The sequence below is a fragment of the Microbacterium sp. 22242 genome (assembly GCF_052045495.1).
In the GTDB taxonomy this organism is placed as follows: domain Bacteria; phylum Actinomycetota; class Actinomycetes; order Actinomycetales; family Microbacteriaceae; genus Microbacterium.
Window position 1 is genome coordinate 1 of sequence record NZ_JBQEOZ010000005.1, and the last position, 226,531, is coordinate 226,531.

Annotated in this window: 200 protein-coding genes, 6 tRNA genes, 1 other RNA gene and 4 pseudogenes (1 of these 211 cut by a window edge); 84 read left to right on the plus strand and 127 right to left on the minus strand. The window is 70.8% G+C overall.

The features are described 5' to 3' along the window. Window positions 1-766: hypothetical protein (locus ACTJJZ_RS06620; protein ID WP_440720394.1), on the minus strand; the 766-nt coding region annotated here is incomplete at its 3' end. Between the two features lie 170 nt (window positions 767-936). Further along, the gene (locus ACTJJZ_RS06625; protein ID WP_440720395.1) at window positions 937-2,097 is read right to left on the minus strand and encodes an alpha/beta hydrolase family protein; all 1,161 of its coding nucleotides are present in this window, start codon (window positions 2,095-2,097) and stop codon (window positions 937-939) included. Window positions 2,098-2,122: 25 nt separating this feature from the next. Here ACTJJZ_RS06625 and ACTJJZ_RS06630 point away from each other — a divergent pair, with 25 nt between their 5' ends. From ACTJJZ_RS06630 to ACTJJZ_RS06645, 4 genes are all read left to right on the plus strand, one after another. Beyond that, complete coding sequence (locus ACTJJZ_RS06630) at window positions 2,123-2,704, plus strand: DUF3000 domain-containing protein (RefSeq protein WP_440720396.1); 582 nt, start codon at window positions 2,123-2,125, stop codon at window positions 2,702-2,704. Then, window positions 2,697-3,893 (plus strand): ribonuclease D, encoded by a 1,197-nt coding sequence (locus ACTJJZ_RS06635; protein ID WP_440720397.1) that lies wholly within the window; start codon window positions 2,697-2,699, stop codon window positions 3,891-3,893. The genes ACTJJZ_RS06630 and ACTJJZ_RS06635 overlap by 8 nt, the downstream gene beginning before the upstream one ends. A 369-nt stretch (window positions 3,894-4,262) precedes the next feature. Then, window positions 4,263-5,468, plus strand: coding sequence for a thiolase family protein (locus ACTJJZ_RS06640; RefSeq protein ID WP_440720398.1), 1,206 nt, complete (start codon window positions 4,263-4,265; stop codon window positions 5,466-5,468). A gap of 8 nt (window positions 5,469-5,476) precedes the next feature. Next, complete coding sequence (locus ACTJJZ_RS06645; protein ID WP_440720687.1) at window positions 5,477-7,621, plus strand: 3-hydroxyacyl-CoA dehydrogenase NAD-binding domain-containing protein; 2,145 nt, start codon at window positions 5,477-5,479, stop codon at window positions 7,619-7,621. 115 nt (window positions 7,622-7,736) lie between these two features. On the opposite strand, the gene ACTJJZ_RS06650 is transcribed toward ACTJJZ_RS06645, so the two are convergent. Next, window positions 7,737-8,678, minus strand: coding sequence for a diacylglycerol/lipid kinase family protein (locus ACTJJZ_RS06650; protein WP_440720399.1), 942 nt, complete (start codon window positions 8,676-8,678; stop codon window positions 7,737-7,739). Window positions 8,679-8,782: 104 nt separating this feature from the next. Between ACTJJZ_RS06650 and ACTJJZ_RS06655 the strand changes: the two genes are divergently transcribed. Together ACTJJZ_RS06655 and ACTJJZ_RS06660 are read left to right on the plus strand one after the other, a co-directional pair. After that, a complete protein-coding gene (locus ACTJJZ_RS06655; RefSeq protein ID WP_440720400.1) occupies window positions 8,783-9,475 on the plus strand; it encodes a TetR family transcriptional regulator in 693 nt (230 codons plus the stop codon). Continuing rightward, the gene (locus ACTJJZ_RS06660; protein ID WP_440720401.1) at window positions 9,472-10,032 is read left to right on the plus strand and encodes a hypothetical protein; all 561 of its coding nucleotides are present in this window, start codon (window positions 9,472-9,474) and stop codon (window positions 10,030-10,032) included. The genes ACTJJZ_RS06655 and ACTJJZ_RS06660 overlap by 4 nt, the downstream gene beginning before the upstream one ends. 34 nt (window positions 10,033-10,066) lie before the next feature. Here the strand turns inward: ACTJJZ_RS06660 and dxs are convergent, their stop codons facing one another. Next, the gene (dxs, locus tag ACTJJZ_RS06665; protein ID WP_440720402.1) at window positions 10,067-12,046 is read right to left on the minus strand and encodes a 1-deoxy-D-xylulose-5-phosphate synthase; all 1,980 of its coding nucleotides are present in this window, start codon (window positions 12,044-12,046) and stop codon (window positions 10,067-10,069) included. A gap of 44 nt (window positions 12,047-12,090) precedes the next feature. Continuing rightward, entirely contained in the window at window positions 12,091-13,404 is a 1,314-nt protein-coding gene (locus tag ACTJJZ_RS06670) for a citrate synthase (protein WP_440720403.1), read from the minus strand. Between the two features lie 128 nt (window positions 13,405-13,532). On the opposite strand from ACTJJZ_RS06670, the gene ACTJJZ_RS06675 reads away from it, so the two are divergent. Further along, a complete protein-coding gene (locus ACTJJZ_RS06675; protein ID WP_440720404.1) occupies window positions 13,533-14,693 on the plus strand; it encodes a citrate synthase in 1,161 nt (386 codons plus the stop codon). A 69-nt stretch (window positions 14,694-14,762) separates the two neighbouring features. Here ACTJJZ_RS06675 and ACTJJZ_RS06680 read toward each other — a convergent pair whose 3' ends face one another. From ACTJJZ_RS06680 to dut, 4 genes are all read right to left on the minus strand, one after another. Beyond that, a complete protein-coding gene (locus ACTJJZ_RS06680) occupies window positions 14,763-17,597 on the minus strand; it encodes an aconitate hydratase (RefSeq protein ID WP_440720405.1) in 2,835 nt (944 codons plus the stop codon). A 165-nt stretch (window positions 17,598-17,762) separates the two neighbouring features. Then, a complete protein-coding gene (locus ACTJJZ_RS06685) occupies window positions 17,763-18,551 on the minus strand; it encodes a DUF3159 domain-containing protein (protein WP_440720406.1) in 789 nt (262 codons plus the stop codon). Beyond that, entirely contained in the window at window positions 18,548-19,159 is a 612-nt protein-coding gene (locus ACTJJZ_RS06690; RefSeq protein WP_440720407.1) for a DUF3710 domain-containing protein, read from the minus strand. Before ACTJJZ_RS06690 ends, ACTJJZ_RS06685 begins: the two co-directional genes overlap by 4 nt. Next, window positions 19,156-19,665, minus strand: a complete 510-nt coding sequence (dut, locus tag ACTJJZ_RS06695; RefSeq protein WP_440720408.1) for a dUTP diphosphatase — start codon at window positions 19,663-19,665, stop codon at window positions 19,156-19,158. The genes ACTJJZ_RS06690 and dut overlap by 4 nt, the downstream gene beginning before the upstream one ends. A 12-nt stretch (window positions 19,666-19,677) precedes the next feature. Here dut and ACTJJZ_RS06700 point away from each other — a divergent pair, with 12 nt between their 5' ends. After that, window positions 19,678-20,208 carry a DUF3093 domain-containing protein gene (locus ACTJJZ_RS06700; protein WP_440720409.1) on the plus strand — a complete coding sequence of 177 codons (531 nt, stop codon included), beginning with the start codon at window positions 19,678-19,680 and terminating at the stop codon, window positions 20,206-20,208. A 66-nt stretch (window positions 20,209-20,274) separates the two neighbouring features. Here ACTJJZ_RS06700 and ACTJJZ_RS06705 read toward each other — a convergent pair whose 3' ends face one another. Further along, window positions 20,275-20,568 carry a DUF4193 domain-containing protein gene (locus ACTJJZ_RS06705; protein WP_440720410.1) on the minus strand — a complete coding sequence of 98 codons (294 nt, stop codon included), beginning with the start codon at window positions 20,566-20,568 and terminating at the stop codon, window positions 20,275-20,277. Window positions 20,569-20,787: 219 nt separating this feature from the next. Between ACTJJZ_RS06705 and sepH the strand changes: the two genes are divergently transcribed. Continuing rightward, complete coding sequence (gene sepH, locus ACTJJZ_RS06710; RefSeq protein ID WP_440720411.1) at window positions 20,788-21,831, plus strand: septation protein SepH; 1,044 nt, start codon at window positions 20,788-20,790, stop codon at window positions 21,829-21,831. Window positions 21,832-21,839: 8 nt separating this feature from the next. Here the strand turns inward: sepH and ACTJJZ_RS06715 are convergent, their stop codons facing one another. Beyond that, window positions 21,840-22,967: an alkaline phosphatase family protein gene (locus tag ACTJJZ_RS06715; RefSeq protein ID WP_440720412.1), complete on the minus strand. Its 1,128-nt coding sequence runs from the start codon at window positions 22,965-22,967 to the stop codon at window positions 21,840-21,842. 80 nt (window positions 22,968-23,047) lie between these two features. Between ACTJJZ_RS06715 and ACTJJZ_RS06720 the strand changes: the two genes are divergently transcribed. Next, window positions 23,048-25,492: a DNA gyrase/topoisomerase IV subunit A gene (locus ACTJJZ_RS06720; protein ID WP_440720413.1), complete on the plus strand. Its 2,445-nt coding sequence runs from the start codon at window positions 23,048-23,050 to the stop codon at window positions 25,490-25,492. Continuing rightward, window positions 25,489-26,010, plus strand: a complete 522-nt coding sequence (locus ACTJJZ_RS06725; protein ID WP_440720414.1) for an AAA family ATPase — start codon at window positions 25,489-25,491, stop codon at window positions 26,008-26,010. The genes ACTJJZ_RS06720 and ACTJJZ_RS06725 overlap by 4 nt, the downstream gene beginning before the upstream one ends. Window positions 26,011-26,051: 41 nt before the next feature. Here the strand turns inward: ACTJJZ_RS06725 and ACTJJZ_RS06730 are convergent, their stop codons facing one another. The 4 genes from ACTJJZ_RS06730 to ACTJJZ_RS06745 are packed head-to-tail and all read right to left on the minus strand — an operon-like array spanning window position 26,052 to window position 30,094. Continuing rightward, window positions 26,052-26,984, minus strand: coding sequence for a 3-oxoacyl-ACP synthase III family protein (locus ACTJJZ_RS06730; protein WP_440720415.1), 933 nt, complete (start codon window positions 26,982-26,984; stop codon window positions 26,052-26,054). After that, window positions 26,971-28,293 (minus strand): F390 synthetase-related protein, encoded by a 1,323-nt coding sequence (locus ACTJJZ_RS06735; RefSeq protein ID WP_440720416.1) that lies wholly within the window; start codon window positions 28,291-28,293, stop codon window positions 26,971-26,973. Before ACTJJZ_RS06735 ends, ACTJJZ_RS06730 begins: the two co-directional genes overlap by 14 nt. Then, window positions 28,290-29,090, minus strand: coding sequence for an MBL fold metallo-hydrolase (locus ACTJJZ_RS06740; protein ID WP_440720417.1), 801 nt, complete (start codon window positions 29,088-29,090; stop codon window positions 28,290-28,292). The genes ACTJJZ_RS06735 and ACTJJZ_RS06740 overlap by 4 nt, the downstream gene beginning before the upstream one ends. Beyond that, window positions 29,087-30,094: an NAD-dependent epimerase/dehydratase family protein gene (locus tag ACTJJZ_RS06745; RefSeq protein WP_440720418.1), complete on the minus strand. Its 1,008-nt coding sequence runs from the start codon at window positions 30,092-30,094 to the stop codon at window positions 29,087-29,089. The genes ACTJJZ_RS06740 and ACTJJZ_RS06745 overlap by 4 nt, the downstream gene beginning before the upstream one ends. A gap of 92 nt (window positions 30,095-30,186) precedes the next feature. Here ACTJJZ_RS06745 and ACTJJZ_RS06750 point away from each other — a divergent pair, with 92 nt between their 5' ends. Further along, the gene (locus ACTJJZ_RS06750; RefSeq protein ID WP_440720419.1) at window positions 30,187-31,404 is read left to right on the plus strand and encodes a glycosyltransferase; all 1,218 of its coding nucleotides are present in this window, start codon (window positions 30,187-30,189) and stop codon (window positions 31,402-31,404) included. 18 nt (window positions 31,405-31,422) lie between these two features. On the opposite strand, the gene ACTJJZ_RS06755 is transcribed toward ACTJJZ_RS06750, so the two are convergent. From ACTJJZ_RS06755 to ACTJJZ_RS06765, 3 genes are read right to left on the minus strand one after another with little or no spacing between them, the layout of a single operon-like run. Further along, entirely contained in the window at window positions 31,423-32,331 is a 909-nt protein-coding gene (locus ACTJJZ_RS06755) for an arginase family protein (RefSeq protein WP_440720420.1), read from the minus strand. A gap of 12 nt (window positions 32,332-32,343) precedes the next feature. Further along, entirely contained in the window at window positions 32,344-32,823 is a 480-nt protein-coding gene (locus tag ACTJJZ_RS06760) for a GNAT family N-acetyltransferase (protein ID WP_440720421.1), read from the minus strand. After that, window positions 32,820-34,919, minus strand: coding sequence for a DNA gyrase/topoisomerase IV subunit B (locus ACTJJZ_RS06765; RefSeq protein WP_440720422.1), 2,100 nt, complete (start codon window positions 34,917-34,919; stop codon window positions 32,820-32,822). The genes ACTJJZ_RS06760 and ACTJJZ_RS06765 overlap by 4 nt, the downstream gene beginning before the upstream one ends. 182 nt (window positions 34,920-35,101) lie before the next feature. Between ACTJJZ_RS06765 and ACTJJZ_RS06770 the strand changes: the two genes are divergently transcribed. Continuing rightward, window positions 35,102-35,314, plus strand: a complete 213-nt coding sequence (locus tag ACTJJZ_RS06770; RefSeq protein WP_440720423.1) for a DUF7455 domain-containing protein — start codon at window positions 35,102-35,104, stop codon at window positions 35,312-35,314. 76 nt (window positions 35,315-35,390) lie between these two features. Here ACTJJZ_RS06770 and ACTJJZ_RS06775 read toward each other — a convergent pair whose 3' ends face one another. Further along, window positions 35,391-36,440, minus strand: coding sequence for an alanine racemase (locus tag ACTJJZ_RS06775; RefSeq protein WP_440720424.1), 1,050 nt, complete (start codon window positions 36,438-36,440; stop codon window positions 35,391-35,393). Further along, entirely contained in the window at window positions 36,428-37,147 is a 720-nt protein-coding gene (locus tag ACTJJZ_RS06780; RefSeq protein WP_440720425.1) for an alanine racemase, read from the minus strand. The genes ACTJJZ_RS06775 and ACTJJZ_RS06780 overlap by 13 nt, the downstream gene beginning before the upstream one ends. 112 nt (window positions 37,148-37,259) lie before the next feature. Between ACTJJZ_RS06780 and ACTJJZ_RS06785 the strand changes: the two genes are divergently transcribed. Next, window positions 37,260-38,282, plus strand: a complete 1,023-nt coding sequence (locus tag ACTJJZ_RS06785; RefSeq protein WP_440720426.1) for a sugar-transfer associated ATP-grasp domain-containing protein — start codon at window positions 37,260-37,262, stop codon at window positions 38,280-38,282. Between the two features lie 59 nt (window positions 38,283-38,341). Here the strand turns inward: ACTJJZ_RS06785 and ACTJJZ_RS06790 are convergent, their stop codons facing one another. The 3 genes from ACTJJZ_RS06790 to ACTJJZ_RS06800 form a co-directional block, all read right to left on the minus strand. After that, entirely contained in the window at window positions 38,342-39,046 is a 705-nt protein-coding gene (locus ACTJJZ_RS06790) for a coenzyme F420-0:L-glutamate ligase (protein WP_440720427.1), read from the minus strand. Continuing rightward, window positions 39,043-40,305 carry an RNA polymerase sigma factor gene (locus ACTJJZ_RS06795; RefSeq protein ID WP_440720428.1) on the minus strand — a complete coding sequence of 421 codons (1,263 nt, stop codon included), beginning with the start codon at window positions 40,303-40,305 and terminating at the stop codon, window positions 39,043-39,045. The genes ACTJJZ_RS06790 and ACTJJZ_RS06795 overlap by 4 nt, the downstream gene beginning before the upstream one ends. A 206-nt stretch (window positions 40,306-40,511) precedes the next feature. Continuing rightward, window positions 40,512-41,444 carry a proteasome assembly chaperone family protein gene (locus ACTJJZ_RS06800; RefSeq protein ID WP_440720429.1) on the minus strand — a complete coding sequence of 311 codons (933 nt, stop codon included), beginning with the start codon at window positions 41,442-41,444 and terminating at the stop codon, window positions 40,512-40,514. Between the two features lie 110 nt (window positions 41,445-41,554). Between ACTJJZ_RS06800 and ACTJJZ_RS06805 the strand changes: the two genes are divergently transcribed. The 3 genes from ACTJJZ_RS06805 (at window position 41,555) to sucB (ending at window position 46,252) form a co-directional block, all read left to right on the plus strand. Further along, window positions 41,555-43,060, plus strand: coding sequence for a leucyl aminopeptidase (locus tag ACTJJZ_RS06805; protein WP_440720430.1), 1,506 nt, complete (start codon window positions 41,555-41,557; stop codon window positions 43,058-43,060). Next, window positions 43,057-44,430: a dihydrolipoyl dehydrogenase gene (lpdA, locus tag ACTJJZ_RS06810; RefSeq protein WP_440720431.1), complete on the plus strand. Its 1,374-nt coding sequence runs from the start codon at window positions 43,057-43,059 to the stop codon at window positions 44,428-44,430. Before ACTJJZ_RS06805 ends, lpdA begins: the two co-directional genes overlap by 4 nt. 97 nt (window positions 44,431-44,527) lie before the next feature. Further along, window positions 44,528-46,252, plus strand: a complete 1,725-nt coding sequence (gene sucB, locus ACTJJZ_RS06815) for a 2-oxoglutarate dehydrogenase, E2 component, dihydrolipoamide succinyltransferase (RefSeq protein ID WP_440720432.1) — start codon at window positions 44,528-44,530, stop codon at window positions 46,250-46,252. A 14-nt stretch (window positions 46,253-46,266) separates the two neighbouring features. Here the strand turns inward: sucB and ACTJJZ_RS06820 are convergent, their stop codons facing one another. After that, window positions 46,267-47,721 carry a hypothetical protein gene (locus ACTJJZ_RS06820; RefSeq protein ID WP_440720433.1) on the minus strand — a complete coding sequence of 485 codons (1,455 nt, stop codon included), beginning with the start codon at window positions 47,719-47,721 and terminating at the stop codon, window positions 46,267-46,269. Between the two features lie 167 nt (window positions 47,722-47,888). Here ACTJJZ_RS06820 and ACTJJZ_RS06825 point away from each other — a divergent pair, with 167 nt between their 5' ends. Further along, window positions 47,889-48,599 (plus strand): DUF4191 domain-containing protein, encoded by a 711-nt coding sequence (locus tag ACTJJZ_RS06825; protein WP_440720434.1) that lies wholly within the window; start codon window positions 47,889-47,891, stop codon window positions 48,597-48,599. A gap of 89 nt (window positions 48,600-48,688) precedes the next feature. On the opposite strand, the gene ACTJJZ_RS06830 is transcribed toward ACTJJZ_RS06825, so the two are convergent. Next, complete coding sequence (locus ACTJJZ_RS06830; protein ID WP_440720435.1) at window positions 48,689-49,882, minus strand: RimK family alpha-L-glutamate ligase; 1,194 nt, start codon at window positions 49,880-49,882, stop codon at window positions 48,689-48,691. A 25-nt stretch (window positions 49,883-49,907) separates the two neighbouring features. On the opposite strand from ACTJJZ_RS06830, the gene ACTJJZ_RS06835 reads away from it, so the two are divergent. Continuing rightward, complete coding sequence (locus ACTJJZ_RS06835; RefSeq protein ID WP_440720436.1) at window positions 49,908-50,390, plus strand: ATP-dependent zinc protease family protein; 483 nt, start codon at window positions 49,908-49,910, stop codon at window positions 50,388-50,390. A gap of 63 nt (window positions 50,391-50,453) precedes the next feature. Then, entirely contained in the window at window positions 50,454-51,686 is a 1,233-nt protein-coding gene (locus ACTJJZ_RS06840; protein ID WP_440720437.1) for a DNA polymerase domain-containing protein, read from the plus strand. Between the two features lie 3 nt (window positions 51,687-51,689). On the opposite strand, the gene ACTJJZ_RS06845 is transcribed toward ACTJJZ_RS06840, so the two are convergent. Beyond that, window positions 51,690-52,118, minus strand: a complete 429-nt coding sequence (locus ACTJJZ_RS06845) for an RDD family protein (protein WP_440720438.1) — start codon at window positions 52,116-52,118, stop codon at window positions 51,690-51,692. A 212-nt stretch (window positions 52,119-52,330) separates the two neighbouring features. Here ACTJJZ_RS06845 and glnA point away from each other — a divergent pair, with 212 nt between their 5' ends. Beyond that, window positions 52,331-53,755, plus strand: coding sequence for a type I glutamate--ammonia ligase (gene glnA, locus ACTJJZ_RS06850; RefSeq protein WP_440720439.1), 1,425 nt, complete (start codon window positions 52,331-52,333; stop codon window positions 53,753-53,755). A gap of 233 nt (window positions 53,756-53,988) precedes the next feature. Here glnA and ACTJJZ_RS06855 read toward each other — a convergent pair whose 3' ends face one another. After that, window positions 53,989-55,512: a SulP family inorganic anion transporter gene (locus tag ACTJJZ_RS06855; protein WP_440720440.1), complete on the minus strand. Its 1,524-nt coding sequence runs from the start codon at window positions 55,510-55,512 to the stop codon at window positions 53,989-53,991. Between the two features lie 166 nt (window positions 55,513-55,678). On the opposite strand from ACTJJZ_RS06855, the gene ACTJJZ_RS06860 reads away from it, so the two are divergent. Then, the gene (locus ACTJJZ_RS06860; protein ID WP_440720441.1) at window positions 55,679-56,050 is read left to right on the plus strand and encodes a MerR family transcriptional regulator; all 372 of its coding nucleotides are present in this window, start codon (window positions 55,679-55,681) and stop codon (window positions 56,048-56,050) included. A 282-nt stretch (window positions 56,051-56,332) separates the two neighbouring features. Here ACTJJZ_RS06860 and ACTJJZ_RS06865 read toward each other — a convergent pair whose 3' ends face one another. Genes ACTJJZ_RS06865 through ACTJJZ_RS06875 form a run of 3 tightly spaced genes read right to left on the minus strand, consistent with a single transcriptional unit; the run spans window position 56,333 to window position 60,912 of the window. Further along, window positions 56,333-59,314, minus strand: coding sequence for a bifunctional [glutamine synthetase] adenylyltransferase/[glutamine synthetase]-adenylyl-L-tyrosine phosphorylase (locus ACTJJZ_RS06865; RefSeq protein WP_440720442.1), 2,982 nt, complete (start codon window positions 59,312-59,314; stop codon window positions 56,333-56,335). A 12-nt stretch (window positions 59,315-59,326) separates the two neighbouring features. After that, window positions 59,327-60,664, minus strand: coding sequence for a glutamine synthetase family protein (locus ACTJJZ_RS06870; RefSeq protein WP_440720443.1), 1,338 nt, complete (start codon window positions 60,662-60,664; stop codon window positions 59,327-59,329). A 5-nt stretch (window positions 60,665-60,669) separates the two neighbouring features. Beyond that, window positions 60,670-60,912, minus strand: a complete 243-nt coding sequence (locus tag ACTJJZ_RS06875; RefSeq protein WP_440720444.1) for an SPOR domain-containing protein — start codon at window positions 60,910-60,912, stop codon at window positions 60,670-60,672. Window positions 60,913-60,977: 65 nt separating this feature from the next. Here ACTJJZ_RS06875 and ppgK point away from each other — a divergent pair, with 65 nt between their 5' ends. Further along, window positions 60,978-61,724, plus strand: a complete 747-nt coding sequence (gene ppgK / locus ACTJJZ_RS06880) for a polyphosphate--glucose phosphotransferase (protein ID WP_440720445.1) — start codon at window positions 60,978-60,980, stop codon at window positions 61,722-61,724. A gap of 71 nt (window positions 61,725-61,795) precedes the next feature. Here the strand turns inward: ppgK and rnpB are convergent. Beyond that, an RNA gene (gene rnpB / locus ACTJJZ_RS06885) (RNase P RNA component class A) lies at window positions 61,796-62,184 on the minus strand. Window positions 62,185-62,196: 12 nt separating this feature from the next. After that, window positions 62,197-63,909, minus strand: coding sequence for a bifunctional 3'-5' exonuclease/DNA polymerase (locus ACTJJZ_RS06890; protein WP_440720446.1), 1,713 nt, complete (start codon window positions 63,907-63,909; stop codon window positions 62,197-62,199). A 167-nt stretch (window positions 63,910-64,076) separates the two neighbouring features. Here ACTJJZ_RS06890 and ACTJJZ_RS06895 point away from each other — a divergent pair, with 167 nt between their 5' ends. Then, a complete protein-coding gene (locus tag ACTJJZ_RS06895; RefSeq protein WP_440720447.1) occupies window positions 64,077-64,916 on the plus strand; it encodes an aldo/keto reductase in 840 nt (279 codons plus the stop codon). A gap of 4 nt (window positions 64,917-64,920) precedes the next feature. On the opposite strand, the gene ACTJJZ_RS06900 is transcribed toward ACTJJZ_RS06895, so the two are convergent. From ACTJJZ_RS06900 to ACTJJZ_RS06915, 4 genes and pseudogenes are all read right to left on the minus strand, one after another. Continuing rightward, window positions 64,921-65,676: a zinc ribbon domain-containing protein gene (locus ACTJJZ_RS06900; RefSeq protein ID WP_440720448.1), complete on the minus strand. Its 756-nt coding sequence runs from the start codon at window positions 65,674-65,676 to the stop codon at window positions 64,921-64,923. Window positions 65,677-65,712: 36 nt separating this feature from the next. Continuing rightward, complete coding sequence (locus ACTJJZ_RS06905; RefSeq protein ID WP_440720688.1) at window positions 65,713-65,994, minus strand: YchJ family protein; 282 nt, start codon at window positions 65,992-65,994, stop codon at window positions 65,713-65,715. A 60-nt stretch (window positions 65,995-66,054) separates the two neighbouring features. Beyond that, a pseudogene (locus tag ACTJJZ_RS06910) lies at window positions 66,055-66,105 on the minus strand (hypothetical protein); the annotation flags it as partial. Continuing rightward, window positions 66,106-67,236, minus strand: a complete 1,131-nt coding sequence (locus ACTJJZ_RS06915; RefSeq protein WP_440720449.1) for an alanine--glyoxylate aminotransferase family protein — start codon at window positions 67,234-67,236, stop codon at window positions 66,106-66,108. A gap of 43 nt (window positions 67,237-67,279) precedes the next feature. Here ACTJJZ_RS06915 and ACTJJZ_RS06920 point away from each other — a divergent pair. From ACTJJZ_RS06920 to ACTJJZ_RS06950, 7 genes are all read left to right on the plus strand, one after another. Then, window positions 67,280-67,352, plus strand: a tRNA-Val gene (locus ACTJJZ_RS06920). Window positions 67,353-67,497: 145 nt separating this feature from the next. Beyond that, entirely contained in the window at window positions 67,498-70,236 is a 2,739-nt protein-coding gene (gene aceE, locus ACTJJZ_RS06925) for a pyruvate dehydrogenase (acetyl-transferring), homodimeric type (RefSeq protein WP_440720450.1), read from the plus strand. A gap of 15 nt (window positions 70,237-70,251) precedes the next feature. Continuing rightward, a complete protein-coding gene (locus ACTJJZ_RS06930; protein WP_440720451.1) occupies window positions 70,252-71,472 on the plus strand; it encodes a PucR family transcriptional regulator in 1,221 nt (406 codons plus the stop codon). Between the two features lie 86 nt (window positions 71,473-71,558). Beyond that, window positions 71,559-72,491 carry an ACP S-malonyltransferase gene (locus ACTJJZ_RS06935; RefSeq protein ID WP_440720452.1) on the plus strand — a complete coding sequence of 311 codons (933 nt, stop codon included), beginning with the start codon at window positions 71,559-71,561 and terminating at the stop codon, window positions 72,489-72,491. Then, a complete protein-coding gene (locus tag ACTJJZ_RS06940) occupies window positions 72,488-73,486 on the plus strand; it encodes a beta-ketoacyl-ACP synthase III (RefSeq protein ID WP_440720453.1) in 999 nt (332 codons plus the stop codon). The genes ACTJJZ_RS06935 and ACTJJZ_RS06940 overlap by 4 nt, the downstream gene beginning before the upstream one ends. A 63-nt stretch (window positions 73,487-73,549) precedes the next feature. Beyond that, a complete protein-coding gene (locus ACTJJZ_RS06945) occupies window positions 73,550-73,798 on the plus strand; it encodes an acyl carrier protein (protein WP_440720454.1) in 249 nt (82 codons plus the stop codon). Window positions 73,799-73,883: 85 nt separating this feature from the next. Continuing rightward, window positions 73,884-75,125 carry a beta-ketoacyl-[acyl-carrier-protein] synthase family protein gene (locus tag ACTJJZ_RS06950; protein ID WP_440720455.1) on the plus strand — a complete coding sequence of 414 codons (1,242 nt, stop codon included), beginning with the start codon at window positions 73,884-73,886 and terminating at the stop codon, window positions 75,123-75,125. Window positions 75,126-75,388: 263 nt separating this feature from the next. Here ACTJJZ_RS06950 and ACTJJZ_RS06955 read toward each other — a convergent pair whose 3' ends face one another. Beyond that, window positions 75,389-75,892 (minus strand): DUF3145 domain-containing protein, encoded by a 504-nt coding sequence (locus ACTJJZ_RS06955; RefSeq protein WP_440720456.1) that lies wholly within the window; start codon window positions 75,890-75,892, stop codon window positions 75,389-75,391. A 199-nt stretch (window positions 75,893-76,091) separates the two neighbouring features. After that, a complete protein-coding gene (locus ACTJJZ_RS06960; RefSeq protein WP_440720457.1) occupies window positions 76,092-76,865 on the minus strand; it encodes a hypothetical protein in 774 nt (257 codons plus the stop codon). Between the two features lie 174 nt (window positions 76,866-77,039). Between ACTJJZ_RS06960 and ACTJJZ_RS06965 the strand changes: the two genes are divergently transcribed. The 4 genes and pseudogenes from ACTJJZ_RS06965 (at window position 77,040) to ACTJJZ_RS06980 (ending at window position 80,562) form a co-directional block, all read left to right on the plus strand. Next, on the plus strand, window positions 77,040-79,034 hold the full coding sequence (locus tag ACTJJZ_RS06965; RefSeq protein ID WP_440720458.1) for a DUF262 domain-containing protein: 1,995 nt from the start codon (window positions 77,040-77,042) through the stop codon (window positions 79,032-79,034). After that, on the plus strand, window positions 79,034-79,318 hold the full coding sequence (locus tag ACTJJZ_RS06970) for a hypothetical protein (protein ID WP_440720459.1): 285 nt from the start codon (window positions 79,034-79,036) through the stop codon (window positions 79,316-79,318). Before ACTJJZ_RS06965 ends, ACTJJZ_RS06970 begins: the two co-directional genes overlap by 1 nt. Window positions 79,319-79,330: 12 nt before the next feature. Continuing rightward, window positions 79,331-80,299: pseudogene (locus ACTJJZ_RS06975) on the plus strand (alpha/beta fold hydrolase); the annotation flags it as partial. 89 nt (window positions 80,300-80,388) lie between these two features. Further along, entirely contained in the window at window positions 80,389-80,562 is a 174-nt protein-coding gene (locus tag ACTJJZ_RS06980) for a CsbD family protein (RefSeq protein ID WP_440720460.1), read from the plus strand. 77 nt (window positions 80,563-80,639) lie between these two features. Here ACTJJZ_RS06980 and ACTJJZ_RS06985 read toward each other — a convergent pair whose 3' ends face one another. From ACTJJZ_RS06985 to ACTJJZ_RS07000, 4 genes are all read right to left on the minus strand, one after another. Then, on the minus strand, window positions 80,640-80,804 hold the full coding sequence (locus ACTJJZ_RS06985; protein ID WP_440720461.1) for a hypothetical protein: 165 nt from the start codon (window positions 80,802-80,804) through the stop codon (window positions 80,640-80,642). 242 nt (window positions 80,805-81,046) lie between these two features. Further along, window positions 81,047-81,120: transfer RNA gene (locus tag ACTJJZ_RS06990), tRNA-Ile, on the minus strand. A gap of 39 nt (window positions 81,121-81,159) precedes the next feature. Then, window positions 81,160-81,690 (minus strand): gamma carbonic anhydrase family protein, encoded by a 531-nt coding sequence (locus tag ACTJJZ_RS06995; protein WP_440720462.1) that lies wholly within the window; start codon window positions 81,688-81,690, stop codon window positions 81,160-81,162. A gap of 28 nt (window positions 81,691-81,718) precedes the next feature. Then, on the minus strand, window positions 81,719-83,839 hold the full coding sequence (locus ACTJJZ_RS07000; protein WP_440720463.1) for an acyltransferase family protein: 2,121 nt from the start codon (window positions 83,837-83,839) through the stop codon (window positions 81,719-81,721). Between the two features lie 200 nt (window positions 83,840-84,039). Between ACTJJZ_RS07000 and ACTJJZ_RS07005 the strand changes: the two genes are divergently transcribed. Beyond that, the gene (locus tag ACTJJZ_RS07005) at window positions 84,040-84,525 is read left to right on the plus strand and encodes a Dps family protein (RefSeq protein ID WP_440720464.1); all 486 of its coding nucleotides are present in this window, start codon (window positions 84,040-84,042) and stop codon (window positions 84,523-84,525) included. A gap of 71 nt (window positions 84,526-84,596) precedes the next feature. Here the strand turns inward: ACTJJZ_RS07005 and ACTJJZ_RS07010 are convergent, their stop codons facing one another. From ACTJJZ_RS07010 to ACTJJZ_RS07030, 5 genes are all read right to left on the minus strand, one after another. Beyond that, the gene (locus ACTJJZ_RS07010) at window positions 84,597-86,105 is read right to left on the minus strand and encodes an amidohydrolase (RefSeq protein ID WP_440720465.1); all 1,509 of its coding nucleotides are present in this window, start codon (window positions 86,103-86,105) and stop codon (window positions 84,597-84,599) included. Further along, on the minus strand, window positions 86,102-86,752 hold the full coding sequence (locus ACTJJZ_RS07015) for an FMN-binding negative transcriptional regulator (RefSeq protein WP_440720466.1): 651 nt from the start codon (window positions 86,750-86,752) through the stop codon (window positions 86,102-86,104). The genes ACTJJZ_RS07010 and ACTJJZ_RS07015 overlap by 4 nt, the downstream gene beginning before the upstream one ends. A gap of 81 nt (window positions 86,753-86,833) precedes the next feature. Then, window positions 86,834-87,928 carry an Fpg/Nei family DNA glycosylase gene (locus ACTJJZ_RS07020; protein WP_440720467.1) on the minus strand — a complete coding sequence of 365 codons (1,095 nt, stop codon included), beginning with the start codon at window positions 87,926-87,928 and terminating at the stop codon, window positions 86,834-86,836. Continuing rightward, window positions 87,928-88,413 carry a ribose-5-phosphate isomerase gene (locus ACTJJZ_RS07025; RefSeq protein WP_440720468.1) on the minus strand — a complete coding sequence of 162 codons (486 nt, stop codon included), beginning with the start codon at window positions 88,411-88,413 and terminating at the stop codon, window positions 87,928-87,930. Before ACTJJZ_RS07025 ends, ACTJJZ_RS07020 begins: the two co-directional genes overlap by 1 nt. A 53-nt stretch (window positions 88,414-88,466) precedes the next feature. Beyond that, the gene (locus ACTJJZ_RS07030) at window positions 88,467-89,657 is read right to left on the minus strand and encodes a ferrochelatase (protein WP_440720469.1); all 1,191 of its coding nucleotides are present in this window, start codon (window positions 89,655-89,657) and stop codon (window positions 88,467-88,469) included. Window positions 89,658-89,838: 181 nt separating this feature from the next. On the opposite strand from ACTJJZ_RS07030, the gene pepN (ACTJJZ_RS07035) reads away from it, so the two are divergent. The 4 genes from pepN (ACTJJZ_RS07035) (at window position 89,839) to ACTJJZ_RS07050 (ending at window position 95,991) form a co-directional block, all read left to right on the plus strand. Then, window positions 89,839-92,436 (plus strand): aminopeptidase N, encoded by a 2,598-nt coding sequence (gene pepN / locus ACTJJZ_RS07035; RefSeq protein ID WP_440720470.1) that lies wholly within the window; start codon window positions 89,839-89,841, stop codon window positions 92,434-92,436. A 118-nt stretch (window positions 92,437-92,554) separates the two neighbouring features. After that, complete coding sequence (locus ACTJJZ_RS07040; RefSeq protein WP_440720471.1) at window positions 92,555-93,847, plus strand: mechanosensitive ion channel domain-containing protein; 1,293 nt, start codon at window positions 92,555-92,557, stop codon at window positions 93,845-93,847. After that, entirely contained in the window at window positions 93,844-94,284 is a 441-nt protein-coding gene (locus ACTJJZ_RS07045) for a globin (RefSeq protein WP_440720472.1), read from the plus strand. Before ACTJJZ_RS07040 ends, ACTJJZ_RS07045 begins: the two co-directional genes overlap by 4 nt. 36 nt (window positions 94,285-94,320) lie before the next feature. After that, window positions 94,321-95,991, plus strand: coding sequence for an FAD-binding dehydrogenase (locus ACTJJZ_RS07050; RefSeq protein WP_440720473.1), 1,671 nt, complete (start codon window positions 94,321-94,323; stop codon window positions 95,989-95,991). Window positions 95,992-96,061: 70 nt separating this feature from the next. Here the strand turns inward: ACTJJZ_RS07050 and ACTJJZ_RS07055 are convergent, their stop codons facing one another. From ACTJJZ_RS07055 to ACTJJZ_RS07065, 3 genes are all read right to left on the minus strand, one after another. Beyond that, window positions 96,062-96,511 carry a hypothetical protein gene (locus tag ACTJJZ_RS07055; protein ID WP_440720474.1) on the minus strand — a complete coding sequence of 150 codons (450 nt, stop codon included), beginning with the start codon at window positions 96,509-96,511 and terminating at the stop codon, window positions 96,062-96,064. Between the two features lie 73 nt (window positions 96,512-96,584). Next, the gene (locus tag ACTJJZ_RS07060; RefSeq protein ID WP_440720475.1) at window positions 96,585-97,709 is read right to left on the minus strand and encodes a hypothetical protein; all 1,125 of its coding nucleotides are present in this window, start codon (window positions 97,707-97,709) and stop codon (window positions 96,585-96,587) included. 77 nt (window positions 97,710-97,786) lie between these two features. Then, a complete protein-coding gene (locus ACTJJZ_RS07065) occupies window positions 97,787-98,560 on the minus strand; it encodes a hypothetical protein (protein WP_440720476.1) in 774 nt (257 codons plus the stop codon). A 128-nt stretch (window positions 98,561-98,688) separates the two neighbouring features. Between ACTJJZ_RS07065 and ACTJJZ_RS07070 the strand changes: the two genes are divergently transcribed. Continuing rightward, window positions 98,689-98,970: a helix-turn-helix transcriptional regulator gene (locus ACTJJZ_RS07070; protein ID WP_440720477.1), complete on the plus strand. Its 282-nt coding sequence runs from the start codon at window positions 98,689-98,691 to the stop codon at window positions 98,968-98,970. Here the strand turns inward: ACTJJZ_RS07070 and ACTJJZ_RS07075 are convergent. Beyond that, window positions 98,903-99,574 (minus strand): hypothetical protein, encoded by a 672-nt coding sequence (locus ACTJJZ_RS07075; protein WP_440720478.1) that lies wholly within the window; start codon window positions 99,572-99,574, stop codon window positions 98,903-98,905. The two genes, ACTJJZ_RS07070 and ACTJJZ_RS07075, sit on opposite strands and share 68 nt — an antisense overlap. Window positions 99,575-99,656: 82 nt before the next feature. Here ACTJJZ_RS07075 and ACTJJZ_RS07080 point away from each other — a divergent pair, with 82 nt between their 5' ends. Continuing rightward, window positions 99,657-100,541, plus strand: a complete 885-nt coding sequence (locus ACTJJZ_RS07080; RefSeq protein ID WP_440720479.1) for an acyl-CoA thioesterase — start codon at window positions 99,657-99,659, stop codon at window positions 100,539-100,541. Between the two features lie 43 nt (window positions 100,542-100,584). Here the strand turns inward: ACTJJZ_RS07080 and ACTJJZ_RS07085 are convergent, their stop codons facing one another. The 5 genes from ACTJJZ_RS07085 to ACTJJZ_RS07105 form a co-directional block, all read right to left on the minus strand. Further along, the gene (locus ACTJJZ_RS07085; RefSeq protein WP_440720480.1) at window positions 100,585-101,103 is read right to left on the minus strand and encodes an acyl-CoA thioesterase; all 519 of its coding nucleotides are present in this window, start codon (window positions 101,101-101,103) and stop codon (window positions 100,585-100,587) included. Beyond that, entirely contained in the window at window positions 101,096-102,775 is a 1,680-nt protein-coding gene (ettA, locus tag ACTJJZ_RS07090; RefSeq protein WP_440720481.1) for an energy-dependent translational throttle protein EttA, read from the minus strand. The genes ACTJJZ_RS07085 and ettA overlap by 8 nt, the downstream gene beginning before the upstream one ends. A 101-nt stretch (window positions 102,776-102,876) precedes the next feature. Beyond that, the gene (locus ACTJJZ_RS07095; protein WP_440720482.1) at window positions 102,877-103,413 is read right to left on the minus strand and encodes a DUF6993 domain-containing protein; all 537 of its coding nucleotides are present in this window, start codon (window positions 103,411-103,413) and stop codon (window positions 102,877-102,879) included. 86 nt (window positions 103,414-103,499) lie between these two features. Next, the gene (locus tag ACTJJZ_RS07100; protein ID WP_440720483.1) at window positions 103,500-103,994 is read right to left on the minus strand and encodes a single-stranded DNA-binding protein; all 495 of its coding nucleotides are present in this window, start codon (window positions 103,992-103,994) and stop codon (window positions 103,500-103,502) included. 135 nt (window positions 103,995-104,129) lie between these two features. Next, on the minus strand, window positions 104,130-104,756 hold the full coding sequence (locus tag ACTJJZ_RS07105) for a LysE family translocator (RefSeq protein WP_440720484.1): 627 nt from the start codon (window positions 104,754-104,756) through the stop codon (window positions 104,130-104,132). A 470-nt stretch (window positions 104,757-105,226) separates the two neighbouring features. On the opposite strand from ACTJJZ_RS07105, the gene ACTJJZ_RS07110 reads away from it, so the two are divergent. Beyond that, window positions 105,227-105,940, plus strand: a complete 714-nt coding sequence (locus ACTJJZ_RS07110; RefSeq protein ID WP_440720485.1) for a phosphatase PAP2 family protein — start codon at window positions 105,227-105,229, stop codon at window positions 105,938-105,940. A gap of 3 nt (window positions 105,941-105,943) precedes the next feature. Here ACTJJZ_RS07110 and ACTJJZ_RS07115 read toward each other — a convergent pair. After that, window positions 105,944-106,015 (minus strand) — tRNA-Arg (locus tag ACTJJZ_RS07115). A gap of 58 nt (window positions 106,016-106,073) precedes the next feature. On the opposite strand from ACTJJZ_RS07115, the gene orn reads away from it, so the two are divergent. The 6 genes and pseudogenes from orn (at window position 106,074) to ACTJJZ_RS07145 (ending at window position 108,565) form a co-directional block, all read left to right on the plus strand. Continuing rightward, window positions 106,074-106,700 carry an oligoribonuclease gene (gene orn, locus ACTJJZ_RS07120; RefSeq protein ID WP_440720486.1) on the plus strand — a complete coding sequence of 209 codons (627 nt, stop codon included), beginning with the start codon at window positions 106,074-106,076 and terminating at the stop codon, window positions 106,698-106,700. A 36-nt stretch (window positions 106,701-106,736) separates the two neighbouring features. Next, window positions 106,737-106,812, plus strand: a tRNA-His gene (locus tag ACTJJZ_RS07125). 65 nt (window positions 106,813-106,877) lie between these two features. Next, window positions 106,878-107,270: pseudogene (locus ACTJJZ_RS07130) on the plus strand (GNAT family N-acetyltransferase); the annotation flags it as partial. A gap of 120 nt (window positions 107,271-107,390) precedes the next feature. After that, window positions 107,391-107,738, plus strand: a complete 348-nt coding sequence (locus ACTJJZ_RS07135; protein ID WP_440720689.1) for a metallopeptidase family protein — start codon at window positions 107,391-107,393, stop codon at window positions 107,736-107,738. Further along, window positions 107,735-108,031: an ATP-dependent Clp protease adapter ClpS gene (gene clpS, locus ACTJJZ_RS07140; protein WP_440720487.1), complete on the plus strand. Its 297-nt coding sequence runs from the start codon at window positions 107,735-107,737 to the stop codon at window positions 108,029-108,031. The genes ACTJJZ_RS07135 and clpS overlap by 4 nt, the downstream gene beginning before the upstream one ends. 24 nt (window positions 108,032-108,055) lie before the next feature. Further along, window positions 108,056-108,565, plus strand: coding sequence for a DUF2017 family protein (locus ACTJJZ_RS07145; protein WP_440720488.1), 510 nt, complete (start codon window positions 108,056-108,058; stop codon window positions 108,563-108,565). Between the two features lie 34 nt (window positions 108,566-108,599). Here the strand turns inward: ACTJJZ_RS07145 and ACTJJZ_RS07150 are convergent, their stop codons facing one another. From ACTJJZ_RS07150 to dinB, 4 genes are all read right to left on the minus strand, one after another. Continuing rightward, window positions 108,600-109,163, minus strand: a complete 564-nt coding sequence (locus tag ACTJJZ_RS07150; RefSeq protein WP_440720489.1) for a dihydrofolate reductase family protein — start codon at window positions 109,161-109,163, stop codon at window positions 108,600-108,602. A gap of 16 nt (window positions 109,164-109,179) precedes the next feature. Beyond that, on the minus strand, window positions 109,180-109,761 hold the full coding sequence (locus ACTJJZ_RS07155) for a hypothetical protein (RefSeq protein WP_440720490.1): 582 nt from the start codon (window positions 109,759-109,761) through the stop codon (window positions 109,180-109,182). Next, complete coding sequence (locus ACTJJZ_RS07160; RefSeq protein ID WP_440720491.1) at window positions 109,745-110,089, minus strand: hypothetical protein; 345 nt, start codon at window positions 110,087-110,089, stop codon at window positions 109,745-109,747. Before ACTJJZ_RS07160 ends, ACTJJZ_RS07155 begins: the two co-directional genes overlap by 17 nt. 71 nt (window positions 110,090-110,160) lie before the next feature. Next, entirely contained in the window at window positions 110,161-111,414 is a 1,254-nt protein-coding gene (gene dinB, locus ACTJJZ_RS07165; RefSeq protein WP_440720492.1) for a DNA polymerase IV, read from the minus strand. 121 nt (window positions 111,415-111,535) lie between these two features. Here dinB and ACTJJZ_RS07170 point away from each other — a divergent pair, with 121 nt between their 5' ends. Both ACTJJZ_RS07170 and ACTJJZ_RS07175 read left to right on the plus strand, forming a co-directional pair. After that, the gene (locus tag ACTJJZ_RS07170) at window positions 111,536-111,907 is read left to right on the plus strand and encodes an SPW repeat protein (RefSeq protein WP_440720493.1); all 372 of its coding nucleotides are present in this window, start codon (window positions 111,536-111,538) and stop codon (window positions 111,905-111,907) included. A gap of 67 nt (window positions 111,908-111,974) precedes the next feature. After that, entirely contained in the window at window positions 111,975-112,679 is a 705-nt protein-coding gene (locus ACTJJZ_RS07175; protein WP_440720494.1) for a TetR/AcrR family transcriptional regulator, read from the plus strand. Here the strand turns inward: ACTJJZ_RS07175 and gatB are convergent. Genes gatB through ACTJJZ_RS07200 form a run of 5 tightly spaced genes read right to left on the minus strand, consistent with a single transcriptional unit; the run spans window position 112,606 to window position 117,617 of the window. Further along, window positions 112,606-114,135, minus strand: a complete 1,530-nt coding sequence (gene gatB / locus ACTJJZ_RS07180) for an Asp-tRNA(Asn)/Glu-tRNA(Gln) amidotransferase subunit GatB (RefSeq protein WP_440720495.1) — start codon at window positions 114,133-114,135, stop codon at window positions 112,606-112,608. The two genes, ACTJJZ_RS07175 and gatB, sit on opposite strands and share 74 nt — an antisense overlap. Continuing rightward, entirely contained in the window at window positions 114,135-115,679 is a 1,545-nt protein-coding gene (gatA, locus tag ACTJJZ_RS07185) for an Asp-tRNA(Asn)/Glu-tRNA(Gln) amidotransferase subunit GatA (protein WP_440720496.1), read from the minus strand. Before gatA ends, gatB begins: the two co-directional genes overlap by 1 nt. Further along, entirely contained in the window at window positions 115,679-115,978 is a 300-nt protein-coding gene (gatC, locus tag ACTJJZ_RS07190; RefSeq protein WP_440720497.1) for an Asp-tRNA(Asn)/Glu-tRNA(Gln) amidotransferase subunit GatC, read from the minus strand. Before gatC ends, gatA begins: the two co-directional genes overlap by 1 nt. Window positions 115,979-116,030: 52 nt before the next feature. Next, window positions 116,031-116,813, minus strand: a complete 783-nt coding sequence (locus ACTJJZ_RS07195) for a cache domain-containing protein (protein WP_440720498.1) — start codon at window positions 116,811-116,813, stop codon at window positions 116,031-116,033. Window positions 116,814-116,831: 18 nt separating this feature from the next. Beyond that, on the minus strand, window positions 116,832-117,617 hold the full coding sequence (locus ACTJJZ_RS07200; RefSeq protein WP_440720499.1) for a FadR/GntR family transcriptional regulator: 786 nt from the start codon (window positions 117,615-117,617) through the stop codon (window positions 116,832-116,834). 121 nt (window positions 117,618-117,738) lie between these two features. On the opposite strand from ACTJJZ_RS07200, the gene ACTJJZ_RS07205 reads away from it, so the two are divergent. The 7 genes from ACTJJZ_RS07205 to ACTJJZ_RS07235 all read left to right on the plus strand — a co-directional run bounded on the left by ACTJJZ_RS07205 (window position 117,739) and on the right by ACTJJZ_RS07235 (window position 126,444). Then, window positions 117,739-118,830 carry an ABC transporter ATP-binding protein gene (locus ACTJJZ_RS07205; protein ID WP_440720500.1) on the plus strand — a complete coding sequence of 364 codons (1,092 nt, stop codon included), beginning with the start codon at window positions 117,739-117,741 and terminating at the stop codon, window positions 118,828-118,830. Between the two features lie 57 nt (window positions 118,831-118,887). Further along, on the plus strand, window positions 118,888-120,063 hold the full coding sequence (locus ACTJJZ_RS07210; protein WP_440720501.1) for an ABC transporter substrate-binding protein: 1,176 nt from the start codon (window positions 118,888-118,890) through the stop codon (window positions 120,061-120,063). Between the two features lie 62 nt (window positions 120,064-120,125). Then, window positions 120,126-121,052: an ABC transporter permease gene (locus ACTJJZ_RS07215; RefSeq protein ID WP_440720502.1), complete on the plus strand. Its 927-nt coding sequence runs from the start codon at window positions 120,126-120,128 to the stop codon at window positions 121,050-121,052. Between the two features lie 8 nt (window positions 121,053-121,060). After that, window positions 121,061-121,861, plus strand: a complete 801-nt coding sequence (locus ACTJJZ_RS07220; RefSeq protein WP_440720503.1) for an ABC transporter permease — start codon at window positions 121,061-121,063, stop codon at window positions 121,859-121,861. A gap of 56 nt (window positions 121,862-121,917) precedes the next feature. Next, complete coding sequence (locus tag ACTJJZ_RS07225) at window positions 121,918-122,796, plus strand: NAD(P)-dependent oxidoreductase (RefSeq protein ID WP_440720504.1); 879 nt, start codon at window positions 121,918-121,920, stop codon at window positions 122,794-122,796. Window positions 122,797-122,800: 4 nt separating this feature from the next. Further along, window positions 122,801-124,504, plus strand: a complete 1,704-nt coding sequence (locus tag ACTJJZ_RS07230) for a long-chain-fatty-acid--CoA ligase (RefSeq protein WP_440720505.1) — start codon at window positions 122,801-122,803, stop codon at window positions 124,502-124,504. Window positions 124,505-124,587: 83 nt separating this feature from the next. Further along, window positions 124,588-126,444 carry a DEAD/DEAH box helicase gene (locus ACTJJZ_RS07235; protein WP_440720506.1) on the plus strand — a complete coding sequence of 619 codons (1,857 nt, stop codon included), beginning with the start codon at window positions 124,588-124,590 and terminating at the stop codon, window positions 126,442-126,444. 81 nt (window positions 126,445-126,525) lie between these two features. Here ACTJJZ_RS07235 and ACTJJZ_RS07240 read toward each other — a convergent pair whose 3' ends face one another. The 8 genes from ACTJJZ_RS07240 to ACTJJZ_RS07275 all read right to left on the minus strand — a co-directional run bounded on the left by ACTJJZ_RS07240 (window position 126,526) and on the right by ACTJJZ_RS07275 (window position 135,896). Then, on the minus strand, window positions 126,526-127,275 hold the full coding sequence (locus ACTJJZ_RS07240; protein ID WP_440720507.1) for an ABC transporter permease: 750 nt from the start codon (window positions 127,273-127,275) through the stop codon (window positions 126,526-126,528). Window positions 127,276-127,390: 115 nt separating this feature from the next. Further along, window positions 127,391-128,752, minus strand: coding sequence for a hypothetical protein (locus ACTJJZ_RS07245; protein WP_440720508.1), 1,362 nt, complete (start codon window positions 128,750-128,752; stop codon window positions 127,391-127,393). Between the two features lie 76 nt (window positions 128,753-128,828). Further along, window positions 128,829-131,144: an NAD-dependent DNA ligase LigA gene (gene ligA / locus ACTJJZ_RS07250; RefSeq protein ID WP_440720509.1), complete on the minus strand. Its 2,316-nt coding sequence runs from the start codon at window positions 131,142-131,144 to the stop codon at window positions 128,829-128,831. 98 nt (window positions 131,145-131,242) lie between these two features. Continuing rightward, window positions 131,243-132,058: an SGNH/GDSL hydrolase family protein gene (locus tag ACTJJZ_RS07255; protein ID WP_440720510.1), complete on the minus strand. Its 816-nt coding sequence runs from the start codon at window positions 132,056-132,058 to the stop codon at window positions 131,243-131,245. A gap of 60 nt (window positions 132,059-132,118) precedes the next feature. Continuing rightward, a complete protein-coding gene (locus ACTJJZ_RS07260; protein WP_440720511.1) occupies window positions 132,119-133,393 on the minus strand; it encodes an ATP-binding protein in 1,275 nt (424 codons plus the stop codon). A 73-nt stretch (window positions 133,394-133,466) separates the two neighbouring features. Beyond that, window positions 133,467-134,051, minus strand: coding sequence for a hypothetical protein (locus tag ACTJJZ_RS07265; RefSeq protein WP_440720512.1), 585 nt, complete (start codon window positions 134,049-134,051; stop codon window positions 133,467-133,469). Continuing rightward, window positions 134,048-135,130 (minus strand): OmpA family protein, encoded by a 1,083-nt coding sequence (locus ACTJJZ_RS07270; protein ID WP_440720513.1) that lies wholly within the window; start codon window positions 135,128-135,130, stop codon window positions 134,048-134,050. The genes ACTJJZ_RS07265 and ACTJJZ_RS07270 overlap by 4 nt, the downstream gene beginning before the upstream one ends. A gap of 187 nt (window positions 135,131-135,317) precedes the next feature. Then, entirely contained in the window at window positions 135,318-135,896 is a 579-nt protein-coding gene (locus ACTJJZ_RS07275; protein ID WP_440720514.1) for a DUF998 domain-containing protein, read from the minus strand. A 125-nt stretch (window positions 135,897-136,021) separates the two neighbouring features. Here ACTJJZ_RS07275 and ACTJJZ_RS07280 point away from each other — a divergent pair, with 125 nt between their 5' ends. Next, window positions 136,022-136,684, plus strand: a complete 663-nt coding sequence (locus ACTJJZ_RS07280) for a MerR family transcriptional regulator (RefSeq protein WP_440720515.1) — start codon at window positions 136,022-136,024, stop codon at window positions 136,682-136,684. 67 nt (window positions 136,685-136,751) lie between these two features. Here ACTJJZ_RS07280 and mnmA read toward each other — a convergent pair whose 3' ends face one another. Both mnmA and ACTJJZ_RS07290 read right to left on the minus strand, forming a co-directional pair. Continuing rightward, window positions 136,752-137,837, minus strand: a complete 1,086-nt coding sequence (mnmA, locus tag ACTJJZ_RS07285; RefSeq protein ID WP_440720516.1) for a tRNA 2-thiouridine(34) synthase MnmA — start codon at window positions 137,835-137,837, stop codon at window positions 136,752-136,754. A gap of 71 nt (window positions 137,838-137,908) precedes the next feature. Next, window positions 137,909-139,087: a cysteine desulfurase family protein gene (locus ACTJJZ_RS07290; RefSeq protein WP_440720517.1), complete on the minus strand. Its 1,179-nt coding sequence runs from the start codon at window positions 139,085-139,087 to the stop codon at window positions 137,909-137,911. A gap of 160 nt (window positions 139,088-139,247) precedes the next feature. Between ACTJJZ_RS07290 and glgX the strand changes: the two genes are divergently transcribed. From glgX to ACTJJZ_RS07315, 5 genes are all read left to right on the plus strand, one after another. Next, window positions 139,248-141,344, plus strand: coding sequence for a glycogen debranching protein GlgX (glgX, locus tag ACTJJZ_RS07295; protein ID WP_440720518.1), 2,097 nt, complete (start codon window positions 139,248-139,250; stop codon window positions 141,342-141,344). A gap of 163 nt (window positions 141,345-141,507) precedes the next feature. Beyond that, the gene (locus tag ACTJJZ_RS07300; protein ID WP_440720690.1) at window positions 141,508-143,472 is read left to right on the plus strand and encodes a maltotransferase domain-containing protein; all 1,965 of its coding nucleotides are present in this window, start codon (window positions 141,508-141,510) and stop codon (window positions 143,470-143,472) included. Further along, on the plus strand, window positions 143,469-145,667 hold the full coding sequence (glgB, locus tag ACTJJZ_RS07305) for a 1,4-alpha-glucan branching protein GlgB (RefSeq protein ID WP_440720519.1): 2,199 nt from the start codon (window positions 143,469-143,471) through the stop codon (window positions 145,665-145,667). Before ACTJJZ_RS07300 ends, glgB begins: the two co-directional genes overlap by 4 nt. 84 nt (window positions 145,668-145,751) lie before the next feature. Further along, complete coding sequence (locus tag ACTJJZ_RS07310) at window positions 145,752-146,312, plus strand: RNA polymerase sigma factor (RefSeq protein WP_440720520.1); 561 nt, start codon at window positions 145,752-145,754, stop codon at window positions 146,310-146,312. Beyond that, the gene (locus ACTJJZ_RS07315; protein WP_440720521.1) at window positions 146,309-147,400 is read left to right on the plus strand and encodes a DUF4349 domain-containing protein; all 1,092 of its coding nucleotides are present in this window, start codon (window positions 146,309-146,311) and stop codon (window positions 147,398-147,400) included. Before ACTJJZ_RS07310 ends, ACTJJZ_RS07315 begins: the two co-directional genes overlap by 4 nt. Window positions 147,401-147,412: 12 nt before the next feature. On the opposite strand, the gene trpS is transcribed toward ACTJJZ_RS07315, so the two are convergent. The 3 genes from trpS to ACTJJZ_RS07330 form a co-directional block, all read right to left on the minus strand. Next, on the minus strand, window positions 147,413-148,453 hold the full coding sequence (gene trpS / locus ACTJJZ_RS07320) for a tryptophan--tRNA ligase (RefSeq protein WP_440720522.1): 1,041 nt from the start codon (window positions 148,451-148,453) through the stop codon (window positions 147,413-147,415). Between the two features lie 179 nt (window positions 148,454-148,632). Then, entirely contained in the window at window positions 148,633-149,184 is a 552-nt protein-coding gene (locus ACTJJZ_RS07325) for a GNAT family N-acetyltransferase (protein WP_440720523.1), read from the minus strand. 86 nt (window positions 149,185-149,270) lie between these two features. Beyond that, a tRNA-Glu gene (locus ACTJJZ_RS07330) sits at window positions 149,271-149,343 on the minus strand. 129 nt (window positions 149,344-149,472) lie between these two features. On the opposite strand from ACTJJZ_RS07330, the gene ACTJJZ_RS07335 reads away from it, so the two are divergent. After that, window positions 149,473-150,111, plus strand: coding sequence for an MBL fold metallo-hydrolase (locus ACTJJZ_RS07335; protein ID WP_440720524.1), 639 nt, complete (start codon window positions 149,473-149,475; stop codon window positions 150,109-150,111). A 1-nt stretch (window position 150,112) separates the two neighbouring features. Next, window positions 150,113-151,012 carry an aminoglycoside phosphotransferase family protein gene (locus ACTJJZ_RS07340; protein WP_440720525.1) on the plus strand — a complete coding sequence of 300 codons (900 nt, stop codon included), beginning with the start codon at window positions 150,113-150,115 and terminating at the stop codon, window positions 151,010-151,012. A gap of 7 nt (window positions 151,013-151,019) precedes the next feature. On the opposite strand, the gene ACTJJZ_RS07345 is transcribed toward ACTJJZ_RS07340, so the two are convergent. Together ACTJJZ_RS07345 and pepN (ACTJJZ_RS07350) are read right to left on the minus strand one after the other, a co-directional pair. Beyond that, complete coding sequence (locus ACTJJZ_RS07345) at window positions 151,020-152,213, minus strand: cation:proton antiporter (protein ID WP_440720526.1); 1,194 nt, start codon at window positions 152,211-152,213, stop codon at window positions 151,020-151,022. A 66-nt stretch (window positions 152,214-152,279) separates the two neighbouring features. Then, entirely contained in the window at window positions 152,280-154,781 is a 2,502-nt protein-coding gene (gene pepN / locus ACTJJZ_RS07350; RefSeq protein ID WP_440720527.1) for an aminopeptidase N, read from the minus strand. 68 nt (window positions 154,782-154,849) lie between these two features. Between pepN (ACTJJZ_RS07350) and ACTJJZ_RS07355 the strand changes: the two genes are divergently transcribed. Both ACTJJZ_RS07355 and ACTJJZ_RS07360 read left to right on the plus strand, forming a co-directional pair. Continuing rightward, window positions 154,850-155,344: a YbaK/EbsC family protein gene (locus tag ACTJJZ_RS07355; protein ID WP_440720528.1), complete on the plus strand. Its 495-nt coding sequence runs from the start codon at window positions 154,850-154,852 to the stop codon at window positions 155,342-155,344. Between the two features lie 71 nt (window positions 155,345-155,415). After that, on the plus strand, window positions 155,416-156,570 hold the full coding sequence (locus ACTJJZ_RS07360) for an acyltransferase family protein (RefSeq protein WP_440720529.1): 1,155 nt from the start codon (window positions 155,416-155,418) through the stop codon (window positions 156,568-156,570). Between the two features lie 27 nt (window positions 156,571-156,597). On the opposite strand, the gene ACTJJZ_RS07365 is transcribed toward ACTJJZ_RS07360, so the two are convergent. The 9 genes from ACTJJZ_RS07365 to ACTJJZ_RS07405 all read right to left on the minus strand — a co-directional run bounded on the left by ACTJJZ_RS07365 (window position 156,598) and on the right by ACTJJZ_RS07405 (window position 170,377). Next, window positions 156,598-159,009, minus strand: a complete 2,412-nt coding sequence (locus ACTJJZ_RS07365) for an HAD-IC family P-type ATPase (RefSeq protein ID WP_440720530.1) — start codon at window positions 159,007-159,009, stop codon at window positions 156,598-156,600. A 53-nt stretch (window positions 159,010-159,062) separates the two neighbouring features. Beyond that, complete coding sequence (locus ACTJJZ_RS07370; RefSeq protein WP_440720531.1) at window positions 159,063-160,331, minus strand: MFS transporter; 1,269 nt, start codon at window positions 160,329-160,331, stop codon at window positions 159,063-159,065. Further along, a complete protein-coding gene (locus ACTJJZ_RS07375) occupies window positions 160,328-160,915 on the minus strand; it encodes a helix-turn-helix domain-containing protein (RefSeq protein ID WP_440720532.1) in 588 nt (195 codons plus the stop codon). The genes ACTJJZ_RS07370 and ACTJJZ_RS07375 overlap by 4 nt, the downstream gene beginning before the upstream one ends. Window positions 160,916-160,972: 57 nt before the next feature. Further along, window positions 160,973-161,677, minus strand: coding sequence for an ABC transporter ATP-binding protein (locus ACTJJZ_RS07380; RefSeq protein ID WP_440720533.1), 705 nt, complete (start codon window positions 161,675-161,677; stop codon window positions 160,973-160,975). Further along, on the minus strand, window positions 161,674-162,636 hold the full coding sequence (locus ACTJJZ_RS07385) for an ABC transporter ATP-binding protein (protein ID WP_440720691.1): 963 nt from the start codon (window positions 162,634-162,636) through the stop codon (window positions 161,674-161,676). Before ACTJJZ_RS07385 ends, ACTJJZ_RS07380 begins: the two co-directional genes overlap by 4 nt. A gap of 34 nt (window positions 162,637-162,670) precedes the next feature. Beyond that, a complete protein-coding gene (locus tag ACTJJZ_RS07390; RefSeq protein ID WP_440720534.1) occupies window positions 162,671-165,331 on the minus strand; it encodes an FtsX-like permease family protein in 2,661 nt (886 codons plus the stop codon). Further along, complete coding sequence (locus ACTJJZ_RS07395) at window positions 165,328-167,682, minus strand: hypothetical protein (protein ID WP_440720535.1); 2,355 nt, start codon at window positions 167,680-167,682, stop codon at window positions 165,328-165,330. The genes ACTJJZ_RS07390 and ACTJJZ_RS07395 overlap by 4 nt, the downstream gene beginning before the upstream one ends. 125 nt (window positions 167,683-167,807) lie before the next feature. Further along, complete coding sequence (locus ACTJJZ_RS07400; protein WP_440720692.1) at window positions 167,808-169,070, minus strand: MFS transporter; 1,263 nt, start codon at window positions 169,068-169,070, stop codon at window positions 167,808-167,810. 92 nt (window positions 169,071-169,162) lie between these two features. Beyond that, complete coding sequence (locus ACTJJZ_RS07405; RefSeq protein ID WP_440720536.1) at window positions 169,163-170,377, minus strand: trans-sulfuration enzyme family protein; 1,215 nt, start codon at window positions 170,375-170,377, stop codon at window positions 169,163-169,165. Between the two features lie 122 nt (window positions 170,378-170,499). Here ACTJJZ_RS07405 and ACTJJZ_RS07410 point away from each other — a divergent pair, with 122 nt between their 5' ends. Then, the gene (locus tag ACTJJZ_RS07410; RefSeq protein WP_440720693.1) at window positions 170,500-170,970 is read left to right on the plus strand and encodes an Lrp/AsnC family transcriptional regulator; all 471 of its coding nucleotides are present in this window, start codon (window positions 170,500-170,502) and stop codon (window positions 170,968-170,970) included. A gap of 21 nt (window positions 170,971-170,991) precedes the next feature. Here the strand turns inward: ACTJJZ_RS07410 and ACTJJZ_RS07415 are convergent, their stop codons facing one another. Next, on the minus strand, window positions 170,992-171,252 hold the full coding sequence (locus ACTJJZ_RS07415) for a hypothetical protein (RefSeq protein WP_440720537.1): 261 nt from the start codon (window positions 171,250-171,252) through the stop codon (window positions 170,992-170,994). A 204-nt stretch (window positions 171,253-171,456) separates the two neighbouring features. On the opposite strand from ACTJJZ_RS07415, the gene ACTJJZ_RS07420 reads away from it, so the two are divergent. Both ACTJJZ_RS07420 and ACTJJZ_RS07425 read left to right on the plus strand, forming a co-directional pair. Then, window positions 171,457-174,003, plus strand: a complete 2,547-nt coding sequence (locus ACTJJZ_RS07420; RefSeq protein WP_440720538.1) for a bifunctional lysylphosphatidylglycerol flippase/synthetase MprF — start codon at window positions 171,457-171,459, stop codon at window positions 174,001-174,003. A 170-nt stretch (window positions 174,004-174,173) separates the two neighbouring features. Further along, window positions 174,174-175,214 (plus strand): M23 family metallopeptidase, encoded by a 1,041-nt coding sequence (locus ACTJJZ_RS07425; RefSeq protein ID WP_440720539.1) that lies wholly within the window; start codon window positions 174,174-174,176, stop codon window positions 175,212-175,214. A 30-nt stretch (window positions 175,215-175,244) separates the two neighbouring features. On the opposite strand, the gene ACTJJZ_RS07430 is transcribed toward ACTJJZ_RS07425, so the two are convergent. Further along, on the minus strand, window positions 175,245-175,721 hold the full coding sequence (locus ACTJJZ_RS07430; RefSeq protein ID WP_440720540.1) for an SRPBCC family protein: 477 nt from the start codon (window positions 175,719-175,721) through the stop codon (window positions 175,245-175,247). Between the two features lie 262 nt (window positions 175,722-175,983). Between ACTJJZ_RS07430 and ACTJJZ_RS07435 the strand changes: the two genes are divergently transcribed. Further along, on the plus strand, window positions 175,984-177,870 hold the full coding sequence (locus tag ACTJJZ_RS07435) for a bifunctional metallophosphatase/5'-nucleotidase (RefSeq protein WP_440720541.1): 1,887 nt from the start codon (window positions 175,984-175,986) through the stop codon (window positions 177,868-177,870). 124 nt (window positions 177,871-177,994) lie between these two features. Here ACTJJZ_RS07435 and ACTJJZ_RS07440 read toward each other — a convergent pair whose 3' ends face one another. The 9 genes from ACTJJZ_RS07440 to ACTJJZ_RS07480 form a co-directional block, all read right to left on the minus strand. Beyond that, entirely contained in the window at window positions 177,995-178,819 is an 825-nt protein-coding gene (locus tag ACTJJZ_RS07440; protein ID WP_440720542.1) for a glutamate ABC transporter substrate-binding protein, read from the minus strand. Window position 178,820: 1 nt separating this feature from the next. Then, window positions 178,821-180,554 carry an amino acid permease gene (locus tag ACTJJZ_RS07445; RefSeq protein WP_440720543.1) on the minus strand — a complete coding sequence of 578 codons (1,734 nt, stop codon included), beginning with the start codon at window positions 180,552-180,554 and terminating at the stop codon, window positions 178,821-178,823. Window positions 180,555-180,853: 299 nt separating this feature from the next. Continuing rightward, on the minus strand, window positions 180,854-181,093 hold the full coding sequence (locus ACTJJZ_RS07450; protein WP_440720544.1) for an SRPBCC family protein: 240 nt from the start codon (window positions 181,091-181,093) through the stop codon (window positions 180,854-180,856). After that, on the minus strand, window positions 181,090-181,284 hold the full coding sequence (locus tag ACTJJZ_RS07455; protein ID WP_440720545.1) for an SRPBCC domain-containing protein: 195 nt from the start codon (window positions 181,282-181,284) through the stop codon (window positions 181,090-181,092). The genes ACTJJZ_RS07450 and ACTJJZ_RS07455 overlap by 4 nt, the downstream gene beginning before the upstream one ends. A gap of 86 nt (window positions 181,285-181,370) precedes the next feature. Continuing rightward, window positions 181,371-181,799 (minus strand): ATP-binding protein, encoded by a 429-nt coding sequence (locus ACTJJZ_RS07460; RefSeq protein WP_440720546.1) that lies wholly within the window; start codon window positions 181,797-181,799, stop codon window positions 181,371-181,373. Beyond that, window positions 181,789-182,121 carry an STAS domain-containing protein gene (locus ACTJJZ_RS07465; protein ID WP_440720547.1) on the minus strand — a complete coding sequence of 111 codons (333 nt, stop codon included), beginning with the start codon at window positions 182,119-182,121 and terminating at the stop codon, window positions 181,789-181,791. Before ACTJJZ_RS07465 ends, ACTJJZ_RS07460 begins: the two co-directional genes overlap by 11 nt. After that, a complete protein-coding gene (locus ACTJJZ_RS07470; protein WP_440720548.1) occupies window positions 182,118-184,079 on the minus strand; it encodes a glycosyltransferase family 2 protein in 1,962 nt (653 codons plus the stop codon). Before ACTJJZ_RS07470 ends, ACTJJZ_RS07465 begins: the two co-directional genes overlap by 4 nt. Then, entirely contained in the window at window positions 184,076-185,230 is a 1,155-nt protein-coding gene (locus ACTJJZ_RS07475) for a PP2C family protein-serine/threonine phosphatase (protein ID WP_440720549.1), read from the minus strand. The genes ACTJJZ_RS07470 and ACTJJZ_RS07475 overlap by 4 nt, the downstream gene beginning before the upstream one ends. Window positions 185,231-185,401: 171 nt before the next feature. Next, window positions 185,402-186,775 (minus strand): Nramp family divalent metal transporter, encoded by a 1,374-nt coding sequence (locus ACTJJZ_RS07480; RefSeq protein WP_440720550.1) that lies wholly within the window; start codon window positions 186,773-186,775, stop codon window positions 185,402-185,404. Between the two features lie 200 nt (window positions 186,776-186,975). On the opposite strand from ACTJJZ_RS07480, the gene ACTJJZ_RS07485 reads away from it, so the two are divergent. The 5 genes from ACTJJZ_RS07485 to ACTJJZ_RS07505 all read left to right on the plus strand — a co-directional run bounded on the left by ACTJJZ_RS07485 (window position 186,976) and on the right by ACTJJZ_RS07505 (window position 190,677). Then, window positions 186,976-187,275 carry a DUF7882 family protein gene (locus ACTJJZ_RS07485; RefSeq protein WP_440720551.1) on the plus strand — a complete coding sequence of 100 codons (300 nt, stop codon included), beginning with the start codon at window positions 186,976-186,978 and terminating at the stop codon, window positions 187,273-187,275. Between the two features lie 252 nt (window positions 187,276-187,527). Continuing rightward, entirely contained in the window at window positions 187,528-188,208 is a 681-nt protein-coding gene (locus ACTJJZ_RS07490) for a GntR family transcriptional regulator (protein WP_440720552.1), read from the plus strand. A 155-nt stretch (window positions 188,209-188,363) separates the two neighbouring features. Continuing rightward, window positions 188,364-188,753, plus strand: coding sequence for a thioredoxin (gene trxA / locus ACTJJZ_RS07495; RefSeq protein WP_440720553.1), 390 nt, complete (start codon window positions 188,364-188,366; stop codon window positions 188,751-188,753). After that, window positions 188,750-189,853, plus strand: a complete 1,104-nt coding sequence (locus ACTJJZ_RS07500; protein WP_440720554.1) for a flavin monoamine oxidase family protein — start codon at window positions 188,750-188,752, stop codon at window positions 189,851-189,853. The genes trxA and ACTJJZ_RS07500 overlap by 4 nt, the downstream gene beginning before the upstream one ends. Further along, window positions 189,850-190,677: a VOC family protein gene (locus ACTJJZ_RS07505; protein ID WP_440720555.1), complete on the plus strand. Its 828-nt coding sequence runs from the start codon at window positions 189,850-189,852 to the stop codon at window positions 190,675-190,677. The genes ACTJJZ_RS07500 and ACTJJZ_RS07505 overlap by 4 nt, the downstream gene beginning before the upstream one ends. 681 nt (window positions 190,678-191,358) lie before the next feature. Here the strand turns inward: ACTJJZ_RS07505 and ACTJJZ_RS07510 are convergent. After that, window positions 191,359-191,853, minus strand: a complete 495-nt coding sequence (locus ACTJJZ_RS07510) for a hypothetical protein (RefSeq protein ID WP_440720556.1) — start codon at window positions 191,851-191,853, stop codon at window positions 191,359-191,361. 139 nt (window positions 191,854-191,992) lie between these two features. On the opposite strand from ACTJJZ_RS07510, the gene ACTJJZ_RS07515 reads away from it, so the two are divergent. Further along, window positions 191,993-195,499, plus strand: coding sequence for a hypothetical protein (locus tag ACTJJZ_RS07515; protein ID WP_440720557.1), 3,507 nt, complete (start codon window positions 191,993-191,995; stop codon window positions 195,497-195,499). Between the two features lie 216 nt (window positions 195,500-195,715). On the opposite strand, the gene ACTJJZ_RS07520 is transcribed toward ACTJJZ_RS07515, so the two are convergent. From ACTJJZ_RS07520 to ACTJJZ_RS07570, 11 genes are all read right to left on the minus strand, one after another. Then, window positions 195,716-195,790, minus strand: a tRNA-Gln gene (locus tag ACTJJZ_RS07520). 91 nt (window positions 195,791-195,881) lie between these two features. Beyond that, window positions 195,882-196,373 carry a lipocalin family protein gene (locus tag ACTJJZ_RS07525; protein ID WP_440720558.1) on the minus strand — a complete coding sequence of 164 codons (492 nt, stop codon included), beginning with the start codon at window positions 196,371-196,373 and terminating at the stop codon, window positions 195,882-195,884. Between the two features lie 68 nt (window positions 196,374-196,441). Next, window positions 196,442-197,950: a glutamate--tRNA ligase gene (gene gltX, locus ACTJJZ_RS07530; RefSeq protein WP_440720559.1), complete on the minus strand. Its 1,509-nt coding sequence runs from the start codon at window positions 197,948-197,950 to the stop codon at window positions 196,442-196,444. Window positions 197,951-198,096: 146 nt separating this feature from the next. Then, a complete protein-coding gene (locus tag ACTJJZ_RS07535) occupies window positions 198,097-199,647 on the minus strand; it encodes a S53 family peptidase (RefSeq protein WP_440720560.1) in 1,551 nt (516 codons plus the stop codon). Window positions 199,648-199,752: 105 nt separating this feature from the next. Then, window positions 199,753-200,538, minus strand: a complete 786-nt coding sequence (locus tag ACTJJZ_RS07540) for a class I SAM-dependent methyltransferase (protein ID WP_440720561.1) — start codon at window positions 200,536-200,538, stop codon at window positions 199,753-199,755. Next, window positions 200,535-201,797: an MFS transporter gene (locus ACTJJZ_RS07545; RefSeq protein WP_440720562.1), complete on the minus strand. Its 1,263-nt coding sequence runs from the start codon at window positions 201,795-201,797 to the stop codon at window positions 200,535-200,537. Before ACTJJZ_RS07545 ends, ACTJJZ_RS07540 begins: the two co-directional genes overlap by 4 nt. Beyond that, window positions 201,794-202,573, minus strand: a complete 780-nt coding sequence (locus ACTJJZ_RS07550; protein ID WP_440720563.1) for a fumarylacetoacetate hydrolase family protein — start codon at window positions 202,571-202,573, stop codon at window positions 201,794-201,796. The genes ACTJJZ_RS07545 and ACTJJZ_RS07550 overlap by 4 nt, the downstream gene beginning before the upstream one ends. A gap of 28 nt (window positions 202,574-202,601) precedes the next feature. Continuing rightward, window positions 202,602-203,657, minus strand: a complete 1,056-nt coding sequence (gnd, locus tag ACTJJZ_RS07555) for a phosphogluconate dehydrogenase (NAD(+)-dependent, decarboxylating) (protein WP_440720564.1) — start codon at window positions 203,655-203,657, stop codon at window positions 202,602-202,604. 95 nt (window positions 203,658-203,752) lie between these two features. Continuing rightward, window positions 203,753-204,862 (minus strand): branched-chain amino acid aminotransferase, encoded by a 1,110-nt coding sequence (locus ACTJJZ_RS07560; RefSeq protein WP_440720565.1) that lies wholly within the window; start codon window positions 204,860-204,862, stop codon window positions 203,753-203,755. Window positions 204,863-204,911: 49 nt separating this feature from the next. Then, the gene (locus tag ACTJJZ_RS07565; protein WP_440720566.1) at window positions 204,912-205,988 is read right to left on the minus strand and encodes a 3-isopropylmalate dehydrogenase; all 1,077 of its coding nucleotides are present in this window, start codon (window positions 205,986-205,988) and stop codon (window positions 204,912-204,914) included. A 104-nt stretch (window positions 205,989-206,092) separates the two neighbouring features. Continuing rightward, a complete protein-coding gene (locus ACTJJZ_RS07570) occupies window positions 206,093-207,628 on the minus strand; it encodes an MFS transporter (RefSeq protein ID WP_440720567.1) in 1,536 nt (511 codons plus the stop codon). 57 nt (window positions 207,629-207,685) lie between these two features. Between ACTJJZ_RS07570 and ACTJJZ_RS07575 the strand changes: the two genes are divergently transcribed. Beyond that, window positions 207,686-208,300, plus strand: a complete 615-nt coding sequence (locus tag ACTJJZ_RS07575) for a TetR/AcrR family transcriptional regulator (protein ID WP_440720568.1) — start codon at window positions 207,686-207,688, stop codon at window positions 208,298-208,300. Window positions 208,301-208,364: 64 nt separating this feature from the next. Here the strand turns inward: ACTJJZ_RS07575 and serA are convergent, their stop codons facing one another. The 3 genes from serA to ACTJJZ_RS07590 all read right to left on the minus strand — a co-directional run bounded on the left by serA (window position 208,365) and on the right by ACTJJZ_RS07590 (window position 210,982). After that, window positions 208,365-209,996 carry a phosphoglycerate dehydrogenase gene (gene serA / locus ACTJJZ_RS07580; protein ID WP_440720569.1) on the minus strand — a complete coding sequence of 544 codons (1,632 nt, stop codon included), beginning with the start codon at window positions 209,994-209,996 and terminating at the stop codon, window positions 208,365-208,367. A 144-nt stretch (window positions 209,997-210,140) separates the two neighbouring features. Beyond that, window positions 210,141-210,485, minus strand: coding sequence for a hypothetical protein (locus tag ACTJJZ_RS07585; RefSeq protein ID WP_440720570.1), 345 nt, complete (start codon window positions 210,483-210,485; stop codon window positions 210,141-210,143). Then, a complete protein-coding gene (locus ACTJJZ_RS07590) occupies window positions 210,482-210,982 on the minus strand; it encodes a hypothetical protein (protein ID WP_440720571.1) in 501 nt (166 codons plus the stop codon). Before ACTJJZ_RS07590 ends, ACTJJZ_RS07585 begins: the two co-directional genes overlap by 4 nt. Before the next feature lie 83 nt (window positions 210,983-211,065). Here ACTJJZ_RS07590 and ACTJJZ_RS07595 point away from each other — a divergent pair, with 83 nt between their 5' ends. After that, on the plus strand, window positions 211,066-211,968 hold the full coding sequence (locus tag ACTJJZ_RS07595; protein ID WP_440720572.1) for a hypothetical protein: 903 nt from the start codon (window positions 211,066-211,068) through the stop codon (window positions 211,966-211,968). An 89-nt stretch (window positions 211,969-212,057) separates the two neighbouring features. Here the strand turns inward: ACTJJZ_RS07595 and ACTJJZ_RS07600 are convergent, their stop codons facing one another. From ACTJJZ_RS07600 to ACTJJZ_RS07630, 7 genes are all read right to left on the minus strand, one after another. Further along, window positions 212,058-212,792 (minus strand): copper homeostasis protein CutC, encoded by a 735-nt coding sequence (locus tag ACTJJZ_RS07600; RefSeq protein WP_440720573.1) that lies wholly within the window; start codon window positions 212,790-212,792, stop codon window positions 212,058-212,060. Then, complete coding sequence (locus ACTJJZ_RS07605) at window positions 212,789-214,138, minus strand: alpha-L-fucosidase (protein WP_440720574.1); 1,350 nt, start codon at window positions 214,136-214,138, stop codon at window positions 212,789-212,791. Before ACTJJZ_RS07605 ends, ACTJJZ_RS07600 begins: the two co-directional genes overlap by 4 nt. Further along, complete coding sequence (locus tag ACTJJZ_RS07610) at window positions 214,135-215,685, minus strand: M81 family metallopeptidase (protein ID WP_440720694.1); 1,551 nt, start codon at window positions 215,683-215,685, stop codon at window positions 214,135-214,137. Before ACTJJZ_RS07610 ends, ACTJJZ_RS07605 begins: the two co-directional genes overlap by 4 nt. A gap of 81 nt (window positions 215,686-215,766) precedes the next feature. Next, complete coding sequence (locus ACTJJZ_RS07615; protein WP_440720575.1) at window positions 215,767-216,741, minus strand: ROK family protein; 975 nt, start codon at window positions 216,739-216,741, stop codon at window positions 215,767-215,769. Beyond that, complete coding sequence (locus ACTJJZ_RS07620; protein ID WP_440720576.1) at window positions 216,738-217,664, minus strand: carbohydrate ABC transporter permease; 927 nt, start codon at window positions 217,662-217,664, stop codon at window positions 216,738-216,740. The genes ACTJJZ_RS07615 and ACTJJZ_RS07620 overlap by 4 nt, the downstream gene beginning before the upstream one ends. Beyond that, the gene (locus ACTJJZ_RS07625) at window positions 217,654-218,220 is read right to left on the minus strand and encodes a carbohydrate ABC transporter permease (protein ID WP_440720577.1); all 567 of its coding nucleotides are present in this window, start codon (window positions 218,218-218,220) and stop codon (window positions 217,654-217,656) included. Before ACTJJZ_RS07625 ends, ACTJJZ_RS07620 begins: the two co-directional genes overlap by 11 nt. A 429-nt stretch (window positions 218,221-218,649) precedes the next feature. Continuing rightward, window positions 218,650-219,909: an ABC transporter substrate-binding protein gene (locus ACTJJZ_RS07630; protein ID WP_440720578.1), complete on the minus strand. Its 1,260-nt coding sequence runs from the start codon at window positions 219,907-219,909 to the stop codon at window positions 218,650-218,652. 211 nt (window positions 219,910-220,120) lie between these two features. Between ACTJJZ_RS07630 and ACTJJZ_RS07635 the strand changes: the two are divergent. Further along, window positions 220,121-220,255 (plus strand): annotated as a pseudogene (locus tag ACTJJZ_RS07635) (hypothetical protein); the annotation flags it as partial. Between the two features lie 40 nt (window positions 220,256-220,295). Further along, entirely contained in the window at window positions 220,296-221,267 is a 972-nt protein-coding gene (locus tag ACTJJZ_RS07640; RefSeq protein ID WP_440720579.1) for an ROK family protein, read from the plus strand. A gap of 18 nt (window positions 221,268-221,285) precedes the next feature. Here the strand turns inward: ACTJJZ_RS07640 and ACTJJZ_RS07645 are convergent, their stop codons facing one another. The 4 genes from ACTJJZ_RS07645 to ACTJJZ_RS07660 are packed head-to-tail and all read right to left on the minus strand — an operon-like array spanning window position 221,286 to window position 225,320. Next, on the minus strand, window positions 221,286-222,554 hold the full coding sequence (locus ACTJJZ_RS07645) for an alpha-L-fucosidase (RefSeq protein ID WP_440720580.1): 1,269 nt from the start codon (window positions 222,552-222,554) through the stop codon (window positions 221,286-221,288). A 36-nt stretch (window positions 222,555-222,590) separates the two neighbouring features. Then, entirely contained in the window at window positions 222,591-223,010 is a 420-nt protein-coding gene (locus ACTJJZ_RS07650; RefSeq protein WP_440720581.1) for an RbsD/FucU family protein, read from the minus strand. 29 nt (window positions 223,011-223,039) lie between these two features. Continuing rightward, window positions 223,040-224,020: an aldo/keto reductase gene (locus ACTJJZ_RS07655; RefSeq protein ID WP_440720582.1), complete on the minus strand. Its 981-nt coding sequence runs from the start codon at window positions 224,018-224,020 to the stop codon at window positions 223,040-223,042. Continuing rightward, complete coding sequence (locus ACTJJZ_RS07660; RefSeq protein ID WP_440720583.1) at window positions 224,013-225,320, minus strand: enolase C-terminal domain-like protein; 1,308 nt, start codon at window positions 225,318-225,320, stop codon at window positions 224,013-224,015. The genes ACTJJZ_RS07655 and ACTJJZ_RS07660 overlap by 8 nt, the downstream gene beginning before the upstream one ends. Window positions 225,321-225,488: 168 nt before the next feature. On the opposite strand from ACTJJZ_RS07660, the gene ACTJJZ_RS07665 reads away from it, so the two are divergent. Both ACTJJZ_RS07665 and ACTJJZ_RS07670 read left to right on the plus strand, forming a co-directional pair. Next, on the plus strand, window positions 225,489-226,349 hold the full coding sequence (locus ACTJJZ_RS07665; RefSeq protein ID WP_440720584.1) for a fumarylacetoacetate hydrolase family protein: 861 nt from the start codon (window positions 225,489-225,491) through the stop codon (window positions 226,347-226,349). A gap of 29 nt (window positions 226,350-226,378) precedes the next feature. Continuing rightward, window positions 226,379-226,531: the beginning of an SDR family NAD(P)-dependent oxidoreductase gene (locus tag ACTJJZ_RS07670; protein WP_440720585.1), read on the plus strand. 603 nt of this gene lie beyond the right edge of the window; the window shows 153 of its 756 coding nt (coding positions 1-153); the start codon lies at window positions 226,379-226,381; its stop codon lies beyond the right edge, outside the window.

A 226,531-nucleotide genomic window follows, 5' to 3' on the forward strand; every position in this document is an offset into this window, starting at 1 on the left:
CCTTGCCTCCGTGGAGGAGGCGGTCCGCGGTGTCGCCGAACCGCTTGAACAACGCCTTCAGCTTCTCGACCAGCTCACCCAGCTTGCGGATCGCCGCCACCAGATCCGGGATCTTCTTCGAGAACTTCGCCGCCAACGCCGACACCCGCGTCGACGCCTGCTCGATCACCAACGGCGTCGCCAACCCCAGACTGAACACCAACTCCGCCGCATACGAGATCAGCGACCCCACCAACTGCGCCAAAGAATCCCGCACCAGATCATGCACCACCTGCACGATCGTCGACGCCATCTGCATCCCCGCCGCCATGCCATCCGCCCACGACGCCGCACCCTGCAGATGCTTCACCACATCCCGCTGAAACACCAGATACGCCCGCACCGCCGCACCATCCGCCGCGTCCAGATCCCCCAGCACCGTCGACAGATCCGACGCCGACCGCCGCAACTGCGCCCCCACATTCGTCCACGTCTGCGCGAACCCCGCCACCGCACCCGAATCCCCGGTCAGATCATTCAGCCAGCCCTTCAACGGCTGCAGATGCTCCATCAACCAGCCCAGACCCGCCGCGATCAACGACCCCAACGGATCCGAGACCGCCGCCACCGTGTCCATCACCGCACTGAACGCCGCGAACCCGCCCGCAACCCAGTCCCCCGACTTGATCGCCGAGACCAGCGCCTCCCCATCCTCCAACAAGAACGTCCCCTGCAACGGACTCGTCGTATCCACCGGCCCCGCCACCAACGGATTCGGCGGCGTCACCGCGCCACCTCCGCGCCACTGCACGTCCCCTGCGCCGCGGGCCGCTGCGCGTTCTCCACGATGGATGCGAGCAATTCGCTCATCAGCTGGACCTCCTCCGATCGGACATCGCACACGCTACGCCGGAGGCGCGGCGAGGCCCATGGGCAGTACTGCCCATGCGATCGCGGTCAGCTCGCGAGCCCCTGTCCGCGGAGCCACTCGGTGATCGCGTCGGTCCATCGGGTCTGGTCGTAGTTCCACAGTTTGGTGTGCCGCGCGCCCGCGAACGGCGGCATCGTGACGAGGTCCGGCCGGGCCCCGGCGAGGGCGTGCGAGGCGTCCGACGGCACGAACCCGTCGTCGTCGCTGTGCAGCAGTAGGATCGGCACGTCGAGCTCCGCGGCGCGGGCGACCATGTCCAGCTCGTCGAACGGGATCGCCTGGTCCGCTCCGCTGAGCCGCGCCGACCAGGGCTGGCCCAGAGCGTCCATCGCCAACTGCGGCAGGGGATCCGGCAGCCCCATCTCCTTCGCCTGGAAGCGCAGCACGGTGCGCCAGTCCACGACCGGCGAGTCCAGGATCATGCCCGCGATCGTGTGCGAGTGCTCCGAGGAGACCAGCGTCTGTAGCGCCACCGCGCCACCCATCGACCAGCCCATCAGCACGATCCGCTCGGCGCCGTGCCGCAGCGCGTAGCCGATCGCGGCGTCCACGTCTCGCCACTCGGTCGCCCCCAGTCCGTAGGAGCCGGGGCGGGTGCGCGGGCCCTCGCCGTCGTTGCGGTAGGCGGTGATCAGCACGGGGAGGCCGGCGGCATGCAGCACGGGAACCGCACGCAGGCATTCGGAGCGGGTGGCGCCGCGCCCGTGCACCTGGATCACCCAGGTCGTCGACTCGGCCGGGAAGAGCCACGCCGGGCAGGGACCTGCGGGCGTGCCGATCAGCACCGAGTCGTAGCGCAGCTGCAGCTCGTCGGGCGCGAGGTAGTAGTACCCGCTGAAGCCGGCTCTGCGGCCGATCTGCGCTCCCTGATCGATCTGGGTCAGGAGCTTGCGGCGGACGCTGTGCTGGTCGGCGTGCAGGACGGCTCCGAGCTTGACGTGTCCTGGCGCGCCCTCGATGAACAGGCCGTAGCGTCCGGGCAGCTCGGTGTCGGGCGTGCGGCTCAGCTCGATCGTCTGCGCCCCGGTGTCGACCGCGAGCACATCGGTGTCCTGCTTGCGCGCTGCCGGCGTGACGACCTCGCGCGCGATCCGCAGCACGAGGGCGCCGCCGATCGCGGCGCCGAGAGCCGCCGCCCCGGCCAGCGCGATCGCGCCGATCGTCGCGGCGTGCCTGAGACTCTTCATCGCCTCCTGACTCTAGTCTGTCCGCGTGAGCGCTCATCCCGGATCCGACGGCGTCTTCGCCCACGCCGCCGACGAGCTGCGAGCGCTGCGTTTCCGCGCCGACATCGTCGTGCGCGAGATCCCCGCACCCACCGGACTCGCGCCGGATGCGCTCGCGTTCGCGGCGGATGTGCGCCCGGATGAGCACGGCGACTCGATGTACGGCACCGGGCGCTTCGTCCTGCTGCACGATCCGGCGGCTCCGGCCGCCTGGGGCGGCCCGTGGCGCATCGTCGCGTTCGCACAGGCGCCGCTGGAGCCCGAGATCGGCACGGATCCGCTGCTCGCCGATGTAGCGTGGTCGTGGCTGATCGACGCCCTCGCGTCCCGCGACGCGGAGCACCACTCCGCCTCGGGCACGTCCACGAAGACGCTGTCCAAGGGGTTCGGTGGCCTCGCCGCGGAGGGTGACGGCGCACAGATCGAACTCCGCGCCTCATGGTCGCCGGAGGGACCGCTCGCCCCGCACGCCGAGGCGTGGGCGGAGCTGGTCGGAATGCTCGCGGGTCTGCCGCCGGGCTCAGAGGACATCGCCGTATTCGGCGCCAGGAGAACCATCCGTGACTGAGTACGTCGTGATCGACACCGACGAGGCCTTCATCGACGCGTGCCGGATCCTGTCCGGCGGAGAAGGACCCATCGCCGTCGACGTGGAGCGGGCCTCCGGCTTCCGCTACTCGCAGCGCGCCTACCTGGTGCAGGTGTTCCGCAGGAACGCCGGCGCCTTCCTGTTCGATCCCATCGCGATCTCATCCTTCGCGCCGTTGCAGGAGGCGATCGGCGCCGAGGAGTGGGTGTTCCACGCCGCGAGCCAGGATCTGCCCTCGCTGCACGAGCTCGGGCTGGAGCCGGCGCGCGTGTTCGACACCGAGCTCGCCGCCCGCCTGCTCGGCTACGAGCGGGTCGGACTGGCCGCCGTCGTCGAACGCGCCCTCGGCATCGTGCTCGCGAAGGAGCACTCCGCCGCGGACTGGTCGACCCGACCGCTGCCGAACGCCTGGCTCGAGTACGCCGAACTCGACGTGCTGCACCTCATCGACGTGCGCGACTTCATCGCCGCCGAGCTCGCCGAGTCCGGAAAGAGCGGATTCGCCGCCGAGGAGTTCGAGGCGACCAGGACCCGCCCGCCGAAGCCGCCCCGCGAGGAGCCGTGGCGCAGGCTGAGCGGGCTGCACCAGGTCCGCGGCGCGAAGAATCTCGCCGTGGCCCGCGAGCTGTGGCAGGCGCGCGAAGACCACGCCAGGGAGACGGACATCTCCCCCGGTCGCCTGGTGCCCGACCGCGCGCTGATCGCCGCGGTCCTGGCCGACCCGCAGAGCAAGGGCGCGCTCGCCGCCGTGACCGCGTTCACCGGACGCGCGAGCCGCAGCCAGCTGGACCGCTGGTGGGCCGCGATCGAACGCGGCCGGGAGAGCACGGATCTGCCGCGCGAGCGCGTGCCCAGCGATGCCCCGCCCCCGCCGCGCGCGTGGGCCGACCGCAACCCGGAGGCCGATGCCCGTCTCAAGGCCGCGAGGCCCGTGGTGGAGGCCCGCGCGGAAGAGCTCGGCATGCCCACCGAGAACCTGCTCACCCCCGAGACGCTGCGCCGTGTCGCGTGGGAGCCGCCGGCCGTGATCGACGCTTCCTCGATCGCCGCAGCCCTCGCGGAGCGCGAGGCGCGGCCCTGGCAGATTGCGGAAACCGCACAGCGGATCGCCGATGCTTTTGTGGAATCCACGCAAGCGACCTCCGAGCCGTCCGAAACCGCTTCGTAGGTTCACCCCAACCGATTCGTCCCTCGATCGCCCACCGCTCCTAGGCTGAGGTCATACCCTCTGGATGCGCGGATCGAGATGACACTCGGTCTCACGAGTTCAGGAACCGCGTTCCTCAGGACGTGCGAAACTGTCAGTCCGGCGTGCAGATGCGACGGGCGAAACTACGAAGACCCTGTCCGCGCAGCGGACCGGATATTGGAGGCCCTGTCCGCGAAGCGGACCGGATATTGGAGGCCCTGTCCGCGCAGCGGACCGGATATTGGAGGCCCTGTCCGCGAAGCGGACCGGATATTGGAGGCCCTGTCCGCGCAGCGGACCGGATATTGGAGGCCCTGTCCGCGAAGCGGACCGGATATTGGAGGCAGAGTGGCCGAGAACTCGGACGTCTTCTTCGTCGATGGAGTGCGCACCCCCTTCGGGCGTGCCGGCGAAAAAGGCCAGTACTGGAACACCCGTGCGGACGACCTCGCGGTCAAGGCCACGATCGGCCTGATGGAGCGCAATCAGAACGTCCCGCTCGACCGGATCGATGACGTCGCGATCGCCGCGACCTCGCAGACGGGCGATCAGGGCCTCACGCTCGGACGCTCGGTCGCGATCCTCGCCGGCCTGCCGCAGACCGTTCCCGGCCTGGCCGTGGAGCGCATGTGCGCCGGTGCGATGACGAGCGTCACCACGATGGGCGCCTCGATCGGCATCGGCATGTACGACCTCGCTCTCGCCGGCGGCGTCGAGCACATGGGCCACCACCCGATCGGCGGCAACGCGGACCCGAATCCGCGCTTCGTCGCGGAGAAGATGGTCGACCCGGGGGCGCTGAACATGGGTGTCACCGCCGAGCGCATCTTCGACCGCTTCCCGCACCTCACCAAGGAGCGCTCGGACCGCTTCGGCATGCTGAGCCAGCACAAGGTGCAGGCCGCGTACGACGCCGGCAAGATCCAGCCCGATCTGGTGCCGGTCGCGATCAAGGGCGCCGACGGCGCCTGGGGCCTCGCCACCGAGGATGAGGGCCGTCGCCCGCAGACCACGATGGCGGATCTGGCGGTGCTGAAGACCCCGTTCCGCCCGCACGGCCGCGTCACGGCCGGCACCTCCTCCCCGCTCACCGACGGCGCGACCATGTCGCTCCTCGCAGGCAAGGGCGCGGTGAAGGAGCTCGGCCTCACTCCGAAGATGCGCATGGTGTCGTTCGCGTTCGCGGGCGTGCAGCCGGAGATCATGGGCATCGGCCCGATCCCGTCCACCGAGAAGGCGCTGAAGAAGGCGGGCCTGACGATCGACGACATCGGACTGTTCGAACTGAACGAGGCGTTCGCGATCCAGGTCATCTCGCTGCTGGACCATTTCGGCATCGCCGACGACGACCCTCGGGTCAACCAGTGGGGCGGCGCGATCGCGATCGGGCACCCGCTCGCGGCGTCCGGCGTGCGTCTGATGATCCAGCTCGCGGCGCAGTTCGCCGAGCGTCCCGACGTCCGCTACGGCCTCACGGCGATGTGCGTGGGTCTCGGCCAGGGCGGCTCCGTCATCTGGGAGAACCCCTTCTACGACGGCAAGAAGCGGAAGTGAGCACAGGAATGACGAACTACGACGCCATCGACTTCTCGCCCATCACGGCCCTCACCGAGGGCGAGGTCGTCACGCACTCCCCCGTGCGCGACGTGCGCCTCGCCTCCGGCAAGGTGCTCGCCCTCATCACGCTCGACAACGGCCGCGACCACACCCGCCCGAACACGCTCGGCCCCGCGACGCTCACCGAGCTCGGCGAGACGCTCGTCGGGCTGCGGACTCGCGCGGCGGCCGGAGAGATCCAGGCGGTGGGCATCACCGGCAAGCAGTACATCCTCGCCGCCGGCGCCGACCTGTCCGACATCTCCAAGGTCGGATCCCGCGACAACGCACGGCTGATCGCGCAGCTCGGGCACAAGGTGCTGGGCTCGCTCAGCACCCTCGGCGTGCCGTCGTTCGCGTTCGTGAACGGTCTCGCGCTCGGCGGGGGCGTCGAGATCGCACTGAACTCGACGTACCGCACGGTCGACGCGTCGGCCGCCGCTCTCGCACTGCCCGAGGTCTTCCTCGGCATCATCCCCGGCTGGGGCGGGGCCTACCTGCTGCCGAACCTGATCGGCATCGAGAACGCGCTCGAGGTCGTCATCTCGAACCCGCTCAAGCAGAACCGCATGCTCAAGCCGCAGCAGGCGTTCGAACTCGGCATGATGGACGCGATCTTCCCGGCCGCGAACTTCCTCGAGGACTCGCTGCGCTGGGCCGACGCCGTGCTCGGCGGCACCAAGGTCGAGCGCAAGAACGAGCCGGGCAAGATCGAGCGTCTCACCAAGTGGCCGATCGCGATCAAGATGGCCCGGGGCATGCTCGAGTCCAAGATCGGCACCGTGCCGCGTTCGCCGTACGTCGCCCTCGACCTGCTCGACAAGGCGAAGAGCGGCACCAGGGAGGACGGGTTCGCACGCGAGGACGAGGCTCTCGCCGATCTCGTCACCGGAGACCAGTTCGCCGCGTCGATGTACGCCTTCGACCTCGTGCAGAAGCGCGCCAAGCGCCCGGTGGGAGCCCCGGACAAGGCCCTCGCGAAGAAGGTCGCCAAGGTCGGCATCATCGGCGCCGGTCTGATGGCCAGCCAGTTCGCACTGCTGTTCGTGCGCAAGCTGCAGGTGCCCGTGCTCATCACGGACCTCGACCAGGCGCGCGTGGACAAGGGCGTGTCGTACATCCACGAGGAGATCGGCAAGCTCGAGGCCAAGGGCCGCCTGGACGCCGACACCGCGAACAAGCTGCGCGCCCTCGTCACCGGCACGACCGACAAGAGCCTGTACGCCGACTGCGACTTCGTGATCGAGGCGGTGTTCGAGGAGGTCGGCGTCAAGCAGCAGGTGTTCGGCGAGATCGAGCAGATCGTCGCCGAGGACGCGATCCTCGCGACCAACACGTCGTCGCTCTCCGTCGAGGAGATCGGGGCGAAGCTCGCGCACCCCGAGCGTCTCGTGGGCTTCCACTTCTTCAACCCGGTCGCGGTCATGCCGCTGATCGAGATCGTGAAGACCCCCGCCACCACCGACGCCGCGCTGTCGACCGCCTTCGTGGTCGCCAAGGGCCTGGGCAAGAACGCCGTGCTCACCGCCGACGCCCCTGGATTCGTCGTGAACCGCCTGCTCGCGAAGGTCATGGGCGAGGCCGCCCGCGCGGTCTACGAGGGCACGCCGGTCGCCGACGTCGAGAAGGCGTTCGCTCCCCTCGGCCTGCCGATGGGTCCGTTCCAGCTCATCGACCTGGTGGGCTGGAAGGTCGCCGCGCACGTCCAGGACACCATGGTGCACGCGTTCCCCGACCGCTTCTACGCGAACGAGAACTTCCACGCCCTCGCCGAGCTGCCCGAGGTCGTCGAGAAGGACAAGGGCGGTCGCGTGACCGGCTTCACGAAGGCCGCGGAGAAGCTCGTGAAGCAGGCCGCGGGATCCACTCCGACTCCGGCCGCGGAGATCCTCCGCCGGGTGCAGGACGGGCTCGCGCACGAGATCAGGCTCATGCTCGACGAGGGCGTGGTGCCGGAGGTCGAGGACATCGACCTGTGCCTCATCCTCGGCGCGGGCTGGCCGTTCATCGACGGCGGCGCGTCGCCGTACCTCGACCGCGAGGGCGCGTCGGAGCGCGTGTTCGGCGCGACGTTCCACAGCCCGGCGATCCGCGGGATCGAGGCCCGCTGATCCACCACGGGTCGCCGAGCTGAGACCGCGCAGCCGGACCGAGACGAGACGCCGCTTCCGACGGGGGCGGCGTCTCGTCGTTTGCGGACGCCTGCGCGGCGGCGGGACGCGGCGGTCAGCGCCGGAACACGGGCACGAGCACGGTCAGCGCGCCACGCCGCACCGCGACCGCACATGCCCCTTCGGCGAGGCGCTCCCCGTCGGCGTAGACCACGAGCCCCGGTGCGCTCACGGCGATCTCCCTGCTGCCCCAGGTGCTCACCTCGGGCAGCATCATGTGCGTGCCGTGCAGCAGATGCGGGAAGAGCCGGAGCAGACGCATCCGCCCGATGTGCTCCACATGGACGACTTCGAGACGCCCGTCGTCGGGGATGGCCTTCGGCGCGATCGGCATCCCGCCGCCATAGCAGCGCGTGTTGCAGAGCGCCAGCAGCGTGCCGGGGATCTCCCGCTCACCCTGCTCGTCCGTGATGCGATACCGCTGCGGGGCGAGCCGTATCAGCTCCAGGGCCAGCGCCAGGTAGTAGCGAATCGCGCCTCGGGGCCAGCGCAGCCTGTTGGTGCGCGCGGCGACCTTCGCATCGAAGCCGCAAGCCGCCACCGTGAGGAACAGGTGGCTCCCGTGCGTGCTGCGAACGACGCCCAGATCGACGGCGCGAGGCAGCCCGCGCAGGATCATGTCGGCAAGGCGGGCGGGATCCTGCGGCAGCTCGAGTGCTGCGGCGAAGTCGTTTCCCGTGCCTCCGGGGACGACCGCGAGAGGTACCGGTGCGTCAGCGAGGAGGTCGAGCACGGCCGAGATCGTGCCGTCTCCGCCCGCGATCACGAGCACGTCCGGAGTCTCGGCGATGGCCTGTTCGACCAGGCGGCGCGTGTCCGCGGCTGTCTCCCCGTGCCGGATGTCGACCACCGCACCGCGCCCTTCGAGCGCGCGGCCGACCGCCTCTGCTTTCGCCATGGCGCGGCCGCGTCCAGCCGCAGGATTCACGATCATGATCGCCGTGCGGCTCGCGGGCGCTCTCGGGTCGTCGGCGAGTTCCCTGGGCGACGCTGCCATGCGGTCAGTCTAGGGGCGCCGACACATTGCGGCGCGGATGCTGACGGTGTACGGGTCACGACGCCGATCACCGCTCGGCTCGCGCTTCCTGCTAGCCTTTGAACATGTTCAGTTCACCGCGCGACAACTCCGTGAGGGCGCTCACCCCTAAGGCCGCGGCGACGAAGGCTCGCATCCGGGCCGCGGCGATGGCCTCATTCGTGGAGCGCGGCTACCCCGACACCACGATCCGCCTGATCGCCGCGGAGGCGGGCGTCTCCGTCGGCAACGCGTACTACTACTTCCCTTCGAAGGAGCACCTCGTCCAGGAGCTGTACGAGCAGGTGCAGTACGAGCACGGTGTCGCGGCACGCCCGCGTCTCGAAGGCATGACTGCGCTCGTCGACCGACTGCGCGTGTTCTTCGAGACCGGACTGGAGACGGTCGGCCCCTACCGCGAGGTGGCGCCCGGCTTCCTCAGCGCGATGGTGTCCCCCGGCTCCCCCATCAACCCGCTGTCCGTGGCGTCGTCGCCTGCGCGAGGCATGACGATCGGGCTGCTGCGCGAGGTCGTCGACGGGTCCTCGCACCGGCTTCCGGATGACATCGCGGAGCGCCTGCCGGAAGCGATCTTCCCCGCCTACCTCGCACTCATCCTGCGCTGGACCTATGACGGCTCGCAGGGCCAGGCGACGACCGCCCGCCTGCTCGACACAGGCCTCACGCTGTTCGCCGTTGCACTGCCGTTCCTGCGGGTGCCCGGCGTCCGCGGCGTGACCAAGGAACTCCTCGACCAGATCGCGGACGTGCGGCCATGATTTCCGCGGCCGGATCCGAGACAGGCGCCGTCCGCGGGCCGATGTCGTTCACCAAGGCGGACATCCGGCGCGGTGCCCTGTGGGCGTGGCTGATCTTCATCAGCCTGCTCGAGGCGCTGTTCCTGGCGCTCACGGTGCACAACGCGCTGTCCGCGTCCCCGCCCGAGGGCTCCTCCTCCGGAATCCCCGCGGCCGCCACCGCGCAGGCGATCGGATCCGCGCTCGTGGCGGCCGGCATCTATTCGGCGCTGGTCGGACTCGTCGGAGGCGCCGTGTCCGGCGTGGTCACCCTGCTGATCCTCCCGCTTGCCGGCCGGCTGGCATCGTGGATGGCTCCTGTTCGCGCGGCCGGCGCCTACGTCGTCGCGTACGGGCTGCTGGGGGCCGTCACAGGAGCTGCGGTGGGGTCTGCGCTTTCTGCGCTGCTCTTCTCCGGGGCGCCCGTCGTCGTCCTCGTCGTGGGCAGCGTCGCCGCACTGCTCACCGGCCTGGCCAGCGCCGGTGGATGGTTGATCGCCGCACGCCGAGCGCGCCGCGGGCGAGCCACTCACCGCTGAGCCTGTGCGCGGAACGGCTCCGCGCCGACTCCATTCAGCGCCGGCGCTCCTCCGCACCGTGCTCTTCGCGGACGTCGGTCACGATCTCCACCGTGCCCGTGTGCAGCGGAACCTCGCCGGTCGGCCGCGCGATCGGCACGCGCGTGCCGAGCACCTGCGCGACCACGTCCTGGGCGATCTTTCCGGGGGTCAGGCCGGCATCCTCCAGGATCTGCTCGCGGCTCGCGTGATCGATGTACTCGTCCGGCAGACCCAGCTCGTCCACGGCCGTGTCTATGCCCCCCTCACGGAGCACCTGGCGCACGCGCGTGCCCACGCCGCCCACGCGGATCCCGTCCTCGAGGGTGATCACGAGGCGGTGGCGGGCGGCGAGCTCGACGAGCGAGGACTGCACGGGGATCGCCCAGCGCGGGTCGATCACGGTCGCACCGATGCCCTGCGCCTTGAGCCGATCGGCGACCTCGAGTGCGAGGGTCGCGAACGGGCCGATCCCGACCAGCAGCACGTCCTCGCTCTCGCCGCGGGACAGCACGTCGACGCCGTCGTGCAGACGCTCGAGAGCGGGGATCTCCGGGGTCACCGCGCCCTTGGGGAACCGGATCACGGTCGGCGCGTCGTCGACGGCGACGGCCTCCGCGAGCACCTCGCGCAGGCGTTCGGCGTCGCGCGGTGCGGCGATGCGGATGCCCGGCACGATCTGCAGCATGGACAGGTCCCACAGGCCGTGATGGCTGGGACCGTCGGGCCCGGTGACGCCCGCCCGGTCGAGCACGAACGTCACGCCCGCCCGGTGCAGCCCCACGTCCATCAGCACCTGGTCGAAGGCGCGGCCCATGAAGGTGGCGTACAGCGCCACGACGGGGTGCAGGCCGCCGTAGGCGAGTCCCGCGGCGGCGGTGACGGCGTGCTGCTCGGCGATCCCCACGTCGTAGACGCGGTCCGGGAAGCGCTCGGCGAAGCGGGCGAGTCCGGTCGGACGCAGCATCGCGGCGGTCATCGCGATCACGTCCGGGTTGCGCGCGCCGACGTCGACGAGCGCGTCGGCGAACACATCCGTCCACCCGCGCCCCGAGGCGGCGAGCGGCGTCCCGGTCTTCGGATCGATCTTGTTCACCGCGTGGAACTGGTCGGCCTCGTCGTCGAGCGCAGGCTGATAGCCACGGCCCTTCTCGGTGATGACGTGCACGATCACCGGGGCGCCGAAGTCCTTCGCGAGCCGCAGGGTCTCGGTGAGCGCCTGGATGTCGTGCCCGTCGACCGGGCCGAGGTACTTGATGTCGAGGTTGGAGTAGAGCTCCTCGTTGTTCGAGAAGCGCGACAGGAACCCGTGCGTGCCGCCCCTGATGCCCCGGTACAGCGCTCGGCCGATCGGGCCGAAGGCGCGGAAGAAGCGATCCGAGGTGCGGTGCAGATCACGGTAGACGCCCGCGGTGCGCACCCGGTTCATGTACCGCGCCATGCCGCCGATCGTGGGCGCGTAGGAGCGGCCGTTGTCGTTCACGACGATCACGAGATTGCGCTCGTTGTCGTCGGAGATGTTGTTCAGCGCCTCCCAGGTCATCCCGCCGGTGAGCGCGCCGTCGCCGACCACCGCGACGACATGCCGGTCCGCGCGGCCCGTCGCCGTGAAGGCACGGGAGATGCCGTCCGCCCAGCTCAGCGAGCTGGACGCGTGCGAGGACTCGACGACGTCGTGAGCGCTCTCCGAGCGCTGCGGGTAGCCCGCGAGTCCCCCGCGGGAACGCAGCCCGGAGAAGTCCTGGCGCCCGGTGAGCAGCTTGTGCACGTACGACTGGTGGCCGGTGTCGAAGATGATCGGGTCGTCCGGCGAGGAGAACACGCGGTGCAGCGCGATCGTGAGCTCGACGACGCCGAGGTTCGGGCCGAGGTGACCCCCGGTGCGGGCGACGTTCTCGATCAGGAAGGTGCGGATCTCCGCGGCCAGGTCCGTGAGCTGCCCGGGAGAGAGGCGATCGAGATCGCGGGGACCCGTGATGCCGGGAAGAATCGCCACCGTGTCTGCCTCCTGAGAACGAAAGGACGGATCCGCCGTCGGCGTCACCGCATCGGTCCAGCGTACCCAGGGTTGCTGCCCGCGGGCTGGACATCCGCGGGGTCGGGGCCGACGTAGCGGCCGATCGGGCGCAGGCGGAGCGGCGCCCGGCCGTACTCGTCGAGCGCGTGCGCGCACCACCCCGCCGACCGTGCAACCGCGAAGACGAGCTCCCCGGCGTCGGGCGGCATCGCCCAAGCGAGCGCCACGGTCGCCAGCGCCAGATCGACGGTCGGATGCAGCCCGGTCCGCGCGCGCACCACCGCGACGACGTCGTCCGCCACCCGCAGCGCGTCCTGCGCGCGGGGTTCCAAGTCCCGGAGCAGCCGCATCAGCAGCCGCGCCCTCGGGTCGCCCTCGGGGTACAGCGGCTGCCCGAAACCCGGGACGCCGGCGCCGCTGCGCCTCGTCGCGTCCGCCACGGCCGCCGCCGGATCCGCCCCTTCCCCCACCTCGCGCAGCATCGCGTACGCGGCCGCGCTCGCCGCCCCGTGCAGCGTCGAGTCGAGCGCGCCGAATCCGGCCGCGACGACCGCGTACGGGTGCGCTCTGGCCGAGGCCGCCGCCCGCGCGGCGAGCGTCGAGGCCGCCATGTCGTGGTCCACGAGCAGGACGAGCGCCGTATCCAGCAGGCGCACGCGGTCCGCGGTCGCGGGCAGCGTCGTCAGGCGCGGCCACAGACGGGTCGCGAGAGGCGCGACGGCATCGTGGTCCGTGCGCTCCTCGCCCGCGGCCGCGAGGAGCGGCAGGGCGTCGACGAGCCCCGCGACCAGCCGCAGGGCGACCCTGGCGACGGCCTCAGGGCGCAGGTCGTACCGCTCGGGGTCGCCGGCGGCGAGGGTCGCCACTGCCGCGAGGAGGCGGGTGAACGCCGGGGGATCCGGCGGCAGTGCGGCGAGCACGCGGCGCACCGCGTCCACGTCGCCCGGCAGCAGCGGGTGCGGGTCCTTCGAGGGGGCGTCGGTGCGGGTGAACAGCCAGCGCACCACGTCGTCGAATCGGGCCGGCTCACCCTCCCGAGCGATCAGCTCCTCGAGCGGAAGTCCGCGGATCCACAGCTCGCCGTCCTCGATCAGCGCGATGTCGGTGTCGATCACAGCGAGCGGGCTGCCGTCGGCCCCCGCGGGACGCGCGCCGCCGTGCGACGGCGTCGTCACCCTCCGTCGGGTGCGGGCGAACCTCTCCACCTCGAGCGGATCGAATCGGGAGCCGTGCGCGCCGCGCTCGCGGGCGATCAGCCCGCGCGAGACGTAGGCGTACAGCGTCTCGGTCCGCACACCGAGACGCGCCGCCGCCTGGGCCGCCGTCAGTGGCTCCATGCTGCTCCTTCATTGATCCGATCAACATTGACGATATCCCGATCCATGTCGCATCGTGAGCGGAGAGCCGCACCGCGGCTTCGAGGAGCACGGAGCCGCCACTCGCGACTCGCCAGAGAGGAGCCGACATGGCCATCAGCATCGACCGCGACGACACGCAGCTCATCGATGTCCCGCGCGGGTTGACGAACGTCGTCGTCGCCGAGACGCGGATCGGCGACGTGCGCGGCGCGGAGGGCTTCTTCCACTACCGCGGCGAGTCCGGCGTGGATCTCGCGACCGACGCGCGCTTCGAGGACGCCTGGAGCCTGGTGGCGCTCGGCACCCTGCCGCAGGGGGAGGCGGCCGCCGCGGCCTTCCGCGCCCGGACCGCAGCCGCGCGCGCGATCCCGGAGAGCGCCAGGGACGCCCTTTCGGCGCTCGCCGGCTCGGGCCTGGACCCCATGGCGCAGCTGCGCAGCGGCCTCGCGCTGGTCTCCGCCGCCGACGGCCGCCGTCCCTTCTACGACGAGACCCAGGGCGAACGCACCGCCGACGGGATCCGTCTCGCCGCCGTCACGCCGACCCTGATCGCCGCCCTGCATCGCTGGGCGCACGCGCAGGGTCCGATCGCCCCGGATCCGGACCTCGGCCCTGTCGCCGACTATCTGCGCATGCTCACCGGCGTCGTCCCCGATCAGCGGCTCGCGGCCGCACTGGGCAGCTATCTCACGGCCGCGATCGACCACGGCTTCAACGCCTCCACGTTCACGGCACGGGTCATCGCCTCGACCGGCGCCGATCTCGCCTCGTGCGTCGGCGGCGCGCTGGGCGCCTTGGCCGGTCCGCTGCACGGCGGAGCTCCCGCCCGCACGCTCGACATGCTCGACGAGATCGGCACCCCCGAGCGGGCCGAGGACTGGGTGCGCGAGCGGATCCAGAGCGGCGGGCGGATCATGGGCTTCGGACACGCGGTGTATCGCACGGAGGATCCCCGGTCCCGTCTGCTGCGCGGCGTCGCCCAGCAACTGCGCGCCGACGGACTCGCCTCCGATCGTGTCGACCTCGCCGTGGCTGTGGAGCAGACCGTGCTGCGGGTCCTCGACGAGCTGAAGCCGGGGCGTGCCCTGCGCACGAACGTCGAGCTCTACGCCGCGGTCGTCATGGAGGCGTGCGGGATCCCTCGCGAGCTGTTCACGCCGACCTTCGCGATGGCGCGCATCATCGGCTGGGGCGCGCACGCGTGCGAGCAGGTCGAGGACGGGAAGATCCTCCGCCCGTCGTCACGGTACGTCGGTCCGCTGTCCTGATCCTCGCATGTGGGGACGCGAACGGGGCCGGCTCCCGAAGGAACCGGCCCCGTCGCTCGTGCGCGCGGATCAGACCAGCTGGCGCAGCACGTACTGCAGGATGCCGCCGTTGCGGTAGTAGTCCGCCTCACCGGGGGTGTCGATGCGGACGACCGCGTCGAACTCGATCGTCTCCTTGCCCTCGGGCGAGAACTCGCTCGGCGTCGCGGTGACCTTGACCGTCTTCGGAGTCGTGCCGTCGTTCAGCTCCTCGAGGCCGGAGATCGAGACGATCTCGGTGCCGTCCAGGCCGAGAGACTCCCAGCTCTCGCCCGCCGGGAACTGCAGCGGGACGACGCCCATGCCGATCAGGTTCGAGCGGTGGATGCGCTCGAAGCTCTCGGTGATGACCGCCTTGACGCCGAGGAGGTTGGTGCCCTTCGCCGCCCAGTCGCGGGAGGATCCGGATCCGTACTCCTTGCCGCCGAAGATCACCAGCGGGGTTCCCTGCGCCTGGTAGTTCTGCGACGCGTCGAAGATGTACGCCTGCGGGCCGCCGGGCTGGGTGAAGTCGCGGGTGAAGCCGCCCTCGATCTGCTCCCCGTCATTGACGGCCCTGACCAGCGCGTTCTTCAGACGGATGTTGGCGAACGTGCCGCGGATCATCACCTCATGGTTGCCGCGGCGTGAGCCGTAGGAGTTGAAGTCCTTCTGCGCGACGCCGTGCTCGGTGAGGTACTGCGCGGCGGGGGTGCCCGCCTTGATGTTGCCGGCCGGGGAGATGTGGTCCGTGGTGACCGAGTCGCCGAGGGTCGCCAGCACGCGAGCGCCGGTGATGTCGGTGACCGGGGCCGGCGTCGCCTCCATGTCGTCGAAGTACGGCGCCTTGCGCACGTAGGTCGAGTCGGCGTCCCACTCGAAGACCGGGCCGGTGGGCGTAGGCAGGCTGGTCCAGCGCTCGTCGCCGTCGAACACCGTGGCGTACTGCTTGATGAACTGGTCGCGCGAGATCGACGAGTCGACGAGCTGCTGCACCTCGTCGGGAGCGGGCCAGATGTCCTTGAGGAACACGTCGTTGCCGTCGCCGTCGGTGCCGAGCGGGTCGGTCTCGAAGTCGAAGTTCATCGAGCCGGCCAGCGCGTAGGCGACCACCAGCGGCGGGCTCGCCAGGTAGTTCATCTTCACGTCGGGGCTGATCCGGCCCTCGAAGTTGCGGTTGCCGGAGAGGACAGCCGTGACCGCGAGGTCGTGCTCGTTGACCGCCTGCGAGACCTCGTCGATCAGCGGACCGGAGTTGCCGATGCAGATCGTGCAGCCGTAGCCGACGGTGTAGAAGCCGAGGCCCTCGAGGTCCTTGTCGAGGCCCGACTTCTCGTAGTAGTCGGTGACGACCTTGGAGCCGGGGGCGAGCGTGGTCTTCACCCACGGCTTCTGCTTCAGGCCCTTCCGCAGCGCATTGCGCGCCAGCAGGCCGGCGGCGACCATGACCGACGGGTTGGACGTGTTGGTGCACGACGTGATCGCGGCGAGCGTGACCGCGCCGTTGTCGAGGATGTAGTGCAGGCCGTCCGGCGTGGTGACCGGGACCGGGGTGGAGACGTTCGCGGGTGCGCCGCTGTTGATGTGCACCGGTCGCGTGGTCGTCTCCTCCTCGCCCGGAACGCTGCCCGGATCGGAGGCGGGGAACGAGTGCTTCGAGTCGAGGTCGACGATGTCGTCGCTCGTCGAGGCGTTCGCGTAGTTCAAGATGTCCTTCTCGAACTGCGACTTGGCCTCGGAGAGCAGGATGCGGTCCTGCGGGCGCTTCGGGCCGGCGATCGACGGCACGACCGTGGAGAGGTCGAGCTCGAGGTACTCGCTGAAGCTGGGCTCGACCGAGGCGTCGTGCCAGAGCTTCTGCTCCTTGGCGTACGCCTCGACCAGGGCCACGGCCTGCTCGTCGCGACCGGTGAGACGCAGGTAGTCGAGTGTGACGTCGTCGATCGGGAAGATCGCGGCGGTGGATCCGAACTCCGGCGACATGTTGCCGATGGTGGCGCGGTTCGCGAGCGGCACCGAGGCGACGCCGGCGCCGTAGAACTCGACGAACTTGCCGACCACGCCGTGCTTGCGAAGCATGTCGGTGATCGTGAGCACGACGTCGGTCGCGGTGACGCCTGCGGGGATCTCGCCGGTCAGCTTGAAGCCCACCACGCGCGGGATCAGCATGGAGACCGGCTGGCCGAGCATGGCGGCCTCGGCCTCGATGCCGCCGACGCCCCAGCCCAGCACGCCCAGGCCGTTGACCATGGTGGTGTGCGAGTCGGTGCCGACGCAGGTGTCGGGGTAGGCGCGGAGCACGCCGTTCACGGTGCGGTCGTAGATGACCTTCGCGAGGTGCTCGATGTTCACCTGGTGCACGATGCCGGTGCCCGGCGGGACGACCTTGAAGTCGTCGAACGCGGTCTGGCCCCAGCGCAGGAACTGGTAGCGCTCGCCGTTGCGCTCGTACTCGATCTCGACGTTGCGCTCGATCGCGTCCGGGCGGCCGAACAGGTCGGCGATGACGGAGTGGTCGATGACCATCTCGGCGGGAGAGAGCGGGTTGATCTTGCTGGGGTCGCCGCCGAGCGCCGTGACGGCCTCGCGCATGGTGGCGAGGTCGACGATGCAGGGCACGCCGGTGAAGTCCTGCATGACCACGCGGGCGGGCGTGAACTGGATCTCCGTGTCGGGCTGGGCCGACGGATCCCAGGATCCGAGAGCCTCGATCTGCGCCTTCGTCACGTTCGCGCCGTCCTCGGTGCGAAGCAGGTTCTCCAGCAGCACCTTGAGGCTGAAGGGGAGCTTCTCGTGACCGTCGACCGTGTCGATCCGGAAGATCTCGTAGTCGGTGCTGCCGACCGTCAGGGTGCTCTTGGCACCGAAGCTGTTCACCGTGGACACGAATCCGTCTCCTTCTGATCGGATGGAAGCGATCACCGCGACTCCATCTTGCTCGGCCGCTCCCCCGCGCGGCTAGCAAGGAGGGCCTTACCAGTGTGCGCTTCGGGGACGATCAAGCGAAAGGGTGTCGATTTATCTTGATGTCAAGATAATATCCCACACCGCTCAGGAGGGTGTCGAGCCTGTTTCCGCGGGCGTGTCCCCCGCTTCGCCTGCCGGATACAGGGCGCGGACCAGGAGCCACGTCACCGCGACCATCGGCGCGAACAGCGGCAGCCCCATCACGAGCTTGAGAGTGCCCAGCGCCTGCACGTTCCCGGAGAAGTACAGCGGCAGCTGCACGCCCAGACGCGCGTAGAACAGCGCGGCCCAGGCGATCGTGATCCAGAAGAAGGCACGACGCTTGCGGCGGTCCTGCCGCCACCCGCGCACGTCGCCCATCAGGAAGCCGGCGGCCAGACCGATCACCGCCCAGCCGATCAGCGCCGACACCAGCAGCACGGTGCCGTACAGGGCGTTGGTGAAGAAGCCGGGCACGAAGTTGTCCTGGCCGCGGCCGGTCCACAGCGCGAGCCCGGCGGCCACGGCGACCGCCGCGAGCCCGCCGATCGCCGACGCCGCCGGCGACCTCTGCAGCAGCCGGATCACGGAGAACACGGCCGCGAGCCCGACCGAGACGACGAGCGAGAGCCAGAGCGGATCCGGCCGGAGGGTGAAGATGATCAGGAACGCGGCGCTCGGCAGCACCGACTCGAGCACGCCGCGCCAGCCGCCCATCGCGCGCCAGACGACGTGGCCCGTGCTCGCTCCGGACGACGGGTCGATGCCCAGCCGCTGCGCGGCCCCGCCGAGCGCGGCGCCGAGGCTCTGCACCGGGTCGGCGGTCTCCGCCGGCGGCGGGGCGTACTTCTCCGCGGGCGCCCGCCCCGGCTCGTCCGGGGTGGGCGCGCTCACGCCGTGCCGGGCGCCGCGGGCATCCGCAGCGGGATGAGGTCGCGCGGCGGCATGGGCGCCCCGCCGCGCACGACGACGATCGAGCGGAACAGGTCCTCGACGGCGGCCGCCGCGTTCGCGTCCTGCGCCGCCGCCCCGCCGATCACGCCGCGGAGGAACCAGCGCGGTCCGTCCACGCCCACGAACCGGGCGAGCCGGGTGGTGGCGCCGTCCGCACCGGCGACGGCGGGGATCTCCGCGAGCAGCTCGGCGCCGAGCGCGCCATCGCGCTCCTCGACCCGGCCGCCCTGCTGCGTGATCTGCTCCTGGATCTGCGCACGGGTCTCGTCCCACAGGCCGCTCGATCGCGGCGCGGCGAACGGCTGCACCTGCAGCGTGGAGTCCGCGTAGTCGAGCCCGACGGCGACGATCCGCTGCGTCTGCTCCTCGACCTCGAGACGCAGGTTCAGGCCCTCCCGGGGCAGGATCTTGATCGCGCCGAGGTCGATGTACGGGCGGACCGGGTTGGCCTCGCTCTCGTCGAACGGGCCGTCGACCGCACGATCGCGCAGGCCCTGCGGCGCCTCGTCCTCGACGGGTTCGATCTCGGGCGTGCTGTCGTCACTCATGCGTTCTCCTCCGCCATCGCCGTTCCCTGTGCCTCGAGAGCCTCGGCAGCGCCTCCCGGGGCGGCGCTGCGGGCCTGATAGCCGGTGGATCCGAATCCGCCCGCGCCTCGATCGCTCTCGTCCAGCGAGTCCACCGGGATGAACCGCGCGCGGGTGACGGGCATGACGATCAGCTGGGCGATCCGATCACCGACCGCGACATCGTACGCCGCGTCGCTGTCGGTGTTCAGAAGACTCACCCTGATCTCGCCGCGATATCCGGCGTCGACCGTGCCCGGCGAGTTGACGACCGTGATGCCGTGCTTCGCCGCGAGGCCGCTGCGCGGCACGACGAACGCCGCGTAGCCCTCGGGCAGCGCGATGCGCACCCCGGTGCCGATCAGCGCACGCCGGCCCGGCTCCAGCCGGACGGCCTCGGCGGCGACCAGATCGGCTCCCGCGTCGCCAGGGTGGGCGTAGTCCGGGATCTGGGGCGCGATAATGGGAACATCCACGGAATCGGTCACGGAAAGAGGCTAATGCAGAACGCAGCCGAGGCCCGCCGTCCGCGGGCCGATCACGCCGGAGCACCGAAGCCGCAGAAGGCGGCGGCCACCCGTTACCGCGAGCGGCTCGCGCCGAGCCTGTGGCTCTTCCTCGCCGCGGCTCTGGGCGGCCCGATGCTCACGCTGGTCTTCGTGCCGGCAGGATCCGGCATCGCCCTCGTCATCGGCGCGGCGGCGACGATCGCGATCGTCGCCCTGATGGTCTTCGGATCGCCGGTCGTCCAGGTCGAGCGGCGCGTGCTGCGGGCAGGGCGGGCCTGGATCGACGCGTCGTGGCTGGGCGATCCGCAGGTGCGCATGGGCGACGAGGCGCGTCAGGCCCGCGGCCCCGGCCTTCCCGCCCGCGGCTGGCACCTGATCCGCGGCGGTATCGACGGCATCGTGGTGGTCCCGAACACGGATCCGGACGACCCGGTGCCCAGCTGGACGATCTCGTCCCGCACGCCGGACCGCCTCGCCGCGGCGATCGACGCCGCCAGGTCCGAGGCTGCGCGCGGCGCCTGAGCCGTCAGACGCAGAACGCGCCCGGAACCATGCGGTCCGGGCGCGAGCGGCGCGTCTGAAGACGTGTCAGGCTGCGCATTCCTTGCAGATGGGGCCTGTCGCCTCGTCGTGGTCGAGCTGCGAGCGGTGCTTCACGAGGAAGCAGCTGACGCAGGTGAACTCGTCCTCCTGCGGCGGCAGCACCACGACGTCGAGCTCGACGTCCGACAGGTCGGCTCCGGGCAGGTCGAAACCGCCCGGGTTGTCGGAGTCCTCGACATCGATCGATCCCGACATCTTGTCGGGGACGCGCTCCTTGAGAGCCTCGATCGACTCGCTCTCGTCTTCGCTCTTGCGCGGGGCGTCGTAATCGGTTGCCATGGGGTGGATCTCCACTTTCATCCTGCGAGCGGCGGCTTGGCATCCTGCGTGTGCCGGGAGCCGGGGGTGTTCGGCGGCCCATAGTTTGCATGACACGGATGCAAATCGCAAATGCCACTCTGTCCGCGGAAGAGAACTCACGGCGCGCCCGCGATATTCCCGGCTGCCCCGGCACTGCGTGACACCATGATCGGACACCCATCCTGAGGGGCTGAAGCCATGGAACACGTCACGATCGTCGGCGCCGAAGACGACGTCCTCGTCCTCGCCACCGAGTCGGGAGAGCGGTTCGCCCTCCCCATCGACGAGGTGCTGCGCACGGAGCTGCGCCGGGCCAAGGCCGGGCGCGAGGAGAAGGCTCCCGCGCTCGCGGCGAGCCCGCGCGAGATCCAGTCGCACATCAGGGCCGGCATGTCGGCCGCGGACGTCGCCGAGCTGCTCGGCGTGAGCCGCGAGATCGTCGAGCGGTTCGAGGGCCCCGTGCTCGCGGAGCGCGAGCACATCGTCGGCCAGGCCCTCGCCGTGCCGGTGCTGATCGGCAGCGAGGTCGAGCCGGACGCGCAGCCGACGTTCGGGGTCGCCATCCGCGCCAAGCTCGCCGATCTCGACGCCGACGGCGAACGCTGGGCGGCCTGGAAGGATGACGCGGGCTGGGTCATCAAGCTCGAGTTCACCGCCAACGACGTCGACCACGACGCGCGCTGGAGCTTCGACCCCCGTCGCAGCGCCCTGGCCCCCACGAACGCCGACGCCACGCAGCTGTCCCGGCAGGGTGCCCTGCCCGACGGCCTCATCCCGCGGTTGCGCGCCCTCGACAAGGAGCGCTCCTCGCCGTACAAGGACGAGACCCGGTTCGACTCCGGCGCCTTCGGGCCGCGCCTCGTCGCCGCCCCCGCCGAGCACGAGATCGAGGACGAGCCGGAGGCGGCAGCGCCGCGGTCCTCCTCGAACGCGCAGGAGGCCGCGACCAATCGCGCCGCCTTCACATCGTCCGCCCCGTCCGACACCGCGGACCTGCTGGAGGCGCTGCGGCGGCGGCGCGGGCAGCGTGAGACGCGTCCGAGCGTCGACGACGAGTCCGAGGAGTCGCGCCCGCTGGCGCTCTTCGAGGCGCTCGAGCCGGGGTACGAGCCCGATCCCGCGCCCGTTCAGGATGCGGCGCGTCCTGGTCCCTCGGCGGAGCAGGACGGCGGATCGCGCCGACGACGCCGGGAGATGCCGTCCTGGGACGAGATCGTCTTCGGCGCCCGCAGCGAGGACTGAACCGGCGCTCAGCGCGCGAACGCGCCGAACCGCAGCAGCGGGACGCGCAGCTCCTCGGGGCTGAGCGATCCGTGCTGCCCGATCATGCCCTGCGCTCGCTGATCCTCGGCGGCCCCGTCGTACAGCGCCCACAGCCCGCGCGCCGGCACCACCAGGTCGCCGACCCGGCTCGCCGCGGCCTCCGTCACGGCGGCGCCGAAGAGGCCGCCCCGCACCGCCTCGTCCCGGGTGAGGACATCGGCGGCGCCCTCGGTCTCGCGTCGCCACTCCGCGGCGGCGTCGTCCGCGCGCGCGGCCTCCTCGAGGTAGACGTGCAGCATGCGCGGCTCCCCCGCGATCGCGGCGACGCCCTGCTGCAGGGGGCTGTCCTCGTCGATGATCAGGTGGCGCGTGGCGGGCACGTCGACCATGCCATGGTCCGCCGTCACCAGCATCCCCACCCCCGCCGGCAGAGCGGCAGGCATCGCCGCGTCCACGTCCTCGAGCGCGGCGACCCATTCCGCAGACGCGACGCCGTGCTTGTGCCCGGCCTTGTCGGCCTCGGGCAGATAGCAGTAGACGAGCGCGCCCTCGTGCTCCTCCGCCAGGGACAGGGCCATGGCCATCCGGTCCGCGGCTGAGCGGGCGGAGCGGAAGTCCGCCCCGCGCAGCGTCGCGGCCGAGAAGCCGCTGTGCGCGTATTCGGGCAGGCCGACCGCGAACGCAGGACGGCCCAGCGCGATCGCCCGCTCGAACACGGTGGGCTCGGTCTGCCAGACCGCAGGATCCGCCCCGGCCTGCTCCCAACCGGACAGCTGGTTGACCAGCGCCCCGCTCCGCGGATCCCTGACCTGGTACCCGACCAGGCCGTGCCGACCGGGATCCGCGCCGGTGAGCAGACTGGTCAGCGCCGCCGCCGTGGTGGACGGGAAGACGCTGGAGAGCACGTCCTTCTTCGTCATCGCCCCCGCCAGGCGCCGGGCGTGGCCGGCGTGGCTGCGCAACTGGGTCGCGCCGAGGCCGTCGACCACGGCGAGGACCGCCGAGCGCACCGGCGGCAGCTCCGCCGCGGAGCCGGTCAGCGCACCGAGCAGGTCGTGCGCCACCCCGGTGATGCTCCGGGAAGAGGGCGGGATCGCCGGTAGCATGAGGCTCATCCGAGCCAGTCTCGCACAGAGGCCGGACCGGTCCCGGCGTCGAGAAGCCCTCCGCCGGACCCCGACCCCGCAGGAAGCCCATGCCCCGCACCACGCCGCCCGAGCCGATCGACGAGCGCATCCAGGACATCGATCTGTCGAGCGAGATGCAGGGCTCGTTCCTGGAGTACGCCTACTCGGTCATCTACTCGCGGGCGCTCCCGGACGCCCGCGACGGCCTGAAGCCGGTGCAGCGGCGGATCCTGTTCCAGATGGCCGAGATGGGGCTGCGCCCCGACCGCGGTCATGTGAAGAGCGCCCGCGTCGTCGGCGACGTGATGGGCAAGCTGCACCCGCACGGCGACTCCGCGATCTACGACGCGCTGGTGCGCCTCGCCCAGCCGTTCTCACTGCGGCTCCCCCTGGTCGACGGGCACGGCAACTTCGGATCCCTGGACGACGGCCCCGCCGCCTCGCGGTACACCGAGGCGCGGCTCGCGCCGGCGGCCCTCGCCCTCACCGAGAGCCTGGATGAGGACGTCGTCGACTTCGTGCCGAACTACGACGGCCAGTTCCAGCAGCCGTCCGTGCTGCCGGCCGCGTTCCCGAACCTGCTGGTGAACGGCGCGAGCGGCATCGCCGTGGGCATGGCCACCAACATGGCCCCGCACAACCTCATCGAGGTGGTCGCCGCGGCGACGCATCTGCTCGAGCACCCCGAGGCCACGACCGAGGAGCTGATGGAGTTCGTGCCGGGCCCGGATTTCCCGTCCGGCGGCATCGTGATGGGTCTGGACGGCGTGCGCGACGCGTACGCGAACGGCCGCGGCGCGTTCAAGGTGCGCGGCAAGGTGTCGATCGAGCCGCTCGGCCCGCGCCGCACCGGCATCGTCGTCACCGAGCTGCCCTACACGATCGGCCCGGAGCGCGTGATCGAGAAGATCCGCGACGCGGTGCAGGCGAAGAAGCTGCAGGGCATCAGCGACGTCAACGACCTCACCGACCGCAACCACGGCCTGCGGATCCAGATCGGGATCAAGAACGGCTTCGACCCGAACGCGGTGCTCGAGCAGCTCTACCGGCTCACCCCGCTCGAGGACTCGTTCAGCATCAACAACGTCGCCCTCGTCGACGGGCAGCCGCGCACGCTCGGGCTCAAGGAGCTGCTCCGCGTCTACGTGCAGCACCGCCTCGAGGTCGTCACGCGCCGCAGCCGGTACCGACTGGCCCGTCGCGAGGAGCGGCTGCACCTCGTCGAAGGTCTGCTGATCGCGATCCTCGACATCGACGAGGTCATCCAGGTCATCCGCTCCTCGGACGACTCCGAGCAGGCCCGCGGCCGGCTGCAGAGCGTGTTCGATCTCAGCGAGGTGCAGGCCGAGTACATCCTTGAGCTGCGCCTGCGCCGCCTGACCAAGTTCTCCCGCATCGAGCTCGAGGCCGAGCGCGACGCGCTGCGCGCCGAGATCGCGGCGCTGCAGGAGCTGCTCGGCAGCGAGGCGCTGCTGCGCGCACAGGTCGCCCGGGAGCTCGACGCCGCCGCGGAGGCGTACGGCACGCCTCGCCGCACCCTGCTGCTGAACGCCGCCCCGCCGAAGCAGCGCGCGACCAAGGGACCGGTCGACCTGCAGATCGCGGACGCACCGACGGTCGTCGTGCTGTCCACGACGGGCCGGGCCGTACGGGTCGATCTGGAGCCCGGCCAGGAGCTCTCCCCCGCCGCGCGGCGCAGCAAGCACGACGCGATCCTCTCCGCGCTGACGACGACGACCCGCACCGAGATCGGCGCGGTCACCTCCGCCGGGCGGGTGCTGCGCTTCACCGCGATGGATCTGCCCTCTGTGCCGTCCGCGTCGGTGCATCTGGCCGCGGGCATGCCGCTGCGCGACTACGTCGGGCTGCTCGACAAGAGCGAGCGGATCCTGGCGCTGCTCCGGTTCGAGGACGACACGCCGATCGCCCTGGGCACTCGCACCGGCGTCGTGAAGCGCGTTGTGCCGTCCACGCTCCCGGTGCGGCCGGAGCTCGAGATCATCGGATTGAAGCCCGGCGACGCCGTGGTGGGAACGGCCTCCGCTCCCGACGACGCCGAACTCGTGTTCGTGACCAGCGACGCGCAGCTGCTGCACTTCCCCGCCTCGGGGGTGCGCCCGCAGGGCGCCCCCGCCGGCGGCATGGCGGGCGTGAAGCTGGGCGCCAAGGCGGAGGCCATCGCGTTCTCGGTGGTCACGCAGACCGAGGACGCGATCGTGGTCACCGTCTCCGGGGCGACGGGCATGCTCCCCGGCACGGATGCGGGGCGCGCGAAGGCCTCGCGCTTCGCCGAGTTCCCCGGCAAGGGCCGCGCCACCGGCGGGGTCAGGGCGCATGCGTTCCTGAAGGGCGAGGATCGGCTGACCTTGGCCTGGATCGGCGCGGAGCCGGCCCTCGCGGTGGGGCCGGACGGGTCCGCCCGCGCCCTGCCCGAGATCGGCGCCAAGCGCGACGCCTCGGGTCAGCCCATCGACGGCGTGATCGGCTCGATCGGCACTACCCTGGGGGCATGACCGGCTCGATCATGCTCGTCTCGGGTCTTCCCGGGGTCGGCAAGACCACTGTCGCCCGTGAGCTGGCGCGACGTGCCACCCGCGGCGCCCACCTGGACACGGATCTGATCGGCGAGGCGCTGATCCTCTCCGGCCTGGTCGCTCCGGGCCAGGAGCCCGTCAAGGAGGCGGACCGCCAGCTCGCGCTGCGCAGGAAGAACATCTCCGCCCTCGCCCGCAACTTCGCCGACGCTGAGTTCGACGTCACGATCTCGGACGTGGTGCTGTGGCCGGACCTGCTCGACACGTACCGCGCCGAGATCGCGCTGCCGCTCCGGTTCGTTCTGCTCACGGCCTCGCCGGACGAGATCGCGGAGCGGGACGCCTCCCGGGACAAGCATGTGGCGGACCAGTGGACCCATCTCCGCGACGACCAGGAGGCGTTCCAGGGCGTCGGCCTGCGCCTGGAGACCACGGGCCTGTCGATGCAGGAGACGCTCGACGCCATCCGCGACCGCTGGGACGAGGCGCTGATCTGAACTCCTGATCGAGGGCCGCTGAGGGTTTGCGTCCGCAGCGTCTACAGCCGCAGCGCCAGGGCGTTCGCGGTCAGGCCGGCCGCGGTGCCGCAGAGCACCACGGTGTCGCCCCGGCCGATCCGCTGCGCCTCGAGCGCCCGGACGAGCATGAACGGCACCGAGGCCGACACCATGTTCCCGAACGCCTCGACCTCGTCGACGCGGCGGTCCTGCGGCACCCCGATCCGGTCGAGCATGGGCCCGAGCGCAGCCGACGCCTGGTGCGGCACCCACAGGGCGATGTCCTCGTGCGACAGGCCCGCACGGGTGAGGAACCGCGCGAAGAACTCCGGCAGCACCCGCATCATTCCGAGCAGCGCCCTGCGCCCGTCCATGTCGAACAGGTAGTCGGACGGATCCTGCTCGGCGTAGCGCTGCGCCGGCGCGTGCGACAGCCCGCCGCGGATCTCGGTGTCGTGCGCGTGCGCGGGCCACGTCTGCTGCAGGCTCTCCAGCACGCCTCGGCCAGGCTCAGCCGCCCGTCGCAGCACGACCGCGACCGCGGCGTCGCTGAACAGCTCGAAGCTCTCCTGCTGCCCGGGGTTGAGGAATCGGGTGCCGACATCACCGGCCACGATGAGGACAGTGCCGTGGTCGCCGTCCTCGAGGTAGCGCGAGGCGATGTCGAGCGCGGTGACGAAGCTCGTGCAGGTCGAGTTCACGTCGAACGCGGCCGCGTGCCCTGCCCTGGTGAGCCGCTCCCACACGAGCGCGGCCGTGCACGGGATGGGCTGGATCCCGGCCGCCGAGGCGCCGAGCACGAGATCCACGTCGTCCGCGGTGATCCCGGCGTGCTCGAGGGCGCGGGCCGCGGCGCCCGCGAGCATGTCGAGGTGCGACACGTCGTCCTCGATGCGGTAGCGCACCGCGTCCCCGAACCGCACGGTCCGGCCGGGAAGCACCGTCCCCCAGCCCGCGATCTCACAGCTCCGCATCGCCCTGTTCCCCCCTCCAGCGCCGTTCGACGCGGCGTAGCTTGCTCCGGCCGTCCGGCGCGTACGGCACGAAGCGCAGCTCGGGGCGGACGGCGCCGAGACGGTCGGCCAATGATGTCAGCTCACCGGCCACGGCCGCCCGCACCGCCTCCTCGCGCGTGTCGTCCGCCGCCTCGAGGCCGACCTCGAGCGTCCGAGGGCCGACCTGCACGATCCGGTACTCTGCGACGCCGTCGGCATACAGCAGCGACCGGGAGACGAGGTCGGCGAACACCTCGACGATCCCGCCGTCGCGGCGCGGCAGCCGCAGCGTGTCGCCCTCGCGCCCCTCGATCCGCGCGATCGCGGTGAGCGCGCTGCCGCACGGGCAGGGCTCGGTGCGCTCGCGGAGCACATCGCCGAGCCGGTACCGCACGATCGGCTGCGCCCGGCGGCGCAGATCGGTGACGATCGGCACGAACCGGCCGGCGCCGAGCGGCTCCCGTTCGACGAGGATGCCGTCCTCGTTCAGGTGCAGCGTGCCGTGCGGGCAGGTGTGCGCGAGGAAGCCCTCCGTGCACTGGTAGAGCTGGTGGATCACGTCCAGGCCGAACCCGGCGGCGATGCGGCGTTCGTCGGCGACCTCGAGCACCTCGGCGACCGCGTACACCTTCTCCGGGCGCACGGAGGTGCGGCCGTGCTCGAGCGCGCGGGCGATCACGAGCAGGACGGACGGCGGCGCGACGAGGATCGTCGGCGCATACCGCTGCAGGCGCTCCAGGTTCTGCGCCATGTCGGCGAACGCGTCGAAATAGGCGAACGACACCGCGCGGGATCCCACGGACTCGTACAGCGTGTTGTCGGCGCGCAGGAAGAGGGCGATGCGGTGGCCGAGGATCCGCCCTGCCGGAAGCGTCTTCGCCAGCACGCTCCCCGCCCACGCCTCGCGCTCCGCGCGGCTCACCAGGAACAGGCCACGATGTCCGCTGGTGCCGCTGGACAGTCCCACCGCGTGGCGGCCGATGCCCGTGCGGAAGTCGCGGGAGCGCTCGTTGTCGAGGGCCACGCGCAGGGCCGCGTCCCGGCGCACGCCGACCGTGTTCAGCTCGTCGAAGTGCGCCATCAGGATCGCCTTGTCCATGAGCGGCAGCGCACCGAGGTCACGCGCCCCGCGCGGGATCATCGACCGGAAGTACGGGGATCTCCGCCGCAGGAAGCGCAGGTGCCGCCGCAGGAGCCGGCGTTGCCGGCGCTCCACCGCCTCGCGCGTGCGCAGCCGTCGCAGCCAACGGGTCGCGGCGAACTCCACGACGATCCGCAGACGGCTCATCGTTCCAGCAGCTCGCGGTCGGTCACCGCGTCGTGGCTGCACACCACGCGGATGCCGGCACGGGACAGGGCGACCAGGGCGCGCGCGGTCGCAGAGTAGGCGGCGGGGTCGTGCTGCAGCCGGCGCGGCACGGCGCGCATGCGCGGTTCCGCGGCGAGCAGATCCGAGCCCCACGCCGCATCCCCGGCGAGCAGCACCCGGCCCTCGACGAGGGCGCCGAGATGGCCGTTCGCATGCCCGGGCAGGTCGACGAGTCGCAGCAGCCCGTCCCGGAACGGGTCCGCCACCCGCAGCGCTTCGCCGGCGATCGTCTCCTCGGCGAAGTCGGCGGGCGCCAGCACGATCGGATCGGTCCCGGGGAAGCCGGCGGGCAGCAGGCCGGGCAGGATCGCGTCGCGCAGGCGCGCCCTGCGTAGGGTGTCGAGCTGACCCGCCGTGATCACGAGCCGCGCCCCGGGGAAGCGCACGACACCGCCGATGTGATCGGGGTGCAGGTGCGACAGCACGACGTGGGTGACGCTCTCCGGCGCGACCCCGTCGTCCTGCAGCCGCCGGGCGACGTGCTCCTGCTCGGTCATGAGGGGCGGCAGGATCCTGCGGTAGGCGGCGCCGCGCCATCCGGTGTCCCAGGGGTCCGGCGCGTAGCCGGTGTCGAAGAGGATCCTGCGCCCGTCGCCCGGTTCGTACAGGAACACGCCGGACGGGAACGACCGCACCTCCCTGGTGTCCCCGCGGAACAGGACGCCGATGTCGTGCACGGTGCTCCCGCACGCGTAGTGCCGCAGCCGGCCGGTCACGGCGCGACCTCGGACCGTGCGCGCACGTCCGCGACGGCGCGGTCCAGCGCCTCGTCGAGCGACACCTCGGGCGTGTAGCCGAGCTCGGCCCTGGCGCGGGAGATGTCGAGCGTCTGCGAGTACGCGATCGTGCACAGCGTGTACCGGGTCAGCGGCGGCTCCGGTCGTCCCGGCAGCGCGGCGCACACGGCCTCCATCCCCGCGGCCAGCAGCCACGCCGCGCGCCGGGGCAGGCGCCGGAACCGCGGCTGCTCGCCGAGTCGCGCGAGCAGGGCCTCGAGCAGGGCGCGGAACGGCCGCGGATCGCCGTTGCTGATGTTGTACACGCCGCCGCGCGGATCCCCGGCCGTCAGGGCGAGGCGGAGCGCGAGCGCCACGTTCTCGACCGCGGTGACGTCGATGAGGTTCCGCCCGCCGTCGAAGAGCGGCACGCCGATCCGCCGGTGCACGGCGAGCAGACGCGGGACGAGGCTGGGATCCCCTGCCCCGATGAGACCGCGCGGGCGCAGGATCACCAGCTCGGGGATCCGCCCCTCGCGAAGGGCGTCCTGCAGCAGCGCCTCGGCGGCGATCTTGGTGCGGATGTACTCGTTCAGACGGTTCCCCGGCTCGACCTCGTCTTCGCGGATCCCGATCCGGTCGCGGGCGGCCGCGTACACGCTCGGCGACGACACGAACACGAAGCGTCGGGCGCCGTTGCGCTCCGCGAACGCGACGGCGGCGCGGGTGCCTGCGACGTTCGCCTCCTCGAAGTCCCGGCGGCGTCCCCACGGTGTGGACAGCGCGGCGCAGTGCACCACCGCGTCCACGTCGCGGCGCACGGCGGGGAGTTCCGCCAGGGAGGAGACGATGGTCTCCTCGGGGCCGGCCACCCGCGCGAGCGCCTCGGCGTTGCGCCCCGAGGCGAGGACGCCGATGCCGTGCGCACGCAGTTCCCGCACGGTGTGCCGCCCGAGGAATCCGCCGGCGCCGGTCACCAGGACGGGCGGAGCGGACGGGGACATGACCCCGATGCTAGGCCATCCGGGCAGCCCGGCCCGGGGCGCGGCACCGCGCATCGCCCGGATCCGGCACACGGCCGCCCTACAGTGAGACGGTGCGCATCGCCATGGTCACCGACTACTACCTGCCGACCCTCGGCGGGGTGCAGACCGCGATCAAGGCGCACAAGGAGGAGCTCGCCCGCGCGGGCCACGAGATCGCCGTGTTCTGCCCGCTCGCCGGTCCGTCGACCGACCCCTCCGTCGTCCGGCTGCCGACCGCGCGCGGGTTCGCGCCCGACGGGTACCCGTTCACCTGGACTCTGCGTGCTGCCGCGGGCGTGCTGCGGGAGCGCCTCGCGGGGTTCGACGTCGTGCACGTGCACACCGAGATGTTCGCCGCGCTCGCGGCCTACCGCGCGGCGGACGCGCTGCGCCTCCCCGTGGTGCAGACCATGCACGGGCGCATCGACGTCTACACGCGGGCGGTGCTGCCGCTGCCCGCCCTCAGCACCGCGGTGCTCGCCGGGCTGCACCGCCGCGGTCTCGGTCCCGTGGACGTGCGGCTCGACCCCCGTGCGCCGTATGCGCGCACCCGCACCGCCCGGCGGATGTGGCGGCTCATGGCGGGCCAGGCGCAGCGCGCGGACCGGGTGATCGTGCCGTCCGCGCACTTCGCGGCGAAGCTCGCCGCGCAGGGGGTGCGCACGCCCCTGACGGTGCTCTCGAACGGCCTGGAGGACTCGGTGCTCCAGGCGGTCGGCGAACCGGAGCCGCGGCGCCCGCTCCCCGGTGAGCCGCTGCGCGTGCTCTGGTGCGGCCGGCTGTCGCCCGAGAAGCGGCCCGAGGTCTTCCTCGACGCGGTCGCGCGGACGCCGGGCGTCGTCGCGGTGATGCTCGGCGACGGTGTCTCCCGCGGCGCTGTCCGGCGTCGTGCGGACACCCTCGGCGATCGCAGGGTCGAGGTGCGCGGATCCGTGCCGCAGGCCGAGGTGCTCGCGGCGATGCGCACCGCGGACGTGCTCGTGTCCAGCTCGTGGGACTTCGACAACCAGCCGATGGTGCTGCTGGAGGCGATCGCGTCGGGACTCCCCGTGGTCGTCGCCGACCCCGATCTCGCCGAGGCGCTCCCGCCCGGTGCGCACACGGTCGCGCCGTCGCCCGACGCCGCGGGTCTCGCCGCGTCGCTCGCGGAGCTGCGCGACGATCCGGACCGCATCGCGCGGATGAGCACCGCGGCCGTCGCGCACCGTCCGCACGCGGCCCAGAGCGCGCACCGCGACGGACTGCTCGCCGTCTACGGCGACGCGATCGCCGCGGGCCGGCGCGCCTGAGCCGACGGGCCGCGGTCCTCAGTCCCCGGCGGCGCTGCCCAGCTCGCCGAGCCCCTCCGCGACCACGTCCACGACCGTGCGCGCGTGCACGCCGTCCGGGTCGAGATCCGGGTCGAACACCGTCACCGCGGCGCCCCAGGCATGCGGCGCGAGCGCGGCGAGCAGCCCGATCAGCTCGTCCGGGGAGAGGCCGCCCGGATCCGGGCTGTCCACCGCGGGCATGTGCGCCGGATCCAGGACGTCCACATCCACCTGGATCCAGTAGCCGCGCTCGAGTCCCTCCACCGCCCGCACCCGCGCGGCCGCCCTCGCCCCGCCGTGCAGGATCACGTCGTCGGCGGGCACGACCAGCCCGATGATGCCGCGCAGCTCGTCCGCGTGCGGATCCGCGTACCGGCAGCCGACGTGCGCGGTCTGCCCGGGAGAGAAGTACGGGGCGAGCCCGTCGATGTCGGAGAGCTCGGGCAGGTGCAGCCCGATCGCGGCGGCAAGATCCTCCCCCGCCACGCTTGCGACGGCGTCACTGTTGCCGGGATGGCGGAAGTCGGTGTGCCCGTCGATGTGCACCAGCCCTCCCCCGCCGCCGACGCGGGACGCGAGGCCGGCGCCGATCACCAGGCTGCAGTCGCCGCCGAGCACGAGCGGTGCCTCTCCCGACTCGCGGATCTCGAACAGCCGATGCGCGAGCCGGCGCGCGTGGTCGACGAGCGCCGCCTGGTTCCGCACCATGCCGGGCGGGCGCCTGCCGTCGTCGTCCACGTAGCGCCCGGGCAGCACGATGCCGCCGTCGACCGCACCACGAGCGTGCAGCAGCCGGTGCAGTCCGGCCTCGCGGAGCGCCTCAGGAGCCTTCGCCGTCCCGGGCACGCTGCCGCGCACAGGCGGGCGCAGTCCGAGGTTCGTGGGGGCGGAGACGACGGCGACCATCGTCTCAGTCTGTCAAGCGGTATCCGCAGAACCGGAAGACCCGCCCGGGTCCCGGCGCATCCAGATGTCGACCCCGTCGTCGTGCTCGACGACGAAGCCGTGCCGCTCGTACAGCCGACGGGCCGCGGAGCCGACGAGCACCTGCAGCCGCAGCGGACGGTCGTCCGGAGCCGCGCTGAGAACGGCACGCAGGATCGCGGAGCCGATCCCCCGGCCCTGGTGCGCCTCGTCCAGATAGAACATCTCCAGCCACAGCGCCTCGTCGGCGTCGCGCAGGGTGATCGTCCCCGCCAGGCGGCCGTCCACGAGAACCATGCGCGTGTGCGCCGTCGAGAAGTGCTCCGCGACCCGTGCGCGGGAGCGATCAGGATCCCAGCCGACGAGCGGCTCGAGATCCCGGCGCAGCACCCGCTCCTTGAGCGCCGCGATCGCGTCGAGGTCGTCCGGCACCGCCGACCGCAGCGCCACGCCGGGAGGAAGCGGCGAGCTCACGCGTCGATGGCGTCGCGGGCGAGCCGGTCCGAGGAGTCGATGATGAACTCGCGGCGCGGCGCGACCTCGTTGCCCATGAGCAGCTCGAACACCCGCCCTGCGACCTCGGCGTCCTCCATGCGCACCCGGCGCAGCAGGCGTCCGGAGCGGTCCATCGTGGTCGAGGCGAGCTGCTCCGCGTCCATCTCACCGAGGCCCTTGTACCGCTGGATCGGCTCGTGCCAGCGCTTGTTCTGCTTGCGCAGCTTCGCGAGCAGCGTGTGCAGCTCCTGCTCGCTGTACGTGTAGATCGTCTCGTTCGGCTTCGATCCCGGGTTCATCACGATCACGCGGTGCAGCGGCGGCACGGCGGCGAACACCCTGCCGTCCTCGATCAGCGGGCGCATGTAGCGGAAGAACAGCGTGAGCAGCAGCGTGCGGATGTGCGCGCCGTCCACGTCGGCGTCGCTCATCAGGATGATCTTCCCGTAGCGCGCGGTGGAGAGGTCGAAGGAGCGGCCGGATCCCGCGCCGATCACCTGGATGATCGACGCGCACTCGGCGTTCGAGAGCATGTCGCTGATCGACGCCTTCTGCACGTTCAGGATCTTGCCCCGGATCGGCAGCAGCGCCTGATACTCGCTGGTGCGGGCATGCTTGGCCGTGCCGAGCGCGGAGTCGCCCTCGACGATGAACAGCTCGGTCTGTGCGACGTCGGTCGAGCGGCAGTCCACGAGCTTGGCCGGCAGCGACGACGACTCCAGGGCGTTCTTGCGGCGCTGCGTCTCCTTGTGCGCGCGGGCGGAGACGCGCGCCTTCATCTCGGCGACGATCTTGTCGAGCAGCTGGCTGGTCTGGCTCTTGTCGTCGCGCTTGGTCGACGCGAAGCGTTCGCCGAGGTCCCTGCGGAGCACCTGCGCGACGATCTGGCGGACCGCAGGGGTGCCGAGCACCTCCTTGGTCTGCCCCTCGAACTGCGGCTCCGGCAGGTTCACCGTCAGCACGGCCGTGAGGCCGGCGAGCACGTCGTCCTTCTCGAGTTTGTCGCTGCCGACCTTCAGCCGGCGCGCGTTCTGCTCGACCTGGGCGCGGAGCACCTTCAGCAGTTCCTGCTCGAAGCCCTGCTGGTGCGTGCCGCCCTTGGGCGTGGCGATGATGTTCACGAACGAGCGCGTCGTGGTCTCGTAACCCGTGCCCCAGCGCATCGCGATGTCCACCGCGCAGGTGCGCTCCACCTCGGTCGCGATCATGTGGCCGTCGGCCTGCAGCACCGGGACCGTCTCCTTGAAGGTGCCCTCGCCCTGCACCCGCCAGGTGTCCGTCACCGGCGCATCCGTGGCGAGGTATTCCACGAACTCGGAGATCCCGCCCTCGTAGTGGTACGACGTCTCATTCACGCCGTCCGCGGCATCGGGGTCGGCCGCGGCGCGCTCGTCCCGGACGACGAGTTCGAGTCCCGGCACGAGGAACGCGGTCTGGCGCGCGCGGGTCTCCAGGTCCGCGAGCTGGAAGGCCGCGTCCTTCGTGAAGATCTGGCGGTCCGCCCAGTAGCGGATCCGCGTCCCCGTCACGCCGCGCGGCGCCTTGCCGATGACGCGCAGCTCGCTGTTGTCCTGGAAGGGCGTGAACGGTGCGTCCGGGCGCTTCTCCCCCGCATCGGTGAAGATGCCGGGCTCGCCGCGATGGAACGACATCGCGTAGACCTTGCCGCCGCGGTCGACTTCGACGTCGAGGCGCTCGGACAGCGCGTTGACGACCGAGGCGCCGACGCCGTGCAGGCCGCCGGACGCGGCGTAGGATCCGCCGCCGAACTTGCCGCCCGCGTGCAGCTTGGTGAAGACGACCTCGACGCCGGTGAGGCCGGTGCGCGGCTCGACGTCGACGGGGATGCCCCGGCCGCGGTCGTGCACCTCGACGCTGCCGTCGGGGTGCAGGATGATGTCGATCCGGGATCCGTTGCCCGCGACGGCCTCGTCGACGGCGTTGTCGATGATCTCCCAGAGACAGTGCATGAGTCCCGGCGAGCCGTTCGAGCCGATGTACATCCCGGGCCGCTTGCGGACCGCTTCGAGACCCTCGAGGACCTGGAGGTGGTGGGCGGAGTACTCGGCTGTCACAATCAACCATCGTATCGAGCGGCGCCGTGCCCGGCCGGGCGACACTCCTAGCGCGTAACGAAGCGGAAGGCACCGGCGTACGCGGTCAGCGAAACACGCCGACCCACGGGCATGACTCCCAGCTCTGCGTGGTTGTATTGAGCACGCTCCACAGCGGATTCGAGATTAGAGGAGGCATCGAGATGAACGCGACGACCGAAAGGGACACCAACGTCATCCCCCGCCTCACGGCGATGGACCGATGCGACTCCTGCGGAGCCCAGGCCTACATCGCCGCCGAGGTCAACGGCAGCGAGCTCCTGTTCTGCGCCCACCACGGACGCAAGTACGAGGAGAAGCTCCGTGCGGTGGCGACGAGCTGGCACGACGAGACCTCGCGCCTCCTCGAATCCTGAACCGCTCCTAGACAGAAGCGCCCGGTGTCCCGCGACATCGGGCGCTTCTGCGTGTCCCCCTGGGGCCGCGAGGGCTTCAGCAGTATTCGCGGCGCACGTGCGCGGTGAGCCGGCAGAGGATCTCCTCGCCGACCGTGTCGATCGCCTCGGCGAGCGTCGTCGGCGAGGAGTCGCCGGATCGGCCGCGGCCGAACAGCACGACCTCGTCGCCGACAGCCGCCCTGGGCCAGGCCGCCACGCGCGCCGCGTCCGGCTCGACCGCGCGCAGCGTCCGCGCTCCCGCGGGGGTGCCGACCTCGACCCGCCCGGCGAGCGTCGAGGGCAGGCCGTCGAACGATCCGATGCCGACGACGACCTCGTCGCCGTCGATCCGCTGCACGGTCGCGACGAGCTCGGCGACCGGCGCGATGCCGGGCAGATCGGGGCCGCCCGCCGACCGGACGCCGTAGCAGAACGCGCCGACGCGGACGAGCGTGCCGCGCAGCTCCGGCCGCGCCCAGGTCGCCGCGGACGCGGTGAGGTGCCGGTACGGCAGCTCGGCGCCGAGCTCGCAGGCGCGCTCGATCGCGGCGAGGAAGCGCGCCTGGGCCAGGTCGTCCTCCTCGTCGCTGGCTTCGGCGAGGTGGCTCCAGACGCCGACCAGCTCGACGTGCCCGTGCGCCTGCGCGCGCAGGGCGATGCCGACGCCCTCATCCCACTCCGCGGCGGACAGGCCGTTGCGGTGCAGCCCGGTGTCGACCTTGAGATGGATGCGCGCCGGGGCGCCGAGCGCCTGGGCCCTGGCCACGACCCGGTGCAGGTAGTCGAGTGTGCCGACGCCCAGATCGATGTCCGCGCGCAGGGCCGCGTCGACCTCCGTGTCCTCCGAGGTGGCCCAGGCGAACAGCCGCGGACCCGCCCCCAGGTCTTCGCGCAGCAGCAGCGCGGTCGGGATGTCGTAGGCGCCGATCCACCCGACGCCCGCGCCGACCGCGACTCTGGCCGCCTGCGCCGCGCCGTGTCCGTATGCGTCGTCCTTCACGACCATCATCAGGATCGCGGGATCCACCCGCGCGAGGACCGCGGCGATGTTCGCCTGCAGCACGCTCTCCGAGACGCGGAGCACCGGTCCGGTCATGCCTCCCATGCGCGCTCCGTCCGCCGCCCGACGACCGCGACGAGCTCGCCGACGGTCATGCCCGTGATCCGCGCCCAGTCCGCCACGGCGCCCGCCTGCGGGCCGCTCCCGCCGAAGTAGGTGACCTCGGCGCCCAGCGCGACCGGGAGGCCGCCGATGTCGACGACGCAGACGTCCATCGCGATCCGCCCGACGATCGGACGCAGCACACCGTCGATCTCGACCGACGCTCTGCTGCCGAGCGCGCGGACGACGCCCTGCGCGTAGCCGCCGGTGACGAGCGCGAGCCGGGAGTCCCGCGGCGCGCGGTGGATGTAGCCGTACGAGACGCCGCCGCCGGCCTCGACGTCCTTCGTGGACAGCACCCGCCCGACGACGCGCATCGCCGGAGCCCCCGGAAGCTCTCCGGCCGCGTCGGGCAGTCCGTACAGCAGGCGCGGCTCGAGATCCGCCTGCTCGTCGCAGGTCGCCGCGATGCCCTCGGCGCGCAGCACGTCGACCTCCGCCGCGCCGTCCACGCGCACCGCACGGGCGCCGGCGTCGATCGCGACGCGTGCCGTCTCGAGGAGCCCGTGCCCCCAGGCGTCCCGCCGGAGATCGGCGATCCCGCGACCGCCCGCGGCGACCGCCCTGGCCGCACCCGTGACGAGCGCCGAGCGCGAGATCAGGGAACGAAGCGTCGCGCTCCGCACGGGGGTCGCAGCCGGCTCGTTCACCCGTCCAGCCTACCGGCGGGGCTGAGACGGCCACCGGCAGGGCCGGTCCCGGGGGTCTCGGAGGCGGGCCGCCTAGAATGGACCGGTTCCTGACCCTCGACCCGGAGAACGCATGCCCTCGAACGGCCTCGGCCTCACCTCCCGTCTCGGCTATCTCGCCGAGCGCGCCCGTCGCATCAATGTCGGCTCGGTGATCGAGCGCGCCAAGGAGGCGTCAGCGCAGCACGGGAAGGCCGTCCCCGTCATCGTGGTGGACATGCTCTGGTCGGCCGGCCGGCACAACGTCGGGTTCCAGGACTACATCGACTACGACTTCGCGATCCTGAACCGCGCCGAGCGCGCCACCTACATGACGCACCCGATCTCGAACCAGATCTCGGAGCGCTACGCGCACCCCGACTATCGGCACCTGTTCCACGACAAGATCGAGTTCGACGAGAAGTTCTCCGACTTCCTCCGCCGCGAGTGGATGGTCGTGAAGCCCGGCAACGCCGACGAGCTGCGCGACTTCGTGCAGCGCCAGGGAACCGTCATCGTGAAAACGCCGATGGGCCAGGCCGGATCCGGCGTGTTCCGCTACCACGCGGCCGACATCGCGGACTGGAACGCCTTCCACGCCGACCTGCTCGGCCAGGGGCGCCTCCTCGTCGAAGAGGTCATCCGGCAGCACCCCGACCTCGCCGCGGTCTGCCCCGGCACGGTCAACACGACGCGGGTGACCGCGTTCTTCGACGGCGAGAAGACTCACATCCTCGCGATGGCGCAGAAGTTCGGCCGCGGCGAGGTGAGCGACCAGATGTCGTTCGGCGGCTTCTACACGATGCTCGACGACGACGGCCACGCGGTCAGCGCCGGCTACGACTCGCACGGGCACGTGCACGAGCTGCACCCGGACTCCGGCTTCCGGATCGCCGACTTCCAGCTGCCCATGATCGACGACGTCAAGGCGTTCGTCGACCGGGTGGCGCGCGTCGTCCCGCAGGTGCAGTACGTCGGCTGGGACATCGTGGTCGGCCCGGACGGCCCCGTGCTCGTCGAGGGCAACTGGGGCGCCGGCGTGTACGAGAACAAGCCCAGCGTCTCGGGGATCCGCACCGGACACAGGCCGCGCTATCAGGCCGCGATCGGGTTCTGAATGCACGAAGAAGGCCGCCCGTCGCGATGACGGGCGGCCTTCTTCCTGGCGTGAGCGGCTCAGGCCGGGCGGATGATGCCGAGGGGCGTCGACTCCGTGCCCTGGCCGAGCGGGTTGTCCTTGAGGATCGCGACGAGGCGCTTCTCCCCCGCCTTGTCCAGGGTGGATCCGAGGATGTTGCCGCCGAGGTCGTTGATGTCGACCACGGCCACGTCGCAGACGCCGCCGAGCAGCTGCCGCATCTCGTGCGCGACCTCGCGGGGACGCGCGGGACCCAGCACCACGGACCGGTCGTACGGTGGCATCGTGCCCTCGGTGGGTCCGTCGATCGCGCGCGCCTTCTCCCCGGCGATCCGGTAGAAGTCGCCGCGGCGGCCGAACGCCTTGGTCACCGCGGACACGGCGGCCGCGAACAGGATCCGCGGCGTGCCGCACTCCCGCAGCGCCATCTCCATGGTCTCCGGCATGCCGAGCCCGATGCCGTAGGGCGTACGGGTGACGTACTTCGACAGGAAGAACGCGAGCCTGCGCGGCTGGATCTCCTCGAGCAGGAACGACCGTCCCTGCGTGATCCCGACGATCTTCTCGGTGATGAAGAGGAGGTCGCCCGCCTTCACCTCACCCGCGGCGTACTCGCGCACGACGTCGGCGAGCACGTCGCCCGGCATGACCACCCTGGTGCGGATCGGGATCCGCAGCCAGCGCGCGCCCTCGACCGAGATCTCGAGGTTCTTGCCGTCGTTCGGCTTCGCCTCCGCGCTCACTCGAGGTAGTCCCGCAGCGACTGCGATCGGCTCGGGTGGCGCAGCTTCGCCATCGTCTTGGACTCGATCTGACGGATCCGCTCCCGGGTCACCCCGAAGGTGTCGCCGATCTGGTCGAGCGTCTTGGGCTGGCCGTCGCCGAGACCGAAGCGCATGCGGATCACGCCCGCCTCGCGCTCGGACAGGGAGTCGAGCAGCTGCTCGAGCTGACGCTGCAGCATCGTGAAGCCGACCGCATCCGCGGGGACCACGGCCTCGGTGTCCTCGATGAGGTCGCCGAACTCGCTGTCGCCGTCCTCACCGAGGGGGGTGTGCAGCGAGATCGGCTCGCGGCCGTACTTCTGCACCTCGATGACCTTCTCCGGGGTCATGTCGAGCTCGCGGCTCAGCTCCTCCGGGGTGGGTTCGCGGCCCAGGTCCTGCAGCATCTGCCGCTGCACGCGGGCCAGCTTGTTGATGACCTCGACCATGTGCACCGGGATGCGGATCGTGCGCGCCTGGTCGGCCATGGCGCGCGTGATCGCCTGGCGGATCCACCACGTCGCGTAGGTCGAGAACTTGAAGCCCTTGGTGTAGTCGAACTTCTCCACCGCGCGGATCAGGCCGAGGTTGCCCTCCTGGATGAGATCCAGGAACTGCATGCCGCGACCGGTGTAGCGCTTGGCGAGCGAGACCACGAGGCGCAGGTTGGCGCCGAGCAGGTGGCTCTTGGCACGCTGGCCGTCCCGGGCGACCCACTGCAGGTCGAGTCCGAGCTGGCTGGTCTTCTCGGCCGCCGACATGTGCGACAGCTTCTCCTCTGCGAACAGACCGGCTTCGATCCGCATCGCGAGCTCGACCTCTTCGGCCGCGTTCAGCAGCGCGACCTTACCGATCTGCTTCAGGTAGTCCTTGACCGGGTCGGCGGTCGCGCCGGTGATCTGGGTCGAGTAGACGGGGACGTCGTCCTCGTCAGTCGAGCTGATCCGGATCGCGCCGGTGGGCAGCGGCTCGGTGAAGGCGGGCTTCGCGCCCTCCTCGTCGCCGTCGTCGTCGTTCGCGACGTCGTCCGTCGCGGGGGCGTGCTCCTCGCCCGCGTCCTCGTCCTTCTTGGCACGGGAGGTCTTCTTGGCGGCCGGAGCCTTGCTCGCCGCCGGCTTCTTCGCCGCGGCCTTCTTCGCAGCAGGCGCCTCGGCGGCAGCGGCCGTCTCGGCCGCGACCTCCTCGGGATCGGTCGCCGCGGTCTTCGTCCGGGTGTTCTTCTTCGTGGCAGTCGTCACGTCTCGCCTTTCAACGGGGAGCTGCGCGGGCTCCCCGGGCCATTTCGGACACTAGTAAGACCCTTGTCAAGTCCTCGTCCTCGCAGACGGATGGTTGACAACGGGTCGCCGAATAAGTATGTCACACTCCGCCGCGTCCGGCTCCGAGTCGGCGGAATCCGCCGGATCCCCACGACGGACCCGCCGTTCCGGCCCGGTGCCGTCGCTCAGGCGCGCCCGTTCTTGTCGTCGTCGCCGGGACGGGTGGCGAGGAAGCGCTCCAGTTCGGCGGCCAGCTCGTCGGCGCTCGGCAGCGAGCCCTCGGTGAACTCGGCCGGAGATTCGCCCTCGACCTCGAGGCCGGCCATGTACGCGTCGTAGCGGTGCTCCAGGGTCCGCACCATCTGCGCGAGCTCCTCGTTCTCGGCGACCTGCTCGTCGACGCGCTCGAGATAGCCGACGCGCTTCTCCCGCAACTCGTCGGTGAGCAGCACCAGGCCGGTCGCGGCCATCACCTTGTCCGCCGCGGTGAGCACCGCATCCGGATACTCGGTGTCGGCGAGGTAGTGCGGGATCAGCAGCACGAAGCTCGCGACACTGCGCTCGCTCTGCACGAACCGGTACTCCAGCAGGTGCCCGACGGTGCCGGGCACCTGGGTGCGCGGACGCCAGACCGAGTGCGCGGCGGTGAGCTCGGCCCTGTTGCCGCTGACCGTGACGCCGATCGGCCGCGTGTGCGGCACCGGCATGGCGATCGAGTGCACCCAGGTCACGGTGGAGACCTCGTGCTCGGCGGCGAAGTCGAGCACGACGTCGGCGAAGGCGTTCCAGGCGAAGTCCGGCTCGTAGCCGCTCAGCAGCAGGAACGGCCGCGCGAGCGCGTCGTGCGCCAGCGACAGCTCGAGCCTGGCCGGGCGCAGCTCGACGATGTGATCCTGATCGAAGGTGAGCACCGGGCGACGGGCGCGGTAGTCGAGCAGCACGTCGTTGTCGAACACCAGCAGCGGCTCGGGATCCGCGGTCTCGGTGAGGTGCTCGATCAGCCCGGAGACCGCGGACCCGGCATCCGTGAAGCCGGTCAGCAGGACGACCAGAGGCAGGCCGGACGGCACGCCCCCCACGCGGGCGACGTGTTCGTGGATCTCTCCGGAGATGGGCATGACTCCATGCTACGAGCCGGTTCCTCCGCCGGGTCCGATGAGCGCTGAGAGCGAACACGCGTCCTGCGCCTCCGGACGGCGCGCACCCCGCCGAACCTAGGATGGGTGCCATGACGTCTCCTGCGCTCGAGCTCTCACCAGGCGCTCCGGCGGACGCGAACGCGGATGCGGTCGTGCTCGTCGTCGCCGGTCTGACCGACACCCCGGCCGACCTGAAACCCTTCCCCTCCATCCACGCACCGCTCACCGCGGTCGGCTTCACCGGGAAGGCGGGCGCTTTCACCCGGATCCCCGCGCCGGACGTCGCCGACGTCCCGGTCGCGGTGGTGAGCGCCGGATCCGCGCCCGACGCGAACGCCGTCCGCGAGGCCGTCGGAACGGCACTGCGGACGCTGACCGGGTTCCCCCGGGTCTCGGTCCTGCTCTCCGACGCGGTCGCGCCGTTCGCGACCGCCGCGGCCGAGGGCGCCCTGCTCGGGGGGTACCGGTTCGACGGCTACCGCTCCGGCGAGCAGCCGCAGCGCGCCTTCGTGGTCGTGCTGCACGCCGCGGTCTCGGACGCGGACGCCGCCAGGGCCCGCGCCCTGGCCGATGCCGTTGCCCTGACCCGCGACCTGGTCACCACCCCCGCGGAATGGCTCGGTCCCGCCGACCTCGCCGCCCGGGCGACCGAGGCGCTCGAGGACCTGGACGTGAGCGTCGAGATCCTCGATGAGACCGCACTCGCCGAGGGCGGCTACGGCGGCATCCTCGGGGTCGGGCAGGGCTCGGCGCGACCGCCGCGCCTGGTGCGCCTCGACTACGCGCCCGCCGGCGCCGGATCGCACATCGCGCTGGTCGGCAAGGGCATCACGTTCGACACGGGCGGCCTGTCCCTGAAGCCCGCCGCGAGCATGGTCGGCATGAAGACGGACATGGCGGGTGCGGCGAGCATCCTGGCCGCGACGAAGGCGATCGCCACGCTCGGCCTGCCCGTCCGCGTCACGGCCTGGCTCTGCGTCGCGGACAACATGCCGTCCGGAAGCGCGATCCGGCCGGGCGACGTGCTGCGGCTGCTCGACGGCCAGACCGTCGAGGTGCTCAACACCGATGCCGAGGGCCGTCTCGTGCTGGGCGACGGCCTGGTCGCCGCGAGCCGCGAACAGCCCGACGTGATCCTCGATGTCGCCACCCTCACCGGCGCGATCATCGTCGCCCTCGGGATGCGCCACACCGGCGTGTTCGGAGACGACGCCACCGTGCAGGAGGTGCTCAACGCGGCCTCGCTCGCCGGCGAGCCCGCCTGGCCGATGCCGCTGCCGGAGCACATGGAGGACGAGCTCAAGTCGCCCATCGCCGACCTGGTGAACGCCAAGATCGGCGATCCGGCCGGAGGCGCTCTCTTCGCGGGGCTGTTCCTGCGCCGCTTCGTCGGCCGCACCGCAGCGGAAGACGGCACCGAGAGCGACGCCCCGCGGATCCCGTGGGCGCATCTCGACATCGCGGGCTCCTCGGAGCACAAGGGCGCCCCCTACGGGTTCACCGAGAAGGGCGCGACCGGTGCCATCGTGCGCACCCTGATCTCCTTCGCCGAAGCCAGGGCGACCGGCGCCGCATCGAACGGAGCACACGCATGACCACTCACACGTTCGACATCGTCATCCTCGGCGGCGGCAGCGGCGGCTATGCGGCCGCCCTGCGCGCCGCCGAGCTGGGCAAGTCCGTCGCCCTCATCGAGAAGGACAAGGTCGGCGGCACCTGCCTGCACCGAGGGTGCATCCCGACGAAGGCGCTGCTGCACTCCGCCGAGATCGCGGAGAACGTGCGCGACGCCGCCAAGTACGGCGTGGGCGCCTCCTTCGACGGCATCGATCCCGCTGGCGTCCGCAGCTACCGCGAGGGCATCGTCGCGAAGAAGTACAAGGGACTGGAAGGCCTGATCAAGGCGCGCGGCATCACCGTGGTCACGGGCGAGGGCTCCCTCCGCCCCGACCGTGCGGTCGCGGTCGGCGACGACGTCTACACCGGCACCGACGTGATCCTCGCGACCGGTTCGTACAGCCGGTCGCTGCCCGGACTCGAGATCGGCGGGCGGATCCTCACCAGCGAGCAGGCGCTCGCGCTCGAGGAGGTGCCGCAGCGGGTCGTCATCCTCGGCGGCGGCGTGATCGGCGTCGAGTTCGCGAGCGTGTGGCGCTCGTTCGGCGCCGAGGTCACGATCGTCGAGGCGCTCGAGCACCTCGCGCCGAATGAGGACGTCGCGCTCAGCAAGGGCCTGGAGCGCGCCTTCCGCCGCCGCGGCATCGCGTACTCGCTCGGCGTCCGGTTCGCGAGCGCGACCCAGACCGAGGACGCCGTGACGGTCACCCTGGAGAACGGCACGGCCTTCGAGGCGGACTACCTGCTCGTGGCCGTCGGGCGCGGCCCGGCGACGGCGGGGCTCGGCTTCGAGGAGGCGGGCGTCGCGATGGATCGCGGCTTCGTGCCGACGGATCCCGAGCTGCGCACGAACGTCGAGCACGTCTGGGCGGTCGGCGACATCGTCCCCGGCCTGCAGCTCGCGCACCGCGGCTTCCTGCAGGGCATCGCAGTGGCCGAGCGGATCGCGGGGCTCGCACCCGCGGTGATCCCCGACGCGCAGATCCCCCGCGTCACCTACTGCAGCCCGGAGGTGGCGTCGGTGGGCGTCACCGAGGCGGCCGCGGTCGCCGAGCACGGCGCGGACGCGATCGTCTCCTACGAGTACAACCTCGCCGGCAACGGCAAGAGCGAGATCATCGGCACCGGCGGACTCGTCAAGGTCGTCCGTCAGAAGGACGGTCCCGTCCTCGGCGTGCACCTGCTCGGGGATCGCGTCGGCGAGCTGATCACCGAGGGGCAGCTCGCGGTGAGCTGGGAGGCGCACCCGGAGGACATCGCCCCGCTCATCCACGCGCACCCGACGCAGAGCGAGGCACTCGGCGAGGCCTTCCTCGCTCTCGCCGGCAAGCCTCTTCACGCGATATGAAAGTTTTATTGCACATCGTGGAAATCAATACTGGGCTGAATCGCCTCTTCCCCACTAAGCTGAACACCATCACGAACATCCTTAAGGAGACTCCGTCATGAGCACACCCGTGGTCCTCCCCGCCCTCGGAGAGAGCGTCACCGAGGGCACTGTGACCCGTTGGCTCAAGCAGGTCGGCGACACCGTCCAGGCCGATGAGGGCCTTCTCGAGATCTCGACCGACAAGGTCGACACCGAGATCCCCTCGCCGATCAGCGGGGTGATCGAGGAGATCCTCGTCGCAGAGGACGAGACCGTCGAGATCGGCGCGATCCTCGCCCGCATCGGCGACGGCTCCGGCGCCCAGGCCCCGGCTGCGCCGGCCGCCGAGCAGGCCGCGCCCGCTGAGACGCCCGCGCCGCAGGCCGAAGCCCCTGCACCGGCCGCTGAGGCACCCGCGCCCGCCGCCGCCCCCGCCGCGTCCTCGGACGCGACCGAGGTGCGTCTGCCCGAGCTGGGAGAGAGCGTCACCGAGGGCACCGTCACCCGCTGGCTGAAGCAGGTCGGCGACGACGTGGCCGTCGACGAGCCGCTCCTGGAGATCTCGACCGACAAGGTCGACACCGAGATCCCCTCGCCGGTCGCGGGCACGCTGCAGGAGATCCTCGCCGCCGAGGACGAGACCATCGCCGTCGGCGCCGTGCTCGCCCGCATCGGCAGTGGCGCCCCGGCCCCGGCGCAGCAGGCTCCGGCCGCCGCGCCCGCCCAGGAGGCCCCCGCGCCGGCGCCGCAGGCTCAGGCACCCGCGCAGGAGGCACCCGCACAGGCCGCTCCTGCTCAGCAGGCACCCGCTCAGCAGGCACCCGCTCCGCAGGCCGCTCCCGCCCAGCCTGCCCCGGCCTCGGCACAGTCCGCCCCGGCCGCGGACTCCGGTTCGGACTCCCTCTACGTGACGCCGCTCGTGCGCCGCCTCGCGGCCGAGAAGGGCATCGACCTGGCTTCGGTCACCGGAACCGGCGTGGGGGGACGCATCCGCAAGGAGGACGTCCTGAACGCCGCCGCCGCACCCGCGGCCGGGACGGCTCAGGCTCCCGCCGCGGCCCCGAAGAAGGCCCGCGAGATCTCCCCGCTGCGCGGCACCACGCAGCCGATGTCGCGTCTGCGCAAGGTGCTCGCCGAGCGCGCCGTGGCGTCGATGCAGCAGACGGCGCAGCTGACCACGGTCGTCGAGGTCGACGTGACCCGCCTGTCCGACTACCGCGACAGCGTCAAGGGCTCGTTCCAGCAGAAGACCGGCGACAAGCTGTCCTTCCTGCCGTTCTTCGCCCTCGCCGCCGCCGAGGCGCTGCAGGAGTTCCCGATCGTGAACTCCACCGTCGACGGCACGAACATCGTCTACCCGGCGAGCGAGAACATCTCGATCGCGGTCGACACCGAGCGCGGCCTGCTCACGCCGGTCCTGCGCGACGCGGGCTCCAAGAACATCGCGGAGATCGCGCACGAGATCGCCGATCTCGCCGCGCGCACCCGCGACAACAAGCTGAAGCCCGACGAGCTCGCCGGCGGCACGTTCACGCTGACCAACACCGGTTCGCGGGGCGCGCTGTTCGACACCCCCGTCGTCTTCCTGCCGCAGTCCGCGATCCTCGGGACCGGCACGGTCGTGAAGCGCCCCGGCGTGGTCTCGGTCGACGGCCAGCAGGCGATCGCGATCCGCTCGTACGTCTACCTCGCACTGTCGTACGACCACCGCATCATCGACGGCGCGGACGCCGCCCGTTTCCTGTCGGCCGTGAAGGCCCGACTGGAAGAGGCCGACTTCGCCGCGCAGCTCGGCGCCTGACGCAGAGCCAGACCTCACGGGGCACCCGCCCCACCGGATGGCGGATCCACGACGTCGTACACGTCGCGGATCCGCCATCCGTCGTCCCGGCGGATGATCACGACCATCTGCGCACCGCCGTCGGCGGGGTTCCGCACCGCAGCGATATCGCCGTAGTCCTCGATCAGCACCGGCGGCGCGTCGTCTCCGCGCACCTCGCGTCCCGCGTTCCCGCCCGCATCCCAGAGTGAGCCACAGCTCGGAGCGGACACCGCACGGCATCGTCGAGCCGCGTCGACCAGTTCGGTCGCGGCGGCGAGCGGGTCCTGCCGGCGAGAGGGTCCTGGCGTCGGCTCGGGCCGCGGCGACTCCGTTCGGTCGGGTGCCCGGCCCTGCGGCGGCGCAGAATCCGCGGCGGGATGCGGTGACGCCGAGGCGGTCGGACGCAGGTCGGCCGCGTCGGCCGGCGACGTCCCCGTCCCCGCCGGCCAGAGAGCGCCCGCGGCGGCGACAGCAGCCGCAGCAGTGACCGCGACGATCGCCGGCCCCCGCCAGCGCCGCCCCCGCGGCACGGACGCGGGCGCGAACGGAGCGTCCCGCCGTTCCCGGCGTCGGCGCCGCTCCCCGCTGAGGCGCGCGAACACGCGCTCGCCGATCCACGACCGCGTCGCTGCGATCCGGCCCGAGAGCACTCCGAGAGCGTGGCGAGGCCGGGCGATGACCTTCTGCGCCGGCTCCCGACGCCTCTGACGCCTGTCGGAGGATGGCGCGTTCCCCGCCCCGCGCAGCTCCCGCCGTCGCACCGCGCGCGACCGTTCCGGCGGGTCGACGGCGCGAACGGCCGGCACCGGCGACTCGCCCTCGACGTGCTGCAGGGGTCGCGGGGCGGCGATCTCCAGCAGTTCCTGCTCCCACTGCGCGGCCTCGGCGTGCAGGCGGCGCGGCTCGTCCAACGCCGCGCGCAGACGCCGCAGCACCCGGCCGAGGGCACGGTCGTCGGTCCCCGCCTCGAGCCCGTCCAGCAGGTTCCCGCTCGCGATGAGCGGCGGATCCCCCGCACCGATCGCGAACACCGGCCGCCCCTCGTCGGTCAGCCACCACCGCCCGGCTGGGCCCTCGTCGCCGCCTTCGAGGACGCCCAACTCGACCAGCCCGCGCAGCACGCTGACCGCCAGCGTCACGGCCTCGCCGTTCCCGAGCGCGCCCTCGTCGCCCCGCTCCGCGAGAAGGGCCTCGGCGGAGCGCACGCACCACGGGAGCAGGGCGTCCTGCCGGTCCGCCTGCAGGGCGAGGTCCTCCGGGGCCGCGACATGCTCCGCACCGGCGAACCGCCACCCCGGCCAGCCCGCGAGCTGCGCGACGTCGATGCGCACCGCGACGCCATCGCCTCGGGTCACCAGTTCGCCGGCGAACGGCCCCTCGCCCTCGGCGAGCCTGCGCACCGTGCGATGTGCGCCGGCGATCGCGATTCCCGTGCTGAGCTCCGTCATGCCCTCATCCCACTCCCGGTCCGCGCCTGCCGGGGCACCGGCCCCGCGATCGGTGCACAACGCGACGTGCGGACGGCCTGTGCAGGACCACCCGTGTTCGCTCAGCGCGCGTCCTCGGCAGGGCATCCGCGACGTGCGCACCCCGCGGACTCGGTAGGCTGGAAGGCATGGCAAAAGGTCCCTCGGCGACGGAGAAGCAGCCCGGCTTCTTCTCGCAGCTGCGTTCGCTCTTCCAGTTCACCCGGGAGATCTACCCCTGGCTGCCCTGGGCTCAGCTCGCCCTGCTGATCCTCGGCGTCCTCCTCGGCCTGATCGTCGGCTACCTGATCCCGCCGTTCCAGGTCTGGAGCCTCGTGCTGTGGGGCATCACCGGCCTGCTCGGCGGCGTGCTCGCCGCGATGTTCCTCATGACGCGGCTGTCCACGACGGCCATGTACCGCAAGATCGACGGCATGCCCGGCGCCGCCGGCCACGTGCTCAGCACCGCACTCGGCCGCAACTGGCAGGGCTCCGAGATCCCCGTCGGCGTGAACCCCAAGTCGCAGGACGCGGTGTATCGCGCGGTCGGCCGCGGCGGCATCGTCGTGGTCGCCGAGGGATCCCGCGGCCGGCTCGCCAAACTCGTCAAGGACGAGCGGACCAGGGCCATGCGCGTCGCGCAGGGCGTGCCCGTGAACGTGTTCTACGTCGGGCACGGCGACGGCGACGTGCCGATCAAGGACCTCGCGCGCACCATCAAGAAGCTCCCGAAGGCGATCGACAACGCCACCATGGCCGCCGTCATCAAGCGCATGGAGTCGGTGTCGCAGTCCGTCGCCTCACTGCCGATCCCGAAGGGCATCGACCCGCTCCGCGCCCGCGCTCCGCGCCCGCGCTGACCGCAACTGTCGTACGACGAAAGCGCCCGGACTTCTCGAGAGTCCGGGCGCTTTCGGCTGTCAGCGACGCCCCGGCGTGCAGTGCCGGGTCAGACGCCGTCCGGCAGATGCTCCTTGCGCAGCTTGCGGACCTTGGCCCTGCGGCGACGGCGTTCCGGGATCATCGAGCGCATCTCGTCGAGCTTCCCGAAGCAGAGCAGCCGGTCCTCGTCCTCCAGGACGACGTGCTTGCGCGGGTTCGGGATCACGGTGACGCCACGGTGCAGAGTGAGCACCGTGATGTCGCGGTCCCAGAGCCCCAGGTCGCCGAGCTGCTTGCCGACCTGCTCGGCGCCGGCATGGATGAGGAGCTCGGCGACGCCGTATCCGGTGGACACGCTCAGGCGCTGGCGCACGTCGATCTCGGGGAAGTTCACCTGGTTCGCGATGAAGTCGATGATGGCGCCGGCGACGTCGAGTCCGGTCGCCGCCTCGATGCCCTGCAGCCCCGGCGAGGAGTTCACCTCCATGACGAGCGGGCCGTCCTCCCCCTCGAGCATGTCCACTCCGGCGACGCGCAGTCCCATGATCTGCGCCGCGCGCACCGCGGTCTGCTCGTAGACCGGGTCGAGCGTGACCGCCTCGACGGTTCCGCCGCGGTGCACGTTGGAGCGGAACTCGTCGCCGTTGGCGACGCGGCGCATGGCGGCGACGACGCGATCCCCGACCACGAGCGCCCGGATGTCGCGACCGCGGCTCTCCGTGATGAACTTCTGGATCAGCACGTTCTGCTTGGTCGAGTGCAGCGTCTCGATGATCGCCTCGGCGACCTTGACCTGCGGGGCGAGGATCACGCCGATCCCCTGCGTCCCCTCGAGCAGCTTGATGACCACCGGAGCGCCGCCCACGCGTTCGATCGCGGGGCGCACGTCGGCGCGGTTGCGCACGAACGCCGTCGGCGGCATCGCGATGTTGTGCCGCGACAGGATCTGGTTCGCGCGGAGCTTGTCGCGCGCGCTGGAGATGCCGTTCGCGGTGTTCGGCGTGTACACGTCCATCTGCTCGAACTGCCGCACGACGGCGGTGCCGAAATAGGTGATCGAGTTGCCGATCCGCGGCAGGATCGCGTCATAGTCACTGAGCCGGCGGCCGCGGAAGTGCAGATCCGGTTCATCCGCGGTGAGGTCGATCGCGAAGCGCAGGGTGTTCAGCACCCTGATCTGGTGCCCGCGCTGCACGGCGGCGGCGCGGAAACGCTGGGTGGAGTACGACTGCGGGGCGCGCGAGAGCACGGCGAGCTTCACGGTGATTTCCTGCCAGGATAGGTGCGTGGATCGATCCCCCAATTCAAGCACTCTTATCGGGTGGCGCGAGTGGGTGACCCTCCCCGACGTGGGGATTCCCTGGATCAAGGCCAAGATCGACACCGGTGCACGCAGCTCATCGCTGCACGCGCAGCACATCCACGAGTTCGAGCGCGACGGTGCTCCCTGGGTGCGCTTCGACGTGCGCCCCTGGCAGGGCGCGCACGAGCTCGTGCCGGTCGAGCTGCCGGTCTTCGACCGACGGGAGGTGCGCTCCTCCTCCGGACACGCGCAGAGCCGCCTCGTGGTCCTGCTCGACCTCGTGCTGGTCGGGCACCGGGTGACCGCCGAGGTCACCCTCAGCAACCGCAGCGAGATGGGCTTCCGGATGCTGATCGGCCGGGAGGCGCTGCGGCAGGGCTTCACGATCGACCCGGCTCGCTCGTTCCTGGGCGGCAAGGCGCCGAAGATGTTCCGGCACCTCAACCGCGGCCACGCGACCGTCTGACCCACGCCTCGGATCCCCGACGGCCCCCTGGCGACGGGGTCCCGCGCCGTCTAGCGTGGAGGGATGACAGGCCGCTCCGAGACGTTCGTCGACATCGAAGGCCTTCCCGTGCGGGTGTCGCATCCCGACAAGGTCGTCTTCCCGCAGGCGGGCATCACCAAGCTCGACATCGTCGCGTACTACCTGGCGGTCGCCGACGGGGCTCTGCGCGGCGCCGGCGGCCGGCCGATGGTGCTCAAGCGGTTCGTCAAGGGCATCGACGCCGAGCCGTTCTTCCAGAAGCGCGTCGGCGACCACCCCGACTACATCGGGACCGCGGTGCTCCGCTACGCCTCGGGCCGGACCGCCGAGGAAGCGGTGGTGACGGATGCGGCCGGTCTCGCCTGGATCGCGAACCTCGGCTGCCTCGACCTCAATCCGCACGCCGTGCGAGCCTCCGACCTGGATCACCCGGACGAGCTGCGCATCGACCTCGACCCGATGCCCGGCGTGGAGTGGCCGGAGATCGTGGACGTCGCGTTCGTCGTGCGCGAGGTGCTCGCCGACCACGGCCTGGTCGGCTGGCCGAAGACGAGCGGATCCCGGGGCATCCACATCCTCGCGCGGATCCATCCCGAGCAGGACTTCGCCGCGGTGCGTCTCGCGGCGCAGACGGTGGCGCGGGAGGTCGAGAACCGCGCGCCGGGGCTCGCCACGGCTCGCTGGTGGAAGGAGGAGCGCGGCGAGAGCGTCTTCGTCGACTTCAACCAGAACGCCAAGGACCGCACGGTGGCCTCCGCCTATTCCATCCGTCCTCTCCCGGATGCCCGCGTCTCCACGCCGCTCGGCTGGGACGAGCTGCGGCTGCGCCGGCCCGAGGAGTTCACGATGCCGACGGTGCTCGCGCGGTTTGCGGAGATCGGCGATCCGCACGCCGGGATCGACGACGCGGTCGGATCGCTGTCCGGGCTGCTCGCGCTCGCGGACGAGCTCGGGCCGCCGGAGAAGCCTCCCCGCGGCTCGGACGGGACAGGCCGTCGCGTCTCGACCATGCCGCTGATCGAGATCGCGCGGACCAGGACCAAGCCCGAGTCCCTGGCTGCGGTGGAGGAATGGCGGGCGGCGCACACGGACGTCGCGGCGCTCCTGCAGCCCGCGGACATCCTGGTCGACGGCATGCGCGGCTCGAGTTCGCTCTGGTACCGCGTCCGGATCAATCTGCAGCACGTGCCGGAGGATGCGCGTCCCGCCCAGGAGCCGCGGATTGCGGACTACGATCCCTGGGCCGGGCGCGGCGCCGCGCAGGACCAGCGGTAAGCGCTACGCGCGGACGAGGACCGTTCCCACGGCCTTGTCGTGCAGGCCGCGCTGATCCGGATCGAAGATCACGGCGGGGATCACGAGGACGAGCAGCAGGGTGCGCACGATCGGCCGCCACAGCCCCACCCACGTGCCGTTCAGCATCACCAGGCGCATGCCGACGATGCGGTGCCCCGGGCTGCCGCCGATCGTCGGGATGAACAGGATCTGCAGGATCGCGAACACGATCATGGGCGCGAACTGCGTGATGCCCGCCTCCTTCGGGAGCGCGAACTGCTGGAATCCGAGGAACGCGGTGGCGATGATCGACGCGGCCGCGTAGTCGATGACGAGTGCCGCGATGCGGCGTCCGATCCGCCCGACGCTGCCGGGTCCGCTCTGCGGGAGGCCGAGGCGTTCACCGGGGTAGCTCTGAGCGAGATCGGACATCCCTCCAGCCTAGGCGACCCGGGCCGCCGGCCCCTGGCGCACCCAGCGGAACGGACACGGGCACAGGGTACGGTGAACGAGGCGGCACGGGTCCCCGATCCGTCGCCGCCGCCGTAACACGCCGGAAACATTCCAGACACGATCGCGTCATCCCTCATCCGTAACCTGCTTGCAGGTCGTTCGACCGCACCCGTTCCCTCAGGAGTTCATGCATGTTCACCGATTCCGCCGAGTTGATCGCATACATCCGCGACAACGACGTCAAGTTCCTCGACATCCGCTTCACCGACCTCCCGGGCGTGCAGCAGCACTTCAACATCCCCGCGTCGACCGTCGACGAGGACTTCTTCCGTGACGGTCAGCTCTTCGACGGCTCCTCGATCCGCGGCTTCGCGTCGATCCACGAGTCGGACATGCAGCTCATCCCGGACGTGACGACGGCGTACGTCGACCCGTTCCGCGAGGCGAAGACGGTCGTCATGGTCTTCGACATCTACAACCCGCGCACCGGTGAGATCTACGGCAAGGACCCGCGTCAGGTCGCCAAGAAGGCCGAGAAGTACCTCGCCTCGACCGGCATCGCCGACACCGCCTACTTCGCCCCCGAGGCCGAGTTCTACATCTTCGACGACGTGCGCTACTCGGTCACCGCCGGCGAGAGCTTCTACAAGGTCGACTCCGAGGAGGCCGCGTGGAACTCCGGCCGCGAGGAGGAGGGCGGCAACCTCGCCAACAAGACGCCGTTCAAGGGCGGCTACTTCCCGGTCGCCCCGGTCGACAAGACCGCCGACCTGCGCGACGACATCACCCTGCGGCTCATCGACGCCGGCTTCACCCTCGAGCGTTCGCACCACGAGGTGGGCACCGCCGGCCAGCAGGAGATCAACTACCGCTTCGACACCATGGTGCACGCGGCCGACGACATCCTGAAGTTCAAGTACATCGTCAAGAACACCGCGCAGGAGTGGGGCAAGACGGTCACGTTCATGCCGAAGCCGCTGTTCGGCGACAACGGATCCGGCATGCACACGCACCAGTCGCTGTGGCTGGACGGCAAGCCGCTGTTCTTCGACGAGAACGGCTACGGCCAGCTCAGCGACACCGCGCGCTGGTACATCGGCGGTCTGCTGAAGCACGCGCACGCCGTGCTCGCCTTCACCAACCCGACCCTGAACAGCTACCACCGCCTGGTGAAGCACTTCGAGGCCCCGGTCAACCTGGCGTACTCCGCGGGCAACCGCTCCGCCGCGATCCGCATCCCGATCACCGGATCCAACCCGAAGGCCAAGCGCATCGAGTTCCGCGTGCCGGACGCCTCGGGCAACCCGTACCTCGCGTTCGCCGCGCAGCTGATGGCCGGCCTGGACGGCATCCGCAACCGCATCGAGCCGCTCGAGCCCATCGACAAGGACCTCTACGAGCTCCCGCCGGAGGAGGCCAAGAACATCCCGCAGGTGCCGAACTCGCTGCTGGACTCGCTCGAGGCGCTCCGCAACGACCACGACTTCCTGCTCGAGGGCGGCGTGTTCACCAAGGACCTCATCGAGACCTGGATCGACTACAAGTACAACAACGAGATCCTGCCGATGGCCCAGCGCCCGCACCCGTTCGAGTACGAGCTGTACTTCGGGGTCTGATCCCGCGGGCTGNCAGCCCGCAACTCGAGAACCCGTCTCACGTCCCCCGGCTGAGGCGGGTTCTTTCGCGCTTCGGGACAGCGGCGACCGCGGTCCGCGACGGCTGATCGCTGTCGGCCACAGTCGTTCTCACCCTGTCGTCTTTCCGACGCGACCATGGCCAACGAGATATGCGCGAGTCTCGTCGGAACAGCTGTGAATCCCAAAATGCGGACAAGCGGTTCGCGGGGAGGCTAGTGTCCGTTGCCGACGCTGCCGGTGAGGCGGTCGTGGAAACGGGCAGTGGCTTCGTTCATGCCGCGGAGCGTGACGTTCTTGCCCTTGTGTTCGTATTTGGTGACGATGGCGTCGAGGGCGGCAACGGTGGACGCGTCCCAGATGTGCGAGCGGGACATGTCGATCACGATGCGGTCCGGGTCGTGGCTGTATTCGAACTGTGTCGTGAGGTCGTTGCTGGACGCGAAGAAGAGTTCCCCGTCGACCGCGTAGTACGCGGTCGCGGCGGTGTTCTCTTCGGCGATGTGGCGGGTCACGGTGACGAAGTGTGCAACGCGCCGGGCGAACAGGATCATGGCGGTGAGAACGCCGAGGACGACGCCGACGGCGAGGTTGTGTGTCCAGACAGTGGCGATGACGGTGATCAGCATGACCGCAGTCTCGCTCTTCGGCATCCGCTTGAGCGTCGCCAGGCGGATGCTGTGCCAGTCGAACGTGCCGAAGGCGACGAGGAACATGACCGCGACGAGCGCGGCCATCGGAATGACTGCGACGACGTCGCCGAGCGCCACGACGAGGATCAGCAGGAAGACGCCTGCGAGGAAGGTCGAGATGCGGGTGCGTGCACCGGAAGCTTTGACGTTGATCATGGTCTGGCCGATCATCGCGCATCCGCCCATGCCGCCGAATGCGCCGGAGAGGATGTTCGCCGCGCCCTGACCGAGCGCTTCACGCGTCTTCCGTGAGTGGCTGTCGGTGATGTCGTCGACGAGTTTCGCCGTCATCAGCGACTCGAGCAGCCCGACGACGGCCATCGCCAGCGCGTAAGGGGCGATGATCCCGAGCGTCGTGAGCGTGAGCGGGACATTCGGGATGAACAACTGAGGAAGGCTGTGCGGCAGTTCTCCCTGATCGCCCACCGCGGGCACGTGCCAACCAAACACGAGCACAGCCCCGGTCAGCAACACGATCGCGCCCAGCGGCGCAGGGATCATCTTCGTGATTTTCGGCATCAGAAACATGATCAACAGACCCGCGACGACGAGCGGGTAGACGAGCCACGGCACATCGAACAGCTGCGGTAGTTGTGCGACGAAGATCAAGATCGCCAAGGCATTGACGAATCCCACCATGACCGACCGTGGGATGAATCGCATCAGTTTCGCGACACCGAGGACAGCGAGAACGATCTGGAACAAGCCTCCCAGAAGTACGGTGGCGATGAAGTAGTCCATCCCGTACTCGCGTGCGACTGGGGCGATCACGAGAGCGACAGCGCCGGTCGCCGCGGTGATCATCGCTGGACGCCCCCCGAGGAACGCGATCGCAACGGCCATCACGAACGACGAGAACAACCCGACCCTCGGATCAACACCGGCGATGAGGGAGAAGGCGATCGCTTCGGGAATCAGCGCGAGCGCAACGACCAACCCCGCGAGGACCTCCCGGGTGAGAAGACGCGGGCTGCGCAAGGCTTGCAGCACGGTCGGTTCGATACGGTAGCGGGACGCGCCATCGCGCGTCCGAGTGACGACAGTCAAGGACCCTCCTCGGGGATGCTCCACGGGCGAGCGTGAAGTGCAGAACGCGTCGGGGTGCGGGCACGCCGGTCAGTTCGACGCGGAAGAATGCGGTGAGCGATGAGAACACCTCTCCATACTCTAACGTTACGTGAGGTTTCTGCGCGACTCAGGAAGGTGGTCGGACGTGACCGATGACGAGGTGCTGCGCATCGGAGAAGTCGCGGAGCGGACCTCGCTGTCGCTGCGCACCTTGCGCCACTACGAAGACGTCGGGCTCGTACCCCCGTCCGCCCGAACCGAGGGCGGATTCCGGCTTTACAGCACTCACGACGTCGAACGGCTCATGATCATCAGACGCATGAAGCCCCTGGGATACTCACTCGACGAGATGCGCGCACTCCTTGAGGTCGTCGACGCCCTTCGGCACGACCCCGAAGATCACCAGCTACGAGAGACTCTGCAACTCATGCAAGATGAGGCCCGCGCACGGCGAGAGCGCCTCGCGACACAAGTGATCATGGCCGACGAGTTCCTCGCGCAAATCGACGACATCTGAGAAGCTCACGCCGGCCGTTTGACCACCTCGCCGACACCGTGACGGATGTGCCGCAACCGCGTCCGTCCCGGCCGATACGCGGGACAATGGAACCAACACCACATGCGATCACTCTCATCGCGCCTCGTGGCAACGGGTTCCCGTGGCGACAAGCAGGCGAAACGGTGAGCTCTCAGAGCACATCCTCGCCGCGGGCAGAAGCGCGGCCATGGCATCCTAGGCACCGGGCAGGAGGGTGCTCCGTCGTATCCGGGCCGGCGCGGCTCGATGACCCGGCCCGCGCTATCCGTAGAACAGGTTCTCGAACACCTTGCGAGCGCGACGGGTGACGGCGAGATACTCCTCCTCGACCGTGAACGCCGAGCGATCCGGGTAGCCGAGGATCCGGCCGACGCCGTCGAGTTCGCGCGCGTCGGTCGGGAGCACATCCTTCGTCTGCCCGCCGAGCAGGGTCATCGCCGAGCGCAGCCGGCTGGACAGACGCCATGCGTCGCGCAGCCGCCCCCCCGCCGCCTGCGGGACGAACCCCTCGGCGACGGCCACGTCGAGCGCCACGAGCGTCGAGGTGGTGCGCAGCGCCGGCACCGCGTGCGCGTGCTGCAGCTGCACGATCTGGATCAGCCACTCGACGTCGCTCAGCGATCCCGGGCCCAGCTTGAGGTGCCGACGCGGATCGACGCCCTGCGGCAGCCGCTCTCCCTCCACGCGCGCCTTGATCCGCTTGATCTCGCGCAGCGACGCCAGCTCCAGCGCCTCGGGATATCGCACCGTGTCCGCGAGCTCGATGAACCGCTCGATGAGCTTGTGGCTGCCGGCCACCCCTCGCGCGCGCAGCAGCGCCTGCGCCTCCCAGGACAGCGACCAGCGCCGGTAATACGCGGCATAGGCGTCCAGGCTGCGGACCAGGGCGCCGTTGCGACCCTCCGGGCGCAGATCGGCGTCCAGGTCCAGAGGCAGCCGGTGATCGGCCAGGTGCTCCCTGAGCCCCGCGACGATGCGCACCGAGAGCTGCTGCGCGCGCTGCGGATCCACGCCGTTTGAGTCGTAGACGAACAGCACGTCGGCGTCGGACCCGAAGCCCAGCTCCGCGCCGCCGAAGCGCCCCATCGCGATCACCGAGAAGTCCAGGGCGTCGTCCTCGGCCGGCACCACCTCGCGGCGCACCGCGCGGAGCGCGGCCTGGATCGTCGCCTCGGTGATAGCGGTGATCGCGGCCGCCACCTCGTCGATCGTGAGCACGTCCAGCACGGCGCCCATCGCGGTCCGCAGCAGCTCCCGCCGGCGCAGCGCCCGCACCGAGCGCATCGCGTCCACGACCGTGTCGTGCCGGGTCTGGATCGCCCTGGCCTCCTCGTCCAGCGCGTGCGCGGGGCGCGGGCGCAGCTGCTCCGTGCTCTCCAGCCAGGCCACCGACTCAGGGATCCATTCCATCAGCTCGCCGATGTACCGCGACGTGGACAGCACCCGGGTGAGCCGCTCGGCCGCGCCCGACGAGTCGCGCAGCATGCGCAGGAACCACGGGGTGTCGCCGAGCCGCTCGCTGATCCGACGGAACGCGACGAGGCCGTAGTCCGGATCCGTGCCGTCGGCGAACCAGCGGACCATGACCGGCATCAGGTGCCGCTGGATCGTGGTCTTGCGGCTGAGCCCCGTGGTGAGCGCCCCGATATGACGCAGCGCGCCGGCCGGGTCGCGGAAGCCGATCGCGGCGAGACGGTCGTGCGCCTGGTCCGTGGAGAGCGTGCGCTCCTCCTCGGGCAGCGACGCGACGGCGCTGAGCAGCGGCCGGTAGAACAGCCGGGTGTGCAGATCGCGGACCTCACGGCGCACGTCCTCCCAGACCTTGCGGATCCCCTCCGCGGTCTCCGCGAGGCCGGTCGCCCGGGCGAGCACGCGGAGCGCGTCCGGCTCGCGCGGCACGAGGTGGGTGCGCTGCATCTCGCGCAGCTGCAGCCGGTGCTCGATCAGCCGCAGCACCCGGTAGTCGTGCGCGAACAGCGCGGCCTCGGCACGGCCGATGTAGCCGCCGGCGACGAGCGCGTCGAGCGACTCGATGGTCCCCCTGCTGCGGATCTCCGGATCCGTGAGCCCGTGCACGAGCTGCAGCAGCTGCACCGTGAACTCGATGTCGCGCAGCCCGCCGGGGCCGAGCTTGAGCTGATACGGCACCTGGTCGGGATCGATGTGATCGGTGACGCGCTCGCGCATCCGCTGCACGCTGCCGACGAAGTCCTCCCTGGCCGCGCTCGACCACACCTTGGGCTGCACGGCATCGACGTAGCTGCGCCCGAGGTCCACGTCGCCGGCGATCGCCCTGGCCTTCAGCAGCGCCTGGAACTCCCAGCTCTTCGCCCAGCGGTCGTAGTACGCGACGTGCGAGGCCAGCGAGCGCACCAGCGCCCCCTGCTTGCCCTCGGGGCGCAGCGCCGCGTCCACCTCCCACAGCGGCGGCTCGGCCTCGATGCCGGCCAGGCCCTGCATCGTCTCCCGGGCGAGCCGGGTGGCGATGTCGATCGCACGCGACTCGTCCAGCTCCTCCTCGTCCGCGGTGCCCGCGACGAAGATCACGTCCACGTCGCTGACATAGTTCAGCTCGCGTGCGCCGGTCTTGCCCATGCCGATGACGGCGAGCCGGGTCAGCGCCACCTCGCGACGGCCCGCATCCGTGCCCCCGGCGACGATCGTGCGCGCGATCGCGAGCGACGCCTCGAGCGCGGCGGATGCGGCGTCGGCGAGGGCCGCCGACACCGCATCGGTCGCGGTGATCGGATCCTCCGCGCGCAGGTCCCAGGCTGCGATCTCCGCCACCGCTCTGCGGTAGGCGACACGCAGCCGCACCCGGGCCTCTGCGCCCGCCGAGTGCGCGAACCCGTTCTCGGCCTGCACGGCCGCGAGCAGCGCGGCACGCAGCTCGCCGGGGGCGGGCAGCCAGGCCCTGACCTCGCCGAGCACGTCCAGCTGCTCGGTGCGTCGCTCGAAGAACCGCGCCAGGCCCGGCGACGCGCCGAACACGCGCCAGGCGTGCTCTCTCGTGCGCTCCTCCGCCAGCACCGCCGTCACCCGATCGGGATCGCGCCGGCCGACCCGGATGAGCGCCGCGAGGGCCTCGTCAGGGTCGGCGCTGCGCAGCCCGGCGATCAGCTCGGCGGGCGGGATCCCGGTGAGGCCGGACAGCTCGTGCAGGCCCGCGGACGCCTCCGACAGCTCGACGAAGCCGAGACGGGCGAGCGCGGTCAGGGAGAGGGAGTCGTCAGAGCGCGGCAACGGAACCGCCGATCAGAGCAGTTCGAGGTTGCTCTTGAGCTCGAACGGCGTGACCTGACCGCGGTACGCCTCCCACTCCTTGCGCTTGTTCAGCAGCACGTAGTTGAAGACCTGCTCGCCGAGGGTCTCGGCCACCAGCTCCGACTCCTCCATGTACTCGAGCGCGTGGTCCAGGCTCGCCGGCAGCGGCGCGTACCCCAGCGCACGGCGCTCGGCGTCGCTCAGCGACCACACGTTGTCCTCGGCCTCGGGGGGCAGCTCGTAGCCCTCCTCGATGCCCTTCAGCCCCGCCGCGAGCATGAGCGCGTACGCCAGGTACGGGTTGGTGGCGGAGTCCAGGGCGCGGTATTCGACGCGCGAGGACTGCCCCTTGTTCGGCTTGTACATCGGCACCCGGATGAGCGCCGAGCGGTTGGCGTGGCCCCACGTGACGAAGCTCGGCGCCTCGTCGCCGCCCCACAGCCGCTTGTACGAGTTCACGAACTGGTTGGTCACCGCCGAGATCTCGTTGGCGTGGCGCAGCAGTCCGGCGATGAACTGACGCCCGGTGCGGGAGAGCTGGTACTTCGCGCCCTCCTCGTAGAACGCGTTCAGGTCGCCCTCGAACAGCGACATGTGCGTGTGCATGCCGCTGCCGGGATGGTCGCTGAGCGGCTTCGGCATGAACGTGGCGTACACGCCCTGCTCGATCGCGACCTCCTTCACCACCGTGCGGAACGTCATGATGTTGTCGGCCGTCGTCAGCGCGTCCGCGTAGCGCAGATCGATCTCGTTCTGCCCTGGACCGCCCTCGTGATGGCTGTACTCGACCGAGATCCCGAGGTCCTCCAGCATCCGCACCGAGCGGCGGCGGAAGTCGTGCGCGGTGCCGCCTGGGACGTTGTCGAAGTAGCCGGCGGAGTCCACCGGGACCGGGCCCTCGGGTCCGAACTGGGAGGACTTCAGCAGGTAGAACTCGATCTCGGGGTGCGTGTAGAACGTGAACCCGGCGTCGGCGGCCTTCGCGAGCGTGCGCTTGAGCACCTGGCGGGGGTCGGCGACGGCGGGGCGGCCGTCCGGGGTGGTCAGGTCGCAGAACATCCGCGCGGTCGGGTCGATCTCACCGCGCCAGGGCAGGATCTGGAAGGTCGTCGGATCCGGCTGCGCGAGCAGGTCGGACTCGAAGCTGCGGGTGAGGCCCTCGATCGCGGAGCCGTCGAAGCCGATGCCCTCCGCGAATGCGCCCTCGACCTCGGCCGGGGCGATGGCCACCGATTTCAGCGTGCCGATGACGTCCGTGAACCACAGCCGGATGAACTTGACGCCGCGCTCCTCGATGGTGCGCAGCACGAAATCGCGCTGCTTGTCCATCCCGCTCATCGAGCGCCGTCCGAGTCGCCCCAGCGGTCCTCGGCGGCGTCCTCTTCCGCCCAGGCCTTGGAGCGCTCCTTGAGCACCTCGGGCGCGCGAGCCGCATCCTCCGCGGTGTCGAACGGGCCGATCCGGTCGATCGACGAGGACAGCAGGCCGTGCTCGACCTGCCCGGTCCTGCTGTTGAACCAGTACTTCGCCTCGCCGAAGCCTTCGCCGTCGTAGCCGTCGTGTTGCGCGTCGCTCATCGCTGCTCCTCCTGTGCGTTGTCACGATCCTACTGGCGTGCTGAGGGCTCGCTAGGCTGTTGCGCATGGCAAAAGCGATCGGCGTGGACATCGGCGGAACCGGCATCAAGGCGGGGCTCGTCAACCTCGAGCACGGGACCCTCGAATCCGAGCGGGTTCGCGTTCCCACCCCCGAAGGCGCTTCGCCCCAGGACGTGCTCTCGGCCGTGCAGACGGTGCTGCGCCGGCTCGACGTGCACGAGTCGACCCTGCCGCTGGGCGTCGCCTTCCCCGCGATCGTGAAGCGCGGCCGGACGCTCTCCGCCGCGAACGTGTCCAAGGAATGGATCGACTTCGAGGCGGAGCGCTTCTTCCGCGACGGGTTGAACCGCAACATCGTGTTCGTCAACGACGCAGACGCCGCAGGGGTGGCCGAGGCGCGCCACGGCGCGGCTCGCGACGTGCGCGGGCTCACCCTCATGACCACGCTCGGCACCGGCATCGGCTCCGCCTTCCTCTACGACGGCGTGCTCATCCCGAACACCGAGCTGGGGCACCTCACGTTCCGCGGCTACGACTCGGTCGAGCAGTGGGCGGCGACCTCGGCGCGCGAGCGCGAAGGACTCAGCTGGGAGGCGTGGGCGCAGCGCCTGCAGGCGTTCTACACCCACATCGAGTTCCTGTTCAGCCCCGACCTGTTCGTCGTGGGCGGCGGGGTCTCCAAGAACGCGGGCGACTTCCTTCCGCTGCTCGAGCTCAACACGCCCATCGTCCCGGCGATCCACCGCAACAACTCCGGCATCATCGGCGCGGCATCGCTCGCCGCCGACTGACGGCCGGGCTCAGACCCGCCGACGCGCGAGGCCCGGATCCGCTGCCTGCGGATCCGGGCCTCTCTGCGTGGGGAACGGGCCGGCCTGTACGCCGGGTTCTGTTCCGGGGCCCCTCTCGGGGCATCCCTTCGACGGTCATCTCTCTCGGCGCCGCGTTGCCGCGGCGCTCCAGCGGCCTACCCGGGGACTCGGCGGGCCGCGTCAACATCCCCTGTCTGGCCTTGCTCCGGGCGAGGTTTACCTGGCGGGCCGCGTCACCACGGCCCCCGGTGGTCTCTTACACCACCCTTTCACCCTTACCCCGTCGATCCTTCGACTCGCGAAGAAGCAACGGGGCGGTCTTCTCTCTGTGGCACTGTCTCGCGGATTGCTCCGGGTGGGTGTTACCCACCGCCCTGCCCTGTGGAGCCCGGACGTTCCTCGGTGCGGTTGCCCGCCACGCGACCGTCCGGCCGACCCGTTCGGATCCAGTCTACGAGTCCTTGCCGGCGTCTTCGGCGATGCGCAGGTCGAGCGGGACGTCGATCTCGAAGCCGGGGAACAGCCGCCGGGTCGCCGCATCGGCGCCCTCCCGGACGCACCGGGCCGCCTCGTCCGCGAGCTCGCGCGGGGCGTGCACGATCACCTCGTCGTGCAGGAAGAAGGCGAGATGGGCGCGCCGGGAGAACACCGGCCCCGATCTCTCGGCCGGCCTCTGCGCGTCGGGCAGGGCGGACAGGCGGTGCCGGATCTCGGCGAGCCAGAGCAGGGACCACTCCGCCGCCGTGCCCTGCACCACGAAGTTCCGGGTGAACCGGCCGCGGTCCCTCGCCCTGCTGCGCGCGAAGCGCTCGTCCGCGCCGTCGGCATCCGGGTCGCTCGCCCGGGACTGCGCCGTGGTCCAGGCCGCGTCAGGGCGGGGCGAGCTGCGTCCGAGGAGCGTCGAGACGACGCCGCCGTCCTCGCCCGTCTTCGCGGCGCCGTCGACGAGCGCCATCGCCCGCGGGAACACGCTGCGCAGGCGCGGCCCGAGCCGGCCGCTGGGACCGGTGGTGGCGCCGTACATCGCGCCCAGGACCGCGTACTTCGCCTCCTCCCGGGTCTGCACCGCGCCGGAGCGCACCACGCCCTCGTACAGATCCGCGCCCCGGGCCGCCGCCGCCATCGCCGAATCCTTCGACATCGCCGCGAGCACGCGCGGCTCCAGCTGCGCCACGTCCGCGCAGATCAGGATCCAGCCCTCGTCCGCGCGCACGGCGGGGCGCAGGCTCCGCGGGATCTGCAGCGCTCCTCCGCCGCTCGACGCCCACCGCCCGGTGACCACGCCGCCGGTCAGGTAGACCGGGCGGAACCGCTCCTCGTGCACCCACTCGGCCAGCCAGCCCCAGCCGTTCGCCGCATACAGGCGCGCGAGCTTCTTGTAGGCGAGCAGCGGCTCCACAACGGCGTGCTCGACCTCGCCCAGCTCCCACCGCGAGGTCGAGTCGACCAGGATCCCCGCACGACGCAGCGACTTCAGCAGCCGCGGCGGACTGTCCGGGTTCACCGACGGATCCTCCAGCGCCGCCCCGATCCGCGCCGCCAGCTCGGCCATCCGGACCGGGCGCGCGCCCGGCACCGGGCGAGGGCCGAGCGCCTCCCGGAGCAGTTCCTCGTGCACCGCGGTGCTCCACGGCAACCCCGCCGCCGTCATCTCCTCGGCGATCAGCGCGCCGGTGGACTCCGCGGCGCAGAGCAGGGCGAGACGGCTGTCGGGCGCATGCGTCAGGGCGTTCCGCTGCCGCGCGTACTCCGCCAGCAGCTCGTCGATCTCCGGGGCGCCGTCGCGCTCCTCGTGCAGGGAGAACAGCGCCGGCGTCTCCGCCCCCGCGAGCGGATCCGTCCGCACCCAGCGCGTCGATGCCGGCACCGGCGAGGCCAGGCTCGCCGTGTCGCGGAGGATCGCGTGACACAGCAGCAGATCGTGCGCGCGACGGATGCGCACGCCGGCGGCGAGCAGCGGCGGGTACGCGTCGCGCAGCGCGCGCACGACCCAGCGCGGGCGCGTCTCGGACTCCCAGGCGGCGACGGCGCTCGCCAGCTCCTGCGCGGCGATCTCCACGCGACCCTGCTCCGTCCCGTCCGGATCCAGGAGCACGGCGCACCAGCCGTGCGCGGATCCGCTCCGCCCGAGCACGATCTCGTGCGGGGGCCCGGGTTCGATCATGCCTTCGAATCTACGCGCCTCCGCGGACATCGCGTGACACGGCGCTTCCGGGCCCGCATCCGCGCCCGGGGCGTCGTGCCGCTCGGCCTCGTGTCCGCGTGTAACGGTGCGGAAACCCCGACGTCACCGATGCGGGCTAGCGTGGAGGGACCGGAGAGGAGACCCCCATGTCCGACGCATCGCCCTTCATCGCCCACAACGGCTTCGCCCTGCCCTCGCAGGGACTCGGCACCTACGGCTTCCGCGGGGAGGCGGGTGCGGACGCGGTCCGCGCGGGCATCGAGACCGGCTACCGGCTCATCGACTCCGCCTTCAACTACGAGAACGAGGGGGCCGTCGGCTGGGGCATCTCCGGCGCCGCCGTTGATCGCGGCGAGCTGATCGTGACCTCGAAGCTCGCCGGCCGCCACCACGCGAGGGACAAGGCGCTCGTGTCGATCGAGGAGAGCCGGTTCCGCCTCGGCGTGGACGCGATCGACCTGTTCCTCATCCACTGGCCGCTCCCCCGCCGGGACACCTACGTCGAGGCCTGGGCCGCACTCGTGGAGGCGCGCGAGCGCGGGCTGGTGCGGCAGATCGGCGTCTCGAACTTCCTGCCGGAGCATCTGGAGCGGATCGAAGACACCACCGGGGTCCGGCCCGTGGTGAACCAGCTCGAGCTGCATCCGCGGTTCCCGCAGCAGGAAGCGCTGGACTACCACCGTGAGCGCGGGATCATCACCGAGGCGTGGAGCCCGCTCGGCCGCGCCGGCGACATCCTGAAGGATCCCGCCATCGCCGCCGTCGCCGAGGCGCACCGGATCACGCCCGCGCAGGCGGTGCTGGCCTGGCATGCCGCCCGCGGCGTCGTGGCGATCCCGAAGGCCGCGTCGCCAGAGCATCAGGCACTGAACCTCGCCGCCGCGGACGTCCCGCTCACGGACGACGAGGTCACGCAGATCACCGCGCTGGGCCGACCGGACGGACGGCTGTGGGGCGCCGACCCCGCGACCCACGAGGAGTTCTGAGCACTCAGTCGGCCGCGGCGGCGGTGCCGCCCAGGCCGGACTCCTCGGTGCGGATCAGGATGCAGCCGCACTCCGGGCAGGACACGACCTCGTCGGCCGGGGCCTGGCGGATCGTGTTCAGGTCGGTGCCGGAGAGCACCATCCGGCACCCCTCGCAGGTGGCCCGCCGCAGCAGTGCCGCGCCGGCGGTGCGCCCCGCGCGGCGCTCGTATTCGGCCATCAGCGACGGCGAGACCGAGTCGACGAGCGCGGCGCGGTCGCGGGCCAGCTGCGCGCCCTCCGTGGTCGCCGCCGCGATCAGTCCCTTGGCCTCGGCGGTCAGCCGGGTGCCCTCGGCGACGGTCTCGTCGATGAGCGCCTGCTGCGCGGCGACCGCGGCGTCCGCCTCCTCGAGGCGCGCCATGAGCTCCAGCTCCGCGTCCTCCAGGTCGCTGATGCGGCGACCGAGACTCGCGATCTCCTGCTCGAGCGCGACCGCGTCCTTGGCGTTCTGCGTGGCCGCGAGCCGTGAGGCGTCGCGGTCGCGCCGCTGCACGGCGAGCGTCACGTCCGACTCGAGCCGCTTCAGCTCCGTCCGCACGTCGTCGCGCGCGCCGGAGAGCTCGGTGAGCTCGCGCAGCTGCCCCTGCCGCTGAGCCGAGAGCGCGTTGATCCGGTCCCCCTGCGCAGGATGCGTGCGGGCGTGCTCCACCCGCGCGATCCGGCGATCGATGTCGGCGATGTCGAGGAGCACGATCTGGTGCGCGGGGTTGGCTTTCACGCGATCAAACCTACGCCAGCGACGGCGGCGACGGCGTCAGAAGACCGTGCCGTCGAGGTAGTACCAGTCCCCGTCCTCGCGGACGAACCTGCTGCGCTCGCGGAGCACGCCGCGTCCGCCCGCATCGCGATGGATCGCCTCGAACAGCACCGTCCCCTCGACATCGAACGGGCCGCCCGCCTCCTTGTCCAGGACGTCGAGCCGCAGCCAGCGCAGCTCCGGGGCCAGGTCCACCCGCTCCGGGCGCGTGCGGGGGTGCCAGGATCGCCGCAGGTACGCGGCATCCCCGGTCGCGAACGCCGTGTAGCGCGAGCGCATCAGGCGCTCGGCGGAGGGTGCCGGCCGTCCGGCCAGGATCGGACCGCAGCAGGCGTCGAAGGCGTCGCCGCTGCCGCACGGACAGCGGTCCGCCGCCGCGCGAGACGCCACTCAGGCGCCCATCCGGCCGAGCGCCTCCGTCAGACGGCGCACGGTGCCGTCCACGTCCGCGAGCTTGTCCAGGCCGAACAGACCGATCCGGAAGGTCGAGAACGGTTCCCCCTCGCCGCAGTGCAGCGGCACGCCTGCGGCGATCTGCAGCCCCTCGGCACGGAAGCGCGCCCCGCTGCGGAGTCCCGGATCCGTGGTGTGCACCACCGCGACGCTCGGCGACGCGAACAGGTCGGCGGCGACCAACGGCAGGCCGTGCTCGGCGAGCACGGCGCGCACCCGGGTGCCCAGATCCCATTGCGCGGCACGCAGCTCCTCGAGGCCGCGGGCGCGGGTCTCCGCCATCAGGGCCGCGTTGTGCCGCAGCGTGTCCGTCGGCATCGTGGCGTGATACGGCGTGCGGCCCTCCTGGTACTCCTCGGCGATCCACAGCCAGCGGGCGAGGTCCATCGCGAAGCTCGACGAGGTGCGCGACAGCACCGCCTCGCGCCCGGCCTCCCCGAGCATCACGAACCCGGCACCGGGAGATCCGCTCCAGCCCTTCTGCGGGGCGCTGAGCAAGACGTCCACCCTGAGCTCGGCCATGTCCACCCAGAGCGCCCCCGACGCGATCGAGTCCAGCACGAGCAGACCGCCCACCTCGTGCACCGCGTCGGCGAGGGCGCGCACGTAGTCGTCGGGCAGCAGGATGCCGGCGGCGGTCTCCACGTGCGGCGCGAACACGATCTCGCTGCGCTGCGCGCGGATCGCGGCGACCACGTCGTCGATCGGCGCCGGCGCCCAGGCCGACTGCGCTGAGTCGTCCTCGGGGCGGGCGGCGCACACCACGACGTTCGGCGAGATGGCTCCCGCGTCGAGGATCTGCGACCAGCGATAGGAGAACAGCCCGTTGCGCACGACGAGGCACCGCCGCCCGGTCGCGAGCTGGCGCGCGACCGCCTCCATCGCGTACGTGCCTCCGCCGGGCACGATGGCAGCCGTGGCGGCGCGGTACGTCGTGCGCAGGCCGGACTGGATGCCCTGCATCACCTCGACGAAGGCCGCGGACATGTGGTTCAGGGAACGGTCGGTGAAGACCACCGAGTACTCCAGCAGGCCGCCGGGGTCGACATCATCGTGCGGAAGATCCATGCGCTCAGCCTGTCACACGGGGCCCCGCTAGGCTGGAGCGAGCGCGCCTATAGCTCAGTTGGTAGAGCACGTCCTTTACACGGATGTGGTCGGGAGTTCGAGTCTCTCTGGGCGCACTGTCACGTCGCAGCCGGCTGTGCCGCCCCGGCCGCCAGGAGGGATAGGCTGACTCCCGCGCGCTTTGTGCGGAGCCGACAAACGCTTCCCGCGTCGCATCCCGACTTCGTTGGCTCGACCAGCCAGACAGACGAAAGGCCCCCTGTGACTGTTCACGACCAGGATCCGTACTCCCAGGGCCCGCTCGACAGCGACCCCGAAGAGACCAGCGAATGGCAGCAATCGCTCGACGAGCTCGTCGACGCGAAGGGTCACGGCCGCGGCCGCGAGATCATGCTGAGCCTGCTGAAGCACTCCAAGGATCTGCACCTGGGCGTTCCGATGGTCCCGACCACGGACTACATCAACACGATCGCGCCGGAGAACGAGTCCGCCTTCCCGGGCGACGAGGACCTCGAGCGCCGCTACCGGCACTGGATCCGCTGGAACGCCGCGATCACCGTGCACCGCGCGCAGCGGCCCGGAATCGGCGTGGGCGGGCACATCTCCACCTACGCCTCGGCCGCCTCGCTCTACGAGGTCGGGCACAACCACTTCTTCCGCGGCCAGGACCACCCCTCCGGCGGCGACCAGATCTTCTACCAGGGCCACGCGTCGCCGGGCATGTACTCCCGCGCCTTCCTCGAGGGCCGCCTGAGCGAGGCCCAGCTCGACGCGTTCCGCCAGGAGAAGTCCGGCGCCCCGAACGGCCTGCCCTCCTACCCGCACCCGCGGATGATGCCGGAGTTCTGGCAGTTCCCGACCGTGTCGATGGGCCTCGGCCCGATCAACGCGATCTACCAGGCGATGACGAACAAGTACCTCGCCAACCGCGGCATCAAGGACAACGACTCGCACGTCTGGGCCTTCCTCGGCGACGGCGAGATGGACGAGGTCGAGTCGCGCGGTCAGCTCCAGGTCGCGGCGAACGAGGGTCTGGACAACCTCACGTTCGTGATCAACTGCAACCTGCAGCGCCTCGACGGTCCCGTGCGCGGCAACGGCAAGATCATCCAGGAGCTGGAGAGCTTCTTCCGCGGCGCCGGCTGGAACGTCATCAAGGTCGTCTGGGGCCGCGAGTGGGACGACCTGCTCGCCCGCGACACCGACGGCGCGCTGCTGAACCTGATGAACGTCACGCCCGACGGCGACTATCAGACCTACAAGGCCGAGAGCGGCGCCTACGTGCGCGAGAACTTCTTCGGCCGCGACGAGCGCGCGCTCGCCCTGGTCAAGGACTACTCCGACGACGACATCTGGCACCTGCGCCGCGGTGGCCACGACTACCGCAAGGTGTACGCGGCCTACAAGGCGGCCATGGAGCACAAGGGCCAGCCCACCGTCATCCTCGCCAAGACCGTCAAGGGCTACGGCCTGGGTCCGCACTTCGAGGGCCGCAACGCGACCCACCAGATGAAGAAGATGACGCTGGACGACCTCAAGCTGTTCCGCGACACCATGCACATCCCGATCTCGGACGCGCAGCTCGAGGCCGACCCGTACCGCCCGCCGTACTACCACCCGGGACAGGACGACGAGACGATCCAGTACATGCTGGAGCGCCGCCGCGAGCTGGGCGGCTTCCTGCCCGAGCGGCGCGCCACGCACGTGAGCCTGAACCTCCCCGAGGACAAGGACTACGCGCTGCCGAAGAAGGGATCCGGCAACCAGGAGGTCGCCACGACCATGGCGTTCGTGCGCATGGTCAAGGACCTGATGCGGGTCAAGGGCTTCGGCGAGCGGATCGTCCCGATCATCCCGGACGAGGCGCGCACGTTCGGCATGGACGCGTACTTCCCGACCGCGAAGATCTACAACCCGAACGGGCAGAACTACACCGCGGTCGACCGGGAGCTGCTGCTCGCCTACAAGGAGAGCCCGCAGGGCCAGATCATGCACGTCGGGATCAACGAAGCGGGGGCCGCGGCGGCGTTCACCGCGACGTCGACGGCGTACTCCACGCACGGCGAGCCTCTCATCCCGATCTACATCTTCTACTCGATGTTCGGCTACCAGCGCACCGGCGACGCGTTCTGGGCCGCGGGCGACCAGATGGGCCGCGGCTTCATCATCGGCGCCACGGCGGGACGCACGACGCTGACCGGTGAGGGCACGCAGCACGCGGACGGCCAGTCGCCGCTGCTCGCCTCGACCAACCCCGCCACGCTCGTCTACGACGCGGCGTACGGCTACGAGGTGTCGCACATCGTGCAGGCCGGCATCGAGCAGATGTACGGCCCTGGACCCGACGGCAACGGCCACCCGGATCCGAACGTCATGTACTACCTGACGGTGTACAACGAGCCGATGCGGATGCCCGCGGAGCCTTCGGATGTGGACGCCGAGGGCATCCGCAAGGGCCTGCACCGGATCTCGGTCGGCGAGGGCGACGGACAGCGCGTTCAGCTGCTCGCCTCCGGCGTCGGGGTGCCGTGGGCCATCGAGGCGCAGGGTCTGCTCCGCGACGACTGGGGCGTGGCCGCCGACGTGTGGTCGGTCACCTCGTGGACCGAGCTGCGCCGCGACGGCCTCGCCGCTGACGAGCACAACTTCCTGCACCCCGACGAGGAGCCGCGCACGGCCTACCTGACGGCCAAGCTGAGGGACGCCCAGGGGCCGTTCATCGCCACCAGCGACTACATGCACGCCGTGCAGGACCAGATCCGGCAGTGGGTCCCCGGCGCGTACTACACGCTGGGAGCCGACGGCTTCGGCTTCGCGGACACCCGCGCCGCGGCCCGTCGCTTCTTCAAGATCGACGGTCCGTCCATGGTCGTCCGCGCCCTGCAGGCGCTCGCGGACGAGGGCAGGATCGATCGCTCCGTCGTCGGCCAGGCCATCGCGAAGTACGACCTGTACAACGTCAACGCGGGCACGAGCGGGAATGCGGGCGGCGAGAGCTGATCCCCTGACCGCGCGATGAGCACACCCCCGGAGATGACCAAGCAGGAGACGCTGGCGTGGTTGCGCCGCATCTCCGGAGACCTCGCCACGGCGACGCTGCAGCGCCTCGAGGACTCACTGCCCTGGTACGCCGAGATGCCGCCGGCCCGACGGTCCGCCGTCGGGCTGGTGGCGCAGGCGGGCATCACCTCGTTCATCCAGTGGTACGACGACCCGACCTCGACGCCGTGGATCGCGGCGGACATCTTCGCGGCGGCGCCGCGAGAGCTGCTGCGCAGCGTGAGCCTGCAGCAGACGCTGCAGCTCATCCGGGTCACGGTCGAGGTGACCGAGGAGCGGGTCGCCGGCAAGGGCGGTCACCTCCGCGACGCCATCCTGCTGTACTCGCGCGACGTCGCCTTCGCGGCCGCGGATGTGTACGCCCGCGCCGCGGAGGCCCGCGGCCTCTGGGATGCACGGCTCGAGGCGCTCGTGGTCGACTCGATCCTCACCGGCGAAGCCGACGAGGAGCTGCCCAGCCGGATCGCCGCGCTGGGATGGCACGGTCATGGCGAGGTGTGCGTGATCGTCGGCACCACGCCGCCGCAGTTCGACGTCGACCAGGTGCGCCGCACGGCCCGCAAACTCGCGGTCGACGTGCTGATCGGCGTGCAGGGATCCCGCCTGGTCCTGGTGATCGGGCGCGCCAAGCTCGAGAGCCGCGACGACGACGGCCCCGAGCAGGACGAGGTGTCCTTCACCGACATGGCCCGCACGCTGGAGCCCTCGTTCGGCCCCGGCTATGTCGTCGTCGGTCCTGCCGTGGCGGCCCTCGTGGACGCCGGTCAGAGCGCCAGGGCCGCCCTGGCCGGTTTCGCCGTCGCACGCGCCTGGCGCGGCGCCCCGCGGCCGGTGGACGCGGACGAGCTGCTCCCGGAGCGCGCGATCGCCGGGGATCCGCTGGCCAAGCAGACGCTCATCGAGCGCGTGTTCCGCCCGCTGCACGACCACTCCACGGACCTCGTGACGACGCTGTGGAGCTACCTCGACAACGGCCGGTCGCTCGAGGCCACCGCCCGCGAGCTCTTCGTGCACCCGAACACCGTGCGCTACCGGCTGAAGCGGATCAGCGAGGTGATCGGCTGGGATGCGACCGGCCCCCGCGAGGCGTTCATCCTGCAGACCGCCCTCGTGCTGGGCACGATCGGCATCGCCGACCCGGTCCGTCGCGGCCTGCGCCCTCGTCGGCTGCGCTGACCCGCTGTGTGCACTGCACAACCGATCTGCGGATACTTGTGAGGGTTGTGCCACCGATGACGGCGAATCGTTGGCAGACTGGACCTGTGATCGTCTACGCCTGCCCCGGACAGGGTTCCCAGACCCCCGGCTTCCTCTCCCCCTGGCTCGAGCTCGACGGCGTCGCCGAGGATCTCGCGGCGTATTCGGACGCCGCGGAGGTCGATCTCGTGACGCACGGCACGGTGTCGGACGCCGACACGATCCGTGACACCAGGATCGCCCAGCCGCTGATCGTGGCCGCCTCGCTCATCGCCATGAACGCGCTCGAGGACCGCGCGGGCCGTGTTCCCGACGGGATCGCTGGGCACTCGGTCGGCGAACTGGCCGCCGTCGTCGGCGCCGGCGTGATCCCCGCCGAGACCGCGATGCGCCTGGTCGGCATCCGCGGGCGCGCGATGGCCGATGCGGCGGCGAAGACGCCCACCGGCATGAGTGCGATCCTCGGCGGAGACGAGGAGGCCGTGCTCTCCCTCCTCGCCGACCTCGACCTCACCCCCGCGAACTACAACGGCGGCGGCCAGATCGTCGCGGCCGGTGCACTGCCCGCGCTCGCGGCGCTGGCCGAGGCTCCGGTGCGCGGGTTCCGCGTGATCTCGCTGCAGGTCGCCGGCGCCTTCCACACCCGCTACATGGCCTCCGCCGTCGCCGCGCTGCGCGACGCGATCGCCGACGTCGAGCATGCCGATCCGCGCGTGCCGCTGTGGACCAACAAGGACGGCTCCCTCGTGCCCGACGGCGCGACCGCGCTGGAGAACCTGGTCACCCAGGTCGCCTCGCCGGTGCGCTGGGACCTGTGCATGGCCTCCTTCGCCGACAACGGCATCACGGGACTGATCGAGCTCACCCCTGCGGGCGCGCTGACCGGGCTCGCCAAGCGCGGACTGCGCGGCGTACCCGCCGTCGCCGTGAAGACCCCCGACGACCTCGACGCGGCCGTGGAGCTGCTGAACGGCGCCCCGAACGGAGAAGCAGCATGACCACGCTCAAGCAGGCCACCGGCCCCGCGCACACCCGCATCTACTCGGTCGGCGCCGCCCGCGGCGAGAACGCCGTTCCCAACGACGACCTGATCGGGCCGATCGACTCGAGCGACGAGTGGATCCGCCAGCGCACCGGCATCGTCACGCGCACCAGGGCCGTCCCGGAGACCGACGCGATCGACCTCTCCACGGCCGCCGCGGTCGAGGCGATCGAGAAGTCCGGAGTCGCCCCCTCCGACATCGACGTGGTGATCGTGGCCACGATCAGCAACCCCAAGCAGACGCCCTCTGTGTCCGCGATCGTCGCGGACCGCGTGGGCGCGAACCCGGCCGCCGCGTACGACATCAACGCCGCGTGCGCCGGCTACGCGTACGCGGTCGCCCAGGCCGACGCGCTCATCCGCGCAGGCGCGGCGCGGCACGCGCTGGTCATCGGTGCGGAGAAGCTCTCCGACATCGTCGACCCGGCCGACCGCAGCATCTCGTTCCTGCTCGGCGACGGCGCGGGAGCGGTCGTGATCGGCCCGAGCGACACCCCCGGCATCTCGGCCACGGTGTGGGGTTCTGACGGCTCCAAGGCGGACGCCGTGGGCATGAACCACACCCTCACGGACTTCCGCGACGGCAAGGCGCCGTGGCCGACGCTGCGCCAGGAGGGCCCCACCGTGTTCCGCTGGGCCGTCTGGGAGATGGCGAAGGTCGCGAAGCAGGCGCTCGAGCAGGCCGGGATCGAGGCGTCCGACCTCGCCGCGTTCATCCCGCACCAGGCCAACATGCGCATCGTCGACGAGTTCGCCAAGCAGCTCAAGCTGCCCGAGACGACCGTGATCGCCCGCGACATCGAGACCACCGGCAACACGTCGGCCGCGTCGATCCCGCTCGCCACGCACCGTCTGCTGCAGGAGCACCCCGAGCTCAGCGGCGGCCTGGCGCTGCAGATCGGCTTCGGCGCCGGTCTCGTGTTCGGCGCGCAGGTCGTCGTGCTCCCCTGACCGGGCGCCCGCGACTCCTAGACTGTTCACCGGTCCGAAACCACCCCATAGAAAGAGGAAATCATGGCTTTCAGCAACGACGAGGTCCTCGCCGGCCTGGCAGAGCTCATCACCGACGAGACCGGCATCGACGCCTCGGAGGTCGCTCCGGAGAAGTCCTTCACGGACGACCTGGACATCGACTCGATCTCGATGATGACGATCGTCGTCAACGCGGAGGAGAAGTTCGGCGTGACCATCCCCGACGACGAGGTCAAGAACCTCAAGACCGTCGGTGACGCCGTGAACTTCATCGTCGCCGGCCAGGAGTGACATCTGCGGATGCCACCCCCGCATCTCGCGGGGCGTGGCATCCTCCGGCTCCGCCTCCCCCAACGCTCCCTGTGAAGGAACACGCATGACCAAGCGCATCGTCGTCACCGGCATCGGCGCCACGTCCGCCCTGGGCGGCACCGCCCCGGAGAACTGGGCGAACCTGCTCGCCGGGGTCTCCGGCACGCACACCCTGAAGCACGACTGGGTCGAAGAGCACCAGCTCCCGGTGACGTTCGCTGCCGAGGCCTCCGTCCGCCCGGAGGAGGTCCTGCCGCGGCATGAGGCCAAGCGGCTCGACCCGTCCGTGCAGTTCGGGATGATCGCCGCGCGCGAGGCCTGGGAGGACGCGGGCGCGCCCGACGTCCCCGCTGAGCGTCTCGGCATCGACTGGGCCACCGGGATCGGCGGCCTGTGGACGCTGCTCGACGCCTGGGACACGCTGCGCGAGAAGGGCCCGCGCCGGGTCATGCCGCTCACGGTTCCGATGCTCATGCCGAACGCGGGCGCCGGCAACCTCTCCCTGCACTTCGGCGCGAAGGCCTTCGCCCGCACCGTGGTGAGCGCGTGCGCCTCCAGCACGGAGTCGATCGCGAACGCCTACGAGCATCTGCAGGACGGTCTGGCCGACGTCGTGATCGCCGGCGGCGCGGAGTCCGCGATCCACCCGATCACGATGGCCGCGTTCGCGTCGGCGCAGGCGCTGTCCCGCCGCAACGACGACCCGGAGCACGCCTCCCGTCCCGGCGCGATCGATCGTGACGGCTTCGTCATGGGCGAGGGCGGCGCGGCGCTCGTGCTCGAGACGCTCGAGCACGCGCAGGCCCGCGGCGCCAAGATCTACGCCGAGCTCGTGGGCGGCGGCGTCTCCGCCGACGCGTACCACATCACCGCGAACGACCCGAGCGGCGCCGGCGCCACCCGCGCCGTGCAGGAGGCGCTCGCCCAGGCGGGCGCCGCGCCCGACGAGGTCACGCACATCAACGCGCACGCCACGTCCACCCCGGTCGGCGACCCGAACGAGTACGAGGCGCTCAAGAACGTGTTCGGCTCGCGGATCGACGACATCCCGGTGTCGGCGACCAAGGCGTCCACCGGGCACCTGCTCGGCGGCACCGGCGCGCTCGAGGCCGTGTTCACGATCCTCGCACTGCGCGACCGGGTGGCGCCGCCCACCATCAACATGACGGAGCCGGATCCGGCGGTGCCGTTCAAGCTGTCCGGCGAGCCGCAGCCGCTGGGCGACGGGCCGCAGCTCGCGATCAGCAACTCCTTCGGCTTCGGCGGGCACAACGCCGTGGTCGCGTTCCGCTCCTACGACGGCTGATCGCCGCCGCAGAGGACCGCCGCACGAGAATCNTCTTCGACGCGGTCCGGGGCGATTCTCTTCCTGTTCTGTTATCTCTCCGGCCGGGACCGGGGATTCGCTTTCTCGGGTTCCGGGTCCCTGCTCTCCGACCCCCGATAATCGCGCCTCCTCCGGTCCTCGTCCCTTCGTGCGACCCGATCCGGTCCCTCACCCTGTCGCAGGTCCGAATCGGATCACACGAGTCCTCTCCGGCGGCTCATCCCACCCGCCAGCGCAGCGGCTCATCCGACCTTGTGCAGCCAGACCACGCGGGCGTCGTCGCTCGCATGGCGGAACGGCTCGAGCTCCTCGTCCCACGCGGTGCCGAGGGCCACGTCCAGCTCGCGCTGCAGTTCCACGGCGCTGCCCGCGGCGATCTCCATCGCGTAGCGGATCCGGTCCTCGCCGATCACGATGTTGCCCGCGGCGTCGGTCTGCGCGTAGTGCACCCCGAGGTCGGGCGTGTGCAGCCAGCGTCCGCCGTCGCTGCGCGGCGTGGGGTCCTCGGTCACCTCGAAGCGGAGGTGCTCCCAGCCGCGGATCGCGGTCGCCAGAGCGGCGCCCGTTCCTGCCGGGCCGTCCCAGTAGAACTCCGCCCGGCGGGCGCCCTCGAGCACGGGCTGCTCCGACCACTCGAAGTTGACGGCGCGCCCGATAGCGCGTCCGACCGCCCATTCCAGGTGCGGGCAGAGCGCGCGCGGTGCGGAGTGGATGTACACCACTCCGCGTGCTTGTGCTGTCGCCATGGGTTTCTCCGTTTCATCAGGTGCGTCTTCCCCTACGACCTGATCCGCGAAGCACGGCGGTATGCGGTTATGCGCCCATTCTCACCGATCCTCAGGGAAATCACAACCGTGTAACTCATTGCGAAAAGGAAACGGTCCCCGGCGCCGCAGCACCGGGGACCGTCTAGGGCCTTCCGTCGGATCGAGGGTCCGAGGAGGATCAGGCCTCGCTCATCGCGATCTTCTCCTTCTGACCCTTCGCGGCGTAGTACGCGGCGCGGGCGGCGTCGCGACGCGCCTGCTCCTCGTAGCCGGCGTCCAGGATCGCCTGGTCCACCGGGTAGTTCTCGACCTCGTCCGTGCCGTGGTACTTCTCGATGTAGGCGTCCAGCTCGGGTCCCGAGGTCCACGATGTGATCAGGCAGTAGCGCGGCTCGGTGCCGTTGTGCGTCGCCGCATGCCACAGTCGCTGCGTGTCGACGATCAGCTGCGCGCCGGCCGGGAGGGCGATGCGGTACTCGACGCTCGGGTCGGTGCGGTTCTCGCGCAGGACGAAGTAGCTGTCCTTGTCGTCGGAGAGGTTGAAGAAGCCGCGCACGACCCAGCCGGTGCCGTCCGGGTTCAGGCGGTTGTTGTCGTCCTGGTGCAGGTTGTAAAGGCACTCGCCGTAGGGCGTGGGCTGCAGCTCGATCACGCGGCAGCGGCCGACGTTGGCGCCCGGCTCCTGCGCGCGGCGCGTGAGGTTCGGCGCCTTGGCGACCTGAGACGGGATCCAGACGCCGTCCTTGTCCGTGCGCGGCGGCACGTGGTTCCAGAAGCCGTTGCACTCGATCTCGCCCTTGGCGGATGCGAGAGGCGCGAAGCGGGTGTCGCCGGAGGACTTCCAGTCGTTGTACTCGATGTCGAGCCACTCCTTGGGGTCGAGCTCCTGGTTGTAGCTGTCGAGGACGACGAATCCCTTGTCCTCGAGCGCGGCGGACTTGATGTATGCCATGAGCGAGTCATGTCCTTTCATAAGGGGCCAGCACGTTTTAACAGGCCCTTCTTAGGACAGCCTAACAGCGGCTCCTGGCGCGCCCCTGGAGGTGCGGCCGTGAATATCCGGCCCCGGATCGCGCGCAAATAGACTGGAGCGGCACGCCACCGATCCGAGGAGCAGCACAGCAGCATGAGCACGGCCACCAACGTCGAGGCAAACGCAGTCAGCACGATCGAGTGGCTCTCCGAGGACTCCACGACCATCGTCGTGCCGGTGTACCAGCGGCAGTACCGCTGGGACATCGGCGGCTGCGAGAAGCTGCTGAGCGACATCCGCGCCGTGTCCGACGAGGACGACGCGCACCGCCATTTCATCGGCTCGATCCTCTCCGCCGAGGACGAGGCGCATCCCGAGGCCGACCTCGTCCTGATCGACGGCCAGCAGCGCGTCACCACGCTCATGCTGCTGATCGCCGCGCTGCACCATTCGGTGCGTGACACGGATCCGGCCCTCGCCGCCCAGCTCCAGCGCGTGATCGTCCGCGCCGACGATCCGGACCGCACCCGGCTGCGCCCGCACGACGCGTGGGCTGACCTGTTCGAGTCGGTCGTGCTGGACCGGGGCACGACGCAGGAGTCGCGCTTCGACGACAACTACGCGTTCTTCCGCTCCCAGGTGCACGCCGACGAGGCCCCGCGGATCTGGCGCGGTCTGCAGAAGCTCGAGCACGTCTCGATCACGCTCGGACCCGCCGCCAACGCGCAGCAGATCTTCGAGAGCCTGAACTCGACCGGCGAGCCGCTGCGCGATCACGAGCTGATCCACAACTACGTGCTCATGGGCCTCTCCCACGGCGAGCAGGAGCGGGTCGAGGAGGAGTACTGGCTGCCGATCGAGCACAACACGGGCGAGGCGATCGGCGCGTTCTGGCGGCACCTGCTGATCATGACGACCGGCCGCGAGGTGACCGTCGACGGCGAGCACGGCGTGTACGGCGCGTTCCGGCGCGAATTCCCCGGCACGGGGCTGGACGATCTGCGCCGGCACGCGCAGGTGTGGCGTGAGTTCTCCGACATCTACCGGGTGCTGCTGGATCCCGCGCAGGAGCAGGATCCGGAGATCCGCCGTCAGCTCGGGTACGTGAACACGTTCGGCCGCTCGACCTACCCGCTCGTGCTGAGTGCGTACCGCGACCACCAGCTGGGCGCGATCGGCAAGGACGAGCTGATCCTCACCCTCGAGCGGATCCAGTCGCTGCTGCTGCGCCGGACGATCGTCGGCATCCCGAACGACCGCCTGATCGCGCGGCTGTGCCGGGCCCGCGCGCAGGGGCCCGAGGCGCTCCGCAGGGCGTTCGCGCGGATCACCCCCTCGGACGAGCGGGTGCGGGTGGCGCTGAAGTTCACCGACCTGCCGCACGCGCTGTACGTGCTCGGCCGCATCCAGGACGTCGCGGATCCCGCCGGCTTCGATGTGGAGCACCTCGTGCCGCCGGCCCCGTACGACGCGTGGTCGGGAGACGGCGTCCGGCTCTGGAGCGAGTACAGCGAGGACGAGCAGAACAGCCACCGCGCCCTGGCCGGCACCCTCGGCAACCTCACTCTGCTCGAGCAGCCGCTCGCCGAGCGCGTGTTCGGTGCGTCCTTCCCCGACAAGCGCGAGGCGTACCTGCGCAGCCGCGTCGACGAGAACTCGGCGCTCGCGGGTCTCGGCTCCTGGGGGACCGCGGCGATCGCCGAGCGCACCGCCGCCCTGACCGACGCGTTCGTGACGATCTGGCGCCGTCCTGGCCTCGCCGAGATCGACGACGACGGACTCACGCCGGTGCTGGACGCGGTCCGCCGGCGCGGCTGGCCGACCGGCTGGGAGCGCGAGTTCGACTACGTCGAGTACCGCGGAGAGCACTGGGAGGTGTACGACGTGAAGCACCTGTTCAACCGCGTGTTCCACCGCGGCTGGACGGACACCCGTCAGGACCTGCTGGCCTACAGCGCGAAGAACGGCGGTCCGATCTACGATGCGAAGGCGTGGAACGGCCCGTGGGACGAGCTTGATGAGGCCCACTTCCTCTACATGGGGTGGGACTCGAAGTACATGATGGGAGCGGTGCAGGGCCTGCTCGAGGAGTCCGGCCTGGCCGCCGAAGTGTTCGTGAAGTACTCCTACATCGGGAACGTGATGTGATGACGACGATCTCCGCAGCCCCTGTCGTGCGCCGCCGGATGATGGACCTCACGCTCGAGGAGCACGCTCTCACCGTGCCGCTGGTGTGGTCGGACTCGGCCGACACCCGCACGATCGACGTGTTCGCGTCGGTCGTGACCCGCGAGGGCGGGGAGGGTCTCCCCTACCTCGTGTTCCTGCAGGGAGGACCGGGATCCGAGGCGCCGCGCGCGCTGCACGCTCCCTCCTCCCCCGCCTGGCTGGATCAGGCGCTGGCGCACTATCGCGTGGTCATGATCGACTAGCGCGGCACCGGCCGCTCCACCCCGGTCGGCGACACGATCCTGGACCGCGGCGCGGACGCCGTCGCGGAGCATCTCACGCATCTGCGGGCGGACGCGATCGTGCGCGACTGCGAGGCCCTCAGGGAGCACCTGGGCGCGGCCCGCTGGAATGTGCTCGGCCAGTCCTTCGGAGGTTTCACCACCCTCGCCTACCTGTCCACGGACGCGGGATCCCTGGATCGCGTCTACGTCACCGGCGGACTGAGCACGCTCACCCGCACCCCGGACGAGGTCTACGCGCTCTGCTACGACAAAATGCGCGCCGCGTCGGAGCGCTACTACCGGCGCTTCCCCGAGCACCGCGACCGGATGCGTCGCCTCGTGGACCTCGCCGCAGCCGGCGGCATCGTCCTTCCCGGCGGCGAGGTGGTGTCGCCCTCGCGGCTGCGCTCCGTGGGCTCCGTGCTCGGCACGAACGACGGCTGGCAGACGCTGTGGCAGCTGCTGGAGCGGGATCCGTCCACGAACGCGTTCCGGTACGACCTCGCCGACGCCTTGCCGTTCGGCGGCCGCAACCCGCTCTACTACGTCTTCCACGAGTCCAGCTATGCGAGCGGGCACGCCACCCGGTGGTCGGCAGAGCGCGTGGAGCCCGCGGACTTCGCCGAGGATGTGACGCTGTTCACCGGTGAGCACATCCGCGCCGACTGGACCGAGACCGTGCCGGCGTTCCAGCCGTGGCGCGAGGTCGCCCTGACGCTCGCGGAGCACGTCTGGCCGGTGATCTACGATCCGGCCGCGATCGCCGCTTCCGGAGCCCGCGGCGCAGCGAGCGTGTACGTGAACGACGTGTACGTTCCGCTCGAGTTCTCGCTCGAGACGGCAGCGCTCATGCCGGAGCTGCGCCTCTGGATCACGAGCGAGCACGAGCACAACGGCCTGCGCTCCGGGCCGGTGCTGGAGCGCCTCATCGGACTCGCGCACGACCGTCGGATCCGATAGCGGCTCGCCGCCGACCCGTCAACCCCGTGGCACTGGGTTCGGACGCGTGCGACGGTGGGGCCTTCGACCAGACAGGAGGAGGTGCTCCCATGAGTGCAGCTGATGACGCCAAGCACAACGCCGAGAAGGCGGGCGGCAAGATCAAGGAGGGCGTCGGCAAGGTCACCGACGACGAGAAGCTCGAGAACGAAGGCCGCCTGGATCAGGCGAAGGCCGATCTGAAGAAGGCCGGCGACCACGTCAAGGACGCATTCGACGAGTGACCGGGCGCGCGAAGGGGGTGGCGGGTTCTTCCCGCCACCCCCTTCTCGTGCGTCACCTGGGGGAATCGACGACGACGTCAGGGGGCGCGGTTGCCCGTCATCGACCGGATCAGCCACGCGATCACCGCGAGAACCAGCAGAACGAGGCCGACCCAGAGCAGGAAGTTCAGGGACTGCACGAATCCACCGGTGATGGCCAGGATGATAGCGATCACGATGATGACGATGAAGAGGATGTTCATGACGGACTCCTTCGACAGGTCGCGGGTGCGACAGTGGAATCACGCTATGGCGCCCGGGTCTCCACGGCGAGGGGCTTGACGCAGGACTCCGGATTGTGCCACGGGCTCTCCGCCGGGTTCACGGGCTTCCCGCCCAACCGGGCGCCGAGGACCCGCCAGGCGCGATGGCCCGTCCGGGCCGCGTCGGCGGGCGGATGGAGATCGCCCGGCCGACCCTTCGCGGGAGAGAAGGAGAGCCTGAGTGGGGCGGGTCGGACTTGAACCGACGATCGTTGGGTTATGAGCCCACTGCCTTAACCAGCTTGGCCACCGCCCCGGACTCTCGAGAATACCGGGTGCGATGGGGCGTCTCCGCTCAGGCCGGGGTCGCGCCGCGGTGGGTTCCGACGTGACCGCGGTAGATGCGGGCGTTGGTGCGGAGCCCCTCGCGCTCGGCGGCCGTGAGCTCGCGGCGCACCTTCGCCGGGACGCCCGCGACCAGGGATCCGTCCGGCACCTCGGTGCCGCCGAGCACCAGGGCCCCGCCGGCGATGAGGCACTCGGATCCGATCACCGCGCCAGAGAGCAACACGGCCCCCATGCCGATCAGCGAGCCGTCGCCGATCGTGCAGCCGTGCACGACCGCGTTGTGCCCGATCGACACGTCGTCCCCGATCACCACCGGATGCCCTTCGTCCACGTGCACCGACACGTTGTCCTGCGCGTTGCTGCCCCGGCCGATCGTGATCGTGTCGGAGTCGGCCCGCAGCACCGCGTTGTACCAGACGCTGGAGCCCTCGCCGACGGTCACGGCGCCGATCACGCGCGCACCCGCGGCCAGGTAGGCCGAGGCGTCGATCTCGGGCGTGCGGCCGGGCAGGGACAGGACAGTGGCTTCTGCGCTCATGAGGCGACTCTAATCCGGCCTCGCCCTGCTAGCCGGCCAGCCCCATGGCCTTCTTCAGCGCGGCGGTGTACTGCGGGGCGAGCGTGTTCACGAACGTCACGGTCAGGTGGTCCTGATCGCGGTAGATGTCCGCTCCCCCGACCACGGCGCGGCAGTCCTGCGTGTCGCAGTACACGTCGGTGAAGTCGAGCAGGGTCACGTCCTTCGCGCCGGCCGCCGCCTCGCGCAGCGGATCCTTCTCGGTCAGCACGTCGGATCGAGCGCCGTCGCAGGAGCTCTGCGCACGGGTGCGCAGGCACTTGTTCGGATCGGTCTCCCACACCGGGTTGTCGACGACGGTCACGACCGGCGTGCCCTTGGCGGTCTGCGTGGCCCAGGCGTCCCTGTAGCCCGCGACCGCGGCCGCATTAGAGGACGCGTGGCCGTTCGCCGCATAGGGGGTCGTGGACAGCGCGGCGGTGAAGATCACGTCGAAGTGCTTCTGCTGCAGCTTGTGCGCGACAGCCGCGCGGTACTGCGTGCAGGCGTCGCCGAACGCGCCGCCGGTCGACAGCGGCGTGGTGTTCCACGGGCAGGCGCCCTTGAAGAACGTGGTGAGGTGCCAGCCCTCCCTCTCGGCGATCCCCTGGAACGTCGTGAGCAGCTGGAAGGCGTGGCTGTCGCCGATCAGCGCCACCTGCTTCGCCGCGGGATCCTTCGAGCCGAACTCGCAGGACACCGCACGCGCGTCGTTGAGCTGGACGAAGCAGTCCGACTCGCTGGGCCGGTCGACGCCGGCGAAGCCCGGGGCGGGCAGGATCTCGTCGGTCTTCTTCCCCGCGCAGGACCGGTCGAGCACGACGGCCGCACCGAAGCAGGTCGGCGGGTCCGCCCGCAGCTGCGCGATCGCCGTCACGCCGGCATCGTAGGTCGACGCGTTCGCCGCCCAGCCGGCGCCGGACACCCCCGCGACGACCACCATCGCCGCCAGCGCCGCCCACAGCGACACTCGGGGCCGCCGCGCGGTGAGCGGCTTCCAGGTGCGGGCGGGATCCTCGACGAAGCGCTTGGTGAGCCAGGCGAGCACGAAGCAGATCGCGACGAGGGCGATCCGGTGGTAGATCGTAAGGCCCCAGAACGGCACCGACGGCGCCATGATGATCAGCGGCCAGTGCCAGAGGTACAGGCTGTACGAGATGTCGCCGGTGAAGCGCATGGGACGGATCGCCAGGATCCGCGTCGGGTACCACCATCTCTGCGTGTTCGAGGCGGAGATCACCGCCGCGGCCGCGACGGTCGGGATGGCGGCCATGTAGCCGGGGAACGGCGTCTGCCCGTCGAAGCGGTAGATCACCACGAGGAGGACGATGATGCCGGCCCAGCCGAGGATGAAACTGCCGACCGCGTTCTGCACGCGCAGCCGGGGCACGAGCGCCAGCACGGCGCCGACGCCGAACTGCCACATCCGCCCGAACGTCACGAAGTACGCGGGAGCCGGGTTGGTCAGCGTGTAGACCACGCAGAACACGAACGAGGCGACCGAGACGATGCCGATCGCGATGGCGGCGGCGCGCAGCCGGGAGCCGCGGAAGTACTTCACCGCGATCCATGCCGCCAGCAGCATGATCAGGGGCCAGAGCACGTAGAACTGCTCCTCGAGCGACAGCGACCAGTAGTGCTGAACCATGGTCGGGTCGCCGGAGTGCGCGAGGTAGTCGGCCGAGTTCAGGGCGAGATACCAGTTCTCCACGTAGAACGTCGAGGCGACGATCTCCTTGAGCTGCGCGGGCAGCTGCGAGATCGGCGAGAGCAGCGGCACCGAGGCCACGATCGCGCTGAACAGCAGCACGAGCAGCGACGCCGGCAGCAGACGCCGGGCGCGGCGCGCCCAGAAGCGGCCGAGGTCCACCCTGCCCGTCGCGTCCAGCTCGCGGGCGAGGTGGGCGGTGATCAGGAACCCCGAGATCACGAAGAAGATGTCGACGCCGACGTATCCGCCGCTCAGGCGTCCGGGCCAGAAGTGGTAGAGCACCACGGCGAGCACGGCGATGGCACGCAGGCCCTGCACGTGCGGGATGAAGTTCGCCCCGACCTTGCTCGTCGCCGGCGCGGCGGCCGAGGTGCGGGAACGGCGCAGAGCCGCACGGGAGGAGGTACCTGCTGAAGCCACCAGACGAAGGTATCCCGGATCCGCCGCTCTTCCCGCCCTCCACGCGGCGATGAGGCCGATCCGGGAAGGCAAACCTTGCCGAAACGGCGTGTGATCTGCGGGTTAGCGTTGCCTCAGCTTGCTTGCGGAACATTCTGCGCTGAGTAGCGTTGTGACAGGACACCCCACCGGAACCAGCCGATGTCATCGAGGAGACACACATGAGCAGCACCGACGCCGTCACCACCACCTCCGTCGACCCGACCGTCGCCGCCGGCGCCGCGCAGTTCCTCACCCCGGTCGTGCTCGGCCTGCAGGCGCTCACGCTGAACGGGAAGCAGGCACACTGGCACGTGCGCGGCGCGAACTTCGTCGGCGTGCACGAGCTGCTCGACACGATCGTCGACCACGCCGGAGACTTCGCCGACACCGCCGCAGAGCGCATCGTGGCCCTCGGCCTGCCGATCGACGCCCGTGCCTCCGTCGTGGCCGAGAAGACGACCGCGACGAGCGTGCCCGCCGGGTTCACCGACTCGAACGACCTGGTCCGTGCCGTGATCGCCGACATCGATGCGATCCTCGTCGACGTCAAGGCCGCGGTCGAAGGCCTCGACGAGATCGACCTCACCAGCCAGGACGTCGCGATCGAGATCCAGCGCGGTCTCGAGAAGGACCGCTGGTTCCTCGTCTCGCACATCGCCGCCTGATCCGACGCGCCGCTGCGACGGCCCTCGTCCCGACCGGGACGGGGGCCGTTCGACGTCCGCGGAGCGGTGCGTCAGCCGCGGTGGGTGACACGCCCCGCGACCAGGGTCGCGAGCACCGCCATCTCGCTGAGAGTGCAGGCATCCGCGGTCGCGGGATCGGCGCCGACGATCGCCAGGTCGGCGACCGCCCCTGGCAGGAGGCCGGCGTCGCCGCCGGTCCCGCCGTGCGCACTCGCGGCGAGGGCTGTCTGGATGTCGAGCCGCTCCTCCGGGTGCCAGGGTTCGCGCTCGTCGTCGCTGCGGAAGACGGCTGCCGCGATCGCCTGCCACGGGTCCAGGGGCGCCACGGGGGCGTCGGATCCGAACCTCAGGATCGCGCCGGCGCGGTGCAGCGACGCGAGCGGGTAGGCGATCGAGGTCTGCGACGCCCACAGCGCGTCGGCGGCGTCGCGGTCGTCCAGGGCGTGCTGCGGCTGCACGCTCGCGGCGACGCCGAGCCGGGCGAACCGGGCGAGGTCGGCGTGGCGCACCAGCTGGGCGTGCTCGATCGTCCCGGTCGCGCCGGTCGTGGTGAAGGCGTCCAGCGCCGCCGTGACCGCGACGTCGCCGATCGCGTGCAGCGCGATCCCGATGCCGGCGGCGGTGGCGCGCAGCAGCAGCTCCTGCAGTTCGGCGGGAGGCACCGCAAGCACGCCGTGGTTGTGCGGATCGTCCGCGTACGCCTGGCTGGACGCGGCGGTGCGGGTGCCGAGGGATCCGTCCGAGATGATCTTCAGCGGGCCCATCCGCACCAGGCCGGCGCGGTCGCCCGGCAGCGTCTCCCCCGTCGTCAGCCCCTCGGCGATGGCCCGCTCGAGATCGTGCGGGTAGACGGCGAACTCGACCCGGTGGCTGTCGAAGCCCGCCGCGAGGCGCCGGGTCCACGCCTCGGCGTTCCACGCCATGTCGAAGTCGACCAGGCCGACCACGCCCCGGCTCGCCGCGCGTTCCGCCGCTGCACGCACCGCCACGTCGGCTACCGCCGGATCCGCGGCGTTGAGCCGGCGGGAGATCTCGAACGCGTCCTCCTCGCGGAGCACGCCGTCCGCCGGCGCCGGGAAGCCCTCCCGGCGGAAGGCCGCGGAGTTCATCCACACGCTGTGCACGTCGGCGTTGATCAGGTACGTCGGCGTCTCCCCGGTGCGCGCGTCGAGCAGCGCGAGGCCGGGACGATCCTGCCAGCGCACGTCGCGGAACCCCGTGCCGACGCGACGCCCGTCACCCAGCACGAGAGCGTCGGACATCCGTGCCGCCGCCTCGGCCGCGCTCGCCGTGCCGGCGAGATCCTCCCGCTGCGCCGCCAGTGCCCACTGCACCGTGTGCACGTGGTGGTCCCAGAGTCCGGGGACCAGCCAGGCGCCGTCTCCGTCGAGCACCTCGCCGGGCAGCCGCAGCGCTCCGGTCGGGGCGATGTCGGCGATCCTGCCGCCTTCGAGCAGGACGTCGACAGGGCCGTCGATCGCGAGCAGCCGGCGGTCGGCGGTCGCGAGGCGCACCCCGCGGAGGGCGCCGACGACCGTGCCGACCTGGGCCGCCGTCACTCCGCGCCCGCCCGCGCGGCGAGACGGGCATCGTGCGCGCGCTGCATCTCGGCGGCGAGGGCCGGGTTCGCGTACACGCCCTCGCCCCGCAGCTCGAGGATCACGGTCTCGATCACGTCATCCGGCTTGTTCTGGCTGAGCTTTCGCTTCGCCTCGACCCGGGTGGGCGTGAGCCGGAACCCGACCGTCCCCGCTTCCAGCCGGCGTACGAAGGCCTCGTCGTTGGGCGGCGCCCACATGCCGCGCGGATGCTCGAGGGCGGCCTCGAAGCGGTCGACGAGGTGGCCCAGCACGCGCAGGTTCTCCTCGGTGTCCAGCAGCTCCGGGACGCCGGAGAGGTGCACCGCGACGTAGTTCCACGTCGGCACCGCCGCCGCGTCGCCGTACCAGCCCGGCGAGACGTAGCCGTGCGGGCCCTGGAAGATCACCATCAGCTCCTGCTCGCCGAGGCCCAGGATCCTCTCGTCCGGTCGTCCCACGTGCGCGACGAGGGTGAGGTCGTCGCGATCGGGATCCAGCAGCACGGCGTAGTGCGAGGCGGTCATGCCCTTCTCGTCGCGGCCGACCAGCGTCGCCCACGGGTTCGCGGCGATCACGCGCCGCAGCTCCTGGACGTCGGTCATGGCGAAGCTCGGATTCTGACGCATGGCATCAGCTTAGGATCGCCGGGCAGCTCCGGAGCGCCGTCCGTCCCGCTTCGCCGGCTCAGCAGCCGAGGGGCCGAAGCGTCACGCCTGGCAGCGCGGGCACCAGTAGAGCTTGCGGGCGCCGATCTCCTCGAGCACGATGCTCGTGCCGCAGACCCGGCAGGGCAGTCCCGTGCGGTGATACACCCAGTGCCGGTCGTCGCGGCGCGCCATCGCCGCGCGGTACTGCTCCGGCGTGAGATCGTCCATCGTCATCATCTGACCGGTCTCGACGCCGATCGCGAGCAGGCGCACCCAGTCCCGCCACAGCCCGCGCGCCGTCTCCTCCGGCACCTCGCGGCCCGGCGTGTGCGGGTTCAGCCGCGCGCGGAACAGCAGCTCGGCGCGGTACACGTTCCCGATGCCGCTGACGACGGCCTGATCCATCAGCAGCAACGCGATCGGCGTGCTCTTCTTGCGCACGGCGGCGACGAAGCGCTCTTCGCCCTGCTCAGGATCCCCGACCAGCGGATCCGGCCCGAGCTTCGCGACGGAGGCGAGCATCTCGTCCGGGCTCTGCAGCACGCACGCCGTGGGTCCGCGCAGGTCGGCGCAGGTGACGTCGGTGAGCAGGCGCAGGCGCACCTGGCCGACCACCGGCGGCGGCCACTGCTCGTCCCGCTCGTCGAGGCTGCTGGTCTGCTCCGACATCCGCACATGCCCGCGGGCACGACGCGGCGCGCCGATCGAGGCGAGCGAGTTCTCCCCCGCGGCATCCAGGATCCGCGCGGCGTCCGGATCCCGCACGGGCCGCGAGCTGCCGCCGTCCGCGGGCTCGCCGGAGGCCGGCTCGTCGTCCGCGGGCTCGCCGGGCGCCGACTCCTCGTCCAGGATCGTGCCCCGCTGGTTGGTCTGCCCCATCCGCCCGTTCGACGCGGCGATCGTCGGATCGACCAGGATCTCGCCGGCGAAGTCCCACGCTCCGTAGAGGCCCAGGTGCACGCGCAGCCACAGGTCGTCCTCGAACCCGAGGAACATCTGCTTGCCGACCGCCCTGGCCGCGAGCATCTCCCGTCCGTCCAGCAGCGCGGCGCCCTCCGCGAAACGCCCCTGCGGGCTCGACGCGGAGACCGGCCTGCCGACGAAGTTGCGGGCGAACTGCCGGGCGATCCGGTGGACGGAGTGGCCCTCGGGCATCAGGCGCGCGGGTCCGGGAGCAGGGAACCGTCGCGCTCGAAGTCGGCGATCTGAGCGATCCGGCGGACGTGCCGCTCCTCGTTCGAGAACGGCGTCGCGATGAAGCGGTCGATGAAGCTCGTGACCTCCTCGAAGCTGTGCTGACGCGCGCCGATCGCGATCACATTCGCGTCGTTGTGCTCGCGGGCGAGCTCGGCGGTCGCGATGCTCCACACCAGCGCTGCGCGGATCCCCTCGACCTTGTTCGCGGCGATCTGCTCGCCGTTGCCGGAACCGCCGAACACGATCCCGAGCGCCTCGACGCCGGCACGCTGGTCGGCGATCGTCGCCTGCGCCGCGCGGATGCAGAATGCCGGGTAGTCGTCCAGCGCGTCGTACTCGACCGGTCCGTGGTCCACGACGTCGTGCCCCGCCTCGGCGAGGTGGTGCTGCAGCTGCGTGGAGAACTCGAGACCGGCGTGATCGGTGGCGATGTGGATGCGCATGTCTCAATCCTAGGGAGCGGCGGGAGCGGGGCGGGCGGCGATGACGGCGGCGCTCAGGGAGCGATGCCCGCTGCGGCCGGCTTGAAGCCGGCGCGGATGTTCTCGCAGCAGCCGGGGCGGCATACGTCGAAGGCGGGGCCCAGCGCGGTGACGTGCTTGCGCTCCGCCGCGGGGCGCCCGTCCAGGCGCTCCTGGATCAGGTCGACGATCCCGGCGACGAACGATGGGGAGACGCCGGGCGTGGGCGTACGCACGAAGGCCAGCCCGGCCTCGGCCGCGGCCTCCTTCGCCTCCGTGTCGAGGTCCCAGAGCACCTCCATGTGATCGCTCACGAAGCCGAGCGGGACGACGGCGACCGCGGTGCGGTCGCGCGCGGGGAGTTCCGCGATCACGTCGCAGATGTCCGGCTCGAGCCACGGCTGCGATGCAGGGCCGGACCGGGACTGGTACACAAGCTCCCACGGCACCTCCGCGGCGGCGGGCAGCAGCTCGGCGACGCGGCTCATCACCCAGGCGGCCACAGCCTCGTGCTGCGCGGCGTAGGCGCCGCCGGGCCCCCAGTCCACGTCGCGCGGGCCGGAGCGCAGCGCATCGTCGGTCGGCACGCTGTGCGTCGTGAACAGCACCTGGATCGCCGAGGGCGCTGCACCGTCCGCCGTGAACCCCTCGACCGCGGCGCGCACCCCGTCGACGAAGGACTCGACGAAGCCGGGATGGTCGTAGAAGGGACGGATCTTGTCGATCGTCACGGTCTCGCCCAGTCCGGTCTCCTCCAGCACGCGGGCGAAGTCCTCGCGGTACTGGCGGCAGCTGGAGAACGAGCTGTACGCGCTCGTGGCGAAGGCGAGCAGGGCGGTGTCCTGGTGCGCCGCCGCATCGGTCACGGCGTCGGCGAGGTAGGGCGCCCAGTTGCGGTTGCCCCAGTACACCGGGAGGTCGATGCCGCGCCGCGCGAGCTCCTCCTCGAGCGCCGCCTTGAGCGCGCGGTTCTGGGCGTTGATCGGGCTCACGCCGCCGAAGTGCCGGTAGTGGTGCGCCACCTCTTCGAGCCGCTCGTCCGGGATCCCCCGGCCGCGTGTGACGTTGCGCAGGAACGGGATGACGTCGTCCTGTCCCTCGGGCCCGCCGAAGCCGGCCAGGAGGATCCCGTCGTAGGCGACAGGGGTCTCCACGTACTCGGGGCCGGCGGCGGCCGGGGCGGAGGCGAAGGGAACGGGTGCTTCAGGCGCTTCTCGGGCAGTCACCCCTCCATCCTGCCGCGTTCCGCCTTTGCCCGGGCCGAAGGGGCGGTCCCGGCGGCTGGATCCGCGCCTCCCCGGCCATGACACGGCGCAGCAGGGCCGCTGGCGTAGGGTGGGAGGGTTGCCGCCGGCGCCAGCAGCGCGGACCTTGCGGCCGAAACCCTCACCCCTGGGAGTCTGAGCAGTGCCTGGAGAGAACCTCACCCGCATCGAAGCGCAGGAGCGCCGCGCGATCGTCGACACCGAGTCGTACGAGATCGCGCTCGACCTGACCAAGGGTGCGGAGGTGTTCGGATCCCGCAGCGTGGTGCGCTTCGCCGCCACCCCCGGATCCTCGACCTTCATCGACCTGATCGCGCGGGACGTGCGCGAGATCACCCTGAACGGCGAGTCGATCGACCCGACCTCGGCCTACGCCGACGCGCGGATCGTGCTCGACGGACTGGCCGAGGAGAACGTGCTGGTCGTCGACGCCGACTGCCTCTACACCAACACCGGCGAGGGCCTGCACCGCTTCGTCGACCCGGTCGACGGCGAGGTGTACCTGTACTCGCAGTTCGAGGTGCCGGACTCGCGGCGCGCGTTCGCCGTGTTCGAGCAGCCCGACCTGAAGGCGACGTTCCAGTTCACGATCACCGCGCCGGCCGCGTGGAAGGTGGTCTCGAACTCGCCCACCCCCGAGCCGATCCACCACGACGCGTCGAACGGATCCGACCGGCACGGCGCCGTCGCGACCTGGGGCTTCGAGCCCACCCCGCGGATCTCGTCGTACATCACCGCGATCATCGCGGGTCCGTACGAGGAGACCTTCTCCGAGCTCACCAGCGCGTCCGGCCGGGTGATCCCGCTCGGCGTCTACGGCCGCAGGAGCCTGTGGGAGCACCTCGACGCCGACTACATCTTCGACAAGACCCGCGAGGGCTTCGCCTACTACGAGGAGAAGTTCGGCGTCCCCTACCCGTTCGCGAAGTACGACCAGCTGTTCGTGCCGGAGTTCAACGCCGGCGCGATGGAGAACGCGGGAGCGGTGACCTTCACCGAGACGTACGTGTTCCGCAGCAAGGTGACGGACGCCGTCAAGGAGCGCCGCGTCGTCACGATCCTGCACGAGCTCGCGCACATGTGGTTCGGCGACCTGGTCACCATGAAGTGGTGGAACGACCTGTGGCTGAACGAGTCGTTCGCCGAGTGGGCGTCGACCATCGCGACCGCCGAGGCCACCGAGTGGACCGAGGCGTGGACCACGTTCAACGCGATGGAGAAGACCTGGGCGTACCGCCAGGACCAGCTCCCCTCGACGCACCCCGTGGTCGCCGAGATCAACGACCTCGACGACGTGCAGGTCAACTTCGACGGCATCACCTATGCCAAGGGCGGATCCGTCCTGAAGCAGCTCGCCGCCTGGGTGGGCATCGACGCCTTCTTCGCGGGCGTGTCCGAGTACTTCCAGAAGCACTCCTGGCAGAACACCGAGCTCAGCGACCTGCTGGTCGAACTCGAGAAGACCAGCGGCCGCGACCTCACCACGTGGTCGAAGAAGTGGCTGGAGACCGCCGGCGTGAACACCCTCGCGCCCGTCATCGCCGAGGCCGCCGACGGCACCATCTCGCGCTTCGCGGTGACGCAGACGGCGCCGGCGGACTACCCGACGATCCGCCCGCACCGGCTGGGCATCGGCTTCTACAACCTGGACGAGTCGGGCGCACTGGTCCGCACGCACCAGGTCGAGGTGGACGTCGACGGGGACCGCACCGATCTCCCGCAGCTGCAGGGTCTGCGCCGGCCCGATCTGGTGCTGTTGAACGACGACGACCTCGCCTACGCGAAGATCCGCCTCGACGACCGCTCGCTCGCCACCGCCGGCGCGCACCTCGCGGACATCACCGACCCGCTGGCGCGTTCGCTGGTGTGGGGTGCCGCGTGGGACCAGACTCGCGACGCCGAGAGCGCCGCGAGCGACTACATCGACCTCGTGCTCGGCAACATCGGCCGGGAGACGGAGTCGACCACGGTGCGCACCACGCTGAGCCAGCTGCAGACCGCGGCCGCGCTGTACGTGACGCCCGAGCACCGCGGTGCCGCACGCACCCGGGTCGCGGACGGCCTGTGGGCGCTCGCCCAGGCCGCGGAGCCGGGATCCGACAGCCAGCTGCAGTTCGTCACCGCGTTCGCGAACTCGCTCACGACGGGCGAGCACGCGGAGACCCTCCGCGGCCTGCGCGACGGCTCGATCGTGCTGGACGGACTGACGATCGACACCGACCTGTCCTGGCAGCTACTCGTCGGCCTCGCCACGGTCGGCGCGGTGGACGGCGCCGCGATCGACTCCGCACTCGCGGGCGACAACACGGCCAAGGGCGCCGAGTTCGCCGCACAGGCGCGTGCCGCCCTGCCGACGCCCGAGGACAAGCGGGCGGCGTGGGCGTCGCTCGTCGACCACGACGATCTGTCCAACACGATCGTCCGCTCGGCCGCCCTGGGCTTCACGCACCCGGCCGGCGCCGCCCTGCTGCAGGAGTTCGTCCCGCTCTACTTCGAGCGGCTGCTCCCCCTCTGGGAGCAGCGCACCTTCCAGGTCGCGAACTACCTGATCGTCGGCCTGTACCCGAAGTGCCTCGCGAACACCGCCCTGCGCGACGCGACCCGCGCCTGGCTGTCCGCCAACCAGGACGCCGCGCCCGCGCTGCGTCGCCTGGTCTTCGAGAACCTCGCGGATGTGGAGCGGGCGCTGGCCGCGCAGGCCCGCGACGCGGAGGTCCACGAGGAGCCGGCCCAGGCCTGAGTCCCACCGTGTGCGAGGGCCCGGACGGTTTCGATCGTCCGGGCCCTCTGCGTGCCCTGGCCGAGACCTCGCGCCCGGTCAGGGTCCGCCAAGCGCGTCCGAACTAGGATCGAAGGCGATGAACATGCTCTCCTCCGCGATCACTGCGACCAAAGCGGCCGATTTGTGGACGGACACGCTCGAAGTCCTGGGCGTGATCGGCATGAAGGCGCTCAGCTGCGTGATCGCGGTCGCCGTCTGCGCCGCGATCGCCTATTCGCTGCGGTTCGTGATCCGTCGCGTGGTGCGACGGATCGTTTCCGGAGCGAAGTCGAAGGCGAACGTCGACGACACCCAGGCGCTGGAGCGCTCGCCGCTCGCCGACATGCGACTGGTGCAGCGCACCAGGACCCTCGGCTCGATCCTGCAGAACATCGTCAATGTCACGTTCGTGATCGTGGCGATCGTCCTGGTGGTGAACATCGTCGAGCCCACCCTGCTCGGGTCGCTGACCCTGCTCACCGCAGCCGTCGGCGCCGGTCTCGGCTTCGGGGCGCAGAACATCGTCAAGGACGTGCTGAACGGCATGTTCATCGTGGCCGAGGACCAGGTCGGCATCGGCGACGTCGTCGACCTCGCCATGGGCGCGAACCATGCCACCGGCGTCGTGGAGTACGTCAGCGTCCGGATCACCCAGGTGCGCGACGCGAACGGCACGCTCTGGTACGTCCGCAACGGCGAGGTCACCCACATCGGGAACATGTCGCAGGGCTGGGCGCGCGCGATCGTCGACCTCGGCGTGCCCGTGGACGCCGACCTGCCCGCGGTCGAGGACGCCGTGCTCACGACCGCGCAGGGTCTCGCGAAGGATCCCAAGTGGCGCACCAGGATCATCGAGAAGCCCGAGCTCTGGGGCCTGGAGTCGGTGTCCGGCGACGCCCTGGTCGTGCGGGTCGTCATCAAGACCCGCAGCAACACCATGGACGACGTGGCTCAGGAGCTGCGCAAGCGCCTCCGCGACACGATGCGCGAGCTCGACCTCGCGGTGCCCAGCATGAACTCGGTCACGCTCAGCGGACCGGAGGGCGCCCGCCGCGTGCGCGGGGCGAACCCTCCGCGCACGCGCCCCAACCCGGTGACGGGGGTTCCGGTCGTCCCGGAACGCGGCTTCTGGCGACGCAAGAAGACGGACGGCGAGAAGACCCCCGCGGTCACCACCGCGAAGCCCGCCCCCTCCGCCAAGCCCGCCCCCTCCGCCAAGCCGCCGAAGAGTCCCGGCACGATCCCGGTGATCAGGCCGGACGCGGAGGGCATTCCGCCCGCGCCGCCGTCGAAGGGCGAGCGCCCCGCCAAGCCCGCGAAGCCGGCGCAGGAGCCCGACGCCACCCCCGAAGCGAAGCCCGAAGACAAGCCGGGAGAGAGTCCCTCATGAGCACCGCCGACGACGACGCCCCCGTCTCCTTCTACGACCAGGTGGGCGGGCATGAGACGTTCCAGCGTCTCGTGGGCGCCTTCTACCGGGAGGTCGCGCAGGATCCGGTGCTCAAGCCGATGTACCCGGAGGAGGACCTCGGGCCTGCGGCCGAGCGCCTCACGATGTTCCTGGAGCAGTACTGGGGCGGGCCCACCACGTACGGCGAACGCCGCGGACACCCTCGGCTGCGCATGCGCCACGTGCCGTTCCACGTCGACCCCGACGCGCGCGACCGCTGGCTGCGGTGCATGCGGATCGCGGTCGATGAGGCGCAGCTGCCGCCGATCCACGAGGCCACGCTATGGGACTACCTCGAGCGTGCGGCTCATGCCATGGTGAACACGTTCGAACCGTCCGGGATCGGCCCGGACGCCGGCGGGCGCCCGACCCTGTAGCCGCGCGCATCACCCCGAGAGATCGACGGAGACCTCATGACGGCGAAGACCAGCATCCACTCGACCGACGTCCTGGTGATCGGCTGGGGCCTCTCCGGGCTCGTCGCGGCCGCCGAGGCGATCACGGCGGGGCGACGGGTGGTGATCGTGGATCAGCAGCCGCGCACCGATCTCGGCGGTCAGGCGTGGTGGTCGTTCGGCGGGCTGTTCCTCATCGACTCGCCCGAGCAGCGCCGCATGGGCGTCAGGGACTCGTACGACCTCGCGCGGCAGGACTGGCTCGGCAACGCCGGCTTCGACCGCGAGGAGGACGCCTGGCCGCGGCGCTGGGCCGAGGCGTATCTGCAGTTCGCCGCGGGCGAGAAGCGCTCCTGGCTCCGCGAGCGCGGCGTCGGGTTCTTCCCGATCGTGGGCTGGGCCGAACGCGGCGGATACGGCGCTCTCGGGCCGGGGAACTCCGTGCCCCGGTTCCACATCACCTGGGGCACCGGGCCGGGTATCGTGGCGCCTTTCCAGACGGCCGTCGAGGAAGCGGAGAAGACGGGCCGGCTGACCGTCCTCCCCCGCCACCGCGTCACCGCGCTCCGCACGCAGGACGGCACCGTCACCGGCGCGGAGGGCGAGATCCTCACGTCCTCCGCCGCGGCCCGTGGCGAGCAGAGCGGCCGGGAGGTCGCGGGCGGCTTCGAGATCGACGCCGCGGCGACGATCATCGCCGCCGGGGGCATCGGAGGCAACCACGACCTGGTCCGGGCCGCCTGGCCGGAGCGCCTCGGCACGCCGCCCGCCGAGATGCTCACCGGGGTGCCCGCGTACGTGGACGGCTCCATGCAGTCCGTCGCCTCCGCCGCCGGCGCTCGGCTCATCAACGGCGACCGGATGTGGCACTACGTGGAGGGGATTCGCAACTGGGATCCGGTCTGGCCAGGGCACGGGATCCGGATCCTGCCCGGCCCGTCCTCCCTCTGGCTGGACGCGACCGGACGGCGCCTGCCCGTGCCGCTCTATCCGGGGTTCGACACGCTCGGCACGCTCGCGCACCTGCGCACCACCGGGCACGGCCACTCCTGGTTCGTTACGACGCGGCAGATCGTGGAGAAGGAGTTCGCGCTCTCCGGCAGCGAGCAGAACCCCGATCTCACCGGCAAGGACGTTCCGCTGCTGGTGCGCTCGCGGCTGGCCAAGGGCCCGACCGACCCGGTGCAGGCGTTCCTGGACCGGGGCGAGGACTTCGTCGTCGAGAAGGATCTGGCGCGGCTGATCGCACGCATGCGGGAGCTGCCCGGCGGCGAGGCGCTGGATCCGGACCGGGTGCGCGAGGAGGTCGTCGCGCGGGATCGCGAAATGGACAACGACTTCACCAAGGACGCGCAGGTCGCGATGCTGCGCTCGGCGCGCGCCTATCGCGGCGACCGCCTGATCCGCACCGCGACCCCGCATCGCCTGCAGGACCCCTCCGCCGGTCCGATGGTGGCTGTCCGGCTCCGCGTGCTCACCCGGAAGTCGCTCGGCGGCATGGAGACGGATCTGGAGGGCCGTGCGCTGAGCGCCGACGGATCCGCCGTCCTCGGGCTCTATGCGGCCGGCGAGGCGAGCGGCTTCGGCGGCGGCGGCGTGCACGGCTACCGTGCGCTCGAGGGCACGTTCCTCGGCGGCTGTCTTTTCTCCGGACGCGAGGCGGGCCGGGCGGCAGCGGGCGCGGTCTGACCCCGGCGGTCGGGCGGCGCGGCTGAGGATCGCCGGCCCCCGACAACGTCGGCGGCGGTCGTGACCGGCGTCACTTGCGGACGAGCTCCATGGTCTTCGTGACGCCCATCGCGGTGACCTTGTAGGAGAGCTTGCCGCCGGAGTACGTGAACTCCTTGGTCGGGTCGGTGGAAGCGAGCAGCGCCGAATCGGTGGCGGCCTCGTCGCGCGTCGAGGTCCACACGAAGTCGCCGGCCGTCGTCGGCGCCTGGTACGTACCCACCCAGTAGACCGCGGTCGTGCCGTCTTTGGCGTTGACCCAGTTGACGGAGATGCTGTCGGCGGTGATCGTCGCCGACTGCGTCGAGTCGCCCGCCTTCTCCTCGACCCACTCCCCGACGAGGTCAGCGGGCTTGGGCTGTTCCGGCGACGAGCTGGGCTTCTGCGCGGCGGGAGCGGGTCCACTCGACGGCGCGGAGCACCCGGAGAGGGCCAGCACGCCCACGAGGGCGGCAGCGGCGAATGCAGACGTGCGGGTCATGTGATGGGGCCTGTTCTGTGAGAGTTCGTGCAGGTCTGACCGCGCGCCGGGATCCACCGCGCGGTCTCCGGGGTCACGTCGCAGCTTCCCCGTCGGATTCGCCGCCCTTGCGACGCTTCAAAGCGGCTGCCAGGGCCGTGGCGGCTCCGGACGCGACGACGCCGACTGTGCGCGCCGCGCCTCCCGCGGCGTCGCCCACCGCGGTCGCTGCGCCTTTGACGGCCGTGAGCGCGGCAGGAGCGTCGGGGATCCCGTCTCCGTCCAGGTCCACGCTGCGGAAGACCTCGGTCGCATCGACGACCCGTTCCCACATGTTCTCGCCGAACTCCTTCGCGGACTCCGACGCCGCGCGCATCGCGAGCACGGCCTTGGACGGATCCGGCACGCCATCGCCGTCCGCATCTGTGAGCTCCAGCCACTCCGGCCAGGTCTCCGCCGGGCCCGAGAACCCTTCACGGCACGCCTTCACGACGCTGCCGCCGAAGTAGAAGCTGGTGGCGCCACCCGCGATGGCGCCGATCACCGGAATCGCCTTCGAGCTGATCTTGACCGTTCCCATCAGGGCGCCCTGCGCGATCGCCTGCCGAGCCAGCACGATCGTGACGGGGACCAGGGCCGAGTCGGGAAGCTGCTCGGCGAGCAGGTCACCCCACTTGGGCATTGCGCCGGCCGCCGCAGCACCGGCCGCGTACCGCGCGCCCGCGACGGTCGCGCCGGCGGGCAGGGCCCCCAGGATCGTCGCGGCGATCTTGCTCTTCCGCTTCTCACCGAGCAGCGCGCCCAGCACCACCGCCTTGGCTCGCTCCGGGTCGTCGATCGCGATTCCCCGAAGCTCGGCCATGCACAGAGCGAAGAGCGCGGTCGTCTCATAGAAGAACAGCAGGTCGCCGACGCCCAGGCCGATGGCGATCGGGACGCCCACGGCGGGGATGGAGGCTGAGGCGCCGATGGCAGCACTCGCGGTCGTCGTCGTCGCGACGTACTGCGCTTCGATGACCTTCATGACTTCGACCGGGGTGGCGTTCGGCCTCTTGCGCCGGATCTCCTTGATGTACGCGGTCGCGGCCGGACGCTGGACCGCGATCGCCGCGAACACCCTGTCCTGGAAATCGTCGGGCAACGCGATCGATGGTGCTGCCGCTTCGCGCTGGGTCTTCTTGTCACTCACGATGTGCTCGTTCACTGTAGAGACGGTCATGGGGGGAATTCGAATGTGAGCTTCGCGCTCGAGTCGACGATCGTGTGAGCCCGCATCGCATCGGCGGGATCGATCGCCTACTTGAAGTAGCCGGACACTCCGAGCGCGAACACGTCGCACGTGCGGTCGTAGAGGTTGACCGTGAAGGCGACCTGGTCGCCGGCGCCGAGCTCGCTGCCCGGTGTCGCATAGTCCTGGAGCAGCATCGAGAGGTTGTCTCCGTCGAAGCAGTATGCATAGACCCCGTACGGTCCCATCAGGGTCTTGTCGCTGGTGTTCGTGGCCGAGCCGATGATCGCCTCGCCGTTGTTGTCGGCCTGCGTGACCTTCAGCGCAGCGGTGTTATAGGAGGACGTATCCGCGGGCAGGGTCTGGGTCGTGAACTCGTATGTCACGCCCGTGTCCGGGACCGAAGCCACATTGTCGAAATAGATGTAGTCGAGGGCGACCTCGCCCGGCTGCACCTGCGCCGGAATGGAGCCGGTCTGGCTGTTCCCGCTTGCGACGACCTTGCCGCCGGCCTTCGCCGCCACGCTGAAGTCGACGTGCGAGACGGCATCGGCGGTGTTGTTGCGGAACGCGATCAGCAGCATTCCGCTGCCCATCCCTTCCGTCTTCGAGAGTTGCCCCTGTGCCACAACGGACACCTTGCCCGCATCTCCTTCGGGGAAGGAAGGCTTCACCGAACCGCCGAGAAGCTGGCTGCTGTTGAAGTCCTTCGGTGTGATGCTCTTGGTCGCGGCCTTCGGCGTGGCCGCGTCCGACGCTTCGACGGTCTGATGTGTGGTGGGTGCCGAGGCGACGCTGCATCCGCTCAGCACCACCGCGAGCGTCCCCAGCGCGAGCAGCATCGATGGCTTCTTCATTCGTCTCCCCCAGTAGAGATCCGGGAGCGCACTACCGCTCCATCACAGTTTTCTGTACTGATAGTACAAGATTCTGTGCTGACTCATAAACAACTCCCAGGTCGACTGGAGGAGTGCACAACAAGCCGCCGGAGCCGGACCTGGATCAGCTCCGCGTCGCGTTCAACCGGGCCCGGCACGCGGCGAGTCTGACCTTCGAACAGCTCGCCGAACGCTCGGGCGTGAGCCGTCAGACCCTGATCAATCTCTCGCAGGGGCGGCACTACGGAGATCTGAAGACCTGGCTGAAACTGTCCGCGACGTTCGGGATCGGGCTGGACGAGCTCGTCAGGCCGGTGTGGGTCGACCCGTCGGACGAACGGCCGTCAGACCCGCGGCAGCAGGGCCGCGGCTGAGCACGTGGCCGCGGGCGAACGCGAGACGCGTCCAGCGGCCGGAAACCGTGATCGGCACCTGTTCGGCGCCGGAGATGAAGCCGAAGGCGTGCGCCGCGAAGGCGACGCCGCGGGGCAGGCCGAGCAGTTCCGCGTCGGGCTCGCCCCAGATCGCGGCACGCAGAGCCCGGACGGCGTCCTCCCCCGCACCGGCGGGCGAACCGTGTGCGACCGCGGAGATGCCCCACTGCGCGCGCTGCGCGATGACGTCGCTGCCCAGCACCCCCGCGGCGGTCCAGCCCCCGCGCGGCGGGGCGACACCGGCCCAGGCAGGGCTGCGCCCGGTGTCGGGCAGAGCCAGCGCGGCCGGGTCGTCCGTGGCTCCGAGCTCGTCGATCACGATGTCGCAGCGCAGCTCCGGATCCGCCCGCACGATCCGCATCGCGAGGATCGTCGGCGTCGCGTCGAACAGGCTCTGCGGGGCCAGGGCCGCCGCTGTCATCGCCAGGATCCCGCCGTCCGCCTGCAGCCGCACGCCGTCGTCGGAGGCGCGGGCGGCACGAGACACGAAGGTCAGCGCGTCGCGCGCGGTGTCGGGGTCGGCGAGGATCAGCGGCGTGGGCACGCCCCCTAAACTAGCAACCGCCGACGGCCCGCCTCTGGCGTGTTCCGGCCGGCGTCATCGCACCGCCGGCGGAGAGGATCCCATGAGCTCGGACAAGGACGCCCGCAGGTCGGTCAGGACGCTGCTCGAGATCCTCGATCTAGACTCGTCTGACGCGCGCACCACCGAGGACATCTTCACCGGCACCTCGCACCCGATGCCGACCGGGCGGATCTACGGCGGGCAGGTGCTCGGGCAGTCCCTCGTCGCCGCCGAGCGCACCCTGCCGGCGGGACGCGTCGCGCACTCCATGCACGGCTACTTCCTGCGCGCCGGGGACGCCTCACAGGGACTGACATTCGCGGTGGACCGGATCCACGACGGCCGGTCGTTCTCGACCAGGCGCTGCCAGGCCTTCCAGAACGGCGTGCCGATCTTCTCGATGATCGCGTCCTTCCAGGACGACAACCCCGGCATCGAGCATGCCGTGCCGATGCCGGAGGGGATCCCCGGGCCGGAGGATCTTCCGACGGACGAGGAGCTCTCCGAAGGGATCCATCCGCTGTCGCGGAGGATGCTCGCGGACCGCCCGGTGGACATGCGCCACGTCGAGGGGCCGATCTACCTCGGCGCGGGCCAGGAACAGGTGCCGCACCAGGCGGTGTGGATGCGCATGCGGGCCCCTTTCCCTGACGACCCGGCGCTGCACCGCGCGGCCCTCGCCTATCTCAGCGACATGACGATCCAGGAGTCGATCCTGCGCGCGCACGGTCTGAGCTGGGCGACGCCGGGCCTCAAGGTCGCGAGCCTCGACCACGGCATGTGGTGGCATCGACCCGGCCGGGTCGACGACTGGCTGCTGTACGTGCAGCAGTCGCCGAACGCCCGCGGAGGCCGCGGCCTCGCGAGCGGCCGGATCTACGACCGCGCCGGGACGTTGATCGCGAGCGTCGCCCAGGAGATCACGGTCCGGGTTCCCGAGGCGTGAACCGCGTGCTCCGGCCCTGCGACAGGCTCAGGGACCATCCGGCTCAGCGGTGCGCGTAGACGATCGACGGACCCGCGTACGGCTCCCAGGCCTCGCGCATCTCGGGGCTGATCCGGGTCGGACGGCCGGTCGCCGCATCGACCAGCACGATCACCGCGGTCGAGCGCGCGTACAGCACCCGCTCCTCGAACGCGGCGTTGTTGTAGACCTCGTAGCAGACCTCGACGCTGGATCCGCCGAGCTTGCCGAACCACAGCTGCACCTCGAGCGGATGGCGCTGGTACGGCACGGGGGCGAGGTACTCGATCTCCTGCCGCGCGACGAGTGTGAGTACGCCCGCGTCGATCCCGGAGTTCAGCACGGCGGTGCTCGGCCCGTGCTCTCCCTCGCCAGGGCGCCAGAACGCTCGCACCCGCGCCTCCTCCAGCAGCTTCAGCATGGAGGTGTTGTTGACGTGGTTGAAGGCGTCCAGGTCGCCCCAGCGCAGATGGATCGGGATGTGCAGCCGCTCCCCGGTCGGCGGCGTATCGCCGACGACGGCGGAGCCCGCAGGCTCAGTCACGCGTGAGCCTGCGGTGCGTGGAGCGGTGCGGGTTGGCGGCGTCCGCGCCGAGGCGCTCGATCTTGTTGGCCTCGTAGGACTCGAAGTTGCCCTCGAACCAGTACCACTGGTCGGGGTTCTCGTCGGTGCCCTCGTAGGCGAGGATGTGCGTGGCGATGCGGTCGAGGAACCACCGGTCGTGCGTGATCACCACGGCGCAGCCGGGGAACTCGAGCAGGGCGTTCTCGAGCGAGCCCAGGGTCTCCACGTCGAGGTCGTTGGTCGGCTCGTCGAGCAGCAGCAGGTTGCCGCCCTCCTTGAGCGTGAGCGCGAGGTTCAGGCGGTTGCGCTCACCACCGGAGAGCACGCCCGCCTTCTTCTGCTGGTCCGGGCCCTTGAACCCGAACTTGGAGACGTAGGCGCGGGACGGGATCTCGGTCTTGCCGACCATCATGATGTCCAGACCGTCCGAGACGACCTCCCACAGCGTCTTGTCCGGGTCGATGTTCGCGCGCGACTGGTCGACATAGCTGATCTTGACGGTCTCGCCGACCTTCAGATCGCCGCCGTCCAGGGGCTCGAGACCGACGATGGTCTTGAACAGCGTGGTCTTGCCGACGCCGTTCGGGCCGATCACGCCGACGATGCCGTTCGGCGGCAGGCTGAAGCTGAGGCCGTCGATGAGCGAGCGCCCGTCGAAACCCTTCTTCAGCTTCTTGGCCTCGATCACGACGCTGCCCAACCGCGGACCGGCCGGGATCTGGATCTCCTCGAAGTCGAGCTTCCTGGTCCGCTCCGCTTCGGCCGCCATCTCCTCGTACCGGGCGAGGCGCGCCTTCGACTTGGTCTGGCGGCCCTTGGCGCTGGAGCGCACCCACTCCAGCTCGTCCTTGAGGCGCTTGGCGAGCTTGGCGTCCTTCTTGCCCTGGATGTCGAGGCGCTCGGCCTTCTTCTCCAGGTAGGTCGAGTAGTTGCCCTCGTAGCCGATCAGGCGACCGCGGTCGACCTCGGCGATCCACTCGGCCATGTTGTCCAGGAAGTACCGGTCGTGCGTGATCGCGATCACCGCGCCCTTGTACGCCTGCAGGTGCTTCTCGAGCCAGAGCACGCTCTCGGCGTCGAGGTGGTTGGTGGGCTCGTCGAGGAGCAGCAGATCGGGCTTCTGCAGCAGGAGCTTCGCGAGCGCCACTCGGCGCTTTTCGCCACCGGACAGGTTCTGCACGCTGGCGTCGCCCGGCGGGGTGCGCAGCGCATCCATCGCCTGGTCGAGCTGGGAGTCCAGGTCCCAGCCGTCGGCCGCGTCGATCTCCTCCTGCAGCACGCCCATCTCGGCGAGCAGCGCGTCGAAGTCGGCGTCCGGGTCGGCCATGAGCGCCGAGATCTCGTTGAAGCGGTCGACCTTCGCCTTGATCGCGACCCCCTCCTGGATGTTCTCCAGGACGGTCTTCGTCTCGTCCAGCTCGGGCTCCTGCATCAGGATGCCCACGCTGAATCCCGGGGTGAGCTTGGCTTCGCCGTTGGACGGTGTGTCCAGGCCGGCCATGATCTTCAGGATCGTCGACTTTCCGGCGCCGTTCGGGCCGACCATGCCGATCTTCGCGCCGGGCAGGAACGCCATCGTGACGTCGTCGAGGATGAGCTTGTCGCCGACGGCCTTCCGGGCGCGGACCATGGAGTAGATGTATTCAGCCACCAGGGCACTCCTTCTGTCGTGCGGGACGACGATTGCGAAAGCTGCGGGTCGCCCGCGGGCCGGAGGCCCACGGGATCGACACTCCAGCCTACCTGCGACCGCTACCCGCCGACGGGCGGGGTGCTGCCGATCAGGCACCGTCCGCCGGCGAGCTGCGGCAGAACGGCGGTGACCGGATCGCCGGTGGAGGGCCCGACCTGGCCGACCAGGCACTCCGTCGATCCCCACCGCACGGAGAACTGGAAGCTCTCGGCGGGATTGTCGACGGTGGTGGTGTCGGCGGTCATCTGCATGTCCGCGCGAGCGAAGCCCGCGGCGGCCATGGCGTCGATGTAGGCGCGGTTGGAGGCGCGCTCCCCCGAGGCCCACACCTTGGCGACGATCGCCGTGAAGTACGGCAGATTGTCCTTTGCGGACCCGTCCGGATGCAGCGACGGCGCCGAGGGCGCGGATCCGGTCGGCGCGGGCGCGGCCGGTGAACTCGGCGTGGCGGTCGAGCCCGACGGGGACGGTGCCGTCGACGTCGCCGCACCCGGCGCACACCCGGTCAGCACGACGACGAGCAGGACCGCCGGCACGAATGACGCGAGGAGCCCCGCACGGCGATGCCGTCGCACTGCCGTTCTCGATCCCCTCACCCCCTGAGTCTAAGGGCCTCGAATCCGGCCTCGCTCGGGTCCGCCACGGCCGCGGGATGGCCCCGTGCCGGCACCGGGATCCGGGCTCAGAACGGCGTCTCCTTCTCCCCCTCCGGTGCCCAGCCGTCGGAGGGTCCCGGCTCGCCCGCGCCCACCGGTACGGGACCCGGATCCGTCTCGGTGGCCGGCTCCGTCGCGTTCGCCGCACCGGGCATCGGCGCACGGGACACCCTGTGGAAGGTGCTGCGCCCCCAGCGCAGGTCCGCGCCGATGCTGTCGGCCTCGATCTCCACCGCCATGCCGCGCTTGCCCTCCTTGGTCTCCCACTCGCGGAGCCGGAGCCGCCCGGTCACGATCACGCTGTCGCCCTTGCTCAGCGAGGCCATGGCGTTCTCGGCGAGCCACCGGTACGCGTGCACCGTGAACCAGTTGGTGCCGGTGTCGACCCACGTGCCGGTCTTCGGGTCCGGGCGCCGGTTGTTGCTCGCCAGCCGGAAGGTCAGCGTCTCGATGCCGGTCGGCGTGCGCCCGGGCTCGGGCGCAGATGCGATGTTCCCCACGACGGTGATGTTGTCGGCCATGACGTGCTCCTCTGCATGTTCGCCGGAGCCTGCGGCGGCTCCGTTCCTGCCGTCAGCGTGGCGCGGCGGACCATGCGACGGAGTCCGCGACGTGAACCCGGTGCAGAACCCGCGCGGCGCCGCGGCTGTGCGGGATCAATGCACGAACAGCAGCAGCGCGGCCACCGCGATGAACAGCGCGCCGAAGACGGTGTTCAGCGTCCGCCGGCCGCCGGCGCTCGCGGTGAGACGCCGGAACGTGCGAGCGGTCGCCGCGAACACGAACCACATCACCACGACGTCGATCACCACCACCGTCGAGATCAGCAGCAGGTACTGCGGCCACGGGTCGCGGTCGAGCCGGATGAACTGCGGGACGAACGCCAGGAAGAACACGATCGCCTTCGGGTTCAGCAGGTTGACCCAGAATCCGCGGCGCAGCATCGGCCAGCGCCCCTCCGCAGGTTTGGGTTCTTCGTCGTCCGCGACGACCTCCGGCACCCGCGCCGCGATCAGCCGGATCCCGAGGAACACGAGATAGGCCGCACCGAGATAGCGGACCGTCTCGAACAGCCAGGGCACGCGTGCCACGAGCAGGCCGACGCCTGCCGCGACGATCGCCACGTGCACCACCAGCGCGAGCTGCTGCCCGACGATCCCCCAGATCGAGCGCCGCCATCCCTCGTTGAGCGAGTTGGTCATCGTGTTGATGGCACCGGCGCCGGGCGTGAGGCTGATGACGAGGCAGGCCGCGACCAGGGAGAGCCAGACGGTCGCGGTCACCAGCACAGTGTAGGGAATCCAACGGGCCCGTCGTGCGCCAATGTCGGTGGTCGTCCCTATGTTCGAATCAGAAGGAGGAATCCATGACCACGAACATCTCTCCCGCACCCACCATCCGCTGGGCGACGCCGTCGCTGCGGCGCGCCACAGAGGTGCTGCAACCGGCCGGCGAGCGCCTCTGGAGGGTNCCTGCGGATCGTGCCGCACGACCTCGGTCTCCGGTACCGGGCGGAACGCCTGCACCTCCCCTCCGGCGTGTTCCGCATCGTCGGCGACTTCTGGAGCGCCGACGACGCCGTGGCCGCGCTCCGCCAGTGAGCCGGTGGCTCTCGTCGCTGGGCGTCCTGGCCGCTTCTTGGCGAATCCTTAGCCGATTCCAGGGAACATGGTCTCGGACGCCCGCGGAATCGTGAGCGCCCGACCTCCGGTGTCGTCACCGCGAGGACGGCGACGGATGAGGATCCACCGACATGACTGAACTTCGACGCACGCGCACCCGCGCCCTCACCGGGATCGACCACCCGACGCGGCGGCCCCTGGTCGCCGTGCTGCTCGCCGTGATCGGCGCGATCGTCGTGGTGGCGCTCGGATTCGTGATGAAGTCGAGCCAGGCCGACCAGGGCCTCGCGGTCGCGGTGAACAATCTGCACACCGGCGCGTGGGGCGTGTTCGCGAGCGCCGTGTACCAGGCGATCAACCCGATTCCGGCCGTGGTGATCACGGTGGTGATCGCCCTGATCGTGTGGATGGCATCGCGGTCGCTCCGCACGGCGATCCTGTTCGGACTGACCGTCGCCCTCACCTGGCTGCCGGTCGCCGCCATCAAGATCCTCGTGGATCGCCCGCGGCCCGACGCGACGCTGTTCACCTACCCGTTCTCGCCGCTGCAGACGGACGGCTCGTTCCCCAGCGGCCACACCGCGTACGTCGTGGCGCTGGCGTTCGCGTTCTGGTTCCTGCTCCGTGACACCCGCTACGCCTGGCTGCCGATCGTGCTCGGCGTGCTCGGCACGGTGGTCGTCGGCCTGGCCGTGGTGAGCGACGGGCTGCACTTCCCGACCGACGTGCTCGGTTCGATCATCTGGTCCCTCGCCACTGCTGCGGCCGTGCGCTGGATCATCGTGGATCTGATCGCCGCGCGGGTGGCGCCGAAGCGCGAGCGGAGCCGACAGACGATCTCCTGAGGGTGCCCCCGGCAGGATTCGAACCTGCGACCAGCGGATTAGAAGGCCGCTGCTCTTCCGCTGAGCTACGGAGGCGCACTGCACTCCAGGTTACTCCGCCGGCCGTGTCGGACGGCATCATTAGGATGGCCCCATGGTTTCTTCGTCCGAGAACGACCGGCTCGTCTGGATCGACTGCGAGATGACGGGACTCGATCTCGAGATCGACGAGCTCGTCGAGATCGCGGTCGTGGTCACCGATTTCGAACTGCGTCCGCTGGATCCGGGCTTCCAGGTCGTCATACGCGCGAGCGACGCCGCCATGGCGCAGATGAACGATTTCGTCACGAAGATGCACCGCACCTCGGGACTCTTTGAGGAAATCCCTCACGGCGTCTCGCTCGCCGAGGCGCAAGAGCAGACCATGGCGTACATCCGTCGTTTCGTGCCGCAAGAGCGCAAGGCGCCGCTGGCGGGGAACACGATCGGGACGGATCGGATGTTCCTCGCGAAGTACATGCCGGAGGTCGACCGGTACCTGCACTACCGGAACGTCGACGTGTCCAGCATCAAGGAGCTGTCACGGCGCTGGTACCCGCGGGTCTTCTTCCACGCGCCGCTCAAGGACGGCGGCCATCGCGCCCTCGCCGACATCCTCGAATCGATCCGCGAGCTCTGGTACTACCGCCGCGCGGTGTTCGTGGCCGAGCCCGGCCCGACCAGTGAGGACGCCACGGCGGTCGCCGCCGCCGTCGTGTCAGAGTTCACTCCGAACGTGTAATAGACTGTTCTGGTTGCCCGCTCCGGTGGGCGCATGGTGGGTATAGCTCAGCTGGTAGAGCGCCGCGTTGTGGTCGCGGATGTCGCGGGTTCAAGTCCCGTTACTCACCCCATTCGGACGAGGTCCGGATCCCCAGGGATCCGGACCTCGTCGCATGTCCGCGGATAGCATCGAGACATGGCTTCCTTCGTGCGCACCGCGACCGATGCCGACCTGACGCAGCTGGCCGGCATCGAAGAGGAGGCCGATCGCGTCTTCGCAGACCTGTTCGGCGCGTGGCCCACGCAACCCGCTCCGACCGGCGCTGAGCGTGCGGCCGAGCCGGGCTTCGTGCTGGTGGTGTCGGAGCAGTCGGACGCCGCACCGGTCGGGTTCGCGCACGTCCTCGAGAAGGACGGGGTCGCCCATCTGGAGCAGTTGTCGGTGCTGTCCGCACACAGCCGGCGCGGGCACGGGCGCGCGCTCGTGGACGCCGCGCTGGACGAGGCCTTCGCTCGCGGGCACGGCGCGGTGACGCTGCGCACGTTCGCGGAGGTCCCCTGGAACGCGTCGTTCTACGCGTCCCTCGGCTTCGCCGAGGCGCCGTCACCGGACCTGCCGTTCTACCGCCGGCTGCTCGACGCCGAGCGGCGCCTCGGCCTGGACGACCTGGGAAGGCGCGTGCACATGTCGATCGACCTGGGCGGCGGGATGGAGATGGATCCCGAGGCGTTCGAGGAACTCGTCTCCGACGAGCTGGACCGTCTGCCCGACGATATGGTCGACGGGCTCGAGAACCTCGTCTTCGTGGTCGAGGACAGGCCCGAGGACGGCTCCCTGGATCTGCTCGGGCTGTACGACGGCCTGGCGATCACGGAACGCGGAAACTACGGCATGGGGGAACTGCCGGATCGGATCATCGTCTACCGCGAGCCCCACCTGGCGCAGTGCGCCGACGAGCAGGAGCTGCGGGACGAGGTGCACACCACTCTCGTGCACGAGATCGCGCACTACTACGGGCTCGACGACGCCCAGCTGCATGAGATGGGGTGGGCATGAGCACCCCGATCGCGACCCCCGGCATCGACGAGCAGCTCGACCTGCAGGCCGCTCCCGACGTGCCCTGGCAGCTCGTGGTGTGGGACGACCCCGTAAACCTGATGAGCTACGTGGTGCGGGTGTTCCGCACGTACTTCGGATATCCGAAGGATCGGGCCACGCGGCTCATGCTGGCCGTGCACAACGAAGGACACGCCGTCGTCGCGACCGGACCGCGCGAGACCATGGAGGTGCACGCACAGGCGATGCACGACTTCGGGTTGTGGGCGACCGTGCGCCAGGCCGGCGAATGAGGGAGCGCGAATGAGGGAGCGGGAATGACGACCGGACCCGCCGTTCCGATGCGGCTCGCCCGCGTGGAGGGCCAGCACCTCGTCGCACTGATCGACCAGTTCCTGGAGCTGCTGCAGGAGACCGCGATCGGCGATCTTCGACAGGCTCAGGGTCCGAGCCCGCTGGACCGGCTCACCCCGGCCGTGTATCCGGAGGATCCCGCGGCGTCGGCCCAGTTCGCCGAGGCGACGAGCGCGGAACTGCTCGACCGGAGAGCCGCCGATGCGCGGGTGGTGCGGGCGAGCCTGCAGCCGTCCGTCGACGGAGGCGTCCCGGACCAGTTCGAGCTGCTCGTCCCGGCCGGCGAGCTCGACGCCTGGCTGCGCACGCTGACGTCCCTGCGGCTCGTGATCGCGTCCCGGCTGGGGATCGAGGACGGTGACGCGCACGACCCGGAGGATCCGCGCTTCGGCGTGTACGACTGGCTGGGCTACCGGCTGGATCTGCTCATCGAGACCGCGGACGCGCTCGACGACGAGCAGCCGGGATCCTGATCCGCGGAGACGGCGGAGACCGGAGATCCCTGCTTCAGTGGAGCACCCGATAGCGCAGGTAGACGACCCGGTCATCGAGCGTGCGGTTCTCGATCAGCTCCAGATCCGTCCGCCTCGCGAGCTCGGGGAAGAACGGCAGGCCGCCGCCGACCAGCACGGGGCAGATGCGCATCCGGTATTCGTCGATGAGATCCGCGGTGGCGGCCTGGGCGGCGAGGGTGGCGCCGCCGATCGCGATGTCCCCCGCCTCCGACTGGGCACGCAGCCGTTCGATCTCCTCGCTGAGCGTTCCGGTGGCCAGGCGCGCCCCGGCGGAGACCTCGGTCAGCGTCCGGGAGAAGACCACCTTCGGCAGAGCGTTCCAGGCCGCGGCGAAGGACCGCTGCGGTTCACTCAGCCTCGGGTCCTCCTCGGCTGCCTCCCAGTACCGCATCGTCTCGTACAGCCGCCGCCCGAGCAGGTGCACGCCGACACCGTCGACCTCGCCCGCCGCGACCCGGAAGGTCTCCTCGCCGGGGTCTCCCCAGTCGATCGAGCCGTGCGGATCCACCGCATAGCCGTCCAGCGACAACGCCAGCGAGTACGTCACTCTGCGCATCGGAACCTCCCGCCGGTCACGGTACCGTCACGATGAGAGTCGCGAGCTCGATCGGGTCGTCGCGGCGGAGGTGCCGCACCTCCTGCGCCGCCCAGCGGTCCCAGTGCGGCCGGAACAGCTCCCCGTCGCGGTCGAGGGCACGGCGCTTGCGGCTCTGCTCCGGCGCCTGCATCCAGACCCGGACGTCGGCGATCCGCGCGCTGCGGGGGGTGAGCGCTCCGCAGCCCTCCAGGATCACGCCCCGGGCGGGGTCCACGGCGTGGTTCTCGGCATACTTCCCCGCCACCCAGTCGTATCGCTGCCAGGTCCCGACGAGATCGCGTCCGTGCGGCCGCAGGATCTGCTCGTACGCGCGTTCGGCGCCGGCGTCCATGCCGTCCCATCCGGGATAGATCTCGTCGAGGGCGACCAGCTGCGGCGCGGCGCGCAACGGCCAGCGCTCGGCGAGCAGGCGTGCGAGGGTGGACTTCCCGGCTCCACTGCGCCCGTCGATCAGGACGACGGGGTTCGACGCCTGCACGGCCCTGACGGCCGCAGCGACCCGCGCGACCGCCTCATCGAGCGCCCGCGCGAGCGGATCGTCATTTCTTGAGGGCACGGATGATGCGGGAGAACGCGCGACCGGCGACCCAGAGGAACGGGATGCCCACGGCGAGGAGCGCGACGAGGTTGGGCTCGAAGCGCAGGCCCTCCTCACGGCGCACGTAGACGCCGAGGGGGATCGCGAAACCGCCGCCCCCGCCGCCGCTCGCGTCTCCGTTCGCATCGGCGATGTTCTTCGCGTCGACGTCGCCACCGCCGAATCCGGAGAACGTCAGGGCGACCGGCGCGAACTGCGCGCCGTCGACCTCCTGGGTCTCGCCGTAGGCGCTCTTCACGCCGAGAGAGGCGGCATTCCGGCCAAGTTCCAGTGCGATGTTCGGCATGGCTCCACGCTAGCCCAGACCACGGGTGTGGACCACCGGTCCGCGCGCTGGTCAGTCCAGCCCGCGCCGGTTCAGTCCAGCCCGTGCGCCCGCGGATGCGGTGCCGACCCTCTGCCACCGGCGGCACCGAGGTGTCTCGCGCGCGTGATCATCGCGGACCCGAACCGCTCCTGGGCGCTGTCCAGCGCGCCCTCCACGCGCCGCCAGTCCGCGTCGTCGTCCCACAGACCGAGCGCCCCGCCGGCATCGGAGAGCCGCTCGGCGCGGACGCCGACGAGCCGCACCGGATCCTTCCGGTCGATCGCGTCGAACAGCCCGCGCGCGACCTCGCCGATGCGCTGTCCGACGGAGGTGGGCTCAGGCAGCGTCTGCGAGCGGGTCACGGTGGTGAAGTCGGAGAAGCGGATCTTGATCGCCACCGTCGAGGTCTCCCAGCCGGCGCGCCGCAGTCGCGCGGCGACGCGGTCAGCGAGGCGGAGCAGCTCGGAACGCAGCATCTCAGGATCCGTGACGTCCACGTCGAAGGTCTCCTCATGTCCGACGCTCTTCTCCACCCGCGCGGTCTCCACGCCTCGCGGATCGCGCCCCAGCGCGAGCTCCTTGAGGCGTGCCGCGAGCGCCGGTCCCACCGCGCGCTCGAGGGCGGACTGCGGGGTGGAGCGGATGTCGCCGATCAGCCGGATCCCGCGCGATTCCAACGACTCGGCGGTCTTCGGGCCGACGCCCCACATGGCGCGCACCGGCTTCGTCGCGAGGAAGTCGAGCGTGTCCGCCTCCGGGACCACCAGCAGCCCGTCGGGCTTGGCCATGGTGGACGCCATCTTGGCGACGTGCTTGGTCGCCGCGGCGCCGACGCTGCAGGTGATCCCGACCTCGTCCTGCACCCGGGCGCGGATCATCGCGCCGATCCGTGCCGGGCTCCCCCACAGCCGACGCACGCCGCGCACGTCGAGGAACGCCTCGTCGATCGAGAGCGGCTCGACCAGCGGTGTGACCTGCTCGAAGATGTCCATGACCTTCCGCGAGACCTCGCGGTACCTCATGAAGTCGGGCGGCACGATGCGCGCGGTCGGGCACAGCCGGAGCGCCTGCGACACCGGCATCGCGGAGCGCACCCCGTAACGCCGTGCCTCATAGGACGCGCTGGAGACGACGGAGCGCCCGTCCGGCGCGCCGATGATCAGCGGCAGCCCGCGCAGCGTCGGATCGTGCAGCACCTCGACCGCCGCGTAGAACGCGTCCATGTCGACGTGCAGGATCCCCGCACCGGTGTCGTCCGCGTCCGACGCCGAGACGATCCGCCCCGATCCGTCGCCTCGTCCCATGGATCCATTCTCGCCGACGGCACGGACATCCCCAGTTTTTGACCGGTCGGTCAATCAGGGGCGTAGAGTGGGCATTGACCCCCGATTCGGGAGCCTTCTGACTGCAAGGAGGATGAGTTCTATGAAGAGGTGGACACGCTGGCAGGACTGGGTGGCGATCGCCGCCGGCCTGTACGCGGCCCTGGCGGGCATCTGGATGGCACCCGGGATGGGGATGTCGATGTCCATGATGATCGTCCTGGGCGTCCTGATGATCGCCGCAGGGGTGTGGAGCCTGGCAGCTCCCGGTCTCGTGTCGATGGAGTGGATCCTCGCCGTGATCGGTGCGCTGCTGTTCATCTCCCCGTGGATCGGCTCCTACGCCGGAGATGCGGGCCCCGCCTGGACCTCGTGGATCTGCGGAGTCGTGTGCGCGGTCGCGGGGCTGTGGGCGCTCGCGCCTGCCGAGAAGGCGCATCGCGCGACGCACGGCGGCCGGACGGCGCACGCGTGACCTGTCACGGCGCACACAGTGCGGGACGGCGGGAGACCACCGCCCCGCACCCTTGTGAGGAGGCACGATGACGCTGCGGTCGGACCCGGCCGATGCGCGCACGCGGATCCTCGACGCCGCGGAGGCCCTCTTCGCCCGCCACGGGTTCGACGGCACCTCCACCGCCCGCATCGCGCGCGTGGCGGAGGTGCCGAAGGGACTGCTGTTCTACTACTTCCCGGCCAAGCCCGACATCCTGACCGCGCTGATCGGCGAGCGGTTCGGTGCCGCCGCGCTCGACCCTGTCGCGCTGAGCGTGCACGGCGATCCGGTGCAGACGCTGCTGAACGTCGGCGACCGGGTGCTCCGGGAGCAGGCGGCGTCAGGCGTGCTCCGTGAGATCGTCTGGCACGAGTCGCATGTGCGCCCCGAGGTCGCCGCCGCCCTGTCGCGCTATCGCCGCGCGCTGCACGACGCCGTCGAGCGCGCGCTCGTCGCCTGCCTCCCGACGGGAATCGATCGCGGCGCCGTGCGCGCTGCAGCCGACGCCTGGTCGGCGACGATCACCGCGCGGCCGCTCGAGTCCGCGTCGGAGGAGAGGGCCGACGGAAAGCCCGTGCTGCACGGGCCTGTGCTGCACGCGCCGGGGAGCCTGCGTGCGATCGCCCGGCTGCTCGGCGCCGGGCTGCACGCGAACGCGGCCACGGGTNCGGGATCCGCTACTGCGCGGCGCGCTCCAGGATCAGCTCGCGCACGCGGGCAGCATCGGCCTGGCCCTTCATGGCCTTCATGACGGCGCCGATGACGGCGCCGGCGGCCTGCACCTTGCCGTCCTTGATCTTGGCCATGACGTCCGGCTGCGAGGCGAGCGCCTCGTCGATCGCCGCCACGAGCGCACCGTCGTCGGAGACCACCGCGAGCCCGCGGGCGTCCACGACCTGCTGCGGGGTGCCCTCGCCGGCGATGACGCCCTCCAGCACCTGCCGGGCGAGCTTGTCCGTCAGGGTCCCCGCGTCGACGAGTTGGTGCAGCGCGGCGACGTTCTCCGGACTGATCAGCTCGGCGGCGTCGCGTTCCTCCGCGTTCGCGATGCGGCTGATCTCGCTCATCCACCACTTGCGGGCGGCTGCGGGCGTCGCGCCGGCCGCGATGGTCGCCTCGACCTCGTCGAGCAGGCCGGCGTTCACGACGCCGCGGAACTCGATGTCCGCGAAGCCCCAGTCGGCCTTGAGCCGGCGACGGCGCGCCACCGGCTGCTCGGGCAGCGCGGCGCGCAGCTCCTCGACGAGAGCGCGGTCCGGCTGCACGGGCAGCAGATCGGGCTCCGGGAAGTACCGGTAGTCGTCGGCGTCCGACTTCGGGCGTCCCGGCGACGTGGTGCCGGTGTCCTCGTGCCAGTGCCGGGTCTCCTGCGTGATCGTGCCGCCGTCGGCGAGGATCGCCGCCTGGCGCTGGATCTCGTAGCGCACGGCGCGTTCGACCGAGCGCATCGAGTTGACGTTCTTCGTCTCCGTGCGCGTGCCGAGGGGTTCGGCAGGCTCACCCGGCGCGACGCGGGGCCGCAGCGACACGTTCGCGTCGCAGCGCAGGTTGCCGCGCTCCAGTCGCGCCTCGGAGATCCCGAGTCCGCGGACGATGTCGCGGATCGTGGCGACGTACGCCTTCGCGATCTCCGGCGCGCGGTCCTCGGCGCCGAAGATCGGCTTCGTGACGATCTCGACGAGGGGCACGCCGGCGCGGTTGTAGTCCACGAGCGAGTATTCGGCCCCCTGGATGCGTCCGGTGGCGCCGCCCAAGTGGGTGAGCTTGCCCGCGTCCTCCTCCATGTGGGCGCGCTCGATCGGGATCGTGACGATCGTGCCGTCCTCGAGCTCGACCTCGACGGATCCCTCGAACGCGATCGGCTCGTCGTACTGCGAGATCTGATAGTTCTTGCCGAGATCGGGGTAGAAGTAGTTCTTCCGCGCGAACCGGCACGACTCCGCGATCGAACAGCCCAGGGCCAGCCCGAGGCTGATCGAGGAGCGCACAGCCGTCTCGTTCACGACCGGCAGGGACCCGGGCAGGCCCAGGTCCACCGGCGCGAGGAGCGTGTTGGGCGCGGCGTCGTGGTTGCGCTGGTTGGCCGGGTTCGGCGCGTCCGAGAACATCTTGGTCTCAGTGTTCAGCTCGACGTGCACCTCGAAGCCGAGCACCGGCTCGAACAGCTCGAGAGCCTTATCGTAGTCCATGAGCTTCGCGGCGGCCATCAGCGGTTTCCTCCGAGTGCGATGTTCTCGAGCAGTGCGGGGGCGCGGTCGAGCAGCGGTCCCCCCCAGGCGTCGACGAGGAGCGCCTCGAGCGCGGCGCCGACCCGGTACAGCCGGGCGTCCTCGCGGGCGGGGGCGAGGAACTGGATGCCGACCGGCAGCCCGTCCTCCTCCGCCAGGCCCGACGGGATCGAGATGCCCGGCACGCCCGCGAGGTTCGCCGGGATCGTGGTCAGGTCGTTCAGGTACATCTGCAGCGGATCGTCGATCTTCTCGCCGAGTTTGAACGCCGTGGTGGGCGCCGAGGGGGTGGCGATCACGTCGACCTGCGCGAACGCCCTGTCGAAGTCCTGCTGGATGAGCGTGCGCACCTTCTGCGCACTGCCGTAGTAGGCGTCGTAGTAGCCGGCCGACAGCGCGTAGGTGCCGAGGATGATGCGGCGCTTGACCTCGGGGCCGAAGCCGACCTCGCGGGTGAGCGACATGACGTCCTCGACCGTGCCGCCGCCCTCCGGGGTGACGCGCAGACCGAAGCGCACGGAGTCGAACTTGGCCAGGTTGCTGGACGCCTCGGCGGGGAGGATCAGGTAGTACGCGGCCACGCCGTACTCGAAGTGCGGGGCCGAGATCTCCACGATCTCCGCGCCCTGATCCTGCATGCGCTCAAGGGCCGCGTGGAACGAGCTCGCCACGCCGGCCTGGAAGCCGGAGTCGGGCAGCTCCTTGATCACGCCGACTTTGAGTCCCTTGAGGACCTGGCCGCTCGCGCCCTCGCGCGCGGCGGCGGCGAACGACGGCCAGGCGTCGGTCAGCGAGGTGGAGTCCTTGGGGTCGTGCCCGCCGATCACGTCGTGCAGCAGACCGGCGTCGAGCACGGTGCGCGCGACCGGACCGACCTGGTCGAGGCTGGACGCGAGGGCGATCGCGCCGTACCGGCTGACGCCGCCGTAGGTGGGCTTGATGCCGACCGTTCCCGTGACGTGGGCCGGCTGGCGGATCGATCCGCCGGTGTCGGATCCGAGCGCGATCGGCGCCTCGAAGGCCGCGACCGCCGCGGCCGAGCCGCCGCCGGAGCCGCCGGGGATCCGGTCCAGGTCCCAGGGGTTGTGCGTCGGGCCGTACGCGGAGTGCTCGGTCGAGGAGCCCATCGCGAACTCGTCCATGTTGGTCTTGCCGATGCCGATCAGGCCGGCCGCGCGGGATCGCGCGACGACGGTCGCGTCGAACGGCGACCGGTAGCCCTCGAGGATCTTCGATCCGCTCGTGGACGGCTGGTCGGTCGTGACGAGCACGTCCTTGATCGCGAGCGGCACTCCGGCCAGCTCGCCCAGGGTCTCCCCTGCGGCACGGCGGCGGTCGAGGTCGGCCGCGGCGTCGAGGGCGGTCTCGTTCACGTGCAGGAAGGCGTGCACGTCGCCGTCCACGGCGGCGATGCGGTCGAGGTGCGCCTGCGTCGCCTCGACGCTGGACACCTCCCCGCTCGCGAGCTTCGCGCCGAGCTCGGCGGCGGTCCAGCGGATGATCTCGCCCACTGCAGCTCCCATCACTGTTCCTCGCCGAGAATCGCGGTCACCCGGAAGCGGTCGCCGTCGGCGTCGGGCGCGTTCTGCAGCGCCTGCGCCGTGGTCAGCGTCTGCCCTGCGACGTCCGGACGGAACACGTTGTGCAGCGGGATCGGGTGGCTCGTCGCGACGACCTCCGGAGTCGCGACCTCGGACACCTTCGCGATGTTGTCGACGATGGCGTCCAGCTGACCGGTCAGCTGCGTCACCTCGTCGTCGGAGAGCTGGATGCGCGCGAGCACGCCGAGATGGCGCACAAGATCAGGGGTGATTTCAGACACCCGCCCAGTCTAGCCAGCGGGTGCGCAGGGTCCTGTCCTGGTCGGCTCCCGCTCAGCCCTGGAACACGGCGATCAGGGAGCTGTCACCGCACCGCATGGCCCTCGTGGCACCCGCCACCGCCGCGTCCGACTCCTGCAACGCTGCCAGGGCCTCGCGCACGTCATTCTCGCGCAGCAGCGTCCCGGTGACGCGGTGCGAGTCGCTCGACGCCACCACGCGCGCGGAGGAGTTCACCACCGTGCAGGTTCCCTCCACGTCGCGCAGGAACGGCAGGATCGCACGCTCGAGCCGCGACACGTGCACGTCGATCCCCACCACGCCCATCATCCGCCCGTCGTGCTCGACCGGCGATGTGACCGTGACCGTGTAGTCGTCCGTGCACAGGTAGTCGACGTACGGTCCGGTCACGTGCCGCCGCCCGGTGCGCGCCGGGATCTTCCACCATTCCAGCTGGCGGTAGTCGCGGAACTGGTCGGAACCGGGGTCGTTGACGGCCTCGAGGCGGCGCACCGCGCCGCGGTCCCCGCGGTCGAGTCCGTGGATCTCGCGCAGCCACCAGGCCAGGTGCCACGGCGCGTCGGCCAGCACCCCTGGTGTGGCCACGAAGCCCGAACCGGTGACGAGGCCGCCCGGCTCCGCGAGCGCGGGTCTCGCGATCGTCTCCATGAACGGATCCAGAATCGCGGCGGTGGGCGCGGCTCCCTGCGCCGCGAAGGCGCGGAACTCCTCCTGCACCGCAGTGCGCCAGCTCTCAACGAGCGCGAGGATCGGGGCGAACGTGCCCTCGATCCGCTCGGCGATGCGCTCCTCATGTTCGGCGACGATGCCGCTCATCTTCCCGGTCCTTCGGTGTCAGGGCAGCGCCGGAGCGACCCGCATCGCGGGCTCCACCGCCGCCTCCAGTCGTGACTTCTCGTCCAGCAGCCATTCCACACCCGCCGCGATGCGGCGCACCGCGATCGCCCTGGCGCCCTCGGCGTCGGCGGCCGCGATCGCATCCAGCTCCGCGTGACGGGCGGCTCTGCTGCGCAGGCGCTCGTCTTCCTCGCGCAGGCCCAGCCAGATGAGTGCGCCGATTTCGCCCTGGAGCCGCAGCTCCTCGCGGACCAGTCGCGGGGACTGGCTGAGCGCGGCGACCTCGAGCTGGAACCGCGCGACGGCACGACGCGCTCCGCCCTCAGTGGCCAGATCGGCCTGCTCCTCCAGCTCGCGCAGCCCGTTCACGTCGTCCTCGCCCGCCCGATCGGCGGCCAGCTCGGCCGCCATGCCCGCGATCGCCGAGTAGTGGGTCGAGGCGTCGCGCACTTCGACCCGGCTGATGGCGCGGACGCGCTCGTCCGCAAACCGGCGGGCGGTGTCCGGATCGAAGGTGACGAAGCTCCCGCCGTCCCGGCCCCGCCGGGTCCGGATCAGCCCGGCGTCGCGCAGCGCCTCGAGCGCTTCCCTGGCCGTCACGACGGCGACGCCGAGGCGTCGCCCGAGCTGGGCCTCGCTGGGCAGCCGCTCGCCGTCGTGCAGCACACCCGAGGTGATCGCGTCCTGCAGCCGGCGCTCCACGAGCTCCGCCCGGCCGATGTCCGACAGCGGCGCGAACACGGCCGACCTCGCGGGGTCCACCCCAGCCGACACCTGTGCCACGCCGCGCTCCTCTCCGCTCGTGACACGACCGTAACACGCGGGGCTTTACAGAATCATCTGAACCCATATGATTCTATTCATCTACTAACAGAGGATTAGTCCTCGCATCGAAGGGGATGTGATGACCGACAGGCCCGTCGCGATCAGACTCACCGGACTCACCCGCGCATTCGGATCCGTCACCGCCGTGGACGGTGTGGATCTCGAGATCGCCGAGGGAGAGTTCTTCTCCATGCTCGGTCCGTCCGGATCCGGCAAGACCACGGTGCTCCGACTCATCGCCGGATTCGAGCAGCCCACCTCGGGGACCGTCAGCCTGTTCGGCGAGGACGTCACGAAGAAGGCGCCGTTCGACCGGGACGTGAACACGGTCTTCCAGGACTACGCGCTGTTCCCGCACATGAGCGTGCTGGACAACGTCGCCTACGGCCTGCGCGTGCGCGGAGTGGGGCGGAGAGAACGCCGCGAGCGCGCCATGAAGGCGCTGGCGAGCGTGCGGCTCGACCACGTCGCCGACCGCCGCCCCACGCAACTCTCGGGCGGCCAGCGCCAGCGCGTCGCGCTCGCCCGCGCCACGGTCGTCGAGCCGAAGGTGCTGCTCCTTGACGAGCCGCTCGGCGCGCTGGATCTGAAGCTGCGCGAACAGATGCAGGTCGAGCTCAAGCAGATCCAGCGCGAACTCGGCATCACCTTCATCTTCGTCACGCACGATCAGGAGGAGGCCCTGACGCTGTCCGACCGGATCGCAGTCTTCAGCGCCGGCCGGATCGAGCAGCTGGGCACCCCGTTCGAGCTTTACGAGAGGCCGGTGTCGCGGTTCGTCGCCGACTTCGTGGGCACCTCGAACCTGTTCGACGAAGCGACCAGCGAGCTCGTGCTCGGGCGGAGCGGACACCATTCGCTGCGTCCGGAGAAGCTGGTCGTCTCCCCCGCGCCGACCGTGGAGCCCGGCTTCCGTTCTGCCCCCGGGGTGGTCGCCGAGGCGATCTACCTCGGCTCGGGCGTCCGCGTCGTCGTCGATCTGGACCAGGGACCGCGCGTCACCGTCCTGGAGCAGAACGTCGGCGGCCGGGCGCACGGTGACCACGGCGACCACGGCGACCGTGTGTTCCTGTCCTGGCGCGACGCCGACGTCGTCGCCCTCGGGGACGCCTCCGTCGCGGCGCAGGACGAGACGCCATCGCGCACCCTGCGCACGGTCGGCGCCCGCTGACCCGGCGGCACCACTCAGCACCAGCACAGATCTCGCATCAGAACGAAGGAGTATCCCATGCGAAAGAACACCCTCACAGCCCTCGCGGCAATCGGCCTCTCGGCCGCCGTGGTCGCCGCCCTCACCGGCTGCGGCACTGCGGGAGCATCCGGCGGATCGACCGCGGGCCCGATGCCGAAGCTCGGCGCCAAGGAAGGCTCCGTCTCGATCCTCGCCTGGCCCGGCTATGTCGAGAACGGATCCAACGACCCGAAGGTCGACTGGGTATCGACCTTCACGAAGGAGACCGGCTGCAAGGTCGACGCGAAGACGTTCGGCACCTCGGACGAGGCGCTCAACCTGATGAAGACGGGCGACTACGACGTGGTCTCGGCCTCGGGCGACGCCTCGTTGCGGCTCATCGCCTCCGGCGACGTCTCCGAGGTCAACACCAAGCTGCTGAAGAACTACGACGGCATCTACCCCTTCCTCAAGGACCGCGCCTGGAACACCGTGGACGGCAAGCACTACGGCGTCCCGCACGGCTACGGCGCCAACCTCCTGATGTACAACACCGAGACGTTCCCGACCGCGCCCACGTCGTGGGACGTGGTGTTCGACAAGGCCTCTGAGCACGCCGGCAAGGTCACCGCCTACGACTCGCCGATCTACATCGCCGACGCCGCCGTCTACCTGATGGCGCACAAGCCGGAACTGAAGATCAAGAACCCGTACGCCCTGGATCAGAAGCAGTTCGACGCCGCGGTGTCCTTGCTCAAGGACCAGCGCGGCAATGTCAGCGAGTACTGGGGCGACTATCTCAAGGAGGTGCAGTCGTTCCAGTCCGGCGACAGCGTGGTGGGCACCACCTGGCAGGTGATCCAGAACACGCTCGCCGGCGAGGGCGGCAAGACTGCGGTCACCCTGCCCAGCGAGGGCGCGACCGGCTGGAGCGACACCTGGATGATCTCGTCCAAGGCGAAGCACCCGAACTGCGCGTATGCGTGGCTCGACTACATCTCCAGCCCGAAGGCGAACGCGCAGGCGACCGAGTTCTTCGGCGAGGCGCCGTCGAGCGCCAAGGCCTGCGACTACCGCTCCGACTGCGCCTCGTACCACGCGGGCGACGCCGACTACGCGAGCAAGATCTGGTACTGGACGACGCCGATCTCGAAGTGCCTGGACGGCCGCACGGATGTGAAGTGCGTCGACTACTCCGCCTGGACCACGGCCTGGCAGCAGATCCGGAACTGACTCGGCACGGTCGTCCGGAGCCCGCGCTCCGGACGACCGGCACCGGTTTCGAAAGGACCATCATGACCGTCATCGCCTCGCCGCCGTCGCCGCCGCGCACTCCGGTCCCCTCCCCGCGCCGCACCGCCGCGCGGAGCGGATCCGCCTTCCTCGCCGCCCACCCCCGGGCCCGCCTGGGCCTGCTGCTCTCGGCGCCGCTGTTCTGGCTCGCCGCCGTGTACGTCGTCGCGCTCGCGCTGCTGCTGGTGACGGCGTTCTGGACCACCGATACCTACACGGGGCAGATCCGGACCGACTTCACGCTCGACAACGTCATCACGGTCGTGACCGACGCGTTCTACCAGGGCATCACGCTGCGCACCGTGGGGATCGCCCTGGCAGTGACCGTGATCGACGTCGCGTTGGCTCTTCCGATCGCCTATTACATGGCGATGGTCGCCTCCCCGGCCCTTCAACGCGCCCTCGTGGTGCTGGTGCTCACGCCCCTGTGGGCCTCGTACCTCGTGAAAGCGTTCGCCTGGCGCTCGGTGCTCTCCAGCGACGGGATCCTGGAGTGGCTGCTGCGTCCGCTCGGCGGGCACACCCCGGGCTATGGGATCCCGGCGACGATCATCACGCTCTCGTACCTGTGGCTGCCGTACGTGATCCTCCCGATCTACGCGGGTCTCGAGCGCGTGCCGAGCTCGCTGCTGGAGGCGTCCGGCGACCTCGGCGGACGCGGATGGGCGACGCTGCGACTCGTGGTGTGGCCCCTGGTGCTGCCTGCGGTCATCGCCGGGACGATCTTCAGCTTCTCGCTGTCGCTCGGCGACTACATCACGATCGGGATCGTCGGCGGCGGCAGCCAGATGCTCGGCACGCTCGTCTTCCAGGACATCGGCGCCGCGAACAACCTGCCGCTCGCGGCGGCGATCGCGCTGATCCCGATCGTCATCATCTTCGGCTACCTGTTCCTCGTGCGCCGCACCGGCGCCCTGGACAACCTGTAGGAGGCGTCATGCGCATCTCGTTCGGAACCCGCGTCACGCTCGGTGTCGCGACCGTGCTGATCCTCGCGATCGTGTACGTGCCGCTCCTGGTCGTCCTGATCAACTCGTTCTCGACCTCGGCCTCGCTGACCTGGCCGCCGCCGGGATTCACTCTGACGTGGTGGGGCAGGGCGTTCCGCAGCGACGGCGCCCTCGAGGCGGTGGGCACGAGTGTCGTGCTGGCACTGGTCTCCTCGGTGCTCGCGCTGGTCCTCGGCACGATGCTTTCGTTCGCGCTGCAGCGCTTCGCCTTCTTCGGGCGCAGCACCGTGAATCTGCTGGTGATCCTGCCGATCGCACTGCCGGGCATCATCACCGGCATCGCGCTGAACAACCTGTTCCGCACGATCCTGGGCGTGCCGCTGTCGATCTGGACGGTCGTCATCGCGCACACCACGTTCTGCATCGTCACGGTGTTCAACAACGCGGTCGCCCGGCTGCGGAGGATGGGCGCCTCGTTCGAGGAGGCCTCGGCGGATCTCGGCGCAGGGATCTGGACGACGTTCCGCCTGGTGACCTTCCCGCAGCTGCGCTCGGCACTGCTCGCGGGCGGTCTGCTCGCGTTCGCCCTGTCGTTCGACGAGATCGTGGTGACCACCTTCACGGCAGGATCCGGGGTCAAGACGCTGCCGATGTTCATCATCGACAACGTGGCCCGACCGAACCAGGCGCCGATCGTCTCGGTGATCGCGATCGTGCTGGTGCTCGTGTCGATCGTCCCGATCGCACTGGCGCAGAAGCTGTCCGGCAGCGAGCAGCAGCGTCGGTGACCTCGTCCCCGCCGTGGCAGGCTGGAAGCCGTCGGACGGGTTCAGAGGGGATGACGATGGACAGGATCTCGGTGGTCGGCCTGGGCGCGATGGGCGCGCCCATCGCGCGGAATCTGATCAAGGCGGGATACGCGGTCACAGTCTGGAACCGCTCCTCCGGCCCGGTGAGCGCTCTGGTCGCCGATGGTGCGCACGCCGCCGCAACGGTGGCCGAGGCGTTCCAGGCCCCCGTGGTGTTCTCGATGCTCGCCGACGACCGGGCGGTGCAGGAGACGCTGCTCGATCCCGCGGTCCTCGGCGCTGCGGCGCCGGGGACGGTGCACGTGAACCTGGCAACCGTGAGCACAGAGCTCGCCCGCCGCGCCGCCGACGCGCACGCCGCCCACGGGCTCGGTTACGTCGCCGCTCCGGTGTTCGGCCGAGCGCCGGTAGCTGAGGCCGGGGCCCTGAACGTCCTCGCCGCGGGGCCTCCCGAGCTTCTCGCACGGGTCCAGCCGATGCTCGACGTGATCGGATCCCGCACCTGGCCGTTGGGCGAACGCCCCGAGCAGGCCAACGTCGTGAAGATCCTCGGCAACTACCTCATCGCGTGCGCCATCCAGTCGCTCGGAGAGGCCGTGAGCCTCGCCGAACAGGCCGACGTCGATCCCGGCATGCTGGTCGAGCTGCTCAGCAGCACCCTGTTCCCCGGCCCTGTCTACGACGGTTACGGCACCCTCGTCGCGCGGCGGTCGTATCAGCCCGCCGGGTTCACCACGGTCCTCGGCCGCAAGGACCTCCACCTCGCCCTGGACAGCGCCGCAGAGCACGGCCTCACCCTGCCTGTCGGAGAGCTTCTGCGCACGGTCTTCGACGACGCCATCGCCGCAGGGCGCGGCGCCGACGACTGGTCGGTGATCGCCGAGCAGCAGCCGCGCCGGCCGCGAATAGGCTGAGGCCGTGACGACGTCCCCCGTTCCTCCGCGCCCCTGGACCGCCAGCTACGCCGACGGCGTGCCGGAAGACCTCGACGAGGTGACCGGATCCCTCGTCGACATCGTGGAGGCCTCGGCCCGCGACTATCCGGACGCGCCCGCCCTGCAGTTCTTCGGCCGCACCACCTCGTACCGGGAGCTGCAGTCCGCGATCGAGCGGACCGCCGCCGGGCTCAAGGCGCTCGGGGTCAAGGCCGGGGACCCGGTCGCGATCGTGCTGCCGAACTGCCCGCAGCACATCGTCGCGTTCTACGCCGTGCTGCGGCTCGGCGCCGTCGTCGTGGAGCACAACCCGCTGTACACCCCGCGGGAGCTGCGCAAGCAGTTCGAGGACCACGGCGCCACGCACGCGATCGTGTGGAGCAAGGTCGTGGCGACCGTGCAGGAGTTCCCCGCGGATCTCGCGGTGACGACGCTGATCTCGGTCGACGTCACCCGGGCGATGCCCGCGCTCACCCGGCTCGCGCTGCGGCTGCCCGTCGCGAAGGCGCGCGAGTCCCGCGGCGCCCTCACCACGAGGGTGCGCGGCGCCACGGCGTGGGAGACGGTCGTCGGCTACGCCCCTCTCCCCTCCGCGCACCCGCGTCCGCAGACCGACGACCTCGCGATCATCCAGTACACGTCCGGAACCACCGGCACCCCGAAGGGCGCCGCGCTCTCGCACCGCAACCTGCTCGCCAACGCGGCGCAGGCGCAGGCCTGGGTGCCCTCGATCACGCGCGGCGACGGCTGCGTGGTCTACGCGGTGCTGCCGATGTTCCATGCGTACGGGCTCACCCTCTGCCTCACCTTCGCGATGTCGATGGGCGCGCGGCTCGTGCTGTTCCCCAAGTTCGACCCGGATCTCGTGCTCGAGGTCACGAAGAAGCACCCCGCGACGTTCCTGCCGCTCGTACCGCCGATCGCGGACCGGCTGCTGTCCGCCGCGAAGGCGAAGGGAGTGTCGCTCGCCGGCACCGAGATCGCGATCTCGGGCGCGATGGCACTCGCGCACGAGCTCGTCGTGCCGTTCGAGGAGGCGACCGGCGGCTACCTCGTCGAGGGCTACGGCCTCAGCGAGTGCTCCCCGGTGCTGATGGCCAACCCGGTCGCGGAGAACCGCGTCCCCGGCACCGTCGGACTGCCGCTTCCCGGGACCGAGTGCCGCGTGGTGGACCCGGACGAGCCGACGAAGGACGTCGAACCCGGCCGGCCCGGCGAGCTCGTGGTGCGCGGTCCGCAGGTGTTCTCCGGCTACTACGGCAAGCCGGAGGAGACCGAGGCGGTGTTCGTGGACGGCTGGTTCCGCACCGGCGACATCGTCACGATCGACGACGCAGGGTTCGTGCGCATCGTGGACCGGATCAAGGAGCTCATCATCACCGGCGGCTTCAACGTCGCGCCGACCGAGGTCGAGGTGGCGCTGCGCCAGCACCCGGACGTGCTCGACGCCGCCGTCGTGGGCCTGCCCAGCGAGCACTCCGGCGAGGAGGTGGTCGCCGCGATCGTCGTCGACGGCGCGAAGGACGTCGACGTCGAGGCGATCCGCGAGTTCGCCCGCGGGATCCTCACACCGTACAAGGTGCCGCGGCGGATCTTCGTCGTGGACGAGCTGCCCACCTCGCTGATCGGCAAGGTGCTGCGCCGCCAGGTGAGGGAGAGGCTGCTGGCGCTGACGACGGGCCGCTGAGGGACCCGGATCCTCCGCCCCAGGGCCCGCGCCTCCGGGCTTCCCCGCAGACTCGGCGAGGCCCGAGGCGATACGGTTGGGAAGTGACCGATGATGCCGTGACGCCCGCAGACGCCCCCGAAGACCTCCCCACCCCCGGATTCGAAGAACTGGGGATCACCGGGCCCGTCCTCGCCGCGATCAAGGCCCTCGGCTACGAGTCGCCCTCCGCGATCCAGCGCGAGACCATCCCGCTCCTGCTGGGCGGACGCGACGTGCTCGGCACCGCGCAGACCGGCACCGGCAAGACAGCCGCTTTCGCCCTGCCGATCCTGGAGAACCTGGATCTGCAGCAGAAGAAGCCGCAGGCGCTCGTGCTCGCCCCGACCCGCGAGCTGGCGCTGCAGGTCGCTGAGGCGTTCGAGTCGTACGCCGCGCAGATCCCCGGCGTGCACCTGCTGCCCGTCTACGGCGGCCAGGGCTACGGCGTGCAGCTGTCCGCCCTCCGCCGCGGCGTGCACATCGTCGTCGGCACCCCCGGCCGCATCATGGACCACCTCGCCAAGGGCACCCTGGACCTGTCGGAGCTCAAGAACCTCGTGCTCGACGAGGCCGACGAGATGCTGAAGATGGGCTTCGCGGAAGACGTGGAGCAGATCCTCGCGCAGACCCCGGCGGACAAGCAGGTCGCACTGTTCTCGGCGACCATGCCTGCCACCATCCGCCGGCTCGCACAGCAGTACCTGCACGATCCCGAGGAGATCTCGGTCAAGGGCAAGACCACGACCGCCGCGAACATCACGCAGCGCTACCTGGTCGTCTCCTACGCGCAGAAGGTGGACGCCCTCACCCGGATCCTCGAGGTGGAGAACTTCGAGGGCATGATCGTGTTCGTCCGCACCAAGAACGAGACCGAGACGCTCGCCGAGAAGCTGCGCGCCCGCGGCTACTCGGCCGCCGCGATCAACGGCGACATTCCGCAGCCGCAGCGCGAGCGCACCGTCGGGCAGCTCAAGGACGGCAAGCTCGACATCCTCGTCGCCACCGACGTCGCAGCCCGCGGTCTGGACGTGGAGCGGATCAGCCACGTCGTGAACTTCGACATCCCGACCGACACCGAGTCGTACGTGCACCGCATCGGCCGCACCGGCCGCGCGGGCCGCTCCGGCGATGCGATCAGCTTCATCACGCCGCGCGAGCGGTACCTGCTCAAGCACATCGAGCGTGCCACCCGGCAGCAGCCGACCCAGATGCAGCTGCCCACCACGGAGGACGTGAACAGCACGCGACTGGCGCGCTTCGACGACGCGATCACCGCGGCGCTCGAGGAGACCTCGCGCATCGAGGGCTTCCGCGACATCATCGCGCACTACGTCCGCAACCACGACGTGCCAGAGGGCGATGTCGCCGCCGCGCTCGCGATCGTCGCCCAGGGCGAGACGCCGCTGCTGCTGGATCCGCAGAACGACCCGCTCTCCCGCGCCGTCGCCGCAGACAACAGGCCGGAGCGGACGCCCCGCGAAGGCGGGCGCGTCGGCTCCCGCGACCGCGATGAGCGCGGCGCACGTCCGGAGCGGCGCAGCCGCGGCGACTACACGCCGTACCGGATCGAGGTCGGCCGCCGGCACCGCGTCGAGCCGCGCCAGATCGTCGGAGCGCTCGCGAACGAGGGCGGGCTGGGCCGTGACGACTTCGGCGCGATCACCATCCGCCCGGACTTCTCGATCGTCGAGCTGCCGGCGAATCTGGACTCGTCCGTCCTGGACAAGCTGCGCGACACCCGCATCTCCGGACGCCTGATCGAGATCCAGCGCGACAGCGGACGTCCCGGCCGCGGCCCGCGTCGGGACGATCGCGGAGCCGGGGATCGCCCCCGCCGTGACGATCGCAGCTACGACCGCCCCCGTGAAGACCGTCCGTCCGACGACCGCCCCGCTCGCAAGCCCCGCCACAAGGACTGAGGACGCTCGGGCCGCCTCCCCTCGACGTCCGAGACCGAGGCGATCCGGGCGCACCGCGCCTCGCTCACGCCCGGTGCTGTGTCAGGCAGCGACGACCGGCTTCGTGCGCACCGGTCCGAGCCAGGTCGCGATCAGCACGGCGGTGACGGCACCTGCCGCCATGATCGCCGCGAGCACGACGATCTGGAACCGACCGGCCTCGAGGGGTGAGAGACCGCCGAAGATCGCGCCGACGAACGCGCCGGGCAGCACCACGAGCCCGGTGGTCTTGGTCTGGTCGATCGACGGGATCAGCGCTTCACGCACGGCGCGCCTGGCGAGATCCAGGGTGGACCGCCGCGGTGTGGCGCCGAGCGCGAGCCAGCCCTCGACCTCCTCCCAGCGATCGACCACCGACGCGGTGAACCGGCGCCCGGCGAGCGTGGCGATGCTCATGGAGTTGCCGATCAGGATCGCCCCGATCGCGAGCAGATAGCGCGCCGTGGGCTGCAGGGCGCCGGTCGCGAACACCGTCCCGATCGAGACGACCGCCCCGGCGCCGATCGAGGTCGCCATGATCAGCACCGTGCGCCGTCCGCCGCCCGTCCGGCGCACCGCGACGCCGGTGGCGATCCCGAACATGACCAGCAGCGCGGCCCAGATCCAGACCGGCTGGGACACGATGCCGGTGAGAATCACGCTGATCACGGCCAGCTGCACCGCGCCGCGCAGGATCGCGAGCGCGGGCGTCCATCGGCCGGGGACCCGGAACGCGATCAGCGCCGCGGTGGCGATCGCGGCGAGCACGAGCACGCCGATCACTGTCGGCACAAGCTCGATCCCGCCCGTCATCGCGTCTCCTCCCTCGGGTACCTTACGCGCCGCGTACGCCGGAGCCCGGCACCTCGACGAGCGGCATCCGGCCCAGGCCCAGGCCCAGGCCAACGGCGATCGTGCGGCGAGCCGATCAGAACGGCGGCGGGACGGTCGTGCGGAAGCCGGTGGGCATGACCACCTCGACCGAGCGCTCCGGTCTGCTGCGGTAGCGGATCCGCGTGCGGTGACTGCGCACATGGTCGGCGGGGCAGAGCGGGCGGAGGTTGCCGACATCGGTGCGGCCGCCATGCGCCCACATGCACTCATGATCGAGATCGGCGTCGAGTGCCAGGCGCGTGCAACCGTCCCGCGCGCACGTGCCGTGCCGCAGCACCAGCCAGTCCCGCTGCGCCTTGGTGGGGCGATAGGTGCGCCGGTCCATGTCGAGCACGACCCCATGGACCGGATCCGTGATCACCCGGCGGAAAGCCGGCGCGTCGAGGAACGCCTGCCGGGCCGTGAGGGGATCGATCGGACCGTGGCCGACAAGCTGCGCCTGGTCGAGAGCCGTGATCGGGTTCAGCGCCTCCCCCGGGACCAGCCGCGCCAGGCCCGCTGCGCCACCCGCGTCACCGGCAAGGCCGGTGCACTCCCCCGCCAGCAGACCGACGGGAACCGTGACGAACACCGTCGTCTTCACCGCGGTCGTCGTGCCCACGCCGCACAGCCAGTCGCTGAGCAGGTCGGACCGGATCTGGTCCCGGGTCCGCCCTTCTCGCCGATCCTTCTGCAGATGCTTGGCGGATGAGGTCAGCCGACGCCGGATCGCGACCGCCTTGACGGTCGGGACGAGTGCCATGATCCAGGACATGCCGTCCTCGGCGTCCTCCACGACCACGCGGCGATCGGCCAAGCCGCGGACGTGGCGCTCTTCGGCCGGAGCCGGATCGAGCCGCTCCGTGAGCGTCTTCAGCCGACGCCGGAAGGCCGTCAGCGGGAGGGACAGCGCCCACTCCGCGCTCGCCCGGTCGATCAGCGCGGTCGCCTCTGCGGCGTAGTCCTGCTGCTCCTCGGTGGCGCCCACGCGAGCGCGCAGCCGCAGGGCGGAGCCGACCGCGGCGTCCACGAACCGCATCGGCGCGAGGCCGCTCCTGGCACGATCCCACAGCAGCGGCAGCGACTCGCGTGCCGTGTCGGCCGTGCAGATCAGCCGGCGCACCTCGTCCTCGGAGGTCTGCAGCCGAAGCGAGAGATCGAACACGGCTGCGCGCACGGCGTGATCGACGTCGTCCGGGGCCTCGCCGACCGTGTAGATCTCCGGGTGCCGCCGCGTGTGCGCGATCACCTCGCAGATCCCCTCGGCGCGCCAGACGGCACGGCGGTTGAGCGCCGCCTCGTCCTCGCACACGAGCTCCCGCAGTCGCGCCGCGACGAAGGTCTCATCGACCGTCCCCCGACGCACATCAGCGCTCGGGAGCGCCTCTTCGCGCCGCTGCCTGCCGGTGGATCTCATATCTCCAGTTTAGCAGATATATTCGAAGAATAGTGGACCGATTCGAAAGGAAATGGCTGATCCGCTCGAGGATCTGTCAGCCCAGCGCTTCCGGCCCTTCCGTCACGAGAACGTGGAACTGGGCGGCATCGAGGATCCGCAGCCCGAGCTCCTCAGCCTTCGCCAGCTTGGATCCCGCGCCGGGACCGGCGGCCACGAAATCGGTCTTCTTCGAGACGCTCGACGCGGCCTTCCCCCCGGCCTTGATGATCGCCTCCTGAGCGCCCTCCCGGGTGTATCCCTCGAGCGAGCCGGTCGCGACGACCGTGAGCCCGTCGAGCACGCCTCCTGCGGCCGCTGCGGCGCCGGGGCCGGGGTGTCCCGGCGTCGCCCACTGCACGCCCGCGTCCGCCCAGCGGCGCACGATGTCCTGGTGCCAGTCCACCTCGAACCAGTCCAGCAGCGAGTCGGCGATGATGCCGCCGACTCCCTCGACCGCGGCGAGCTCCTCCCTGGTCGCCGCGCGGATCGCGTCCAGGGAGCCGAACCATTGCGCCAGGGCACGGGCCGCGACCGGCCCGACGTGCCGGATGTTCAGGGCGACCAGCAGCCGCCACAGCTCCTTGGTCTTGGCCTTCTCGAGCTCCGCGAGCAGCTTGACCGCCTGCGACGACGGCTGCGGGCCGTCGATCCCGTCCTTCTTCTCGGCGGCGGTCGGGTTGCGCCGGAACGGCGCGCGGGTCTTCACGATCCCGTCGTCGTCCTCCTTCGGCAGCCCGGTCTCGGCGTCGCGCACGACGACCTCGATCGGCACGAGCTGGTCGAGCGTGAGCGTGAACAGCCCCGCCTCGGTCTCCAGCGGCGGCACGGCGGGATGGCTCGGCTGGGTGAGCGCCGCGGCGGTGACCTCGCCGAGCGCCTCGACGTCCAGCCCCCCGCGGGATCCGATGTGCTCCACCCGGCCGCGCACCTGCGCCGGGCAGGAGCGCGTGTTCGGGCAGCGCAGGTCGATGTCGCCCTCCTTGGCCGGGGCGAGGACCGAACCGCATTCGGGGCACCGCTCCGGCATCACGAACTCGCGTTCGGTGCCGTCACGCCGCTCGACGACGGGACCGAGCACCTCGGGGATCACATCCCCGGCCTTGCGCAGCACGACCGTGTCGCCGATCAGCACGCCCTTGGCCTTGACCACGTCTTTGTTGTGCAGGGTCGCCTGCCGCACCACGCTGCCGGCCACCTGTGCGGGCGCCATGACCGCGAACGGCGTGGCGCGGCCCGTGCGGCCGACCGAGACGACGATGTCGAGGAGCTTCGTCTGCACCTCCTCGGGCGGGTACTTGTACGCGATCGCCCAGCGCGGCGCGCGGCTGGTCGCACCGAGCTCGTCGTGCAGCTCGAGCTCGTCGACCTTGACCACGATGCCGTCGAGCTCGTGCTCGATGTCGTGCCGGTGCTCGCCGAAGTAGGCCACGAACTCCGTGACCTCGTCGATCGTGGCGCACACCTTCGTGTGCGGGCTCGTGGGCAGCCCCCAGGTCGACAGCAGCTCGTAGACCTGGCTCTGCGCGGCGACGGGCGGATCCGGCCACGCTCCCACGCCGTGCACGTACAGGGCCAGCGATTCGATCCGGAGCAGCCCCGCCTCGAGCTCCATCCCGGTCTTCTTGTCGAGCTGCTGACGCAGGCCGCCGCTCGCGGCGTTGCGCGGATTCGCGAAGGACGGGAAGCGCCGGGCAGCCGCGGTGCGGGCCTTCTCGTCGTCGAACGGCTTCTTCGCCCCTCCGCGCGCTTCGAAGCGCTCCCGCGCCTCCACGTAGGCACGGTCGCGGAACGCCGCCTGCGCGGCGTTGAGCCGCTCGAACGCCGCGACCGGGATGAACACCTCTCCGCGCACCTCGACGAGCGCAGGGTGACCGGATCCGCTCAGCCGTTCCGGGATCCCCGCGACGCGCAGGGCGTTCTCGGTCACGATCTCGCCGACCCGCCCGTCGCCGCGGGTGGCCGCGGAGGTCAGCACCCCGTTCTCGTAGCGCAGGTTGATCGCGAGCCCGTCGATCTTGAGCTCGGTGAGCCAGGCCACGTCGCGCCCCGCCGCCGCTCGCGTCTTCGCCGCCCACTCGCGCAGCTCGTCGACCGAGAACACGTTGTCGAGGCTGAGCATCCGCTCGGCGTGCTCGATGGTCGCGAGCCCCGTCGCCTCGGCCGCACCGACCATCTGGGTCGGCGAGTCCTGCCCCTGCAGCTCGGGGTGCAGCCGCTCGAGCTCCTCGAGCCGGCGCATCCAGCCGTCGTAGGTCGCGTCGTCGACGAGCGAGGTGTCGCGTCCGTAATAGGCGTCCTTGGCCCCCAGGATGCGGGTGGTCAGCTCCTCGGCCTCGACACGGGCGGCTTCCAGCGAGATGTTCTCCGGCACGTGTCGAGTCTACGAGCGGGGTGCGACATCCCGAGTCGGCGTGCGAAGGGCCGGGGTCTGGCGTCATCCACCCGATCCCGGCCCCGTCGTCCTGAGACCTACCCGAGCGTCGCGAGGATCGCGTCCCGGTACGCGAGGTAGCCGGCCGCGGTCGGGTGCAGGAAATCGACCGGAACCGTCACGTCGCCCCCGATCCACGGCTCTGAGGCCCCGCCGATCGCGTGGTCGCCGAAGGACACCGTCGCAAAGCGGACGGTCGAACCCGCGCCGGCAGACAGCTGCACGGCACCGGCGAGCTGGGCGTCGAGCGCGGTCGTGGCCTGATCGACGACGTCCGCGAGATACACCGCCTGAGCGTAGACCCCGGAGAACGGCAGCGGATAGCCGGTGACGACGATCCTCGCCTCGGGCGAGCGCGCCTGGACCGCGGCGATGAGTCCGGCCATGGCGGGTCCGACGGTCGGGATCGTGCTCCGAGCCACGGCGATCGCCTGCTGACAGCCGGGCGAGGTCATGTCCGCAGCACAGGCGGCGTACACCTGGGCGATGCCGAGATCGTTGGCCCCCGCGGTGATCGTGACCAGGGTGGTGCCGCGGTTGAGCTGGCCCAGCTGGGTCGCGGCGACCTCGGCGATGGTCGATCCGGAGCAGGACGAGTCGCGGAGCAGACTGATCCTGGGCGTCGCGTCGAGCAGCGCCGGATAGCCCTCGGTGCTCTGGAAGCAGGCGAGGTCGAGATAGTCCCCGGTCCCCTGCCCGGCCGCATAGGAGTCGCCGAGGGCGACGTATCTGGCGACCGGTTGCGGCTGTGCCGCAGCGGCCGACGCGACTCCCAGCGGGAGCGTCAGCAGGGCGACGGCGGCTGCGGCGAGCGCCAGCAGCCGGCGGCGCCCGGAAAAGCGGATCGGGTTCATGGCCGAAGCGTAGACCCGCCCTTCGGGCCCCGGATAGGTCGCGGGTCGAGATATACCGGATCAGAGCCGGGCGAGAGTCTCGATGTCGGCCTGGAACTCGTCGATCTCCGCGGCCGAGACCGTCGCCCTGGTGCCGCCGAGCGCTCGGGCGTAGTCGTCGGTGGTGAGCGCGGAGGCCTCATCGCCCTCGCGCAGGGCGCGTGCGAGAGCCTCCTGCGAGGCGCGACGGGCGGCGAACTCGATGTCGGCCGGGGTGAGGCCGTCGCTGGCCGCGACCAGCCGGTCGAGGTCCACCCCGACGGCGGATTCCGAGGGGATGTACCGCGCCCAGATGGCCCGGCGCGCCTCGGCGTCGGGAAGGCCGATCGGGATCACGTAGTCGAAGCGCCCGTGCCGCAGGAACGCCGCGTCGAGAGCGCGGATGAAGTTGGTGGCGCAGATCAGGATCCGCCCCTCGCGGTCGCGGAAGTCGGCCACGAGCTTGAGCAGCTCGTTCGTCACGCCCTGGGTCGGCGAGGGCGGTGTGCCACCGCGGCGGGAGGCGATCTCCTCGACCTCGTCGATGAAGACGACCGCGTGCTCGAGCTCGTCGATCGTCTCGAACGACGCCCGCAGCGCTCCCGCGAGCCCGGTCCCGCCGTCGGCGAGGCGCGACGGGAACAGCTCGACGAAGGGCCAGTCGAGCCGGGAGGCGACGGCCCGCGCGAACGTCGTCTTGCCCGTGCCGGGAGGACCGAACAGCATCACGGCACGCGGCGGCACAACGCCGAAGCGCTCGGCGAGCTCGGGGCGTGCGAGCGGCGTCACCAGGCGCTCCTTGAGCAACGACTTCTCGTGCGACATCCCCGCCACCCGGTCCCACAGGTGCGGGGGCAGGATCCGTCCGCCCACCTCCTTGAGGGACTCGATCTCCCGGCGCTGGATGGGCATGTCCCGCTCGAGGTACCGCACCGAGTGGTGCACCTCGAAGCCGTTCCCGGTGAACGCGTCGAGACCGTCCTCCTCGGGGATCAGGATCGAGAGCTTCGCGAGCCCGAGCGGCGCCATCCGGCGCTCGAGCGCGTGCAGCGGGGACGCGCTCACGTCGGACGACCCGTCGGCCGCGGCGATCCCGAAGAACACGATCCAGCCCTGCGCGTGCGCCGCCCTTCCGACCGCCGCGCCGACCAGCACGTCGCCCTGCACCGCGACCACCGCGTGGTCCTGCTGGCAGGAGGCGATCACCTCGGCGAGCGAGTAGATCGGCCACTCGTTCTCGCGCGTGACCTGGCCCCACAGGCGCACGATCTGGTCGAGATCGTCGCCGTGGAAGTCGCGGATGTACGTCCTCGTCATGCGGATCCTCCTGCTCGGGTGAGACCCATCATCACAGAGTCGCCTGATCGTCAGTCCCCCGCCCGCCCGATCTTCAGCGCGACACCGGCACGTCCTTCATCACGTCGAACCCGGGCATGGACACGTCCACGGTCTTCGTTCCGGCGGGCAGGGGCGGCATCAGCGCGTACAGCTGCTGACCGGTGCCGTCCGTGTCCGGTCCGATGTCGCCGCACAGGCATGAGGATCCCTGGCCCGTGCGGTTCTGGTACCGGAACGTGTAGGGCCGCACCGTGGTGGCGCCGCCGCCGACGGAGAGGGCGATGTTGCGGCCGTCGGTGTCGGGCGCGACCGCGAACTGGAAGGTCGACACGTCCTGCTTCGTTCCGGACGCGGTCGACAGGCGCCACACGATCATCGTGGAGTCGGCCAGGGCGCGCACCTGCTCCACGTCGATGCGCACGCCGACGCCCGAGGTCGCCAGCGTGCCCGTCACGTGCGCGATGGAGGCGGTGGACGGCTTGGCCGCGGCGATCTTCGCCGCCACGTCGGCGGCGCTGAGCGTGCTCGATCCCGACGCGGTCGGCGACGGCTTCGGCGCGGGACTCGATGTGCATCCGGCCAGCGCGATCGACAGGGCCGCGGCGGCCGCAACCGGGATCAGTGCTCCTCGGCTCATTTCTCCCCCTTCGTGGCGTACGAGATCGTCACGCGCCGGTTCAGCGCCCTGCCCTGGTCCGTGCCGTTGTCGGCCACCGGATCCTGTTCCCCCTTGCCCGCCGTCGTGAACGTGACCGACGGGTTCTTCACGAGCGGTGCGAGTGCGGCGCGCACCGTCTGCGCGCGCTGCTCCGAGAGCACCTGGTTGTCCGCGTCGGTTCCCACGGAATCGGTGTACCCGGTGATCGAGACCTCGCCCGTCGCGTTCTTGTCGATGTCGGCCGCGACCTCGGCCAGGGTGGCCCCGGCCTGTGCCGTCAGGTCGTGCTTGCCGAACTCGAAGAGCACGTCGGAGTTGAGGGACACGCTCGTGGAGGTGGCGTCGGTGGAGACCGACTTCTGCGGGTCGGCGGTGTTCGCTGCGAGATCGAGGGTGACGAGCTTCGGATCCGCACTCGCGATCCGGGACTGCGCGGGCAAGGCGGGCCAGGATCCGAGTCGCACCGGCGGACTCATCGTCCCGCCTTTCGGCGCGGTGGCGGCGACGGGCACATCCGGGATGATCACGTTGCCCCCGACCTGCACGCTGACGTGATGCACGGACGCAGGAAGCTCGGGCATCACCGCATAGCCGACGACCGGGTCGGCGGTGCCCTGCTTCGGCTGCAGGTCCCCGGGACTCGAGCACAGGCAGTCCCGTCCGGCGGACAACGGCATGTAGTACCGCTGATCGGGTGCGTCGATCAGGCCGATCTCGGAGGCGGCTCCGGGCCGGTACGGAGTGCCGAGATGCTCGTGGAACGCCAGGACCCAGGCGTCGCCGCCCGGTTCGGCGTCGGTCAGCGCGTAGTACAGGACGGTGGCGCCCTTGATCCGTGCGACGGTCAGCACCGTGAACTTCGCCTCGACGATGTCGATGCCGCTGACCCGAAAGGCGACGGTGGCCTGATACGGCATATCGGGATTCGGCGGAGGCGATGCGGCGGCGAACGCGCCGACGGGTGCCGTGCACGCCATCACCGCGGACAGGCCGAGCACGGCGACGACTCTGCGGGATGTGGATCCCGCTCTCCGGCGTCCCTGGGTGGTCCGTGGCATGTGCTCCCCCTCCTCGACGGCTCGGAACGGCGCCGCCACGTGCGGCAATACGCGATCGAGGACCGCACGGCCGCCGGCGGCACGGCGATTCCGGTTCGGTTGTGCGCTCCCCATGCTCATCGAGCGGCCCACCGCTGTCGATGGGGAGTTCTGCCCATCGTGCAGAGCGCCTGCCCGGCCGATCCGGTCATCGCGGCCCGATCAGGTAGAGCGCGACGATCAGGAACCAGATCGGCGTCGCGGTGAGGAAGGCGCGCTCGGTCAGGCCGATCAGAGTGCGGCGCAGGCGCGGGATCACGAGCGTGATGAGGAAGGCGTAGAACGACACCCGCACGATCCAGGTGATCACCTCGAACGGCACCGGCGACAGGCCGCCCGGCACCGCGAGGTTCGTCATCAGCACGAAAAGCCCGGCGAACTGGACCACCGCGAGCACCCAGTGCGCGACGCCGGTGGCGGTCATCTTCGTTCCGGTGAGGTCCGTGGGGAAGAACAGCATCGCCGCGCCCGCGAGGACGCCGACCCACCCGGCGACGAGGGCCCAGGCCGGGCCGACGGCGGCGACCGCGCAGGCGGTCAGGACCAGCGCGTACGCGGGCAGCGAGAGGACGCTCATCAGGGTGTACTCGCGCCGGGTCGCCCCCGTGCCGTAGTCGCTCACGGTGTTGCGCAGCGGGCTGAACTCGCGGTGCGCGAGGTGCAGGTGGACGAACAGCACCAGCCTGCCCAGGATCAGGGCGATGGCGAGGATCGGAAGCGTGACCACGTGGTCTCCTTGTCGATGACGGCGGATTCACTAAGATAGCCGTACTATCCGATCTGTTTCACCGTGGAGAGCGAACCGCCCTTCCGCTATCCAATGCCTCTCCCCCCGACCGACGAGGAGCCGCCGTGAAGCTTCAAGAGCTCAGCACCCGGAGCGGCACGCCCGTGAGCACGATCAAGTACTACCTGCGCGAAGGACTGCTCGACCCGGGTGAGAAGCGCAACGCCACCACCGCCGAGTACGACCAGTCGCATGTGGACCGGCTCGGGCTGATCCATGCACTGCGGCAGATGGTCGGGGTGCCCGTGGAGACCGTGCGGGAGGTCGTCGACGCGGTGCGCACTGCCGATCCGGCCACCGTCATGGGCGTGGTGCAGTCGGCCGTGCTCGGGCTGTCCCGGACGCCGGAGTCTCCGTCGGCGGACTCGGATGCGGACGCCTCCGACGCCCCCGCCCGGCTCACCGCCCAGGACGTCGTCACCGCGATGGGCTGGTCCCCCGCCGCGGCCGACACCGTCGCGGCGCTCGACCGCGACCTGAGCACGATCTCCCGATGGGGCATCCGCTCCGACCTGGAGACCGTCCTCGTCTACGCGCGCGCCGCGGACACGGTGGCCCGCTATGAGCTGGAGCTCTCGCGCGGCCTCGACGGCGAGCCCGGCTCCGGCGACGGACCGACCGCGGACCGACTCGCCACCTTCGTGGCCCGTGGCGTGTACGCCGACTCCCGCCTGCTGCTGCGGCTGCTCGCGGTCGCCCAGGCCTCGCACGCGATCGGGCGGGGCTGACTCAGCTCCGTGCGGGCGCCGCGTTGGAGAGCCGGTCGACGATCAGCACGCTGCGGGCGGGTTCGCGTCAGGCTCCGACCGGAACCGCCGAGACCGTGCGGTCGATCGTGAACTGCCCGAGCACGCGGGTCCCGACGTACAGCACGGCGCTCTGCCCTGGCGCGACGCCGTCCAGCGGCTGATCCGGGACGACCGTGACCGCCTCGTGCGACACGAACGCGCGCGCGGGCACCGGATCCGCGTGCGCGCGGATCTGCACCTCGCACGCGAACTCGTCCTCGGTCGGAGCAGAGCCGGCCCAGGAGCGGCGTTCTCCGGAGATCTCGGCGATCGCGAGCGCCTCCTTCGGGCCGACCACCACCGTGTTGGAGACGGGCCGCACCTCGAGCACGAACCGCGGCTTGCCGTCGGGAGCGGGGACTCCGAGACGCAGCCCGCGGCGCTGACCGACCGTGAACGCGTGCGCCCCCTCATGGGATCCGACCACCGCGCCGGTGCGGTCGACGATCTCGCCCTGCTCCGCTCCGACCTTCTCGGCCAGCCAGCCGCGGGTGTCGCCGTCCGGGATGAAGCAGATGTCGTGACTGTCCGGCTTCTGCGCGACGCCGAGGCCGCGCTCGGCGGCCTCGGCGCGCACGAGCGCCTTGGACGGCGTGGATCCGAGCGGGAAGTACGTGTGCGCGAGCTGCTCGGCCGTGAGCACGCCGAGCACGTAGGACTGGTCCTTCGCGGCGTCGGAGGCGCGGTGCAGCTCGAGTCCGCCCTCGCCGTCGACCAGCGTCGCGTAATGGCCGGTGCACACCGCGTCGAAGCCGAGCTCGNNCAGGGCGGCGAACTTGATCTTCTCGTTGCAGCGCAGGCACGGGTTCGGGGTGCGCCCCGCGCGGTACTCGGACACGAAGTCCTCGATCACGTCCTCGCGGAAGCGCTCCGAGAAGTCCCACACGTAGAACGGGATCCCGAGCAGGTCGGCCGCACGGCGGGCGTCCATCGCGTCCTCGATCGTGCAGCAGCCGCGGCTGCCGGTGCGCAGGGTGCCGCCCGCGCGGGACAGCGCGAGATGCACGCCGACGACCTCGTGACCGGCCTCGACCGCGCGCGCGGCGGCCACCGCGGAGTCCACTCCCCCGCTCATCGCCGCCAGCACACGCATGGATCCAGTGTACGAGCGGGACGCTGGGCGCGCGCGGGGCGCGATCGACCTTCTCGTCCCGCTTCGCCCGCTCAGCGACCGGCGGAGGAGCCGGACGCCCGCCGGTACGCATCGCCGATCACGGCGAGCACGGCGCCGACGTCCTCGGCGGTGGACGTGCGGCCGAGCGTGAACCGGATCACGCTGCGCGCCTCGGCCTCGCTGCGGCCGAGCGCCCGTACGACGTGCGACGGCTCGGCGATGCCGGCCTGGCAGGCGGATCCCGCCGACGCGGAGATCCCGGCCTGATCGAGCAGGAACAGCAGGCTCTCGCTCGGCGCACCGGGGAACAGCAGGTGCGCATTGCCGGGGAGCCGGCCCGCCGGATCCGGGTCCCCCAGCAGCACCGCACCGGGCACCTGCGCGCGCACCCCGGCCACGAGCTCGTCGCGCAGCGCCGCGAGGCGCGCGCTCTCCCGGCCGCGCTGCCTCTCCGCGGCCTCGGCGGCGACCGCGAACGCCGCAGCCCCCGCCACGTCCTGCGTGCCGGAGCGCAGACCGCGCTGCTGTCCGCCGCCGTGCAGCAGCGGGGAGAGCCGGGCGGTGCGCGCGACGACGAGCGCTCCGGTGCCCGCCGGGGCGCCGACCTTGTGGCCGGCGACGCTGAGCGCGACGAGCCCCGTCCCGGGTCCGGCGTCACCGCGGAGCGCGGAGAACGACAGCGGCAGGTGCCCGAACGCGGCGACCGCGTCGAAGTGCAGCGGGACACCCGCCGTCGCGGCCGCAGCGGCCAGTGCGGAGGCGTCGTTGATCGTGCCGACCTCGTTGTTCGCCACAAGGGCCGTCGCGAGCGCCACCCGCGGACCCGTCACCGCCGCGGTGAAGCCCGGCACCGGGATCCGCCCCACCGCGTCGAGCGGGACCGGCAGCACCCGCGCGCCGTCCGCGGCGAGCGCGGCCACGGTGTCGAGCGTCGCGTGATGCTCTCCGTCCGGCAGCACGATCGCGTCCGCATCCCCGGGACGTGAGCGCCACAGGCCCTGGATCGCGAGGTTGACGGACTCCGTGCCCCCCGACGTGAAGACGACTTCGATCGGGTCGCAGCCGAGCAGCACCGCCAGGCGCTCGCGGGACTCCTCGAGGATCCGCCGTGCACGCTGACCTGCGCCGTGCGTCGAGGAGGCGTTCCCGGTCTCCGCCGCCACGCGCGCCCACTCCTGCGCCGCTGCGGGGTGCAGATCGGTGGTCGAGGCGTGGTCGAGGTAGTGCACGCCTCCACTCTCCCACCCCCCGAGTGGTCTCGGGCCGTGCCTCCGGAAGGGCGTCGCACCCCCGCCGGATCGCCGATTTCGCCCATTTCTGGGACTGGGTCGCGGGGATCGCGGAACCCGGTCGCGTCAAGACCGCCCGGCTCCGCGTATCCTGTCCCTCATGTGTCCGCATGGAACGGTGGCTGAGAGCCCGACCGCCGACATCGCCTGCACCCTCTGCAGCCCCGAGTTCGACGATCTCGGGGTCCGTCTGCACGATGGCGTCGCCACCCTGCGTGTGTGGTCGCAGAACGCGGGCTCGATCGAGCTGGTGATCTTCGACGAGACCGACCTGGACTGGGAGACCGCGCATCTGCCCCTCGAGCGCACCTCGGCCGGGGTGTGGGAGGTCAGCACGGAGCTGCTCCGCCAGGGGACCCGCTACGCCCTCCGCGTGGACGGACCGCACGCCTCGGGGAACACGTTCAACTCCGAGACCCTCCTGCTCGACCCGTACGCCCGCGGGCTCGCCCAGGGCGACGGGTACGAGGAATGGCGGTCGGTCGTCATCGCGGACGGCTTCGACTGGGGCGACATCGTCAAGCCGCGCATCCCCCTGGACCGGACGGTCCTCTACGAGGGCCACGTCAAGGGACTGACGAAACGCCACCCCGGGGTGCCCCCGGCCCTGCACGGCACCTACGCCGGGCTCGCCCACCCCGCGATGATCGAGCACTTCCAGTCCCTCGGCATCACCTCCGTCGAGCTGCTGCCCGTGCACGCCTTCGTCCCCGAGCCGCGTCTGCTGGAGCGCGGTCTCACGAACTACTGGGGCTACAACACCCTGAACTTCTTCACCCCGCACACCGCCTACGCCACGGAGGCGGCGCGCAAGGGCGGCCCGGAGGCGGTGCTGGCCGAGTTCAAGGGCATGGTCAAGCTGCTGCACCAGGCCGGGATCGAGGTGATCCTCGACGTCGTGTACAACCACACCAGCGAGGAGGGCATCGGCGGACCGCGCTCCAGCTTCCGCGGCATCGACAACGCGCTGTACTACCGGCAGCAGGCCGACGGCGCGTACATCGACACCACCGGGTGCGGCAACACCCTGAACACGTCGACCGAGGCCGCCGCGCGCCTGGTGCTGGACTCGCTGCGGTACTGGACGAACGAGATGCAGGTGGACGGCTTCCGCTTCGACCTCGCCGTCGCCCTGGGCCGCGACGCGCAGCACGAGTACGACCGCGACCACCCGCTGCTGCAGGCGATCCGCACGGATCCGGCCCTCGCCGGCGCGAAGATCATCGCGGAGCCGTGGGACCTCGGCCTCGGCGGATGGCAGACCGGCAACTTCGCGGCCGGCTGGAGCGAGTGGAACGACCGCTACCGCGACCGCGTGCGCAACTTCTGGCTCAGCGACATCGACTACGCCAGGCGCGCCTCGGCGCCGGTGGGCATCGGCGGCTTCGCGAACCGGCTCGCCGGATCCGCCAACACCTACAGCGAGGAGCGCGGTCCGCTCGCGAGCATCAACTTCGTCACCGCGCACGACGGCTTCACCCTGCACGACCTCGTCGCGTACGACGTCAAGCACAACGAGGCCAACGGCGAGGACAACCGCGACGGCGCCGACATGAACCGGTCCTTCAACCACGGCGTGGAGGGACCGACCGACGACCCGCTCGTGCTCGCCGCGCGGCGCAAGGCCATGCGCAACCTGCTCGGCACGCTGATGCTCTCCGCCGGCGTGCCGATGCTGACCGCCGGCGACGAGTTCGGCCGCACCCAGCGAGGCAACAACAACGCCTACTGCCAGGACTCGCCGCTCACCTGGCTGAACTGGGATCACGAGTCGTGGCAGCAGGACCTCCAGGCGCACGTGGCGAGGCTCACCCGACTGCGCGCCGAGAACCCGGCGCTGCGCCCCCTCAAGTACGCCCGGCTCGGCGAGCACATCCCGAACGCGTCGGTGATGGACTGGTTCGACCAGCGCGGCGACACGATGGACGTCGAGCAGTGGAACGATCCGCGCAACCGCACCCTGCAGTACGTCGCCGCGTCCACGCCGGACACCGAGGAGTTCAACCGGATCCTGCTCATGGTGCACGGCATCGAGAGCCCGGTCGACGTCACGCTGCCGGCGATCGAGGGCGTCACCCGCTACGTGTCGCTGTGGTCGAGCGGCGACGAGCGCCCGGGCGATGTCGAGACGGTGCACGAGCCCGGCGACGTGGTGCCCCTTCCCGGGACGTCGATGAGGCTGTTCCGCGCGGAGTGACGTGGCTGTTACCTCCGTCGCGGCCCAAGCGCGGTAGGTTCGGGGTGTGTCCGATCGATCTGCCACTCAGTCCAGGTCCGATGCTCTCCGCAGCACCGCGCAGATCCCCGTGCGCGCGCTGCCGACGACCGACGCCGCGGATGCGCAGACCACGCGCATCCCGCTGGCGGATCCGTCCCCCGCGGCTCCGGAGGGATTCCACCCCAAGGCGTTCGCGGGCGAGGTCGTGCCGTTCCGGGTGGTCGCCTTCCGGGAGGGCCATGACCTGATCGGCGTGCACCTGCGGCTGCGCACCCCGCAGCGCGAGGAGAGCCTGCACCGGCTCACCCCGCTGAACGACGGCAGCGACCGCTGGCAGGTCGATGTCGCGCTCGACGAGACGCGCACCTGGACCTTCCGGTTCGAGGCGTTCGCCGACGAGTTCGCGACCTGGGCGCACGCGGCGGAGCTGAAGATCCCGGCCGGCGTCGACGTCCCGCTGGTGCGCACCCTGGGCGCTCAGCTGCTCGCACGCGCCGCGAAGGACAAGGACCGGCCGAAGCCCGAGCGCAAGCGCCTGGCCGCGTTCGCCGACGCCCTGGCCGACGAGGACGGATCCGCCGACGAGGCGCTCGCGATCGCGACGGACCCGGAGCTCGCGACGCTGCTGCAGGACCGGCCGATCGCCTCCCTGGACTCGGCGACGCCGTGGCAGAGCATCCTCGTGGAGCGGACGCTCGCGGGCGCCGCGGCCTGGTACGAGTTCTTCCCGCGTTCCGAGGGCGCGGTGAGGAACGCGGACGGCACGGTCGCGAGCGGCACCTTCGCCACCGCCGCCGAGCGCCTCCCCGGCGTGGCCGGCATGGGCTTCGACGTGATCTACCTGCCGCCCGTCCACCCGATCGGCCGGCTGAACCGCAAGGGCCGCAACAACACGCTCACGACCGAGCCAGGCGACCCGGGCTCGCCCTGGGCCGTCGGCGCCGCCGAGGGCGGCCACGACGCGATCCACCCCGACCTCGGCACGCTCGCGGACTTCCGCGCCTTCGTGAAGAGGGCGAACGGCCTGGGCCTCGAGGTCGCGCTCGACCTGGCGCTGCAGGCCGCGCCGGACCACCCGTGGGTGCAGGCGCACCCGGAGTGGTTCACCGAGCTGCCGGACGGCACGATCGCGTATGCGGAGAACCCGCCGAAGAAGTACCAGGACATCTACCCGCTGAACTTCGACCGCGATCCGGTGGGGCTGTACACCGAGGTGCTGCGGATCGTGGAGCACTGGATCTCGCAGGGCGTGAAGACGTTCCGCGTGGACAACCCGCACACCAAGCCGCTGCGGTTCTGGGAATGGCTGATCCGCACCGTGAACACGAAGCACCCGGACGTGGTGTTCCTCGCCGAGGCGTTCACCCGGCCGGCGCCGATGCGCGGCCTCGCGGCCGTCGGCTTCCAGCAGAGCTACAGCTACTTCACCTGGCGCAACACGAAGGCCGAGCTGGAGGAGTTCCTGCTCTCGGTCGCGCACGAGACCGCCGACTACATGCGGCCGAACCTGTTCGTGAACACCCCGGACATCCTGACCGAGTACCTGCAGTTCGGCGGGCGGCCGGCCTACAAGATCCGCGCGGCCATCGCGGCGACCGGCGCGCCGCTGTACGGCGTGTACGCGGGTTACGAGCTGTTCGAGAACGTCGCCCGGCCGGGGTCCGAGGAGAACATCGACAACGAGAAGTACGAGTACAAGTTCCGCGACTGGGCCGCCGCGGAGGCGGAGGGCCGGTCGCTGGCGCCGTACCTCACCCGGCTCAACGAGATCCGCCGTGCGCACCCGGCCCTGCGCCAGCTGCGCAACCTGCGGGTGCATTGGAGCGACGACGACGCGATCATGGTGTTCTCGAAGCACCTGGACGCGCCCTTCACCGGCACGGACACCAGCGACACGATCATCGTGGTCGCCAACGTCGACCCGCACTCGGTGCGGCAGACCACAGTGCATCTCGACACCCTCGCCTGGGGTGTCGAGCCAGGGACGGCGTACGAGGTCGAAGACCTCGTCACCGGATCCGTCTGGACCTGGACGGATCACAACTTCGTGCGCCTCGACTCGTTCACCGAGCCGGTGCACATCCTCCATGTGAAGGGGCAGCGATGATCACCACTGCGATCGACTCCGCTGTGCTCGAGGCCGTGGCCTCGGGCTCCTACCACGACCCGCACTCCGTGCTGGGCGCCCATCCGCAGCCGGAGGACCGCGGAAGACGTTCCACGATCGTGCGCGCGCTGCGGCCGCTGGCCAAGACCGTCTCCGTGCTGATGGACGGCGGGATCGACGTGCCCCTCACCCACGTCGCGAACGGCATCTGGGAGGGAGAGGTGCTCGGCCCGGTGGGTGCGTACCGCATCGAGGCCACCTACGAGGACGCGCCGGACTGGTCGACCGGCGACGCGTACCGGCACCTCCCCACCGTCGGCGAGCTCGACCTGCACCTGATCCGCGAGGGGCGGCACGAAAGGCTCTGGGAGGTGCTCGGGGCGCATCCGCGGACCATCGACGGCGACCGCGGCACCGCGTTCGCCGTCTGGGCGCCGCACGCCGCCGCCGTCCGCGTAGTCGGCGATCACAACGGCTGGGACGGCCGCCTCGACGCCATGCGCTCGATGGGCTCGAGCGGGATCTGGGAGCTGTTCCTGCCGGGCGTCGACGTCGGCGCGCACTACAAGTACGAGATCCTCACGCCGAACGGGGACTGGATCCTGAAGGCGGATCCGATGGCGCAGCTCGCCGAGACGCCGCCGGCGACCGCATCGATCGTGACCCGGTCCGAGTACACCTGGAACGACGGCGCCTGGATGACCCGTCGCGCCGCGACGCACGCGGTCGCGCAGCCGATGAGCGTCTACGAGCTGCACCTCGGGTCGTGGCGGCCGGGGCTGGGCTACCGGGACATCGCCGACGAGCTGATCGAGCACGTCGAGGCCACCGGCTTCACGCACGTCGAGTTCATGCCCGTCGCCGAGCACCCGTTCGGCGGATCCTGGGGCTATCAGGTCAGCGGCTACTACGCCGCCACGCACCGCTTCGGCGAGCCGGACGACCTGCGCTACCTGATCGACCGGCTGCACCAGGCCGGCATCGGCGTCATCATCGACTGGGTGCCGGGGCACTTCCCGAAGGACTCGTTCGCACTGGCCCGCTTCGACGGCCAGGCCGTGTACGAGCACCCGGATCCGCGCCGCGGCGAGCACCGCGACTGGGGCACCCTGATCTTCGACTACGGCCGCAACGAGGTGCGCAACTTCCTCGTCGCGAACGCGCTGTACTGGCTCGACCAGTTCCACGCCGACGGCCTGCGCGTCGACGCCGTCGCGTCGATGCTGTACCTGGACTACTCGCGCAACGAGGGCGAGTGGGAGCCGAACGTGCACGGCGGCCGGGAGAACCTCGAGGCGATCCGGTTCCTGCAGGAGGTCAACGCGACCGCCTACCGCACGCACCCCGGCATCGTGATGGTCGCCGAGGAGTCCACCAGCTTCCCCGGCGTCACCGCGCCCACCAGCCACGGCGGCCTCGGCTTCGGGTTCAAGTGGAACATGGGCTGGATGAACGACTCGCTCGTGTACATCGAGCGCGACCCGCTGTACCGCGGCCACCACCAGGGCGAGATGACGTTCTCGTTCGTGTACGCGTTCGGCGAGAACTACATCCTGCCGATCAGCCACGACGAGGTCGTGCACGGCAAGGGCAGCCTGCTGTCGAAGATGCCAGGGGATCACGCCGCCAAGCTCGCGAACGTGCGCGCCTACCTCGGCTACATGTGGGGCCATCCGGGCAAGAACCTGCTGTTCATGGGGCAGGAGTTCGGCCAGCTCTCGGAGTGGTCCGTCGACCGCGGCCTGGACTGGTGGCTTCTCGACCAGCCCTCGCACCGGCAGCTGCTGGACTTCGTCGGCGCGATGAACCGCACCTACCGGGCGAACGCGCCGCTGTGGGAGCGCGATCACGACGGCTCCTCGTTCACGCGGATCGGCGCTCCGGACTGGGATCCGAACATCGTCGCGTTCGTGCGCAGGGACGCGCACGGCGGGCACCTCGCCGTGGTCAGCAACTTCTCGGGGGTCACCCGGCACGGGGTGCGCCTCGACCTGCCGCTCGCAGGGGGCTGGACCGAGGTGCTGAACACCGACGCCCACGAGTTCGGCGGGCACGGCGAGGGCAATCTCGGCCTGGTGTACGCGAAGGACATCGAGAACGGCTCCCCGCAGGCGACGCTGACCATCCCGGCGCTGTCGACGATCTGGCTGCGCCATCAGCGCGAGCCGCACGTCCCGATCGTCAGCAAGGGCTGAGGCCGGGATCCGTCGCAGGCGGATCCTGAGACGAATCCGGCGGTGCCGACACTCCTACAGTGAGAGACACCGAACGGAGCCCGCATGGCACAGACACGAGGCGACACGGCGCTCGTCGCGCGCGCGGCGTCGGGGAGCGAGCACGCTTTCCGCACGCTGTACCGCGCATACGCCCGCCCCGTCTACTGGATCGCGCACGGCATCCTGGGCAGCGCCCCCGACGCGGAGGACGTCACCCAGGAGACGTTCGTCGTGGCGTGGCGGAAGCTGCCCGGACTGGAACTGGCCGGGGAGTCGCTGCTGCCGTGGCTCGCCACGATCTGCCGGTTCCAGGCGGCCAACCGCCTGCGCCGGCGGCAGCGCGAGCTCGCGCACACCACCGACGAGGCCGATGAGCGCATCCCGTCGCTGATCGACGTGGAGCAGCAGGTCATCACCGCTGAGCTCGCGGCGCGGATCGCGCAGGAGCTCGGTGGCCTGAGCGCCCTGGATCGCGAGATCTTCCGGCTCTGCGCCACCGAGGGCTACGACTACCGCGCCGCGGCCGCCGAGCTCGGCGTCGGGCACGGCGTCGTCCGCAACCGTCTCTCCCGCGTACGCACCCGTCTGCGCGGCGCTGTGACCGAAACGGAACCCGCATCATGACCGCCACCCGCTCTTCCACTCCCCCGGAGCTCCCCGAGCTGTCCGACGACGTCGTGGCCCGCATCGAGCAGGACGTGTTCGCCGAGATCGCCGACGAGCGGGCGGGCGTCCGAGCCCGCGGCGCCGCACGCCGTCGCTCCCGCCGCCGCGGCTGGCTGACGGCGGGAGGGATCGCCGCCGCGTTCGTCGTGGGCGTCCTCGTCACGCCGTCGGTGCTGTCGATGACGGGCTCCTCGTCGTCCGGGTCCGCGGTCTCCTCCGCGCCGGCAGGCGCGCCGCAGCCGTCGCTGAAGTCGCTCTCGGACGCCGGGACGCAGGCGTCGTCCACGGCCGGCGGCTCCGCCTCCTCGGCCACCACGCCCCGCGACATCGTGCGGACCGGTTCTGCGACCGTGCAGGTCAGGGACGTCCGCGCCGCCGCGGACGGGCTCCGCGCCCTCGCCGAGAAGCACGGCGGTTTCGTGGAGAGCCAGCAGATCGGATCCGCGCAGGCCGCCAGGGGCGGCGACGGCATCGTTCCGACGCCGGCGGACGGCTGGGTGACGCTGCGGGTCCCTGCTGCCGATCTCACCGCCGTGATGGACGCGCTGCGCACCCAGGGCACGGTGCTGTCGACCTCGATCGGGCAGAACGACGTGACGGCGACCACCACGGACCTGCGCGCCCAGGTGTCGTCCCTGACCACGTCGGTGGACCGCCTCACCCAACTGATGTCCCAGGCCTCCTCGGTCGCAGACCTGCTGGCCGCCGAGACCGCGCTCACCGATCGTCAGGCGCAGCTGCAGTCCGCGCAGCAGCAGCTCAAGGACCTCGAGTCGCAGGTCGACATGTCCTCGGTGCAGGTGACGCTCGTGCGCGAGGCCCCTGCCACCGCCGATCCCGCCGGCTTCGGGGACGGGATCGCCGCCGGGTGGCACGGGCTGATCGTCTCCCTGAACGCGCTCGTGATCGCGATCGGCTTCCTCCTCCCCTGGCTGGCGGTCGCGCTCGTGGTGGTGCTGGCGGTCTGGGGCATCCTGCGCCTGCGCCGCGCCCGTCGAGCGCGCGCGACGGCCGCCACGGAGACGGCGTCCTCTGCCCAGAGCTGAGCGGCGGTCCGGTCAGAAGCCGTATCGCATGCCCATCGCTGCCCTGACCTCGTCGAGCGTCGCGATCGCGATCTCCCTCGCCCGCGCGTTGCCGGCGCGGATCACCTCGGCGGCCTCGTCCGGGGAGATCCGCGCCCGGCGCTCGCGGTGCGCGCGCAGGAACCCGTTGACCGACTCCGCGGTCACCTGCTTGAGGGCGGCGGATCCTCCGGTGCCGATCTCCGCCGCGACATCCTCCGGCGCGACGCCACGGCAGACGGCGGCCGTCGCGAGCAGACCGGACACGCCGGGACGGTGCTCGGGATCGAACGCGATGAGCCGCTCCGAGTCCGTGCGCGCCCGGCGGATCGCTGCCGCCGTCTCGTCCTCGGTCGCGCCGAGCGCGATCGCGTTGCCGTAGCTCTTCGACATCTTCCGGCCGTCGAGTCCCGGCAGCTCGGGGGTGTCGGTGAGCAGCGCCTCCGGTACCGGGAACACGGGTCCGTACCGCTCGTCGAAGCGCCGGGCGATCGTGCGGGTCAGCTCCACATGCGGGAGGTTGTCCTTCCCGACCGGGATGAGGTCGCCCTTGCAGAACAGGATGTCCGCCGCCTGGTGCACGGGATACGTGAGCAGCAGCGCGCCGATCCCCCGCCCTGCCGCCTCGGCCTCCGCCTTCACAGTCGGATTGCGGTGCAGCTCGGCCTCGGTGACCAGGCTGAGGAACGGCAGCAGCAGCTGGTTCAGCTCGGGGATGGCGGAGTGCGTGAAGAACGTGGTGCGCCGGGGGTCGAGCCCGGCGGCGAGATTGTCCCTGACCGCCTCGACGACGTTCTCGCGGACGTCGCCGAGGCTGTCCCGATCGGTGATCACCTGGTAGTCGGCGAGGACCACGAAGGTCTCCACCCCCTGCTGCTGCAGGCGCACGCGTTCCAGGATCGTGCCGAAGAGGTGTCCGAGATGCAGCCGGCCGGTCGGCCGCTCCCCGGTCAGGATCCGATGCCGTCCCGGATGTGCGGCGATCTCGGATCGCAGCCGCGTCGTCCGCGCGGCGGTGGCGGTGAAGGTGTCCATGTCTGCTCCCAGGGCCGAGGAGCTGCAGGGGTGCGCGAACATGAGGAACGCGGGCCGCCATGCAGCCCGCGTGAGTGGTCGATCGTGCGCGTGCGGCTGCTAGGGCAGCCACCACCAGGAGTTCATCACGCGCATGACGTCATCATAACCGCCAGGTCGGCCGTGTCCGGCGACGCGGTTCAGCCGGCGTCGCCGCGGGCGTCGCGGCGGGCGAGCCAGTCGGTCCGGAGCAGGCCCATCCGCACGATGTCCTCGTACCGGCCGCGCACCCAGGCGTGCTCGCGCTGACGCCCCTCGACGACGAAGCCCGCCTTCTCGTAGACGCGCAGCGCCGCCGCGTTCGAGGCGATCGCCTCGAGGTGCACGCGGCGCAGGTTGCCGCGCACGAACGCGAACTCGACGAGCTGTGCAACGGCCTCGGTGCCGAAGCCCGTGCCGCGCGCCGAGGGCGTCACGGCGATCCCGACCTCGGCGTGCCGGGCGACCTCGTCGATGTCGAAGAGGTTCACCGTGCCGACGGCCTCGCCTGCGACGTCGATCACGAAGGTGAGGTTCCCGTTCGCGGCGGCGTCGCGCTCGGCCAGCCGCGCCAGGAACGCCTCCCGCGTGGGGACGGCGGGCCGGCCGGGGCTGCGCTCCTCCCAGCTGTCCAGGTCCGCGGCGATCGCGTACAGAGCGTCGAAATCGGCCTCTCTGCGCGGACGGAGGGTGACGACCGGTCGTGACGACATGCGGCCACGCTACCGGATCGCCGGCCCGCGTCGACCGGCCAGGGACGACGAAAGCCCCCGGAGACCGGGGGCTTTCGCGTGTCGTGTGACCCCAGCGGGATTCGAACCCGCGTTACCGCCGTGAGAGGGCGGCGTACTAGGCCGCTATACGATGGGGCCGTCTTCTCGAGGCGTTTCCGTCTCGCGACAACCGTACAAGTATGACATGGCCCCGAGTGCGCGCCAAATCGGGCCGACCTCTCGCCGACACCCGGGTGTGTCGCGCCGGCACGGGATTACGCTCGGATCATGCGCGTCACCAAGCATGAGCACGCGGCCCTCCGCGTCGACGACCACGCCCAGACCCTCCTCATCGATCCGGGCAGCTTCACCCTGCCGCTGGACGATCTCGCCCGCCTCGCCGGCGTCGTGATCACGCACGAGCACCCCGATCATTGGACGCCGGAGCACCTGAACCGGATCCTCCGCGACGCCCCGGGGACGCCGGTCTACGCGCCGGCCGGGGTCGCTCGCGCGGCAGCCGGCTTCGACATCATCGAGGTCGCGCCCGGCGACACGGTGACCGCAGGCGACTTCACCCTGCGGTTCTTCGGCGGCATGCACGCGGAGATCCACTCGTCGCTGCCGCTCGTCGACAACGTCGGCGTGCTCGTGGACGACGAGCTGTACTACCCCGGCGACTCCTACGCCGTGCCGGAGGGCGTCGAGGTCGGCACCCTGGCCGCCCCGCTGGGCGCGCCGTGGCTGAAGATCGGCGAGGCCATGGACTATGTGCTCGCCGTCAAGCCTCGTCGCGCGTTCGGCACGCACGACATGACGCTGTCCGTGATCGGCGCGAACATGCACCGGGCCCGGCTGAAGTGGGCCACGGAGCAGAACGGCGGGGAGTTCTTCGAGCTGGCACCGGGCGACTCGATCGAGGTCTGAGGTGGCGGACTCCCCCGCCGCCGAGGTCGAGATCGGCGAAGCGCTCGTCAGGGACCTGCTGCGAGAACAGTCTCCCGAATGGGCCGATCGTCCGCTGCGCCTCGTCGCCGAGGGCTGGGACAACGCGATCTGGCGTCTCGGCGACGACCTGGCCGTGCGCCTTCCGCGTCGGCAGGCGGCCGCCGATCTGATCCGGCACGAACAGCAGCACCTCCCGGCGATCGGAGCACGCCTCGCCGTCGAGGGCATCCGCACTCCTGCGCCGCTGTTCGGCGGCCGGCCCGGCCCGCGCTTCGGCTGGGCCTGGTCCGTCGTGCCCTGGTTCGAAGGTCGTGCCGCGCTCGCGCAGCCACGGCCCGAGCGCTCCGCCTGGGCGGCACGGCTGGCGTCCGGCCTCCGTGCGCTGCACGTGCCGGCTGCCGACGGCTTCCCGCTCAATCCGGTGCGTGGCGTGCCCCTACGGGTGCGCGATGCGGACCTGAGGGCCGCCGGCGCGCGGCTCGCCCGGCGCGACCCCGATCTCGCCGGCGCGCTGCTCGCACGGTGGGCGGACGGCGTCGCCGCTCGCGCGCATACGGGACCCGCGCTGTGGCTGCACGGCGATCTGCATCCCGGCAACATCATCGTGCAGCATGGCGACCTCGCCGCCGTGGTCGACTTCGGCGACACGACCGGTGGCGATCCGGCCTACGATCTCGGCGCAGCCTGGATCGTCTTCGACGGCACCGGGCGCGCTGCGTTCCAGGAGCTCCTGGCGGATGCCTACGATGACGCGGCATGGGTGCGTGCCCGCGCCTGGGCGGCCGCGATGGCGATGATCCTGCTCACCCGCAGCGACGACCGCGCCGACATGGCGGCGCTCGGCACCGAGATCGCGGAGCAGGTGCTACAGGACCGCTGACCAGGCGTCAGGACGATGCACCGTTCGGCGCCCCGCCCGGCGCGATCGGTCCGTCCGAAGCCGGTGCCGGGGACGATGCGGCGTTCCGTCTCGACACGACGGCGACCGCCGCGGAGGACGCGATCACGGCCACGAGGGCGCCGAGCAGGATCGCCGCGCCCTCGCCCGGGAGCAGCGCCCTGGTCGCCACGCCGAGCGCCACCGCGGCGACCGGCACGCCGAGCTGCCCGGCCGAGGCGATCGCCTGCGACCACGGCAGCCCCGCCGCGCGTCCGGCGAGGTGCGCGATCACGGCGGCGGCGCCGAGCACGAGTCCGAGCAGGATCATCTGCGGGTGGTCGGTCAGGTTGCGGAGGCTGATGGACGACCCGAGCCAGACGAAGAAGAGCGGCCCGAAGAAGCCCTCGGTCATGCCGAAGAGCTGGCGCGCCAGGCGCCGCGGCTGACCCACCGCGGACAGCACGAGGCCGAGCGTGAACCCGGCCATCATGACCGAGACGTGCGTGAACTGAGCGATCGCGGCGAGGCCGAACAGCAGGACCAGGCTGAGGCGCAGTTCCAACGCGAAGCGGCGGGACTCCGAGAACCTGTGCATGGCGTGCCTGCGCTGGGGACCGATCCGGCGCAGCAGGATCGCCAGGAGCACACCGATCGCCGCGATGAGCAGGCCCCCGAGCACGACCACGGGCGCCCTGGACGGCTGCAGCACCAGGGGCAGCGCGACGATGCAGGCCACGTCGGCGAGGGCGATCTGAGCGATCAGCTGCGCGGCCGATTCCGGAGCGATCTCGAGGTCCTGCAGCATCGGCAGCACGAGCGCGGCGGACGACGACGCGATCAGCACGGCGTAGATCCCGCCGTGCTGATTGCCGAACAGGGCGGCCACGCCGATCCCGACGCCGACCGCCACCACGGCGACCAGCCCGGCTCCCAGGGCGCCCTTGCCGACCGCGGCGCGCACCGTGCGATCCCGGATCGGGATGTGCGATCCGATCACGAGCATGATCAGGCCGAATCCGATCTGCCCGAGGAACGTCAGCGTCGGCTCGCCGGAATCCACCCAGCGGAACCCGCTGGCGCCGACGACGAGCCCCGCCAGGAGCTCCCCGGCGATCAGCGGGATCCGCCACGACCTGCGCGCGGCCAGCAGCGGACCCGTCAGCCCGACCAGCGCGATCAGGGCGAGCGTCGCGAACGTCATGCGCACACTCTAGGACCGCGCGCGCCGGGCCGGCTCACGGCGCGTCGGCCCCCGCGAGCCGGTCGTTCACACCGCGGCGAGCTGCGCCGCCCGCACCCGGATCGCCCGCTGCTGGTGGTCGCGCTGCTCGCCGACGAGGCGGCGCAGCGCCGCCGGCGCATGCGGGTGCGCGTCCAGCCAGGCGTCCACGAGCTCGGTGCTCTCGGCGTCAGGATAGAGACCCCGCACCAGGCGCCCAGCGATCTCGATCGTGCGCTGCGCCCAGGCCGTCTCGATCCGCGCGAAGTAGTCCTCGTCGAACGGGGCGACCAGGTCCCGCCGACCGCCGGCCCGGAAACCCGCGATCGTGGCGTCGAGGTGGTCGTTGCTCAGTGACAGATCGGTCCAGGCGGCGCGCCAGTCCGCCGCGCGCACCTCCGCGAGCGGGGTCGACGCGGCGGCGGCGAGAGCCGCGGTGCGCCCGGTCGCGGTGTGATCGCGCAGCTGCTCGGCGGTGATCTCCTCGGCGCCGGCGTGCCCGGTGGTGACGAGGGCGGTCAGGAGCGCCCAGCGCAGGTCGGGATCCAGCGGCAGCCCGGCCGGTGCGACGCCCACGAGCATCGCCGTCACATCGGCGTGGCGGGCGTCGTCGACCGCGGCCGCCGCCGCGAACGCCCGCGCCCAGGTGAGCTGGGCGTCGCTCCCCGGCGCTGCGCTCCCGAGCGCCGACCACGTCCGCTCCAGCCAGGCCGCGCGCGCCGCGGGGCGGGCCGGCTCCGGCAGGTAGTGCGCGATCGCGAACGCCGCGTTCAGCAGCACGCCGCCGAGCAGCGCGTTGTCGGGCTCTCCGGGCGCATGCGCGGCCACGATGTCCAGATACCGCTGCACGGGCAGCTCCGCGTCCCGGGTCGCATTCCACAGCGCGGACCAGACCAGCGCCCGCGCCAGCGGGTCCTCCAGGCCCGACAGCGCCTGCTCGACCGTCCCCAGCGAGCGTTCGTCGAGCCGCACCTTGGCGTAGGTGAGGTCTCCGTCGTTGAGCAGCGTGAGATCCGCGGCGGCCAGCTCGACCGGCGTGCGCGTGTCGACGAGGTCGAGCGGGATCCGCTCCCGCAACGCGAGCGCCCCGTCCCGCAGGTCGTACAGCCCGATCTGCAGCCGGTGCGGGCGCGGATCCGTCTGCAGCGGATCCGTCTGTACCACGACGGCAGCACCGTCCTCGCCGCGCTCCAGGCTCAGCGTGCTCATGCCGGTGGTCTGCAGCCACGCCTGCGCCCAGCCGCGCAGGTCGCGCCCCGAGCCGTGCTCGAGCTCGACGAGCAGATCCTCCAGGGTCGTGTTGCCGAAGGCGTGCCGGGCGAAGTAGCGACGGGCGCCGTCGAAGAAGGCGTCCTCGCCCACGAACGCCACCAGCTGCTTGAGCACGGCCGCGCCCTTGGCATAGGTGATGCCGTCGAAGTTCAGCTTCGCGGCCTCCAGGTCGGGGATGTCCGCGACGATCGGATGCGTGCTGGGCAGCTGGTCCTGCGTGTACGCCCAGGCCTTGCGCCGGTTCGCGAACAGCACCCACGCCTCGGTGAACTCGGTCGCCGCAGCGGACGCGTGCGCTCCCATGTAGTCGGCGAACGACTCCTTCAGCCAGAGGTCGTCCCACCAGGTCATCGTGACCAGGTCGCCGAACCACATGTGCGCCATCTCGTGCAGGATCGTGTTCGCCCGAGCCTGCCGCTGTCCGCGGGTCGCCGCTCCGCGGAACAGGTACTGCTCGGTGAACGTCACCAGGCCCGGGTTCTCCATCGCGCCGATGTTGTACTCCGGCACGAAGATCTGGTCGTACTTCCCCCACGGGTACGGGAAGGCGAACGCCTCGGCGAAGAAGTCGAGGCCCTGCCGGGTGATCCGCAGGATCTCGTCGGCGTCGAAGTGCTCGGCCATGGAGGCCCGGCACAGCGCGGCGAGCGGCACGTGCTCCTCGCCCCGGCGCCACTCCGACTCGACGCGCACGTAGGGGCCGGCGGCGATGCACACGAGGTAGCTGGACAGCGGCAGCGTAGGCGCGAACTCCACCGTCTGCACGTCGCCGTCGACGCGGGTCGCCGCCACGGACTGATTGGACAGCACCTCCCAGCCCGCGGGTGCTGTGACGACGACCGTGATCACGGCCTTCAGGTCGGGCTGCTCGAAGCAGGGCATGAACCGGCGCGCGTCGGCCGGCTCGTCGTGCGTGTACAGGTAAGTCTGGCCGTCGACGGGATCCACGAACCGATGCAGCCCCTCCCCGGAGCGGCTGTAGGCGCCGGTGCCGCGGATCTCGACCACGTTGCGGGCGCTCAGGCCGCGCAGCGCGATCCTGGCACCGTCGTACTCCACGTCCTGCGGCGTGCCGTTGACCGTGACGCCGAGCACCTCCTCCCCGAGGAAGTCCACCCAGGTCTCGCCGGTCGTGGCGTCGAACTCGAGCGTGGAGGTCGTCGGGAACCCGGCGCCGTCGACGGATCCCGTCACGTCCAGTTCGAGACGGATCCGGTGCAGGGTGATCGACGCGGATCGCGCGGCGGTCTCGGTCCTGGTGAGGTTCGCGGTGCTCATGGATCCATCGTTCCACGATGTCCCGGCGCCCCTTCGAAGGCGCCCGTCGTTCGTGCCAGCATGGGGGTATGACCGAGCAGACCGCCGCCCCGCTCCCCGAACGCAGCCGGCTCGTGCAGGAGCACGTGCACGCGGCGGGCCTGACGTCCCAGGTGCGCGAGCTGCCGGACTCCGCCCGCACGGCCGTCGAGGCCGCCGCAGCGCTGGGCTGCGCGGTGGGCGCGATCGGCAGCAGCCTGCTCTTCCTCGCCGACGACCGTCCGCTGCTCGTGATGACCAGCGGCCGACATCGGGTCGACGTCGCCGTGCTCGCGGAGTCCGTCGGCGCCGGCACGGTCGTGATGGCGCCGGCGGCCGTCGTGCGCGAGGTCACCGGACAGGCGATCGGCGGCGTGGCGCCGGTCGGCCACCCCGCCCCCGTGCGCACGGTGATCGACGCGGCACTGCGCGACTACGACGTGATCTGGACCGCGGGCGGCACCCCGCACACGGTCATGCCGATGTCGTTCGACGAGCTCGTCGCGCTGACCGGCGGATCCGTCGTCGCCGTCGCTCGGAACTGATCCCGGAGCTTTACGCAAGCCCCTGGCCGGATCCAGGAGCCGTCCAGGCTCGGTCTCTACCGTGGAAAAGTATGTCACGGAACGGTAACAGGATCAGGTCCCTGGACGGACTGCGCGGGCTCGCCGCGGTCATCGTCCTCGTCCATCACGCGTCCCTGATCGCCGAGCCCTGGATCGATCCCGCCGGGTGGGCGCTGCTCACCCAGTCGCCGCTGAAGCTGCTGCTGGCCGGATCCGAGGCCGTCATGGTCTTCTTCGTCCTCTCCGGGCTGGTGGTCGCGCTGCCGGCGCTGAACCGCGGCTTCTCCTGGGCGCGGTACTACCCGGCGCGGCTGTTCCGGCTGTACGTCCCGGTGATCGCGGCGCTCGGGGCCGCAGCCCTGCTGGTGCGGCTGATCCCGCGCGATCCGACCACGATGCCCGACGGATCCTGGATGCAGGACGCCCAGGCCACGACGGTGTCGGCCGGCGACGTGCTGTCGCAGATGTCGCTGCTGCGCCCGAGCTATCCGATCGACAACGTGCTGTGGTCGCTGCGCTGGGAGCTGTTCTTCTCGCTCCTGCTGCCCCTGTTCGTCTGGGTCGCGCTGCGGGTGCGCCGCCTGGCGCTGCCCGTGGCGGCGCTGATCGTGCTGCTCATGTTCGCCGGGCGCACGACCGGGAACTCCGCCCTCGCCTATCTGCCGGTGTTCCTGCTCGGCACGCTGATCGCGGTCCGCTTCGCCGATCTGCGCGCCTGGGCCGAGCGCCCCGGCCCCCGCCGGGCGCTCCCCTGGCTGGCCGCTCTCGCCGGCGTCATGCTGATCGCGAGCTGGCTGGCCAAGCCGCTCACCTCGGGCACGGTCGCGGCCGACGTGCTCTGGGCGGTCGCGGGTGCGGGGGCGGCGCTGCTCGTGGTCCTCGCGATCGTGTGGCCGACCGCCCGCCGCACCCTGGAGACCCGGCCGATGCAGTGGCTGGGACGGGTGTCGTTCAGCCTCTACCTGGTGCACGCACCGATCCTGGCCTCGCTCTGCTACCTGCTCGGCGCGGAGCGGTGGTGGCTGGCCTGCCTGATCGGCGCGCCGCTGAGCCTCATCGCTGCGGGGGCGTTCCACCGGCTCGTCGAGCGGCCGGCGCAGGAGCTGTCGGCCACCGCGGGCCGGGTCGGCGTGGCGCTCGCCGAGCGGGTGCAGCTCCGTCGGGTCGGCGCCGCGCCTGACGAGGTGCTCGGCCGCGTGCAGTGACGGCGGCGCTTTGTCCCGGTCCGGCGCTCAGCTCTGCCGCGCCGCGGCGCGCCGGCGCCGTCGTCGCGCAACCGCGCCGTAGACGGCCCGCAGCACGGCGCGGGAGAGGAACCGCACGCCGATGCCCGCCGCCCCTGACGCGCACCCGATGAGGGTCACGCGCGGATCGTGCAGATCGATGTCGAACACCCCGGGCCCGAGCGGGGTGAGCACGACGGTCAGCATGCCGGCGATCATGGCGCCGACCAGGAGCGCCTTCCACAGCCGGTAGGGGCGCGCGACCGTGACGAGCACGAAGAACGCGACGATGATGAGCGCCAGGAACGCGGCCGACGAGGTCGGCACCCGCTCGGCGTGCGCGGTGCCGAACACGGCGCGCGCCGTGAGATAGGCCCCGTAGGAGGCGACCGCCGCGCCGATGCCGCCGGGGACCGCGGCGTCCAGCACGCGCCGCACGAACCCGTCCTGCGCACGCGCGGTGTTCGGCGCCAGGGCAAGGAAGAACGCCGGGATCCCGATCGTGAACCACGCGATCAGGGTGACGTGTCGCGGCAGGAACGGGAACGGCACCGCGGTCACGGCGACGAGGAGCGCCAGCAGCACCGAGTACAGCGTCTTGGTGAGGAACAGCGTGGCGACCCGCTCGATGTTGCCGATCACCCGCCGTCCCTCGGCGACCACGTGCGGCAGCGTCGCGAAGGAGTTGTCCAGCAGCACGATGCGCGAAACGGCGCGCGCGGCCGGGGAGCCGGATCCCATGGCGACGCCGACGTCGGCGTCCTTGAGGGCGAGGACGTCGTTCACGCCGTCGCCGGTCATCGCGACGACGCGGCCGTCGCTCTGCAGCGCGTGCACCATCGCCCGCTTCTGCGTCGGGGTGACCCGGCCGAACGCGGTGCGGTCGCGAACCTGCCCGCCGAAGTGCGCGGAGCCGGGGTCGAGCAGGCGGGCATCGACCGCATCGCGCCCGTCCGGCACGCCCGCCTCGGCGGCGATCGCGCCGACCGAGGCGGCGTTGTCGCCGGAGATGACCTTGATCGCCACGCCCTGCGCGGCGAAGTAGGAGATCGCGCCGGGCGCCTCGGTGCGGAGGCGCTGGTCGAGGATGACGATGGCGACCGCGACGAGGCCGTCCGGACGTCCGTCGCCGGGCGCGTCCGCCCCGGGCAGCACCGCGTCCGAGCGGGTGAGCACGAGCACCCGCAGTCCCTCCGCGGCGAGCGCGTCGGCGCGGGTGCGGGCGGTGTCGCCTTCGACGAGCAGCACGTCCGGGGCGCCCAGCACCCAGGTGGCGCCGTCCCGCGTCTCCGCGGCCGCCCACTTGCGCCTGGAGGAGAACGCGATCGAGGTCCGCACCGGAAGGGCCGGCGCGTCGCCGACGTGCTCCAGGATCGCCGCCATGCTGCTGTTCGGTCTGCCCTCGGCGCGGCCGATCGCCGCGAGCGCGCCCTCGACGTCGTGGTCGTCGCCCGTCAACAGGTCGACCGAACTCACGCGCATGCCGTCCTCGGTGAGCGTGCCCGTCTTGTCGGTGCACACCACGTCGACCCGGGCGAGCTCCTCGATCGCGGGCAGATCCTGCACGAGGCAGTTGCGCCGGCCGAGCCGGACCACGCCCAGTGCCATCGCGACGCTCGTCATCAGGACGAGCCCCTCCGGCACCATCGGCACGAGCGCGGCGACGAGCCCGCGGACGGCGTTGCGCCAGTCCTCGGAGCGCCCCCAGATCTGGTTCACGATCGTGAGCACGCCGACCGGGATCAGCGCCCAGGTGACGTACTTCAGGATCGTGTCGATCCCCGCCCGCAGCTGCGACGGCGGCTTGCGGAACTGCGACGCCTCCTTCGCGAGCTGGGCGGCGTAGGCGTGCTCTCCCACCGCGGTGGCGCGGAACGCCGCGGACCCGGCCGCGACGAAGCTGCCCGACTTGAGCTCGTATCCGGCGTCGGCGAGCACCGGCTCGGACTCGCCGGTGAGCAGCGACTCGTCGACCTCGAAGCCGATCGCGTCCAGCACGACGCCGTCGACCGGGATCTGATCCCCCGCCGCCACCAGCACGACGTCGTCCAGCACGAGCTGCTCGACGTCGATCTCGGCCACCCCCTCGGCCCGTTGCACGCGGGCGGGCGCCTTGCTCAGCAGGGCCAGCCGGTCCAGCGTGCGCTTGGCGCGGACCTCCTGCACCATGCCGATCACGCTGTTCACCACGATGAGCAGGCCGAACAGGCCGTCGATGAGAGAGCCGGTGCCGAGGATCAGCAGGAACAGCACGGCATAGATCGCGTTGACGCGGGTGAACGCGTTGGAGCGGAAGATCTCGCCGAGGCTGCGGCTCGTGCGCGACTCGATCGCGTTGCTCTCGCCCCGTTCGACGCGCTCCGCCACCTCGGCGGCGGTCAAGGGCGCGCGATCCGTCTCGACGGGCCTGATTTCCGTCATGCGCTCACCGTAACAGCGCGCGCTCACCGCCGGCTGATGGCGACGCGCGCGCATCACGACGCCGTCAGGGCCTGCTTCCACCTGCGCTCCTGACGGAGCGCCGGGAGGTAGCAGGCCGCGCCGAGGATGCTGAAGGAGCCGGCGACCACGGTCGCGACCGCCGCGGAGCTCGCCCCCGCGAAGGCGGTGAGCACGAGCAGGCCGACGCTGTACGCGCCGCCGGAGACCATCGAGTTGAGCGACAGGATCGTCGCCCGCGTCGACCGGTCCGCCTCGCGGTGCAGCAGTGCCGAGTGCATGGGTCCGGCGGATCCGTGGGCGAGGTAGGTCAGGCCGTAGCCGATCAGGAGCCCGGCCACACCGGAGGCGAGCCCCATCAGGACCACGAACGCCCCGTTCAGGATCCGGCTCACGATCGCGGTCCCGGCGACGCCGATCACTCCGCTCAGCCGCGCGGCGAGCAGTGAGCCGAGCGCGAACAGCCCCCAGGCGGCCGCCGATGCCGGACCGAACACGGCCGCGGCCGCCGCTTCGCCGCCGAGGATCACCTCGAGCTGCAGCGGTGTCAGGGTCTCGAATGCGATCATCGCCACGGACCAGAACACCTCGACGAGCACGAGGCCGGCGAGTACGCGCGAGCGGACCGCGCGGTGCAGTCCGGTCAGGATCGTCCGCGGCGTGGTCCGCGCGGCCGCGGCCAGCACCGCGAGCGGACGCACGGGCGCGGCGTCGGCGGGCCGCACCTCGTGCACCAGGACGAGCACGAGCGCGGTGTAGAGGGCGTAGAGGCCGATCGAGACGAGCAGCGGCAGCACCAGGGCCGACATCGCCCGCAGCGGATGCCAGGAGACCAGCAGGCCGCCGAGCAGAGCCCCCGTCGCGATCGCGACCCCGAGGACCGTGCCCGCCCTCGCCAGCGGCCGCGCGACCTCCGCACGCGGATCCTGCTCGTGCACGGCGTCGACGAACCACGCCTCCAGGCTCCCGGAGTCGAGCACCCGGAAGGCGCCCTGCAGCAGCAGGGACACGGCGAAGAGCGCGTAGGAGTCGGCGACGAGGAACAGCACGCCGGAGGCGACAGCGAGCACCCCGGACGCGGCCAGCACCGGGCGTCTGCCCAGTGTGTCGGCGAGGGCACCGGTGGGGAGCTCGAGCGCGAGGGCGACGAAGCCCTGGATCGCGAGGATGGATCCGATCTCCGCGATCGTCAGGCCGCGTTCGAGCGGGAGCAGCACGGTGAGCCCGAGCGTCACCCCGACCGGCAGCCAGCGCAGCGCGGTGAGCAGCAGCAGGCGCCGCTCGGCTCCCGCGACCGCGCTCACGGCTCGCGCGCGGGATCGAGGTCCACCGGCATGCTCTGCACGACGAGATGGATGCGGCGCGCCGCGGGATCCCCTTCTCCGGCGCGCCGATACCGCTCGACCAGCGCATCGAGCTCGGCGCGGAAGGAGGCGAGCTGCTCCGGGTTCACGGTCAGCAGCGCGTCGTCGAGTCCGAGCCGGTCCACCCACTCGTCCGGCCATGCCGCCTCGGCGTCCAGCCAGCGCTCCGCCCGCATCGCGAACTGCCTCACGTAGTCGCGGCGCAGCCAGTCCAGCGCCGTCCTGGCGTCCTCGTCGTCGGCGAAGCCCGAGTTGGTCCAGGAGTGGAAGTCGGTGCTGGCCCGCCAGATCCGGCGCTTCCCCGCGCCGTCTCCGGTGTCCGCCACGAGTCCGACGTCCTCGAGCGCGCGCAGGTGGTAGCTCGTCGCGCCGGTGTTCGTGCTCAGCGCTGCGGCCAGCTCGGTGGCCGTGGCGGCGCCGTGCAGCCGCAGCTCGCCGAGGATCCGGGAGCGCAGCGGATGCGCGAGCACGCGCACCGCGCGCTCGTCGAGGTGCATGCCGACGGGGCCGTCCGGAGTGTCCATGCCGCCAGTCTCGCATGCACAGAATCTATGCACAAGTATTGTGCGCGGATCTCCTGCTCAGCGGGATCCGGCCTTGGCCGCTCGTGCGCGCGGGCCCAGCTCTTGCAGCACCCCGTCGTGCAGCTCGAACACCCGGTCGGCACGCGTGAGCATGGCCGTGTCGTGCGTCGCGACGACCGCGGCCGTGCCCCGCTCGTGCACGAGGGCGGCGATGAGATCCATGATCTGCGCGCCGGTCTCGCTGTCCAGCTGCGCCGTGGGCTCGTCCGCGATGAGGACGTCGGGGTCCATGACCAGCGCCCGGGCGATGCCGACGCGCTGCTGCTGTCCCCCGGAGAGCTCGGCGGGGCGCTGCCGGGCGTGGTCGGCGAGACCGACCGCGTCCAGCGCGGCCTGGACGCGACGCTCACGCTCCGCGATCGGGGTGCGGCGGATGCGCAGCGGCACCTCGATGTTCTCCGCGGCGGACAGCACGGGCAGGAGCCCCGAGGTCTGGAAGATAGACGCGATGCGCTGCCCCGCCACATCGCCCAGCTCGCCCGAGGCGAGGTCGCGGTCGTCCAGCAGCACCCGCCCGGACGTCGGCCGGTCGAGCCCGCCGAGCATGGTCAGCAGCGTGGTCTTGCCGGATCCGGAACGCCCGGTGACCACCACCAGCTCCCCCGCCGAGACGGCCAGGTCGGCCGCACGGACGGCCGTGACGTCGCCCGAAGGGGATGCGAACACGCGGGTCGCGCCCTCGGCGCGCAGCACGGCGCTCATGCGGTCTCCCCCTCGTCGCGGCGGCCCTCGGGCCCGTGCGGGCCCCCGGGTTCTCCGGACGGCGGCCCGTCACCGGACGGTTCCGCCGTCCACGCCCCCGAGGCGACGCGCACGTGATCGGGTTCGAGCGTGAGCCGCACCCGGTCGCGCAGGTCGAGCGCGCTGACGAACTCGCCCGGCAGCTGCATGCGGCCGGCGCGGTCGAGGACCGCGAACTCCTGTGCCACGCGCACGGCCCGGCCCTCCTCGTCCGTGCTCGTGCTGCGCAGCGTCTCGGTCGAGGTGCGCCCGTCCCGGATCCGCACGGTGCGGTCGACGTGCTCGGAGACCGCCGCGTCGTGCGTGACGATGAGCGTGGTGACACCGTGCTCGGTGTTGACGGTCTGCATCGCCGCGAGCACGTCCGCGCTCGTGCGCTCGTCCAGCTCGCCGGTGGGCTCGTCCGCGAGCAGCACGCGCGGCCCGTTGGCCAGGGCGACCGCGATGGCCACGCGCTGCTTCTGCCCGCCGCTCAGTTGCGCCGGCCGCGCGTCCGCGACGCCGGCCACGTCGAGCAGCTCGAGCAGCTCCTGCGCACGCGCCGCCCGCGCGGACCTCGGCACGACGCGGGCCACGCCGTGCGCCATCGCGATGTTCTCCCGTGCGCTGAGATAGGGCAGCAGATTGCGGCCCGACTGCTGCCACACGAAACCCACGCTGCGGCGGCGGTAGCGCAGCCGCTCCGCGCTCCTCATCGTGACGAGGTCGTGCCCGGCGACGCGGGCGCTGCCGGCGGTCGGCGCGTCGAGACCCGCGAGGATCCCGAGCAGCGTGGACTTGCCGGATCCGGAGGCGCCCACCACCGCCACCATCTCCCCCGTCCGCACGCTCAGATCAAGGCCCTGCAACGCCTGCACCTCGATGCCCTTCGCGGTGAAGATCCGCACCAGTCCCTCGCAGCGGATGCCGGCGTCGCTCATGGCGTCGTCCTTGCTCATGCTGTCCTGCCCCACGTCATGCCTCCTCGTCGGTCATCCGGATCGCGTCGGCGCTGCGCAGCCGCACGGCGGTGGCGGTCGCCAGCAGCACCGCCAGCGCCGCGACCAGCACGAACCCGAGCAGCACCACTGCGAGCCCTCCCGCGCCCGGACTCAGCGCGGGAGGGCTCTCCCCGCCGGTGAATCCGCGCAGATCCAGCCCGCCGACGACCAGCCCTGCCATCGCCGCCCCGCACAGGACGCCGACCGGGAGCGCCACCAGGAGCGCCGGCCCCACCTCCCACGCCACGAGCGGCAGCACCCGTCGACGGGGATACCCGACAGCGCGCAGCAGCGCCATCAGCCGGGCCCGCGCCGTGGATCCCAGGGCGAGGGTCTGCACGATCGTGAGCGCGAGCAGGATCGCCACGATCCCGATCGCGGCGTTCAGCGCCGCGTGCAGCGCCGCGAAGGCGGGATCGGACGACGCCTGCGCGATGAGCTGCGCCGCCGTCACGACATCCGCGCTCGGCCCGAGGCGCGCTCGGAGCGCCTTCCCGACCTCCGCGGGGTCGTGCCCCTGCCCGACCGAGACGAACAGCCGGGACACCGAGGGCGAGACGACGCCGATCCGGCCGATGTTCGCGCGGTCGACGATCACCCACTTCTCCGCGGCCCCGAACGGGGCCTGCTGCGCGGTGCGGGCCACGATCCGCACCGCGTGCCCGTTCACGGTCAGCCCGCCGCCGAACTGCGCGATGAGCGCCTCGGAGGCCACCACGGGGATCGCGCCGCCGGAGGTCGAGGCGAGCGCGGCCGGCAGCGGCAGGGCGCCGTCGAAGCCCTGCTGCACGCGCACGAACGCGTCCCTGTCGAGGGCGTAGATGCGCACCCGGTCCGTGGCGACGGGCGACGCGCCCTGGCCGATCTCGTCGGCGTCCAGGGTGGCGACCGCCGCGACACCGGGGATCGTGCGGACGGCCGCGATCTGGTCGTCGTCGATGTACGGCAGGGACACCGCGACGTCGGCGCCCGTGCTGTCCCGTGCCGTGCGCGCGGCCCCGTCCGACACCGTCGCCGCGAACGCCACCGAGAACACCGCCACCGCGATCCCGATGACCGCGGCGAGCGCGGGAGCGGTGCGCAATGCGGCGTCGCGGAGAGCGCGCGCGGGCCCGAGCAGGGCGATCAGCCCCGCGCGCCGAGCGGAGGTGCGATGCAGCGCCTCCAGCAGAAGCGGAAGCAGCCGCAGCACCAGCACGGTGCCGACAGCGCCGATCAGCAGCGGCATCGCGAGCAGGACGGGGTCGACGGCGGCGCTCTCGCCGCGGCCGAGCAGGATCGCGGCGAGAGCACCCGTGAGCACCAGCACCACGGCCTCGATCAGGATCCTGCGCCAGGGCGACAGGGCCCGTGCCCGGCCGCCGCGTCTCTCGGCGCCGCGCAGCTCGAGAACCGCCGTCGCGAGCACCGCGCACACCGGCACCAGCACCAGCACGGCGGCGACGACCATGGTCGCCCGATCCGGGGCGCGGCGGGTGAGGATCAGGCCGGCGGTGACCCCCAGCGCGGCGCCGATCAGGCCGAGCAGCAGCGCCTCGCCGCCGAGCAGCCCTGCCAGCTGCGCGAGCGACGCGCCGCGGGCGCGGGCGAGCGCGGCCGCCCGCCCGCGCCGCAGGGCGAGCTGGCGTCCGGCCAGCGCGAGCACCACGCCCGCGACCGCGAGCGGGCCGGTCGCGGCCACGGCGACCACCGCGACGAGCGCCTCCCCACGCGCGACACCGCGGTCGAGCGCGTCCGCCACGGGGGTGGCATAGACCAGCCCGCCGTTGTAGAAGTCGCTGCCCGCCCCGAGGTCCACGGGATTGGCCAGGAACAGCCGCAGCTGCGCGGACGCCGCGGCCGCATTCCCCGCGTCGATCGCGTCCCGCCGCACCGGGATCCACGAGGACGTCGACGTCTCCCTGACGAGGTCGCCGAGACGGCCGGCCTCGTCCGGTGCCAGGAAGCCGACGGTCTGCAGGATGATGTCGCCGTCGGGCGTGTACGTGACGGCGGGCTTGCGGGCGCCGACCAGCATGTCCCAGTCCAGGTCGTCCGCGCCGCGCGGCTCGACGAGCCCGGTCAGCGTCACGGCGACTCCCTGCCTCCTGCGCTGCTCCCCGACCTTCCAGTCCAGCTCGCGAGCGGCCTGCGCGGTCAGCACGACCTCGATCCCGGCCGACGAGTCGGTGGGCTTCGGATACGCGCCCTGGACGAGCGCGCTGCGGCGCTCCAGGCCCGGATCCATCGTCAGCTGCACGAAGTTCCTGGGCGCCCTCCTGTCCGCGGGCAGCGGGGTTCCCGCCAGCAGCCCCACCACGCGCGGCGTGCCCAGCAGGCCGCGCAGCGGCTCCGGCTGGCGGTCGCGGGCGGCCCGCGCCGCGGCGAGCGGCCCTTCCCAGACCCCGGCGCGCGGCAGGGCGCTGCGATCCAGCCCCGCGATGCCCGAGACGGCGCCGGTGAGCGCCTGACCCGCCGCCGGGATGCCGTCGAGCTGGTGCTGCACGGTGGCTGTGCGCGCCTGGTCGACGAGGGGCGGCACCATCACGCCGGCCAGTGCGAGCGCAGCGATCGCGAGCACGAGGAACGCCGAAAGCGCGGGTGCGGTGAGCATGGTCCTGAGGACCACGGCGGGAGTTCCGGGGTTGCGCGTCACGACCCGCTCCCCCACATCGTCGGCAGCACCGCGGCGGTCACCGCGAGCCCCGCCGCCACGCCGCCGAGGATTCCGAAGACGGCCGTGGCGAGCACCTCGCCGAACCTCGCCCTGCGCTGCCGGGCCGCGCTGAGCCCGAGAGCGCGCAGCGTCCGGCGCTCATCGGTGCGCCGCGCGCGATCGGCGGCGATCGCCGCGAGGAAGCCGAGCAGCCCCAGCAGCACGGCCGCCGCGGCTCCGAGAGCCAGCAGGATCGTGGACGTCCGGGTGACCGGCGCGACGCTCACCGCCGGCGGGGTGAGGATCCGCACGGGGATGCTCGCGCGGGAGCGGATCGCGGCGGCGACGGCGGCAGGATCCGCGGCCGCGATCCACAGCTCGTTCGCGACCGCATCCCCGGCCGCCGTCAGCGCCGCATCCCGGTCCGCGAGGATCCCCGGCCCCGAGCCGATGCCCGCGAGCGCGGGCACGACCATCACCACGACGGCGGGCAGCCGGGTCCCGTCGGGGAGCAGCGCGGCCGTGAACCGGGTCCCGGACCGGGCGCCCAGGCGGTGTGCCAGGGCCGCCGTGATCGCCACCGGCAGCGCGCCGCCCGATCGCGCGCCGAGTGCGGACCGCAGGGAGGCGGACAGCGGCAACGCCGCGGGATCCGCGCCGAGGAAGGGCACTCTGTCCTGGCCGACCGTGGCGTCCGCGCTCAGCACGGCCGTCGTCCGGGTGGCGCTCGGCAGGTCGGTCGCCTGGCCGGCGGAGAGCGGCACAGCATTCGGGTCTCCGGCCGACACGCGCACGTCGAGGCCCACCGCGGCGCGGAGCGCGGAGGCATCCGCTGCGGCGGCCAGCGGACCGGCGCCGTACGCGAGCGTCGCCGAGCCCGCCGCCAGCGCCAGGCTGAGGATCGCGACCGCCGACAACCCGGCACGCCGCGCGACCTGCCGCAGCGGCAGCACCGGCATGATGCCGCGGGACCGGCGCGCCGGGCGCTCGGCGACCGCGGACAGGAGCACGGCGAGCACGGGGACGAGCATCGCGAGGGCGAGCAGCGAGGCCGCGCCCGCCGCAGAGGCGACCGGATCGGCGGCGCCGCCCGGCGTGAGCACACCGCCCCGCGCGAAGAGCTGCCACACCGCGAACCCGGCCAGCAGCGCGACGAGGAGCGCCGGCAGCAGCAGGGCGAGCACGATCCCGCGCCCGGCGTCCGAGCGGGTCGCGCCCGCCGGGACCGAGGCGCGCGCGGCCAGCAGCCCGGCGACGACCGCCGCCGCCAGCACCGTGAGCAGTGCCGCCGCGAGGGCCGCGGGACCCGGCGCCCCGACCGGCAACAGCGCGAGCAGGGCGATCGCGGCGCCCGCGCCCGCGGCGATGGCGGCCTCCGCGGCCGCCCCGCCGGCGATGCCCGCGCCGGACGCCCCACGGGCGCGGAGGAGGCGCAGCTCCTCCCGCCGGCCTCCGGCGATCGCGCCCAGGATCACGGCGATCGTGATCGCGCCCAGCACCACGACGATCGTGATCGGGACGATCGTCGTGCCGCGCGCGACCGCGACGGCGCCCGTCAGCCGGTCGAGGAGGTCTCCGAGACCGCCTCCGACCGCGGTGTTCGAGCGGCTGTCCGGGTCGACCGATGCGGGAAGGCCGGCCAGACGGGCCAGACCCGCACGGTACCTGTCGAGGCGGTCCTCCTGCAGGGCCGTCGGGAGAATGGTCCAGGTCACGGTGGGCGTGGTCCACAGCCGTGTCATGTCCGCGTCCCCGACCAGCACGGGTCCCGCGGCGCCACCGGAATCCCCGGACGCGACGGCGGGATCTCCGGCCCAGCGCGGATCGGCCGGATCGGCGGCCCTCCAGATCCCGACCACGGCGACCTCGACCGGTGAGCCCGCCTCGTCCGTCCCGAGCGGGATCCGGTCGCCGACCCGCCAGCCGCGCCGCTCGGCGGCGGCCGCCAGCACCGCGGCCTCACCGCCGCGCGACGGCCAGACTCCGTCGATGAGCCTGCCCCGATCCGCCACCGCGTCGCCGCCGATCGCCTGGACCGCATCGGGGTTGCCGAGGGAGATCTCGCTCACGGAGAGCCGGGAGACCGCGACGGGCGCGCCAGTGAACGCCTTCGCGATGGCCGCGCGCACCGCCCGGTCCTGCTCGGCGGGATCCGCCGCGCGCAGCGCCGTAACCGTCGCCGCCCTGGTGCCGGGCTCCGCGGCGCCGGCCACCCCGCCCAGCCCGTCGTCCACGAGGCGCGTGGAGAGCCCCTCCATCCCGCCGACGCCGGCGACCACGACCAGACCCGCGAGCAGGACGAGCAGAAGCCGCGGCCACTGCTGCCGCGCGCGCCTCACCGCGAACGTCATCGCCCCCACCCGCCGTCGATCCGGTCATCCCGCACGCGCCGCGGAATGGTTACCGATCCGAACGAATGCATCGCCCCCCATCCTGGAGGGCGCGGCGCAGACGCGCAACGGTCGGACGCGACGGGTCATGCCGGCTTCGCGGCGGCCTCCACGTCCTCGGTCACGCCGTTCGCCGGGCCCGGGATGCGCCGCTCGAGCACGAGGGCGAGGAGGCAGATCAGCACGGGGCCTGCGACCATCGCCACGATGAACCAGAGCTGCCGTCCCTCCCCGAGCAGGAGTCCTGCCGCGACGGGACCCGCGATCGCGCCGCCCTGGAAGGCGGCGGAGTTGATCGCGTTGTAGCGGCCGCGGTTCCGTTCGGAGGCGAGGTCGTTGTAGATCGCGGGGACGGTCGGCTGCAGCATGGTCTCCCCGAAGGCGAAGACGCCCATGAACGCGAGCACGCCGATCGCGGCGGCGAGCGAGTCCGGCAGCAGCCCGGTGAGCCCCAGCAGCACCCAGGACACGCCCCAGATGAGCGCCATCACCTGCATCACACGGGTGCGCCGGCGCCCCGTGATCACCTTCAGCACGGCGAACTGCAGCAGCACGATCACGGCGGTGTTCACGGCGAACGCGAAGCCGATCACCTGGGTCGACACCCCGGAGACCTGCCGCGCGAAGGCCGGGAAGCCCGCCTCCATCTGGCCGTAGCCGATGAACACCGCGAGGAACGTCAGCAGGGTCAGCCAGAGCACGGCAGGGCGGCGCAGGATCTCCCGGTATCCGTCGACGGGCGCGCTGCCCTCCTCCGGATCCGCGTGCGTGCGCACGTGCCGCAGCGGCCCGAGCAGCAGCGCCATCGGGATGAGCGAGCTCGCGGCGTCGATCAGGAAGATGGCGGTGAACGTCTCCGGCCGGTGCACGTCGACGAAGAAGCCGCCGAAGATGCCGCCCGCACCGATCCCGAGGTTGACCAGCGCGAAGTTCACGCCGAAGTACTGCTGGCGCACCTCGCCGTCGACGATCGTCGCGATCAGGGCGTTGAACCCGGGCCAGGAGACCCCGAAGTTCACGCCGATCAGCACCAGCGAGACCGCCGCGACCACGGGAGAGGTCGCGAACGCGAGCAGGGCGCAGCCCGCGATCATCGCGGTCAGGCCGGCGAGCAGGATCCGCCGCGCCCCGTAGCGGTCGATGAGCGTCCCGCCCGGGCCGGTCACGACGAGCCCGGTGACCGCGATGATGCTCATCAGCGCGCCCGCCAGGCCCAGGTCGAAGCCGCGCGCCTCATGGAGGTAGATGATCGTGAACGGCAGGGTCATGCCGCGGCCGAGCGTCTGGATCGCGACGGTCGACAGCAGCCATCGCCCCTCGGCGGGCAGGGCGGTCCAGAACGATCTCATACCGGTCACCGCACCAGTCTGCCCGAGGCCTCCGACACCGCTCCGCGCCGCCGTCTCCTCGCTGCGGAGAGCAGCGAGGTGCGTCCCGCGGCTCAGCCGACGGCGGTCGTCACCCGGCTCAGCGCCCGCGCGAGGTCGCCGATCAGATCCTCCGGATGCTCCAGCCCGATCGAGAGCCGCACGATGTCGGAGCCGGGGCGCGCCGCTGCCGCGACCGGACGATGCGTCAGCGCGGCGGGATGCTGCACGAACGAGTCCACGCCGCCGAGAGACACCGCGTGGGTGAACAGCTGGACGGCTCCGGTGAGCGCCTCCGCGGCCGCATAGCCGTCGCGCAGCCGGATCGCGATCATCGCGCCGCCGCCGCGCATCTGCCGCGGGACCAGGCCGCGGTGGTCCCCGATGCCGGGGTAGAACACCTCGGCGACCTCGGGCTGCTCGGCGAGCCAGGCCACGATCTGCTCGGCGGACCGCTGCTGCCGCTCCAGCCGCACCGGCAGCGTCGCAAGGCCCCGGTGCAGCAGGTATGCGCCGAGCGGGTGCAGCAGCGCCCCGGTGATCGCGCGCACCCGCCGCAGCGCCTGCGCGGTCTCCTCGGAGCACGCGATCGCCCCGGCGATCACGTCGCCATGCCCGCCGAGGTACTTCGTCGCGCTGTGCAGCGACATCCGGGCGCCCAGGTCGAGCGGGTTCTGCAGCAGCGGAGTCGCGAAGGTGTTGTCGACGAGCACGGGCACCTCCCCCGCCTGGGCGACGACGGCGGCGATGTCGACGAGGTCGAGGGTGGGGTTGCCCGGGGTCTCCACGACGACGAGGCCGGTGTCCGGCCGGATCGCAGCGCGCACCTCGTCCTCGGCGCAGAACGCGACCTCCGCGCCGAGCAGGCCCGAATCGAGCAGGTGATCGGTGCCGCCGTAGAGCGGCCGCACCGCGACGATGTGGCGCAGTCCCTTCGCGTTCGTGTGCGCCAGGATCGCGGCGGTCATCGCCGCCATGCCGGAGGAGAACGCGACCGCGGCCTCGGCGTGCTCGAGCTCGGCGAGCCCCTCCTCGAACCGCGCGACCGTCGGGTTCCAGAGGCGGGCGTACACGTTGCCGCCGTCCGGCAGCGGATGGCCTCCGTTCGCCATCGACTCGTAGGAGTCGCCGCCGTGCCGGATGTCCGGCAGCGGGTTCGTCGAGGAGAGGTCGATCGGCGGGGCGTGCACGCCGAGGGAAGCCAGATCGGCGCGTCCGGCGTGAACGGCGATCGTGTCGGGGTGCTGAGGGCGATCGGACGGCGGCTGGTCGTGCGGGTCGTACATCATCCGACCAGGATCCCTCTCGCCGCAGAGGATCGCCAGCATCCTTGTTGCGTTGCGGCCCGTACGCTGCGATTCTTGTCGGACGAGCAACGGAAGCCATCCGGAGGGAGCGGAATTTGACCGCCATGCCGAACTCCGCGGTCGACGCGCTCGACCTGAGGATCCTCGCCGCGCTGTCGGACCATCCCGACCTGTCGATCAAGGATGTGGCCGCCGCGCTGGCGGTCCCGGCGTCGACGTGCGCGTTCCGGCTGCGCGCGCTGCGCAGCAGGGGCGTGATCCTGGGCACCCGTCTCGCCCTCGATCCGGGCGCGCTGGGCCGCCCCGTGCAGGCCGTGATCCGGGTGCGCCTCGGCAATCACAGCAAGAGCCTGGTCGAGGGCCTGTTCGACGCGTTGCAGGGCACGCCGGGCGTGCTGCAGGTGTTCCACATCGCGGGCGCCGACGACTTCCTGGTGCACGTCGCGGTCGCCGACGCCTCCGCCCTGCGCGACATCGTGCTCGAGCGGATCACCGTGCACGACGTGGTCAGGGCCACCGAGACCCAGCTCGTCTTCGAGCGCCGCGACGGCGCCGGAGTGCTCGCCGCGGACTGACGACGGCCGCTCGCGCCGGTCCTAGTGCTGGTCGCGCCGGTTGTACTTGCCGTGCCGGTCGTGCGTCGAGTGGTGCTCCTCGGAGGAGGCACCGTCCGCGTGCGCCGCGTCGGCATAGGTGCCCTCGGCATCGGGGTCGGGACCGCCGCGCTCGGTGCGCGTGTACTGGCCGTGCACGGTGCGCTCCGGCTCCGGCTCGCCGTCGACCTCGGTGTACCTGCCCTCGAGCCGATCGCGCGGATCGCCGTCCTGCTCCGAGCGTGCGGATTCGTTGCTGTCCATCGCTGTTCCTCCCATCGGGAGATGCGCATCTCTCCCGTCCAGCGTACGTCCGCGGCGCGCGGAATGGCAGGGCTCACCGCAGACGGTCCCTGAGGCGGCATCCCGTCCACAGGGGAGCCGCTGTACAAGCACCCCCGTCTGACGGCACCCTGAGAAGCAGCCACCGCACGCACACCACGCCGTCCCCGCACAGAGAGCATGCGCATGACAACGCCGGAGCACTCGTCCTCCCCCGCCGCAGCCCCGGATCCGGGGCCGCCTCGCCCGCCGTCCGCGTCCCGCGAGGACGGCCCCGCCGGGAAGTACCTGCGCTCTCACCCGTTCAGCGTCGCGCTGGCCGCGGTCACGCTCATCGGCGGAATCGCGTCGGGCACCTTCTGGGGGCGGTTCCCCGACGAGCTCGCCGCCGGCCTGATCACGACCGGACAGCTCGCGTACTGGTGGACCCCCGTCACCGCGCTGGTCCTGGTCGACTCGCTGATCGGCGGGATCCTGGTCGTCCTGCTCACGCTGACCGCCGGCGCGTACGCGGAGCACCGGCTGGGCACCGTCCGCGCGATCGTGCTGTTCCTCGGGACCGGGATCGTCTCGATCCTCCTCGGCGTCGGGCTGCAGGCGCTCACCCTCGCCTGGGGATCCGACTGGGGCGCGATGGCGAGCCTCGACCTCGTGCTGGATCCGTCCCTCGGCGTCGTCGGCATGATCATGGCGGCGAGCGCGCTGACCCCCGTGCTGTGGCAGCGCCGGATCCGCGTGGTCGGCTTCACGCTGCTGCTGATGTTCGCGCTCTATGCGGGCGACAGCGACAGCGTCTTCCGGCTCATCGCCGGCGTGCTCGGGCTGGTCGCCGGCGCCTTCGTCTCGCGGGGCGCCGTCCTCGGCGCCTGGCACCGCAGCTCCTTTCGGGAGGTGCGCACGATCGTCGCCGCCGTCGTCGCCGCGACGGGCCTCGGCCCGATCATCGTGCTCGTCTCCGGATCCTTCGCGGCACCCCTCAGCGCGGTGGTCGCCGGATTCGCTCCGATCACCGAGACGGAGCTGCCGAAATCCTGCTCCAGCGACTTCACCGCCGACTGCGTCCGGCAGGCCGACGCCATCCTCACCGCGGGTCCCGGCCCGTTCTTGGTCAGCCTGGTCCCGCTGCTGCTGACGCTGCTGGCCGCCTGGGGGCTGCGCACCGGCCGTCGCGCGGCCTGGATCCTCGCGCTCGTCGTCGACGTCGCGATCGCCGCCCTCACCGGCGGCGTGCTCGGCGTGACCGAGCTGCTGAACCAGAAGACGCGCGATCTCCTGCGCGCGGAGGACGCGATCGCGATCGTGCTCGCGACGCTCGTGCCGCTCCTGGTCGCCGGGCTCCTCGTCGCGACCCGGCGCCGGTTCCAGGTCAGGGCGCCGCGCCGGGCCGCGCTGCAGTTCCTGGCGACCATCGCCGTCGCCTGGATCGTGCTCGCGGCCGGGTACACGGCGATCGGCCTCGCCGACGGCGAGAACTACCTCGACGGCCGCCCCACGATCGGAGGCCTGCTGGCGGACATCCTGCGTCCCTTCGTGCCGGCCGGCTTCCTGCCGCCCCCGACCGAGGAGGCCATCCCCGTCGACGGCGTGGCCCTGGTCGCGTATCAGTGGGCCGGCGTGCTGTTCTGGGCCGTCTTCATCGTCGCCATGGTGCGGCTCTACCGGGCGACGCTGCTCGCCCGCAGCGCTGACGAGGAGGCGCGCTTCCGCGAGCTGCTGCGGGCGGGCGGCGGCGGCACGCTCGGGTTCATGGGCACGTGGCCGGGCAACATCTACTGGTTCTCGCCCGACGGCGAGGGCGCGGTGGCCTACCGCGTCATCAACGGCGTGGCGCTGACCATGTCGGACCCGGTCTGCGCCGAGGGCGCGGAACGGGACGTCATCGAGGGGTTCGTGCATCACTGCGAGTCGCAGGGATGGTCCGCCTGCTTCTACAGCTTCCACGAGAGGTACCTGCCGATCTTCCGGTCGTTCGGCTGGCAGTACCTGTCGGTCGGCGAGGAGACCGTGCTCGATCTGCCCGGCCTCGAGCTGACCGGCAAGGCCTGGCAGAAGGTGCGGCAGCCGCTGAACCGCGGTCAGCGCGAGGGCATCACCACCCTGTGGTCGACGTGGGCCGACCTCCCGCCGAAGTACGCGGCGCAGATCCTGGCGGTGAGCGAGGAGTGGGTGGCGAACAAGAAGCTGCCGGAGATGGGCTTCACGCTCGGCGGGACGGAGGAGCTCAAGGATCCCGATGTCGGGATCTTCCTCGCGATCGACCGGGAGGGCACGATCCAGGCGACCACCAGCTGGCTGCCGAGCTGGACGGACGGGAGGATCACCGGCTGGACCATCGACTTCATGCGCCGCGGCGACGGATCCATGTCCGGGATCATGGAGTTCGTCATCGCGTCCGCGGCGCTGCACATGAAGGAGCAGGGCGCCCGGATCCTCAGCCTCTCCGGCGCCCCGCTCGCGACGAAGCCGGGCCACGAGGCCGTGGATGCCACGGTCATGGACCGCCTCCTGGGCTGGCTCGGACAGATGCTCGAACCCGCGTACGGGTTCACCTCGCTGTTCCGGTTCAAGAGCAAGTTCAACCCGCGCTACGAGACCATCTACATGGCGTACGCGGATCCGGCGCGGCTCGCCGCGATCGGCCTGGCGATCGGCAGCGCGTACCTTCCCAGCGCCACTCCGAAGGAGTATCTCGCGCTCGTGGAGACCATCACCAACCGCGACGGCGGCCGCTGAGGCCGCGGCCGCCCGCCGTCCGCGAGCGGTCCGCGGCACGCCGAAGAGCGTTCGAATGTATGGAACTCTCAGGAACTATCCGTATTATTACGGAGTTGTAACACTCTCCGCTGCCCGAGGAGCACATCATCAGTTCGCGATCCACCGAAACCGCGCCCTCTTCTGCCCAGATGCTGGATGCTCCGTCGGTCACCCCCGGAACGTCCGCGCCCCGCTCCCGCCGGGAGCTGCGTGAAGAAGCGGCACGGCTCTCCCGATCTGCCGCGCGCGACGAGGTCCTGTCGGCCCCGGCTCAGCCGGTCGCCACCATTCCGGCCGCATTCGCCGCACCCGCCCCCGCGCCGGTTCCGCCGGCCGGCCCGATCCCGCAGGCCGGCCCGATCCCGCAGGTCGCCGCTGTTCCGCAGGCCGTGCCCGCCGGCCCGAAGCGTCCGAAGGCCCGGGCCCGCACGGCGCCGGCCGCTCCCACGAAGCCGCAGATCGGCGTCGCGCCGGGTCGTCCGCGCCGGTCGGCGAAGCACGTCAGCCGCACCACGGGTGCGGCGCTCGCCATCACCGCGCTCGTCGTCGGCACCGCGCTGCCCGCGATCGGTCTCGTCCACGCGCAGGACGGCAACGCCTCGACGACCAGCGCCGCCTCGGACATCCGCGCCCAGTCGTTCACCGCGTCGAGCGGAGTCCTCCCCGACGTCCAGGTGCACGGCACGTTCACCGCCACCACGCCCACCGAGCTCAGCGCGATGCAGGCGGCGACCGCGGCCGCCGCGAAGACCGGTGTCGCCTCCATCGCGAAGCCCGGGCAGGTCATCTACCCGATGGCCGCCGGCTCGTACACCCTGACGGACGGGTTCGGCGCCCCGCGCACCGGCCGCAGCCACATGGGCCAGGACTTCGCCGCCCCGATCGGCACCCCGATCTACGCCGCCGCGGACGGCTGCGTCACGATGTCGCAGGAGAGCTACCAGGGCTACGGCGTGAGCGTCGAGATCGCCCACCCCGCGCTGAGCGGCAGCAACGCCGTCTCCACCCTGTACGCGCACATGGAGTACGGCACCCGCGCCGTGCAGGTCGGCGAATGCGTCACCGCCGGGCAGTTCCTCGGTCGCGTCGGCAACACCGGGTGGACCGTCGGATCCTGCCTGCACTTCGAGGTGCACATCAACGACAGCGCGATCGACCCGCTGGCCTGGCTCGAGTCGAACGTCTTCTGACCCGCGCCGGCCGCAGCAGAGTCCGGCCCGTCAGACCGGCTCGCCCCGCGAGCCGTCGTCCGTGGTCTCATCCGAGACGGTGCCGCGCCAGGCGCCCGTCGAGGACTCGCGTCCCTCGATGAAGTCCTTGAAGTGCTGCAGGTCGCGCTGCGCGGCGTGATCGTCGAGCCCCAGAGCCGCTCCCACGCGCTCCGTGAAGCTCTCCGGGTGCCAGATCATCTCGAGCTCCACCAGCGTGCCGTCCGGAGCGCTCGCGAACCGCACTTCGCCGGCGAGGGTCTCCCCGTCGAGGCTCGCCCAGCGGATCCGCTCGTCGGGGGTCTGCTCGGTGATCTTCGCCTCGAACGACCTCTTCACGCCGCCGATCTCCGTGTCCCAGCGCGTGCGCACCTCGTCGAGCTGCTCGACCCGCTCGACCGCGGACATGAACCGCGGGAAGTCCTCGAACTGGGTCCACTGGTCGTACGCCTGCCGCACGGGGACATCGACGACGATGGATGCGGTCATCTTCGTGAGCATTCTCGTTCCTTCCGGGTCGGGACTTCAGCGTACGCACGGCAGCGCGTCGCGCCCCGGGGGTTCCGCCCGGGGCACGATCCCGCTATTGTCGGCTCCCCGCGACGGTCCGGGCAGCGGAGGGGTCGCCGGAGCGCCGTCGCATGCTCGCCAGGGTGGAGAACACCGGCCAGCGCGCTCATCTGCGCAGAGCGACCGAGTGTTCACGCGTCGTTGTTGTCCGCGCATCCCGGGCATGGTTTCATCGGGCTTCATGACAGATGAAACACATCTCCACCGCCATGCCGACGCGCCGGAACCCCGCTGGTGCTCGTGCGCCGTCCCCGACGACGTCGAGCAGGAGCGCCGCTCTGGACTGAGCCGTCGCGGATTCCTGTCCGGGGTGTCCGCGGCGAGCGCCCTCGCCGCGGCCGGCTGGGTCGCGACGAGTTCGGATCAGGCCTCCGCGGCCGCCGGCGGCATCGGCAAGTCCGTGACGATCACGATCATGGGCTCGTCGGACATCCACTCGCACGCGGTCAACTGGGACTACTACAAGGACGCCGAGTACGGCGACAAGGCCGGCAACGTCGTCGGCCTGTCCCGGGTGTCGAGCGTCGTGAATCAGATCCGCGCGGACCGCGGGCGCGAGCGCACGCTGCTGTTCGATGCCGGCGACACGATCCAGGGCACACCGCTCGGCTTCTACTATGCGACCGTCGACCCGATCACGAAGGGCGGCGCCATCCACCCGATGGCCGCCCAGATGAACGCGATCGGCTACGACGCCGTCGCCCTCGGCAACCACGAGTTCAACTACGGCCTCGACTTCCTCGACACCTGGATCTCGCAGATGCAGGCCCCGGTGCTCGGCGCCAACGCCGTGCACGCCGGCACGACGGTGCCCGCATACACCCCGTACACCATCAAGACGCTCACGATCCCGGGCTTCAAGCCGATCCGCGTCGGCGTGCTGGGCCTGACCAACCCGGGCATCGTGATCTGGGACAAGGCCAACGTGAGCGGCAAGCTCGAGGTGCTCGACATCGTCGAGACCGCGAAGCGCTGGGTGCCGGTGATCCGCGACCAGGGCGTCGACGTGCTCGTGGTGAGCGTGCACTCCGGCGACAGCGGCACCTCCTCGTACGGTGACGCCCTGCCGAACGAGAACGCGGCGGGGATCCTCGCGGAGCAGGTGCCCGGCATCGACGCGATCCTGTTCGGACACGCGCACAAGGACATCCCGCAGCGCTTCGTCGCCAACGCCACCACCGGGCAGCAGGTCGTGCTCAGCGAGCCGATGTGCTGGGGCCAGCGGCTCAGCGTCTTCGACCTCGAGCTGCAGCAGGTCAGGGGCAAGTGGACGATCGTGTCCAAGAAGGCCACCAACGTCAACACCAACACCGTCCAGGACGACCCGGCGATGGTCTCGCTCGTGCAGGCCCAGCACGACGCCGTGGTCGCGTACGTGAACAAGCCGGTCGCGACGTCCACCGAGGAGCTGTCCGCGGCGGAGTCGTGCTGGAAGGACACGGCGATCCTCGACTACGTCAACAAGGTCCAGGTGGACACCGTCGCGAAGGCGATCGCCGGCACGCCGGAGGCCGCGCTGCCGATCGTGTCGATCGCGGCCCCGTTCAACCGCCAGGCGACCTTCCCCGCCGGGCAGGTGACCATCCGCGACGTGGCGGGCCTGTACATCTACGACAACACGCTGATGGCGTCCGTGCTCACAGGCGCACAGATCAAGGACTACCTGGAGTACTCGGCGAAGTACTTCCAGCAGGTCCCGCCCGGCGCACCCGTGGACCCGGCGAGCTGGACGAACGCCGCGAGCATCCCGGACTACAACTACGACCAGTTCTCTGGGGTGACCTACGACATCGACATCTCGCAGCCGCAGGGATCCCGGATCCTGAACCTGGCCTGGGACGGCACGCCGGTCGATCCGGCACAGAGGTTCGTGGTCGCGGTGAACAACTACCGGCAGTCCGGCGGCGGCGGCTTCCCGCACATCGCCACCGCGCCGGTCGTCTACAACGCGCAGGTCGCGATCCGCGAGGCGATCGTGTCGTACGCCACGGCGGCGGGCGTCATCGATCCGAAGGACTTCCACGTCGTGAACTGGCAGCTGGTGCGCGCGGGGACGCCGGTGTTCTGAACCGGGGCGTCCTGAACCGGGGGGTCCTGAAAAGGGTGTTCCGACCGGGTGTCCTGATCCGGAGAGGTCCCCCTGCCCGTCGACCGGGGAGGGGGACCTCACACCTTGCTGCGGCCGGACCGGCCTACTTCACGGTCGGGGGCGCCGGGATCGCGTAGCCGGACGGCGCGATGTTCGCGTCGAGCGACTTCTTCCACGCGCCCGACGAGATGTACTCCTTCAGCGCCGAGCGCACCTGGTCGAGGCGGTTGTCGCCCTGCTTCAGGCCGATGCCGTAGTCCTCGTCGGTGAACCCCTTCCCGATCACGCGGAGTATGCCCTTGTATTCGGGGAGCGTCGCGAACCCGGCCAGGATCAGGTCGTCCGTCGACACCGCGTCCACGGTCCCCGCGGCGAGGTCGCGCACGCACTCCGACCAGGACGGCACCTTCACCACGGTGATCTTCCCCCGGTAGTGCGCGGTGAGATAGTCGATCGAGGTGGTGCCGGCGGCGGCGCACACCTTCTTGCCGTCGAGCGTCTCAGGACCGGTGATCGTGTCGTCGTTGCGGCGGATCAGCAGGTCCTGATGCGCCACGAAGTACGGCCCGGCGAAGGCGATCTGCTTCTCCCGCTCGGCGGTGATCGAGAAGGTCGAGACGACCATGTCGACTTTTCCCGAGGTGAGCGCGCTCACCCGCTCGTCCTGGTCGAGGCGCTGCCAGGTGATGTTCTTCGTGGGCACGCCGAGCCTGCCTGCGACGTAGTTGGCGGTGTCGATGTCGAACCCGGCGTAGCCCGCGTCCGTCTTCAGGCTCACTCCGGGCAGATCGTCGGCGATGCCGATCGTGAGGGATCCGGATCCGGTCGCGCTGTTGTCGCCGGTGCTGGTCGGGGTCGTCGAGGAGCATCCTGCGGCGAGCAGAGAGGCGGCCAGCAGGCCGACGGCGACGGCGGTCAGGCGGCGCATGTCACTTCCTGCCTTCCCTGTGCTCGTCGTCGGGATCCGGCGGGTTCTTGTCCGGCTCCTCGAGGTTGTCCCATTCGTGCATCTCGAGGTGCGCAGGGCCGTGCGCCGCGTGCTCCTCCTCTTCCTCCGCATCCTCATCGTCGTCGTCCCACTCGTCGGTCTCGAACTGGACGGTGCCGAGCGCGGCGATCGACTCGGTGCGCGGCCCGGACGGCTGCGGCGGATAGCGCAGCCCTGAGTCGGTCCACTTGCTGAGCATGCGGCCGCCGGTGTGCGCGAAGACCCTCTTCTTCACGATCAGCCAGCCGAGCTCGAAGATGACGATGAGCGCGGGGATCCCGATCACCACCACGACGAAACCCGTCTTGTGCCAGAAGTACGGCGAGGCCTGCCAGCCGGAGATCGCCATGCCCACGAGCACGAAGACCAGGAAGGCGAGACCGAGATAGCTCGTCCACGGAGTGCCCGGCGCTCGGAAGGCGCTCGGCGGGAGCACTCCCCTGTCGGTGAGTCTTCGCAGCCGCAGCTGGCAGACGAAGATCGTGCCCCAGGTGAACACCACCGCGATCGAGGCCGCCTCGAGGGCGATCTCGAAGGCGTCGGGGCTGACCGCGTTCAGGATGGATCCGAACACGTAGACCACGGCCGTCATCACGATGCCGGCCCAGGGGACGCCGGACTCGCTCATCCTCAGCGTGAATCCGGGCGCCTGCTTCGCCATCCCGAGGCTGCGCAGCACCCGGCCGGTCGTGTACAGCCCGGAGTTGAGGGACGACATCGCCGCGACGATGAGGATCGCCTGGATGACGTTCGCCATCCAGGGCATGCCCATCCGGCCGAACACGGTCACGAACGGGCTGATGCCCGGCGTGAACTCGCTCGTCGGCAGGATGCACACGAGCAGGAGCAGCGCGCCGCAGTAGAACACCGCGATCCGCATGATGACCGAGTTGACGGCCTTCGGCACCTCGCGCTTCGGATCCTCCATCTCCCCCGCTGCGATGCCGACCATCTCGATCGCCGCGTAGGCGAACACGACGCCCGACATCACGATGATCGGCCCGTACCAGGCGAAGCCTCCTCCGGTCGGCCAGAAGCCGCCCGGATTGGACCACAGGTTCTGGATCCCGGCGCGGTGCCCGCCCACGTCGAAGCTGAACGCCACGACGATGATCCCGACGACGATGAACACGACGATCGCGGTCACCTTGAGCACCGACGCCCAGAACTCGAACTCGCCGAACGCCTTCGCCGAGAGCAGGTTCACCACGAGCACGACGGCCAGCGCGATGAGCACGGTGGCCCAGGTGGGCATCTGCGGCCACCAGTACTGGATGTACAGGCCGACCGCGCTCAGCTCGGCGATGCCGGTGAGCGCCCAGTTCGTCCAGTACATCCAGCCCGTGTAGTACGCGGCCTTCTCGCCGAAGAACTCGCGCATCCACGACACGAAGGCGCCGGACGTGGTGCGGTACAGCACCAGCTCGCCGAGCGAACGCATCAGGAAGTAGGCGATCACGCCGACGAGCGCGTAGCTGAGCACGAGCGCGGGTCCGTTGCTGTGCAGACGGGACGCGGATCCGAGGAACAGGCCGGTGCCGATGGCGCCGCCGATCGCGATCATCTGCACCTGCCGCCGGTTCAGGCTCTTCTTGTAGCCTGCCTGCTCGGCAGCGTGCTCGGCACCGTGGCCGTCTTCGGCGTGCGGTGTCTGGGTGGCATCGGTCTGCGACATGCGATCCCCCGTCTCTCTGGTTTCGCCGGTGGGCGGGCCGCAGGGCGGCTCGTGGCATCGGCGCTGACGTGGTACCGACAATGGCACGGTTTCTGCACCGCGGGCAACGGATCCGCGGCGCGCCGCCCCGCAGCCTCCCGGCAGCACTCCCCCAGGATGCCGGCTCCGCGGGACCTCGTGGAGGAGTTCGTCGTCGAGGCGAACCGCCTCGTGGTCGCGAACCTGCCCGGGCTCAGCGCCCAGTGGACTCGGAGATCTGCGGCCGTCGCTCAGCGAGTCTTGCCACGGCGGCGAGTCGGTCACTCCCGCTGTTCGGCGATCTCCTTGACCGTCTGCACCAGGTCGTCCCACATGGCCTTCGAATGCATCGCCGCGGCCTCGTCCGCGTTGTTGTCCTGGCTGAGCGTCAGCTCGACAGGGCCGTCGCCCGTGATCGTCCAGGTCAGCGTGTGGTGGTTCTCCGGGACGTCCGGCTTGCCGGTGAGCGGGCTGAAGTGCGTGCAGACCAGACGCCGCCCCGGTTCGGCCTCGAGGATCACGCCCCTGTCCTCATAGGCCTTCCCTGCCACTCCCCCTGCCAGCGGATCGGGCTCCCCGGCTTCCAGTCGGTGAGGACGGTCGTGCCGAACATGAACTCGCGCACCGCCTGCGGGTCCGTCAGCACCTGCCACACCCGGTCGGCGAACGCGTCGATCCTGATGCGCGACGTGGCGACGTGATCCTCGGACATGCTCTGCTCCCACCCGCTCGGCCCCCGCATCCCATCATCCGCCGGAATCCGGGGCGGGTACAGGCCGAGACGGGTGGAAGCTGCGATCAGTCCGCGGTGGACGCGCCGTCCGCGTGCCGGACGAGCACCCAGGTGTTGCCTGCAGGATCGGCCCGATGCGACAGCTCGTCGAGGACGGCGACCGCGAGCGCGAGCCCCCGTCCGGATTCCGCCTGCTCGCCGGGGAGTCGCACGGCGGCCCAGTCGATGCGGACGGGGTCGGCGTCGTCGCGGATCTCGGCGGACAGCCGGTCGGCGCCGACTTCGAGGTGCGCGGACATCGTGACGGGACGGGTGCTGTGCTGGGCGATGTTCGTCGCGACCTCGCTCAGTGCGAGAGAGAACAGGGTGCGGTCGCGTTCCGGAACGGCAGGGGCCTGCGCGAACAGTCCGTCGAGCGTGCCGAGCAGCTCATCCACGAACGGGAGGTCCGCGGCGCCGCGGACCGTGCGGGTCAGACGCCCGTCACTGCTCATCGAATGCCGTCTCCGGCGTCGCGTGGCTGCTGAGGACCCGGTCGAGGTTGGTCAGCCGGAGCACGGTGCGCACCGCCTCCGGCACGGCGGCGATGCGCAGGTCCCCGCGGGCGAGCCTGGCGCACTTGAGACCGCCGATGAGCGCGCCCAGCCCCGACGAGTCGATGAACTCGGTCTCGTGGAGGTCGATCACGATCTTCCTGGTGCCGGCGTCCACGAGGTCGCTCACGGCGTTGCGCAGCTGCGGGGCTCCGGACGCCGTGAGACGTCCCGCGATCGCCACGATCGCGACGTCGCTGTGCTCCCTGGTCGTGATGTTCATGCCTCTCCTCCGCTCGGCGGGACTGCGGTTCGTGCGGCGGGGCCGCGATAGCGAGCCGCCTGGATGATGACGCTGAAGACCAGGAGGTCGTAGAGGACCCACACGGTGTTGACGAGCGTACCGGTGCCGTCTCCGGCGCCGACCAGCACCCTGATCACTCCGACGACGAGTGCGACCACGAGGACGACCATCGCGGCGAGCTGCGGCCAGATCTCGCGCCAGGGCACCCCGCGCGGATCCCGGCCGTCCTTGCGCGTCACCGCGAAGCTCAGCGGGCGGCCCAGGACGACGTTCGCGAACGCGGTCCCGCAGGCCCGGATCCAGACCGGGAAGAGCGCGAGCGAGTACTGCTGCCCGCGCCAGGTGCGCATGCCGCGTCCGACGACGAGGAAGAGCGCCTGGTTGAGGAGGAAGTACGGCAGGAAACGCAGGAAGAAGTCGGCGCTCCACGCGGCGACGGGCATGATCCCGAACAGCAGGTAGATGACGGGTGCCGCCAGGTAGACGACGGCGGTGAAGCCCGACAGGTAGCTCCACATGGTCGCGAAGTACATCAGGCGCTGCCCCGCGGAGAGCCCGCGTTTGACCAGCGGGTTGTCCCGCAGCATGACCTGGATCGTGCCCTGTGCCCAGCGCAGGCGCTGCGTGAGCATGGTGCGCAGATCCTCCGGCGCCAGCCCGTGCGCGAGGATCTCGTGGTGGTAGACGCTGCGCCAGCCCAGTGAATGCAGCTGCATGGCCGTCGCCATGTCCTCGGTGACCGAGATCGTGGCGAGCGGCAGCACGGGCTGCGCCTCGTGTCCTCGGTCGATCCGCAGCACGTCGAGCAGCCGCGTGACGGCCTGGACGGCCCCGAGCGGCGACAGCTCGACGGTCGCGAGTTCGTCGAGGGCGGTGTCGTCGACGATCACCGCGTCCAGTTCCGCATCGCGTTCGATCGGAAGCCGGGCGATGGTCTCGAGATCCGCGCGGATCTGCGCGACGTCACCGGCCACGAGCTCCTGCGAGGCGCGGTGCGCCACCCGCCGCACGTGGTTCGTGGCCTCGTCGATCGGGGTGCCTTCGGCGATGCGCCTTCTCGCGTGTCCGATCGCGTCCCGCACGAGCAGCAGCTGAGCCGCGAGCGACTCGTCGTCGGTGCGCCGCGCCTCCCGCGCGAGCAGGGCCGATCCGGTGCGCAACGCCTTCTTCGTCGAGGTGGTGATGTCGCGCACGTAGCCGACGATCCCGAGCTGCATCAGCGCGTCCCGGCGGAGCACCGCGTTCGAACCGCAGAAGAAGGCGGCGTTCCAGCCGTCCTTGCCCTGCTGGATCGGTCCGTAGAACAGCGGGGCCTGGCTGCCGAGGGGATCCGCCTCGTCGACGTTCGTGAAGTACTGCGGGGTCTGCACGAGTGCGACCTCGGGGTCGTCGGCGAAGTACCCGAGCGTGCGGTGCAGGATCAGCGGATCCGGGATCTGATCGGCGTCGAGGATCAGCAGGAATTCACCGTCCGTCCGGAAGAGAGCGTTGTTCAGGTTGCCTGCCTTGGCGTGACGCGGCTTGCCCGTCCAGTCCTCGGAACGCGTGACGTAGCCGATCCCGGCGCTCTCCGCCGCCGCGCGGAGCGCGGGGCGTGCTCCGTCGTCGAGGATCCAGGTCTCATGCGGGTAGGCGATGCGCTGCGCGGCGGTCGCCGTCGTCATCACCAGCTCGAGCGGTTCGTCGTAGGTCGTGATGAACACGTCGACCGTGCCCTGCGGCGCCGAGGTCGGCCGGGGGCGATCCTTCGCCCGCCACATCGTGAGACAGAACAGGAACGTGTCGACGAGGCTGCACGTCTCGGCGAGGACGAGCGGCACCGCGATCCACCAGGCCGACCAGTTCACCGAGTCCAGCCACCGCCAGGCGACGTAGTCCACCCCGAGCAGCACCGAGAGCAGGGCGAGGATCCGGATGGCGATGAGCCTCGCGGTCACCGGTCCCGCCTGACGACGAGGACGGTGATGTCGTCGGTCGCGCGGTCGCCCCGCGACAGCCGCATCGCCTCCGCGACAGCCCCGCGGGGGCCGAGATCGCGGATGACGCGCTGGACGTGCCCGAACGGATCGTCCTGATCGAGCACGTCGATCAGGCCGTCGCTGCAGCAGACGAAGCAGTCCCCCACGCCGAGCTCCGCGATCACCGCTTCCCGCGCCTCGAGGCCGGCCCCGCCCATCCCGAGCGGCAGGCCCATCGACCGCAGCCGCTGCCAGCCGCCGTCCGCACGCACGATGAAGCCGAGACCGTGCCCTGCGTCCACGAGCTCGATGCGCCCCGTGCCGGCCTCGATGTCGGCGTGCACGACGGTGACGAACATGCCGACGTCGCCGAGATCCTCCTCGAGCAGACGGTCCGCCTCGTCGACCGCCTCCGCGAGGGGGCGGTGCGGATCCGTGCGCAGCGAGGCCCTGACTCCGGCGGCCACGAGAGCCGGTCCGGCGCCCTTGCCCATCGCGTCGGCCAGCGTCACACGCAGCACGCCGTCGCGCACGGCCAGGTCGTAGAAGTCACCGGAGAGCTGTCCTCGGGACATGGAGTCCGCGGCGATCGTGTAGCCGTCGAGGTCAGGGACGCTCTGCGGACGAAGGGCCCGCTGGATCACCTGAGCATGGTCCAGCTCGGAATCCTGGTTCAGCTCGGTCTGCACCCAGAAGGCGAGGTCGCGCAGCAGGTCCGCCTGCGATTCGGTGAAGTCGTGCGGGACCGTGTCGAGCACGCAGAGCGTGCCGACGGGCTCGCCGCCCGGGGCGAACAGCGGGTGTCCGGCATAGAAGCGCAGATGCGGATCGCCGGCGACATACGGGTTGTCCGCGAACTCGGCGGTCGCCGTCGCGTCCTCGATCACGAGCGTGCTCTCCAGCCGCACGGTGTGGTCGCAGAAGGAATACTTGCGCGGGCCCTCCGAGCGGCGCAGCCCGATCTGCGACTTGGCCCACTGGCGGTCCCGGTCCAGGAACGCGACGCTGACCATCGGCACGCCGAACATCTCCTTGGCCAGCCGCGCGACGCGATCGACCCGTTCATCCGGCGGGGTGTCGAGCACGTTCATCTTCTCGAGCGCGGCCTGCCGCTGTTTCTCGTCGATCATCCTGTCCCCGGTGTCCCGGCTCCCCACGAAGAGCCGCCTGGCCTCATCCTAAGCCGGGTTCAGCATGCCGATATCTCGATATTCCGGAAAAGACGCCTCTTCGCGACCATCGGGAACGACGCCCCGCGCGACGCCCATCCGTGGTTCTCCGGTGGGCGGAACAGGGCGGCTCTAGCCGCCGGCGATCGTGTACCAGACGCCGTAGGCCCCTGCGACGCACATCAGCGCCGTGGTGAACCAGCCCAGGGTCGCGGCGAGCTTGCCGTTGCGGTGCTTCCCCATGATGGCCCGGTCCCGGGAGATCAGCATGAGGATGATCAGGAAGGGGCCGGCGGCGATGCCGTTGACGATGGCGCTGAGCACGAGGAGCCCGATCGGGTCGGTCGAGGCGACGGCGAGGATCGTGCCGCCGATCATGCCGAGGCCGAGCAGGATGTAGAAGAGCGGCGCCCGGCGCGGGCTCTTCTCCAGGCCCCAGTCCTTGTTGATGAGCGCAGCGAGCCCGGCGGCCCCTGCGGCGGCGAGCACGGGCACCGCGAGCATCCCTGATCCGATGAAGCCGAGTGCGAAGAGGGCGCTGGCGAAGCTCCCCGCGATGGGCTCGAGCGCCTTGGCCGCCTCGGCAGCGCTCGAGACGGTCTTGTGGTGCGCACCCAGGGTCGCGGCGGACGACGCGATGATCGCGAACATGATGAGGACGCTGAAGGCCATCCCCGTGAAGACGTCGACGCGCGCGTTGCGCAATCGTCGGCGCGCTTCCGGCCTCGGACGTTCGTCGAGGGCGGGAGCCTCGTCACCGCCCCGGTCCTCGTCGCGCAGCTCCTCGATCCGCTGCGCGGACTGCCAGAAGAACATGTACGGCGAAATGCTCGTGCCGAGGACGGCGACCGCAAGGCCCAGGTAGGCGGGCGTGAAGCGGAACTGCGCGCCGACCAGGCCGCTCATGACACCGCCCCAGTCGACGTGGGTGGCGAACAGGACCCCGACGTAGACGAGCAGGACCAGGCACAGCCACTTGAAGATCTTCCCGATCAGCTCGAAGGAGCCGAGCATCACCGTCACGAGGATCAGGACTCCCGCGACGATGCTCCAGATCCAGGCCGGCCCGGCATGCAGGAGCTGCATCCCCTGACCGATCGCATTGAGGTCGGCGGCGAGGTTCAGACAGTTCGCCGCGATGAGCGCGACGATGAGGATGCCGATCGCGATGCCCACACCCCGTCGGAACTTGCGCCGGATCAGCATGCCGAGGCTGTCGCCCGTCGCCAGCGCCATCCTGTCGCAGATCTCCTGCACCGCCATCATCAGGGGCAACGAGAGCGGAACGGTCCACAGCAGTCCGTTCCCGAATGTCGCGCCGGCCTGCGAGTACGTCGCCACCCCGGACGGGTCGTCGTCCGCGGCGCCGGTGACGAGTCCCGGCCCGAGCACCCGGAAGAAGCGGACCAGAGGATTGCGCTTCTTCCCGGAGCGAGCAGTGTCGCCGTCGCCGTCCCCGGGACCGGGTGCGCTCTGGGGAGTGGCGATGTCGCCCGTATCGACCATCCGATCTTCCTTCCGCTGAATGGCGGAAGCCCGCCGATAGACGGTCACATGCATGCCACGGCAGGGACAAGGGGCTTGCATTACCCGGACGCGACTGCTTCGAACTGCGTGGGGCGACGGCCGGCGACGCATTGTCGCGAGTGGCGCTCCGATGCACAACCCCTTGGGACGAAGAGGAGCCGCGCATCTACGGTGCCCCGATGGGCACGCTCACGTACGGGGTTGCCGAACACTGCGTCGAGATCGAAGACGTCACTCTCGAGCACCTCGAAGTCATCATCACCGCGAAGCTCCTCCGCGGTGAGAGCGTCCTTCTGAGCGTCGACGCCGCACGCCCCGACGGAGCGGATCGAATCTGGTTGCGGCCCACGATCCCGATCCGGTTCGACTTCAGGAGCCCGGCACCGCCGCCCCTCGATCCCGAGCGGATCAGCGATCTCGCGGCCGCGGTCGATCGGCCCGGCGGACTGGTCGTGCCCGACCCGAACGGGCTCCGCTGAATCCGTAGCAGAACACGGCGGCACGAGGTCTACTGTCGTCCTCATGGGGTTCCTCTTCTACGGCAGCGCGGAGTACGCGGTCGAGATGGAAACACCTCAGGGGGCATCCTCATCCCGGACGGGAACGTCGTCGGCTGACGGAAACACGAGATCCCTGTCCATCCCCTGGTCTCGACAAGGAGTTTCCCCGGGGACCGAGCCGTTCGATGCAAGTTGTATCCTTCTTGCATCGAGTCAGCGAGACGGGGATCCATGGACCAGACCAGCGCGGCTGAAAGGGCCTACCGCGCGATACGCGACGGGATCCTCGAAGGGACGTATCGGCCGGGCGACATGCTGGGCGAGGCCGCCCTGGCCGGGACGCTCGGAGTGAGTCGCACACCGGTGCGTGCCGCGCTGGGCCGGCTGCAGGACGAGGGCTGGATCGTGATCTACCCGAAGCGCGGCGCACTGGTGCAGGGGCTCTCCGCAAGGCAGGCCGCCGAGCACGCCGACGCCCGTCTGGTCCTCGAGACCACCTCGGTCGGACGAGCGGACCCCGATCGTCGCAGCGAGTTCGCCGACCTCCTCGACGCCTCGATCGCCGAGCAGGTCGCCGCCTTCGAGGCCGGCGACGTGCGGCGCTTCATCGACCTCACCCTCGCCTTCCACCGCGGCTTCGTCGAAGCAGGCGGCAACGCGGTGCTTCTCGAGCTCTACGATCGCCTCGCCGACCGGCACCGTCACCTGCTGTTCGCAGGCGGGGACCGGCTGCTCACCCGATGCGCGGAGATCATCGACGAGCACCGCACTCTCACGGCGCGGCTGCGCGACGGCGAGACCGACGCCTTCGCGGCCGCCCTCAGCGGCCACATCTCCGAGACGGGGCAGCCGGCGAGCACGGAGCCGCCGTTCGGCAGGGTCTTCACCCCGGCGTTCGGCACACGCGGCTGATACAGCCGGTCGGGTCTCTCCCCCGCGGGGCCTTCCCGAGTGCGTCGTATGCCGACATCTGGGATACATGTTGCGCATTAGCCGTATGCTGGGGGCAGCCGGTCGACGCCCCGTGATCGGCCACCGTCTCGCGACCAGGCAGGAAGGGCGACCAGATGACCACCCGAGACCTCACCCTCCAGGACTTCGAGCAGGCCGTCTCCGGTGACGGCATCGTGCTCGTCGACTACTGGGCGGCGTGGTGCGGCCCGTGCCGCATGTTCGCGCCGATCTTCGAGCAGGCGTCGGAGCGCCACCCTGACATCGTGTTCGCCAAGGTCGACACGGAAGCCGAGCGGGAACTGGCCGCCATGGCCCAGATCACCTCGATCCCGACGCTCATGGTGTTCCGCGACGGGATCGGGATCTTCTCCCAAGCGGGCGCACTGCCCCCGACCGCGTTGGAGTCGCTGATCGAGCAGGTGCGCGCGCTGGACATGGACGCGGTCAAGACGGAGATCGAGACGGCCATCGAAAGCGGAGCCGAGGGCGGGGAACGAGGATGACCACCCAGGTCGCCGTCATCGGCGCGGGCGTGGCCGGGCTCAACGCCGCGCGCCTGCTCTCCGCATCGGGCGTGTCCGTCGAGGTGTTCGAGGCGCGTGAACGCCTCGGCGGCAGGGTGCTCACGGTCGACGGCTCCGCAGCGACGAGTGACGACGGGTACGATCTCGGCGCCTCGTGGTTCTGGCCTCGTGTCCAGCCCGCGATCGCTGAGCTGGTCGACGTGCTGGGGATCGAGGCCTTCGCGCAGAACAGCACCGGCGACGTCGTGTTCGAGCGGATGTCGCGGGAGCCCGCGGGCCGGTACCGGGGTCTCCCGCAGGAGCCGGAGAGCATGCGGCTCCGCGGTGGCAGCGCCGCTCTCGTGCGGGCGCTCGCCGATCGGGTCCCCGCCGATCGCATCAACCTCGGGGCCACCGTCACCGGTCTCGAGCTGACCCCGGGCGGAGTCCGGCTGCAGGTGCAGGACGGGTCCGGCACGCGGTCCGTCGACGCGCAGTACATCCTCGCCGCGCTGCCCCCGCGCCTGCTCGCCGCGACGATGACGTTCTCCCCCGCCATCCCCGCCGCGACGGCTGCGCTCTGGCGCGGCACCCCGACGTGGATGGCCTCGCAGGCGAAGTTCTGCGCCCTCTACGAGACAGCCTTCTGGCGGGACGCCGGACTCTCCGGGACCGCACAGAGCATGGTCGGACCCATGCTCGAGATCCACGACGCGACCACCGCGTCCGGGAGTGCGGCGCTCTTCGGCTTCCTCGGCGTCGGTCCTGTCGAACGCGTCGCGATCGGCGAGGAGGCCCTCACCGACGCATGCGTCGCCCAGCTCGCCCGTCTGTTCGGCCCCGATGCGACCAACCCGACGGCGACGCTGTTCAAGGACTGGGCCGCCGACCCGCTCACCGCCACCGCGGACGACCCGACCTCCACGGGCCATCCGTCGCATCGGGAGCCCTGGGTGGAGGGCGACTGGGCGGATCGACTCGTGCTCGCCGGCAGCGAGACCAGCACGCGGGAGGCGGGCTACCTCGCGGGTGCCGCCGAGGCGTCCGCCCGTGCCGCTGCGACCGTCCGCCGCCGGCTGACCGAGGGAGAAACCGCATGACGATCAATCGGCGCATCGACCACCTGGTGCTGGCCGTGCACGATCTGACCGCCGCGGCGGAGTTCTACCGGGCGCTCGGCTTCCAGGTCGGCGCGCGCAACCGCCACCCGTGGGGAACCGAGAACCACGTCGTCCAGCTCGGTTCGTCGTTCCTCGAGCTGATCACCGTCGCCGACAGCGCTCTCATCCCCCCGCACGCCCCGGGATCCTTCAGCTTCGGCGCCTTCGTGCGGGACTATCTGACTCTCCGCGAAGGACTCGCGATGTTCGTGCTCGACAGCGCCGATGCCGCAGCGGACGCCGCCGACTTCGCGCGGGAGGGCATCGGCGCGTTCGCACCGTTCTCGTTCGAACGCGCCGGGCGCGCCGCCGACGGCAGCGAGACGCATGTCGCGTTCACTCTTGCCTTCGCGCAGGACGAACGCCTGTCCGAGGCGTCTTTCTTCGTCTGCCAGCAGCTCTTCCCGGAGGCGTTCTGGAGCCCCGCGTTGCAGCAGCACCCGAACGGTGCCACGAACGTCCTCGCGGTCGACCTCGTCGTGCCCCGCCCGGCCGACCACATCGCCTTCCTCGAAGCCTTCACCGGCGTCGCCGCCACCGCCGCGGGCCACTCGTACGCGCTCGCGGAGCACGGTGAGCTCCGCGTCGAGGCGGGCGCAGCTCCCCACGGCTTCACGGGATTCATCATCGCCGTGCCCGAGCTCGACGATGTGGCGGCGCGACTTGAGCGGGTAGGCGTGCCGTTCGCTGCCGCCTCGGATCGCCTCGTCATCGGTTCCGAGCACGGCTTCGGGGCCGTGATCACCTTCCGCGACGTGCGCTGACTCCCGATCTCCCGCGCAGCCATCAGCCTCGCGGCGGCCCCCCGGGACGATGTCCTGGTGAACAGGTCGCTGGCGAGGTGCATCCATCGCAGCCGGTGGATCCGCCCGGGCCGGACGAGGATGACACACCCGACCCATCGACACGTCCCGGCCTCTAAGCCCGGGTTCGCCTCTCCCCTGCCGGGAACGACAGAGGCCCGGAGCACTGATCTTCCTCAGTGTTTCCGGGCCTTCTCTGTTGGCTGGCGCTATCGACCTCTGTTCTAACCATTTGGAGGGATGCTTTACCCCCGATCAACTGCGGAACTGGCGGTGCTTGGCGACAGAGATGAAGGTTCGAGCGGTGCGGCTTCGTATCAGCCGCAGAAGCTCGGCAAACGGCTCGGGGCTGTCCGGGTGAATGAGCTCGTCCGTCGAGCTCGAGCTGGTGAGAGCGCCCGATCGCTGGCGGGCGAACTCGGCGTCGCTCCTTCCGCCCTAATCCGGCTGCTGCGGGAGCAAGGCGTCACGGTGCAGCGGCGCAAGGTCAGCGAGCATGACGCTGCCGCGATGGCGCAAGCATTCGAAGCCGGCGCAACGATGACTGAGCTCGAGGAGCGGTACGGCCTGTCCCATGGTGCTGTGTACCGGGCGCTACATCGGGGCGGGGTGGTAATGCGGGCGAGTGTACCAAGGAGGAGGTCAGCGTGAGAGGTCTTCGTCTATATCGATGGGGATGTCCTTATCGAGGTGCACCTCGGGATGCTGCTTGGCCAAGTCATCACGGGCCAGTTGGAGCAGTGCTTTGGCGAGATAGTGGAGATCGATCTGCGGACGAGAGACGGCCGAGACGCGGATGGAGTGGGTCTTGGTCTTGCTGTTACCGACTGGGGAGGTACCGGTAGCGGCCTGACGGTCCGTGGTCAGCATCGAATTGGATCGGCCTTCGCGGTAGGCCTTGAGGGCTTCATACGCACGGCCGGCCTTCTGTGGCAATGCGGGGAAGGCCTTGGTGATGGCAGCGCGGTGGGCCAGAGCATCGTCGTCCCACATGAACTCGGACGGGGCGTAGAAGTCGTGGAGGTCATGCTGAGCCCAGCCGGGAAGCTCAGCAAACACCGCACCCTCCATCTCGTTCCAGAGTTCGATCAGGAAGTGACGGTGCGTGAGGTAATCCCGGTTGGTCAGTCTTGGCATGATGGACGACCTACTATGCGCTCTTCTCCCGGGATCGCAAAGCATGAGCGGCGCCCTTCGGGTACACCACGCTAATTGAGAATAGGTCTTTACACGTCGGCGGAAATGATGCATATTCCGAATAGGAAGGATCTTCTAAATGACAAGTGACTCAACAAATCAGCCTCCCGCATCTAAGTCGCCTCAGCTCAGACCGGCGCTGTTTGATGAACGCCGGCGAGACATCCATACGGCGCTAACTGAGCGGAGCGACGTATTGGCGAGCTACTACAAGTCAGCGATCGATCAGTTGTCAACACCGCCGACACCAGGAACTGAACGAATTCGAGTGTCTCTGATCTGCCACGCGATCCGTGAGCTGATAAATTCGCTGCCCTGGGCAATGGGAACGACGTCGTCAGAGAGGATCAAGCCGTCGAGCAAGGACCTGCTCAGCAAGCTCCCGTCGTCACGAGTAGATCTCGAGGGCGGCGAAAAGATGGTGTCTGTGCCGCGGCCGATCGCAACCTGGCTCGATCGGCTCCTCGTAGCTGCCGACCTTGAGAGTCGACGGGTTAGAGACGACCTCGTGGCGTTGCTCGCCGACGCTCCTCAGGCTGACCACCCTCTCGTCACGCCCTGGAACCAAACTCGAACATGGTTTGTTGATTGGGCGCATTTTGAACGGATGCCGGTGGGCACTAGGGCTCTGCCGTCAGATGCTCAGATCCTTGACCACCTACGCCTTGTGGAGGACGTTATTCAAGCGAGCACCGCAGCGTTCTTTGACGCGCGTGAGGCGATCGACGATGTCCTCACTGCAGCAAACGCCGCAGCAGACAACGCCGAAGATGGCGAAACTGGCGCGTTCAGGGTGCCATCAAAGGCCGAAGTCGTTGCTGCGCTGAGCACACTACATACCCTTCAGCATCGTCGCGTGTTCTTCGAGGGTCTGAGGAACCCTCGTTGGGTGAAGCCACTCATGAACGCCAAAGCGTTTAACCACCCTCCGGAGCCTGTGCGTGAGGACAACGGCTACATCCGTGAGGCATATTGGCCAGAGGTTGATTACCTCATCCGTGCGGCGCCGCTTGTTCCCCAGGACGTTGTCGATGTCCTCCGCCGATTGAAGAGCAGCAGCAACTCGTGGGTGCGTCGAGCGACGTTTGAGATTGCACGAGGGCTTCCTGCTTCTGAGGCGATTCGCCTAAGAGAACTTATCCAGGCGTGGAACCCAGAATTTGGTTGGCGTACCAACCCGACCGACCTAACGGGACTTGCGCGCATTCTGCTTGGAGGCAACGATCGCAAGTTTGGAATCACTTTCACCAACATGTTGTTCACTCCGCGGCGAGATGCCGACGCAGGTAGGCCATCTACAACGCTTGAAGAGTACTGGTACATGGAGGAACTGCCGGCAACTGTTGAGGCACTCGGCGACTCAGCACTGGTTGTAGCGACCAGGTGGCTGCGACAGTGGGAGGAGTTCAGCGGCAAGTTCTCGGACGCGATGGATATAACCAGCCTCGCCCGATCCGACATCGGAACCCGCGACGGGCGATACCTTGACATCGAGCAAGCGCTCATCGATGCCGTCCGCAACACCGCCATCCGGAACATGGCAACCGACGCGAGGCGCGTCGTCCGAACCCTGCTCACCCAGCCTATGATCGTCCTACGCAAGATCACCCTTCATGCCGCCGCGCGTTCGCTCAGCGCCACGTCGGAGCCAAACCCGGAGCTCATCGAGGTTGGGCTGGAGCTGCTCGCTGATCCGGCGTCCCATGATTCACCGTGTCGCGTGGAATTCGCCGACCTGTTCATTGCGCTTCGCGAACACAACCAGCCGGTCGAGAACGCTCTCCAGCAGGCCCTCGACACAGGGCCTCTCGGGTCCCGCGAGCACTTGATTGCGGCCATCCGCGCGCGAGAAGGTGTTGGCGCCGACATCGAAACGCGCGCAGACGAAGAGATGGAGCATTGGCAGCAGCGCTTGCTTGCCACCATTGGTGCCGAGCATCTCCCGCAAGCGAATGTCGATCGTCTCCTGGATCTCGATGATCGGCTCGGCGCGATCAAGGCGCCACGGGAGCCAGACTTCAAGTCCTCAAGCTGGACAGGCCCCACAAGTCCCACGAGCCGGGAACAGATGGAGCAGATGCACCCGGCACAGTTGGTAACGCATCTGGAGGACTGGCGCTCCGGAGATGCATGGATGGGCCCCAGTCACGAAGGCATGGGTCGCGTGCTTGAAGAGCTCATCGCCGAACATCCCGACTCCCTCCGGGACGTTCCATCCCTGACTGACCGCCTGCGACCGACCTACCTTCGCGCGATTATGTCCGGATGGAACACGGCGTGGAAGAACGGACTGTCGCTCGACTGGCAACAAGTGCTGGATGTGTCAGCGAACATCCTCGCCCACGACCAGGCGAGTCCGATCGCCAGAGAAGGTCAAGATTTCGATGACGACCCTGACTTCAGGTACGCAAAGCAGGCCACCATCAGATTCCTCGTCGATATCGCACGCCCGAACTCTGAGCGAATCGTGGCCGAAGCGGAGCTATCGGAAATCGCACAACTTCTGCTCGGCAGCTTCGACGACGAGCAAGCATGGGCAGAGTATGCGGCGCGGGAAAGCGGCGAAGGATCCGATCCCCTTACCGTCTCACTGAACTGGCAGTGGCCAATCATGCTGCGCGGACTGATCAATCTCGCCGCCCACGGCCCCACGACAGCGTGGTCCGAGCGCTCCTTGGCCACGCTGGAGCGAGAACTACGCCGCGACGACAAGGCTGGCGCGGGGTATGCCGTCCTTGGTGAGGGATTCGCCCAACTCTTCAACAACAACCCCGAGTGGTTGACCGCACACATTGATTCGCTGTTCGGGAGTGAGACCGCGCTCACACATGACCAACAGATTGCGCTGACCACGACGCTCGCTACCCATAACGTACATCCAAAGATTGTGGAGCTGCTGCGCGGTCCGTTGCTCGCCGCATTGCGAACGCAAGAGCCACTCGCCATCGGATGGAGAGACGATCCAGGCGCTCAGGAACTCATCGGGCGATGGATCGTGACATGCATCATTTGGGACGCGATCACACCCGATGATCTACTTGTAAGAATGTTCTTCACCGACACACCGCCTGCAGTACGCGGATCTGTCATCGGACATATCGCGTGGTCATTCATGCACTCCGACCACGTTGACCCGGCAATCAGGATGCGACTCGAGAAACTGTGGGATGAGCGGGTCGCCCACGTACGAGAGACACCGGAAGACAGCGCCGAACTCGACGACTTCTATTGGTTCGTCCAGAGCAAGAAGTTCGAGACTAGTTGGTGGCTCCCGCGGTTGCGGCAGGCTGCTGAGCTGGATCCAACACTGAGCACACGCGGGATGATCGGCGAGCAGCTCGCTACTGCAGCCCCGGACAATCCGCACGACGCCCTCCATGCGCTACGTGCGCTGATCGACCACAAGGACGACAGCGGGATGAAGGATTATGACCTCCGCGAGTATGCGACACCGGATGTCATCGCAGCGTCCCTCGACTCCGGCGACACTGCATTGCAGCGGGATGCTACAGAGCTCATGAACAAGCTCGGCGCAGACGGGATGACCGATCTCAAGGAACGCGTCAGCAAGCTGCGCAAGAAGTGAACGTTGTGACAGACACAACGAGCATCGGTACATCCAACAGAGCCGACGAACTCGCCGAAAACATGTACCGATACCCAAGATCGGTAGCTGGACTCGAACCATGACAACCACTGGTCAGACGGCAAAAACACAAAATCGCGTCGATCTCGCATGTACCAACGGTCAACAACATAAACCCCTGATGAGGGGCTCATTTTCTAGCATGATGCTCATGCTTGGCTGGGGTACCTGGACTCGAACCAAGAACAACTGAACCAGAATCAGCCGTGTTGCCAATTACACCATACCCCAAGGGCAGAACCGGAGCCCTGCACCGAGGTTCAAGCTTACCCGAGCGGTCCCGGGTATCCAAACCGGCGCGGGATCCCGCGCGCGTCGAGCCTCAGAAGGCGACGACCGCGCCGGATTGCGCCGGGCGGATCCACGCCCCCAGGTCGTAGCCCTGCTCGCGGGCGGTCGCCAGGAAGGACTCGGCCGTCACCCGGTCGGCCTCCGGCTCGCGCGCCAGCAGCCACAGGTGCGCTCGATCGGGCGTGCCGACAAGGGCATGACGGTAGCCGTCGTCGACGCGCAGCACCCAGTAGTCGGCGCGCGCGAAGGGGATCCAGCGGAGCCCGCGCGGCAGGAACGACACCCTCAGGCGCCCTGGATGGGCCGGGTCCTGGGTCGCCTGCCCGATCGCCTGCGAAGGCTTCCCGTCCTCGTCGAGGCAGCGGTTGTCGACGCGCACGGTGCCGTCGGCCTGCAGCGAGTATTCGGCGGTGACATCCCGGGCCTGCTCGTCCTCGAAACGCAGCGGCAACCGGCCGATCTCGAACCACAGTCCGAGGTAGCGCTCGAGTTCCAGCGCGGGCACCGATCGCACGTCCGGCATGGAACCTCTCGGTCTCGACTGCGGTCGAGCCTACGCGATCGCCAGGCAGCGCGCGCAGCGGTCGCCCGTTACGCCGGCAGGAACTCCGCGAGCGCCCGCAGCCGGCGCAGGGTCTCGTCCTTGCCGAGCAGCTCCATCGACTCGAACAGCGGCGGCGACACCCTACGCCCCGTGAGCGCGACCCGCGGCGGGCCATAGGCGACCCGCGGCTTGAGGCCGAGGCCCTCGACCAGGGCGGCGGAGAGGGCGTCCTGGATCGCCTCGGGCGTGAACGTCTCGAGCCGCTCGAGGGCGGCGACGCAGGCCATCAGCACCTGGCCGGCGTTCGCCGGCAGGCCTTTGAGCGCGTCCTCGTCGTAGGACACCAGATCTGCGAAGAGGAAGCCGAGCATGCCGGGCACCTCGCCGAGCAGCTGCACGCGCTCCTGCACGAGCGGCGCGGCGCGGAACGCCAGCACGATCTGCTCGTGCGTGGGCTCCCCTGCGAACACGTCCGCGGCGGCGAGGTACGGCAGGATCCGCTCGGCGAAGTCCTTGCCGTCCAGCTTGCGGATGTGGTCGCCGTTGATCGACTCGGCCTTCTTCTGGTCGAAGCGGGCGGGGTTCGGGTTCACGTTCACGATGTCGAACGCCGCGGTGAACTCCTCGAGCGAGAACACGTCGCGGTCGGGGCCGATCGACCAGCCCAGCAGGGCGAGGTAGTTCAGCAGCCCCTCGTGGATGAAGCCGCGCTCGCGGTGCAGGAACAGGTCTGCCTGCGGATCGCGCTTGCTCAGCTTCTTGTTGCCGGTCTCCCCCAGCACGAGCGGCATGTGCGCGAAGCGGGGCACGAACGTCGTCACGCCGGCGTCGATCAGCGCGCCGTAGAGCGCGAGCTGACGCGCGGTGGACGGCATCAGGTCCTCGCCGCGCAGCACGTGCGTGATCCCCATCAGCGCGTCGTCGACCGGGTTCACCAGCGTGTACAGCGGCGCGCCGTTCGGGCGCACGACGACGAAGTCCGGGAAGGATCCGGCGGGGAAGGTCACCTCGCCGCGGATCAGATCGACGTAGGTGAGGTCCTCGTCGGGCACGCGCAGGCGCAGCGCGGGCTGGCGGCCCTCGGCGCGGAACGCGGCACGCTGCTCCTCGGTGAGGTCGCGGTCGAAGTTGTCGTAGCCGAGCTGCTTCGCGCGGCCGTTCGCCTCGTTGCGGGCGTCGATCTCCTCCGCGGTGGAGTAGCTCTCGTACACCGCGCCGGACGCCTTGAGCTTCTCGATCACGCTCTGGTAGATGTCCCCGCGCTGCGACTGGCGGTACGGGCCGTGCGGGCCGCCGACCTCCACGCCCTCGTCCCAGTCGATCTTCAGCCAGGTCAGTGCGTCGACGAGCTGGCGGAAGCTCTCCTCGCTGTCGCGCGCCGCGTCGGTGTCCTCGATGCGGAACACGAGCTTGCCGCCGGTGTGCCGGGCGTAGGCCCAGTTGTACAGCGCGGTGCGGACCATGCCGACGTGCGGCAATCCGGTCGGCGAGGGGCAGAAGCGGACGCGGACGTCGGATCCGGAGGCGGTCGTGGTGCGGGGATCGGGAGTAGCCATAGCCTTTCGATTCTAGTTGGGCGGAAAGGCCTCCCCCGGACGACCGCCGTCGCCGTTCGAGGAGCGCAAAGTGTNTCGAAACGCCGCCCGGCCGGGGCAGAGTTCGGGGGCGAGAGGCCGCAGCCGCCCGCCCCCGAACCGTGGACTCACTGCGCGGCGAGCTGCGCCACGTACCCGGGCACGGTGGGCGCACCCCAGCCGGTCGTCAGGTCGTAGCCTCCCGTGGTGGGGTAGCCCGGCACGGGGTCCGGCGTGAGGGATCCGTCCGCGGCGATGTCCCACATCCGGTTGCTGTTCAGCATCCCGCTCGGCGTCGTGCCGTAGGTCTGCGGCACGATGTCGCGGAAGGCGGCCGACTTGTCGAAGGACGAGCTGTACAGCGCCTTGTTGAGGTCGCCGATCGGAGCCTTGCCCGCAGCGGCCCTGGCCTGGTTCGCGATCGCCGTCGCCGCAGCCGCTTGCGGGGACGCCGCCGAGGTCCCGCCGTACACGCCCCAGGCGGGGGCGCCCTCGGTGCTCGGGAAGTACGAGTGGAACACGAGCACGCCGCCGTTCACCGCGGCGTTCCAGGCGAGGTCGGGCACCCCGCGGGCGTTGCCCACGACGCCGGAGACCCCGTCCTGGAAGGCCGGACGCGGGTAGACCGTGGAGAGGCCGCCGCCGGTGCCGATCCCGAAGCCGCCCTCGTTCCAGACCGCCTCGGTGTCACCACCCGGGTTCCAGCCCCAGTAGGCCGGGTTCCGGCTGCCATCGGCGAGGTAGGGAACGTCCTGCGTCGGGTTCCACGTCCACCCGTCCTGCACCTGGGTGCCGCCGACCGATGTCACGTACGGCGAGACGTTCGGGTAGCTCACCTCGGGGGTGGAGCCCACCGTGCCGGCCCGGTGCGAGCGCACGTAGCCGGTGGATCCGTCGTCGCCCGAGGAGGCGAAGAAGGTGTCGCCCTTCGCCAGGCCGCGCTGGAAGGTCTGGTCGAACTTCGCAAACTGCGTCTTCGCCGCCGATGCGGATCCGAAGGTCTGCTCGTCCGTGCCGAACGACATCGAGAACACCGTGCCGGACGGATACTTGGTGATCGCCCAGTCGATGGCCTTCATCAGGTTGGGCACGCCCTGCACGCCCTGGGTCTCGGCGGGCGGCGTCGAGAGCAGCACTATGTGCGCCTTCGGAGCCATCGCGTACGCCCACTGCACGTCGAGGTTCGCCTCTCCCGCCCAGCCCGCGGCCGAGTTCGGGCCGGACTGGCCGACGCCCTTCCCGGTCGGGTTGGTGTAGTCCGGCGTGCCCAGCGGCGAGACGGCCTCGAAGTCCGGGGCCGGGCCGCCGAAGGTCTGCGCGAAGAAGTTCAGGTCGTCCGCTGCGGTCGGGCTGCCGTAGGCGTCGACCAGCACGATGGTCTGGCCGGCACCCTCCGTGCCCGTCGCGAGCGGACCGAGGCCGTAGTGCTCGCGCAGCTGGTCCGGTGTGTAGCAGTGGATGGTCGTCGACACCCGGTTGTCCGGGGCGGGCCTGGTGCACGCGGCGGGGCCGCTGGCGTCAGCCGCCGGGGTGAACGCGGAGTCCGGCGCCTGTGCCGCGAACGGCACGACGGCGGCCGACGACGGGGGCGGGGACGACATCGGGGAGAGAGCGAGTGCGGACGCTCCCACCATCGCAGAGACGCCCAGCACGGCGTAGAGGGTCCTCGTTCGTGACATGCCAACCTCCTTGTTGACGGATCCCCGGACCACCGGGTCAGCGGACCGGGACCGTGCACGACGCTAGCACCGCGATCAGCTCGCGCACAGGGACACTCAGCCGGTTCATAAGGAACGATCGCGCCGGGCCACCGCGATCGCCGCAGCGTGGTCCAGAGCCAGTACACCGTGCACTCCTCGCTCCGCGATCACGGCCTCGAAGCCGTCGCGGAATCGCCGGCGATCGCGCTGATCGAGCGCCCGGAAATACGCTCCCGCGCCCGCCACACCGCCCTCGATCGAGGTCCACAGGGCCGACGCGGGCGCGCGCCACGTCCAGCGGTGCTCCCGCACGTCCGGATCGGTCCAGCCGCCCTCCCGGAGCATCCGGGTGAACCCCTCGAGCGTGCGCTCGAAATCCTTGTCCGCGGGCAGCCGGCCACCGGAGACGGCCTCCAGCCCCGCTCGATCGCACACCTCGGCCCACAACCACGACGGGGAGACCGTCCAGCTCGTCGCCGCGACCGCGGCACGTGACACGCGCCACAGTTCGGCAGCCGCCGCCCGCGGATCCGGCACGTGGTTGAGCACGAAGTTCGCGACCACGGCGTCGAACGAGGCGTCGCCGTCGGTGAGCGACGGCAGAGCACCCTCGCGGATCCGCAGTCCGGGATGGCGGCGCCGCGCCTCCTCGCGCATGCTCGCCTCCGGCTCCCTCGCATCGACGATCCAGCCGTCCGCCCCGAAGTTCGCGGCGAGCTCTCCGGTGCCCGCACCGACGTCGAGGAGGGTGCGGCCCTCGCCCGGGCCCAGCACGGAACGGAGTGCGCCGATGGTGCCCGCACAGAGCTCGGCGTATGAGGCGGCATAGGCCTGCCCCACGCCGCTCCAGCTACCGGGGCGACTCCTCATCGCTTCCCGAGCGGGGACAGCACGACGATCACGGCGACGACGACAAGCGCGGCGATCGCGAGACCCGCGTACGAGAACGACTGCAGGATCACTCCCGCGAGCACGGCGCCGCCGGCCGCGCTCAGGCTCATCAGCGAGTCGCTGCGGCCCTGCCGGCGCGTGCGGAGCTCGGTGGCCGACGCCTCCGTGAGCAGCGCGGCACCCGCCACCGTCGCGGCGCTCCAGCCCAGCCCCAGCAGGATCAGCGCGACCATGACGCCCCAGGCGGTCTCTCCCGCGAGCATCGCGAACGCCAGCGACGTCACGAGCAGCGCCTGGCCGAGCAGCACGGTGCGCAGCCGCCCCCAGCGATCGGCGAGGATGCCGAACACCGGCGACAGGCCGTACATCCCGGCGACGTGCATCGCGATCGTGACGCCGACCAGGACGGTGACGTCCATCTCCATCGACGCTCCGTCCGACATCCCTCCCCTGCCGGCCATCGCCATGTGCGAGAGGTGCACGGGGGTCATCGCCATGACCGAGGCCATGGTCACGTGCGACCCCGCGATCGCGAACATCGCGTACCGCGCCGCCACCGGGCGGTCGGCGCGCTGCAGGCCGGCGGCGACGGACCCCGTCTCCGGGAGCGTCCGCGAGACGAGCAGCGGGTCGGGGCGCAGCGCGACGAGATACAGCGCGAACGCGGCGATCTGGGCGACCAGGGAGAACAGGTACGACCCGGTGTGCACCGGCATCCCGATCGCGTGCCCGAGCCGCTCCCCCGGCCCCAGCAGCAGCGGGCCCGCGACACCGCCGATCGTGGTCGCCCAGACCACGACGGACAGGTCACGGCCGCGATGCTCGGGCAGCGCGAGATCAGTCGCCGCGAACCGGGACTGCAGGTTGCCCGCGTTGCCCATGCCGATCATGACGATCCCGAGCAGCAGCAGCGGGAAGAACCGCATCGCCGCGGCCGAGATCACCACGACGATGCCGATCAGGGCGAGGAGGTTGCCCGCGGTCAGCGCGAAACGACGTCCACGGCGCGCGGCGAGCCGGGCGAGCGGGATCGCCGCGAGGGCGGCGCCCAGCGTCACCGAGGCCGTCGCCAGACCGGACAGGGCGTCGTTGCCGGAGATGTCCGCCGCGAGCAGTGCTCCCAGCGAGACCGTCGCGCCGAAGGCGATCCCGCCGAGCACCTGCCCGAACGAGAGGATCCCGACGGTGCGGCGCTGGATCCTGGTGCGGTCCAGGGCGCTGAGGGCCGCCGTGGTCACGACGCGGGCAGCGCGTCGCGCACGGAATTGCGCAGGGTGCCGATGCCGGAGATCTCGACCTCGACCGAGTCGCCCGCCTCGAACGCTCCGACACCGGCCGGGGTGCCCGTCATGATCACGTCGCCCGGCAGCAGCGTGAACACCGCGGAGGCGTAGGCGATGATGTCAGCGACCGAGTGGATCATGTCGCTGAGCGGCGCGTGCTGGCGCACCTCGCCGTTCACGCGGGTCGTCAGCTCGGCCTCGTCGAGGGCGACATCCGTCTCGATCCACGGGCCCAGCGGGCAGAACGTGTCGAATCCCTTGGCGCGCGACCACTGGCCGTCCTTGCGCTGCAGATCGCGCGCGGTCACGTCGTTGCCGACGGTGTAGCCGAAGACGTACTGGAGCGCGTCCTCGGCGGCCACGTTCTTCGCGATCCGGCCGATCACGACGACCAGCTCGCCCTCGTGCTCGGTGCGGTCGGAGAGCGCGACGGGTCGCACGATCGTGTCGCCGGGGCCGATCACCGCCGTGTTCGGCTTCAGGAACAGCAGCGGCTCCGCCGGCGCCTCGCCGCCCATCTCGGCGGCGTGGTCGTGATAGTTCTTGCCGACGCAGACCACCTTGGAGCGCGGGATCACCGGCGCCAGCAGGGCGGCGTCGGCGAGCGGCACGCGCTCCCCCGTGGTCTCGTAGCCGGCGAACATCGGATCCCCGGCCAGCACGACCAGGTCGCCGTCGTCGATGATGCCGTACTTGATGCCGTCGTTGTGGCTGAACCGCGCGATCTTCACGGGTTCAGCCTAGCCACGGTCATCGACGTCAGGAGTGCTCGGCCTTGTTGCCGCCGGCCTCGAGCACGTCGCCCGCGGGCAGCTCCTTGTGGCCGCCGAACTGCAGGCGCATGGCGGAGAGCACCTGGTTCGCGAACCGGTCCTCGTCCCGCGACGCGAACCGCTCGAACAGCGAGGCGGCGAGCACCGGCACGGGCACGCCCACGTCGACGGCGGCCTTGACGGTCCAGCGGCCCTCGCCCGAGTCCGACACCCGGCCCGCCAGCCCCTCGAGCGTGGGGTTCGCCTGGAGCGCCGCGGCGCTGAGATCGAGCAGCCACGACGAGATGACCGAGCCGCGGCGCCACAGCTCGGTGACCTTCGGCGTGTCGATGTCGAACTGGTAGAACTCGGGCTCTTCGAGCGGGGCGATCTCGGCCGAGTGCTCGGCCTCGCGGATCCCGGCGTCGGCGTTCTCGAGCAGGTTCAGCCCCTCGGCGAGCGCGGCCATGACGCCGTACTCGATGCCGTTGTGCACCATCTTCACGAAGTGCCCGGCGCCGGACGGCCCGCAGTGCAGGAAGCCGAGCTCCTCGGGGGCCAGGTCGCCGGTGCGGCCCGGCGTGCGCTCGATGTCGCCGGCGCCCGGGGCGATCGTCTTCAGGATCGGGGTGATCGTGGCGAAGGCCTCGTCCGGTCCGCCGACCATCAGGCAGTACCCGCGCTCGAGGCCGAACACGCCGCCGCTGGTGCCGACGTCGACGTAGCTCAGCCCCTTCTCGCGCAGCGCCTTCGCCCGGCGCACGTCGTCGCGGTAGTTCGAGTTGCCACCATCGATCAGGATGTCGCCGGGCTCGAGCACCGCCGACAGCTCGTCGACGACGCGTCCGGTCAGGCCGGCCGGGATCATCAGCCAGACGACACGCGGTCCGTCGAGCTTGGCGGCGAGATCGGCGTAGTCGGTCGCGCCGATCGCCCCCTCCGCCACCAGCGCGGCGACGGCATCCGGGTTGACGTCGTAGACGACGCACTCGTGCCCTCCGCGCATGAGCCGACGCACGATGTTCGCGCCCATCCGTCCGAGTCCGATCATGGCCAGCTTCATAGCGGGGTCCTCTCCTCAGTCCTCACACATCATGGCCTCGCGCCCGTGCACCGTCGCACGACGGTCACGTCAGGCCTCGATCTCCGGCGCGGAGATCAGGCGTCCAGCCGGACGAGCCAGCCGTGGGTGTCCTCGCGCCGGCCGTACTGGATGTCGGTGAGCTCCTCGCGCAGCGACATCGCGAGCTCGGTCGACTCCGGCCCCTGATGCACGATCTCGAAGTCGTCGGCCATGAGCGTGCCGATCGGCACCACCACGGCGGCCGTGCCGCAGGCGAACGCGCCGACGATCTCGCCGGACGCGGCGCCGTCGCGCCACTCGTTGATCGACAGCTTGCGCTGCTCGACGGTGAGCCCGCGATCCTTCGCGAGCTCGAGGATCGAGGCGAGCGTGATGCCCTCGAGGATCGAGTCCGATGCGGGGGTGAGCAGCCGTCCGTCGCGGGTGACGAGCACGAGGTTCATCCCGCCGAGCTCCTCGATGTACTCGCCGTCCAGGAAGAGCACCTGCTGGCAGCCCTTCTTGTACGCCTCCTCCTGCGGAAGCAGGCTCGAGGCGTAGTTCCCGCCGGTCTTGGCCGCGCCGGTGCCGCCGTGGCCGGCGCGCGCATAGTCGGTGGACAGCCAGATGTTCACCGGCTGCACGCCGCCGGGGAAATACGCTCCAGCGGGGCTGGCGATGAGGTAGTAGCCGACCTTCTTCGCGGCCCGCACGCCGAGGAACGCCTCCTTGGCGAACATGAACGGACGCAGGTACAGGCTCTCCTCCGGGTTGCTGGGCACCCAGCCGGAGTCGACCGCCACGAGCTGCCGGAGCGACTCGATGAACAGCTCGGTCGGCAGCTCCGGCAGCGCGAGGCGCCGGGCGGAGCGCTGCATGCGCGCCGCGTTGCGGTCGGGGCGGAAGGTCCACACGGAGCCGTCGGCGTGCCGGTACGCCTTGAGCCCCTCGAAGATCTCCTGCGAGTAGTGCAGCACCGCCGCCGCCGGGTCGAGCGCGATGGGGCCGTACGGGGAGACGCGGGGGCGGTGCCAGCCGCCCTTCTCCGACCAGCACAGGTCGACCATGTGGTCGGTGAAGTACTGCCCGAATCCCGGGTTCTCCAGGATCTCCTCGCGCTCGGCCTCGGAGCGCGCGTCCTCATTGCGGGTGACCCGCCAGATGAGGCCGGCCGAAGGTGCCTGAAGGGGAAGGTCGATGGTCATGATTCGTGTCCTGACAGGTCGTGGCTGGGCGACTGCGCCGGATTCCAGATTACGCCTGGAGTCGGGCGATGATCGCTGCGCCGGTCTGCTCTGTGGTGCGGGCGCCGGACCGCGACGCGATGTCCTCCTCCACCGCGCGCTGCACGCGCGCGGCCTCGGCGGTCAGCCCCAGGTGGTCCAGGAGCAGGGCGACCGAGAGGATCGCAGCGGTCGGGTCGGCCTTCTGCTGACCCGCGATGTCGGGTGCCGAGCCGTGCACGGGCTCGAACATCGACGGGAACGCGCCGTCGGGGTTGATGTTGCCCGAAGCGGCGAGGCCGATGCCACCGGTGACGGCGCCGGCCAGATCCGTGAGGATGTCCCCGAAGAGGTTGTCGGTGACGATCACGTCGAAGCGCGAAGGGTGGGTGACCAGGAAGATCGTGGCCGCATCGACGTGCAGGTAGTCTACGGCCACCTCCGGGTGCTCCAGCGCCACCTCGTCGACGACGCGCTTCCAGATGGATCCGGCGTGCACGAGCACGTTGGTCTTGTGCACCAGCGTGAGCTTCTTGCGGCGACGCTCGGCGAGCGCGAACGCGTAGCGGACGACGCGCTCCACCCCGAACGCGGTGTTCACGCTGGTCTCGTTCGCGACCTCGTGCGGGGTGCCCTTGCGGATCGCGCCGCCGTTGCCCACGTACGGCCCCTCGGTGCCCTCGCGCACCACCACGAAGTCGATCTCGCCGGGGTCGGCGAGCGGTCCGGGAGCGCCGGGGTAGAGCTTGGACGGGCGCAGGTTCACGTAGTGGTCGAGCTCGAAGCGGAGCTTCAGCAGCAGGCCGCGCTCGATGTTGGCGTCCTTCAGGCGCGGGTCGCCGGGCTGGCCGCCGACCGCGCCGAGCAGGATCGCGTCGTGCCCGCGGATGGCGTCCAGGTCGTCATCGGCGAGCGTGTCGCCGGTGTCCAGGAAGCGTGCGGCGCCGAGCGAGAACCGGGTCTTCTCGAACGTCACCGTGCTGTCCGCGGTGACCGCGTCGAGCACCTTCTCGGCCTCCGCGACGACCTCGGGGCCGATGCCGTCACCGGGGATGACGGCGAGCTTCACGACACGGGACGGCGTTTCCTGCGCGGTGTTTTCCGACACGGGCGCTCCTTGCGGGATCGATGCGGATGGAGGATCCCAGGCTATCGGGAGCCGGGGATCCCGCACGTCCGCAAGTCGGCGGATCCGCCGCCGGGTCCCCCGCCTCAGCGACCGAGGCGGCGTCCCAGGGTGAGCGCTGCGATCACGGCCGCGCCGATCACCAGGAGACCGCCGATGAGCGAGGTCACCATCACACCGGTGCCGAACGCGTCGGCCGCGGCCTGCCGCAGCGCCTGCCCCGCAGCGGCGGGAAGGCCCTCCGCCGCGGAGAACGCGCCGGCCAGGGTCTCGCGGGCCCGATCCGCCGCCGCCTCGGGGACGCCGGCGGGGATCGCCAGGGAGCCGCGGTAGAACGCGGTGATGATGCCGCCGAGGATGGTGGTGCCGAGCACGGCGCCCAGCTCGTACGCGGTCTCGGACACGGCGCTCGCGGCGCCCGCCTTCTCCGGCGGGGCGGCGGCGAGGATCAGCTCGTTCGACACGGTCTCGGCGGCGCCGATCCCGGCCCCGAGCAGCACGAACGCGACGATCAGCGGCGCGACGCCATGCGCGTGCGTCGTGAACGCCACGACGAGGTATCCGGCCAGGGAGAACACCAGTGCGGAGGGCACCAGGATCTCGGGGCGCACCCGCTTCGCGATCGGCACGACGCCGAGGCCGGCGACGATCATCATGCCCATCCCGGGGATGAGGGCGAGGCCGGCGTCGATGGGCGTGAGGCGCAGCACCAGCTGCAGGTGCTGCGAGACGTAGTAGAGGAAGCCGACGAGGGCGACGACGCTGAGCAGGTTCACCATGATCGCGCCGGTGAACATGCCGCGGCGGAACAGCGCCATGTCGAGCATCGGGATCTCGGCGTGCAGCTGGCGCCGCACGAACAGGAAGCCCGCACCGATGCCGATCGGCAGGAGGATCGCGACGAGCGGCGTGACGCCGGCGACCGCGAACTCCTTGATCGCGTACACGACCGGCACCATCGTCGCCATGGACAGCAGGATGCTGATCGGGTCGATCCGGCCGGGATCCGGGTCCCTGCTGTCGGGCACCAGCAGCGGCGCCAGGATGAGCAGCGGGATCAGCACCGGCACCGCCACCAGGAACACGGCGCCCCAGGCGAAGTGCTCGAGCAGCAGGCCGCCGACGATCGGGCCGAGCGCGGAGCCTGCCGAGAAAGCCGCAGCCCACACCGCGATCGCGAGACGGCGCTGCTCGCGGTTCTGGAACACGGAGCGCAGCAGCGAAAGCGTCGACGGCATGAGCATCGCGCCGAAGAGGCCGAGCACCGCACGGGCGCCGATGAGCAGCCCCGGGGTGGGGGCGAACGCGGCGAGCGCGGAGACGAGCGCGAAACCGGTCGCGCCGATCAGGAGCATCCTGCGCCGGCCGAAGCGGTCGCCGAGCGTGCCCATCGTGACGAGAAGGCCCGCCAGCACGAGCGGATAGACGTCGATGATCCACAGCTGCTCGATGCCGCTCGGGCTCAGCGCCGTGGAGATCTCGGGCAGCGCGAACGACAGCACGGTGTTGTCGACGGAGACCAGCAGCACGGGCAGCATGAGCACGACCAGCGCCGCCCAGCCGCGTGCGCCGACGCGCGGGCCGTCGGTCTCCTGCAGGGAGATCGTGGCGGTGGTGGGCATGGTGCACCTCTCAGCTTCTCGGAATTACTAAACCGTCCAGATGGTATAGTAACAGACATGGCCAGACCCCCGCATGCCAGGGAGCGCGTCCTCGACGCGTTCGAGGCGCTCCTCATCTCCGAGGGCGAGCGCGCGACCACCCTCGACGCCGTCGCCCGCGCCGCCAGCGTCTCGAAGGGCGGCCTGCTCTACCACTTCGGCTCGAAGGACGAGCTCGCCGCGGCGATGATCGCCCGCCTCGAGCGTCTCGCCGACGAGGACGTGGCGCAGATCCGCTCCGCACCGGAGGGGCCGGTGGAGTACTACCTGCGCACCTCGGTGATGATGGACGACGCCCTCGACCGCGCCATCATCGCGGTGTCCCGGCTGGCCCAGGGCGGATCGGGCCAGGGCGGATCGGGCCAGGGCGGATCGGGCGCGGGGGGATCGGCTCCGTCGGCGCAGGGCGGCAACTCTGCGGCGATCGCGGCCCTGCACCGGATGCGCGAGGAGTCGGCCGCGGCGATCCGCCCGCACGTGCGCGACCAGGCGGCCCTCGATCTGGTGATGCTGGTCAGCGACGGACTGTTCTTCAACAACGCGCTGGACGCGGACGGCTCCGACGGGGTCGTCCCGACCGGCGCCGCACTCGACGCGCTGATCGCACTGGTCGTGCGGGCCACCCTCCCCTGAGGACGCGTCGACGACGAACCGCCGCCCCGGAGCTCCGGGACGGCGGTTCGGGGATGACGACGGATCAGGCCTCGACGAGCTCGATCTGACGGAACAGGTCGGCGTCGATCTCGGCGCGCACCTCGTCGAGGAGCACCTCCGGGATCGGCGAGTCCAGCGTCAGCACGCTCAGAGCCTGGCCGCCGGCGGTCTCGCGGGCGATCTGCATGCCGGCGATGTTGATGCCGGCATCGCCGAAGCGCTGGCCGTAGACCGCGACGATGCCGGGGCGGTCGGTGTAGAGCATCACGACGTGGTGCTTCTCGATCGGGAGCTCGACGGCGTGGCCGTTGATGGCGACGAGCTTCTCGATCTGCTTCGGGCCGGTCAGGGTTCCGGAGACCGAGACCTGGCTGCCGTCGGCGAGGGCGCCGCGCAGCGTGATGACGTTGCGGTACTCCTCGCTGATGTCGTCCTGCACGAGGCGCACGGAGACGCCGCGCTGCTCGGCGAGCAGCGGGGCGTTCACGTACGACACGGTCTCGCTCACGATCGGCGTGAAAACGCCCTTGAGCGCGGCGAGGCGCAGCACGCTCACGTCGTAGCCGTTCAGCTCGCCGTGCACCTCGACGTCGAGGCTGGTCAGCGGCGACTGCGAGAGGCCGGACAGGATCTGGCCGAGCTTCTCGGTGAGCGGGATGCCGGGACGCACGTACGGGTCGATGAGGCCTCCCGCGACGTTGACCGCGTCGGGGACCAGGTCGCCGCCGAGGGCGAGACGCACCGAGCGGGCGACCGAGACGCCGGCCTTCTCCTGTGCCTCGTCGGTGCTCGCGCCGAGGTGCGGCGTGACGACCACGTTGGGCAGCGAGACGAGGGCACGGGCGGATCCGCCCTCGACCGGCGGCTCCGAGGTGAAGACGTCCAGGCCGGCGCCGGCGATCTCGCCGTTCTGCAGCGCGACCAGCAGGGCGTCCTCGTCGATGAGCCCGCCGCGCGCGACGTTGACCACGTACGCGGTCTTCTTCATCGCCCGGAACTGCTCGGCACCGATCATGCCCGTGGTCTCCGGCGTCTTCGGCATGTGGATCGTGAGGAAGTCCGCCTCGGCGACGAGCTCCTCGAGGCTCACGAGCTGCACGCCCAGCTGCTGTGCGCGAGCGCTGGTGACGTAGGGGTCGTATGCGATCAGCCGCGTGTCGAAGCCGGCCAGGCGCGCGGCGACGAGCGCCCCGATCCGGCCCAGGCCGACGATGCCTACCGTCTTCTCGAACAGCTCGACGCCGGTGTAGGAGCTGCGCTTCCACTCCCCCGCCGACAGCGAGCCGTGCGCGGCGGGGATCCGGCGGGCGAGGCTCAGGATGTGGCCGACGGTGAGCTCGGCGGCCGAGACGATGTTGGAGGTCGGGGCGTTCACGACCATCACGCCGGCGGCGGTCGCCGCCTTGATGTCGACGTTGTCCAGGCCCACGCCGGCGCGGGCGACGACCTTGAGCACGGGCGCGTGCGAGAGCGCCTCGGCGTCGATCTTCGTGGCCGAGCGGATCAGCACGGCGTCGGCGTCGGCGAGAGCCGCGAACAGCGCCTCCCGATCCGTGCCGTCGACCGAGCGGACGTCGAAGTCGGGTCCCAGCGCATCCACCGTGGCGGGAGAGAGCGTCTCCGCGAGCAGGACGACAGGCTTCTTGGCGGACGTGGTCACGGCGTTCTCAGGCACGGAGATCCTTCGGGACGGGAGGAGGGGGCCGATGCGCCGCACCGTCGGGGCGCGAATGTGCGAACACTCTACCGGAGCGGCCCATGCGTCCCGTGCCGTGTGACGGCGGACGACGGCGGCCACCCATGGGCCTGCTCAGCCCGGTCAGCGCCCGCCGCTCAGCGTGTACCCGACGACGTCGAGCCAGAACACCGCCACCAGCCCGAGCCCGGCGACGAGCACGAGCGCGACCGTGCCGAGCCCGCGGCGCCGGGTGAGCGCGAGCGCTCCGGCGTAGATCACCGCGGGCAGCACGATCGAGAGGATCAGCGCGATCCACGTGGTCACCCCCACGGCGAGGCCGACGAGAGGGATCATGTACGCGATCGCATTCCAGATCGCGTACGCGTAGAAGAGCCCGGTGAGACCGAGCAGCGCGGAGAACAGCCAGCGCGGGCGATGCGGATCCACCGCGGATGCGCGCTCCGCGGCGCTCTTGTCGATGCTCATGCGCCCACCGTCCCGAACATCACGAAGGGCCAGGGCACGAGCAGCGCCGCGCCCGCGATCAGCGCGGAGATCCGGATCCACGTCGCGCGCCCCCGCGTGAGCACCCAGGCCGCCGCGAACCACAGCACCGGTGAGAGCACCGCGAGCCACATCCACGGCAGGTACATCCAGTCCGCGACGAGCAGCGAGGCGCGCGGCCGCAGTCGCAGGCCGCCGACTGCCCAGCCCACCGCGAAGAGCAGGTAGACGCCGCCGATGAGGCCGAGGAAGACCAGCGCCGCGTTGCCGATCGCCGGCAGCTCGTCTGCCGGCGTGTCCTCCCCTGCCGTGTCCTCGTCAGCGGTCGGAGCCGCTGCCTGCCGCGCGGGCCTCGGGGCCGCCGCGGGAGGCGTCGCCGCGGGAGGGGTGGACGCCGGGCGCGATCTCGGCGTAGGCGCGGCCGCGCGTTCGGGCTCGTCGCCGTCCCAGCGCAGCGCGTCATCGGGATCGGAGGTCATGGCTCCAGCGTAGCGATCGATATCTCGGCTCCGGCGGGCCCCTCCCGCTATGTTTGGGGCAGCACCAGGGGGAAAGGACCGCCATGCCAGAGAACAGCAGCAAGAAGGTCGTCCACGTCGACGCCTCTCGCAAGCCCGCGACGACGTCATCGCGGTCCTCCGCCGCCGCATCCGGCGGCGCGGGCGGCCCCGAGGAGCCGCCCGCCGACTGGACCCCCACTCCGGAGGCGAAGGGCAGGGCGACGCGGTTCCGCTGGATCGCCGTCGCCCTCTGGGTCGTCGCGATCGCTGCCGAGGCGTTCGCGATCTTCTGGCTGCTCAAGCAGAAGCCGTTCACGACCGGACACCTGATCGGGCTCATCGGCGCCTTCGTCGTGATCGGCGTGCTCTCGAGCGTCGGCTCCGTCCTCTGGAAGAAGGCCAACCGTCTCGATCCGGCCCGCCGCAGCGACACCGTGCGCTTCTTCGTGCAGAACCAGCTCGGCGCGATCATCGCGATCATCGCCTTCGTCCCGCTGATCATCCTGGTCTTCACGAACAAGAACATGGACGGCAAGCAGAAGGCGATCGCCGGATCCATCGGCATCGTGCTGGCCGCGGTCGCGGCGTTCGTGTTCGGCGCGGACTACAACCCGCCGTCCGTCGAGCAGTACACCGCGGAGTCGAACATCGTGAAGCAGCTCACCGGCAGCGACGAGGTCTTCTGGACCAAGTCCGGGTCGGTGTTCCACGTCTGCCAGGCCGTGCCCGACGTGAACAAGACGTCGAAGGACAATCAGATCTACCAGGGCACGGTCGCCGCCGCGCACGACGCCGGCAAGAGCCGCCTCACCATGAAGTGGGAGTCGGAGGCGACGAAGTACTGCGGATACACGCAAGCGCAGGTGGACGCCGTCAAGACGGCCCTCCCCGGCGACGTCGCCACGCTGAACGGCGAGCCCGCCGACAGCAGCACCGATGCGCCGGTGCCGACCAGCACCCCGTGATCCGCATCGTCCGCTGAGAGGCCACGAGCGCGGCGCCGGAGTTGCCGGCGCCGCGCTCGTCGCGGCTCCAGGTTCGCGCGGATCCGTGCTCAGGCCCGGCTGCGCAGTGCGAGGGCGGCCCGGCGCACGATCCCGCCGTCCGTGACGTCGTAGCCGGGGCCGCCTCCGCCCGGACCGCTCGGCGCCGTGTCGCCCGAGGGCGTGCGTGCCGAGAGGTGGATCGCATCGACGCCGAGGCCGCGCAGCGCGGCGATGTCCTCGACGCGCACGCCGCCCCCGGCCATGATCTGCAGCCGTCCCGACGCCGCGGCGACCAGCGCGGCCAGCGCGGCGCGGCCGTCGATGCTGCGCGCCGCGCCCCCGCTGCTGAGCACCCGGCGCACGCCGCACGCGACGAGGTCGTCGACGAGGGCGGCCGGTTCGGCCACGGTGTCGATCGCGCGGTGGAAGACGAGATCCGCCTCCCCCGCCGCGGTCCTCCAGCGTTCGAGCGCAGACCGGTCGACCGCTCCCCGGCGGGTCAGCGCACCGACGACGACCGCCCCGGCGCCGCGCCGGACGACCTCCGCGATGTCGGCGGCGACGAGGGCGACCTCTTCGCGCGCATAGACGAAGCCGCCCGCGCGCGGGCGGACGAGCACGGCGACGCGCTCCGGATCACCGGCCACGGCGAGCACCGCGTCCACGGTCGCTCCCGAGGGCGTCATCCCGCCCGTCGCGGCCAGCGCCTGGCAGAGCTCGACGCGGTCGGCGCCGGCCTCCAATGCCGTCCGCGCTCCCGCCGCGGAGTCGACCGCGATCTCGAGCGCGACCCGCGCCGTCACTGCTGAACCGTGAGGGTGGCGACGGGCGCGCCCCTGAGTCCGCCCGGGATGCGCACGATCCTCGTCCCGTCCGAGGCGTCCTCCTCCTCCGCCGCGGATCCGTCGGCCCACCGCGGGGCGCCGGCGGTCAGCTCGGACGGAAGACGCAGGTCGCCCGCGCCGGGATCCAGGGCGTGCACGTGCACGCCGGCGGCCGACTGCGTGTAGCGGCGCGGCTCCCCGCCCTCCTCGCCGAAGCGCACCCAGGGGCGCGTCCCATGGATCGTCTCCCCGTTCACCCGGAGCCAGGCGCCGAGATCGCGCATCGTCCTGCGCTGCAGCTCGGGGACCCGTCCTGCCGCGTCCGGGCCGACGTTGATCAGCAGGTTCCCGTTCTTGGAGACGACGTCGACGAGCATCCGGATCAGGTCGGGACCGGAGAGGGTCTGGCGCTCGTCCTCCGCCTGGTTGTAGCCGAACGAATAGCCGAGGCCGCGCGTGGACTCCCACGGCGCGTCGAGGATCCCCGGGATGTGCGTGTACTCCCGGGTGAGGAAGCCGCGGTACGGCACGCCCCAGCGGTCGTTCACGACACCGTCCGGCACCTGCTCGAAGTAGCGGCGCAGCAGCGCGGCGACCGCGAAGTCGTCGCGCCCCTTGCCGCCGTCGGGCCACTCGATGTCGTTCCAGAGCACGTCGGGCGAGAACCGTTCGACGAGCTCATCGAGCTGAGCCGCCGCATAGCGCGCGAAGGGGACGTCGTTGCGGCGGTGGCGGAACAGGTCGGTGTCCGACTCGATCGGCGGGAAATCGCTCGCGTGCCAGTCCAGCGCTCCGGAGAAGTACACGCCGAACCGCGCGCCGGCCCGCCGCGTGGCGTCGTGGAGCTCCGCGATGAGGTCGCGCCGGGGCCCGCGCGCGACCGCGTTGAAGCCGGTCGTGCCGGTGCCCCACAGGCAGAAGCCCTCGTGGTGCTTGGTCGTCGGGATGACGTAGCGGGCTCCGGCGTCCACGAGCTCGCCGACAAAGGCGTCCGCGTCGAAGGACGATGCGTCCCAGAGGTCGGCGAGGTCCTCGTACGAGGTGCCGGGTCCGTAGAGCTCCTGGTGCCGCTGCCAGGTCGGGCTGCCGGCGATCCGCACGGTGTTTCCGTACCACTCCGCGTACTGGTGCCAGGCGTAGGCGTCCTCGGTCGGGATGTGCACGCCCTCGCCGTGCTGCACGGCCCAGGCGGGCACCGAGTACAGCCCCCAGTGCACGAAGAAGCCGAGCTTGGCGTCGCGGTACCAGTCGGGCACGCCCTGGGTCGGATAGGCGGGGGCGGCGGATCCGAAGTCGGGTCCGGTGCGCTTCTCGAAGTTCATCATGCGGGCGGCTCCTCTCCGCGACGGCTCACGTGGGCGGCGAGCGCGGGGTCGCCGTCGGTGTCGAACGGGAACACCCCGGGTGCGAGCCGGTGGTGGCCCAGGCGCAGCAGATCCTGATCCACGCCGCCCGGGGTGAGCGCGAGCGTCCAGTCGGCGGCGAGGTCGTACAGCTCGGGCTCGAGGTAGCCGATCTTCACGATCACGATGTCGGCGGTCTCCGGATCCAGTCCCAGCATGCGGAAGTCGTCCAGCTGGTGGAAGGGCTTTCGGCGCTCGGTGACGATCGCGTGCACGCTGCCGGAGCGGATCACGACCTGGATGCCGGCGTCGGGGTCACCCTCGGTGATCGAGAAGACCTCGCCCGAGAGGGTCACGGGGCCGCGCGGACCGGGATCCACCCGTCCGCCGACCTCGAGCGTCACCGTCGCGCCGACGCCGGCAGCCACCGCCTGCGCCACCGCCGCGGCGTCGAACACGGACGCGTGCACGACGACCCGTCCCGGCTCCGCGAGCTCAGGACGCGCGAGCAGCTCGCCGAGCGTCCAGGAGACGTCGCCCGCCCCGCCCGCGGTGGGGTTGTCGCCGGAGTCGGAGATGACGTACGGGCGCGCTGCTCCCGGGGCGAGGGCCCGCTCGAGCGCCTCGCCGAGGGGCGCGGTCGGTCCCACGAAGACGAAGTCGGCCCGCGCGTCCCAATACTGCCGGGCCAGGCGCTCGGCCTCCCGCGCGATGACCGCGCGGTCGTCGCCGGTCACCATCACGATCGCCCTGTTGCGCGGCTCGTCGGCCCAGGCGTAGCCGACCCAGATCGCCGCGTCCACGACGGCGTCGAGTTCCTCGACGTCCGGCACCTGCGCGTAGATGCCCCGCGCCGGCTCCAGCCGGGTGCTCGTCTTCTCCCCCGGCAGCAGCACGGGCACGGGAACCCATGCCTTGTAGGGGCGACGGCGCAGCGGATCCGATCCGTGCGGACCGCGCAGGCGCGCGAGCAGATTCCACACCGCGCGCTCCTTGGTGTTCATCCAGTCCTCGTGCGGCGCCATCCGGTAGCAGGTGAGCAGATCCAGCGCATCGCGCAGCACCTCGGAGACGTTGCCGTGCAAGTCCATCGACGTCGAGACAAGGGCGTCGTCGCCCAGTTCCGCACGGACCGCCGTGGCGAGGTCGCCCTCGGCGTCGTCCATCCCGACGACGCTCATGGCGCCGTGGATGTCGAAGAAGAACCCGTCGAACGGGCCGTACTCGGCGACCTCGGCGCGGATGCCGCGCACGATCGCCTCCTTCATCCGCCGGTAGGTGGCCGGCGCCACCGCTCCGCCCGGCAGCGAGCGCCCGTGGTGGATCGGCACCCACTCCGCCGCCTCGCGCAGCTCACGGCCCTCATCGAGGAACGGGTAGTAGCCGAGGAGGTCGGCGCCCGCGCGGATCGTGAACGCCTCGTCGCCGGAGATGTGCGGCGAGAACGTGCTGGACTCGATCGAGATCCCGGCGATGCCGATCCGGGGGCGGATGAGCCCTCCGTCCTGGACGGCCGGGAGCGGCCCCATCCAGACCGTGTCGGCCTCGGGGCGGATGTTCGGGGTGGGCGCTGTCATGACGGCTTCGGATCCTTCAGGCGGTGCGGGGGTTCAGACGGTGACGGGGGCGGGATCGGCGAGCCGTGCGGAGGCGAGCGCGGCGGCGCCTCGGGCGACGGCGTCGGCCGAGATCTCGGCGGGCACGATGCGCAGCGCGAACCCCGAGACCGGGGCGTCGGTGCGCAGGGTATCCAGAATGCCGGGTTCGAGCAGGTCCCAGGCCTCGCGCACCCCTCCGCCGATCACGACCATGCCGAGATCGAGCAGGGAGGAGGCGACGGAGGCGGCGAGCGCCGTCGCCCGCGCGGCATCCGTGAAGACGGCGAGCGCCGCGGACTCGCCGGCCCTGGCGCGATCGGCGATCTCCGGAGCCGAGGCGTCGGATCCGGTGGCCGCGTGGTACCGCCGCGTGATCGAGGTGCCGGAGGCGAGCGTCTCCAGGTGTCCGGTCTGCCCGCACGTGCACACCAGGTCGCCGAAGCCGGGCGTATGCCCGATCTCCCCCGCCGCGCCGTGCACGCCGTGGTGCACCGCGCCGTCGAGGGCGATCGCGCCGCCGACCCCGGTGCCCAGCATGATGCCGAGCACGTCGCTCTCCCCGCGGGCCGCGCCCCAGCGCAGCTCGCCGAGCAGGAACGCGTTCACGTCGTTCTCGACCCAGACGGGCGCGCCGAGGCGGCCCTCGAGCTCATCGGCGAGCGGGAATCCGCTCCAGTCCGTGAACGTGGCGGACGCCGCGACGACCACGCCGCGCTCCTGGTCGATCACGCCGGCGGCGCCGACGCCCACGCCGGCCAAGGACACGTCCAGCGCGTCACCCAGCCGGAGGACGAGATCCGCGGCGGCATCGGCCATCGCGGGGCCGCCGTCCGCGGCGGGCGCGCGCACGACGCCCTTCGCGAGGACCGCGCCGGACTCGTCGGTCAGCACGGCGGAGATCTTCGTCCCGCCGATGTCGATGCCCGCGATCACGGGCGCGCTCGTCTCCCGGTGCTCGCGGGCACCGGATCCTGTGTCGTGGTTCATCGCCCGCCGAGCCCCGCCATCGCGATGCCCTTGACCAGGTGCTTCTGCAGCACGATCACGAGGACCGTGGTCGGGACCATGGAGATGATCGCCGCCGCCATCTGCAGATCCCAGCGCGTGCCGGTGAGCCCGGAGAAGGTCGCAAGCCCCACCGGGAGCGTGCCGTGCGCGTTGTAGTCGACCGTCACGATCAGCGGCCACAGGTAGCTGTTCCAGAACGACAGGAAGGTGAAGACGGACAGCACCGCCACCGCGGACTTCGCGAGCGGCAGGATGATCTGCAGGAACGAGCGCACGGGACCGGCGCCGTCGACGCGGGCCGCCTCCTCGAGCTCGTACGGGATTCCGCGGAAGAACTGCCGCATGAGGAACGTGCCGAACGCGGTGAACGCGAACGGGAAGATCAGCGCCTGGTAGGTGTCCACCCAGTTCAGCCACTGCATGACCTGGAACATCGGGATGACCAGCACCTCGGCGGGGACCATGAGGGTCGCCAGGAACAGCACGAACACCGCGTCCCTGCCGCGCCAGCGCAGCCGGCCGAAGGCGTAGCCCGCGGTCGAGGAGACGATCAGCACGACGAGGGTTCCGGCGATCGCCACGAAGAACGAGTTGCCGATGTACGTGAGGAACGGGCCGTACGCGAACACGTCGGCGAAGTTCGACCAGCGGACCTCGGAGCCGACGAGCGTGGGCGGCATGGAGAACATCTCGTTGTTCGGCTTCAGTGCGGACAAGAACGAGTAGACCAATGGCGAGACGAAGACCAGCGCCGCGAGGTAGACGAAGACGTGGGCGATGATCAGGCGCGTCCGCTCGCCCGCCGACAGCGGCGCCTTGGTCCGCGTGCCGCGATCCTCGGCAGCGACCTCGACCGACTCGGCCGCCGCGGACAGGGCCGCCTGCTGCAGATCAGTGCTCATAGTGCACCCACTTCTTCTGCGCCCCGAACTGCAGCGCGGTGATGATGATGATGAGCGCGAACAGGATCCACGCGCCGGCGGCGGCGATGCCGAGATCCTGGAACTTGAAGCCCTGGTTGTAGATGAACTGGACCAGCGGCTGCGTCGCATTGCCGGGCCCGCCGCCGGTGAGCAGCTGCGGCTGGGCGAACACCTGCAGCGACGTGATCATGGTCATGATCGTCGCGAAGAAGATCGACGGCGAGATCATCGGGACGACGACGCTCCACTGCATCCGGAAGCCGGAGGCGCCATCGATCCTGGCTGCTTCGATGACCGACTCCGGCAGCTGCTCGAGGGCGGCGGAGAAGATCAGCATGTTGTAGCCGAGGCCCTGCCAGACGCTCATGATGATGACCATCGCCATGGCCCAGAACGGGTCGGCGAGGAAGTTCGGCAGCTTCATGCCGAACCAGCCCTGGGCGATCCCGTTGAAGAGGCCCTGCGGCTGCAGCATCATCTTCCACACCAGCACGCTCGCGACCATCGGCGTCACCACCGGGATGAAGAACAGCACGCGCAGCGCGCCGCGNGCCCCAGCGCCATCGCGAGCACCAGCGAGCAGACGATGCTCAGGGGGACGTACGCCACGGTGAAGACCGCCGTGTTGCGCATCGCCGGCCAGAAGTCAGGGCTCGCCGTGAACAGCTTGACGTAGTTGCCCACGCCGTTGAACGTCTTGTCGCCGAACGTCGGCCAGCTGTAGAAGCTCATCACGATGGAGAGCACGACCGGCACGACCGTGAACACGGCGAGACCGATCAGTGCGGGGCTCGCGAAGCCGAGCGCCTGACGACCCTCCGCGCGGGTGAGGGATCCGCGTCGGGGCGGAGCACCGCGCCGGCTCTGCGACGCGCGGCGGCGGGATGCGGCGATGGTCACCGTTCCTCCTTCTTCCAGGATGGTGTCCCGGTCCGGCGGACGGATCCGCCGGACCGGGAGAGGATCACTTGCCGAACTGCTGCTGCGCGCTCTTGAGCACGTCGGCCATGGGGGTCTGACCGTTGTAGACGCTCACCAGCTGCGGCTGGATGTAGGTTCCGACCTTCGACCAGTTGTCGGTGACGTACTGCCCCTGCACGTTCGCGAAGGCGGCCTTGAAGACCTTCTCGACCTGCGCGCGGTACTTCTCGTCGATCGACTGGAAGTACAGCGGCTGGCTCTCGGTGCGCGCCGGGTAGCTGCGGCCAGAGGACGCGATGTAGTCCTGCGAGTCCTTGCTGAGCAGGGATCCGAGCACCTTGAGCGCCGCGTCCTTGTTCTTGCAGGTCTTGGAGATCCCGTAGCCGGAGCCGAGGATGAGGCTCAGCGGCTTGCCGGACTCGGAGGGCAGCGGCGCCATGCCCGCGGTGAAGCCTGCCTCGTTCTTCAGGTAGCTGACGGCGTTCCAGGTGCCGTCGACCGCCATCGCGGCGTTGCCGTTGGAGTACTGGTCCTCGCCCCAGCCGCCGTCGGAGGCGCTGGCGACGGGCAGGGCGACCTTCTGGTCGGTCACGAGACCCGCGTACCAGGTCGCGGCGTCGGAGAACTTCTTGTCCGTGAGCTGCAGTTTGCCGTCCTGCGTGGCCGGCTGCACGCCCGCCTTCGCGATCGGCAGCGCCTGCCACTGGAAGTCGCCCATGCCGACGGCGAAGCCCTGCTTGCCGTCGCGGGTGGCCGCCTTCGCGGTCTTCTCGAAATCGTCGAACGTCCAGCCCGGCGTGGGGTCGGCGGCGCCGGCGGCCTTGAGCTGGTCGGCGTTGTAGTAGACGAGCATCGTGGCGGTGTCGAAGGGCAGGCCGTACAGGTCGCCCTTGTTCTTCAGGATCTCGGTGGTGCCCGCGGCGAAGTCGCCCTCCTTGAGCCCCGCGGTCTTCAGGTCGTCCGCGGTGAGCTTCTGGAAGCCCGCGGTGTAGCTGGACAGCATGCCGCTGTTCATGCCCGTGACGCAGGCCATGTTGCCGGAGGCCATGTTCGTGGTCAGCTTCGTGAAGAAGTCGTTCCACGGCGCGGTGCGCAGCTCGATCTTCAGATCGGGGTTCTGCTTCTTCGCGACGTCGATCTGCGCCTGCAGCGCCTTGGTGTCGTCGGCGGATCCCGCCCACATGTCCACGACGACGGTCTTGTCGTCGGCGCCGGTGCTGCTGCCCGAGCCGCCGCAGCCGGTCAGCACGAGCGCGGCGCCCACCGTGAACGCCGCCGCGGGGACGAGGTGAGTCTTCTTCATTGAAATGCCTCCTCAGGCACGAACAGATCCATGCTTCGTTTGAGATCGAACGAAGTAGTTCGGGGTTGTACTCTCATCCTGACAGAGCGATCCGGAAATGCCAAGCTGAACATCGGATGTCTGGGACAGATCGGGATGATTCCGCGATAAGTCCCCAGCCGTTACGGCACTGCCGCTAGAGTGTTCTTCATTCGACATCGAAGGAAGTGTCATGGCACGTTCGGCAGACCGGTCCCCCGACCGCCGCGAGCCCGCGGCGGTCGGCGACCACGCCCGGCAGATCGTCGAGCTGGTGACGCGCGGCGAGGCGCTGTCCCGTTCGGATCTCGCCCGCCTGCTCGGCATCGCGCCGTCCACGGTCTCCCTGCGTGTGCAGGAGCTCGTCGATGCCGGGATCCTGCGGGAGAACGGGCAGGCGCAGTCCTCCGGCGGACGCCGCGCCCGCCGCCTCTCGCTGGGCGGGACGCAGCGCCGTGTGCTNCGAGCACGCCCGACTCGGGCTGCTGGATCTCGGCGGTCAGCTGCACCGGACCGCGACGATCCCGATCACGATCGCCGACGGACCCGATGCGACGCTCGCCCTCGTCGAAGCGGGCCTGCGCGAGATCGCCGAGGGGACAGACATCCGAGCGGTGGGCATCGCACTGCCCGGCCCCGTCGACTTCGAGACGGGCAGCGTGGATCAGCCCTCGCGGATGCCCGGGTGGCCCGGATTCCGCGTCGGCGCGGCGCTCAGCGAACGCTTCGGCGTCCCCGCGGTCGTCGACAACGACGCGAACCTGATGGCGCTGGGCGAGCACCATCGCAGTCTCACCCGGGATCAGCACAGCATCACCGTCAAGGCCGGAACGGCGATCGGATCCGGGATCATCGTCGCCGGCTCCGTGCACCGCGGCGCCACCGCCGCGGCCGGGGACGTCACGCACACCCGCATCGCGGAGGCCGCGGACATCCCGTGCTCCTGCGGCAACCACGGCTGCCTGGAGACCATCGCGAGCGGCGCGGGGCTCGTCCGCCAGATGCGCGAGCGCGGCGTCGCCGTTTCCGGCGCCGCCGAGGTGCTGGAGCTCGCGCGCAACGGCGACCCGATCGCGACCACGCTCGTGCGCACGGCGGGCACGCACCTCGGCCAGGTGCTCTCGGGCGTGGTCAACTTCTTCAACCCGCACGCCGTGTTCCTCACCGGCAGCATGAGCGCGAGCGAGCCCTTCCTCGCCGCCGTGCGCAGCCGGGTGTACGAGGCCTGTCACCCGCTCGCCACCCAGACCCTGCGGATCGAGTCCGCCGGGACTGGACCGGATGCGGCGCTGTACGGCGCGGCCCGGCTGGCGATGGAGCTCGTCGACCCGGTCGCCTGAGCCGCGGGCCCGAACCGGTCAGGCGCCGGGCGTGAGGGTCAGCTCGATGACCGGGATCAGCACGTCGGGGCGCCGCACCGGCAGGTGCACGGTGAGGGTGCCCTCGGCCTGCCCCGCCGGCGTCATGAGATTCGCCTCCTGGTCCGGATCGGTGACCGACGTCTTCAGCCAGGATCCGTCGTTCAGCAGCCGCGCGTAGGTCACCCGATCGGCGAGCCCCTCGAGGTGCACGTGGCCGAGCGGCCAGGAGAACAGGTGCAAGTAGAGGCGGTCGCCGCGCCGCGTGTAGACGCCTTCGCGCGGCGCGGCGAAGGGGGCGTGGCCGGCGCCCACGATCGCCCCGCGGTGCAGCCGCATCCACTCGCCGAGCTCGGTGAGCACACGCTCGTCGCGCGGGGCGATGCTGCCCCGGCCGTCCGGCCCGACGTTGAGGAGCATGTTGCCGTCCATCGACACGGAGTCCGCGAGCATCTGCGCCAGCAGGACGGCGGACTTCTGGTCGTGGTTGTCGCGGTGGTAGCCCCACGAGCCGTTGATCGTCTGACACGCCTCCCAGACCTGGGGTACGCCGTCGACGACGATCGGCGCGGTCGGCTGGTACTGCTCCGGCGTGACGAAGTCGCCGGGGATCCCCAGACGGTCGTTCACGAGCATCTCGGGCTGCAGTTCGCGGCAGAGCGCGAGCAGTCCCTCCGCGTCCCAGTCCTCCGGCCCCTTGCCCGCCCAGCCGTCCTTCTCCTCGGGGGAGGTGAAGTCGAAGAAGAGATAGTCGATGTCGCCGTACCGCGTGAGGAGCTCGCGGACCTGCCCGTGCAGGTACGCACGGTACCGGCTCATGTCGCGCTGCGCGTTGCGGTCCCGTTCGGCCTCGTCGCCTCGCCGCGGGTGGTTGCCGTCGACGGTGAAGTCCGGGTGGTGCCAGTCGATCAGCGAATGGTAGAGCCCCACGCGCAGCCCCTCGGCGCGCAGCGCGTCCACGTACTCGCGGACGAGATCGCGGCCGCAGACCGCCACCGAGGTGTAGTCGGTGAGCGCCGAATCCCAGAGGCAGAACCCGTCGTGGTGCTTCGTCGTGAGCACGACGTAGCCCATGCCGGTGGCTTTGGCGCGGCGGGCGAGTGCGGTGGCGTCGAAGAGGTCGGGATCGAAATGGTCGACGTAGACCCGGTACTCCTCGGCCGTCAGGCGCTCGAAGTTCTGCACCCATTCGTGGCGTGCCGCGCCGCTGTAGGCGCCGAAGTGCACGAACATCCCGAATCGGGCCTCGTCGAACCACTGCTGTCGCATCTCTGCTCCTTCTCGATCCTGGGTGTGCGGTGCGGTTCAGGCGGACGGGTGTCCGACGACGCCCTTGCGCAGCAGGGCGTTGCCGTACGTGCGGGTCTCGCCGGTGCGCACGATCAGGTACGCGCCCTTCGCGACGTCGTAGTAGGCGAAGCGCTCCACGAAGCGCGTGCCGTGCTCGTCGGTGCCGGCGGCGCGCATGAGCTCGCGCTGCACGTCGAGCACGGCGCCGTCGGCCGAGGTCATGAGGTCCATGCCGGGCGCATCGTCGAGCGGCAGCACCGAACGGATCGCGGCGACGACGGCCGGCGTCGTCGTTCCGGGCAGGTCGACGACGCGCGCCCCGAGCGCCCACGCCGGGAAATGCGCGTCCGCCACGACGACCGCGTCGGAGTGGCCCATGCGATCGAGGTGCAGGAGCAGCTCGCCCGTGAGCAGGGGGTCGATTCCCTCGAGCATGTGGTTCCCTTTCGTCGTCCGGCCGGGTGTCAGGCCGGGATCAGCGCTTCGGACGCCAGTTCGCGCCAGAGATCCGCGGGGATGGCGAGCGCCGCGAGCTCGGCGTTCTGGCGGAGCTGCGCGGGGCGGCTGCCGCCGACGACGACCGACTCCACCGTGGCGGACTGCAGCGGGTACTGGATCGCGGCGGCCGGCAGCGGCACGTCGTGCGCCCGGCAGACGTCCGCGATGCGCACGAGCCGCTGCCAGAGCTCCTCGGGCAGCGTGCCGTACTCGTAGCGTCCGTCGCGGTGCGGTTCGCTCTGCGCGAGCAGCCCGGAATTGAACACCGAGGCGGCGACGATGCCCACGCCGCGCTCGGCGCAGGCCGGGATCACGTCGGCGGCGGCCGGCTGCTCCAGCAGGGTGTAGCGACCGGCGACCATGATCGTGTCGAGGTCGGCGGAGCGCACGGCGGCGGTGAGCGCGTCGGACGTCATGGATCCGATGCCGATCCGTCCGACCTCGCCCGCCGCTCGGAGCGACTCGAGCGCAGGGAACGCCTCGGCGAGCGCCAGCTCCAGATCGTGCCGCTCCGGGTCGTGCAGGTAGAGGATGTCGATGCGTTCGATGCCCAGGCGCTCGCGCGACTCGTCGAGGCTGGCGCGGATCCCCGCCTCCGAGAAGTCCCACGCGCGCTGCAGATCGTCCGGGACGAAGAAGTCGTTCGCCGTGTCGAGCCCGCCCGCGACGTGATCGGGGTTCGGTCGCAGGAGGCGCCCCGCCTTGGTGGAGAGGACGTATTCGTCCCGCGGCTTGGTCTGCAGGAACGCCCCGAGCCGTCGCTCCGAGAGCCCGAGTCCGTAGTGCGGGGCCGTGTCGTAGAGGCGGATCCCGCTCTCCCACGCGGCGTCCAGCACGGCCCAGGCCTCGTCGTCGGTGAGCGCGCGGAACAGGTTGCCGACGTTCGCGGCGCCGTAGCCCAGGGCCGGGATCGCGGGGCGGGCCGCGGTGTCGAAGGACTCAGACATGCGCGGCCGCCTCACGGTGCTCGCCGGTCCAGGTGAACTCGGCGCGGCTGGCCGCCTTCATCTCCATGCCGTTGCCCGGTGCGGTCGGAGCGGTGTAGGAGCCGCCGCGGATGTCGGTCGGCACCACGAAGTGCTCGTGCAGGTGATCCACGTACTCGATCATGCGCCCCTCGCGGCTGCCGGAGACGGCGACGAAGTCGAACATGGACAGGTGCTGCACCGCCTCGCACAGGCCGACGCCGCCGGCGTGCGGGCAGACCGGCACGCCGAATTTGGCGGCGAGCAGCAGATTCGCGATGTTCTCGTTCACACCCGCCACGCGCACCGCGTCGATCTGCATGACCTGGATCGCCTCGGCCTGCAGCAGCTGCTTGAAGATCACCCGGTTCTGCGCGTGCTCGCCGGTGGCGACGCGGATCGGGGCGACCCCGCGCGCGATCTCGGCGTGACCGAGCACGTCGTCGGGGCTCGTCGGCTCCTCGATCCACGCGGGATGGAACTCGGCCAGCGCGTTCACCCACGCGATCGCCTCGGACACCTCCCAGCGCTGGTTGGCGTCGATCGCGATCGGGAAGTCCGGGCCGCACACCTCGCGCGCCTTGCGGAACCGGCGGATGTCGTCCTCGAGATCGGCGCCGACTTTGAGTTTGATCTGGGTGAAGCCGTCGGCCAACGCCTGGAGGGCGAGGCGCTCGAGCTTCTCGTCCGAGTAGCCCAGCCAGCCGGGGCTCGTGGTGTAGCCCGGGTAGCCGGTGGCGAGCAGTTCGCGCTCCCGCTCCGCCCGCCCCGGTTCCGCCGCGCGCAGGATCCGCAGGGCGTCGTCGCGGGTGAGCGCGTTGCCGAGGTAGCGGAAGTCGACGAGGCCGGCGATCTCCTCCGGCGTCATCCGCGCGAGCAGCTGCCAGAGCGGGAGCCCGGCGCGCTTGGCCTTGATGTCCCACAGGGCGTTGATCACGGCGCCGATCGCCATGTGCATGACGCCCTTCTCCGGGCCGAGCCAGCGCAACTGCGAGTCGCCGATGATCTCCCGGAACGTGCCGCCCAGGTCGTCGAGCAGCGGCTCCAGCTCACGGCCGACGAGGTGCCCCGCAAGCGCATCGATGCCGGCGACCTGCACGTCGTTGCCGCGGCCGATCGTGAACACGAACGCGTGCCCGTCGACGCCGTCCGCGGCGTCGGTGCGCACGATCACGTACGCCGCGGAGTAGTCGGGATCGGGGTTCATCGCGTCCGAGCCGTCCAGGCTCAGCGAGGTGGGGAATCGGATGTCGCTGGTCTCCAGCGCGACGATGCGGCTCACGGTTCTCCTGTTCTGGGCGGGCCGTCGGGAGGCGCCACGCAGACGGCGGGGACGCTTCTCGACAGTTGGAGTGTAAACATCGGATGTCTATACTGTCAACGCGGGATGCATCCGCTCACATCGTTCCGGCGGCGGATCCACTCGTCCCCAGGAGAAGGCAGGAGAATCATGAAGTTCGCGCGTCTGGGCGACCCGGGATCCGAGATCCCGGTCGTCATCGCCGAAGACCGTACCTACGATCTTCGGGCCGTGACCTCCGATGTGAACGGCGACTTCCTCGCCGCAGACCCCGTGGCGCGCACCCGTGCCGCTCTCGATGCCGGCACCCTGCCGGAACTGGCCGACGCGGACGCGCTCCGCATCGGCGCGCCGATCGCGCGGCCCAGCGCCGTGATCTGCGTGGGGCAGAACTACGCCGCGCACGCCCGCGAGTCGGGGGCCGAGCCGCCCACGGTCCCGATCCTGTTCCTGAAGACCCCGAACACGGTCGTCGGCCCCGACGACGCGGTGACCATCCCCCGCGGCAGCCAGAAGACCGACTGGGAGGTGGAGCTCGGCGTCGTGATCGGCGCCCGCGCCGCCTACCTCGACTCCCCCGCCGATTCCGCCGCGCACATCGCCGGCTACGTGGTCTGCAACGACGTGTCGGAGCGCGCCTTCCAGATGGAGGTCTCCGGCGGGCAGTGGTCGAAGGGCAAGGCGGCGTTCGGGTTCAACCCGACCGGCCCGTGGCTGGTCACCCCGGACGAGGTCGAGGTGCAGAATCTGCGCCTGCGCAGCTTCGTGAACGGCGAGCCGCGCCAGGACTCGTCGACGAGCGACATGATCTTCCCGGTCGCCGAGATCGTGCACCACATCTCGCAGTACATCACCCTCGAGCCCGGCGACCTGATCCTCACCGGCACGCCGCAGGGCGTCGCATTCGGCGGGAAGTTCCCGTACCTGCGCGCCGGGGACGTCGTCGAGGTCGACATCGAGGGGCTGGGCGGCCAGCGTCAGGGGTTCACGGCATGGGAGGCACGGGCATGAATATTCGATCGGTCACTGAGCCTGTCGAAATGCAGGGATCGCAGGTGGAGGGGCTCGTCGCGATCGTCACGGGCGGCGCGTCCGGGATCGGCGCGGCCATCGCCGCGCAGCTGCACGGCCAGGGAGCGCAGGTCGCGGTGCTCGATCGCGATGTGACGAACGCGGATCCGCGCTTCGCGGCG

What these genes read in the sequence shown, in the direction of transcription:
- ACTJJZ_RS07040 (WP_440720471.1), top strand. Translation starts at nt 92,555, where the DNA reads ATGAACATGCTCTCCTCCGCGATCACTGCGACCAAAGCGGCCGATTTG.
- glnA (WP_440720439.1), top strand. Translation starts at nt 52,331, where the DNA reads ATGTTCACCGATTCCGCCGAGTTGATCGCATACATCCGCGACAACGAC.
- ACTJJZ_RS07150 (WP_440720489.1), bottom strand. Translation starts at nt 109,163, where the DNA reads ATGCGCAGAGTGACGTACTCGCTGGCGTTGTCGCTGGACGGCTATGCG.
- ACTJJZ_RS07205 (WP_440720500.1), top strand. Translation starts at nt 117,739, where the DNA reads ATGACCGACAGGCCCGTCGCGATCAGACTCACCGGACTCACCCGCGCA.
- ACTJJZ_RS06940 (WP_440720453.1), top strand. Translation starts at nt 72,488, where the DNA reads ATGACCACGCTCAAGCAGGCCACCGGCCCCGCGCACACCCGCATCTAC.
- ACTJJZ_RS07465 (WP_440720547.1), bottom strand. Translation starts at nt 182,121, where the DNA reads ATGAACATCACGACCAGGGAGCACAGCGACGTCGCGATCGTGGCGATC.
- ACTJJZ_RS07145 (WP_440720488.1), top strand. Translation starts at nt 108,056, where the DNA reads ATGACGACCGGACCCGCCGTTCCGATGCGGCTCGCCCGCGTGGAGGGC.
- ACTJJZ_RS06820 (WP_440720433.1), bottom strand. Translation starts at nt 47,721, where the DNA reads ATGACGGAGCTCAGCACGGGAATCGCGATCGCCGGCGCACATCGCACG.
- ACTJJZ_RS07665 (WP_440720584.1), top strand. Translation starts at nt 225,489, where the DNA reads ATGAAGTTCGCGCGTCTGGGCGACCCGGGATCCGAGATCCCGGTCGTC.
- ACTJJZ_RS07510 (WP_440720556.1), bottom strand. Translation starts at nt 191,853, where the DNA reads ATGCCAAGACTGACCAACCGGGATTACCTCACGCACCGTCACTTCCTG.
- ACTJJZ_RS07485 (WP_440720551.1), top strand. Translation starts at nt 186,976, where the DNA reads ATGGGCACGCTCACGTACGGGGTTGCCGAACACTGCGTCGAGATCGAA.
- lpdA (WP_440720431.1), top strand. Translation starts at nt 43,057, where the DNA reads ATGACCACTCACACGTTCGACATCGTCATCCTCGGCGGCGGCAGCGGC.
- ACTJJZ_RS07475 (WP_440720549.1), bottom strand. Translation starts at nt 185,230, where the DNA reads ATGATCGACGAGAAACAGCGGCAGGCCGCGCTCGAGAAGATGAACGTG.
- ACTJJZ_RS07050 (WP_440720473.1), top strand. Translation starts at nt 94,321, where the DNA reads ATGACGGCGAAGACCAGCATCCACTCGACCGACGTCCTGGTGATCGGC.
- ACTJJZ_RS07505 (WP_440720555.1), top strand. Translation starts at nt 189,850, where the DNA reads ATGACGATCAATCGGCGCATCGACCACCTGGTGCTGGCCGTGCACGAT.
- ACTJJZ_RS07110 (WP_440720485.1), top strand. Translation starts at nt 105,227, where the DNA reads ATGACTGAACTTCGACGCACGCGCACCCGCGCCCTCACCGGGATCGAC.
- ACTJJZ_RS07595 (WP_440720572.1), top strand. Translation starts at nt 211,066, where the DNA reads ATGCCAGAGAACAGCAGCAAGAAGGTCGTCCACGTCGACGCCTCTCGC.
- ACTJJZ_RS07100 (WP_440720483.1), bottom strand. Translation starts at nt 103,994, where the DNA reads ATGGCCGACAACATCACCGTCGTGGGGAACATCGCATCTGCGCCCGAG.
- ACTJJZ_RS07615 (WP_440720575.1), bottom strand. Translation starts at nt 216,741, where the DNA reads ATGAACCACGACACAGGATCCGGTGCCCGCGAGCACCGGGAGACGAGC.
- ACTJJZ_RS07375 (WP_440720532.1), bottom strand. Translation starts at nt 160,915, where the DNA reads ATGGACACTCCGGACGGCCCCGTCGGCATGCACCTCGACGAGCGCGCG.
- ACTJJZ_RS07195 (WP_440720498.1), bottom strand. Translation starts at nt 116,813, where the DNA reads ATGAGCGGCATCGTCGCCGAACATGAGGAGCGCATCGCCGAGCGGATC.
- ACTJJZ_RS06915 (WP_440720449.1), bottom strand. Translation starts at nt 67,236, where the DNA reads ATGGATCTTCCGCACGATGATGTCGACCCCGGCGGCCTGCTGGAGTAC.
- ACTJJZ_RS07610 (WP_440720694.1), bottom strand. Translation starts at nt 215,685, where the DNA reads ATGGGGCCGCTCCCGGCCGTCCAGGACGGAGGGCTCATCCGCCCCCGG.
- ACTJJZ_RS07260 (WP_440720511.1), bottom strand. Translation starts at nt 133,393, where the DNA reads ATGACGAGGACGTACATCCGCGACTTCCACGGCGACGATCTCGACCAG.
- ACTJJZ_RS07345 (WP_440720526.1), bottom strand. Translation starts at nt 152,213, where the DNA reads ATGACGTTCGCGACGCTCGCCCTGATCGCGCTGGTCGGGCTGACGGGT.
- ACTJJZ_RS07245 (WP_440720508.1), bottom strand. Translation starts at nt 128,752, where the DNA reads ATGAGATCCACCGGCAGGCAGCGGCGCGAAGAGGCGCTCCCGAGCGCT.
- ACTJJZ_RS07025 (WP_440720468.1), bottom strand. Translation starts at nt 88,413, where the DNA reads ATGCGCATCCACATCGCCACCGATCACGCCGGTCTCGAGTTCTCCACG.
- ppgK (WP_440720445.1), top strand. Translation starts at nt 60,978, where the DNA reads ATGGCAAAAGCGATCGGCGTGGACATCGGCGGAACCGGCATCAAGGCG.
- ACTJJZ_RS07365 (WP_440720530.1), bottom strand. Translation starts at nt 159,009, where the DNA reads ATGACGGAAATCAGGCCCGTCGAGACGGATCGCGCGCCCTTGACCGCC.
- ACTJJZ_RS07065 (WP_440720476.1), bottom strand. Translation starts at nt 98,560, where the DNA reads ATGCTGCTCGCGCTGGGGACGCTCGCGGTGGTGCTGAGCGGATGCAGC.
- ACTJJZ_RS07590 (WP_440720571.1), bottom strand. Translation starts at nt 210,982, where the DNA reads ATGACCTCCGATCCCGATGACGCGCTGCGCTGGGACGGCGACGAGCCC.
- ACTJJZ_RS06980 (WP_440720460.1), top strand. Translation starts at nt 80,389, where the DNA reads ATGAGTGCAGCTGATGACGCCAAGCACAACGCCGAGAAGGCGGGCGGC.
- ACTJJZ_RS06660 (WP_440720401.1), top strand. Translation starts at nt 9,472, where the DNA reads ATGATTTCCGCGGCCGGATCCGAGACAGGCGCCGTCCGCGGGCCGATG.
- ACTJJZ_RS07080 (WP_440720479.1), top strand. Translation starts at nt 99,657, where the DNA reads ATGAGCTCGGACAAGGACGCCCGCAGGTCGGTCAGGACGCTGCTCGAG.
- ACTJJZ_RS07410 (WP_440720693.1), top strand. Translation starts at nt 170,500, where the DNA reads ATGCCGAACTCCGCGGTCGACGCGCTCGACCTGAGGATCCTCGCCGCG.
- ACTJJZ_RS07385 (WP_440720691.1), bottom strand. Translation starts at nt 162,636, where the DNA reads ATGAGCGACGCCGGCATCCGCTGCGAGGGACTGGTGCGGATCTTCACC.
- ACTJJZ_RS06805 (WP_440720430.1), top strand. Translation starts at nt 41,555, where the DNA reads ATGACGTCTCCTGCGCTCGAGCTCTCACCAGGCGCTCCGGCGGACGCG.
- ACTJJZ_RS07575 (WP_440720568.1), top strand. Translation starts at nt 207,686, where the DNA reads ATGGCCAGACCCCCGCATGCCAGGGAGCGCGTCCTCGACGCGTTCGAG.
- ACTJJZ_RS07440 (WP_440720542.1), bottom strand. Translation starts at nt 178,819, where the DNA reads ATGCGCCGCCTGACCGCCGTCGCCGTCGGCCTGCTGGCCGCCTCTCTG.
- ACTJJZ_RS06625 (WP_440720395.1), bottom strand. Translation starts at nt 2,097, where the DNA reads ATGAAGAGTCTCAGGCACGCCGCGACGATCGGCGCGATCGCGCTGGCC.
- ACTJJZ_RS06705 (WP_440720410.1), bottom strand. Translation starts at nt 20,568, where the DNA reads ATGGCAACCGATTACGACGCCCCGCGCAAGAGCGAAGACGAGAGCGAG.
- ACTJJZ_RS07045 (WP_440720472.1), top strand. Translation starts at nt 93,844, where the DNA reads ATGAGCACCGCCGACGACGACGCCCCCGTCTCCTTCTACGACCAGGTG.
- ACTJJZ_RS07560 (WP_440720565.1), bottom strand. Translation starts at nt 204,862, where the DNA reads ATGACCATCGACCTTCCCCTTCAGGCACCTTCGGCCGGCCTCATCTGG.
- ACTJJZ_RS07435 (WP_440720541.1), top strand. Translation starts at nt 175,984, where the DNA reads ATGACAGATGAAACACATCTCCACCGCCATGCCGACGCGCCGGAACCC.
- ACTJJZ_RS06930 (WP_440720451.1), top strand. Translation starts at nt 70,252, where the DNA reads ATGAGCACACCCCCGGAGATGACCAAGCAGGAGACGCTGGCGTGGTTG.
- ACTJJZ_RS07270 (WP_440720513.1), bottom strand. Translation starts at nt 135,130, where the DNA reads ATGCCACGGACCACCCAGGGACGCCGGAGAGCGGGATCCACATCCCGC.
- ACTJJZ_RS07325 (WP_440720523.1), bottom strand. Translation starts at nt 149,184, where the DNA reads ATGTCGTCACGACCGGTCGTCACCCTCCGTCCGCGCAGAGAGGCCGAT.
- ACTJJZ_RS07020 (WP_440720467.1), bottom strand. Translation starts at nt 87,928, where the DNA reads ATGCCCGAGGGCCACTCCGTCCACCGGATCGCCCGGCAGTTCGCCCGC.
- glgX (WP_440720518.1), top strand. Translation starts at nt 139,248, where the DNA reads ATGTGTCCGCATGGAACGGTGGCTGAGAGCCCGACCGCCGACATCGCC.
- ACTJJZ_RS06840 (WP_440720437.1), top strand. Translation starts at nt 50,454, where the DNA reads ATGACAGGCCGCTCCGAGACGTTCGTCGACATCGAAGGCCTTCCCGTG.
- ACTJJZ_RS07455 (WP_440720545.1), bottom strand. Translation starts at nt 181,284, where the DNA reads ATGTCCGAGGATCACGTCGCCACGTCGCGCATCAGGATCGACGCGTTC.
- ACTJJZ_RS06785 (WP_440720426.1), top strand. Translation starts at nt 37,260, where the DNA reads ATGCCCTCGAACGGCCTCGGCCTCACCTCCCGTCTCGGCTATCTCGCC.
- ACTJJZ_RS06955 (WP_440720456.1), bottom strand. Translation starts at nt 75,892, where the DNA reads ATGGCGACAGCACAAGCACGCGGAGTGGTGTACATCCACTCCGCACCG.
- ACTJJZ_RS07220 (WP_440720503.1), top strand. Translation starts at nt 121,061, where the DNA reads ATGCGCATCTCGTTCGGAACCCGCGTCACGCTCGGTGTCGCGACCGTG.
- ACTJJZ_RS06845 (WP_440720438.1), bottom strand. Translation starts at nt 52,118, where the DNA reads ATGTCCGATCTCGCTCAGAGCTACCCCGGTGAACGCCTCGGCCTCCCG.
- ACTJJZ_RS06945 (WP_440720454.1), top strand. Translation starts at nt 73,550, where the DNA reads ATGGCTTTCAGCAACGACGAGGTCCTCGCCGGCCTGGCAGAGCTCATC.
- ACTJJZ_RS06655 (WP_440720400.1), top strand. Translation starts at nt 8,783, where the DNA reads ATGTTCAGTTCACCGCGCGACAACTCCGTGAGGGCGCTCACCCCTAAG.
- ACTJJZ_RS06775 (WP_440720424.1), bottom strand. Translation starts at nt 36,440, where the DNA reads ATGGGAGGCATGACCGGACCGGTGCTCCGCGTCTCGGAGAGCGTGCTG.
- ACTJJZ_RS06755 (WP_440720420.1), bottom strand. Translation starts at nt 32,331, where the DNA reads ATGGTCGCCGTCGTCTCCGCCCCCACGAACCTCGGACTGCGCCCGCCT.
- ACTJJZ_RS07525 (WP_440720558.1), bottom strand. Translation starts at nt 196,373, where the DNA reads ATGCCGGACGTGCGATCGGTGCCCGCGCTGGAACTCGAGCGCTACCTC.
- ACTJJZ_RS07570 (WP_440720567.1), bottom strand. Translation starts at nt 207,628, where the DNA reads ATGCCCACCACCGCCACGATCTCCCTGCAGGAGACCGACGGCCCGCGC.
- ACTJJZ_RS06905 (WP_440720688.1), bottom strand. Translation starts at nt 65,994, where the DNA reads ATGCGCTCGCGCTACACGGCGTTCGCGACCGGGGATGCCGCGTACCTG.
- ACTJJZ_RS07015 (WP_440720466.1), bottom strand. Translation starts at nt 86,752, where the DNA reads ATGCGTCAGAATCCGAGCTTCGCCATGACCGACGTCCAGGAGCTGCGG.
- ACTJJZ_RS07650 (WP_440720581.1), bottom strand. Translation starts at nt 223,010, where the DNA reads ATGCTCGAGGGAATCGACCCCCTGCTCACGGGCGAGCTGCTCCTGCAC.
- ACTJJZ_RS06950 (WP_440720455.1), top strand. Translation starts at nt 73,884, where the DNA reads ATGACCAAGCGCATCGTCGTCACCGGCATCGGCGCCACGTCCGCCCTG.
- ACTJJZ_RS06730 (WP_440720415.1), bottom strand. Translation starts at nt 26,984, where the DNA reads ATGCGGAGCTGTGAGATCGCGGGCTGGGGGACGGTGCTTCCCGGCCGG.
- ACTJJZ_RS06960 (WP_440720457.1), bottom strand. Translation starts at nt 76,865, where the DNA reads ATGGCATACATCAAGTCCGCCGCGCTCGAGGACAAGGGATTCGTCGTC.
- ACTJJZ_RS07135 (WP_440720689.1), top strand. Translation starts at nt 107,391, where the DNA reads ATGGAGATGGATCCCGAGGCGTTCGAGGAACTCGTCTCCGACGAGCTG.
- ACTJJZ_RS07605 (WP_440720574.1), bottom strand. Translation starts at nt 214,138, where the DNA reads ATGATGAACTTCGAGAAGCGCACCGGACCCGACTTCGGATCCGCCGCC.
- ACTJJZ_RS06745 (WP_440720418.1), bottom strand. Translation starts at nt 30,094, where the DNA reads ATGTCCCCGTCCGCTCCGCCCGTCCTGGTGACCGGCGCCGGCGGATTC.
- ACTJJZ_RS07430 (WP_440720540.1), bottom strand. Translation starts at nt 175,721, where the DNA reads ATGACCGCATCCATCGTCGTCGATGTCCCCGTGCGGCAGGCGTACGAC.
- ACTJJZ_RS07490 (WP_440720552.1), top strand. Translation starts at nt 187,528, where the DNA reads ATGGACCAGACCAGCGCGGCTGAAAGGGCCTACCGCGCGATACGCGAC.
- ACTJJZ_RS07500 (WP_440720554.1), top strand. Translation starts at nt 188,750, where the DNA reads ATGACCACCCAGGTCGCCGTCATCGGCGCGGGCGTGGCCGGGCTCAAC.
- ACTJJZ_RS07445 (WP_440720543.1), bottom strand. Translation starts at nt 180,554, where the DNA reads ATGTCGCAGACCGATGCCACCCAGACACCGCACGCCGAAGACGGCCAC.
- ACTJJZ_RS07060 (WP_440720475.1), bottom strand. Translation starts at nt 97,709, where the DNA reads ATGACCGTCTCTACAGTGAACGAGCACATCGTGAGTGACAAGAAGACC.
- ACTJJZ_RS07420 (WP_440720538.1), top strand. Translation starts at nt 171,457, where the DNA reads ATGACAACGCCGGAGCACTCGTCCTCCCCCGCCGCAGCCCCGGATCCG.
- ACTJJZ_RS06770 (WP_440720423.1), top strand. Translation starts at nt 35,102, where the DNA reads ATGAACGCGACGACCGAAAGGGACACCAACGTCATCCCCCGCCTCACG.
- ACTJJZ_RS06825 (WP_440720434.1), top strand. Translation starts at nt 47,889, where the DNA reads ATGGCAAAAGGTCCCTCGGCGACGGAGAAGCAGCCCGGCTTCTTCTCG.
- ACTJJZ_RS06670 (WP_440720403.1), bottom strand. Translation starts at nt 13,404, where the DNA reads ATGGAGCCACTGACGGCGGCCCAGGCGGCGGCGCGTCTCGGTGTGCGG.
- ACTJJZ_RS07215 (WP_440720502.1), top strand. Translation starts at nt 120,126, where the DNA reads ATGACCGTCATCGCCTCGCCGCCGTCGCCGCCGCGCACTCCGGTCCCC.
- ACTJJZ_RS06735 (WP_440720416.1), bottom strand. Translation starts at nt 28,293, where the DNA reads ATGAGCCGTCTGCGGATCGTCGTGGAGTTCGCCGCGACCCGTTGGCTG.
- ACTJJZ_RS07630 (WP_440720578.1), bottom strand. Translation starts at nt 219,909, where the DNA reads ATGAAGAAGACTCACCTCGTCCCCGCGGCGGCGTTCACGGTGGGCGCC.
- ACTJJZ_RS07535 (WP_440720560.1), bottom strand. Translation starts at nt 199,647, where the DNA reads ATGTCACGAACGAGGACCCTCTACGCCGTGCTGGGCGTCTCTGCGATG.
- ACTJJZ_RS06970 (WP_440720459.1), top strand. Translation starts at nt 79,034, where the DNA reads ATGACGACGATCTCCGCAGCCCCTGTCGTGCGCCGCCGGATGATGGAC.
- ACTJJZ_RS06650 (WP_440720399.1), bottom strand. Translation starts at nt 8,678, where the DNA reads ATGGCAGCGTCGCCCAGGGAACTCGCCGACGACCCGAGAGCGCCCGCG.
- ACTJJZ_RS07460 (WP_440720546.1), bottom strand. Translation starts at nt 181,799, where the DNA reads ATGAGCAGTGACGGGCGTCTGACCCGCACGGTCCGCGGCGCCGCGGAC.
- sucB (WP_440720432.1), top strand. Translation starts at nt 44,528, where the DNA reads ATGAGCACACCCGTGGTCCTCCCCGCCCTCGGAGAGAGCGTCACCGAG.
- gatA (WP_440720496.1), bottom strand. Translation starts at nt 115,679, where the DNA reads ATGGGAGCTGCAGTGGGCGAGATCATCCGCTGGACCGCCGCCGAGCTC.
- ACTJJZ_RS06690 (WP_440720407.1), bottom strand. Translation starts at nt 19,159, where the DNA reads ATGAGTGACGACAGCACGCCCGAGATCGAACCCGTCGAGGACGAGGCG.
- ACTJJZ_RS07425 (WP_440720539.1), top strand. Translation starts at nt 174,174, where the DNA reads ATGCTGGATGCTCCGTCGGTCACCCCCGGAACGTCCGCGCCCCGCTCC.
- trpS (WP_440720522.1), bottom strand. Translation starts at nt 148,453, where the DNA reads ATGGACACCTTCACCGCCACCGCCGCGCGGACGACGCGGCTGCGATCC.
- ACTJJZ_RS07395 (WP_440720535.1), bottom strand. Translation starts at nt 167,682, where the DNA reads ATGACGTTCGCGGTGAGGCGCGCGCGGCAGCAGTGGCCGCGGCTTCTG.
- ACTJJZ_RS07380 (WP_440720533.1), bottom strand. Translation starts at nt 161,677, where the DNA reads ATGAGCGCCGTGCTGCGCGCCGAGGGCGCGACCCGCGTGTTCGCATCC.
- ACTJJZ_RS07315 (WP_440720521.1), top strand. Translation starts at nt 146,309, where the DNA reads ATGACCGCCACCCGCTCTTCCACTCCCCCGGAGCTCCCCGAGCTGTCC.
- ACTJJZ_RS07655 (WP_440720582.1), bottom strand. Translation starts at nt 224,020, where the DNA reads ATGTCTGAGTCCTTCGACACCGCGGCCCGCCCCGCGATCCCGGCCCTG.
- ACTJJZ_RS07515 (WP_440720557.1), top strand. Translation starts at nt 191,993, where the DNA reads ATGACAAGTGACTCAACAAATCAGCCTCCCGCATCTAAGTCGCCTCAG.
- ACTJJZ_RS07265 (WP_440720512.1), bottom strand. Translation starts at nt 134,051, where the DNA reads ATGAGCCGAGGAGCACTGATCCCGGTTGCGGCCGCCGCGGCCCTGTCG.
- ACTJJZ_RS06725 (WP_440720414.1), top strand. Translation starts at nt 25,489, where the DNA reads ATGACCGGCTCGATCATGCTCGTCTCGGGTCTTCCCGGGGTCGGCAAG.
- ACTJJZ_RS07335 (WP_440720524.1), top strand. Translation starts at nt 149,473, where the DNA reads ATGCGCGTCACCAAGCATGAGCACGCGGCCCTCCGCGTCGACGACCAC.
- ACTJJZ_RS07310 (WP_440720520.1), top strand. Translation starts at nt 145,752, where the DNA reads ATGGCACAGACACGAGGCGACACGGCGCTCGTCGCGCGCGCGGCGTCG.
- gnd (WP_440720564.1), bottom strand. Translation starts at nt 203,657, where the DNA reads ATGAAGCTGGCCATGATCGGACTCGGACGGATGGGCGCGAACATCGTG.
- ACTJJZ_RS07400 (WP_440720692.1), bottom strand. Translation starts at nt 169,070, where the DNA reads ATGAGATCGTTCTGGACCGCCCTGCCCGCCGAGGGGCGATGGCTGCTG.
- ACTJJZ_RS07405 (WP_440720536.1), bottom strand. Translation starts at nt 170,377, where the DNA reads ATGATGTACGACCCGCACGACCAGCCGCCGTCCGATCGCCCTCAGCAC.
- sepH (WP_440720411.1), top strand. Translation starts at nt 20,788, where the DNA reads ATGGAACACGTCACGATCGTCGGCGCCGAAGACGACGTCCTCGTCCTC.
- ACTJJZ_RS07355 (WP_440720528.1), top strand. Translation starts at nt 154,850, where the DNA reads ATGACCGAGCAGACCGCCGCCCCGCTCCCCGAACGCAGCCGGCTCGTG.
- pepN (WP_440720527.1), bottom strand. Translation starts at nt 154,781, where the DNA reads ATGAGCACCGCGAACCTCACCAGGACCGAGACCGCCGCGCGATCCGCG.
- clpS (WP_440720487.1), top strand. Translation starts at nt 107,735, where the DNA reads ATGAGCACCCCGATCGCGACCCCCGGCATCGACGAGCAGCTCGACCTG.
- gatB (WP_440720495.1), bottom strand. Translation starts at nt 114,135, where the DNA reads ATGGCCGCCGCGAAGCTCATGGACTACGATAAGGCTCTCGAGCTGTTC.
- ACTJJZ_RS06965 (WP_440720458.1), top strand. Translation starts at nt 77,040, where the DNA reads ATGAGCACGGCCACCAACGTCGAGGCAAACGCAGTCAGCACGATCGAG.
- ACTJJZ_RS07055 (WP_440720474.1), bottom strand. Translation starts at nt 96,511, where the DNA reads ATGACCCGCACGTCTGCATTCGCCGCTGCCGCCCTCGTGGGCGTGCTG.
- ACTJJZ_RS07480 (WP_440720550.1), bottom strand. Translation starts at nt 186,775, where the DNA reads ATGGTCGATACGGGCGACATCGCCACTCCCCAGAGCGCACCCGGTCCC.
- ACTJJZ_RS07255 (WP_440720510.1), bottom strand. Translation starts at nt 132,058, where the DNA reads ATGAACCCGATCCGCTTTTCCGGGCGCCGCCGGCTGCTGGCGCTCGCC.
- ACTJJZ_RS07160 (WP_440720491.1), bottom strand. Translation starts at nt 110,089, where the DNA reads ATGCCGAACATCGCACTGGAACTTGGCCGGAATGCCGCCTCTCTCGGC.
- ACTJJZ_RS07540 (WP_440720561.1), bottom strand. Translation starts at nt 200,538, where the DNA reads ATGAGGAGTCGCCCCGGTAGCTGGAGCGGCGTGGGGCAGGCCTATGCC.
- ACTJJZ_RS07005 (WP_440720464.1), top strand. Translation starts at nt 84,040, where the DNA reads ATGAGCAGCACCGACGCCGTCACCACCACCTCCGTCGACCCGACCGTC.
- ACTJJZ_RS06985 (WP_440720461.1), bottom strand. Translation starts at nt 80,804, where the DNA reads ATGAACATCCTCTTCATCGTCATCATCGTGATCGCTATCATCCTGGCC.
- gltX (WP_440720559.1), bottom strand. Translation starts at nt 197,950, where the DNA reads ATGGCTACTCCCGATCCCCGCACCACGACCGCCTCCGGATCCGACGTC.
- ACTJJZ_RS07170 (WP_440720493.1), top strand. Translation starts at nt 111,536, where the DNA reads ATGAAGAGGTGGACACGCTGGCAGGACTGGGTGGCGATCGCCGCCGGC.
- ACTJJZ_RS06995 (WP_440720462.1), bottom strand. Translation starts at nt 81,690, where the DNA reads ATGAGCGCAGAAGCCACTGTCCTGTCCCTGCCCGGCCGCACGCCCGAG.
- orn (WP_440720486.1), top strand. Translation starts at nt 106,074, where the DNA reads ATGGTTTCTTCGTCCGAGAACGACCGGCTCGTCTGGATCGACTGCGAG.
- ACTJJZ_RS07240 (WP_440720507.1), bottom strand. Translation starts at nt 127,275, where the DNA reads ATGACGGGCGGGATCGAGCTTGTGCCGACAGTGATCGGCGTGCTCGTG.
- ACTJJZ_RS07645 (WP_440720580.1), bottom strand. Translation starts at nt 222,554, where the DNA reads ATGCGACAGCAGTGGTTCGACGAGGCCCGATTCGGGATGTTCGTGCAC.
- ACTJJZ_RS07210 (WP_440720501.1), top strand. Translation starts at nt 118,888, where the DNA reads ATGCGAAAGAACACCCTCACAGCCCTCGCGGCAATCGGCCTCTCGGCC.
- ACTJJZ_RS06700 (WP_440720409.1), top strand. Translation starts at nt 19,678, where the DNA reads ATGCAGAACGCAGCCGAGGCCCGCCGTCCGCGGGCCGATCACGCCGGA.
- glgB (WP_440720519.1), top strand. Translation starts at nt 143,469, where the DNA reads ATGATCACCACTGCGATCGACTCCGCTGTGCTCGAGGCCGTGGCCTCG.
- trxA (WP_440720553.1), top strand. Translation starts at nt 188,364, where the DNA reads ATGACCACCCGAGACCTCACCCTCCAGGACTTCGAGCAGGCCGTCTCC.
- ACTJJZ_RS06715 (WP_440720412.1), bottom strand. Translation starts at nt 22,967, where the DNA reads ATGAGCCTCATGCTACCGGCGATCCCGCCCTCTTCCCGGAGCATCACC.
- ACTJJZ_RS07620 (WP_440720576.1), bottom strand. Translation starts at nt 217,664, where the DNA reads ATGAGCACTGATCTGCAGCAGGCGGCCCTGTCCGCGGCGGCCGAGTCG.
- ACTJJZ_RS06645 (WP_440720687.1), top strand. Translation starts at nt 5,477, where the DNA reads ATGACGAACTACGACGCCATCGACTTCTCGCCCATCACGGCCCTCACC.
- ACTJJZ_RS06895 (WP_440720447.1), top strand. Translation starts at nt 64,077, where the DNA reads ATGTCCGACGCATCGCCCTTCATCGCCCACAACGGCTTCGCCCTGCCC.
- ACTJJZ_RS06890 (WP_440720446.1), bottom strand. Translation starts at nt 63,909, where the DNA reads ATGATCGAACCCGGGCCCCCGCACGAGATCGTGCTCGGGCGGAGCGGA.
- ACTJJZ_RS07360 (WP_440720529.1), top strand. Translation starts at nt 155,416, where the DNA reads ATGTCACGGAACGGTAACAGGATCAGGTCCCTGGACGGACTGCGCGGG.
- ACTJJZ_RS06800 (WP_440720429.1), bottom strand. Translation starts at nt 41,444, where the DNA reads ATGCCCATCTCCGGAGAGATCCACGAACACGTCGCCCGCGTGGGGGGC.
- ACTJJZ_RS06875 (WP_440720444.1), bottom strand. Translation starts at nt 60,912, where the DNA reads ATGAGCGACGCGCAACACGACGGCTACGACGGCGAAGGCTTCGGCGAG.
- ACTJJZ_RS07225 (WP_440720504.1), top strand. Translation starts at nt 121,918, where the DNA reads ATGGACAGGATCTCGGTGGTCGGCCTGGGCGCGATGGGCGCGCCCATC.
- ACTJJZ_RS07415 (WP_440720537.1), bottom strand. Translation starts at nt 171,252, where the DNA reads ATGGACAGCAACGAATCCGCACGCTCGGAGCAGGACGGCGATCCGCGC.
- dinB (WP_440720492.1), bottom strand. Translation starts at nt 111,414, where the DNA reads ATGGGACGAGGCGACGGATCGGGGCGGATCGTCTCGGCGTCGGACGCG.
- ACTJJZ_RS06675 (WP_440720404.1), top strand. Translation starts at nt 13,533, where the DNA reads ATGGCCATCAGCATCGACCGCGACGACACGCAGCTCATCGATGTCCCG.
- ACTJJZ_RS06870 (WP_440720443.1), bottom strand. Translation starts at nt 60,664, where the DNA reads ATGGACAAGCAGCGCGATTTCGTGCTGCGCACCATCGAGGAGCGCGGC.
- ACTJJZ_RS06720 (WP_440720413.1), top strand. Translation starts at nt 23,048, where the DNA reads ATGCCCCGCACCACGCCGCCCGAGCCGATCGACGAGCGCATCCAGGAC.
- ACTJJZ_RS07585 (WP_440720570.1), bottom strand. Translation starts at nt 210,485, where the DNA reads ATGAGCATCGACAAGAGCGCCGCGGAGCGCGCATCCGCGGTGGATCCG.